The following is a 230,686-nucleotide window of genomic DNA, read 5'->3' as shown; positions in this document are numbered from 1 at the left end:
TCTACTAAAGGGAATGTTCAAAAGAACATCAAGAATCATATTCGATTGATTAAAAAGGCAATTAAACTGAATGCAGATTTGATTGTTTTTCCTGAATTGTCCATTACCGGTTACGAGCCTGAATTGGCCAAAGAGTTGACTGCGTCAATTGATGATGAACTATTTGATCCATTTCAGAAGTTATCAGATCAAAATAAGATTACTATCGGAGTTGGAATGCCCACTCCTTATAAAGATGGAGTTAGAATAAGTCTGCTCCTTTTTCAACCCAACAAAAATCGGTTAGTCTATTCCAAGCAAATCCTGCATGATGACGAATTGCCCTATTTTGTAGCAGGTAAAAATCAAGAATACATTGTCATTGATCAAACTAAAATTGCTTTTGGAATTTGCTATGAATTATTGCAACGTGAACATTTTATAAACGCTCATAATAACGGAGCTGATATTTACATTGCGAGTGTTGCCAAACCAAATCACGGAATAGAGAAAGCCAATTCCTACTTCCCTTCCATTGCAAAGGAATTTAACACTCCAGTTTTAATGGTGAATAGCATTGGTTTTTGCGACAACTTTATGAGTACAGGCCAAAGTGCGGTATGGAATAAGAATGGACAGCTTTTAGAACAATTGGACGAAACGAATGAAGGATTGATTGTTTACGAAACCAATACAGAAACTACTATAGTTGAACAACTCAATATAAAAAAGGGAACCGTTTCTGATGCTGATAAACTGTTTCAAATTTACTTAGCTGCAAAGGCGGAATTGGAACGAAACTCTATTTTTCAATGGACGGATAACTATCCCACCCAATCCATAATTGAAGATGATTTAAGGAAAGGTTATTTATTTGTACTATCACATGGTAATGAGATTATTGGCGCAATTAACATCAGCGAAATTCAAGAAGCAGTTTATAGTACAGTGAATTGGCAATTTGATGATTCTAAAATATTAGTCATTCATCGATTGGTCGTGAATCCCATTCATCAACGCAACGGTTATGCCACTAAAATGATGGATTTTGCTGAGTTATATGCAATTGACAATGGTTATACTTCTATCCGATTAGATGCCTATAGTCAGAACAAAAAGGTGATTGAGTTCTATAAAAAAAGAGCGTATTACATCCGTGGAGAAGTCCATTTTCCTGAGCGAGAATTTGAATTTTATTGCCTAGAAAAGAGTATTAAATTAATTGAGAATAATTAATTTCACTGTTGTACGACAAAAAACAAAAGTATATCGAATTAAATAGACATTAAAGTGTAACTACATAGTAATAAATGAACTATTCCATAAAAATGAAGATTTCATTTAATTTATCTTAAAATAGGGACTTACTTTTTTTGATTTAGATTTTTCATTTTTTTGTCCACCAAAAAAACGAAACAAAAAAAGCTCGTCCTTTGAATTTTTATTTCCTCCAAATTTTATAAATCCTAAGTTCAGCCGGGTGATCTCCAATCACAGATTGAAGCTTCCCGGTTTCTCTAAGGATTCATTTTATTTTCCAAAAACAAAAATTCAAGGGACAACATAAAATTAGCATTCGTTTTCGATTCAAAATTTTTAATCGGACAATAGTGAATTAATTTGATGACTTAAACAAAACGGCTAAAATGACAATCGAAATCAATCCAAACCGTGACCAGATTCAATGGGAACGAATCTCGGAAATCTTCTTATTAATCAATTGGGGTGTACGAACACCAGAAGACATTAAAGCATCCTTTCTGACCAGTTCTTACATCTGTATCGTCAGAGAAAAAAATGAAATTATTGGTTTTGGACGAACAGTAGACGATGGTAAATATTATGCAAACTTGGTTGACATCGCCATTCACCCCGACTTTCAAGGTCAAGGAATTGGTAAACGAATTGTCGATACCATTACCAAGCAGCTGGTTGGGTACAATTTCATCACTTTAACAGCAACACCAGGCAAAGCAGGATTTTATGAAAAAATAGGATGGCTGAACCAAAAATCGGCGTACCTTTTACCGAAGGATGAAAAACAAATTAAAGAACATTGTGAATAAAGAAAATAACAATTGAAATGAGTCATCAAATTAATCCCATCTCTCCCATCATCAATTCTGATGAATTAATGGAAATACGTACTAATAAAAATCTGGTCTTAGTTGACGCTAGAAGCGGAAAAAATGCTAAATCAGACTATGCTGAAAAACATTTGAATGGAGCAAAACACGTTGATTTAAACCTTCAATTGTCCCACATTAAAGATGCTGCAAATGGCGGTAGACATCCCTTACCTCCGATCAATCAATTTGCGAAAACACTAGCTGAACTAGGTATTTCTGAAGAAAGTCATGTGGTTGTTTACGACGACACCAATGGAATGAATGCTGCAGCACGATTCTGGTGGATGCTCCGATCTATTGGACATGAAAAAGTTCAGGTTGTCAATGGTGGTTTTCAAACGGCGATTAAAAATGGATTTCCGGCAAACGATAAGGAGGTAACCCCAAATAAAACAGAACCTTATACCGCTGACAGATGGCTGCTTCCAATGGCAACAATCGACGAAGTAGAAGCCCACTCTGAGAAAGCAGACTTTGCAGTAATTGATGTCAGAGAATCGTACCGATATAATGGAGAATCAGAACCAATAGATCCAGTTGCAGGTCACATTCCAGGAGCGATTAATGTTCCTTTGGCCAAAAATTTAGACGAAAATGGATTGTTCCGCTCACCTGAAGATATAAGAAAGCTCTATCAATCTATTCTTCAGAATAAGAATGCTGATCGAACTATCATTCATTGTGGTTCAGGCGTAACCGCTTGTCACACTATCTTAGCGATGGATTATGCAGGGTTGGAAATTCCTAAATTATACGTGGGTTCATGGAGTGAATGGTGCCGAAATGATAAAGAGATTGTGGTTGAGGAATAGAGAACCAATCTACAAAAACATAACAATAGTGGAATGAAGTGTATTCTCTACAACAAATGCCTGTGCAACACTCTTTCATAAAGTGCTTCATACTGCGGTAAGATTTTCCCCAGATCAAAACGCTTGGCTTGCTCAAAAGCATCCTTTTTAAAACGATTCAGCGTTTCGTCGTCTTTTAAAATCTTCAAAGCGTTGGCTGACATGTCATCTACATCGCCTATATTACTCATGTAGCCAGTTACATCATCAATATTCACTTCAGGAATTCCACCAGTATTGGTAGAAATGACCGGTGTTTTGGCTGCCATTGCTTCTAAAGCAGCCAACCCAAAACTTTCTGATTCAGAAGGCAAAATAAACAAATCGGCAACAGAAAGCACTCGAATGGTATCGTTCACTTTACCCATCATTTGCAAATCGCCACACAAGCCCAGTGTTCGACACATTTGCTCAATTTTATTCCGTTCTGGGCCATCACCTACCATTACTAATTTAGCTGGCATTTTTGCTCTTATTTGTGCAAACACTTTCACCACATCCGTCACTCGCTTTACTTTTCTAAAGTTGGAAATGTGTATAATGATACGTTCGCCATTTGGTGCAATAGATTCTCTCAACCGATGGTCTATTTTTACCTCCTCATATTGCTTAATGCAAATAAAATTGGGAATAACATCTATCCCATTTTGGATTTTAAAATGCTCATAGGTTTCCCTTTTCAAACTTTCGGAAACCGCAGTCACTCCGTTGGATTGATTGATGGCAAAAGTAATGACTGGCTCAAATGAGGCATCCTTTCCCACTAAAGTAATATCAGTCCCATGTAAGGTGGTGATAAAAGGAATTTCTATTCCTTCCGTTTTCAAAATTTGTTGAGCCATATAAGCTGCTGAAGCATGCGGAATAGCATAATGAACGTGCAATAAATCCAACTTTTCATACTTCACCACATCCACCAGCTTACTGGCCAATACCAGTTCGTAAGGTGGATAGTCAAACAAGGGATAATCGGAAACTCGTACTTCGTGATAAGAGATATTCGCCGTAAACTCTTCTAGTTTTACTGGCTGTCTATAGGTGATAAAATGGATTTTATGTCCTTTGTCGGCCAAGGCCTTTCCTAACTCTGTTCCAACTACTCCGCTTCCTCCATAAGTAGGGTAAAGCACTATTCCGATGTTCATATTTCTATCAATTAGTTGATCATTTTCATTTTAGATGCCTTAATAGCATCATAAATTCGTTCTTGTATATCTGTTCGAATATTTAACTGCAAAAGCTTTTTATTGTTCGCATCAGGGTATACACGATTTGACAAAAATATGTAAACTATTTGTGCATCGGGATCAGCCCAAGCGTAGGTGCCAGTGAATCCAGAATGCCCAAAACTTGCGTAGCTAATGCAATCACAAGTTGGTCCAGGATTTCCATGAAAAGCAGGTTTATCAAATCCAGCAGCTCTTCTATTCTCGTTTCCATTCTTCGGAGCATCGTCTTTACAGAATTGACATTTTGTAAATTCTTTGACCACTGATGCATCGATATATTGATTTCCGCCATAGTTCCCGTTATTCAAATATAGCTGCATCAACTTCGCCAGATCATTGGCATTAGAAAATAGTCCAGCATGACCTCCCACTCCTCCTAGCATAGCAGCTCCTGGATCATGAACATCACCCCAAACCAATTGCCTTCTATACGTTCTGTCATCTTCTGTTGGAATAATTTCAGCTCTATTAAATTTGTTCAATGGATTAAATGTTGTTCTACTCATCCCCAAAGGACCATAAAAATTAGCTTGTAAATAGTCTTCTATCGGCATATCGGTGATTCGTTCAACAATTTCTTTCATGAAATAGTATCCCACATCGCTGTATCGATATTCTTTTTTGGGGTTTACCTTTGCACGATGAATAATTCTATAAAAGATAGTATCTTCATAAGTAGGCGTAATATAAAGGCTATCTGCTACTCTAACAGAAAACTCTGATGTCTGAATCTTACTGTAAAGATCTGACCTGGGTTCTCCACCGCTCAATGTTTTTATGTAAAATGGTATCCATGCTGCCAATCCTGCTTGATGTGCTAAAATCTCTCTTAATTTCAAATCAGCATAATCAGTATTTTTTACCATTCTTCCTAGGTGTTTTCCTAGGTTGTCGTCTAAACTCAGTTGATCTTTCGACACTAAATCCATTACCGCCAACAATGTCGCTGATATCTTTGTTACCGATGCAATATCATATAAGTCGGTTGATTGGATTGGTTGATTGGACTCATAAGTTGAATGACCAAACTGCTTGTCGTAAATAATTTTTCCATCCTTCGCTACCAAAACCTGACAACCAGGATATGCTCCTTTGTTTACTCCATCTTGTGCGATAATATCGATTTGATTCAACAACTCTGTAGACAAACCCAACTCTTCAGGAATTTCCCTGTAAAGAATGTTAGAAGTTTCGTTACTCATTCCTGAACCCTCGGGAAAAGCTTTTGAGATCCCTACTGGCAATTTTCCTTTTGCTGAGCGAGCTCCAAATATGATTTCTGCTGAGATTTGTTGGGCTGCATCTGAGTTTTGATAAGAAATTAAAAATGCATCCATATATTCAGTTGCTAAGCTATTGCGCATTGAATATGGATTCATAAATACGTCCAAAATCACTTTTTTCTTTAATCGCAATACATTTAAAAAGCCTTTTAAGTCCTCTGAAACATCGTACTTCACCCAAGGGTGTTTGTCACTTCTATGCATCCCAATAATAATCACATCATATGGCATCAAACTATCCATCATCGCTTTCTGATCTCCAACAGGAATATCATTTCCTGCGTTGAAAAATTGAACGTCTGCATAGCTAGCAATGCTCTTCTGAAAAGTGGTGACTTCTTTTGAACCGATGGATAAAACCGCAATTCTCTGAGTACCGGTAGACAATGGAATGATGTTTTCATTGCGTAAAAGTGTAATTGAAGCTGCCGTTAGTTTATGGTTCAACGCCTTAAATTTTGGCGTATTTAGGTCTTCATACAATTGATTAAGGTTTGATGGAGCGTATTGATCCAATTCCATCCAATGTTTAGCACGAAGAATTTTCAATACAGAAGCATCTATAGCTTCTACCGTTAAAACACTATCCAACAAGGCTTGTTTAATAGCTTCTACTCCTTTAGCAACGTCTCTAGACAGCAACAAAATATCATTGCCTGCTTTAATCGCTTCTACATCCACTTGTGGAGAAGATAATCTAGCAGCAGCTCCTGCCATATTTAAGCCGTCAGTAAAGGTCAATCCTTTAAATTTTAACTCATTTCTTAGTAAATCAGTCACGACCGATGCCGTTAATGAAGAGGGTAAAGCCGATTCCTTGGTGTACGCAGGAATATTTAGGTGAGCAATCATTACACTTCCTACTCCCTTTTTTATCAGCTGTTTGAAAGGATATAATTCTAAAGAATCTAATTGCTTGGCCGTTTTGTCAATTAAAGGCAGTGATTTGTGCGAATCTGCATCTGTATCTCCATGACCTGGAAAATGCTTAGCAGATGCCAATACTTTTCCATCTTGTAAACCTTGCATATATGCTACTCCCTTGCGAGCTACATTTTCTTTATTCTCTCCAAAAGATCTAGCATTAATTATTGGATTATTGGGGTTATTATTGACATCTACAACAGGCGAAAAACTCACATTCACTCCAATTCGTCGCATTTGTTGAGCAATGTCTTTTCCCATTTTATAAATCAACTCTTCATCTTCTATAGCTCCCAATGTCATTTGCCACGGGTATTTCATCACACTGTCAATACGCATAGCCATTCCCCACTCTGCATCCATTGCAACCATTAATGGCACCTTTGATATGGATTGATAATAATTAGTAAGTTCTGCTTGTTTAAAAATTGAACCCTGAAAAAAGGTCAACCCACCAATGTGATACTGTTGAATCAACTGCTCAACTTCCTTTTTGTTCATTTTCTCATTGGTGTAGGCCGCTACATTGAATAATTGACCAATTTTCTCATCTAAACTCATTGAATTAAGTATCGAGTCAGCCCAAACATGATTCCCTTTTAAATAAGGAATCCTTTTAGGTTCAGCTATTTCTGATTCCTTGGTTGGTAAATGAAAAGAGCTCAACAGTAACAATGAAAAAAGGAAAATTGGCAAGATTGTAAGCCGCATAAAATGGATTTTATAGTGATCGTATTCTAATATAACGAACCTCTAAATTAAAGATTATGCTGCCCGAGGGACTAAGCATTAGCAATACTTTTAAACAGTTGAACGTTTATTAAATCAACTCATTTTGTACAAATCCCAAACCAAAAAATAAAGAATGGACATCACAAAGTAAAATGTTATTCTATTTTAACTTTCTTTGGGAATTGTGAGCTTAACAATTAAAGCAATTGTATGTCATTTCAATTATTGTTTACTTTTAAACTAAAAAAAAGAGAATAATAATTCTTTATTAGTTAATCGGTTAAGTTCAGATGGCAATACTTCAACATTCCGTTCCTGATTTGTTCATTCGAAAAGCCACCTGCATTGATTCTTCCATATTAATGCGTCTAGCAAAAATAACCTTCACTGAATCTCATGGGCATAGCGCACCTAAGGTGGACATTGCTGAATACATTAAAAACAACTATACCATTGAGCAAATAGAGAAAGAACTTGAAGAGGCGAACAATAACTACTATTTACTATTTATAGGTCACAAGGCTATTGGATTTTCAAAAATTTGCATAAATATCCCACACAATTCAGTGGATTCCATAAATATTGCCAAACTAGAGAGGCTATATGTTCTAAAAGACTATCATGGTTTATCCTACGGATACCAACTTTTTAATTTTAACCTAGAGTTATGTAAGAAATGTCGTCAAGATGGAATTTGGCTAAATGTATGGGTAGAAAATTCAAAAGCCTTGGAATTTTACAAAAAAATCGGCTTTAGAAAAATTGGAGAATATTCTTTTAAAATATCGTCGACTCACAGCAATCCAAATCATCAATTGTATCTAAATTTTTGATAAGATTTAAAAATATATCTTCAGGAGTATTTAATGAGTAAATTCGTATAAAACACTGCCAAAGATGTTTTTATTAATACGACTTATCTTGAGGAGAAAACTATTAGAGTTAAGCTAAAAACATTTAATATCTTAAACTGTATCAAAAAATTAGAACAACGAAAAAAGGTTAGGTAAAAACCTAACCTTTAAATTAGTGGGTGGAAGATGGGATTCGAACCCACGACCCTCGGCACCACAAACCGATGCTCTAACCAGCTGAGCTACAACCACCGTATTTCTTTCGTTAGTCAAATAAATATTTTCATTTTTCCTAACGGGTGGCAAATATAAAACTTTTTATTTTACTACTCACTTTTATTAAAAAAAAACATCATTTTTTTTAGCCTAAAAAGAAAGTACTACCGCTTTAAGTTTAACACCCCTCTTTCAGCAAGTCTAACGAATGATTAAGTAATTTTGATTTATGGAAAAATCCGAAAAAAATCTACTTCTAGTCGAAGGAATGACCTGTTCCAATTGTGCACTAGGCGTAACTAAAAGATTAGAAAAAAGAGGATTGAAAGATGTGGATGTCAATTTCGCTACTGGAGAGGTTCGTTTTTCCAATTCACCTGACATAACCATAGATGTTATTGAATCAGACATAAAGTCGTTGGGATATGGTATAAAGTCGGATGGACAAACCTCTAGCCACAGCCGACAATTATCCATTGAACAAAAGTTTTACATCAGTTTGCTTTTCTCTATTCCTTTATTTCTTCATATGTTCGTTAGTTGGGCACCACTTCACAACCCCATGGTCCAATTGCTGCTCTGTCTGCCAGTTTTTGCATTGGGTTTTTATCACTTTGGCAAAAGTGGATGGGGCTCACTAAAATCAGGAGTACCCAATATGGATGTGCTTATTTTTATTGGTGCTACCGCAGCATTTGGGTATTCTTTATCTGGAATGATCTTACATTGGGGAGAACCTGAAGTAGCAAATTTTCTATTTTTTGAGACGGCATCAACCATTATTACTTTAGTTTTCTTAGGCAATTTAATAGAACACCGATCTGTAAAGCAAACCACCTCTTCCATTCAAGAATTGACCGCACTTCAAGTGGAAAAAGCCAATAAAGTATGCCTGAAGAATGGAGAAGAAACTATCGAAGAAATAGAAGCTAAGGATATAAAAGTTGGTGATACCTTATTGGTCAGAAACGGAGATAAAATTCCAACCGATGGAAAGATAAAAGAGGGCTCTGCTAAAATTGATGAAGCCATGATAAGTGGTGAAGCAGAATCTGTTAAAAAGAATCCAGGCGATGAAGTAATTGGAGGAACAATAGTTTTAGACGGCAGCATTAAAATGCAAGCTTTAAAAGTAGGTCATCAAACAGTATTGTCACAAATTATAGAATTGGTAAAAACTGCCCAAAGTCAGAAACCTTCCATTCAAAAATTAGGAGATAAAGTAGCTGGTATATTTGTTCCAATTGTTGTTGGCATTTCAGTTTTAACCTTTGTTGTGTGGTATTTCGTCATCGGTGTAGATTTTAGAATTGCCATTTTGAATGCTATTGCGGTATTGGTAATTTCTTGCCCTTGTGCGATGGGATTGGCCACTCCAACAGCCGTAATGGTAGGAATCAGCCGAGCTGCACGAAATGGAATCCTGATAAAAGGTGGACAGAGTCTGGAAATCTTTGCCAAAGCAAAACACATAGTTTTTGATAAAACAGGAACAATCACTACTGGAGATTTTAGCATCAATAAGATACAGCTTTATGACGACCGTTATTCAGAAGAGAAGGTTCAATCCATCATACTGAGTTTAGAAATGTATTCTGCCCATCCTATAGCCAAATCCATTTTGAAACAGCTGAAAGGCAAAGTTAAAATGACTCCATTAATGGGAATTAGAGAAGAAAAAGCATTGGGAATGTTTGGACAAGATTCAGAAGGTAATCAAATTGCCTTAGGTTCATATAAACTGCTAAAAGAAGAAACTGTCAATTCTCATTCATTGTATCTAATCGAAAATGAAATAATAGTTGCCGGAATTGATTTAGAGGACGAAATCAGAGAACATACCGTAGAAACAATCGCAAACTTTGAAGAAGCAAAGATCTCAACTTACATTTTAAGTGGAGACAAAGAAGAAAAAGTAAGGGCGATGGCTGAAAAGTGCGGCATAGAAAACTACGAAAGCGAGCAACTACCCGAACAAAAACTAGCTAAGATAGATGCATTAAATCAAGATGGATTTACGGTTATGGTAGGTGATGGAATCAATGATGCTCCTGCCCTAGCCAAAGCCAGTATTGGTGTGAGTTTAAGTTCTGCTACTCAGGTAGCCATTAACTCTGCGGAGATCGTATTGCTGAATAAGTCTTCTCTAAAATCGGCTTGGGATGCCTACAATATAAGTCAACACACCTATTTAACTATTAAGCAGAATTTATTTTGGGCTTTTGCCTATAATGTGGTTGCCATTCCAATTGCAGCTATGGGATTTTTAAATCCAATGGTAGCAGCCCTATCTATGGCTTTCTCTGATGTGATTGTGATTGGAAATTCCATCCGTTTACGCTACAAAAATATTGATAAATGAACCAACCATTTAAAGAGTTAAAGGTCGTAGAATTGGCTTCTGTTCTTGCTGGACCCGCAGTAGGAACTTTTTTCGCAGAATTAGGAGCTTCTGTTTTAAAAATAGAAAATAAGTCGACGTATGGTGATGTTACTAGAAGCTGGAGATTAACTGATGAATCCATTCACAATCCTGTTTCAGCCTATTATTCAGCAGTGAACTACGGCAAAAAAGCCCTTCAACTCGACCTTAAAGATAGCAAGGATATTCAGCTAGTTTTAAATGAAATAAGCACTGCTGACATCCTTATTTCTAATTTCAAAAAAGGGGATGATCTGAAATATGGATTAGATTATAAAACACTTCAACAGTTGAATCCTAAATTGATTTATGCAAGCATTAATGGATTTGGAACCGATAGCGACAAAGTGGCCTTCGATGTGGTTTTACAAGCAGAATCTGGTTTAATGTCAATGAATGGTGAAAATGTTGAAACACCCGTAAAACTACCCATCGCTTTTATTGATTTATTTGCAGCGCATCAACTTAAAGAAGGAATACTAATCGCCTTGATACAACGCGGAATATCTGGAAAAGGTGCTCAAATTTCTGTTTCACTATATGATGCCGCATTGGCCTCCTTGGCGAATCAGGCGACCAATTATTTAATGAATAACCACATTCCAAAACCAATTGGAAGTTTGCACCCAAACATTGCACCGTATGGTGAAATTGTAACTTCAAATGATGGGATTAAGTATGTTTTGGCCATAGGAAATAATCAGCAGTTTCAAAATTTATGTAAAGAAATTAAACGCTCAGACCTTCTAGAGTCGCCTAAATATAGAACCAACCAATTACGAGTAAACCATCGTATTGAATTGCATATGGCCTTAAGTGAAACTTTTCATTTACTCAATGGAGCAGACATTTACAAGCGTTTAATAGAAGCCAAAGTGCCGATCGGTGAGTTAAAAAACTTAAAAGATGTTTTTGAAGATGAACAAGCTCAACGGCTAATTTTGGAAGAGGAAATTGAGGGCATGTCTACGAAACGAGTTGCAACAGCGGTCTTTAAAATTAGCGAATAGTTAACTTTTTAATCGTTTTCCAATTTCTTGTTGAACTAATTTTAATACTTTATTCATTTCTTTTTCTGATAGACGCAGACCGAACATGATTAATTTTCCTTTGTAAGTCATGCACAGTTGCTCATTGGAAATCATCCAATATGAGTCATTCATACTTTTTACAAAATCATTACTTTCATTCACAAACTTACGCGGCAACTGAACATCCTTTAATGGATAGGCTTTAGGAATTCCTCTTTTACCATAAATTCTCCCGACATAGATATACTGATCATCCATTTCAATGACTTCTTTTCCGCTTCTTCTCCACCTCCATGTTCTAACCATTTTATATTCAAAATAAGCCCAAAACATTCCGAAAACAAAAATCATTAATTTCATTTCGCTATTCTCGGAGGTAAACAACTGAGATAGAATTGCCAATCCACACAAAGTGAATGCACCTAACCATACCGAAAAAAACTTCTGCTTATCTTCTTCATAGTAGGCATTAATAGTCAGTACAAATTTTCCATTTTCTTGATTACTGTTGATGCGACTGGAATGATTCTTCATTATGCTCTAAAAATTTGATCAAAATTAATATTAATTTCAGGCAATCGAATGTAAATATCTTATCTTCGTTGATACTTGGTACAAGATTTGTAATTTCACGAATCCAAATAAAACTTAGTTATGAAAAAAAGTCTATTTACACTGTTTCTATTTATTGCTTTAGGAAGCACAATTAACGCTCAAGAAGAGGATAAAAAATTGAGTAAAATCGCCTTTCTCATGGTGGATGGAAAAATTGAAGATGTGGCTGCTAAAGCTGAAAAATTAGCAGAGGACCCTGAGTATAGACGAAATCCTACGACCTACCTTTACATCGCTCAAGCTTACTACGAAATTGCTAAAAAACCAGAATTACAAGAAGATTATCCTAATGCGATTAAAGAGTCGTTGAAGGCTGCATACAAAATGGTGAAATATGCCACTAAAGAAGAAAACGAAAAAATATTAAAAGTAAATGATGACTTTCTAACGTTATTAAAAGATACAGTGATAAAGATTTCTGAAATCTATTATGACAATAACAATCCAAGAAAAGCGGCATATTACATGGGGAAAATTGTAAAATTTGATCCGGATGACTACTCAGTTTGGTTGATGAAAGGAGTCTACGAAATGAAAGCCAGAAATGTTGGTGAAGGTGTTAAAAGTATCAAACTCGCTATGGAAAATATCAACGATGAATACGTACCTGATGAAGTATCTGCACAAACTTTAGTAAATGGACTAGAAGAATGGGCTACTTTGGTGAAAAATGGAGAATACAATAAATATTTTGCCGCCTACAAATTTGAAGTAAAAGAAAGCCAAGCACCTGAAATCTTAGCCATGAGTAAAGACATGGAGAAATATTTAATCGGTGAAAAAGTTGATCCTGAATCTCGAAAGAAAGAATCTGAAATTATCTATAAATCATTTAAAAGTGATGACGATGACGAAGATGAAAGTGATGATGAATAATCGCTTTATAGCATAAATCACAAAAGGGACTTGTTTACAATTCCCTTTTTTTATTTCCCATTGTATGAAAATGAAGAAAAAACTTATAAAAATATTTTTAGTTCTTATTGGTACCCCTGCTCTACTCTTTGTCGTATTTGTGATGAGCATCTACGCAGGTCTTTTCGGTAAAATTCCAACCAAAGATGATTTAAAAGCATTTCAATTGGAAAATGCTTCCATTATCTATTCCGCAGACGGCAAACAACTATCTAAAATTTATGCGCTCAACAGAACAGACATCGCATTTGAAGAAATGCCTGAGCACCTCAAAAACGCTTTAATTGCTACAGAAGATGTTCGGTTTTATGATCATGAAGGATTTGACTATAGAAGTGTTGCTCGAGTAATTGTCAAAAGCATTTTCCTTGGTGATCAAAGCTCTGGTGGAGGTAGCACTATAAGCCAACAATTGGCTAAAAATATGTTTGGAAGAGAACAGTTTCAATTTGGAAGCATCGCTTTTAATAAAGTAAAGGAAATCATACTTGCCAAACGAATTGAAGAAATTTATTCTAAAGACGAAATTTTAGCACTTTATCTCAATACTGTTCCTTTTGGCGAGAACCTTTACGGCATAGAATCCGCTGCACAGCGATTCTTTAATACAACCACAAAGGATTTAACAATAGTTCAATCAGCCACATTAATAGGTCTGCTTAAGGCAAACTCTTACTACAACCCAAGATTACATCCCGATCGTTCAAAAACAAGACGAAATGTAGTTTTAGCTCAAATGGCTAAATATGATTACATCAGTCAGGAGGAAAAAACAGATAATCAAGCATTACCCATAGAATTAGATTACTATGATATTAAATCTAGAGGGATAGCCAATTATTACGCAGAGGTGGTCAGGAAGCTCGCTGAAGAGAAAATAGCAGAGTATAATGGAATTCATCAAACTGAAATATCTCTCCAGAAGGATGGTTTAAAGATTTATACTACCCTTCAATATGAAGTACAGAAAAGTCAGTATGATGCGATGAAAGAACACTTATCCAAAATGCATGCTTTACTTCAAAAGCAATATGCTAAAGGATACTACGCTAAAGAATTGGATAAGTTAGCGAAAAATTTTGCCCATCAACAGTCTATTTCCCACAGTAAGGATACAATAAAAAGAACTGAATTTCAGACCTGGGAAGGGCCAAAAGTGATGGATGCTTCTATTCTTGACAGCATCAAATACGAGCTAACTCAACTGCATGCTGCCATGATGACCATGGATGTGACCACAGGGGCTATCCTTGCATACCAAGGTGGAATTAACCAGCAAATCCATCCATATGATCAAGTAATGGCTAAGCGTCAATTAGCTTCAAGCTTTAAACCTATGGTCTATTTAGCGGCATTAGAAGAAGGCTATTCACCTTGCGATTATTTAGACAATGATTCTATTCAATTAGCAGACTTTGAAGAATGGAACCCTCAAAACTACGATTTACAAACAGGTGGAAAATACAGCTTAGCAGCGGCTTTGGCTTTTTCTAAGAACATCCCGACTGTGAATTTATTCTTTGAAGTAGGTTACCCCCAACTAAAATCCATTTGGCAGAAATTAGGGTTCCAATCCGAACTACCTGACGAGCCATCCACTGCTTTAGGAGCCGCATCAGCTAGTGTTTACGAACTGGCTAGAGCATACGCCACTTTTGGAAATGGAGGATATTCTGTGCAGCCATATTTTATTGACTCTATTATTTCCACTAATGGACAGTTAATCTATGCACATCAAAAAGTAAAAGCAAGAAAGCTGTTGAATGTTGAAGCGGTGAAACTTTTAAATATCATTTTACAAAAAGCTGTTAAAGAAGGAACAGGCGCAGCTTTGGCAGGCACTTATGGTGTTCGTATACCTTTAGCAGGAAAAACTGGAACCTCACAAGACTTTGCAGATGCATGGTTTACAGCATACAATCCAAAAGCCATTACAGTTGCCAGAGTTGGAGCAACTTTACCGAAAATTCATTTTTCCAGTGGAGCAAATGGTTCTGCAAGTCGCTTAGCTCTACCTTTGGTAGGCTTAAGTTATAATAAGCTCCAAAAAGAATCCACCACTAAAAAAATGGTTTCAAAATCCTTTCCAGAAATCACAGAAGACCAATTATCTCTTTTTGATTGTGACGACTTCAAAGAAGATTCTCAATTTGAGGAATTCTTGGACATTTTTGGAGATAAAGAAGAAACCTTGGATGAAAGATTAGAACGTTCAGAGAAAAGAAAAAAAAGAAAAACCTTCTTTAACAAGTTGTTTGGCAATTAGACAAATCTTAAATGCTTAACCGACTCACCTGAATCTCTTAATTCGATTAATGCATCAATACCTATTTGTAAATGCGCATTAACAAAATTAGATGTTACTTTTTGATCACTTTCTGAGGTTTTTACTCCTTCTGCAATCATAGGATTGTCAGAAACCAACAGCAATGCACCATGAGGTATCTCATTTACGAAAGCTACAGTAAAAATGGTGGCAGTTTCCATGTCTATGCCCATTGCGCGTATTTCTCTAAGGTAATTTTTAAAATCTTCATCATGTTCCCATACCCGACGATTAGTAGTATAAACCGTACCTGTCCAATAGTCCAATTGATGCTTTTTTATCATTGATGAAACCGAACGTTGTAAACGAAACGATGGCAACGCAGGTACTTCAGGTGGCATATAATCGTCACTTGTCCCCTCTCCTCTTATTGCTGCAATCGGAAGTATCATATCTCCTATTTGAGTTTTCTTCTTCAAACCACCACATTTGCCCAGAAACAAAACAGCCTTTGGCATGATAGCGGACAATAAATCCATTACGGTAGCCGCCATAGGACTACCCATTCCAAAATTTATGATCGTAATATTATTGGCGGTAGCAGTTTGCATCGGCTTATCCTTCCCAATTACCGCAACATTAAATTCCTCTGCAAACATGTTCACATAGTTGCCAAAGTTGGTTAACAAAATGTATTCACCAAAACTTTCTATCGGGGTACCGGTGTATCTGGGCAACCAGTTTTTTACAATTTCTTCTTTTGTTTTCATAATATATATTCTTTATCAATAATACACATTTTTATCTTCTATCCCACTATTTACAATTACCACAGCAAATATTTCAAGAATAAATTTCAAGTTGTATCTGCATTTTGTTTAATAATTAGCAAATTTTAATAAACAAAAATAATCTAAGGGTGTTTAGACTGAAACAAACACATAAAAACATTAACTATGAAAAATTTAAACAAGGCGGTTATGGCCGCATTAATCTTGAGCACCTCTTTAATTGCCTGTGATGACGACGATGATAATGTGCTAACACCTACTCCTACACCTACAGTTCAAAACATCGCTGAAATTGCCTCATCAGACAGTCGTACTGATAGTTTAGTAGTGGCATTATCTGCCGCAGATTTAGTTTCTACTTTCCAAGCTAGTGGAACTTTTACAGTTTTTGCACCAACCAATGAGGCTTTTAGAAATCTTTTAGCAACTAATAACGATTGGAACCAAATTTCCGATATTGACAAAGCCACTTTGACTAGCGTTTTGACATATCATGTATTAGGTAGTACAGTTAAATCAACTGATTTATCAGACGATATGTATGCAACAACTATCAACACATCAGGTCCAAATGGAGTTAATACGTCTTTATTTGTGGAAACAAGTAATGGTGTCACAATTAATAATAGTTCTAAAGTTATGCAAGCCGATATAATGGCTTCTAATGGTGTAATTCACATTATAGACCGTGTATTGTTGCCTCCAAATGTTGTTGATATTGCCTTAGCAGACGATCGATTCTCAAGCTTAGTGGCAGCATTAACCGCATATAATTTCACTTATACAACAACTTTATCTGGAAACGGTCCATTTACCATATTTGCTCCTACTAATGAAGCATTTACCACATTATTAAACTCAAATAGTAAATGGAATACGTTAAATGATATTCCTGAAGCTACTTTACAAGCGGTATTAGAGTATCATGTGGTCTCCGGCGCGAATGTACAAGCTAGTCAATTAAGCCAAGGTCAAACCATTGGTACTTTAGGAGGTTCAGACCTGACTGTTGATTTAACCAACGGTGCTCAACTTCAAACAGAGGAGTCTAGTCAAGGAAATGTAAATATTATAATAACTGATGTACAAGCTACGAACGGAGTTGTTCATGCCGTTAATCAGGTTTTATTGCCACAACTGTAGTTGGTTAGTTTTAGGTTTGGGGGTCTTCCGAAAGGAAGGCCCTTTTTTTTGCTATAAACCAAACAGAAACTACTTTCTTTGCATTATGATTCGACCCGAAATCACATTTAAAAACATCAATAAAATTGCGGTTCCTGCACTACTAGCTAGCATAGCTGAACCTCTGCTTTCTTCTACTGATGCAGCAGTTGTGGGTAATTTAGAGACTAATGCTACAGAGGCATTAGCTGCTGTAGGTATAGTAGGTGCCTTTTTATCTATGCTAATATGGATTTTAGGACAAACTAGAAGTGCTATTTCTGCATTGATTTCTCAGCACCTAGGAGCAGACAAGTTGTTGGATATAAAATCTCTTCCTGCCCAAGCAATATTCTTCAATCTCGTTTTATCAATTATTGTACTTGCCTCTACCTCTATTTTTATTAAGCCCATTTTTCAATTACTCAATGCTGAAGGACAAGTTTTGGATTATTGCATACAGTACTACAAAATAAGGGTTTGGGGATTTCCATTGACTTTGTTCACTTTCGCCATTTTTGGAATTTTTAGAGGGCTTCAAAATACCACTTGGCCTATGGTGATTGCATTAGTAGGCGCTTTTACCAATATTGGAATGGATTTTCTACTCGTGTATGGTTGGGAAGGATACATTGATCCGATGCACATCGAAGGAGCGGCCTGGGCCAGTCTAATCGCTCAATTTCTAATGGCCATATTAGCGTATATTTTATTGCGACAAAAAACTTCCATTTCTCTTCAATTGTCATTTCCCATTCACCCTGAAATTAAAAACTTAGTGGTAATGAGCTTGAATTTATTTGTTCGGACATTGGCTTTGAACATAGCGTTCATATTAGCTGTGCGAGTAGCTACAGATTTGGGGAAAGTGGTGATCGCTGCGCATACCATCGCTATCAACATTTGGTTGTTCTCCGCTTTCTTTTTAGATGGCTACGCCTCTGCAGGAAATATTTTGGGCGGTAAACTTTATGGAGCAAACGATATATTTTCGCTGCGTATTTTAGCCAAACGCTGTGTCAATTATGGCTTAATGATGGCTTGTTTACTTTTGATAGTCGGTATGATATTCTACAGTAGTTTTGGTACCATTTTCAGTAAAGAACCAGATGTATTGGAGTTATTCAATCAATTCTTTTTTATTGTGTTAATCAGTTTACCTATAAATGGTGTGGCTTTTATTTACGACGGAATTTTTAAAGGATTGGGTAAAATGAAGTATTTACGTAACGTCTTGTTGGTTTCCACTTTCGTGGGATTTGTTCCTACGCTATACATCTCTCAATATTTCGATTGGGGCATTTTTGGAATCTGGATTGCCTTTTTGGTGTGGATGATTTTTAGAGCAGTCGCTTTGGTTTGGAAATTTAACGCAGATTTTGGTCAATCAAAAGATTAGCGAATATATAATTTTAGTAGTAAAATTTAATTTTTAGACTAAATTTCTTAAAATAACTCTCTTCTTTAAAAAATACGTTTGTTTTATGGTTAACTTAGGTCTCTAGCTACCAAATCAATAGACCTATGAAAAGAATTTTACTAATTGCAACCTTATTATTTACTTCCATCTTATCCGCACAAGACTGGGCTCCATTTAAAGCCAGTGATACATTGGTGCAGTTTAAGGATGATAGTATTTCTGTTCGAAGTGCAGGACCATTAAATGCACCATTAATTTTATCTTATGCAATACAATCTGTAAGTGTTAAAAGTGTTACTAGCCAAGGTAATGAAACAGTAATTATTTTCGAGAAAGGTTATCCATTAATTGCTGCCGGTCCATGGTGGCACTGGTACTACCAAAATGGTTTAAAAATAAAAGGTAGGATATTGGGGGATACAGCTATTATTTCGTCTGATTCTTCCATTTTTAAAACCATTGATAGTAATGGATATAGATTAACTTTTCCTCATCAATATAAACGAAATCAAACTTGGACCTTAGGCAAATCAATTTCAAGTATTATAAATGCTACAGTAGATTCAATTTATTTCGATTCAGTCGGTCAATTTGGCATGGACTCCTTAGCTCAAATTTACTTAACGGTACTAAACGATTCTAATATAGTTTTGCCAAATCATAAGCTTCAAAATTTTAAACTACTTATTTCAAAAAATCATGGTTTAGTAAAAACTATAGACTTCTCAGACCTAGATAGAATTCTTAATGTTTCCTTTAAACGATATTACTTATCCAACAATGCATACACTAACAATGATTATAATGTTTTAACTGTAGGAGATGAATATCACTATAATTATGACCGTGATTTTTGGCCAAGAGAAAATACAGACCATATCGCAAAGATAATAAGCGATACAACTATTGGATTAATCAGGACTATTACTATAGAAGATAGTTGGTTCAATCATTACAACAATACTCGACGAAAAGACACCATGTTTAATGTTTTTGATATCTCAGAAATTTCACACAATAAAAAATCAATGATTGTAAACGATTCAGAAATTAATAACTTATGGGGCAACGCAAGTATTCTATTTCATACTGAAAATTTTAAATTCTCAAGTATAATAGAATACAAAACTATGTTTCTAATTCATCCCACTCAAAACCAAAAAGATATAGCCCGAATTTATTTCACCAAATATGAGCATGCTTTAGAAACATTGAGGCCTATTGGGTTTCCATTTGATAAATATAAAAGTGACTCATGGGGTGGTCTCCCTGAAACTGAAGTTACTACACATACTTACTTCAAAAAAGGCAATCAAACTTGGGGCACACCTTTCACTTTCACTGTCGGATTAGAAGAAAAATCAGCTTTAGAAAACTCCATCCAATTGTACCCTAACCCGGTAAAGGATATTATAACTATCAAGTCAACAGAAAAAATCCAACTAGTAAGAATATACACCATCGATGGAAAGATGCAATTGGAATCTCAAAATTCTCCGAATATTGAAATTTCAAATTTTCAATCGGGATTGTACCTAATTGAGATCACCACTAATAGAGGAGTTGTGACCAAGCGATTAATTAAGGAGTAAGCTTTTTATATATTTTTAGCTACTATTCCTATTAAAACGGTGTATCATTTGAATTAAAACATTGATATTTGTGTTTATCCATAAAAAATCAAAAATTATGAAAAGAATATTAATCATGCTAACTTTTATGTTTGCGATAAATACAGCTCAAAGTCAGTCAAAAGACAAGATTGAAACCGCAACCATTAAAACAGAAATCTTCTGTGACCACTGTGACAAATGTGGTTCATGTGGTGGAAACATCTACAACAAAATTAAGTCTAACAAAGGAATTAAATCGGTTAATATTGATAGTGAGACCAATTCTATCATCGTAAAATACAACACAGAACAAGTAACCATTGCAGAAATTGAAAAAGCAATTTCAGAAGCAGGATATAAAGCAAATGATCTGCAAGCAAGTGCTGATGGTTATGAAAAATTGGACAATTGCTGTAAGAAAAAGAAAGATACTCAATAGTATAAAAAAGCGAAGTGATATTCACTTCGCTTTTTTATGCTCTATAATTTTAGTGCTTTAACCTCGTTATAGAATTTACTTTTTCGATTCATTCTTCTTTATCAATGTTTGAAGGTCAGCAACCTGATCCGTCTCATCCAATATTTCATATCCCAAAATTGTTTCCAATACATCTTCTAAGGTGACAATACCCGTTACACTACCGTATTGATCTTGAACAATAAAAATATGCTCCTTATTTTTTTGAACATCTTTAAAAAACTCCCCTAGTAATTCATTTTCATTGATCGACTTAACTTCACGTTTCAGTTCGCTTACCTTTTTATCTCGGTTTCCTTCAATGATCTCATTCAATAAATCATTTTTAAGAACAATACCAATAATTCTTTCTTTCTCATCGTCAAAAATCGGAATTCTTGAAAATTGCTTAAATCGTTCTGATTGAAACACTTCTTCAATTGTATTTGATGCAAGAGCAGAAAACATCACAGTTCTAGGTGTCATAATGTCTTCTATGCTTTTATTTGGAAGGTTCAAAACATTTCGAATTAGTGAGCTCTCAGAGTGATTAATATCTCCATCTTTCGACACTGCTCTTGCCATTGCTGCCAAATCAGATCGACTCAGTACACTCTTGTTTTTTTCGTTTTTTAACTTCCTCGTGATTTTTTGACTTATCCAAACTAAAGGGGTCAATATGGTAATCATAACTTTTAATGTACTTATCGAAAAGGAAGCCAATTTTTGCCAGTTATTTGCTCCAATGGTTTTTGGTATGATCTCACTTAAAATCAAAATACCCAAAGTCATCAATGCAGCAATTATGGTTTCTGCAGAAATCGAGAATAGATATAAGTCAATTACTGTTTCTCCAAATACTTGACTAGCTTGAGCCCCAACTCCAATTGCTCCAACAGTATGTGCAATCGTGTTCAGTGTTAAAATTGCAGACAATGGGCGATCTATATCTTCCTTAAATTTATTAAGATCTTCGAAAAGAATTGGGTTACTATGCTCTTGTTTTCGAATAAATGAAGGGGTAATACTCAATAATACAGCTTCTAATATGCTACATAAAAACGAGATACCAATGCTTAATAAAAAGAAAAAGATTAAAAGGGTCATAAGACGTTAGTTGTTTATTCTCTAAAGATAATGAACTTCTACAGTAACTGGAATCAAAGGACTATTAAACTAAACACGTTAAAATGTATCAAAATAATTAACCTGATCTACAAAAGTAAATTAGACCCTACTCTTCCAAATGCATTACTTCTGTTTGTTGCCGAATCGATTCGTCGTGAATTACATACTATTATTTGAAAAAATGAACTCACTCTTCAGCAGATATCATCATATTTACTAACGATTATTTAATTTAAGGGGCAATAAAAATTAATTAGCTATTGAAATAACCATTCAGCATATATTGATAAGCTAGAATTGGCAGTCATAATTAAGATAGTCCTTATAATAAATTCTTCTCTACACAAAAAAAGAACCTAAAATGGTATGGTTTGCTCCAATGAGTTATTTAATTTGAGAAACCAATGTCAATGTAAATTTGTATCACAAATAACTTATTTTTAGATTTTTATTTTACGCAACAACCAACACATGTCTACTACACACCAAACAGCGATTGAGTCTGCTCACAAAAGGATAAAACCTTTTATTCATCAAACACCCTTATTTAGTTCAGAAAGTATCAATCAACTTGCTGGCGCTACATTACTTTTTAAGTGTGAGAATTTTCAAAAGATAGGCGCATTTAAGATGCGAGGAGCTGCCAATGCAATTCTTCAACTGAAAGGTAATTTATCAATCAAAGGAATTACGACCCACTCTAGTGGAAACCATGCGCAGGCCGTGGCATTGGCTGCTCAAAAAGCGGGTTTTCAGGCTAAAATTGTGATGCCTAGCAATGCTCCAAATGTGAAAATAGCAGCAGTAAAAGGATACGGCGCTGAAATAGAGCTATGCGAACCTACCTTGCAAGCACGAGAAGATGGTGTAGAGAAAATTATTAGTGAGTTTGGCTTTGCTTTTGTGCATCCTTACGACAATTGGGAAGTTATTTATGGACAAGCTACTTGTGTAAAAGAAATATATGAAGCGGAAACAAACATCGATTACCTTTTAGCTCCTATTGGTGGCGGGGGATTAATGGCGGGAAGTATTTTAAGCACTTTGGTTTATTCATCAACTACTAAAATTATAGGGTGTGAGCCCACAGGAGCAGATGATGCATTTCAATCTTGGAAAAGTGGTAAACATCTACTTCAAACAAACCCTAATACAATTGCTGATGGCTTATTAACCTCAGTTGGTTTGATAAATTTTCCTATTATCATGGATAATGTATCTAAGATTTTTACCGTAACTGATGAACAAATAATTAGTGCTATGAAAATAACTTATGAAAGATTAAAAATTGTCATCGAACCTTCTAGCGCGGTACCACTAGCAGTTGTATTGGCTAATAAAGCTTTCTTTAAAGGAAAAAAGCTTGCTTTAATTTTAACTGGTGGCAATGTAGATCTTCGTCAACTTCCATTTCAATAAATCATCGTTCTTAATGTGTAAAATTTTCCTTCCATAGATTAGCATTCTTTCTAACACATTATCTAGTTACTTTTAGCACCTAAAAAATATCTTTAGACAATTATAAAATAGTTTCAAAAGTAAATTGTGTATACGTAGAACTCCTCTTCAAAAGTAGGTTTGAAAGGAAAACATTAAAACTTTGCGCAAGGAACGATAAACTTTCTATTTCTACGTTTTTTTCTTCTACTCGCTACTTCATATACAACAGAAATTTCATGTGAGCCCGCTGTATTAGATATTAATCGAGAGATGGTGATATCGTAACTGTAGCCAATACTAATATTATAATCAGGAATACTGTATCCCACTAGGGCAATAACAGCATCATTGTTGGCATATGTTGGTTCGTAGTGTTTAATTATTGGTAATCCCCTATACCATAATCCAAAAACGAGCGGACTATTATTATAATAAAAACCCAAATCTACCTGATCAAATTTTCCCTGAGATTTGTATTGAAATGCAACAGTAACATTTTGAGCAGTTGCTCTATTCACAATCTTATCTTTAATCGCAAACACATATCCTCCATGCAAAGAAAACTTTCTTGGTAGTTCACTAATGTTATCATTTCCTGACAATAAAGTCTGGTTAGGTTCATTTAAGTGGTTATAAGACATTCCCAACCAATACTGTGGAGAATACAACAGTACCCCTGCTGAGATATCGGGGTAATTATTATTTTGATCCGCAAAGGCATCATTATCTCTTGTCACTGGAGATCCATTTTCCAATTGATCATTGAATACCAGTTTAGAATAATCTATACTTCTAAAAGCATATCCAAACTTTACTCCTCCCATTACAAACAATTCGCGTTTTATCTCAAAACGATAGGAATAGCTCAATGCAATTAAATTAGTTGTTAACCCGAAAGATCCGGATTCTTCTCTATTAGCAATAAATCCAAAACCAGAATTTATATCTGCTGCATTATAGTCGTAAGAAAAGTGATAAGCTTTAAATCCACCAGGAATAGATGGCCATTGCAATCGATAATTTGCTGCCAATCGGTGTTCTACAGTAGTACCAGTAAAGGCAGGATTGACATACAAAGGAGATGCATAAAACTGCGAAAACTGCATATCTTGAGCATTAGCAAAGACTGCTATGAATATAAAAAATATGTAAAGTAGTAGTCTTTTCATACCCAATTAGTTTTTCATAAGTTGAAATTCAATGGTTGGTCGATTCAATAATTCATCAATCGAAAAGGACACTTTTTTTATCAATTCCTCATAACCCATGGCTTCGATTACAATTTCATATTCCACATTGGGGTCCACAATAAAAATGAACCGTCCATCTCTTGTTCGTGGAGTATATGCTCCAACTATTTCATTCGTACTCAAATCATAAATAGTAACAGATGCCCCATCTTTATTACCGATTAATGTTGGAATTTGAGCTTTAACAACTGATTGTCTCAATGATTTTTCAAGGTAGTTAATTCTATAGATATCTTGCCCACCGAAACCTCCCGTTTTCGCAGATGAATAATACCCATGGTGCTCATTTGCCCCAATAACGAAATAGATATCATCAGTAGTCGTATTAATGGGGAATCCTAAATTCTCCACTGCCCCCCATTGATTATCTGAAGTTAATTTAGACTTAAAGATGTCATACCCTCCCATGGACTGATGACCTTTTGAACTAAAGTAAAGTGTTTTTCCGTCAGGATGAATGAAGGGAGCATCGTCATCAAATGGCGTGTTAATTTTATCCCCTAGATTCATTGCTTCACTCCATTCGCCATTAGGCAACTTGACCACTCGATACAAATCAAAACCTCCATAACCTCCTTCCCTATTGCTAGAAAAATAAAAGGTTCGGTCATCTATACTAATACTTGCACTGGGCTCAATGCTGAATTCTCCATTTATTTTATCACTCATTTTCAAGGGAGTGCTCCAAAAACCATTAATCTGTTGGCTTTCATATAAATCGCCACCTATTAAGTTGGTATTGGTTTTAAACAAAAACATCCGATTACCATCAGGACTTAATCCCACACAAGCATCGTGCTTCTCTGTATTGATGTTTCCTTTTATAGGTGCCGCTTTTGTCCATTGTTCGTCAATTGACAAACTCATATATACCTCCTCATAATACTGGCCTGTTACGTCTTTTAACTGGTGCTCTTCATTAGGTCGTCTGCTTGTGAAATAAAGATATTCCTCATTGGCGGTAATTAATGGCACATAATCAGGATACTCACTATTAATTTGCTCTCCTACATTTTTAATTGTTACCTCTTGTGGGTTTTTAAATTGAATTCTTGCAAATTCGATCTGATCTAAAATCCGTTGAATTTCCTTTTGATCAATTTCAGATGATTGAATACTCTTCAACATTAATTCCGCCTCATCAATATAGGATTGATAATGTAAAATATGTGCTAGATAGTATTTTGCTGATTCCACCGTATTTATTGACCTTTTTAAATATGGCTTAGCCTTTTCGAAGTCATGAAGTTCATAAAAAGAGAGACCTAATTTATAATTGATCCAAGGGTTGGCTTGATCCTTTTTATACAATTCCTCAAACAGTTCTGCAGCAGTTTTATAATCCCCATAAGCGATATAGGAATCAGCCTCTTCGTAGGCAATTTTATCCTTTTTACTATATCCATCAGTTTGTCCAATCGAAATTAGATTCCAACCAATCAATACCATTAAAAGTAGTAATCGTTTTTCCATAGTTACCTCAATAATAGCAAATCTCCAGTTTTGACAACTGTTTCTCCATCTGCAAAAGTCGCTTTCACTTTCCATACATAGGTATCCTGCTTGCAAAGTTCACCTTTGTAATAACCATCCCATCCAATTTCCTGATCTTTAGAAACAAACAACAACTCGCCCCATTTATTAAAAATATTCAATTCATAAGTTTCTGCACCTACAATTAATGCATAAAATACATCATTTAACTCTCCAAACCCCGGATTGCGTTTTACTTGACCAGTACCTGGACCTGATGGATTTGGAGTAAATGCATTCGGAACTCTAATACTTCCTTGCAATTCTGCTATTACTGTTCTGCCTAAATCAAAAGTATCATTACAACCAAATGAAGTTTCTGCAATCAGAAATATTGGAAAAGTTCCTTCTTTGGTATAGTAGTGAGTGGGGTTTCTTTCAGTTGAAGTGTTGCCATCTCCAAAATCCCATAAGTAACTATCAGCATTGATTGAATAATTAATTGTAACTAATGGGTCGTTTGGGATGAATATCTTTTCATCAGGTCCTTTGTTGATCGTAAAGTTAGCATTCGCACGTCTATAGACTTCCACATAATTATTCTTTACTTCAATGTCTTCTCCTCCGTCTCCAATTGCTCTCAAGGATACATTAAATATTCCAGGTTGCCTGTAAGTATAGGTCGGATTTTTCTGACTGGAGCTACTCCCATCTCCAAAATCCCAAATGTACTGATTGGCATAGATTGATTGATTCTGAAAGGTTACCGCTAATGGCTCACATCCTGTAATACTATCATTAAACTCCGCAACAGGAACAGGAGCGATAATGGTAATTTCTCTAAAAACACTGTCCGAACAAAATGGTGTACTTGCTTTTAGCCAAATTTTATATTTTCCCCAATAATTATACACGTGACTACCTGGCGATCGAACGGTAGAAAAAGTGGTATCTCCAAAACTCCAATTATAATTCCATGGTCCCGCATTCGTATTGTTGATCAAATTCACAGTAGAGTTTGGAAATAATTGTGTTATAGGATTGGCTACAAAATCAGGAATTGGTGTTGCTCTTACTGTTATTGGATTAACTACGGTATCCTTACAGTTGTATACTGAATTAGCAATTAATTGTACATTAAAAACCGTATCCCTACTTGAAGTATTTACGAAGGTATGATTTGCAATCAGGCCCTGTGAGGTAGCTCCATCATCAAAATCCCACTGATAACTAATTGCTCCAAATGACTGAGATCTGAAGGTAACTGGAAATGGAGAGCAACCTATGGTATCAAAAGAATAATCCGCTATAACCTGTGGATTTACGGTAAAAATTTGATCCAAAGTGTCTGCACACCCAAAATTAGTATAGACTCTTAATTCAGTTGGGTAAGAAATAGGTACTAGTGATGTCTGGTTAAAATAAGTATGATTTGTATTGATATTACAGTTATTTAGACTATTCCCATCACCGTATACCCAACTACAAGAGTCATTGCTAGTAGATTGGTTGGTAAATTGAACTTCTAATGGCTGACATCCTCCAGTAGTTGATGCCACAAAATCGGCTATGGGTTTTGGATGCACCAAAATATCATAATCCAATGAATCAATGCACTGCTGAGGGGATCGCACAATTAGCTTCGCATTGTAGATTGTATCTATTTGACCGTAATTGATATAAATATGATTGGGATTAGAAGAGTTAGAAATAACTCCGTCACCAAACAACCATTGAAAACTTGCGCCTCCAACAGAACTATTATTAAAAGTAGCTTTCAATGGGCTACAGCCTACTGTATCTACAGTAAAGTCTGCAATTACTTGTGGGTTCACTGTCACAGTTCTTCTCAGGGTATCTTTACAACCCTTATCAGAAAATACATAAAGATTGGTTGCATAGGTAATCGGCGCTGATGAAGTCGTATTGGAGAAGGTGTGTGAACTACTCACAAAACAAGTGTCATTAAAAGTACCATCACCCCAAACCCAACTGCAAGAGTCAGCAATAGATGATGTATTTGTATAATTTACTTCTAGTGGATGACAACCAATAGTTTTATCGATGGAATAATCTGCAATTGGTTTAGGATGCACTCGGATAGGAACTATCATAGAGTCCGTGCATCCCTGAGGGGATCTAACTACAAGTTTAGCTTCAAAAATGGTATCAATCAATCCAGTATTTACATAAGTATGATTGGGGTTCACAGCAATGCTTGAAGTACCATCTCCAAAATCCCAATTATAACCTGCAGCACCAGAAGAACTATTATTAAAGCGAACCACATGAGGGCTGCATCCAATTGTATCCACAGAAAAGTCAGCAATAATGTCAGGATTTACAGTAATTGTTTTTCTTATAGTATCCTTACAACCCTGATTGGTAAACACATACAAATTTGCAGCGTAAATCAGTGGTAATGAAGAGGTAGTATTCGTGTAGTTATGGGATTTTGTAATAAAACAAGTGTCATCAAAAGTACCATCACCCCATGACCATCTGCAAGAATCTGCAATTAAGGATGTATTTGTAAAGTTTACTTCAAATGGATGACATCCAAGATTATTACCTAGAGTATAGTCTGCTATTGGTTTAGGGTGAACTCTAATAGGAATGGTTACAGAGTCAAGACAAGCTTGTGGTGACCCAACTAATAGTTTTGCATAAAAAATCGTATCAGTTAAGCCTGAATTAATATAAGTATGACTTGGATTCACCGCACTGCTTGAAGTCCCATCACCAAATTCCCAATGGTAATTAGCTGCTCCCGTTGAGCTATTTGAAAACCTTACGGGAAAAGGGCTACACCCTACAGTATCTGCAGTGAAAGCAGCAATAACATCAGGGTTTACTGTGATTGTTTTTCTCAAAGTATCTTTACATCCATTATCTGTAAAGACGTATAAATTCGTATAATAATTAATGGGTAACGAAGAGGTTGTGTTATTAAAAGTATGTGAATTGGCAGAAAAACAATTACTATTGAAAGTACCATCTCCCCAATCCCAACGACAAGAATCTGCAATCAAGGAATTGTTAGAATAATTAACTATCAGTGGATGACATCCCACCGATTGGTCAATTGTGTAATCTGCTACTGGCTTTGGATATATTAGAATATTATTCACTTGTGAATCTACACACATTTGAGGAGAAGTCGCTATCAATTTTACTTGATAAATGGTGTCTTTTAACAACGGATTAACAAAAAGATGATTAGGGGCATTTAAAGTGGAGCTTCCTCCATCCCCGAAACTCCATTGATATCCAGATGCACCTATAGATTGATTAGTGAATGAAACAGGAAAAGGAGTACATCCTGCTGTATCCGATAAAAACTGTGCTTCCACTTTAGGATAAACTTCAATTTGTGTGGTAGCGGTGTCTTTGCAACCTTGATTAGTGCTAGTGATTAATCTTACCGTTCTATTTACAATAGTTGCAGTAGTATTTGTGAATATTTTTGTAAAAATTGCATCTGAAGTATCACTAGAGGTACCATCTCCAAAACTCCAATTGTAGAAATTTGCACCGGTACTAGAATTAGTAAATTCAATAGGCAATGGCTGGCAACCTCGAATAGTATCTGTTGTAAAAATTGAAGTTGGGTTTGGATAAACTAATACATCACCATAAGAGGTATCGCTGCATCCAAAACTATTTGTTGCGATCAAGCGAATATTAAAAGTCTGATTATTGGTTGTATTATTAACATACAAATGAGTAGGATTAGCTCCCACTGAAGTATTACCATCACCAAAATCCCATTGATAACTAACCGCCCCAACTACAACAGGAAACTGTACTCTCAAAGGGCTACATCCTGAATCAGGCAATGTGGTGAAATTAAAAATTGGCTCAGGATTGACTGTTATCACTTTGGTTGTCGTATCCCTACATCCATTTTTAGATAGAACCACTAGTTGAACATTATAGTTACTAATAAACAGTGTCTTATTGTCGAATACATGAGTGGGATTAGTATCTGTTGAGAGCGCTGTTCCATCTCCAAAATTCCAGATATAACTCAAGCTATCCCCTACTGTTAAATTCGTAAAATTGACTGTAATTGGACCACAATCTACAACAGCATCTGAGGTAAAGTCAGGAGAGGGTACTGGAAAAACATCAATGGTATCGGATATGGTGTCTGAACATCCAAATGTTGTGGAAGCAATTAGGGTAACTATAAAAGAAGTATCCCCGGATGATGTATTCACATATTCATGCACTGGGCTTCGATTCGTATCAATCGGACTACCGTCTCCAAAATTCCATTTAAACTTAGTGGCATTCGGTGATGAGGTATTTGAAAAAGCCACTCCAAGCTTCGAACATCCACCATCGGGGGACAGCGTAAAGCCTGCAGTCGGTAGACTTTCGACTATAATAGGAATTGTATCTCTAGCAGTACAATTAGCTGTAGATACTTGTAATACTATATTGTACGTCCCTCCTGTTGTAAAAACTGTAGTAGGGTTTTTTAAAGTTGATGTTGACCCATTATCAAAATCCCAGAACCATGATGTAACCGGATCACCAGGGGCAGTAGTGGATTGATCCATAAAACTTGCAACAGAATTTACACATACAGAAGCAGGCAAAAAGGCAGGAACAGGAGTTTGATAGATATTAACTGTTTTTGTTACTGAATCGGGACATCCTGAATTATTTTCAGTGTATAATTTGACCGTATATGCACCAGGTGAAGTATAATTCTGCGCGGGAGGGTTCTGACCAACAAAAGTATTCCCATTTCCAAAAGTCCATCGCCAAAAGACAGCACCTGTGGTAGTATTAGTAAAGTTAACAATCATACTATCACACTGATTGTTATTACTTAAGGTAAAATCTGTAGTAGGGCTTGGGTTAACATAAAGATCAACAAAAGCAGTATCTCTACAACCATTTGCACCGTTTACACCGACAATCAATCCAATTCTATAATCACCTGGATTATTAAAAGTTCTTGTCTTATTGTTGCCATTTAAGTTTTGCCATCCACTTCCTTGATCGAAATTCCAACGATAAGTATTACCGCCTCCAAAAGAGCCATTCATAAAAGTAACTGATTCTCCTGCACAAATAGTATCCTTGTTGGATGTGATTACAGATGTTGGTGCACTTGTTATAGTTACACTAATTGTTGTCGCATCTGTACCACAATAACTACTATCTATAAGTGTCACGGAATAAGTACCAACACCTGGGTACTCTATGGGTGGTGGATTGATAATCGGAGGATTCCATGGACGCCAATTGATAATAGAGTCGTATCCCTTCCCCCAATAATCTCCAAAATTCCAAAACTCATAACGCTGTGAGTTATTCCCTTCTGGATAACAGTTACGGATAGTAGAATTTGTAAACTGAAATGTATTATCAGGAAAACATTGAAGAGTTGCAGATGGGGTAATACGCGCTTCATCCAAATCCCAAACTTTTAGTGGAAAGAAACTAGCTGTAGATGTTCCACAAAAATTAGTTGCTTCCAATGTTACCTCCAAATCACAGCTTTGAACACCGATTCCGGGGAGATAAGTATGGTTAATGGTATCTCCTAGGTTTCCAGCACCAAAATTTAGAACAGGACTACCATCACCAAAATCCCATGTAAATGAAGTTGTACTTGATATTTGGGTAGAACTATTAATAAATCGAAATTGGACTGGAGTACATCCAAAATTGTCGTCACCTGCAGGTAACTGAATCGAAGCCAAAGGGTTCCTCTCTAAAACAACTAAGCCGTTAATCGTACAACCAGTTCCTGTTTCTGTCAATGTAACATTAAAGGTATTCGTTGTATTCGGATAGGTGTGCTGAATGAATGCCGGAGGGGTAATATCCGTACCACTTCCTGAATTCCCATCTCCCCAATTAATGGTATAAGGCCCAATGGCATTATTAGTTTGAAGAATTAATGTATAAGATCCAGGTGTACAATTGACCCATTGAGGGTTATTATTGGTAAAAACTCCATTCCCGTCAAGTACTCTAAAGCACTGACCGTAGGACGATATACCTACTAATAGTAAGGAAACGAACAGTAGAAGTATTTTTTTGCAGGGGTTTAGCATGGGTGGTTTTACGCAAAGGAAGTAAAAAAGGTTAACATTTTTTACCAAAAAAAAACAAAATGGAGAGAGCTATTTCTGAGAATTAACAGAACTTCCTATTTATCAAATCATAAAGAATAACACAGCAATCTTCTAACGCAAAAAAGGCAAGAATCAAATGACTCTTGCCTAGTATTAACAACACTTAAAAACAATTAATCTTTATTTATCCCAAGCCTTCTTATTCTAGAAATAATACCTGATAAACAAATGCTATTAACACTTACTAGACAAGACGCTCCTTCCCAAATATTAAGCAATTAAAATGCAATGTATTATCGAACTAAGGGTGGCTTTCCAAATATTCTAGCTAACTCCTCAGAAAGAGAATCAAAATCATCCATTTGATCGGGACGACAAAGTGCCCTAATCTCGAAAAAATGCTGAAAATGAGCTCGCTCTATCTCACTTTGAATCTCACACATTTTTGCGATTAATTCCTCAGATTTAGTTTCCTGATTGGCTGATTTTAATTGTAAATACAATTCCCGCTTTAAATCATTTATTGCTCTATCGTGCTGTTGAATCTCATTTTGGTGTACGTCAATCAATTACTCATAGGCTTTAACCTGATTATCATCAAAATGGAGTTTTTCAATAATCACCATTTTCGGATTAGGCTGCCTTCTCATAGGCCCTTCATTCCTATTAATTTTAGGAACTTGAAGTAAAAAAAATACTAGTATCAAATTGCAACAAAGCAGAGCGATACTAACCATGAGGTAAAACTTTTTCTTAATCATAATAAAGTAGATTATTAGAAACTGGAAGCACTTCACTAATGTCTGTTTGAATAAACTTTAAAGGAAAGTAGTTCCTTTGTATTGGTCTAACATCCAGCCAGTAATGCTATATCTACTCTTATTAGCTAGTGCTACTTCATGCTCTAAAATTTCACTCCTAAACACTACCAATCGACCCAATAAGGGATTGACTACGACCGTTCTTTCTGTACCATTCTCTTGAAGGTATAACAAAAGTTCGCCGCCATCACCCTCTTTCCAATCAGGATTTAAATAGAACACAAAGCTTAGTTTTCTATGATCTGACAACTTTAATAAATCCAAATGCCGCTTGTAAAAAGTTCCTGAAGGATAGTGCGCAAAATGACATTCAAAATCTTTTAAACTTAAAAATAGAGTGCGATTAAAAAACCGCATCATTGATTCAACCTGATCCATATATACTTGAGACGCCGGAGATAGGTTATTATTATCCAACCATTTGATTTCATCTCCTCTAATGCTTTTATCTATCTGGTGCATCCCAAGTGTCCCAATTCCAGCCTTTTTAAAATTTCCGTCCTCTTTATTTTCTCTCAAAACGGCCAAACAATCCATCGCCTCTTCATCCGACAAAAAGTTATCAATGATAGCATAAGAATTTATTGCAAGGCTGTCCGCTATTGCGTCTAACATTCCCAATTCTGTTTCATTAGAATTGTCGTCGTGAACAAGTTCGAAATTAAATCGTGTTTTCAAGTTATATCAATAATTGTTTTTGAATCCTATGCAAAATTAGCTTTTAATAGTGCTAACAATAGTCGTCTATTATTTCTTTGATTTGCTATCTCCAGCTAAAAACGTTTTTCCTTCTATAGCGAGTTGAGTGTTCTTAAAAACTGTTTTCGTTTCCTTTAAGACTGAATTTAAATCGTTGTATCGGTTGGAAAAATGACCAATGATCAATTGTTTTACACCTGCTTTTTGAGCAATGGTTCCCGCTTGAACAGTTGTAGAATGAAATGTTTTCTTTGCCCTAGATTTCTCTTGCTCCAAAAATGTGGCTTCATGATACAACAAGTCCACTCCTTTAATTTCAGGCAGCATTCCTTCATTGTATGCCGTATCTGCACAATAAGCATAAGAATAAGAAGGGTACGGCGAATCTGTTAAAACCTCATTGGAAATCACTTCTCCTTCTTCTGTCGTAAAATCAGCACCATCCTTTAGTTTGCTTCTAAAGTAATTAGGTACTTTATAAAATTCTACTCTTTTTCCATTGATACGTCTAGGTTTTACTCTTTCTTGAAATTTATAACCAAAACACTTAATTCGGTGTTTTACTTCAAAGCTCGTAACTACAATCTCCTGATCTTCATAAATTGCATCTTTCCTATTCTCCACCCCATGAAAAATGATTTTATAGCTTAAGCCTGGGCCCCCTATGTATTTAAATTGGACTTCTACTACTTCTTTGAGCTCTTTAGGACCATAAATGTGGATAGGAGTTTTTCTACCCAAAAGATGCATGGTTGAAAGCAACCCTACTAATCCAAAAAAGTGATCTCCGTGTAAATGTGAGATGAAAATATGATCAATCTGTTGAAACCTAACTTTATATTTCCTGAGTTGGAGTTGGGTACCCTCTCCACAATCGATTAAGAATTGAGATCGCTCTGTAGTAACTAGTTGGGCGGTTTGATTTCTGCTTAATGTAGGAGCTGCGGCACTACTTCCAAGAATGAGAACTGATAATGCCATGAATTAGAAAATGTCATCTAATCCTTTCTCTAATTCTTCCATGAAGATATAGTCCATGGCTTCATTATAGGAGGGTACAATATTTAAAATCCCATCCAACTGCGAAATTTTAATTAACTTATCTACAGAAGGTTGCAAACTACAAACCACTAATATTCCTCTATTTTCTTTCGCTACCCGGTTGGCCACTAAAATGGCACTTAATCCCGAAGAATCGCAATATTGAACATTAGATAAATCTAAAATAAAGTTGGAATAGCCTTCTTCATTCAAAACAATAATGTCTGCTTTTACAGAAGGTGCAATTATAGCAGTAAGTTTCTCTGTTGAGAACTTAAATGCAGCGAACTTCTCTTCCTTTATTATTTCGTATTCCATAATTATAATGCTGATGCAAACAAATATATATAAAATAATGGCGTATCAAAATTCTCTACCGCTTAAAAGGTATAAAACCGCCATTCTTACGGCCACGCCATTTTCTACTTGATTAAGTATAATGGAATGCTCAGAATCGGCCACTTCCGAAGTTATCTCTACTCCCCTATTGATTGGTCCCGGGTGCATTATAGTAATTTTATGATCAAGTCGATTCAATCTTTCCGCTGTAAGTCCATACATATTAGCATATTCACGCAGTGATGGAAAGAGTTTAACTTGATTTCCTTCTGATACATTGGTTTGTCGCTCCAATTGAATTCTCAGCATCATCGCTACATCGCACCAAGCGATAGCCCTATCTAGATTGTATTCCACTTCCACACCAAGAGAAGATATATACTTTGGAATCAATGTAGGAGGACCACAAACTTTCACTTTTGCCCCTAATTTCTGTAGACAGTATATATTTGACAATGCCACTCTAGAATGAGCAATATCTCCTACGATAACAATTTTTTTTCCTGAAAGGTCACCATACTTTTCACGAATAGAAAAGGCATCCAAAAGCCCTTGAGTAGGATGTTCATGAGTACCATCACCTGCATTCACTATACTTGCGTTTATGTTTTTAGACAAAAACACAGCTGCTCCAGGATTGGGGTGTCGCATAACTACAACATCCACTTTCATTGCCAAAATATTATTGACGGTATCTATCAGTGTTTCTCCTTTTGAAACAGATGAACCACTCGCTGAAAAATTAACCACATCGGCCGACAATCTTTTTTCTGCCAACTCAAATGAAAGTTTGGTTCGGGTGGAGTTTTCAAAAAATAAATTGGCTATCGTAGTATCTCGTAATGAGGGAACTTTTTTAATTGGTCGATTGATGATTTCTTTAAAATTATCAGCCGTATTGAAAATTAATTCAATGTCCTTTCTTGTTAAGTTCTTTATTCCTAATAAGTGGCGGGTTGATAATTTTTCCATTCTACTGTTCTGGGGTATATAATATGATTTGATCTTTGCCGTCTGCTTCTTTCCACTCTACTCTCACTCTTTCTTCAGAAATTGAATCCACTTGGGTTCCGATATAATTTGCTTCTACTGGAAGGTGTCGACTATACCTTCGATCTACTAGCACCATCAACTCGACATCAGCTGGTCTTCCGTAGGCTAACATAGCATCTAATCCCGATCGAATGGTTCGTCCTGTATACAAAACATCGTCGATCAATATCACCCGTTTGTTTTCTATGGTAAAATCTATGCTAGTTGCATTAGGAATCAATGGATTGGCTCTTCTTCTGAAGTCATCCCTAAAAAAGGTAACATCTAATCGACCGAGAAGTACTTTTCTTTTTAATATAGACTCCAATTCTTTATGAATTCTATCTGCCATAAAAACACCCCTTGGCTGCAAGCCCAAAATGACGGAGTTAGAAAAATCACCATGATTTTCAATCAGCTGATAACACAACCGTTTGATGGTTAGTTGAAGTTTTTTGTGATCTAATATAAGGCGTTCGTTAACCATGATGAGCGCAAAGATAAAAATCTAAACCGATGTTCGCTCTATTCTAAGGTCAAATATTTGAAAGAAACTCTTAATTTTATGAATTCAAAAATCTTAATAAAATATGTTATCAGAAAAGGTAGAACAAGCATTAAATAAACAAGTTAGAATAGAGGCAGAATCTTCTCAAGTATATTTAGCAATGGCCTCTTGGGCAGAAGTTAAAGGTTTAGAAGGAGTTGCAGCTTTTATGTACATGCATTCAGATGAAGAGCGTATGCACATGCTTAAATTGGTAAAATACATTAATGAAAGAGGCGGTCATGCGACTATCTCTGACTTAGTTGCACCTAAAACGGCTTATGGTTCTCCAAAAGAAATGTTTGAATTATTATTTAAACACGAAGTTATGGTTTCCCAAAGCATTAATGATTTGGTAGAAATTTCATTGAATGAGAAGGATTTTTCAACACATAACTTTTTGCAATGGTATGTTGCTGAACAAATTGAAGAAGAAGCCTTGGCTCGTACTATCTTAGACAAAATTAACCTTATTGGAGACGATAAGGGTGGATTGTATTTGTTCGACAGAGATGTAAAAACCCTAACCGTTACTCCTGCTGCAACGGCTTAATACTTTTTGATACATTCTTATTTAGAATGATTTTAAATAAGTAATTTTATCCCGTCAAAAGATGGGAAAAAAGAAACAAATAAAAGCATATAAAAAGGAACTCAAGAAATTAGACTTGAAAACCAAATGCTGTGACAAATATAAAAAAGGTAAGGCATGCGGACGATGTCCATACATGTATTTACTAAGCAAAGAATTAATCGAAAAATAAAAAAGCATCCTTTTTAGGATGCTTTTTTGCTGGAGTTCTATTCTACTTTATTTCTCTATAGAGTTTTCTTTTTTACTAGATATAAAGTTAAATACTTCACGAATGGTTTTTCTTCTGATTTTCTTCACTAAATCCATATCCGACAGTTTTAGCGTATATTGAAATTTCAATTCCAAGTAGTCCATTTTCATCTCCACTACTTTAAGGTTATATGAACGAGGATCAATATATTCACTAAAACTTTCAATAGAAGAAATAATCTCTTTCTCCAACTGTTCAATATTATCAATATACTTCAAAGCAATTTGAAAGTCAACATTCATCAATCGTACATCTCGTCGTGTATAATTGATAATTTCATTGTAATGAACCTTAGAGTTTGGTAATATAACCACATCATCGTCGTCGTTCAATATTTTAACTTTCAACATACTTATTTCAATAACCTTACCTTTTTGATTGTCAATCTTTACATAATCATTGATCTCAAAAGTGTTGGAAAAACTCAAGTAAATTCCACTCAAGAAGTCCACAATGTATTCTTTGGTTAAAATGGCGAAAGCCGCAGCGACAATGGTTAAAGAAGTAATTAATTCTATCGGCTTCACTCCTAACAAACTCATAAACAACACTAACAAACCCACACCTAACATAAAGTTAGCAATATTCTCTATCCCAAAGTGTACGTTATTCTTCTTGTTATGTGCGATTTTATGACTTCTATTGTAAAAGTATTTCGCTGCATTGGACAATAAGTAAATCAGTATATAGAATATGAAAAAAGCCAAAATTGCTTTCATCTGATCGAATTTGTTGATAAATGCCGATGCATCAGAGTCAAAAAACTTCAGGTATATAATTACGAATAGTAAAACCACATAGGTTGTTAATTTCCATTTATTCTCCATAAGAATAGATTTACTAAATCTTTTATTTAAAAACAGTATGACATTTAGAGACTACTATTTCGTCCACTCTAAAACAGAACAAAATTAGGCTTTTGAACATATATTACCGATTGTTTTTTTCTATTCTTCCAATCGATTTAAGCTAAAAAAGATTGGTGTTATTCCAATTCTTTACCACTAGTATCTTCTTCCTCCTCGTTTAAACTACGGTTGACAATGTAGTTTTTCCACCTGGCAATCACTTGAGTCATATCATCAGGTAACTCAGAATTAAACTCCATCCATTCGCCCGTTTTGGGATGCGTAAATCCCAACGTTTTAGCATGTAATGCTTGTCGAGGTAAAATTTCAAAACAGTTATTAATAAACTGTTTGTATTTGGTAAAAGTCGTACCTTTTAAAATGCGATCTCCACCATATTCTGGATCGTTAAATAGTGGGTGTCCGATGAACCTAGAATGAGCTCTAATCTGATGGGTTCGTCCGGTTTCCAATTTATACTCCACTAGGGTTACGTAACCAAATCGCTCTAAAACTCTAAAATTGGTTATTGCCGCTTTTCCAAATTCTCCATCTGGAAAAATGTCCATCAGTTTGCGATTTTTTAAGCTCCTGCCTATATGTCCTTCAATTCGACCACTATCCTCCTTCATATCTCCCCAAACCAAAGCCTGATAGGTTCTGCTAGAAGTACGATCGTAAAACTGTTTACTCAAATGGGTTAATGCTTGTTCTGTCTTAGCAATTACCATGATACCCGTAGTATTCTTATCTAATCGATGAACTAACCCAGGACGTCCTTCATTACCATCCGCTTCAGGTAAATTATTAATGTGGTAGATCAATGCATTGACTAAAGTTCCGCTGTAGTTTCCATAACCCGGATGAACCACCATATTGGATGCCTTATTTAGCACCAACAAGGTATCGTCTTCATAAAGTATATCTAAAGGAATATTTTCAGGTATTAGTTCAATCACTCGAGGCGGATAAGGTAAAACGATGGATATTTCATCCAATGGTTTCACTTTATAATTGCTCTTCACAGCTACTCCATTTACCACAACATTTCCTGCATTGGCGGCATCTTGGATTTTATTTCTTGAAGTATTGGGCAATCGATCATTTAAAAATTTATCGATCCGCAATACCGTTTGACCTTTGTCGGCTATGTACTTATAATGTTCAAATAGTTCATCACTATCTTGTTCCAACTCTTCGTTATACTCTTCCTCTTCTATCATCTCTAATGTGAAACTATAATTCGTTTAGTGGTAGATTGCCCTTCTTGATCCATTAATCGCAAAAGGTAAACGCCATTATTTTGATCGCTTAAATCGATTTCGTGTTGTTGAATAAACTGATTTTGAAGTATCAATCTCCCCTGAATATCGTATACTTGGTAATTCATTAATGATGAATTCCCTTCGCTCATTCTCAACGATAATCCACCAGATGTTGGATTAGGATAAACCATTACATCTAAAGCTTTTAATTCATTTTCTTCAACAGTCACTTGATTCTTATTAATCCTAAAGTACGGACGAAGCATCATGGTTCCAGGCTGAATAGCTCCACTTGGTGTAGAAAAAGTAACTCCACCATCTAATGAATAAAACATGGAATTTTTTCGGTCATTACTGAAATCATATCCTACATTCAATGATCGGAAGGTATTCTGTTCTATCCCGATATAAAAGTCACCTACTTCAACAATCACGCTATCATCAAGGTGGTAGGTTCTGAAACCATTCTTATCGAAATAAGAAACGACATCCTTCATGGGCTTCTTGTAAATCAAGCCATTTTGGTTTAGATCAGACCATACACACAAATTAAAGGTGCTACCTTCCAAGTCAACTCCTTGCTGCAAAAAGTAAATACTAACCGCTGTTAAGGTGTCTTGAATAAAAGAGGTAAACCGTTGGGCAACTACTCCCCTTTTTCCGAAAGTAGTATCTGTAATATTTACACCATACCCTGCTTCCGCCGAACCATCATCATAAGCTAAATAATGATCGAATCGTTGTTCATGAAACAAAGTATCATTCTCTGGGAAAAAATCTTGTCCGCCAGAATTACTAAACTGTGCCACGAAAGTAGTTAGAAAAGTATGCGCTGTATCCATGTCAGTAATGGGATACTCAAAATTTAAAGGCCCATTTTTCAGTGGATAATTTCTTCTCTGTGTTCCTAAGCCTGGTAAAGTCGTTGTGGTAGATGTATTCGATGGAAAAGGAAATTGTGGATAATAGGTTCCCGACGGATCGCTCACAAAATACCTAAAGTAAACGGTCTTTGTATTGGTAGTATTGTTCCCAAAAAAATTGGATATGGTATCTCTTACAGTTGCCCCTGCAATAGCTGCGTACTGCCAATAAGGAATCGATGAATAATCCTTCAGCATGCTGGGGTAATTCGACAATATGGCCACATCGTCAAAAACGATATCAAACCTAGAACGTTGTTTATTGAGGTAAATGTAATCGATGTTCCAATTATCGTAAGCTCCGGACAAATTCCCCTTGTTTTTAAACCTGAATTGAAACCCCTTCTCTAGAAAAGCACTATCCACCAATAAAATTTCTTTCTCGAATGGTATTCTTCCACTCCCTCTAGCTCCCCAAACCGTTTTCCATTTTTTCTGACTGACATCATAAAAATCCAAGACTAAAGAATCGTTAGGTTCTGGCGCATCTCTGCCTAAACCTTGAGGCTGATATTGAAAACTTAAAAAAACAGAGTCTGCAAGTGTCAATCCCGACAAATCAATTGGTGCAGAAGTCAACACATCCGCAACTCCATAAGTGTTAGTAGAAGAAATGTCGTAAGCTCTACCAAAGCGATCTAACCCATCAAAAGTGGCCACCCCATAAGATGGTGGATGAAAGGCAAACCCATCGTTGATCAATACAAAATCATTCTGCCAAAGGTATTCCTTCCCATCCGAAGGAACAATATACCGAATCACAGAATCTTGTTCGTAGGTAAACGCTGAAGCAATCGTATCAACTGGCTTTCCAACGGTATCATAAATGTTATAAGCTGGATACACCTGTCTGATTACAGATTCATTGGGATAAACCGAATAATCATTGAATGTGACTGCAATTTGCGGATTTGGTGTGGTATCTATAGCACTGCTATCCGCATTAAATCGATAAGTATTGGTTCTCAATTCTGAATATCTGGCACCAGTATCAGAAACCACATTTCCTAAATACAAATAGTAAAAAACAGTATCTTGGAGTCCTGCATCCCCTTCTTTAGCATTCAGCTTGCGCATTTTATCCCTCGAAAAATCATCTTTAAAAGGTAGACTTAAAGTATCAAACAAGTAGATAAAAGACTTGTATTGTTCTACTTTATCTTGACTTTTAGCCGTTTGACGATAAAACAGACTTGGATTAGAAGAAGGTACTGTTAAGTAATCTTGGGCAAAAGCACCAAAAGACGACATTAGAAAAATCGCTAAAAATAATTTCTTCATTCTTTAGGGTTGAATCGTTACGGTAGTATCAACGGCATAATCAACCACCTTATTTTTATCCATCGTTAAAAAGATACTGACCAAACTCCCTGAGTTAATGGATTTGTTGGGCGCATAAGCAGGAATTTGTCGGTAAATAATGGCGTTTGCAGAGTCTTCAGCAGTCACCACCGTTTCGTCAAACTCTTCTGCACCAACTGTTAACAAGCTCGTCTTCAACAACACTTTCGCCATTTCTGCATTCATTTCGTACAAGTATGGAATAGGGACTAATTCATCACCCAATCCCTTACCTACCACTAAATCGATAACAGCCCCTTTGTGAATAGGATTTCCAGGAATTATATCTTGTCCGTTTTGCTGTTGTTTCAGCACACAGTTGGAGCAAGGATCCGCTTCATAGGTCACTTCGCCCAGTTTCAAACCATAAGCAGCTAAGGTCGCTTCTGCTTGACGCATTGAGCGATCTATCAAGTTAGGAATGGTAGTTTGAGGCGGTTGAGTGGCGGTTACAGTCAAATAAACTTTTCTACCCTTTTTCACCAACCTTCCTTCAGCAGGATCTTGCTCTATTACCGTTCCCGGAGATTTTCCTTTTATGTATATGGAATCAACAATTACATAGTTTAGTTGACTTCTTTTAAACACATCGTCCAATTGTTCCAATTCATAGTTTTCAAAATTGGGAACTTCTATACTCTCACCATGTAAGGTATAGCTAGTTAAATAATTAGACACAGCAAAAAAAGCAGCTACTACTACCACAATTGCTATCAGCAAGTTAATGGCGAATATTTTCGAGAATACAAAACGAAAAAAGGTCATGAATTTTTCCTTTAAAGTCAGCAAAGATATTAAATTTAAAGCAGGTCGATGTAGCTAATACCATCAAATCTATAAACGAACAAGATGTTAATAAAACTCGAATAATTGCGCTCAACCACTGCGCTATAATTTTAATTTAGCAATTGGATATAACACGAATTTAAAATGAGCTCAAAACGCACCATTGCCATCATTGCAGGAGGAGATTCTTCCGAAATTGTCATCTCTTTAAAAACTGCAGAAGTAGTATTTTCTCACTTAGATAAATCGCTGTACGACTGCTATATGCTCAAAGTCATTGGCAAAGAATGGACTGCAGAAATTGAAGGTAAAACCTATCGTGTTGATAAAAATGACTTCAGCATCCTTACACCGGATGTCCGAATACAATTTGATTGTGCCTTTATCGCCATTCATGGAACCCCTGGAGAAGATGGAAAACTACAAGGTTATTTTGATTTGTTAAAAATTCCATACACCACGCCTAGCCTTTTAAACTCTGCTGTAACATTTAGCAAATGGTATTGCACCACCTTGCTGAAGCAATTAGGCATACGTTGCGCCAACTCCATGTTGTTGAGACAAGGAATGAACTACGATGAATCAGCGATTGGGAAAAAATTGGGTTTTCCCTGTTTTGTAAAACCCAACAATGCGGGAAGTAGTTTTGGTATTAGCAAAGTAAAAGAGCAGGCTGCCCTAGCCCCTGCCATTCAGAAAGCATTTGGGGAGGACCATGAGGTATTGATTGAAAGCGCTATGGTAGGAAGAGAAGTGACCTGCGGAGTACTCAATTATAAAGGAAAAGTAATCGCTTTGCCTATAACGGAAATCGTTTCTCAAAATGAGTTTTTTGACTTTGAGGCCAAATACAAAGGAGCTTCTCAAGAAATTACTCCCGCTCAAATAGATGCCGCCATTGCTGCTGAAATACAACAAACTGTAATTGAAATTTATCACCAGTTTAACATGACGGGCATTATCCGAGTAGACTTTATTTTAGAAGAAGCAGGTCCTTCTGTAATAGAAATCAACACGGTTCCAGGATTAACTGAAGGAAGCTTAATTCCTCAACAAGCAATAGCAGCAGGAATCTCGCTCACCGAATTGTTTGGAAACTCGATCGAACAAGCCATTTTAAATGCTTCAAACAACTAATGCATCAAAGGAAAGTCAATTTTTCACCACCGATTGCCTGAGCTATTTCAATGAGTTCAGCTATCTTTACACTGATTCAATGCCTCAGTTATGAAAAAAGTTCTCATCATTTCCTACTATTGGCCCCCAAGCGGAGGTGCAGGAGTGCAACGATGGTTGAAACTTTCCAAATACCTCGCTCTGCAAGGAATTGAAGTGCACATTCTAACAGTGGATGAAAAAGTGGCAAGTTACATGCAGTTGGATGAAAGTCTTAAACATGACATTCACCCTAGCATTCAAATACATAAAACCACCTCTTTCGAACCCATTAACTACTACTCTCAACTAGTGGGTAAAAAAAATGTGCCTACGGCCGGATTCTCAAATGTCAATAATGAAAGTAAGGTGCAACAACTGGTGAATGCCATTCGCAGCAACTTTTTTATTCCTGATCCAAGAGTGGGATGGAAAAAATATGCCGTTGGTAAAGGAAAGGAGATCATTCAGCAATACGGTATCCAAACGGTGATAACAACCAGTCCGCCCCACTCCACTCAACTAATTGGAAGAGACCTTAAAAAAGCATTCCCCAAACTGAAATGGATCGTAGACTTTAGAGACCCTTGGACCGACATTTATTATTATTCATTGTTGGGACATACCCAATGGTCTAGGCGAATAGACTTGAAATTAGAAAAAGAAGTAATCGAACAATCCGATCAAATCATCACCGTAAGTCAAGGGTTTAAGGATTTATTTTTACCCAAGTCAACGAAAGTGAATGGCGATAAATTTTGCATCATTCCCAATGGATTTGACCCTGAAGATTTAGTACCCCGACAAGAGCAACCTAACGAAACATTTACCATTTGCTACACCGGAACCATGTCTGATCAATACGAGCCCGAATCGTTTTTGGAAGGATTGAGAAAAGTAATCGACCAAACCCCCAACCAACCGATTCAGCTGCAAATTGTAGGGTCGATGTCGGCAAATATAGAACAATACATCAAAAAGTTACAATTGCCATTGGCCTATATTCCTAGCGTACCACATTCTGAAATTGTGCATTACCAAAAAAATGCCGATTTGTTGTTGTTATTAATACCGAACATTAATAAAGGAGATGGCATCGTGCCAGGTAAGTTATTCGAATACTTGGCGAGCCAAAACCCAATCGCAGCTTTAGCTTCATTGAGTGGAGATGTGGCCAAAACCATCGCTAATTGTCAAGCTGGAAAAACATTTGACCGCAGCAGTAGCAGTGAAATTGCTGCCTTTATTGAAGAACAATTGACCCATTTTAAAAATGGAACCCAGACCCCAACTCATCCTGAAAAAATCAAACAATATTCTAGAGCTCATCAAGCTGCGCAAGTGGCAGCGTTGATTCAGTAACCTTAGGAATTTCTCATCCCCTATATACTAGAGGTGATTCTTCGAGTCAATTCGAAAACGCAAAAAAAAGTTGGCTTCTAGCGGAAACTAACAGATCAGTCTGCCACATCATTTCACATCTATAGTGGTAGGCCGCCTTTCATAAATTCGTAGTTTTGCGCTTGGAAAGTATAATCTATTTTTAGCACTATGAACAACAATGACATTTTACGCAGAACGCGTTACACTTTTGATTTAAGCGACGACCAAATGATTCAAATCTTTGCACTTGCCGATCATGAAACTACTCGAGCAGAAGTGAGTAACTGGCTAAAAAAAGATGACCACCCAGAACAGCAACAACTATACGATAAAGAGCTGACAATCTTTTTAAATGGATTTATCAACCTCAAAAGAGGTAAAAAAGAAGGCCCACAGCCTAAACCTGAAAAGAGCTTGAACAACAACATTGTTTTGCGAAAATTCAAGATTGCCCTCAATTTAAAGGACGAAGACATTTTACATATTCTGGACTTGGCCAATTTTAGATTTGGTAAATCCGAATTGAGTGCACTTTTTAGAAAACCCGACCATCAACACTTTAGAAGATGTAAAGACCAGGTGCTGCGGAACTTCATCTACGGCATGCAACTCAAGTACAGACCAGGACCAGACGAAGCTTAATGACTTTATGAGCCTAAGTATTAAACAGCAATTGATTGCCCAATTGGACCGCATTCTTTCGGCAAAGTTGGAAGCATTAGCGGCCTCTATTACTTCTACGCAAGAATCTAGGGATAGCGATACCAAAAGCAGCGCAGGTGATAAATTTGAGACTTCTAGAGAGATGGCGCAAATAGAGCTCAACAACCTAGAAAATCAAGCCGAGAAAACAGCTCGAATGCTGAACGAATTGAAACAAATTAAAACAACCTCCACCGCAACCATTGGATACGGCAGCATAGTGAACACCAACCATGGCACTTATTTTCTTTCCATACCTTACGGGAAATTACAATTGGACGGAACTACCTATTATGTAATCTCCATGGCTTCACCCATTGGACAGTAACTAAACGGCAAAACTACCGAAGACACCTTTGTGTTCAATGGCCAAAATTACAGAGTGACGCAGGTAATTTAACCTACGCAACAATGTTTCAACACATTATTTTTCAACAGACTGCGGATTATTGAAAAAAATCAGTTATTTTCGGGATTCCAAAAAAAACGACTATAAAACTGAAAATGAACCCATCCCCTTTTTTTATTTCTTTTAGAGCGTAAATAAAGGTGTGTGGGCTAAACCATACAATGGGTTTTGCTGATAAGCGCAGCTAAGGCGAAGAAAACATAAGAGTTTGAATTTGCTAAGGTTGAATAGAGTATTAAGAAAAAGATTAATTTTACAAGTGTGTATTTTTATAATCATAAATATCAATGAAACAACTTAATTACATAGATTTATTCGCTGGCGCTGGTGGTCTTTCGGAAGGTTTTATTCGTGCAGGATTTAATCCGATTGCACATGTTGAAATGAACAAAGATGCCTGCGATACAATTAAAACTAGAACTTCTTACCATTGGCTTAAAGAGAATAAAAAAGACACTATTTATTATAATTATCTTAAATCGGATTCAAAGAATAAAGAAAAACTTTGGGAAAATATACCTGAGAACCTAATCAATTCAGTAATCAATAAGGAAATTTCAGACGAAACTTTACCAGAAATTTTTGAAATAATTGACAAAGAGATAGATACCAACAAAATTGATTTAATTATTGGTGGCCCTCCATGTCAGGCATACTCTGTTGCAGGTCGTGCAAGAAAGGATATGGATAAAGACCCAAGAAACCACTTATACAAACATTATGTCAAGTTTTTAGAAAAATACAAACCAAAAATGTTTGTATTTGAAAATGTGCCAGGAATCTTGTCAGCAAAAAATGGGGAATATTTAAATAAAATATTCAAAGCGGTAAGAAATGCAGGCTACGAAGTTGCTATACCAGAAAAGAATTATTTAAATTCCAAAGATTTTGGTGTTTTACAAGACAGAAAAAGGGTGATAATTATTGGATGGAAAAAAGAGCTTTATTTGAAATATCCGGAGTTTGAAATAACACAGAATAACTTTAATATTAAAAACGATCTCTTTTCTGATTTAAAGCCCTTGAAGAATGGACAAGGAACTCTAGATGCTATAGAATACGTAAAACCAACAACCAATTACTTAAAGCAAACCAATATAAGAAACGGTTTAGATTTTGTGACACAGCATATTGTAAGACCAAATAACGATAACGACTTAGAAATCTATAAAATTGCTGTTGAAGAATGGAATAAAGGTAAGAGACTTAATTACGCAACCTTACCACCTAGACTTATTAAACACAACAATATACATGCCTTTACAAATCGTTTTCAAGTTGTAAATGGAAATGGTATTTCCCATACTGTTGTTGCTCATATTGCAATGGATGGTCATTATTACATACATCCAGATAAAAAGCAAAATCGTTCCATTAGTGTTAGAGAAGCTGCAAGAATACAATCCTTCCCTGATGACTATTTCTTTGAGGGAAGCAGAACAGCGGCCTTCAAACAAATAGGTAATGCCGTACCTCCATTAATGGCTCAAAAAATTGCTGAAAAAATTAGGGACATGATATGGAAGAATACATAAGAGCCGAAATTGCCAAACCAAACCCTAAATCTACAATAAATTCATATAGAAGTTTTGGTTACAATCTTTCTACAGCTATTGCTGACATTATAGACAATTCTATATCTGCAAACGCAGATGAAATCAGATTAGATTACAAATGGAATGGTAAAGATTCGTTTATTTCTATTTCGGACAACGGAATAGGAATGAACAAGGATGAACTTGTTTTGGCTATGACACCTGGTAGTAAAGACCCTGAAGAAATTAGAAGTGAAAAAGACTTGGGACGTTTTGGAATGGGCTTGAAAACTGCTTCATTTTCTCAATGCAAGAGACTTACATGCATAACAAAGCGCGAAGGTTACACAACAATTAAGCGTTGTTGGGATATAGATTACATCAATTCAGAAAACGAATGGCAATTGTTAGATTATGTTTCTGATGATTCATTTATTGAAAAAATAGATATTCAAAAATCAGGAACGCTAGTGCTCTGGGAAAAGTTAGATAGGATTGTCGGTATTGCTGAGATAAGCAATGAGAGCGTTAAATCGGCTTTTTATGCTGAGATGATTTCAGTTAAAGAACACTTGCGTCTAGTATTTCATAAATTTATTGAAAGTAAACGAATAAAAATATTTTTCCAGAATAATGTAATTGAACCATACAATCCTTTCTTACTGAACTTAAGCCCAAAGCCCGAAATGGGACAACCTGAATTTTTTGATAATGTTGAAATAACCTACTTCATACTTCCACATATGTCTGAAATTGGGAAAACAGATTATGAAAACTCTGGTGGTTCGTTGGGATGGTTTCAGGAACAAGGATTTTATATTTATAGGGGTGATAGATTGCTTGTTACGGCAGATTGGTTAGGACTTCAAAAGAAACGTGATTATTCAAAGTTGGCAAGAATTGCAGTTAATTTTTCAAACGAAAATGATTTTAACTGGCATTTAGATATTAAAAAATCAACAGCTACACCCCCAATAGAAATTCGTAAGGAACTTGACCGAATTGCAAGAATTGCAATTATGAAGTCAGCAAAAATTTATAATTGGCGAGGGCAAAAAGCAATTATTGAGAAAGGAAGCCTAAATCACGAACCGTTGTGGATTGACGAAAAAACAAGAGAAGGAATTAAGAAATATAAAATCAATAGAAAGCACCCGATAATAAAATCGTTACTTGACGAAAACAGTAAACTGACTGGAAAGGCACTGAAACTACTTGAAGAAAATGTTCCGATAGAATTGATTTTGAGCAATCAAAATGAAGATCCTTCGTTCCACGAATTAGAAAAACAAACAGATAAGCCGAGTGATGATTTAATCAATTTAGCTGTTGAATTATATAAAATAAACATATCGCAGGGAGTGCCTGAGGAATTAGCAAAGCAACAAATTTTGAGTGCTACTCCTTTTGATTTATATCCTTTAATAAATGAATATCTAAAATGAGTCTACTACAATCTGCACGAGCAATAGCACATACCCTAATACAAGTTCATCAAGGACAAATCACCGATGAAGTTCTTTTATCTGTAATTGAAAAAGCATCTGCAATCAACATAGTTGAAGGTCAAACATTTGACAAACAAGAATTGTTTGAAATTCTGCGAGCTGATTTTAGTATTGGAAAAGGAGAAATTACGATTTTATCAGAAGATATTGAGCCTTGGTTGAATGATGAAAAAGCAAAAATAAATTTTGAATTGTGGAACAGATATAAACTGTTTATGTCAGAAAATGATCCTTCATTTCCAATAAATGATTTGGACGACTTCACAGATAAAATTCTTGATAAATGCGTTAATCCTAAAAAAGAAAGTTCTTGGGACAGACGAGGAATGGTCGTTGGACACGTTCAATCTGGGAAAACCTCTAACTATGTTGGGCTAATCAATAAAGCAACTGATGCTGGTTATAAAGTAATAATCATCATTGCGGGTACAATTAGTTCTCTAAGAAGACAAACACAAGAAAGAATTGATTCGGGTTATATAGGCAGGAATAGCTCGGCTTTCATTAGAGAAAACGAAAACAGAGTTATTGGAGTTGGTAAATACAAGACAAACACGGACATCTATTCTTTAACTTCATCCTATTACAAAAGCGGAGATGAAGGAGATTTTAACCAAAAAATCGCAACAAGATTAAATATTCCAATTGGTAAAAATCCAGTTGTTTTTGTCATTAAAAAGAATAAAAGTATTCTTGAAAACCTGATAGATTGGTTTTCAAAAGATGTAAATGCAAAGTTGATTGATGGCACACCAAAATTGTTTGACGTTCCTGCATTAATCATTGATGATGAAGCTGATTCTGCTTCTGTAAATGCCTCACGCGATATTAACGAAATCAAAACAATAAACCGTTTAATCCGAACTCTGCTAAATATCTTTAATCAAAATACTTTTGTTGGTTACACTGCCACACCATACGCAAACTTGTTTATTTCACAAGACCATAACGAAGAACTTACAACCATTGTAAAAGGTAAACAGTACAAAATTGGAGAAGATTTATTTCCAAGGGATTTTATTATAAATATTAAAGCACCGACCAATTACATAGGCGCTGCAAAAATATTCGGGTACGAAAATTCAAAACCGGAACTTACAAAAGAACCTCTAGATATTTTCCGAGAAATTAGTGATTATGACCCACCATTTTTCAGAACAATCAATCGTGAAAACAAAGATATTTTACCCGAATATCTTCCGCCAAGTTTAGAACGTGCAATAAAATCATTCATTCTTACTTGCGCTATTCGTAGGGTTCGGGGACACGAAAACAAACACAATTCAATGTTGATTCACGTTGCCTTGTTAGTAAGGTGGATTGACAGAGTTGCCTATTTAGTAAATGATAAAACAAAAGAATATCAAGACGCAATACAAAGCGAAGATGATACTTTGTTAAAAGAACTAAAAGAAATATATGAAACAGACTTTTTACCAACTACTAGGAATGTGTTGGAAAATCTGGATTATACTGACATTAGAATAAAAGAACATAATTGGGAAGTTGTTAAAAAAGAACTTAAACCTGCAGCTTTAAAAATTGATGTTCGTTCTGTTCACGGCACACGGTCAACGACAAATTTAGAATACCACAACATACAAGAGATAGATTATAGCAGATATGAAAAAGAAGAGAAAAGTTTATATGTTATTGCTGTTGGAGGAAGCCGTTTATCTAGAGGGATTACATTAGAGGGATTGTCAATTTCTTATTACATTAGAACAACCCGAATGTACGATTCGCTTATGCAAATGGGTCGTTGGTTTGGCTATCGCCCAGGTTATGTTGATTTATGCCGATTGTACACTACAAACCAGATTTTTGAGTGGTTTAACCACATCACAATGGCAACAGAAGAAATGCGAAATGATTTTGACGAAATGACCGCAACCCATCAACGACCAAAAGATTTTCGTTTGAAAGTCAGAAATCATCACGGTTTACTAACAATTACAAGTCTTAATAAATTATATTTTGCGGAAGATCTAGAAATATCGTTTTCAGGTGAAAACCCCCAAACTTATTGTTTGCTAAAAACAAAAAAAGCGATTGAAAACAACTTTGATGCTTTGCAATCTTTGATTACAACAATCGGTTTACCAACAAAAGAAAACAGGACAGAAACAAGCAAAGGAAAGGTTAGGTATTTATTTTATCCAAACTCAAATGTTGATTCTGTTTGCACTTTTATTGACACGTTTAAAATTGACCAACCAAGTATAAATAATGCAACATTAAGTGAATACATAAGAACACAAGCAAGAAACAACAGAATTACAGAATGGAGCATTTGTATTGTTTCTAATACTGATGAAAAAGTATTTATCAATCGCTATGAAAACAATCCAGATGAATCTAGAAGTCCAAAAGATGATGTAATGACATATGATTTGGATTGCAATCAGGAAACAATTACGCTTGGTTGCAGTGTTCGTAACCAACCTAAAAATTCAAGGGGAAGTGAATTTTATTTGATTGCAAAGAATCAAATTGATGATTTAAAAGACCGTCAAGTTGATTTGTCAATTAGAACGAATACAACAAGTAAAGAAATTAAGGAGCAAAGAGCTAGCGAAAAGAAAGGTTTAATATTAATATATGCTCTAGATGAAAGAGGAACCAATCTAAATTTTGGAATTCCAATTATTGGTTACAGTGTTCATTTCCCAAGAATTCAAGATGAAATTAAAGTTTCGTATAAAGCTACTATAAATCGCGAATTTAATAATGAAGTAATGGAAGATGATGATAACCCTGAAACTGAAAACTAATGATTAATATTAAATCAATTTGGGAAAATCATAAGCCAACAGGCGAAGTCATAATTAGAACAAGAATTGATGAAATTCCTCATTTAAATTGCTATGCTGCTACAAACCACATCACAGGTCAGCACTTGTACATAATGTCGGTTTCAAAAAATATTGCAATTCCTGAACTGAAAAATTACCGTTTCAAAGGAGTAGAAATATACACTTTGTCCATTGAAGACAAAATTGAACTTTACCTTTATCTCTTAGATAACGAATTGAAAGATATTTTTTCGTTATTTATTCAAAACATTCTCGAAGATATTGAACCAACTATTACTGAAAGTGAAGCAATAACAACGACGCTGAATGTCGTTTCCAAATGGAAAAAACTATTTGATAAAATCAATTTTAACGGATTATCGCTTGAACAGCAAAAAGGGTTGATTGGTGAATTGTTGTTTCTTAACTACCTCTTGAATGACGATAAAACAGCCGTAAATGCGGTAAGTAGCTGGACAAGTGCAGAAAGAGATTTTGAAGCGAAAGATTTTACTTTGGGTTCTATTGGTATTGAAGTTAAATTTACTTCTTCAAAACAGCCTCGTATTAAAGTTTCTAATGAAAGACAATTAGATGCTGAAAGTTTAAACGAACTGTTTTTGGTTTTGTATTCAACTGAAGCTGTAAAAGACAACGGTATTTCGCTTAATTCAATCGTTGAACAAACCAGAAAAAATATTTCAACCGAAGAAGAACGTAGTTTTTTTAACGCAAAATTACAATTACACGGATATTTCGAAGAAGACAGTGAATATTATAACAAAATGTATTCGCTTAAAAAATCATTTGCTTTTGCTGTAACTTCTGAATTTCCAAAAATTGTTAGAAATCATTTGCCTTTGGGCATTTACGATACTTCGTATTCAATAGAAATTTCAGCATTAGAGAATTTTATGATAGACCTTGAAAATATAATTAAAAACATATAGTGTATGGTGAGAGCGTTAGAAAACTATATCGAAGAAGTCAAATCCATTATTGCGTCATATGTTTATTCAGAAGGAGAAGGAGCAAGTTTTGAGGACAAATTCACCGAATATTCTTTGGAAGTTTTAGAATCAATCGGAAAATCAGAAGGTGCAAGAGTGTTATCGTATGTTCATCCAAACAGTCAGGGCGGAATTGATTGGAAAATCAACGGTTATTGTTTGAAAGATTTAGTAAAAGATGAAAACAAAAAGGAATACTACGAAACACTTGATTTGTTTGTCACATCCTATAAGAACGAATACGACTATAATATTACAAAGGATGATTACACAAAAACGCTCAATCAGGTTAAACGCTTTATCAATTCAGCATTAAAAAGGCATATAGATTATATTGATAAATCAAATACAGAATTGTACCATTTAATTGACATAATTGGGGAACAAGGAAAAAATTTTGACCGAATCAATGTTTATTTTCTGATTAACGGATTTTCAAATCATGATAAAGAGAAAATTGAAGTCGCAGATGCTGATGTTTTTGTTCATACTTGGGACATTGCACGTTTGTTTAAAATCAATGAATCGAACAGTGTACACGAACCTATTGAAATAGAGTTTGAGAGTTTTACAGAAAACGGAAAAGGTTTACAATGCTTGCAAGTTCCGAGTATTGATGAAATGTACGATTGTTATTTGGCAATTATTCCGGGTGAAATTTTAGCAAAATTGTACAAAGAATTTTCAAATGAATTATTGGAAAGTAATGTTCGTGCTTTTTTAGGACAAGCAGGTAAGTTCAATAAAGGGATTAGGGAAACCATTCGCAACAAACCGCATATGTTTTTGCCTTACAATAACGGAATTACAGCAACAGCTGAAAGCGTTGAAACAAAGGTTGTAGATAACCGGTTAGTTATTACAAAGCTTAATGACTTTCAAGTTGTGAATGGTGGCCAAACAACGGCTTCCTTATATCACACACAGAAAAAATTTAAAGATGCTGATTTGAGCAAAATTTTTGTTCAGATGAAGCTAACTGTTATTAAGGATAAAGAACAAAAGAATATCGAAGTCCCAAACATTTCCCGTTTTGCGAACAGTCAAAATAAAGTATCTGAATTAGATTTATCTTCGAACAATCCTTATTTCGTTCAAATAGAAAATCTATCAAGAAAAAAATATGTTGTAAATCCAGAGAACAAAAATCAATCGTTGTTATGGTTCTTTGAGCGAGCTAATGGCCAATATCGTGAAACACTGAACAAACAAACGCCTGCACAGCAAAAGAAATTTAAAGAGCAAAATCCGTCATACAGAAAATTTGTAAAATCAGATATTGCAAAATTTATTAATATTTGGGACTTAGAGCCTCATTTTGTTTCACAAGGTTCACAAAAAAACTTTATTCATTACACGAAAAAGATTACTGAACTAGTCAATAAAAACAAATTGCCAGGCGAAAATTTTTATCGCAAATTGATTGCAAACGCAATTTTGTTCAAAACAACCGATAAGTTATTTGGCAGGAAGGGGGCTAATGCAATTGGAGAAAACACAAGTATAAAATCATTTTCCGTTGCATATACCCTTTCATTTTTCCATTTCTTAACCGATAATCGGTTTGACTTATGGAAACTTTACGAAGAACAAAAAATTGATGATTTTGTGAGCAATCACCTCAAAAGCCTATTGATTTTTGTGTACAACCATTTAGAGGCAAATGGGGGCGGAATGGTTTCGGAGTACGCAAAACGGTCAACATCGTGGGACAAGTTGAAAGCAACACAATATTCTAAAAATTTACTTTCTGATTTGAAAGAGTATTTAATTTCAGATGAGGAAAAAACGCAACGAGAAAAGGAAAAAGAAATTGATACAAATAGTATAGAAGATTCTGTTTTTGTGATTAGTGAAATTCAAAAAATGGGACTGAAATTTTGGGACGGTTTCAGACTTTATATCGACAAAAACAAGCCAATTGGCTTTGATTGGTCAACTGCTTTTGATTTAGTAAGCAGGTTAAGTAAAAGCAAGAACTTAACAACAAGAGAAATAACTTTTGGAAAAAAAGTATTGGACTATATTCAGTCGAGTCCTCAAATTATTGACGAAGTAAAAGCTTTATCAAAATTAGAGGAAACTGAAATTATTGAAGTGAAATTCATTTACGATAAATTTCTAATGATTTCAAAAGACGAATGGAAACGAATTATAGATTTAGCCAGTCAAACTAAAATATTTGACAATCTTGAATTAGCAAACGTAAAGGCCGTTCAAACCGCATTAGTTAAAAAAGAAAAAATCAAAGAACAAGCAATAATACGTGCTTATGAATCCTTAAAAAAATTAAAAAAATTTGGTTTTGATATATAACTCCGCCGTTAAAACCCACCCACATTTCAATTAGAGAATAATTATTAAACATAGTCCACATATAAATTCTTAATTTCCAAACCCGCACCAAAATTCACTATCCATGAAATCTTCCTCAGCACCGCTTTATATAACCGCATTGATGGTTTTTATAGTGTATGGTTTTACTGCTCAGTCGCAAAGTCGTCCTTTAGATGGAAAATGGAAGTTAGTGGCTATACAAACAGATACTGGCAATCGCTCAATACCTGAGACGGATCGACTCTTCTTGAACATATCCAATGCGGAAATCAATTACAATTTAGACATAAATAGTTGCAGTACCCAATTTCAATGGAGTGAAACGGAAATAAGCTATACTAACGTTGCTTGTACTGAGGTTTGTTGTGATCCAAAATATGGTCATTTGATAGACTACTCCGGCAATTACCACATAGAAGATAGCCTGCTTACTATTGAAAATTCAAGAGGCACATTTAGATTGTATAGAATAGAGTAAAATTTAGAACATCAATCGACTAGAATCAGCTAAGTTCTTACTGAGTTAGCCGAAACCAAACTAGAAAATGAATTTCAAATCTATCCCAACCCTACTAGAGACGAGTTTACCGTTGAAATAGCAAACCAATTGATTACTAATAATAAGGTAGAGCCCCAAGTGTATAATTTCTTGGGTGAAGAAATCCCGCTTTCCATTGATTTTAAAGCTGCCAATAAATTTTACATCGATTTGCAAGATCAATCAGAAGGAATCTATTTTATAACCTTTAAATACAATGATAAAGTAGTGACTAAAAAGGTTTCATTGATTAAATAAAGGAAACCTTTCAATACTTGTCAATCTGACAGACATTTTAATTGATTAAAAAGCCGCTAGAGGTGAAGTTGAAAGTTTACATCAACAAAAACACCATAACAACCTAATAATCAGAAGTAAAAACAACTCAATTGGCAAAATATTTCAAGCTTAGAAAAATAGCACAAGAATATTCCTATCTTTCAACCTTCTAAAAAACTAAAAAATAAGCCTTTATGGAGAAGAAAATTTTATTCGTAGTATTCCTTTTAACCACTCTAGTTTCTTACAGTCAAAACCAATATGAAGACGTTGTCTACCTCAAAAATGGAGGTATAATGCGTGGTGTCATTATTGAACAGATACCTAATAAATCCATAAAAATTGAAACCATTGGTAGGAATGTGTTCTTCTATGAAATGGATGCGATTGAAAAAATAACAAAAGAGTTAACATTTGTAAAAGAACACAACAGTGGATATAAAAAAGGTTACCTCGGACTTACTATAGGAATATCAAATCCTGTGGGTGAATTTGGTGCAGATGATAATGGGTTGGCGAAGACTGGAGTCCAAATAAACCTATTAAACTTTGGTTATCGGTTTTCAAAAAATATAGGAATTGCGGGTACATGGTTTGGTGCTGCAAACTCCTTAGATGGTGATCAAATAAAATCACCTTGGACTTATGGAGGAATTCTTTTAGGTCCACTTTTCACTTTTCATCTTGCTTCCAGAGTTGAATTAGACCTAAGACCAATGGTAGGATACACTGCATTTACATCTCCTAAATTTGATATTGACAATTCCCCCTTCTATACTCAAACCATTGGTGGAGATCGCTCCTCAGTCTTTGCATATAATATTGGCTCAATGTTTCGTTTTCATACAGGAGCTAAAACATCCCTCTTATTATCAGTGGATTACTTCAATGCACGACCTGAGTTTGATGAATCTCAATTTAGACAGGAAGTAGAAACCATTACGATTGGATTTGGTGTCGCTTTGCGCCTTCAATAATGCTTTAAAATATCATTATTAGTAAAGAAGTACCTCTAAAGAAAAACAGTGTTTAAAATTCTACTAATTATCGGAAGTATATTTCTTAACAATGCAATCCATTAAGCAGTCAGATAAACTGATTTCTCTTGGTTTATTTAGTAGTTTTATTGCCTTATATTTCTACATCTGATTTATCTTCCCCATGAAAACTCTTATAAAATGGCTTTCTCTTATTATGTTAATTGCCGTTCTAGGAGTTATTGGTAATTATTATCGTTACCGGTTTGTTCCTATGGTAAAGGTTGGCACTCCAGAAAGAATTCAGTATAAAACTATTGAAGGTTACTCCGATCAACTTAGTTATAATCGACTAGACACCGTTAAATTAAAGCTACGAGCTTTGTCAGCAGGTAAAGGTATTGTTTATCAATTACTGGGAAATGGGAACAAAACAGCGATAGACACTTTTAAAATTGAACCTATTGACCAAAAAATAGATTCTACTCAATCAGAGTATGGATGTAAATGGGAAACTACTCACACTCTTCCTTTAACCAACAACTATCAATCAGGGTATTATCAAATAGAATTGTTGAATGAAAAAGATTCCTCAGCAATAAACTTTATAATAGCGAATAAATCTACATCCAAGGTAGTCGTGTTGGCTCCGATATCAACATGGCTGGCATATAATGATTGGGGCGGAAAATCGCTTTATGTCAATAATTATGAATCAAAAACAGTTTATACCGTAGCTGCACAACGTCCAAACTCTATGGCCATTAGTCCTATAGAATCGCATATTGTAAATTTCTTCTCAGAATACTACGATGCCGACTTATTACCTGATTATTATTTGGAAGAACATCCTGAGGCTATGATGCAGTATGATGTTATTGTATTGGCTTATCACGCTGAATACTTTACACAAAAAATGGTTGATCACTTAACCAGTTTGGTACAAAACGGTCACAAATCACTCATTTCTTTGGGAGGAAACCAAATGTACTGGAAAACGAAATGGAATGCCGACTATACTATAATGGAGTGTCGAAAAGATTTGACTTCATTCGAAGAAAGCCTTTTTGATTACGGCGGAATGTGGCGACATCATTTGAACCAATCTGAGCATCATTTATTAGGTGTCCGATATTCTGTAGAGGGTATACATACATACGCACCTTATCGAGTTTCTTCACCTGACCATTGGATTTATGCAAATACCCATGTAAATGAGTCTACTCTTTTTGGTAAAACTGGAATCACCTCTCGTGGTATTTCGGGGGATGAAACCGACAAAATAGTAAAACTAAAAAGCAATATGACGGTGCTAGCGAAAGGACAAAATTGTGAAGAAAATGTAAGTGGCAAGGATTTAAATGATTGCATTCAAGCCTCTGGTGCCGACTTTGTTATTACGGAGTATGATGGTCACTGTGTTCTATCTACAGGCTCTATAGAAAGTGGAGCCGGCTTAATCACCGACTCCGTATTTACAACTATGATTCACAATTTCATGACCCGAATGTTGAAACATTAATCCCTTTTTCATTGAATGTATATGGGACGTGTATTTATTCTAGCTCAGTTTTGGATAAAATCAATCGTATACCTTCCATTTGCTAAAGAGGCAGGAAGCGACCAAGAAAAGGTAAAATTTCCATTTTGTCCGCTTACCTTCTCTGACTTTACTAATGCACTAGGAATAATCGATATTTGCTAACTTAAGCAGTAGCTAAATGCTGTAAATTAATGTATCAATGTTGAAATTACTCTTTGATTTTTGTTCCTTTAAATTGAAATAAATATGCAGCACAAATCAGGTAATGATAAAATAATTGATAAATATGAGTAAGTTTGAAACCGTTCCATCCTTAACAAACGACGGAAATAATTTGTAATTAATTGAAAACTAGAAATTAAAATGAAGATTTTAAAATTTACCCTTGCCACTGTTTTTATCTCCTCGTTGATCGCTTTAAGTAGTTGTTCTGAGAAATATGGTTGTACAGACCCTAATAGTAGTCGGTTTAATTCAGATGCGGACTCTGATGACGGTTCTTGTATTTACCAAGGTGAGGTTGTTTTTTGGTTTGATACCTTGACTACAGATTCACTTATAAAAGATAATATCTATGAATTATCGTATTATTTGGATAGCACATTTGTAGGCTCAACTTCAGTTACCAATGCATTTCCAGCTAAGCCTGAGTGCGGTACATTGGGAACGGTTACAGTTCGAAAGGATTTAGGGTATATTCCTGCTATTGCATATGAATATAGAGTAATCGCCAATAATGACAGTATCTATTGGAAAGGGAATGTTCTGGTTTCAGGGAAAACATGTACTGGCATTGAATTGGATTTCTGATAAAAATTATTCAATCATCTAATCGATGATTTTAAAACAATAAGTTGGCTAGGGATTTATAATCCCTAGCCTTTTTATTTATGAGTCGATCAAAATCAAAGAGCAACATGAAACCGACAAAATTCTCAATTCATTCAAGAATGCAAAGTTTCAAATATGCATTCCAAGGTTTAATCACCTTTTTTCAAAAAGAACATAACGCCAAAATTCATCTCTTCTGTGCTCTTTTGACTGTCATCGTTGGAATAATTACTCAACTTTCACCATTGGAATGGATTGTAATTTCCTTTTCGATCTCATCTGTCATAACTACAGAATTAATAAACACCTCTATCGAAGGTATTGCGGATTTTATTTCTCCAGAACGCAACCAAGCGATTAAACAAATTAAAGACATCGCGGCTGCAGCTGTCCTTATTACAGCAATAAGTTCTGCAATTGCTGGGGGCATTATTTTCATTCCTAAAATACTTGAGGCAATCTTTTTGCCTTAAAATAAAAAAAGCGGTAGAACTACCGCTTTTTAGAATTGATTACTCCTTCTTACTTAAAAATAGTAAGATATTAATATTCTAGCATTACCCTCTACAACAAAAGAATTGGTATTGACTTGACTTTTTCCTTTTTCTACATCAGAGGAAGCTGAACCACTAATAGGGTTTACTTGAGTGACACGGCTAAAATTACCACCATCTTTCAAAAAATTATACCCTAACGTGTACTCCGCTCCTAAAGCAAAGTTTTTAGCGACAAAATAGTTAAAACCGGCTATAGCATTTAATCCGATAGCAAAACCTCCATCTTGTTCAAAAGTGATAGTTTCTCTATCTGTTCCAGCAGAGCTTACTGTTCTTATTTCTTCTTCTATTTTAGTTTTACCTATTAAACCGATTCCAATTTGTCCACCAATATACGGGTCTAATCTTTTAGTTCCAGAAAAGTGTTTTTCTAACCCAACGGCTAAATACAAAGAAGATTTTTTGTAGGTGGAGTCTATTGCTCTTAAAGAAGATCCAATACTGTCTTCTCTAAAACTTTTCTTTGATTGTATGGAAGGCCCCAAGTCAACTCTTAGAACCTTAGAAGTTGAAAGGTAATATTTCCCAGTTACTAAACTAGTGTTAATTGGAGACGATGCATTAGACAATCGAATGTTATCGATTAATCCATTAAGGTTTAATAAGACTCCCCAATTTCCGTCTACGGGTTTCAAAGTTTCTTCTTCTTGTGCTTGCAATACAGGTGAGGAAATCAAAATGGCAAACAAGGCAACTACTATCTTTCTCATATCGTTATTTTTAAAAGTTATTAAACCCATGAATTATATATTTATTGTGCTAATTTGAAAAAGATTTGTCTTGTAACAAAGGAACAAATTTAAAATCTCCAAACTCTTCATATTCAAACTCAGTCTCACCTATCTTTCTTAAGCGTTGCATAACTTGGGATTCTCCTTCCCCCACAGGGATAACCATTATTCCACCCACCTTTAATTGTTTCTTTAGGTCTTCTGGGATAAATGGAGCCCCTGCTGTGATTATTATTTTATCAAATGGAGCAAATGCCGGCTGTCCCTTATATCCGTCCCCGAAAAATAATTTGGCTGAATATCCCATCTTTGGCAATAAAACTTTAGCCCTTTGAAACAATAATTTTTGACGCTCAATTGAAAATACTTTGGCTTTCATTTCTAACAATACACATGTTTGATAAGCTGATCCTGTTCCAATTTCTAAGACTTTATCTCCCCTCTCCAATTCTAATAACTGAGTTTGAAATGCGACGGTAAAAGGCTGAGAGATGGTTTGACCCGCCCCAATTGGAAAGGCCTTATCTTGATATGCAAAGTTGACAAACGCATTATCTAAAAAAAGATGTCGTGGAATAGAATTTATTGCTTCCAACACCTGCTCATCGGTAATGCCCTTTTCCTTAAGTAATTCAACTAATTTTTTTCGTAAACCTTTATGTCGATAAGTATCCATTCTTGACTAAAAAATAACGCATTTTAATTTTACCAAATTACATAAACTTAGCCCGCTATTTGAACAATAAGAGCATTGTTATTATTAAATATTCATTGTTGAAAACCCAATCTACATTTGTAGTTATCATAATTAGAGTAAGCGTATTTTTGTACAAAATAATTACAGCTTATGTTGAAGATTGGAGTTTTAGGAACCGGGCACTTAGGGAAAATTCACTTGAGATTATTAAAAGAAATTGAGGCTTTTGAGCTTGTTGGTTTCTATGACTTAAATAAAGAGGTCTCTGAAAAAGTTTCAGAGGAAATCGGCATTCCATTCTTCGAAAATTTAGACGATTTAATAGATGCTTGTGACGCCATAGATATCGTAACCCCCACCTTATCGCATTATGATTGTGCTGTTAAAGCTCTAAAAAAATCAAAACATGTATTTATTGAAAAACCAATTACTTCTACTGTAGAAGAAGCCAAAGATCTTATAGGTCTGGCAGAAGAAGCAAGAGTACAAGTGCAAGTAGGTCATGTTGAACGATTCAACCCCGCCTTCACCGCAGCTCAGCCATATTGTGATCAACCCATGTTTATAGAATGTCACCGTCTTGCTCAATTCAATCCAAGAGGAACCGATGTCTCAGTAGTATTGGACTTAATGATTCATGATATTGATATCATATTGAGTTTAGTAAAAAGTAACATAAAAAAAATAAGTGCTAGCGGTGTAGCTGTGGTGAGCGATACACCAGACATCACCAATACACGGATTGAATTTGATAATGGCTGTGTGGCGAATTTAACCGCAAGTAGAATTTCACTGAAAAACATGAGAAAAACACGCGTTTTCCAGAGAGATGCATACATATCTATAGATTTTCTAGAAAAAGAGGCTGAAATAGTGCGTTTGAGTAATGTAGTTGGAGAGCCTGATCCATTAGCCGTAACCATTGACTTAGGAAAGGATAAGGGAAGTAAACAGATTTATTTTGAAAAGCCCTCTGTTGAACCCAATAATGCAATAAAAGACGAGTTAACTGCGTTTGCTCATGCTATTAATACCAATACTGTTCCTCCTGTTAGCATCCACGATGGATACAATGCACTAGATGTTGCGCACAAAATTATAGAGAAGTTAAAAATGACAAATGAGTCCATTGTAATTTGATGCAATATTAAACGATATATTGCGTTTGATTCTGTTACTTTTGCACTCTTTTAACCATTTTGTACGTACATCGTATGTTTAAATATTTACTTACTCTCTCTTCAATCATCCTATTTCTATATAGTTGCAAGGAAAAGGATGTAGAAATACCTTCTTATATTTTCATTAATGATATTGATTTACAAATTACAGATGTTAATCAAGGATCTTCTAGAAGTTCTATTAGTGATGCCTATGTTTTTGTGAACGAAAAGTTAGTAGGAATCTACGATTTACCCGCCACAGTGCCAATATTAACAGAAGGAAAAGTGACGATTAAAGTAGGAGGTGGTATTAAACAAAATGGGGTTTATACATCAAGGTTAGAATATCCTTTTTATACCCGTTATGAAACAGAAGTAGATCTTGTAAGAGGTGAATTCGACACTATTCATCCTATATTACAATACACTTCTGCAACTAAATTCAGTACCTTCTTTGAAGACTTTACCAATTCCATTACGTTTGAAAATGGTAAAAACACAGATGATAGTTTGGCATTTATTACTGATCCAACAATTATACTTGAAGGCCCGTGTGGAGGGATAACGTTAGAAGGAGATAATAAAAGAAGATTTGAGTTTTATACACCTACTATTTCCAATATTCCTAGGAACAATTCCTCACCTGTATATATGGAGTTAGATTTCAAAGGAAACATCTTTGTCAACTTTGGAGCCTATTTTAATGATAAAATAGAAAATGAAATATCTTTCGTTCTCCCACCTAAAGATGAGTGGACAAAAATCTATATCAATTTAACTGATATACTTGGTGTTCACGGCAGTGCTAAGAATTACAATTTCCTGTTTGGATATAGTAAGTATACTACTTCCTTTACAGGAACTGCAGAATTTTATATCGATAATGTAAAAATTATACACTATTGATGAATAGACGTTTACAAATAATTAAGTACGTATTTGCCGATTTCGTAGCTGCATTATTAGCGTGGGGCCTCTTCTTCAGATTTCGAAAAATATACTTAGAACCATTAAAATTTGGACAACAGCCATTTGAATATGATTCCAATTTTTTCTTAGGGCTATTATTCATTCCCCTATTTTGGATTGTTCTGTATGCAGCAACTGGGTATTATTTTGACGTTTTCAGAAAAGCTCGCTTAAAAGATTTATTGCAAACAATTCTAATCTCTATCATTGGTTGTATTCTACTTTTCTTCGTTTTTATTTTAGATGATGAAATCAATACCTATAAAGATTATTACCTCTCTTTACTCTATTTCTTCTCTCTTCATACCTTTCTCACTTCTCTATTTAGGACCATTATCACCACCAACATTGTGCATAAAATCCAAAATAGAAAAATGGGATTCAACACCATTATTATCGGTGCAAACACAAGAGCAATCAACCTTTATAATGAGATGGAAGGCAATGAAAAGTCTTATGGAAATAAGTTTGTTGGATTTGTAAGGGTGAAAAAAAATGAGAAGTATTTATTAGAAGAATACTTGCCATTTTTGGGAAATTCAGAAAATCTTAAAACGATAATTGCTGAACATCAAATAGAAGAAGCCATTATTGCGATTGAGTCTTCAGAGCACCAAAGCCTAGAGAAAATTATTAGTGAATTAGAAGGTCAGAACGTATTGGTAAAGGTAATACCAGACATGTACGACATTCTATCAGGTTCAGTAAAAATGACTTCAATATTTGGAGCGCCTTTAATTATCATTAATCGTGAAATAATGCCTCCATGGCAACAAACAATAAAACGGTTAATTGATATTTTCGTCTCTCTATTTGTTTTAATTGTATTCTCTCCATTATACCTTACCATTGCCATAATTGTTAAGACTACCTCCAAGGGGCCGGCCTTCTTCCGTCAAGAACGTATCGGATTGCATGGAAAACCATTTAACATTATCAAATTCAGATCAATGTATACGGATGCAGAAAAAGCAGGCCCTGCATTGTCTAGCACCAATGACCCTAGAATTACCAAGTTTGGAATCTTTATGCGTAAAACCCGAATGGACGAAATTCCTCAATTTTATAATGTTTTAATTGGTGATATGAGTTTGGTTGGCCCACGCCCTGAACGTCAGTTTTTTATTGATAAAATTGTAGAAAAAGCAACCCATTACAATCATTTACTAAAAGTAAGGCCAGGTATTACCTCTTGGGGACAAGTAAAATATGGCTACGCCGAAAATGTAGACCAAATGGTAGAGCGACTTAAATTCGACATTATTTACATCGAAAACATGTCATTGCTAGTTGATTTTAAGATTCTAATCTATACAGTAATGATTGTATTAAAAGGAAGTGGAAAATAATCCAACATCCACTTTCATTTCACCCTTCAACAGCGTATTTTTGTCCCTCATTAAAAAACACATATTTTCATGAAAAAAGTTGCAGTAATTGGCGCAGGTACCATGGGTAATGGAATTGCTCACACCTTCGCTCAAAGTGGATACGAGGTTGCATTAATCGACCTTTCTCAAGATTCATTAGATAAAGGTTTATCTACTATTTCGAAGAATTTAGACCGAATGGTAGCTAAAGAAAAAATTACTGAAGCAGATAAACAAACGACGTTAGGCCGAATTTCTTCTTTTACAAAAATGGAAGATGGTATAAAAGGTGTTGATTTAGTAGTAGAGGCTGCCACAGAAAACGTAGATATTAAGCTTAAAATTTTCAAGAATTTAAGTGAAATCACTGAAGACCATGTTATATTGGCTTCGAATACTTCTTCTATTTCTATCACTAAAATTGGAGCAGCTACAAATCGACCTGACAAGGTAATTGGAATGCACTTTATGAACCCTGTTCCAATCATGAAACTGGTTGAGATCATAAGAGGTTATGCTACTTCAAATGAAGTGACCAATCAAATCATGGATTTATCTAAAAAGCTTGGAAAAATTCCTGTTGAAGTAAACGACTATCCTGGTTTTGTGGCGAACAGAATTTTAATGCCCATGATCAACGAAGCAATTATTACTTTGCACGAAGGCGTTGCAGGTGTCGAAGAAATTGATACAGTTATGAAGTTGGGGATGGCTCATCCTATGGGACCTTTACAATTAGCAGATTTTATAGGATTAGATGTATGTTTATCTATTCTTAATGTGTTATATGAAGGTTTTGGAAATCCTAAATACGCACCTAGTCCATTATTAGTAAACATGGTAATGGCAGGCAAAAAAGGAGCTAAATCTGGAGAAGGTTTTTACAGCTATACTCATGGAACAAAAGAATTAGTTGTAGCTGATTCATTTAAAAAATAATAGCAATTTGCTATACCTTACAAAAGGAAGTCATTGGCTTCCTTTTTTTGTTGAAATTTGCACCTCATAAATACACATTGCCTTGAAAGATCATTTTGAAATTGTTGTGACTACCCTACTCGGTTTAGAGGATGTTTTAGAAAAAGAATTACTAGACATCGGTGTTAGAAATCCTGAAATTTTAGGACGAGCTGTTCGATTTTATGGCAACCAAGAATATTTGTACCGTTGTAATTATGAATTGAGAACTGGTTTAAGAGTCTTAAAGCCAATTCGGTCTTTTACAGTGAATTCTGAAGATCAACTCTATCGACAAATTCAAAAAATAGACTGGTCACAATACCTGAGTAACAGTAAGACATTTGCTGTGGATGCCACAACGTACGGAACACTATTTACGCACTCAAAATACGTAGCCTTAAAAACAAAAGATGCGATTGTTGATCAATTTAGAGAGAAGACAGGTCAGCGTCCATCAATTGATGTTACCAGACCTTCGGTAAAAATTAACATTCACATTGCTCACAATGAATGTACAGTGTCTTTAGATAGTTCTAGTACACCGCTTTCCAAGAGAGGTTACAAAACCGAGCAAACATTTGCTCCACTATCTGAAGTATTAGCTGCGGGGATGATACTAAAAACCAATTGGGATAAAAACTCCACCTTTTATGATCCAATGTGTGGATCGGGAACCATTGCAATTGAAGCTGCACTTATTGCAACTCAAACGCCTGCTGGTGGCTATAGAAGTTTTGGCTTCGAAACCTGGTTTGATTTTGATGCTGACCTATGGGAATCTGTAAAATATCGAGCAGAATCTAGAGTTAAACGCATTGATTTCAGAATCAATGGTAGTGATATGGATGCGGAAGCAGTAGAAATAGCAAGAAGTAATGCTAGAAGAGCTAGAATAAGCCGAAATGTTCAATTCTTTAAAGCCGATTTCCTAAATTTTGATCCTAACATGCATGAGGGTGTTATTGTTATGAATCCACCATATGGTGAACGAATTGGAAACAATGAAGACATGATTTCGATGTATCAAGCAATTGGGGATCAATTAAAAACACTTTACAGTGGATGTGATGCATGGATTTTAAGTGGAAATATCCAAGCTCTTAAGTTAATAGGATTAAAAGCAGCTAAAAGATTGCGATTGAATAATGGCCCTATTGAATGTAAATACCATCATTTCCCGCTATACAAGGGAACTAAAGAAGAGAAAAAAGCAGAGTCGAAAGAACCTATTGAGTAACTTGTGCACTTCCTCGAGGAGCGTAGGGAATGATACCATTTTCCAACATAATCACTATGTTTTCAATGTCTCTATCTTCCCCATTTGGGTCGTACTTTAGTTTTAAATTTTGTCCAAAAAGACGCGCAAGTGACTGCCATAAAAACGCAGACATAGAGCCCCTTAACTCTTTAACCAGCTCATAACTTGACTCACCAGTTTCGCGATCAATTAGCTTTACTAGAATAACTCCTTGCATAACTGTGAGTTTTTTCAACTCTCCTTCAAATTGTGTTTTTAGTTCTTCCTCTACTTTTTTCATGTAAGCCTTACGTTTTACCTCATTTTTGATGGTTTGTAAAGTATCGTTGTAGGTTTGTAGTAAATCTCCTGCTAGCTTGGCGTAAGGATAGACTTTGGTTACGTAGCGTTCTAATCGGTCATATTTACGCTTATCTGATTTCGATTTAAATACTTTTTTCTCAACTACAAAAACAGTCCCCATATTGACAGTAGGGAGCGTATCGCCGTTTGAAATCGTAGCTGGCAAGGCTCTTCGTCCATCAGTAGTCTGACCGATAATATCTGCTGATATCATCAGAAAAATGAAAACGACTAATATGGGTGTAATGATCAATTTCATAATCAGTATATACCAAAGTTAAACTTTTATATACATAACTAAAATCATGCCTTTAAAGTATTTTTTACCTTTGCAAAATGATGAGAGATGAAGTAGAAAAAGCTTACGCAGCCTTACAAGAAGGTAAAACAATACTCTATCCTACAGATACCGTTTGGGGAATAGGTTGTGATGCAACGAACGAAAATGCAGTTAAACGAATTTTTGAAATTAAGCAGAGGGAGGAATCAAAAAGTTTAATTGTTCTGGTTTCAGATGAAGTAATGCTAAATAAATACTTGAAAGATGTGCCACCAATTGCTTGGGATTTAATTGATACTGCTGAAAAACCTCTTACTATTGTTTATCCAGAAGGAAAGAATCTTGCTCCTCAAGTCATTGCCAACGATGGCAGCGTAGCCATTAGAATTGTTAAAGATGATTTTTGCATCGCTTTAATACGACGATTCAAAAAACCCATTATTAGCACCTCTGCTAATATAAGTGGCGAACCCACCCCAGAAAAATACAATCAAATTCAATCTTCAATAAAACACTTAGTTGATTACGAAGTAAACCTACCTCTTTATCATTCTGCCGTAAGCAAGCCTTCTACCATTATTAAATTATCTATGAATGGAGAATTTCAAATTTTAAGGAAGTAAACTCTCCATAAAACAGTAATTTTGCAAAAAAATAGCACATCATTGAAAAATCCAATAAAGCTTTCCCATCCTATTTTTGAAATTGTTCAACGTGCTGCATCAGAATTAGAGATAGATGCCTATGTTATAGGGGGATATGTTAGAGATTTAATTTTGGATCGTCCAAGTAAAGACATTGACATTGTAGCCATTGGAAACGGAATAGACTTAGCAACCAAAGTAGCAGAGCTAATTGGACCAAAAACAAAAGTTAGTGTGTTCAAAAATTTTGGAACTGCTATGCTAAATTTCAATGGTTATGAAATTGAATTCGTAGGAGCCAGAAAGGAAAGTTATAATCGAAATAGTAGAAAACCTATTGTAGAAGATGGCACACTAGAAGATGACCAAAACCGAAGAGATTTTACTATCAATGCACTTGCTATAAGTTTAAATAAAGATAACTTTGGCACCCTTATCGACCCATTCGGAGGATTAAAAGATATAGAAAATAAGCGATTAGTCACTCCATTGGACCCAGACATCACCTACTCTGACGACCCTCTCAGAATGATGCGAGCCATTCGTTTTGCTAGTCAACTCAATTTTACCATTGATTCCAATTCATTCGTATCCATTATAAAAAATAGAGACCGAATTAAGATTGTTTCTCAGGAAAGAATTACTGATGAGTTAAATAAGATTATTCTCTCCCCTATTCCGTCTGTTGGATTCAATTTACTGTTTGATTCTCAGCTATTACACCTTATCTTTCCATTGATGGCAGAATTGCATGGAATTGAAGTCATTGATGGAAAAGGTCATAAAGATAACTTTTACCACACTTTGCAAGTATTGGATAATATTTGTGAAACCACTGATGATTTATGGCTTAGGTGGGCAGCAATCTTACACGATATTGCCAAACCGCCAACGAAAAGATTTGAAAAAAGTATTGGTTGGACCTTTCATGGTCATGAAGACAAAGGTGCCCAAATGGTTCCAGGAATTTTCAAGAAGTTAAAACTGCCTCTAGACCATAAAATGAAGTATGTTCAAAAATTAGTAAGGCTTCATCTTAGACCTATTGCATTGGTAAAGGATATTGTATCGGACTCAGCTATCAGAAGGTTGCTCTTTGATGCAGGAGAAGATATCGATGATTTGATGAAACTGTGTACTGCAGACATCACCACTAAAAACAAAAGGAAACAAAGTCAGTATATCCAAAATTTTGAATTGGTTAAGCAAAAATTAATCGACATAGAAGAAAAAGATATGTTGAGAAATTGGCAGCCACCAATTAGTGGAGAACATATTATGAATACCTTTAACATAGGACCTTCAAAACCGGTTGGAGAAATAAAGAATTCAATTAAAGAAGCCATCTTAGAGGGAGATATTCAAAACAATTATGAAGAGGCCCATAAATTTATGATTGAATTAGGACTTAAAATGGGACTTAAAACTGCAAATTAAAAAGGCTATGAAAACGTTCACACTTCGTGTAATTCCTGAAACAGAGAATGTAGTATACAGAGACATCATCGTTAATTCATCCAATAATTTTTATGAATTACATCATGCTATTTTGGATTCATTTGAGTTCACTAAAGACCAAATGGCATCCTTCTATGAAAGTGATGAAGATTGGAACCGAGGGCAAGAAATCAGCTTATTTGGAATGGAAAATGGGGAAGTTTTAGAAATGGCTGAGACTCCAATAGACCAAGTTTTCGACTCTGTTAATCAAAAAATGATTTATGTTTATGACTTCTTGGCAATGTGGACCTTTTCTATTGAAGTTGTGGAAGTTGGAGATGCCATTACCGGAACCTCTTACCCTGCTATGGGAAGAACTTTTGGAGATGCTCCCGATCAATCTTCTCGTGATATAGATGGTAGCGATGCCGAAAGTATTTTGGTAAATGCCATGTTTGATGATGGCACAGGTGATTATGAAGCCCTTTTTGATGATGAAGATGATGATAATTTGTTCGATGATGATCGATTTGAGAGTCTAGACGATTATGATGAATACAACTAAAACTCTTATTGTAATAGTTGGACCTACAGCTATAGGAAAAACAGATTGTAGTATTTGGCTTGCTAAATATTTTAAAACTTCCATTCTATCTGCGGACTCCCGACAATTTTATAAAGAAATTAGTATTGGCACAGCTAAACCTACTCCAGAGGAAATGAATGGGGTTCCTCACTATTTCATCGACTCTCATAGCATCACAGCAGACTTTAATGTCAATGATTTTGAGAAAGAGGCATTAACTCAATTAGATCATATTTTTAAATCCAATGACTATGCGATTTTAGTTGGAGGATCTGGCATGTATGTGGATGCACTTTGTTATGGAATGGATGATGCAATGCCTGACCCTGATGAAAATATTCGGACTCGTCTAAATAATCAACTTGCGATAGCAGGAATTGAATCGCTTCAAGAAGAGCTAAAAACATTAGACCCAGTTTTCTATCATGAGATTGATTTAAAGAATAGTAATCGATTAATGCGGGCAATAGAAGTCTGTTTGATTACCGGACAACCCTACTCTACATTACGCAAAGGGATAATCAAAAAGCGTCCATTTAATATTGTCCGAATAGGGCTTGAAAAAGAAAGAGAAGTCATCTACGATCGGATTAACAAAAGAGTTGACATAATGATGGCCAATGGATTGCTGGATGAAGTGAAGTCTGTTTACAAATTTCGCAATCAAAATGCGTTAAAAACGGTAGGTTATCGGGAACTTTTCGACTATCTTGATCAAAAAATTACACTAGAGGAAGCCGTAGAAAAAATTAAGGTGAATAGCAGACGGTATGCCAAGCGACAATTGACTTGGTTTAAAAAAGACAAGAATACTCATTGGTTTTTGCCTGAACAACAAGAAGAAATGATTAATTTTATAAGGACTTATAAAAAAAGAAATGGATAGAATCGATCAAATTTCTGAAATGCTTACAAAAGATCCTGAGGATAGCTTTTTAAGGTATGCTCTTGCATTAGAGTATGATAAAAAAGGAGATTCAGATAAAGCTATCGAGTTAATCAATCAATTGTTAGAACGAACCCCTGAATATTTAGGTGCGTATTACAAATTAGGGCAGCTTTTTGAAGAAAAAGGAGAGTTTAAAAAAGCAATTGCCATTTATAAAAAGGGAATTGTACTTGCTGAAGCTAATAAAGACAACAAGGCTAAAGGGGAGTTAAACGAAGCGCTTTGGTTAATCGAAGACGAAGAGCAATAGTAAATTATTCCTTCTTACCACCAAATATCAGCTTCTTGTATTTCTCAACCAATTCCGTAAAATTGTTAAATTCCTCTCTATAAAACAATCCAGCTCCTTGAGTATAAGGACTGTTATTAATTAAAAGACTGTTATTATTCGATCGGTTAAACCCTCTTAACCTAAATCTCCCATCTTTGCTTATCTTATATTCCACAGAAAATTCACCAATCAATCCAGAACTAGATTCTGTTAATTGATAATTATTAGATGAATAACCTACATTGCCATCCAAGGTAACTCGATCGTTAAAAATTTGCGTAGAAAGTGCAACTTCATATTCATCACTAGAAAGCTCATCTCCTGGTCGATAATTTACTCCAATATCCACATCGTCACTAATTCGAGACAGCCAATTACTCAGCTGATTGGATAGTAATTCAGAAGAACTGGTCGCCCCTACATTCGCATGTTCATATTGCTGATTCAATCCTGCTGGTCGCGCAAATCGATTCAAAATCAATAATGAAAAGACTTGCTTATTCATTTCCTGTTTATTCACTTCAGAAGAATTGACATACAACACACTCCGTAGTCGCTGCTTAGTTTCTTCATCGGCCGTAGGTAGTTCGATATCAAAATCAATGTCTGGATTCATTAAACGACCTTCCATATTCAACTGCAATGTAACTGGAACACGTCGTTTGTAGGTTCCAGAAGTGTCATCAGGTAAAATATCATATAGTGATGAACGCAATTTGTATATAGCTGATAAATCCATATTCGCTTCAAATGGATCTCCATTCCACGTAATTTGTCCTCCTTTCTCCAGTATGAATTTTTTATTAATCAGGTTTTGTAGGGTAAAAAGATAATCCCCTTCATCGATAACATACTGACCATACATCTCAAAATCTCCTAAAGTGGTAATCTGCATTTTTATATTTCCATTCCCCCTACCTTTTATAACATCGCCAATTTGTTCATCAAAAATTAGTCGAACTTCAGCTTCAGGAGTTACCGTTAAATCAAAGTTCATGACAATTCCATTCAGATTTACTTGGTATTCTTGCTGACTTTGATAGATTTGATCCTTTTTAACAAAGGTTAAAAAATCAGAGCTATACACCTCTGTCCCTTCTGAAAGTGGAATGTTCAGTCGGGTATTTTTTTCTGTTTTAATATTCATTTCGAATATCAAATTATCCGCATATCCACTGATGTTCGCCAAACCACTTACGTTGGCCTTACCGTAATATAAATCATTGTCCGTTAACTGAGTATTTAGGACTAAAAAGTTATCCAGCTCCAATCCAATATCCAAACTGAAATTTTCATAAGCCTCGTGAAAAGCCGTTCCTGTAGCTATTGCTGAATTTCCTTTTTCGTCAAATATTTTAATCAAGTTAAAACCAAAAAAGTCAGGTTCTATAATTACTTCATCGTTTATGACATAATTGGTATTCAAATAGTCTACTTTAAATTTAGCTTCATTTAATTTGAGTTTTCCCTGTAGCTGTGGTAATGAAATGTTACCATTCAATAACACTGTACCGTTAAATGTTCCACTTACATTGCTCAAATAGTCGGTAGTATATTGTTCAAATATATTTAATGGAGCTTTACTAAAAACAGCAGTTATAATTACATTATCTTGTTTTTTATTTGGATAATAGCTTCCGTTAAATTTTAACATAGGCTGATTAGTATTCCCAAAATACCCAGTAGATTTAATCACTTTTTCATCAATATCATAGGCAGTTTTCAAACGTCCATTTCCAATGTAATTCTCGTTGATTACAAACTCTGCAACATTAATATTGGAGGTAATTATAGGTTTGTTGTATAAATCCTTTAATAGCAAATTACCTGATATAGCTCCCTTTAATTGAATTGCTGATGCTGGAATGATATTTTCCAAATAACTCAAACTCATTTTATCAAAAGATACTATCAACGAGTCCTGCGGATTCTCACTAATATTGCCTTCAATCGAAAACTCCTCAATCAAACTACCCACTTTTAAACGAGAAATAGATATGGAAGTGGTATCAATAATTATTTCATTATCAGAATTAAAAGTCCATAACGTATCCTTTATGATGATATAAGAATTTTGAAATTGATTTACACTTTTAGAAAAGCCATCAAACACTGTGTTCAATGTTAAATCTGCTTTATACTCCTCGAAATCATCATTTTGCCAAGTCAAATGTGTTTGTAAACTATCATTAGCTGAAATAATTTTTAGGTTAATGTTTTCCAATTCAGTACTATCTGTTATTACCAAACGGTTGATGGTAGTATTTAGAATCAATTTTTCTTCAGGACTCTCTCCAGTAACTGTAATATTTTGCAATTGATTACTTCCTAAGGTTAATGTAGGAATGAAGCCATAAAAATTGATCAATTGATTTTCACTGTTGTAATTACCATTAAATCTTGATAAAGGAGAAACTTGAACCGTTGGAAAAAATAGCGATGAAAGGATAGATGTATTCTTCAAAGTTAAATCAAAGGTAAAATCCTCTTGGTTCACTCGATCAATTAACTCATTTTTAGCAGATGGAATATAGGCAACTGCAAAATTGGTAAGTGATGGCAGCAAATCATTGAATGAAAAATCTCCATTCATGTTTAAGTCTGCTACATCTGAGCGTAGAGAAACGCTGCGAAGGCTATCTGTATATCTATGGGCATCTATGGTTATATTTTTTACATAAAACGCATTGACACTATCTCTATAAAAACTATTGCTTAATTGAAGCCCTCCTTCTAAATTATCCAGTTGGTTTCCAATCATATTCAATTGTGCAGTAGTTGATATTACAATAGAAGTATCAGTAGTCTCGATCAAGTTTAGTTTTGCTAAGTTGGCTTTGTTCACATTAAGCTTAAAGTTATAAATTGGTAACTTTCGAGAAACATCTATCTTTCCATTAAAGTCAAAATCGATATTTTCGTCTTCAATGGAGGCAATTCCTTCAAAACGTTGATTGTTTAGCTTACCTTTTACTTCGATATTTTTATAGTTATATCCGAACAGCTCTAGTGATTTTACATTACCATCCAATTCAACATTCAAGTCCTCTTTCGTAAATCCTTCTCCTGTCACATTTGCAATCAAGGTTGTTTTTTGAACATCTTGCTCTATACCGAAAAAACGACCAGCATTAAAACGGTTCATTTTAACTTTACCAGTATATTGAGGTATTGCCTGATTACTTTTTAGTGAAATATCGGTAACCATCTGTCCTAATGCAGTATTAAACTCACCATAAGCCACAAAATCAGTTACAAAACCAGTAAATGACCCTTTAAAATTAATGGTTCCTAATAATTCAAAATTTTCAGGAACCTCTAAATGCTTTCCTGATGAAAAAGGAAATAATGGCATACGCTCTAAGCTACTCTTACTTGTTCTTAGTTCACTAACTTTCAAATAAATGAACGTTTCGTCTATAATAGGTAGCCCACGCAAATCAAAGCTCCCTTTCAAATAGGTATCTGAAAGCAAGTGCATTTCAACATTTCTACCCTTCATATTCGAAACGGTTCCAGTCACTTTTCCTGTAAGAAATACCTTTTCTTTCAGGTCTTTTAACTCGGGTGCAAAAAATGCAATATCTTCAAATGCCACAAGAGACTCATCAAAATCTGTATTAATTTCAACAGCTTCGTTAAAGTCGTTATAACTTAAAAAAGAGTCCATTGAAAAGATTAGATGCGCCTTAATATTCGAGTTTTTAGTTTCTAATTTTAAATCTTTGACCTCTAAAAGAGTAGAATGAATTTTTGCATTTCCGAATAATTGCAAAACTCCAAAACCACTTTTCTCATTAAAACTTAGTGCTTCTATCTCCGAAAAAATAGTGTCCTTTTTAAAATAGATAGACCGAAATATACCATTAACGTTTGTAACATCAAGATGACTAAAATCAACTCCATACTCCACAAATGGATAACCTATATCTTCGTATATGAACCTCGAATTAACTAATCGAACATCGTCAAAGTTAATTTTCCAAGTTTCATGATTTAAGGTATCTACGATTACTGTATCCACTTGAGGAGGACTAAAATAGTCTGCAATAAAATCATAATTTGAGCCTTTATGATCCGCCCAAGTTTTAAGATTAAAAACACCTCCTTCTAAAGCAATCTCATTTAAATCAATCACTTGCTTCTTGATTTGCAACAACTTAAAGTTAGCGTAGAGTTTATCAGCATAAATTAAAGTATCATGATCCTGATCTTCAATATAAAACTCTTCTAAAACAATCGTTTTAAAAAATTCAACATCAATTCGCTTGAGCGAGACTGTTGTATTGAGTTGATCAGAGAGATAAGCCGCAGCCTTTTTAGTTAGGAAAGTTTGAAAAGGCGAAAAACGTAAGGCAAATAGAAATATTAGAAATATCATAATGATAGCTCCAATCGTGATCCCTACTATTTTAAGTGCTTTTTTAATACTTTTGAGCTTTAATTTCCCCGAAAAGGTTTGGGTTGCAAATTTCAACAAAATAGCACTTTATGTCGACTTCTTCACCCATTATTTTAAGCATAGAATCTTCATGTGATGACACCTCAGCTGCTGTGCTGAAAGGCAGACAGTTATTATCAAACATAACCGCAAATCAATCAGTACATAAAGCCTATGGAGGCGTAGTTCCTGAATTAGCTTCAAGAGCTCACCAACAAAATATCATTCCAGTGGTAGAACAAGCCATAAAAGAAGCGAATATAAAAAAAGAAGATATTACTGCAGTTGCTTTTACAAGAGGCCCAGGATTGTTGGGTTCACTTCTCGTAGGTGCCTCTTTTGCGAAATCATTTGCAATGGCCAGAAAGATTCCATTAATCGAAGTCAATCATATGCAAGGACATATATTGGCACACTTTATTGAAGACCAAAATAATTTGCCAAAACCTAGCTTCCCATTCTTATGCCTTACGGTCTCTGGAGGACATACACAAATAGTAAAAGTTGATTCTCCCTATGAATTTGAAATTATTGGCCAAACCATTGACGATGCAGCGGGTGAAGCTTTTGATAAGATTTCGAAAATAATTGGACTTCCCTACCCAGGTGGTCCATTAATGGATAAGTTTGCTAAAGAGGGTAATCCAAAAGCCTTTGCATTTACTCACCCTAAAGTTGGTGCTTTTGATTTTAGCTTTAGTGGTCTAAAAACTGGGGTATTGTACTTTTTACAAAAAGAAATCAAAAAGAATCCCGATTTTGTAAAAGATAACTTAGCTGATATCTGTGCATCTGTGCAGCATACTATTGTATCTATATTATTAAAAACATATAAGAAAGCAGCAAAAAACACAGGCATTAAACAGCTTGCGATTGCAGGTGGAGTTTCAGCTAACTCCGAATTAAGAAAACGGCTAAAAGAAATGGAAACAAACTATGGCTATGAGACCTATATTCCTCCAATGTCCTACTGTACGGACAATGCAGCAATGATAGGTATTGCAGGGTTCTTTAAGTTTAAAAATAAAGATTTTGCGCCGTATACAATCTCACCTATGGCCAGAATGAGTGTAGCCAATTGATTAATCTATCGACTCTAAAAATTTTAAAATAGTATTTACCGCTATTTCAGTCTCTTTTGGTAACTGATTAATATCGTAAGGATGATAACCGTTAAATGTATGATTAGCATTTGGTATTATCTCTAGTTTTGCTTGCGAGCAATTCTCTTTTAATTGCATAGCCTCATCCACTTTTACAGTTTCATCTAATTCTCCATGAATAATCAAAAATGGAATTTCAATTTGTCTTACAGCTCTTTGAATATCAAGTCTATTCTTATTTTTTTCAAAATCTTGATAAAATTGAAAAAACATCGGTAAATTTTGTTTGGTTCTTCCGTTTAAAATGTATCGAACACCTGTTAACTCCCAAGTTTTAATAGCTTTATAATCAGGCATCCGATTTGAAAAATCTGAAACAGCAGCTAGAGTGACCAATTTATTGACACGCTCATCTTCAGCAGCACCAAGGATGGCAATTCCTCCACCTCTACTATGGCCAATTAAAGTTAACGAATGTTCGATCCAATTCTCTTTCTCTAAAAAATCAATCACAAGTGAAAGGTCATTTAACTCAGTTGAATAATTATTCTCTCCAAAAGCCTGTTCATCAGGAAAATCAATTGGATGTTCTATCGTCCCCCCATTATAGGAAAAATTAAATTTCACAAAAGTATATCCCATATTCGCAAAATAATCACTGATTAGGTTAAACGTTCCCCAATCTTTAAACCCCTTGAATCCGTGTAAAAATAAAATTGTTCCCCTAGCAACTTTTTTTGGTTTTCTTATGTCTATTAAAATAGATCGATCACGACTACCATTAATAACAACATTAGAAGATAAATAAGAGTTTTGACTGCTCATATTAAGGTATTGATTAATTTTAAGTTCTAAAATAATTATTATATGAAAGCTTTTCTATCCACTTTTTTAATATTCATTTTCAAAATAGCCATTTCACAAATCAGTTATGGCCCATATCCATACACTTTAGATACTGAGGGTCAATCAGAAACTATTTTTACTGTGCAATTGAATCAGCCTAACATAGCGGCACTAAAAGCCGAGGACGAAATTACGGATAACTATAAAGATATTCCATGGAGATTTGGTGCAGTTGAAGATGTCAACATAGACTTCTTTCAAGTAGCATCTCAAAAAACTTTACCAGACGGGACAAAACGCTATCGCTTATTGATTAATTCTAATGATGCAATTAGTATCAATTTGAACTATTCTTCTTTTGAACTAGCCGAAGGTACCCGACTATTTATACATAATGAAGATTTTACAGAAACTATAGGTGCTTTTACAAGTGAAAATAATAAAGACAAAGGTGATTTTGCAACAACACTGACTAAAGGAAAGTCTGCTATCGTTGAAGTTTTAGAACCTCAAGGTCAAAAAGTGGCCTCTAATGTTGTTATTTCTTCAATCGTTTATGGATACAGAAGCTTAATTGATAAAGCTGCAGATTTTGGGAATGCGGCTAGCTGTAATATCGATATTAATTGTAACGAAGGGAATCTGTGGCAAAATGAAAAACGTAGTGTTGTATTGATCTTAAAATCTAATAACTCTAGATGGTGCAGTGGTGCTTTGGTTAATAATGTTCAACAAGATGGAAAACCATATATTTTAACCGCTTCGCATTGCGGACTTGATGCTGCATCTTCTATTTTTATATTTAATTATGAAAGTGCGAACTGCTCACCACGAACAGATGGAAGCCTGAGCCAATCCATTGTTGGATCGACTTTAAGAGCGAATAATTATGAAACAGACTTCTCATTGTTTGAATTATCTTCTACTCCTCCAGCATCCTACAATGTGTTTTATTCAGGCTGGGATGCTACAGGTCGAACACCAAAAAATGCCACAGGAATTCACCATGCTCGAGGTGATGTAAAAAAGATCGCAATAGATTTTGACACCTTGAAATCAGCAAAATATTCAGTAGCCACCTTAACAAACGGTCATTGGGAAGTTTCCGATTGGGATCTAGGAACTACACAAACAGTCTCATCTGGATCTCCTTTGTATAATGAAAGTCATAGAATAGTTGGTCAATTACATGGTGGCAGAGCTGCTTGTGGAAATGATGAACCTGACTTTTATGGTAAGTTTGATAAATCATGGGATTATCAGTCCGCTGCCAGTAAACAGCTTAAAGCATGGTTAGATCCAAACGGTACCAACACCAAAGTATTAAATGGATATGACCCCAACCCTGCTGCTTTTGATAGGGACATTGAATTATTAAATTTTGAAGGACAAACCTACTATCAGTGTGGAAATCCAGGTACCCAATCTATCCTTTTATCCAATAGAGGGAACGATACTATTTTTAATTTCGAGCTAATATATACTTTAAACAACAACACCCCTGTAACAGTATTTATTTCAGACACTTTATTGAGAAATGAGGTTTCTACATTCAATCTTCCACCTATAATTTTTAATAAAGGAATTAATACCTTATCGATTAATGTGGGAAGTATAAATACTGCGTCGGATCAGAATGTCATCAATAATACGTTAACTGCCAGTGTAGTTGGCTTTATCCCCAATTATACAGTTAGCTTTGAGTTTAAAACAGATGATTATGGCTCTGAACTGAGCTACATTATCAAAGATTCGACTAATCAATACACCTTGTATAACAATGGATCGTTTGTAAACAATAGTGGAGGTAATGTTTTTCATTACGATTATTGCTTTTCTCCTGGCTGCTATACCTTAAACCTAAAAGATATCGGAAATGATGGTTATTGTTGTGGGTTTGGTCAAGGATATACTTTAATTACTATGAATAATGGACTAGATACCATTCTGTATGAAACTAGTTTTGCTTCATCAAGTAAGTCATATAAATTTTGTATCACTGACTCAACTACCTCTTTAAATGATTTTGACAATAAAAATTACTTTTCAATTTTTCCAAATCCAACTAAAGATAAAGTAGAAATAAAATTAAAGGATAGTAACACGATACAATCCATACTGTTAACAGATATTAGTGGACGAGTAATATACTATAATGAGCAATCACCAACCGCTACAGTAGATTTACAGGGTTTAAAACCATCAATCTATTTCCTCACAGTAACTACTAAAAATGGAAAACAAACCGAAAAGATAATCAAGCAGTAAGTTATGTTAATACATTTTGCTGCTTGACCTAACCTTTTGACCTTTTTTACTACTGCTGCAAGACTGGAAAACGAATGCCAACGACAACAACAACATAAAATATACGAATCCTTTTTTCATCATTTCTTTATCTCCCCCAAACACCGTTGTTTCTATCTTTAGGATTTCCCATCCCACTTTTAGACTTCACCCTTGAATGTGTATTTTTATTAGAACTACATGAATTTAAAATGATTGGTCCGGCAATTAGAGCAGTCGCAAGAACTAAAATTTTAAGTAATCTCATATTGGTAAGTATTCTTATAGGTTAATTATTATTGAAAGATAACATTAAAATTACAATAGAAAACATAAAAAAAGGAGGCTAACGCCTCCCTTTTTTATAACTATCTAATTTTTGGTTAATTAATTATTAACGGAAAATTAATTTCTACATCTGTATCTCCAGGAGCACAAGTACCATCTTTAACATCTGGCTGGTGTTTTAAAATTAGTTTTAATGTCCCATTGAAAGGCATAGCTGTTAGATCGGTCATCCATTCTGAAGTTAATCCTATTGGATATTGACCATCTGAATCCGTTTTAGTGATAGTAACTCCGCTATTAACATCGACTTCAAAACAAATGAAATGCTCTGCGCCTTCTTCTCTCACTTCCTCTGTAATATCTTCTATATCTAAAGGATTACTTTCATCAAGAAATTCAACACTCACTTCATATGTCTTCCCTTTGGTTAAACGAATAGTATCAAACTGTATAGGATCATTTCCTCCTTCACCATCTGGATCTCTAAATTTTGCTACTTCATTTATAGATGTTGATGAATCCTTGTAATTCACAAAAACCGAGGTAATCAATTCTTCCTCATTCTCGACTAAACGAGGCTGATCATCATCATCTTTTTTACAGCCGATAATCGCTGTTGCTATTAATAAACTTAGGATTATTGGTAAACTGATTTTTTTATAAATTGATTTCATTCTTTAAAATTTTATTTCATTAATGTAAATGGCACTTTTAGACTCAATGTAACATTTCTGCCCATTTCATCGGCGTAGTACCTAAAACGATTCATATAATCCCGATAAACGGTATTTAAAACATTATTGATCGCAATATCTAGTTTTATAGTTTGTTTTTCAAAGGGAATTTCTAACCCTCCTTTTAATTGTATTAAAGTATATGCCTCAGGTGCTTCAGTAAAATCAACTCCCTCAGGAACTCTATTTTGTTCGAAGACATGATTTAATCCTGCTCCAAATGATGGATTAACCTTTTTCCACATCTTTAGAAATCGGTAATTAAAGCCGAAATCTATACGATTGGAAGGCATGAAAATAAGAGGTTCATCTATCGATCTATTTTGTGCCCACAATAAACTTGATTTTGAATAAAAGGAAATCGCTTTATTGAAGTCATAATTTAAAGATAGATCTAATCCGTTCAAAGTTGCATCCACTTGTTTATACTGAAATACAGGAAAAGCTCCTCTTACTGTCAGTGCAGTTCCATCCGGTTGTAAATAAATAAAGTTCTGAATCCAATTGGTATAAGCTAATGCATCGAAAGTCCACTGACTAGTTTGATAAATGGCAGAAGCAGAAAACTTATATGACGATTCAACCATTAGATTTTCATCCCCATATTCTAGTGCTGCTACCCCATGATGCAAACCAGAGCTATACAGTTCATTAATCCCTGGAGCCCGCTGTGCAAAAGTAGCATTGACACCTCCGGTCCACTTCTCAGATATAATTCGATCGACTTCTATACTTCCAGAAACCGTTGTAAACTTTACCTTATCGATTTGATACGCTCGGTTAATATATCTATCAACATCTAGTGCATTATAATCAAACCTAAAACCACTATTGACGTTCCAAATATCCTTTCTCAAGTTGGAAACTATATACCCTCCGATGGAGCGACCATTGTAAGAAGGAATAAAACTCCGACTTCCTTTCAAAACATTTTCTTGCGTTTGAAACTTCCCTCCGATCTCAGTTTTGAATTGTTTCAAAAATGGAAATTTCCAAGCCAGTTGAGCTTGATAAGTTTCCAAATTTACTGCAAATTCTGGATAGCCTTCTTCCTCTTCAGATATCCCTCTTGATAAGTGCTTATCATATTCTTCTCGGATATTAAACTGACGAGAAAGCTGAAGCTCTAATGAACTAGAATCATTCAGTTGATAGTTCGTTTTCCATTGAATTGTTTCATGTTCAACATGCTGATATGGTCTATCAATTGAATAAGAAAAACTGCCTTGGTCTTCCTCTCTCGGAGCATCTCGATTGATTGCATCTTCAAGATCAGTCAAGTTGCCTATATGTGCTCCTGAAAAAATTCCAATGTTATTATTCACTTGACTGTAATACATTTCTGTTTTCAATCGCTTCTTTTGATAACCTAAATGCCAGGAATAATTATATTCTTCAGATCCAGTATTATTCAAATAATAATTGGGTGTACGTATACTCCCACTTTTCTTTAAACTGCCTTGTAAGGCCCAACTAAAATGGGGTAAACTTTCAAATTGACCTTCTAGTCGCATTGAACCAACTCCTTTTTTATTGTTACTACTAGCACCTAAAAAAATCAAACCATTTACACCTGAAGAATCCGGAAGTTTTTTAGGAACAGATATCAATGCTCCTCCTATCGCACCTGCTCCATACTTCATTGCACTAGCTCCCTTCACCACTTTTAAGTCTGCAATAGTAAATGGGTCTATTTCAGGAGCATGCTCTTCTCCCCAATTTTGACCTTCTAATGTTAGCCCATTATTGACAATTGCCACACGATTACTATGTAATCCGTGAATTATCGGCTTGGTAACATTTGCACCACTTTGAAGCATAGTCACACCATTCAAGGTCGCAGCTACTGAAGCTATAGACTGCATGACTTCTTGATTTTCAGACGGGTTTACATCTTGACTAATAACACCATGCTTCCTTCTTTTGAATGATATAATTTCTACTTCGCTCAATTCTTCTGCATGATGTTCCAATTCAAAATTTTGAAGAATCAAATTTGAATTAATATCAACAACCACCGTATCAGGCGCGCAACCAATATGACTAATAATAATGTGATAAGTTCCGATACACAAATTCTCAATTCTATATTCTCCTTCGAAATTGGCAGACACACCTATTTCATTTTCAATCACATAAATTGTTGAATAGGATAAATCTGAATGATCATGTTCATCCATAACTTTCCCCATCAATATTGATTGACAACTTGGATCAGAAGATTGAGAATAGATAAAAGGAACAAATACCAAATTGACCAAAAGGGTTAAAAATGGCTTTAAATTCAATTTATATCCTTTAAATTAATAACTAAAAACTAGATATTACCTTAAACGATTGGTGGGCCTCTTAAAAGATAAGCTGAAAACTGTAAGTGTTTGAATGAAGTAACTTCTCTTAAAAGAAGTTTAGAATACAGTAGGTTAACAACTCCATCAATCTTATTTTCTACCTTAAGGAAGTGAGGTATAACAACTGAACAGAAATCACAACTTTCGAAAACGTGATCAGATATTAAACCATTCGAATCATCAAAAAAGTGAGTATCGTGAGTTAAGTCATGGTGATGAAATGTACTCGCAGGAAATAGCACCACTGAAAAAATCAGCAATAAGAAATAAGCTATTAATCTAAGGTACAAAATCATTTTACTCAAAGTTATCCTTAATTACCTATAAAGGTACTTTCTTTAGATCGTGGAAACACATTATTAGACTGGTCAATATCAGCCATACGTTTAGTCGGATCAATCTCTATTGACTCAATTTCGAATTGAGGAATATCTATTGAGAATTCATAAGTAGGATATGTCCAAGGCCAATCCTTTAATAAAACAGCTGATTTATTCTCCGCCTTCTCAGCTCTCATTATTGACAATGGGATATAGTATTTCATGGCTTTACCACTTTTTAATTTTACTTCAATATCCAATGGCATCGGCATCTCACCTTTACGCTCAATGGTTATTGTTGTTTTATTCTTTTGTGAGTAAGTGGACTGTATGGCATAATCGATTGTATTGGTAGACTTTAACCATTGATCAAAATACCAATCTAACTCCATGCCTGATTCCTTTTCCATAATTCTTTTAAAGTCTGTAGGAGTAGGATGCTTAAACTTCCATTCATTATAATAAGTCAACATCCCTTTGTTAAGAGCTTCTTGACCGATTACATAACTCAACTGATGAAGAAAAATACATCCCATAGAGTATGAGGCTACACCATAAGCTCTATTAGTATGAAACCAATCAGCGTGAGTACTTAACGGCATTTGTTTACCTGAAGATACCAAACTGTAATAGGAGCGGTAACTTCCCTCAAAAGGTTTGAATCCAGGCAAAATTTCAGCCAAAATAACATCTTCAGCATATGAAGTAAATCCCTCATCCATCCAAGAATAAAAAGACTCATTCGTAGCCAAAACGTGTTGATACCAACTATGAATAGCTTCATGAGCTGTTACGCCGATTAAGCTTCCTTTACTCCTGTGGCCAGTAATTAAAGTTGCCATTGCATATTCCATTCCTCCATCTCCACCTTGTATTACAGCGTATTCATCATAAGGATACACACCGAATTTCTCATTCATTTTTTGAAAAATTAGAGCGGTGTATTTAGGTAAAGAATCCCACAAAACTGTTTTTTCGGATGGGACATAAAAGAACCTAAGCAGAGGTCCTCCATTTACTTGATGAGTAATGTGTTTATACTTTTTATCAGCTGCCCACGCAAAATCATGAACCCTTGGAGTTTTAAAATGCCACTCCAACTTGGCAGATTTTTGAGAACCATTTTTGGCGTATCCTTTACCTATTTCTTCCTTGTTCTGCAAATATCCGGTACCAGCAATCGTATAGGCCGAATCCATTTTAATTTTAACATCAAATGTTCCCCACACTCCATGAAACTCTCTTCCTATATAAGGATTTGCATGCCATCCTTCATAATCATATTCTGCCATTTTAGGATACCATTGGGTCATTGAATAGGCAATTCCTTCAGCATTATCTCTCCCAGATCTCCTGATTTGTTTTGGCACTTGAGCTTCGAAGTTCATTTTAAGTGTGGTCTTTGAATTGGGCAAAATGGGCTCTATTAACTTCACTTCCAAAACGGTACCTTCAACATGATAAGCTAGATCCTTTCCATTTTGAGATAGAGCATTTATTTTTTGATAACCTTCTTCATCTTTGGTGAGGCTGTAAATTCGGTCACCTACTCTTCTATCAGGATCTTCTATATTTCTTGACCTAACATCCATCATACTACCCTTTTGAAAGGCATTAAAATAGAGGTGGTAAAATACACTTGTCAAAGTATCGGGAGAATTATTGGTGTACACCAATTCTTGGGTTCCCTTGAATTGATGCATTTGTGCATCAAAATCAATTTCCATCTTGTAAAGTGCTTCTTGTTGCCAGTAATGTGTTTGCGCAATAGAAGAAACTGAAATAAAGGATATTATACTTAAAACAAACGCTTTCATAGAAAAAATTTAGCTGCAAAAGTAAGAAATTCAAGAGGATTTAATCAATACTATTAGCAATAGACTGTTTGTCATAATGTTAAAAATATGGAAAACTTGTTGGTAAGAATCCCGAGTTCGTCAAGTCAATGAGAAACAATTATTAACAAAGTATTATTTTTTTCAACAAAAAAGTGCATTTTTTCTTGAAATGCTTGCTCTACTTGATAATTCCTCTATATTTGTAAGTAATCAAAGCAATTAATCTATATTAATAACTTAAAAACAAAAAAAATGAATAAAGCAGAATTAATTGAAGCAATCTCTGACGAATCAAATTTATCAAAAGCGGACGCTAAAAGAGCACTAGATGCATTCATAAGCGTTACAGGTAAAGCCCTAAAAAAAGATGACAAAGTTGCTTTAGTAGGTTTTGGTACTTTTTCAGTTTCACAAAGAGCTGCAAGAAAAGGTAGAAACCCACAAACTGGAAAAGAAATTAATATCGAAGCTAAGAATGTTGTAAAATTCAAAGCAGGAAGCGAATTATCTGCTCACGTTAAGTAAGTAGTTATAAAATTTCTAGAAAAGCCCATTGATGGAACCATCAATGGGCTTTTTATATTAACTCAAATTAAGTTTTTTGCTCTGCTCATTTTTTTTATATTTGTTTTTCAAGTATATAACTATAACCTTATAATCAATAAAAATAATGGGAAAAGGAGATATCAAAACAAGACGAGGTAAAATTGCTAATGGCTCATCAGGTGTTAGTCGACAAAAAAAGTCAAAAGCAGTTGAGATACCCTCTAAGCCGAAAAAAGTTGCTGCTAAAGTAGAGAAAGCTCCAGCAAAGACAGAAAAAACAGAAAAGGCCAAACCAAAAGCTAAAAAAACAACGACTACTAAAAAGCCAGCAGCAAAAAAAACAGCGAAAAAGACAGATGATTAGTTTTTAAAAAAAAAGATAAAAAAGGGGGCAAAAATGCCCCCTTTTCTATTTATATATATTATTTGACATTATAGTCAATATTCACCTTATAAATGTATTTTGGAACTCCACCAATTGGAGAGGCGAACAAAGGGACCGGAATATTATACTCATTAGTAATATAAAGAGTCATATCATTCTTAAAACTTGCTCGTTTAATTAATCTAACATTCATGGATTTCCCTTTCTCTTCATTTTCGATAACATGCATTCCTTTACTCCAGTTCCCATCATTAGAATAAGTAGACAAATGGCCATTTTTAACTCTTGAATAGATTTTTATTGCTCCGTCATTATCAAAGTCAAAGTTATGCTGAACCAACTTAACAGTATTTTTATCTACAAATGGATAAAAATACGCTTGAGAGCCGACCTCTTCTTTTAGCCTGAAACAATATTCATAAGTAAATGCATTTGCACCTAAAATGGGAACATTTGTACTTGCAGATCGACTTAAGAAATATCTATACATATTACCATCATCTCCTGACTCTCCTTCAGCTATCAATTTAAAAACTCTTGATTTTAAATTTTCTACATATTCTCCTTCATTAGGATTGATTGGTCCAAAAGTATACCATTTATCATCCCATTCCGAATCAATACCAAAGCTCTTAGAGGCCAATTGAATACCACTTTTATAATTACCAATAGGATCTACGTTAATCGCATCTTTATTGGTAAACACTTCTTTTCCACCATATAAAGTATAGGTGGTTTTAGTATTAAATTCTTTATTTATCTGATCGTGTTTTCCACCACAATCAGGATCAAATACTCTTATATAAAACGGCTCACCTATCGATTCAGGAATAGTAAAAAAGAAAACTTGAGAATGGTCATCATCTCCCCACGTCCCAGGTGCGTCCTTTCCGAATGTTACGATATAATCTATATTTTCAGCCTTAGAAGGAACTTCTTGAGCTTTAGCTGTTAAGTGAATTAATGAAACAGCAATTAAAAGGTTTAGGAAGTTTTTCATATTAACGGTTGTTACTGATGGTTAAAGTGTCTTTTATGGCTTTTATTACACGAATTGAATCTCCTTCGTATTTCATCTCATATACCATTACTTCAAAATCTCCTTGCTCGTAATAAACATTCTTTACAGCATGTCCTGTGGTATAATTTCCATCACCAAAGCTCCACAATAAAAAATTCCCTTCACCTGCTTTATAACCTTTAGTTTTAAATGAGACTGTATTTAATATTTTAAAAAAACCACTTTTATCAAACCTTAAAGCAGGCGGTACATTTAAAACAATTGTGGTATCACTTTCAACCAATTGACCAATGGAAGGATCATAGGTATTGATTGCAGCTTGATGAAAACCAGGTCGAGTAAAACAATGTTCAACCTTAATTCCTTTACGTTTTCTTAAACCATCAAACACCCATGTATACTCTAATTCAGGAGCATATTGATCAATGGATTCAGATGCATCTACTGTCACACAGTACTCGGGAATATTGTTATCTACTACCTCTCCGGTGTAATTAGTAATAGACTTTAGGGCGAGCAACAAAGTATCTGCTCCAACTTTTCGAGTTTGTCCAAATGTAAAGCTACTGAAGAGCAGTAGGCATGCTAAGATTAGATTTCTCATTTTTATTAAAGCTAGGGGTATAGTATAAAATTAATCTATTTTTTATAGTATTCGTATGCCTTAGGCAAGTGATGCTTGATATCATTAATTCTAGTTTCATCTGAAGGGTGAGTACTCAGTAACTCAGTTGGGTTCTGCCCACTTAGTGCAGCCATTCTCTCCCAGAAATATACTGCATTAATTGGGTCATAGCCTGCCATAGCCATGAAAATAAGTCCCATTTGATCTGCTTCAGATTCATGCATTCTCGAATATTTTAATATACCTAATTGAGAAGCCGCACCATAAGAGGCTAGAAAGATGCTTCGTGTAAGTTCCGCCTTTTGGCTAGTAGCCACATCCAAAGCCATGCCTCCAGCTTGTACAATCAAACCTTGACTCATTCGCTCATTTCCATGTCTGGCAACCGCGTGGGCTATCTCATGTCCCATAACCACAGCAATACCAACTTCATCTTCTGTTATCGGCAAAATTCCAGTATAAAACATCACCTTACCTCCAGGCATACACCATGCATTAACTGTATTATCTTCTGCCACATTAAACTCCCACTGAAACTCTTCTAGGCGAGATTTGTAGCCATTATTAGAGAGATAAGTATTTACAGCTGTTGATATTTTGGCACCCACCTTTTTTACAAGTATTACTCTCGGATCTGTATCGGGCAATAGGTTTAATTCTTGTTTAACTTGGTCATAACTGCTTAAGCTCATCGAAAGCATTTGGCTTTCGGGTAGCAACTTCACTTGTTTTCTACCAGAAATAGGGACTGTTGTGCAGGCCACCAAGAACAAAAGAAAGAAGGTTTGAAAGATTGTTTTCATCTATATAATTTTTGCTCTCAATTGTTGATCAACCAATGCTTGACTAATAGGTTTTAACTTTTTCAATGCTCCTTTTTTAACACTACACTTTCCGTTGTAATGAACAATATAAGAACATTGTTCAGCTTGCAAGGGAGAGTGCTCACAATACTTTATCAAGCACTCTATAACATGATCAAAAGTATTTACATCATCATTGAAAAGGATAATCTCATGTTGATTGCTCAACGTCTCTTTAAGCAATTCTTCTATTGAAGTATCGGTTTTTATTTCAGACATATTATCTTAAAGTCAAAAAGTATACCAACTTACTCATTCATTAATTTCAATGCTTCGTCTGTTGATATTTTCTTACCATTATTATAAGCAATAACAAAAGCATCGGGAACAGTTTTTCGCAACCTATCTCTACCTATTGCAGCACTTACAGGGTCATTGTATACTCCTGAACTGTATCTATATAGTCCATCCTTTACCACCATAACGGCTAACTCAGGTACATCTATCTCACCTTTTTTAATCGGCTTAGAATACACTCCAACTTGAACAGTAAAGTAAACTCCTGGTATGTTCTTAATATCTTTTGCTACTGCTATATCTGCAGCCTTGAATTCAGCAGGCAAAGTTGCATTGTCTGTTGATGATGCTAAACTATTCCCAGATCCTACTAACCCATTCCCGGTTTTGGAAACTCCAGTCATTTTATTTACTACCTCTTTCACATCATCAATAGAAGCTGTATTCTGTCCTTCTGATTGATTATTTCTAGCTTCAGCTATATTTATTCTCTTTCCATCTTTAAATGCCACAACGAATGCATCAGAATAACCTAATGCTCGTATTTCTTCCTTGGCTTGGTCTGCAGAATTAAACTCAAGGAATAATCCAGCTGTGTATCGAGTAATGCCTCCATTACCAACTTTCTCTCCCATTAAAGGAGCAAATCCCTTAAACAAATCTTGTGAAATAGGATTTCTGAACGCACCAACTTGAACTTTAAATATAATACCTTTTGGTAATGCAACATCTATTGGGATAGGATTGTCTTTTGAGTATACAGATTCAGATGGATTAACTTTACTAAATACTCCTTTATCATTTACTTCAAGATTTACCTTTGCCGTTTTTTGAGTTGGGACAGTTGAGTTATTCTTCACAGGCTTATTTACAACTGGTGTTTTCTGAGTAGAATTATCAGCATTCTTGTTAACTTCAATTTTCCCTAAATCGACTGTGGTACTGCCGCCTTCATTAAACTCATTACCATTAGTAGTAGTATAGTCGGAATTACTAGCTAAAACATCATTAGCTTTTGAAAAATCTGGAGCTGGTGGAACAAAATCAGCTTGAGCCATTCCAGAAATGAGCGCCCCGGCCTTTCTCATTTTCATTGCTTCCACTCTATTCACATTCACTAAGGCTGCACTAGCTGCATTCTCCTTTTGTCTTGCAACATAAGTTTTTACACGTATCATTTTTTGCAAGGAATCAGCCAATCTCTTATCATTTTTATTGTTGGCAACTTCCATTTGCTCATACATCACATTCGCCTCTTTAATCAATTGATTACGCTCTTGAATATTCTTAGTATAAGTTATGAAAGCAGGACTTTCCTTTATGGAATTATACTCATCTTCAGTAAATTCAACCGCTCCAACATCGACGCCTGGTTGGTTTAAAGCCACAGAACCTCTAAGTTGATTCGCTATCTGTTTTTCTTCGAAAATTGCCTGAAGTCTATCCTCACGCGACTCTTCCATTTTCGTTAATTGCTCTTCTAACTGATTGGCTCTTCTGTTGTATAGTTCAGCTTGATTCTCTTTTCTTTCTTTATCTTCCGTTAATTGAATAATTTCTGCTTCAATTACTTCTCTTTCCTTCTTCTTTTTCGTTTCAGATAGTTGATATTGTAACTCAGCAATTTTTGAATCCAACTCTAACACTTCTCCTTGAATAGAATCGGCAATAGCTTTCTCTCTAGCAGCCAGAACATTCTTCTGACCAGTCGCCTCCATTCTTCTGTTCTTAACTTCAGCATTGTTAACCACACGGACGTCTTTAGGTTCTGCCGAAGATGGATTTTCATACTCAATGGTTGCTTCTTGCAACGCTGCCATTGCTTCCTGTTGCTTTTTCAAAGCAATCACTTCGTAATTATACGCCTTTTGCAAATCAACCGTTTTTTGATTGAACCGTTCCTTTTCAACTACTGCTTTACGAATATTTTGTGCCTCATTAAAATAGTAGTAGGACTCATTCAACAATAAATCGGCTAGCTCTATATTACTCGACTGGAATTGTTGACTAAATTTTGGAAAGTCATTCAAAGCGGCATTTTGTTGAATAAACTCAGCTTGATTTACCTGACCATAAATCTCATTCACTTCAATTTGTTTCTTCTCTGATTGCTCTCTGAGAGCATCAGCTTGAGCTAATACATCTGCTCTTTCTTTTACAGTAGGCAATGCTAAAGCAGCCTGTCGAGTTTCTCGATACTGATTCATCAGTGAGCTTGCTTCTGCTTTTTCAGATTCTGCAGTTTGTATTAATTGCTTTGCTGCAGGTGAATCATAAGAAACATCAGTAGCATATTTTAGATCTGAAAATTTATCCGCAGCTGAACCTTTAGGTGCCGCATAATTAACTGTGGATGTTGCAGATTGTTTTTTGGAGGTAACCGAACTAGTATTAGTTGAGTTAGAATTGTCACCACCCTGAGTACGCTTAGGCTGATCATTTGACTCAACAAGGCTCTCTTCTTTCTCAATAGATGGAATGTTAGCTTCTGCAACCACTTCATTATCTATCTTACTAGGATCGACCTTTTCGTTGGAACTTCCCTCATTTCTGTTGTTTGGGTTAAATAAATTTGGGCTATCGCCTACTTGCGGAATATTAGCTGAAGTATTTTCAGCTAAAGTTGTCTCTCCGCCCAACTTTAAAATTTTAGAGTCATTATCTCTTCTTTTCTCTCTTAGTGAAGCTAGATGCTGCTCATTCAATTCAGCATTAGGTGAATCATCAGACAAGTTAGTGATGGATAGTATTTCTTTATCTATTTCCTGGTTCCAATCATTGTATATGGCAATTTTGGCTTCGTCTCTACTCCTTTCATCTGAGATTGCCTCTGCTTCCTTTAAATTTATTTCATACCCCTTAAAGTAAGATGGCTCAGATAGCTCTTTGGGTTCTGTGCTTACAACTGATGATTTACCTATACCTTGACTGAGTTTAGAGTATTCTTCAGCTGCATTTTGTTTCTCTAGCTTTTGTTGTTTTAACTCGTTAATTTCTTGAGAAATACTGTTTTTCTGATTAGGTTCTGCAGACGAGGTTAGTTGTTGATTTAAGTCTATTTTTTGTTGTAAAACATTCGCCCAATCTTGGTTGATTTCTGCTAATTGCAGGTTTTTCTCTGCTTCATTTGTTACATTCTGTGCTTCAGAAATTCGCTTACTAAAAGATTCGTCCGAAGGCAAAGCATTCAATTCAGTTGTCAATACAGAAGGGTCCTTTATGTCTGCAGAGGATGCTGTATTGGTAGAACTGGATGTTGAGTAAAGTAAATTATTTTCTTCAAAATAAGACACGGTCTCTGAAAGTGCTTCCTTTTGTTGTGAAGAAACTGCAACCAGTGACTTTCCTTCATTATTTTGAATTCCACTTGCTAAACGATCTGTATAACTTTCCTCAAATCGAACTTGATCAACTTCAGCTTTGTTCTCTATAACTTCTTGTTTGTTTTTATTGATTTCAAATTTTAGATCCTCCTTATCCAAACTCAAGCTATTCAATCTATTCTGAATTTTCTCCTTCTCATTCTTGTTACGGGTATTTTCAAATTGATCGGTCAATTGCATTGCTTCGTCTTCAATCACTTTTATCTGTTCAGATAACAATTTAATTGAATTTTCATTTTTTGAAAGATCGTTCTCTACCGCAATTTTATTTCTAGTAATTCTTTCCTTTTCTTCTTCTACCACAGTTAATCCATTGTTCGGGATCACAATGGTTTTTTTAAGTGCTATCAACTTTGAATCAGCACTTTCAATTTGATTCTCAACTATTAAGCTATCTACCGCTTTCTTCGTTGCAACTGTTTTATCCAATTGAGAAGAGTAGTCCAATGCTTTATTTTCAAAAACTTCAGCATAGTTAAGTGCCAATTTAGATTCAAGAGCAAGTTTTTCAGCTCTACTTTTGGCTTCTGCAGCCTTTTTAAGGGCAATTGCTTGCTCTTCTCCTGAACTACTACTAGCAATCTCGTCTTGTTTTTCGGATTCCTTGAAAAACTCTAAAGCTTCGTTACTTTTCTTATAGCCCTCACTGTAGGTATATTTAGCACTCTTTGCAGCATCATCCGCTTTTGTCTTTAACTTAGATTCAATAGTTGAAATCTCATCTCTAATCGACTTTGCTTTTACCTCTACTGCATCTTCAGCAATAGTACTTGCCACTTCTCCCGACCTTACTTCTTCAGTTTTTGAAGTTGAAGTAGCGTCATTTGGAGCTACTATACCACCTTCTATTGCAGAGGTATTTCTAGCATCTGCAATTATTTGGGCTTCATCTGCATTTTTCTTAATGTCAGCTTGTCTGATTAATAAACTCGACGAAACAATTGGTCCACCAGAGTAATCTTCAGTAGAAATGGATCCATCAAAAATATTCTTAATTACTAATTTTTGATTATTTCCCTCGCCTACCAATCTTAATTCTTGTCCAAGCAATAAAAACTCCTCTTGACTTGGAATATTTACAGTTCCTGCATGAATTGGAGCATCTTCTGTAGTTTCGATATTGAATTTATAGATACCTCCTTTACTTTCTATTTCAACTGAATAATTTCCTTTTTCATCAGTATCATAAACCCCAACTGTTTCATTAGTTACAGCATCCACGATAGTTATTTTAGCCCTTTTCAATGTCGGGATGTTTTCAGCTATAAACTTTCCTTTTATCACTAATAAATCAGGTTGTTTAGGTGTTGTAGACACTTTATAAACATAGTATTGATCACTAACATTATTTCGATCAGAAGCAAAGTAAGCTAATGACTGATCTCCATTAGTCACAAACATTACATCATCATTCACTGTAGAAAATGGAAAGTCTAGATTAACAGGTTTAGTCCAACCCCCAATACTTTCATCGTATGTAGTTTTAAACAAGTCATATCCCCCCATAGAGTTATGTCCTTTAGAGGCAAAATACATCGTTCTTTTGTCCGGTAAAATAAAAGCAAAAGCCTCATCATAAGGAGTATTTATGGAATTGCCTACATTTACCGCTTCACTCCATTTTCCATTACCCAATTTAACAGCCTTGTAAATATCTCGCTGATTTTCACCATTCTTTCCGTAGGAAGAAAAATAAACCTCATTAGCATCATTGGGCAAATACATTACCGAAGATTCATTATTCTTTTTATCGTATTTAGATTTAAATTCATCCGGCTTTACAACAACATTTCCGTCTAACCCTTCTAATTGATATATTCTAAAAAAGTCGTCTTTTGAGATGGATTCCTTGGAAATAACATCTAATCTATTGATGGACCGAAGCAGCTCATTTCCACTTTTAACCATTTCAATTTGCTGATCAATTTCATACAATTTCCGATCTGCAGTTGAGGCTTTCGTTTTAAACTTATTGTAATTTTGTAACGCCTTAGTAAATTGATAATTATAATGAAAAGCCTTACCCGCATAATAGTAAGCCAGAGGGTCAATATTGGATTTTGAAGTAGCGAAAGCTAAGTATTTCAATGCCTTACTTTTATCTGGATCCGCATCCAATAAAGTCGCACCGTACTTATAGTTATACTCAGGATCTTTGGGATACAAACTCAATAATTGTGCATACAGTGGAGCGGCTTCCACAAACTTTTTCTGATCGAACAGTTCTGCTGCTTTACTTTTTAATTCGTCCTCAGATTTGAAAGAATCTTGTGCAAAAGACCCATTGGAGAACATTAAAAATATTATCGCAATAACAACAGTTATATTTTTAAAAATCATCTTTTATTATCTTGTCCCTTATAATATACTATATCAGCATTTCTCAAATTTATAGAATGCTTTGTCTTTAAATACGTTGTATTCAACCATTCTATCAACATACTTACAAACAATCTATTTTCTTAGAAAATACAAATATGGGTAAAATACCTAATTAGCTCCTAATAATTTGATAAGAAGAATAAATCTTTCGACGAGCTACTCTACTTCAAATTGCCTTAAGAAAATTTCTTTCTTTTTCTGATTCCCGTACATGAAAGTAAATGGTTCCTCTTTTCGAGCGACATCTGCCTTTCGTTTATCATCTTTTAAGGATTTAATCTGCTCATTAAAAGCCTCATTAGATGAAACAACTTGCATCATCCCTCTACGGTAATTAAAATAATACCAATTATTACCATCTATCTCTAAGTAGATGTCCAAAATATCACCACTTCTCTTTTTAGTGATCATCACTACACCATCAATGTATTTATTTACTTCTTCCTTATTGATATTAGAGATTCCTAACTGTCCAAAGGAAGTGAAAGTGTTTTGCTCTTCATTCCATTTAAACTTTATATCATTAAAAACAATTCGCTGATTCAATTCATTTGGAATTCTTTTGAATTTACCATTTAGATTCAACTGAGAAATAAGCTTATCTGCCTCATCCAACGCAATAACTTCTCGAAGTCCCTTCTCAAATACAGCCCTGGACAAATCCACTGGTTGAAGCTTTAAATTTTCATTTATTTGATCAGCCACCTTTTTCATTGCGTTATCATCAAAAAAGAAGTCAATCCCCATCATGAAATCACCAATCACCTCATTCTCGGCCTCTAATGTTGGGCGATTATGTATCATTGAGCCAGTAGTCATGAGCTTAACCTGTCCTAAATCTGCGGCTAAATTAACTTTACCCTCGCCATAAACTTTACAATCCTTCAGGTTCAAACTCAAATAATTACCAGGAATATTTAATGACTTGATTTTTTCTTTAGAGCTTATCTTATACTCTTGGTTTTCTTTATCATAAAACATAAACCCATACGCAGGCAACAATTCTCTATCACTATGGAAAACCTTCTGAGAAACAAATGCAGAATAAATAAAATTGCTATCAGTATTTAAGTTAATACTAGCTGATAATATTGTTTTATTTACATCTACAATTCCTGTATCTATTGGAATATAAATTTCATTAGGATTAATTTCACCTCTAAATCTCAACCAGTTGATTCGGATTAAATCACAATTGTGATTAATTCTTACCCCTCCATCAAAAATTAAGTATTGATTATTCGCTAATAAGTCTACCTCTCCCTTAAAAGCATGCTGAGGACTTAATGTGAATAAAGAATCGTCTTCAATAACACCGTGTGCTATAGTTTGGCCAGTAGTATCTACATTTATTGTCTGCAAATAAATGGATTGAGCGTTGGAATTTTCATCTACATAATCAATATAGCCTGAACCGAAATACTTTTTCTTTCCTTCTATTTTAATTTTTGCATTATATATATTGTGATATTCTGTAACGGCATTTGCTACAACACCAGCATTTTCCAACTGCTCCATGTTAGCGCTTTTTCGAATAACTACAGCCCCGCTATCTGGAAAAACTTTCGCATCACCAGTAGTAATATACTTGACATCAAAAGCACTAATAATATGTCTTCTCGAATCAAATCGAGCAATCGGAGAATAAAAGAACAAGCTATCTTGCTCCGCTTTAGTTGAAATAAACTTGGATCCCTCTAATTTAACATCAGCCGAAACGGTATTTTGCGCTTTCCCTGTCAAATCAATCATCCCATTATCCATGTACCATTTAAACTCTTCCATAAAACACAGGTACTGGTTGGTAGGAAAGAAAATTGGATCGTCTTCACCGTTCGGTTTAAATTCAGCGAACCTACCTTTATAATCAACATGTGCTTTAACATTAGCAGTATTCAATGCAAAACCACTATTATTCTCTTCTAACAGCTCAAAATCTGCAGTATCCGCATCAAAAACAGTGTTTTGGAAAATCATATTTTTAGAGGCCAAATTGGCTTTTTCAAATAAAAACACACCATTTCCAGATAAGCCATTTGGACGCAGAGCTGTAGTTCCTCTGAAGTATGAACGCATGTCATAAAAAGCCAAGGAGTTATTCGTTACTGCAGTAGTATAGAATACATCCTCTTGAGGCTTCCAATTGATATTCACACTATCACCCTGAACAGGAGGAAACTCTGTACCCGTCTTCACTTCTGCCAATACATGAGATTGTGCTAAAGCCTCCACTGATTTCGGATAAAATTTAAAATCATCAGATAGAGTTGTTGATGTTAAATACTCCAGTTTACCATCACCTCTTAAACCCTTATTGGATAATTTAATCGTATTGTGGAACTGCCCTTTACCACCATAAGTAGGATACCCTCCAGGAGGTGCTTGTCTGATAAATCCTAACGACATATCAGATTGTACAGTTAAAGCCTCATCAAATTCAGGAAAGATATTAGAAGTAAAACTACCTTCAAATCTCAATTGATCGTTTGAGAAATTATCTAAACTATCGATTTCAAATGGACGGACTTGGAAATAAAAGTCATCTCTTTTGTACACTCCATTTTCAACTTCTTTTTTATCATAGTAGACGTAAGAATCTCCGAAACTCTTGATCACAGGAAATTCAGGAAACTCCTTTATACCTGATTTGTTCTCAAAATTATCGATGAGCAATTCTCCATTTATTCCTTCAATTACTGTTCGAACTTTTTTAAGGATTGGGTTTCCATTTCTATCCAATTCTCCTGAATAAGCGCGCAAACCTAATGAGTCTACATTGGTCAAATTAATTTTGAATTGTTCATAATCAAAAGAAAACTCTTTACCATAAAAACTAAATATATCAACTGCTTCAACTTGGCCTCCAAAAGTAAAGTAGCGATTTTTTTTCATAACCACCCTCTGGTCAGAAGGTAATATAAATACCTTCTGGGAATCACTCAATAGTATTCCCTCAACACCATTTATCGTTAAATCATAGTTCAATAAGTTTAAGCTGGCGTTATTTTTACCTTTGATATCTGAACGAATAGAAATAACGTCATAATCAATTTTAGAAAAGCTAGATTGAACGTACTGCGTCAATCTTTTCTTCACAGTAAATTCCCCTTTTTTATAATTGTATTTTAAAAAACCTCTAGTGGCTAAATACATTAATAAGTTTTCAGCTGCAGCATCACTAATTTTCATGTAATAACACAGTTCCTTTATCATTAAGTCTTTGGAACCAACTTGTTCTGATAACCTTTGGATTTGCAGCAATGGGTTTACATCTCCCCTGCCTTGCAAATGCCTGTATTCAGACAATTTAAAGAAATTTTCAGAGGTAAATGTCGCTTCAGTCCTCGTACTCCCCATCAAACTTGTCATTTCTATCAATGGGTCTTCTTGATTCCAATTTAACACTTCAAAATCCATATCAATTTGATGAAATGAATCAAAATAAGGTGAAATAGCCATTCCTTGATTGTCTCTATAAAGAGTGACCTGTTTCTTCTTAGGAAAAAACTTAAAATTTAATCCTGGATGATGAATTGAATCACTACCCAAATAAAAACTAATAGCAGCATTATCTGAAATAATACGTTCAGTATTAATTACAAATGCTTTAGAAGACGCTCTTAGAAAAATGGTATCATTTCTATGGAAAAGCAGATAAGCATCATTTTCCTCATTACCGCTACCTATAAATTTTGACCCAACCATACTAAATCCACCATCATAGTCGACAGCTGGAGAAATATTTTGAATTACTAAACGCTTATTATAAGAATCAAACTTAGGGTAGGTTGATTTTTCAGGGGTGTTATTAGCTTGTATCTTATCTTCTAGTTGACCCAATAATGGTTTATCAAAATAAAAGGAATTATAAAACTCGACAGAATCTGCGGTATAGGAATAAGTTTTCGTATTTATCTCATAATTAAATACCTTAGCATAAACCTCCTCACTCATCATTCCAGCCTTTTCCCATGTTACTACCCCCCCATTTCCAATCCATTTTTCTTCAGTCGGATAGTACGTGCCCGTTGTATTGATGATTTTCATGCTATCTCCTCTTGAGTAGCAAATGAGATCTAACTCTTCAAATGTAATCTTAGGTAAACTATCAAATCCAAAAATATAATTACTATTGTTTGCTGCCCATTTTGTAGAAGTGGATTTATAAATGGCATTCTCTGAAAAAAGACCATCTGAGAAAGTTAGAAAATTGGTAAAATTTCGCTTATTTCTATCATCTAAAAGTCGGACTAAAGTAGCTTGCCATTCATCAAAACTTTTTTCAGTTTGATAAGTTGATGTAACAAAACTACCTACGGTATAAAGGTAACTTCTAAAATCAGGAAATGCACGCATTTTCTTTTGAAGCATTTTATTGGTCACCATATACACCCCACGACGCTGTTCATCTGAAAAATAACCTCCATACCACACTTCTTTAAACTGCTTCATAAAGTCTTTCCCTTCTTTTCGAGCATCAGACATGAACGACTCCATTTGATTAAAAAATTGAATAGAGTCTGAGGCAAAGCTCAATGGAGTTTGCGCTTTTAAACTCCAATTTATAGAAAGAAAAACAATAGCAATTAGCAGTTTCTTCATGTTCTTATTTTTTATAGTGTAACGCACACCAATTATTGCGTTGAACCTTATTTACTTTAGAAAAACCAAGTTCTTTCAACTTTTGGTCCAATTGTTCAAAATCTGTAATAAAAAAACCGCTTAATAATAAATCAGCTCCGGTTTTCATCGTTTCTGCATAAGCAGGCAAATCTCTCATCAAAATATTCCTATTTATATTTGCTATAAATACATCATAGCTTTTCCCTTTAGCCTTTTCTGCTCCTCCTTTTAAAACTTCTATTTCAGAAACATTGTTTCTTTCGATATTTTCTAATGTATTTTCAAAAGCCCAATCATCAATATCTACAGCTGTTACTCCGGAAGCTCCTTCCAATTTTGCAAGAATGGCTAAAACTCCCGTTCCGCAGCCCATATCCATCACTAACTTATCACTCAAATCCAGTTGTCGCATTAATTGCATCATCATGAAAGTGGTGTCATGATGTCCAGTTCCAAAACTCATCTTCGGTTCAATCAATATACTAAACTCACAATCAGTTGATTTTTCATGAAAAGGAGCTATAATCTCACAATAATCATCTACAGTAACTTTAGGAAAACTCCTCTCCCATTCTGCATTCCAATTTTGTTGAGGAATCAATTGCTTTTCGAAGCTAATTTGAACAGAATCATCTGTAAACAAATACAATTCACTTAATTGATCTTCAGAAAATTCATCTTCAGCAATATACGCATTAAGTCCATCAGACTCTTCAGTAAAGCTCTCAAAGCCCATCTCACCTAGCTCATACATTAAAATCTCCTTATAAGGAACTAATGGACTTACTTTAAATTTAAATTCTAAATAATTCATTTAATAAGAATTAGCTATTTGAATAAAATCATTTGCTTTTAAAGCTGCTCCACCTATTAATCCACCATCAACGTCCTTCTGTCTAAATAATTCTTCGGCATTTTTAGGATTACAACTTCCTCCATATAATATGGAAATTTGTTCAGCAATTTCATTGCCGTATTTTTTTTCAATCAAACTCCTAATAAAGGCATGTACTTCTTGCGCTTGATCTGAAGATGCAGTTACACCCGTTCCAATCGCCCACACAGGTTCATAAGCAATAACTACTTCCGAAATACCTGATTCATCCAAATGAAACAAACCTTCACTTATCTGCGATTCAATTACTCTAAAATGATTGTTAGCTTCTCTTTCAGGCAATGTTTCTCCACAACAATAAACAGCCTGCATATCTGCCGCCAAAACAGCATCTACCTTTTTAGCTAATAACTCATTGGTTTCACCAAAATAAGCTCTTCGTTCTGAATGCCCTACTAAAATGACTGTTGCTCCAGTTGACTGAATCATATCTACAGAAACTTCTCCAGTATATGCACCGGACTTTGACTCATGACAATTTTGAGCCCCCACATTGATACTATAATCAATTGAATTTACCACGGAAACTATATTGGTAAAAGATGGAAAAACAATCAATTGATCTGCTTTAACTCCTTCCTTCACTTTTTGGTTTAGTTCTTTCACTAAGGATTCTGCTTCATTCACCGTCAGGTTCATTTTCCAGTTTCCTGCTACAATTTTCTTTCTCATAATTTACATTTAACTCACTCTTACTCTAGGATCCAAAACTCCATAGAGGATATCAACAATTATATTAATCACAACAAAAATTACAGCAATAACAAGCACTGCGCCCATCACCACTGGCAAATCATACTTTTCTAAAGCATTTACAACCTCCCAGCCAATGCCTTTCCAAGCAAATACAATTTCAACAAACACAGCTCCTGCCATTAAACTTGCAAACATTCCTGAAACAGCAGTTAACACTGGGTTTAAGGCATTCCTTAAGGCATGCTTTAAAACTACTATTTTATTACTTAGTCCTTTTGCTCTGGCTGTTCTAATGTAATCTTGTCCCAGCACCTCTAACATTGAATTTCTACTCAATTGGACAATTACCGCTAGCGGTCGTACGCCTAATGTGACGGCTGGCAAGACTAAATTTCTGATGGACAAATACTCCCCATTCCCTAAATCATCAACTTCGAACAAACTACCAGTCATATCTAAACCTGTGTAATCAGAAAGCAGATAACCAAAAACCCAAGCTATAACGATCCCCACAAAAAAGGAGGGCAATGCCATTCCTGATGTAGCAAACACCAAACTTAACCTATCTAGAACGCCATCCTTAAATAAGGCAGATAATAATCCTAGTAAAATCCCTAAGACCGTCGCCAAAAACATTGCTGCAACGGCCAAAACCGTAGTTTCAACTAGAGTTTCAGCAATTATTTGATTGACCTTTTTCTGCGTCTGATACGATCGTCTTAGATAAGGAAATTTGGCTATTAAAACATAGCTTCCAAGACTTATCAATTGTTTCCCTTCGTATTTTGTAGGATCGAGAAAGATAATGCTCTCTTTATTGCTCTTATGATGGAACGAAATAGGAGACAAATCATTCAAGTATAAAAAATACTGAGTGGGCAATGGTTGATTTAATCCTAAGTCTTTATTTATAGCCTCAATTGATGCTTTATCTGCTCGTTGACCCAACATCATTCTAGCCGGGTCTCCAGGCAGGACATTAAACAATATGAATACTACTGTAACTACTCCGAAAAGCACCAACAATCCATATAATACACGTCGTGCAATAAAGTTTAACACATTTATTGAGTTACATTATACTCTTCTGAAACATCCTCAAACGTCGGTATATCATTATTGTGCCATTTACCAACAACTGTCCCTCTTCGCATCATAACCAAACCTGGGTTAGATCTAATTATTGTTTTTAGTACAATCCCATCAGTGGTGTAAATTGGAAATGGAGTTTGATTTTTGTGTCTAAACTCTTCAGCTACTTCATATGATGCAGCACTTAAGCCAATAAATTCAATTCCTTCAGCCTCTGCTTTTTTTGCGAAATCATTAATTAAATCCATTTTATTGGTAGAAGTTTTATGCAAATCATACATAACAACCAAAAATATAAGGTCTTCACTGTTCACAATTTCGGTAATGTCATTTCCATCATTATCTACCACCGAAAAGTCTGTAATTTTTGCAACATCCCCTTCCTTTATCAACTTACTTTCAGTGTTAACCCACTCCCAATTGTCGTCATCCCAAGGATAATTATCTTGCGTAAACTCTTTTACTTCACCAGTTGACTTATTTTTATAGGTCAAAATATTTTCATAAACAGGCTGAATAGCATCTTCAGGTAATGTCATTTGTTCGGGCAAATTTTTTCCTATAGCATATGGCCTAAAGTCTCTTTGTGGTAAATGCCAAACACAATTAATGGAGAAAGCAGTACTCACAATAAGCGAAACCACTACAGCTACAAGAGCATGCTTATTTTTATTGATCAAAAACATCACCAAATTCGCTCCTAATACACCTATAGTCAAAACCAAAGGAAAGTTCCAACTCAATTGATACGACAACGCCCCCATTACTATTAATGAGATAAAAAAGTAAATTAGTGCAGGTTTAGCATCTTCAAAAGGCTGAATAGTATTGCGCTTAATGAACAATATTAAAATCAATGCTAAAAGGATTAAATCTTTGTAGAAGGATTGCCATGGAGTCAATGGGATAGCATCACCAAAACAACCGCATGAACGTACAATTTCAAAAACTGCTGAAGCAAAAGTCAAACCTGTAAAAAACAAAATCATTCCCAACAAAATCCAGCTCACCTCCTTCATTTTATAACCAACTAAAACTGCCACACCTAGTATTATTTCAAGAATACAGACAGCAGCAGCAAAAGGCATTGCGATTTCCATCAACCAGTCCCAATCTGTTCCAAACTCGGTGAAGTACTCTTGTAGTTTATAAGAAAAACCAAGTGGGTCATTTGCTTTAACAACGCCAGAAAAGATAAAAAGGTTTCCGACGAACAATCGAGAAAAATGAAGTAATAATTTCATAGTTAAGTCTTTATAGAGTTATTATTGTTCTTCTAATTTAATTAGGGCAAATACTGCATAATTCAGCATGTCTAAATAATTGGCATCAATGCCTTCCGAAATTAAGGTTTTTCCTTTATTTGACTCAATTTGCTTTACTCTAAGGATTTTTTGAAGAATTAAATCTGTCAAAGAACTTACCCTCATCGTTCTCCACGCTTCATCATAATCATGGTTTTTATTCATCATTAAGTCTTTGGCCACCTTAGCATAGTGATGAAATAGTTTTTTCAACTTTTCTTCATCCATGTGTTGCTCCTCTGAAACACCCATCTCTAATTGGATTAAGGCCATGATGGAATAATTAACAATGGCAATAAATTCAGGAACAATTCCCTCATCTACCTTACTCATTCCGTTATCCTCAATGGTTCGAATACGTTTGGCCTTTATATATAACTGATCGGTTAACGAACTCGTTCTCAAAATACGCCAAGCAGTACCATAATCTTTACTTTTTTGTCCAAAAATGTCGTAGCATTTGGTTATTATTGAATCGTATTGTTCAGCTGTATTATTCATTCTAAATTTGATTATGACAAGTCCCTTAAAAGTCCCGAAAGATACTGTTTTTTCAAGGAATTTCTCACTGAATTGCGGAGGGAATTTAGTCGATTTATCCACACCCAAAGTGATGGGAATTGTTAATTTAACTCCTGATTCTTTTTTTGTGGAAAGCCGAAAAACAAGCAACGATTCTTTAATTGAGAAAGTGGGTCAAATGCTAGAAGATGGAGCTACTTTTATAGATTTAGGTGCAATGAGTACGCGCCCAGGAGCTGCCGAGATTAGCGTATTAGAAGAAAAAGAGCGACTGATCAATCCTTTAAAATTGTTGGTCAAAACATTTCCTAAAGCATTATTTTCCATAGATACCTACCGATCAGTAATTGCAAAAGAAACCATTGATCAAGGCGCACACCTCATCAATGATATTTCAGGAGGAACATTTGATAAAAATATGTTTGCCACTATTGCTCAATTGAAAGTTCCTTATGTACTCATGCATACATTAGACAAACCGTCAACAATGCAACAGAACCCTATTTATACCGATGTAATTAAAGAAATTTTCCAGTACTTTTCAAACCAATTAACACAACTCAGAGAATTGGGTGTTATTGATGTTGTTTTGGACCCTGGTTTTGGATTTGGAAAAACATTAGGACACAACTATAGTATTCTTAAACACCTAAACGAGTTTGGACATTTAAACGCCCCTATATTAGCCGGAATATCACGAAAAGGTATGATCTGGAAATTGCTAGAAACCAGTCCAAAGGAAGCGTTAAATGGAACCACTACATCAAACACGATTGCACTACTCAATGGTGCGCAAATCTTAAGAGTTCACGATGTAAAAGAAGCAATGGAATCGATTAAAATTGTGGACTTCTACCAAAAGCAGTAATTTCGCACCATGGAAAATATCCCTTTAATGTCCTTAGCATTTATCAGTATTCGATGGCTCGACTTTTTGGATATTCTCCTCGTTGCAATTTTAATGTACCAGTTATACAACTTGTTAAAAGGTACAGTTGCTATTCGAATTCTACTGGGTATTCTTTCGTTGTATTTGATTTGGAAATTAGTAGAAGCGCTAAAAATGGAGCTTTTGGACGAAATTCTAGGTCAATTTATTGGTGTCGGTGTCATTGCATTAATAATCGTATTTCAGCAAGAAATCAGAAGATTTTTATTGATAGTGGGAAACAGAAGTATTCTCGCACAGCCAAGAATAAGAAAGAAGTTTGGTGCTTGGAAATGGAATGATCAAAAAGTAGAAGAATTGAACAGCAAGGCAATTATAAAAGCTTGCTTTAACATGTCGAAATCGAAAACAGGAGCTTTGATTGTAATCTCTAAAGATTCAGAATTGAAGTATCACGCATCTACTGGCGATCAAATTGACGGGATTGTATCCTCAAACCTATTAGAAACTATCTTTTTCAAAAATAATCCCATGCATGATGGTGGAGTCATAATACATGCCAACAAAATTAAAGCCGCAAGGTGTATTCTACCGGTATCTGACAATCCTAAAATTCACGCAAGCTACGGTTTAAGACACCGAGCAGCAGTCGGTATTACTGAAAACTCGACTGCTGTGGCGATTATTGTATCTGAAGAGACTGGAGAAATCTCTTTTTGTAAAAATGGTAATTTGAAGCACAAATTGGAAATAGATGAGCTTCGAAGTTTGTTGGAGAGAGAGTTTAAAAACTAAACTCCTTGTTTTTGCTTTGCTTCAAACTCTTTGATTAGTTCATCAGGAGACTTTCCCAAATTATCTAAAGAGTATTGAGCATCATCAGCCATCGGATGATCCGGATAATCCGCAATGAACTTCTCATAAATGACTCTTGCTTCTTCTAGTTTTCCCAAGTTATTTTCATTGATAAAAGCCTGAAGAAATAAAGAGTATGGACGTTTTTCAAACTCTGGGTAATCTTCATAAACCTTGGTGTAAAGCGCTAATGCTGTAGTTCCTTGATTTAAACCTAAACTCACTTCAGCAGCTTTAAACACAAAGGTTGCACTCTCACTATCCTCAGGATATTCATTGGCATATTTCACATAACCTTCAATTAATAAGTTAGCGTTAGTAATATCCATGCTACTATCATTCTGAAAAACCTTGCTTTCAAACTCATTCACTTTTGCTTTCAGTTCCTCTTGATTTAAGCCTTCAAACGGATTTTTAGTGGTTTCTTCAACCGCTGTATTATTTTCCGTTGTTGACTCTGGTTGATTACATGCGAACAATCCTGCGGCAAGGCAGGCAATAATAATCTTCTTTTTCATAGCTACTGTTATTTTTTAGGAAACTTCATTCTATAATTCACTTTAACGTTGCCTTTGCTGATATTATTGAGCTTCGTTTTTAATAATGTTCGTTTTAATCCTGTTAAATGGTCTGTAAATAATACACCTTCAATGTGATCGTATTCGTGTTGAATGATTCTCGCAGCAATTCCATCGTATTGCTCTTCCTTCAAATTCCATTCTCTATCGTAATATTCTATAGTAATTTTTGGCTTACGCGATACATCTTCTCGAATACCGGGAATACTCAAACATCCCTCATTAAAGTCCCACTCCTTACCTTCTTCTTCTAAAATAATTGGATTGATAAAAACCTTTTTAAAGTTGGATAAAGTAGGCTCATCTTCCTCAAAAGGAGAGGCGTCAACTACAAACAAACGAATAGATTTTCCGATTTGAGGAGCTGCCAAACCAACTCCTTCTGAATTGTGCATCGTCTCAATCATGTTGTCAATCAACTGCTGCAATTCTGGACTATCCTTTTCAATGTCTTCTGCTTCCTTTTTTAATACTGGATCGCCGTAGGCTACTATTGGTAAAATCATATTACAAAAGTAATCGTGATTTTTAATTCTTACAACTTTCTTTGTTTTTTTGATTCTTCAACCTACCTTAAAATGGCTCTATAATATTTAACCGTTAAGAACCTCAAAATTTTGCATCGTTCACAAGGACATTAATCATTAGCCCTTAATAATTTAACAATTAATTCCTCCACTTCTCAAAACTCGCCTTCTGCTCATCAGTTACAATCTCTAGTCGTTGTGCTTGGTGTTTTTTGTAATAAATTGTTTCTGTTGGTCTTAGATACATTTCATTTATTGAACCATAATTTTGTTTAACCCCTAATACAATTGTTTCATTCTTAAAATACTCGCACCATTGATTAAAATCTGCTCCGGCTTTATAACCATTAACAGTAATCAATTCATCACTCACTCCCAACCCAGCTAATTCTGCAATTGAATCAGGATAAACCGACACCACCTGCAATGCTCCATTGTTTTCCATCACTTTAAAACCCAAATATGCTTCGCAAAAAGCATCAGCAGGTAAAGTTTTATATTGCAATCCCAAAAATGAGAGCGACCGCTTCAATTCTGGAGTATAATCTTCTGTACCGTTAATGTATTGATTCACAAAAGTCGAAAGATCTGTTTCGCTAACTTGATTTATTGTAGCTAAGTAATCCGTTTCACTAATGCCTTTCCCTTTTTGATAAAATTTTTCATGAAAAATCCGCATCACATCATCAAAACTCTTTTGATGACCTGTTGCCTCTCTAATTTTGGCATCCAACATCAGAGTGCACAATGCCCCTTCGGTATAAATAGATGTTTTTCGATTGGGAACCCCCGCTACATAACCATCTAACCATGTATCAAAAGAAGAGTCGGCAACAGATAAATTCGAAACAGCAGGATTGTTAAAATGACGATCCAAGAGTTGATTCAATGTTTTAAAATAATCGCCTTCAGAGAACACTCCTGACCTCAACAGCATCACATCGCCATAAAGCGTGGTTACTCCTTCCGACAAATAACCCAATCGACTATAATTCTCTTTAGCGTAGTCATACGGCCACATTTCTATTGGTCGAATTCGCTTTACATTCCAAGTATGGAATAACTCGTGAGAACTAACACCCAGCAGTTCATCGTACATACCACCCTTTCTCATCACATCATAAGATGGACCCAACAAACAAACCGTAGAATTGCTGTGCTCTACCCCATGATAGGCTCGATGTGGTAATATTTGAAATAGAAAATGATATTCAGACGTTGGAAAACCTCCAAATAGCTCCATTTGCTTTTCTGTAAACGGAATAAAGTCTTTTTTTAATCGCTCAAAATCTGGTTGACATTCACCTTGAAACCATAGGTAAAAAGTGGTGTCTCCTACTTGATACGAATCCTTCTTTAAGGTATCTGAAGCAATTAATGGACAATCCACCAATTCGTGAAAATCAGTAGCCTCAAAAGCAAAACCGCCCAAAGCCTTAAGTCCACAAGCTACAAGGTATTGCTCTGGTAATTCCAATTGCAGCTCACATACCTCACCCATTCGATTAGGAACATACAAGAAACAATTCACTCCGTTAATGTACAATTGAGAAGCATCCAAAAATGTGGAACCTGCATTCAACTCATTGGCGAAATAATTGTATTTCACTATTACTGTTTCTACGCCATTAGTAGTGACTTCCCACAAATCTTTGGTTAGCTTTTTTGATGGCAATTCATTTCCATCTGTATCATAAGCATTCCACCGCTGAATATTTTTCGCAAAGTTTCCTAACTCATACCTACCCGGCCGCCATGCTGGTAATTGAAACTGAATGGTGGACTCCTCCACTCCATTCACTTCTAATTCGATATCAATATAATGGGTGTTCGGTTGCTGATAAGAAACGGTGTATAACATAGTGTTAAATGATTTTTCTCGAAATTAGAGATTATCAGATTAAGATGGAAGCCATAAGTATATTTTGTAACTAAACTATAGTTAAAGTTTGTTCTTGGAGTTTTTAAATGATAATACTTGTGGATTTAAACGCAATCCACTATTGAAACTGTTTTGTTGATTCTTAAATAATTTTATACTTTAGAATTTCAGAACTTACTAGTAAAAACCCATACAAATAAATGTGTCACGCTCTACTCGAACAACTATTTTTCAAATCATTAGCATGAATAATCTATTGATCGTGCTAGGTTTACTTTTAACTATACCCTCGCTCGCTCAGCCGGCAGGGTATGCTTTTGGGAAAGAAATTTCTGTAGATGCAACCGAAGTTGCTGGAAGTAGCCCTCTTTCTAACTTTCCCGTCTTAATCAGCATCACGGATACTGATTTGAGAAGCACTTCCAATGGAGGTAACGTTGAAAACTCCAATGGGTTTGACATTACGTTTACCCAATTGGATTGCAATACTCCCCTTTTATTTGATTTAGAATCCTATAATCCAACCACAGGGAAATTGGTGATTTGGGTACAAATTCCTTCTTTAAGTAACTCTGTAGATACTCGCTTTTTTATGTACTATGGTAACAATTCAATTGCAACAAATCAATCTACTACAGCAATTTGGTCCACATTAAATTATGATGGAGTATGGCATTTAAATAATAATGTAAATGATAGAAGCGGTAGTGCTAATAATGGTACAAACAATGGTTCAACCAATCGGTCTCCAGCGTTTATAGGAGATGGACGAAATTTTGTAGACCCAAATCATTGGATAGAATTACCGAATCACTCTAATCGTTCAGGTAATTTTTCATATTCCGCTTGGATAAGAACAGTGACCAACAATCAGGCAGGACAAAGAGTAATATGCGATGACGCCACTAATGATGGTGGTGGCCATGCGATAAGCGTTGGAGATCCTGGTACAGGTGCAGTAAGATTTTATGTCAGAGGCTTAACACCGGTTTCACTGGATTCTCCAACCAATTTAATTCAAAATAACACTTGGCACTTTGTTGCAGCCACATACAACAATACTACAAAGGTCAAAAGGCTATACATAGATGGAGTTTTAATAGGAAGCGCAACCGTCACTGGCACTCTGACTGGGGCTGCTGGCAATGCTTCAATTGGAGGCGAAATCGCCTCAGGGGAAAGTGGGAATAGATTTAATGGAGATATAGACGAGGTTCGATCGAGCAATTCTACTTTGAGTAGTGATTGGTTAGCTACCGAATACAACAATCAGAGTAATCCTTCTAGCTTTATTAGTGTCTCTGCGGAATATTCTGCTTCAGGACTATGTAATGCCCTACCAATAAAACTGTTGAACTTTACTGCTGAAGTTAATAGCTTTAATCAAGTAGATATCAACTGGACAACAGTTTCTGAAGTAAATAATAATTATTTCACGATTGAGCGATCTGTGAATCAATCGGACTGGGAAACAGTTGCAATTATCGCAGGTGCTGGCAATTCCTCCGAAATAAGATCTTATAATGTTATAGATAAGAATCCAATTGAAGGGTGGAGTTATTACAGGTTAAAACAAACAGATTTTGACGGGAAATACGAATACACTCCAATAAAGACAGTGAATATTTATTCTACTAATGCCACTCCCTCTTCAGTTTTTCCTAATCCTACTTATAATGCTATTACAATGATTGGTAAAAACTTAAATGTAAAAGACATTGAACTATATACTATTTTAGGTCACAACATAACTGCTAAAGTAGATGTCATCAAACATTCTGACTCTAAAATCTTAATAGATCTTTCCCAATTGCATGAAGGTGTATATATCATTAAATCAATGGAGAACTCATACAGAATAATGAAGCTTTAAAAACTTTCCTTATTGCTTTAATCTTCCTCCATCACTTCTACTTTGCCAATCACCTTTATTTCGGTACGTCGGTTTTTAGCTCGACCATCAGGATTATCGGTACCATCTTCATTTTCATTAGGGGCAATTGGCTTAGATTCTCCATATCCTTTGGCTATTAAACGACTTTCACTTATTCCACGGCTTAATAAATACTTAACGATACTCTCTGATCGTTTTTGAGACAAATGCATATTGTATGCGCTCGTTCCTTTGTTATCAGTATGAGAACCCAATTCCACTTTTATCGCAGGATTATTTACAAGAATCGGTAATAAAAATTTGTCAATACTATGCTTAGCTTCATTGGTGAGTTGATCTTTATTAAACTCATAGTTGATATTTTCAATCACATAAGCTTTATCTCCAAATGGCAACAAATTGGCATCCCACGTTAAATTCGTTTCTGAAAAACCATCGGAAATTTTTATTTCTTGTGTCTCGGTAAAAGCATCTTCATATGTTGCAACAACAGAATACATCCGACCTGGTTCCAAGCGAATTTTATAATTCCCCAACTTATCACTCTTGATCCTTTTGTTAAACACTTTTTCTCCATCTGAATTGAAATAAAACAATTCTATAAGCACATCAGATGTTATCTTTTTATCTATAAATGTCCTTCCCCTTAAAATGACCTGCACACTATCCATCTTTTTAAAGGCATACAAATCGTCACAACAAGTTTCATTTTCCAAGGCCACCCCACCAGGACGATTACTAGTAAACCAACCATCAATTCCATTAGGAAAGGAAGTAAAAAACAGCTCGTCAAATGAGGAATTGATAGGAGTTCCAATATTAGTGGGCTCTTCCCACTTGCTTTTTGCTCCTTCAGTATAAAAAACATCTAAACCTCCTAAACCTGGATGACCTTCTGAACTAAAATATAATTTACCACTTTCATTGTCATAAAATGGTGATAACTCATCATGTGAGGTATTAATTTTCATGCCTGCGTTTCTAGCCTCTCGATAAGTATTTTTCCTTGCATCATAAATGCTATACCAAATATCATTTCCACCTTTTCCATCTTTACGCTCGCTTACAAAATACAAAACTTCTTGGTAGGCTTTACTTCCATTAGCAATGGTTGGTTGGGTATTAGATGCACCCAATGCATTGACCTCTTTTGGTAGTTCAATCGGATTAATCCAATCTTCTCCACTTTTACGCAATTCATATAAAAGACAGCGCATTTTCCGATTTTCGTCGGGCTTACAAGCGGAGACTATAAACCTATTGCCATCTGGAGCAATACTTCCACTAGAAATTTCATAAGTATCAAAAAAAGAATCAAATTTTAATTCACCCTCAAAACTCCATTTTCCATTTCTATTTATGGCCACATAAAACTTTCTTTGTGGAAGATTTTGACCTTCTTTACCTTTAAATGAAATTAATGAATCAGCTCTTAATGCTACATATACCATTGTATATTCATCTATATAAATGGGCGATTGTTCAATGTAGGCTTTATTAATATCTCTTTCTAAGTGTTTCAAAGTATATTCAGGTTCTTTATTTCTTTGAGTCGATGTTGCTTCTATTGCTTCTGCTTTATCTTTTGCCATTTTTCGCCATTCACGCTCATCTTTTTCACCTTTATAAATATCTCTAAACTCATAGTATTGAGTTTTCGATTCCTCGTATTTTCCAAGTCGAACTCCCATTTCTGCTTGATAAAAAAGGGATTTTGGAAACTTGGATAAATTAACTTCTGATATATATTTATAAGAATTATAAGCCTTTTTATAATTTCGAGATAGCCGATATTGATGTGCCAACTCATAATACATTTTAGTATCCTTAGGTTTCTCCTTTACATATAGCTCAAGGTAATGCACTGCAGCATAAGAATCATTTAATCGAATTGCTTCGGTGGCGTTTCGTTTTAAAGCCCCAGGAGATTCTTTGGTCACCTGCGCTTCTCCAATTAACGTCAGCATTAGGCTTATAGCAAAAATGTTAAACTTATAAACGTTCACAAGGTACAGTATTAAAATTCAATAAAGTTGATGGTCCTTTTAAGACAAGAGAAAACTCTAAAGCTCCTCTATATCCTGAAACAGATTTTAATCCTGACAAGTTAATGTCATAACTTACGCCTGCCTCAATTCGATTAAATCCGATCCCTGCTTTAACAATTGCTGCATCAAAATTTCTATTGAAACCTGCTCTAGTATATATTCCCCCTATAAGGTATTCGATTTTTTGAGGTTGATTTTCTAACTTCAATTGGACATCAGATCCTAATAACAATTGAGAGGCCTTTGATTCAAAACTATAAGAGAGAAATGGAAGTAATTTAACTTTTTCATTAAATTGATATATACCAAACATTTGCCAATTGTAATAGGCTTCTCGCTTATTTGAAACCTCGGTGAATGATTCCTCTGGTTGATTCAAATGATAATTTGTCCAACCCATTCCTAATTCTAAATCTTTCGTCAATTTTCTACTGACCAAGAATCCAACACTAATATCAAAGTAATCCACGGAAGCACTTGCAAAAGACTCATTTGATGAAAATTGATTATTAAAACCACCTTGTGTTCTATCGTATTGATTTGGAAAAGTCAACTTATTCTTATCAAACTGTTTCATCACATAACCTAGTTGAGTTCCTCCTCTTAATTTAAACCTTGAAATAATCCTTTCAAATGCCAGATTCATATACACTGAAAAATTCTCTAACTCACCAGCACCACTTTTATCATTAATCACCACCCCTCCAATTCCAACTTTTTGATTCAAAACATAAAGTCGCTTATCTCCTGCAAAAATATTGGTAGTAAATGGTTCCCCTACACTTCTCCATTGAGTTCTGTAATTGTCCATTAAACGCCAACTGGCATCAGAATTTGCAGTTTGCGCAGGATTTATAAACAAAGGGTTTGTTAAATGTTGAGACAAGTGCACATCTTGAGCTTTCAGAGAGAGAGAGAGCAAGACAAGAGTGATTACCGATAGTAGTTTACGGATTTGACAATTGGGATTGTGCATTGATTAAAATTAATAAATTAAACCAGTTATGAAAGAAATCCTTGATTTTTATTTTATAACTCTTAACAATAAAGACGATACTTAAAACAAATTAGTTGCCATATGGTTAGATTATTGTGGTTTTACAACTTCTACTTTTAATTCAAATTTTTATGAACCTTTCACCGATAAGTTTAGAGGCCGGAAGATGGAAAATAGTTAATGATACTGTAATGGGCGGTCAATCCTCCTCAGATATTCGCAATAATCTATCAGGACATCTATTATTCTCTGGTAGTGTTTCTGTTGCTAACAATGGAGGTTTTTGTATGATCAAAAAAGTTTTAATTAAGCCAACAAGTAATACTGTCAAAATTTGTCGAATAACATTGAAAGGAGATGGAAAAAAATATCAAGTTCGACTTAAAAAGAAGCTATCCGACAAAGAGAGTTATGTTACTTCCATTTCCACCAATGGTAAATTGCAATACTTTGATTTGAAAATTAACAGTTTTCAATCTCAATTTAGAGGACAAAAACTTGATATGCAACCACTTCAATATCAGCCAATAGAAGAAATAGGATTCTTAATTGGCAACCAAGTTGCCGAAACATTTGAAATCAGCATTTTAAAAATTGAATTCATTTAATATTGCAAGATTACTATTCAATGTAATTGAGATTATAGTTTCTACTTTATTCTTTAGGTTAATCAAAAATTGTATATTTAGTTTCCTAAATGACAATAAGCTACTATGAATTTTAAGGTGAAAGTAATATTTATTATCCTTTTATTTCTTGCTCCCTTTGCGGGTTTCGCTCAGTTATCGGCTAATTTTACTGCTAGTAAAACCCAAGGATGTGATGTATTGGGAAATGTTGTTTTTACTGATTTATCGACAGGAAACCCAACTTCTTGGAGGTGGGATTTTGGCAATGGAAACTTCTCAAACCTACAAAATCCAACAGTTAATTTTAGTAGTGTTGGAAATTACAATATTACGCTTACCGTTTCCAATTCAAATGGTAACAACTCTACTACAAAGTCGGCATACATTAAAGTATTTAAGAGTCCAGAAAGTAAACTAACAGCATCCCCATTAGCAGGTTGTGGTCCATTAACTGTGAATTTCCAAGACAATTCAATAAACGGAAGCGGAACAATTAATCAATGGTTGTGGGACTTTAATGATGGAAGCCCTGCGGGTAACAACCAAAATCCATCACACACCTATCAAACAGTAGGTAGCTATAATGTTTCTTTAAAAGTAACCGACAACAATGGGTGTTCGAATACTAAAACTAACAACAATTATATTACCGTAACTAGTGCTCCAGTTGCTCGTTTCAATGCTTCTACTCCCATAGCCGCTTGCTCTGCTCCACATACCGTTAATTTCGTAAACACCTCTACAGGTAATGGACTTACTTATCAATGGGACTTTGGTAATGGAATGACCTCTACTTTAGCTAATCCTTCAACTACCTACAATTCATTTGGTGTTTATACTGTTTCTCTGACCGTCAGGGATGCCTCAGGTTGTAGTGACACAAGAACCCAAAATGGATACGTGACAATTCAACCTATAAATGCAGACTTCAGTATTGATTTTGATAGCATTTGTCAAGGCCTTCCTATTTCATTCACCAACAATAGTGTTGGCTCAAATTTCTTTTTATGGGATTTTGGTGATGGCAACTCTATCGTTTCAAATGCACCTACACATACTTATTCCCACTACGGAACATATCGTGTAAAATTAACAGCTCGATTTGGATCTAATTGTATAGATACTTTATCCCGATTGATTTATATAGATAGTATTGATGCCAATTTCGACATCAACCCATTATTTAACTGTCAATTCGGTGGCAAGGTTCATTTCTATAATCGATCATTTAATGCCGATTCTATCACTTGGATTATAGATAACTTAAAAAAAATAAAACTGGATACACTTTCATTATCCAACTACACAGACGGGTTTTTCTCAGATACATTGATTGCTACCAATAAATTTGGATGTATTGATACTCTGGTAAGAACTGATAGAAACTCAATTATTACTGGATTAAAACTTGAAGTTGATCCTGTTACCGGAGGATGTATTCCTCAAGAATTTGTGATCAAATCTTTTCCGATTACAAGTACATCGATTATTAGTTATAGATGGGAAGTAGGAGATAATGGAGCACAAGGAATTTTCACTTCAAGGGACTCCTTGGTATATAGTTTAAATCAAGATACTACCCTAACGGTTTTTCTAACAGTCACAGATTCTAGTGGATGTACAGCAACTGATAGTATTGAAATAATGGCTGGCTATCCAGGGCATTACAGTTTATTAGGATTTACCGATACCGTTTGTGCTTCAGACACTTTATTTGCTCATTTTAGTTTCCCAGAAAAAGAAATGAGTGTGTTCAAAGTAACAGATATGACTAATAATAAAAACCTATCTTTTATATATAAAGACTCTATTTTAAAGGTATTTAACTTCACAGATACTGGTAAATTAGATTTAAAATTAGTTATTGATTATTTCGGTTGTAAAGTAGATTCAGCCTTATCGGTTCAAATTAACGGACCAATTATAAAAAACTTAACTGACTCTGCTGATTGCACCGACTTACTCACTCACTATTTTAAAAGTGAAATTATTGACTATCATCGTTTTTATTGGAATTTCGGAGACAACTCTCCTATAGACTCCATTAATTTATCCCCCACTCACACTTATTCTGTGCAGGGCTATTACGATGTTACCCTAACTGCCTTTAATGATTCTACTGGATGCAGTTTTGAAAGAGTTATGAAAGTGTCTTCCAATCCATATCAAACTTTTATTTTAGCCAACAATGCCATTAAATGTGCACCTTTCAATTATACTTTAAAGCCCATTTTACCAGACTCTGTACTTGACTTTCACTGGTTAATAGGAGGAGTCGTTTTCAAGCAAGATAGTATTATGGGCAGCTTTAGCATTCCAGGCACTCGACGAGTTCAATTGGTCTCTACCAATAATCTAGGTTGCGTAGACACCGCCTCAATTGACTTAATTGCTTATGAAATAGTTCCCACGTTTTCAGCCACTCCCACTCGATTTTGTGACCCTAGTACTGTAATTTTTACTGACACAACAAATGGATTTCAACAACTGGTAGAATGGACTTGGGATTTTGGAAATGGAAAAACTTCGAAAGCCAAAAAAGACAGCACTCTATATGCTTTAGAGGGAGGCTACACGGTATCTTTAACTATTCGAGACACTTTGGGATGCATAGGAACTACAACAAAAAATAACTTTATCCGATTTTTAAGAAATACCCCCCGATTTTTAGCTTCAAATAGAAGAGCTTGTGTGGGAGAATTAGTACAATTTTCAAATATTAGTACTGGAGACTCCTTAACCTATTTGTGGGATTTCGGAAATGGAAAAACAAGTACGGATAGAAATGGGAGAGTTGTTTATGACTCCGCAGGCGTATATGACATCTCTCTGACTACTACAAACCCTATTAATTGTTCCGAAACATTAAACTTACCCAACTATATATTTGTTGAAGCAAAACCAACAGCGGATTTTTCTGCCGACACCACCTATAGTAATTGTTATCCATTACCTGTAAACTTCATCAATACAAGTCCTGATTCAAACATTGTAAAGTGGTATTGGGACTTTGGTGATAATTCTTCTGGGTCTTTATTCAAAAACGCTTTTCACAACTACACTACTGTCGGAAATTTTGATGTAACTCATGTGGTGGAGACTAATTCTGGATGTAAAGACACCATCATTAAGACTGCATATATCCAAACTAGAGGACCTTCTGCTGGAATTCGATTTTACCCAGACTCTATCTGTATCAACGAAGAAATAACGTTTGAGGTCATAAATCCTAAAAGTGTTGCTTCTTATATTTGGGACTTTGCAGATGGAAAATCTGCAACTACTAGTCCTGTAACTCATCGTTATACCGACCGTGCAGGCACCCTCTACCCTACTTTAATTCTCAACGATAGTGCAGGATTATGTAGCATAGGAATTAGAGATACCATTTATATTAAAGAGATGATTGCCCTAATTGGCATTTCAGATTCAAGTGGTTGTGAACCTTTAACGGTGAATCTAAAAAATGAAACAATTGGTGATGATAATTCCTATTGGGATTTTGGAAATGGAGAAACTTCTACTCAAGATAATATCACTAAAACGTATTATGCAGGGATATATCCCATCCATTTATATGCCAGAGGTCTGGGTTGTATAGATACTACATTGATTAATTTAGAAGTATTTCCAAAACCTATGGTAACAGTGATTAAAGATTCTTCAATTTGCGAAGGTGACAGTATTCAACTATTTGGGTCGGGTGGAGAAAATTACTTATGGGAGCCTAATTCAGGGTTAAGTAATCCAACTATTTCTAACCCTATCGCTTCTCCAGATTTTACTACAAACTATAGATTAACTGTTACAGATACTAATTCCTGTAGCGATACTAGAAATGTACAGTTAACAATTTATAATCAGCCAAAAATTCAACTTTTTGATGATACATTGATCTATTTAGGTGAAGACTTAAAATTGATTGAAAGAAATAACAACGCAAATGTGATATATAGTTGGACACCATCAACAGGATTAAGTTGTACAGATTGTCCTAACCCAAAAGCAAAACCATTAGTAACAACGAAGTATATATTGCGAACCACTGACTTAATTGGTTGTTTTGAATTTACTGATTCTATTACTGTTGAAGTCCATGATGGATTTACAACCGATATTCCTAAAGCATTTTCACCTAACGGAGATGGAGTAAACGATATTATTTATGTTAGAGGATGGGGAATCAAAGAACTTTTAATCTTTGAAATATACAATAGATGGGGAGAAAAAATCTTTGAAACCAACGACCAAACTATTGGTTGGGATGGAACTTATAAAGGACAACCTCAAGCTATTGATACTTATATTTTCGTGGTTAAAGCCTTAGGATACAACGACAATGTGATCGAGAAGAAGGGGAATATCACACTTTTGCGCTAATTTACTTCCACCTCATAAGCCTCTCTAATGTATATCAAACTTCCTCTAACAGGTACTTTTTCAACCTTCTGAATTAAATCCATGTAATTCTTCAACTGCAATTGATGCTGTTCTGAGGTTTGCCCAGTTTTAAAGTCAATTACTTTGACATGATCGTCAAAATAAACTACTCGATCAGGTCGGAAAGTGATTCCATCTGCTGTCAATAAGTCACACTCCACTTTAACTCTATTCTCTGGAGCAAAATACTTAGCTATATTTTTTTGACTCAAAATACGTTCAATATCCAACTGATAATCCATTCGTTGAACTACAGAAATCACCCCCTGATTTTGCAATCGGTCTAATATCCTATCTACATCATTAGTTGATTTAATCATTGCCAATATCAAGTGAACAGTATTCCCATATTGTCTGGCACTTTCTCCCATATTGATATCCCAATAATCAGGAGCTTGTAGACTTAATTGAAGTTTACTCTTCCAATCTGTTGATATAAAAGAATTCAGTTCAATAGCATTTACCTTAAGTTCTTCTGAAATAGCAGCAACCTCCTCACCGAACCGATAAGTGGCTTTATTCAATTCCCAAATTCCTTTCTGGGACAAAAATCCACTTAAGACAACAGGGACACTATGATTACTTGAATTTTTAGGAGGTTTATTAGTAAAAATATACAATCGATCTTTCGGACGTGTCACAGCCACGTAAAAGGTGTTAAAAAAATCAATCGAAGATTTTCTTTTCTCTTCTTCATAAACAGATGCATAATCAGTCTTTTCAAGCTCCTTCACCAAAGCCAAAAATTCGGTTTTATAAATTGGTTCTTCGGCTGATTTATTTTCAATCCACTTACCACCATCAACCCTAACACTCTCATTGGCATACGGCATGATTACTACAGGAAACTCAAGACCTTTGGATTTGTGCACCGTTAATATATTAATGGCATTTAAACCTTCAGGAATAACAATTGCCTTCTTATATTTATTCATTTCCCACCACTCTAAAAATCCTTGAACATCATTATTGTTCAGTTGAGCGTATTGAAAAACTTCATCAAGAAAAAATTGAATATATGGATCCGCCTCATCGAACATATCAACCATTCGAAACACCTCCTCTACCATTTCATAAAGAGGTCGCTGCTTAAGATGCTCAATTGTAGTAGAGTTAGACATTTTTAATGTTGACCAAAAAGTAGTTTCTTTTGAATGAATCAAATGCGTCTTATAAACTTCATGTAATGTCTTTTCACCAAAATAATTATTAAAATATAGTGCGTCTAATATTTCCTTTTGATACAATAATTCTTTCGGAAATGTAATATGATACAGTACACTAACTGCTAAGCTAACCGACTCAGAATTGGAAATCAAAACTGACTCGGCAGATGAAATTGGAAAATCCAATTCTAATAGTTTTTGGGCAACTCCGTTAGCCAATTTATTGTTCCTAAACAAAAGAGCAATATCCTTGTATTGATATCCATCCTCTAAACATTTTTCAATTGTCGAAATCGTCCTTGTAAAATGCTCTGATTCCATCTCTTCTTCATCTTCATTGCTATCATTTCGATTATTGGAGTTGGACAGCTTTTCGCAAAAATGAATCTCCACCATTCCACCAGTATTACTCAAATTTGGTTCTTGCGCCTGATTATCATATAAACTAGCAATTTCAGGTGCCACTTCTTTACAGAAATCAAACAATTCATTATTGAAAGTGACGACCTCCATTTTCGAGCGGAAATTCTTTTTCAAAAAAGACTCATCAATCTGGTCATTAAACAACCCTTGGCTAGAGGCTACACTTGGATTCTCTTCTGCTTTGTATATCTTGGGTAGTGAAGTAAACTGTTCTACTTCTCCCCCTCGGAATCGATAAATTGACTGTTTAGCGTCACCCACTAGCATATTGAAAAATCCTTCACCAAGAGCGTTGGTGAACAACGGAATCAAGTTATGAAACTGCATGACTGAGGTATCTTGGAATTCATCAATCAAATAATGTTTGTATTTTTCTCCTATACGTTCATAAATAAACGGAGCCGGCTCTGAAGCAATCACTGCTGAAATTCGTTTGTTAAACTCAGAAATGTGTACTCGATTCTCTGTTTTCCGAATGTCTCCAATAATTTTATCTAACTCATTGATTAATGCCACTGCATAAAGGTTTTTCAATGCAATATCACGCACAATATAGGTGGCGTAATAAGTATCAACTAATTGCTGTGCCTTCAGATGCAACTCAATCAATTGTTCTTTAATCCCTTCAATAGCCGCCGCCTGCCCCGCGTCTTTTTTCGCTTTTGTACCTAACCATTTATCCTCATAAAAAGAAGCTCTGTGAAAGGAATTGGGTTGAAGAGAGTCCGTTTTAAAACTCTCTAAGTACTCGAAATACTTTGGCACTCCTGAGCTTCCTCTTGCAAAACTTTCATTGTTTATTCCATTGCTCTTTATCAAATGCAGCCCTTGTTGTCCAATCTCTTCAATTTTGGATCTAAAATCTTTATTTTCATTTTTATAAAAGGCAATTTTTCGCTGAAAATCTTCAAAGTTGAACCTTTTTAAATTTTTCAAGTATTGCTCCCCTTCTTCTTCTAAAAGTTGTTTAGCTATGGTTAATATATCACCTTCTAACTGCCACTTCTTTTCTTCTTGAATATTACTTTTTGTAAACTCAATCAACAATTCTGTCAAAAGAGGATCTGCTCCAACCTTAGCTATTAATAAATCAATGGCTTTATTTAAGAGTGGATCAGACTCTAATTCTACTTCAAAATTGGTTGGAAGCTTTAAATCTCGAGCAAATGTTCTTACGATACGGTGTGTAAACTTATCAATCGTTCCAATAGCAAAGTCTGCATAGTTATGTAAAATCACGCGCAACACTTTCCCTGACTTCTGTTTGATTTGTTCAGCATTCATGGACAACTCTTGCATCAAATCCGATTGTAAAAAAACAATTGAACCCTTTAATTTTTCATCAGAGGTGAGTTCCGACAATGCCTCTACAACCCTAGATTTCATTTCATTGGCTGCTTTATTCGTAAAGGTAATCGCTAGAATACGCTTAAAATGAAAATCTTCATTTGCACTTAACGCTAATTTCAAATACTCCTTTACAAGGGTATAGGTTTTACCTGACCCCGCTGATGATTTATAAATTTTAAACTGTTTCAAAGTCTTTTATTTTTTGTTGAATATATGCCACCTTTTCATCTAACGGCTTCTCAGCAGATATCCAATGAATCTTAATTCCTTTTTTCTCCATTCTTCTAAACCAAGTCATCTGACGTTTAGCATAAGCTGAAATTGATTTATACAATTCTGTGAATAACTGATTCTTATCAATTTCATTCAATAAATACAGACTTACATATTTATATTCCAACCCATAATATTGCAACTTGTGATGTGTTATTCCATTTACTAACAACTGCTCCACTTCTTCAATTAATCCATTATCAATACGATGTTTCAATCGGCTATGAATATTTTTTTTTATGATTGAGCGCTCTGCTTTCACTCCAAAAATAATTCGTTCGAAGCTAGGCATGGGTTCTTTCGCGTGAGTTGATTCATATTCTGCAATTTCTATGGAACGAACTAATCGAGACCGATCTTTGGTATCTGATTGATTATGTAAAGGTTTTAGCTTCTCCAAATACTCAATCAATTCTTTCAGTGTATTGTTGTGGAGTCGCTCTCTTAAATCTACATTTTCATCTACCTTTAAAAACTTATAATCACTGAGAGCAGCTTCTAAATACATTCCAGTTCCTCCACATAATATCGGCCAAGAATCAGTCTTGGCAATATTCTGTAATGCATTTAAGAAATCATTTTGAAATGAGAATACATTGTATTCTTCACCTGCAGATTTTATATCGATTAAATGAGAAGGAATCGTTTTCCCATTTATTTTAAAATCTTCCAGATCTTTCCCTGTTCCAATGTCCATTCCTTTATAAACCTGTCTACTATCAGCAGAAATCAACTCTCCTCCAATATTATACGCCAAATAACATGCTAATTTAGTTTTCCCAATTGCAGTAGGCCCAAGAATGACAATAAGTGGTTTTTTCATAGAAAATTTCAAAATGTGACTTTTATCACATTTCTTATGTAAAATTAAATCTAACTTTGAATTAATGTTAAAAGTACTTCAAATATTAGGCACCTACCTCCTTTTACCACTTTTTTTAGTGGGTACTTTTCATTATTCAATAGTGACTTTCAATTTTCAGTTTAATCAGGAATACATTACAGAAATGTTTTGTGTTAACAAAGACAAACCTGAATTAGCATGTGGTGGTCAATGTCATTTTATGAAACAAATGACAGATCTAAAAAAAGCAGATGAAGGTCAACATGGAGAGAAAAAAACAACACATGATGAGCGTACAGTTGTTCTGTATTACAGTGTTATTTCAGACGTCGCTAATTTTTTAAATGTAAAAACCATTTGTTACCCTTCATTTGATAGTCGATTATTGGAAGGGTTTGCCACTAACTCCCTCGCTCCCCCCGAGTCTACTTCTATAGTATAAGTACATGTGACCTAGTCACAAATTAGTTGATATACAATAGAAATAAGAAATAATGAAAGTAAAAAAGGCGTTAAGTGTCTTGGCTTTCGTTGCTTTAATCCTACTTTCTGAAGTAGCAGTATCCTGCGATTTATGCAGTATATACGTTGGTATTAGACCTGATGACTATAAAAATTCATTTGGTATGGTTCATCGTTACCGAAGTTTTGCAAGGGATTATCAAGCAACGATTCCAATCACGACACTTGACAAACATGGTGCTCAATATTCAACGGAGCCTTATAGTTTAGAAGAAGTTTATAATAGTTATGACCTTTGGTTCAAATACTTTTTAAACCCAAGAGTGCAAATCGATGCTTCAATGTCTTTCTCAGATAATTATTTGGGGAAAAATGACAGTATGACTAACTCTATATCCGGTCCAGGAGACTTATTGATATTATCAAAATATCAAGTCTATAACAGTAAATTGTGTAATGACACAAGTGATTGGATAAAGCGGTTTACTGTAGGTGCGGGAATAAAGCTCCCAACTGGAACTTACAACAAAACATATTTGAACTACCCAGTAACTAGCACTACTAAAGGCATCACCTACGGAGACCCTGAAACCATATTAGATCCACACCTACAATCAGGATCAGGTTCGGTAGATTTTATTTTGATGATGGAAGGGATTTTAATGATTCAAAACATTGGTATCAATACCAATATGAGTTATAAAATTAATACAACCAATAAAAATAATTTTCGGTTTGCCAACCGTTTCAATTTTAATCCGTCTTTGTTCTATGTGAAGCAATTTAAAGAGGTACGGCTTATGCCAACCATAGGAGCAGCATATGAAAGAAGCAATAGAGATAAGGATAACGGAGTAGATTATATTGCCTCTGGTGGTGAAACGTTATTTGGGAACTTTGGTTTAACTTTATTCTATAAGAAAATTTCTATTGGAACGACCTACTTTACTCCATTACTAGAAACCTTATATGATAATCAATTAAACAATCAAATGAGGTTAATTAGTGAACTGAACTACTATTTTTAAGCAGAAAAGATGAATAAGTTATTTCTAAATAAGTATTTAAGGTTTGTATCAGTTGTTTTATTGTATTCCTTTTTTCAAGGTTGTACACCTGATGAAGAAGATGATATATATATTCAACCAATACAAACTGCAACCATTCAATTGGAATTTGCACATCAGGTAGATGGGCAGGATTTAATATTAAATACTTCGAATAAACCATTCACCAATGCAATGGGACAGCATTATAACGTTTCCAAGTTAAGATACCTAATATCCAACATTACGTTGCATCAAATAAATGGTGCTCAAACTAAATTAGAAGGTTACTTTTTCGTGGATTTATCCAAACCTGAAACGTTCAATTATTCGCCAATTATCCAAATTCCATTTGGCAGTTACAGCGGTGTATCATACACCTTTGGTTTTGATGAACTATCCAACGAAAGTGGAAAATACGCCACATTAAACGCAGCTAATTGGAATTGGCCAGAAATGCTAGGTGGCGGATACCACTTTATGCAATTGGAAGGAGAGTTTATCGACTCTTCAAATAATGATGCCCCTTTTGCTACACACATGGGAACTGCACGAAAAATAGATAGTACAGGTACAACCTATGAGGCCAATCATTTTACAAGCTTTGTACCCAACTCAAACTTTGAATTGAATAAAGCGATGACCTTGGTCTTAACAATGAATATCAACGAATGGTATACCCATCCAATTAATTGGGATTTTAACCAATATGGAGCAGGAATTATGCCCATCTATGATGCACAAAAACTACTAAACAAAAATGGTAAAGATGTTTTTACCGCTACAATCCATTAATTTTAAAACAACAAATTATAAAAAGATGAAATCATTTAAAATAAAATATCCAATCGTACTACTTATGGCAGGAGCCTTATTTTTAACAAGCTGTGATAAAGATGATGAAGATCCACTTACTCCTGTTCCTGCGACTTACAAAACAACAGTAACTTTTAATCATGTATCAGGCAGCAATGCTCTGACTCTAAATGCACCAAACACGCCCTACACTAACGCAATGGGGCAACAGTACAATGTTTCTAAATTGAGGTATTTGATATCAGATGTTACCTTGCATCACTCTAATGGAACTACAGTAGAATTAGATCAATATTTCTTCGTGGATATCTCTAAGCCTGAAACCTTCACGTTCAGTCCAAGCAATCCAATTCCTACAGGAAGTTATACAAGTGTTTCTTATACCTTTGGTTTTGATAGCGAAGACAATGTAAGCGGTGCATATGCTGAGCTAAATGCTGCCAACTGGAACTGGCCTGCTATGTTGGGTGGTGGTTACCACTTCATGCAATTAGAAGGAACTTTTATTGATAGCTCGAACAGTTCTAGTCCTTTTGCCACTCATATGGGAACTGCAAGAAAGTTTGACGCCAATAATGATCCTATTTATGAGGATAATCACTTTACCGTGACTCTACCTAATTCTAGCTTCGAAGTAAATAGTGATTTTAAACTAGAATTCACTATGGATATTAATGAATGGTATACCAACCCTACCAACTGGGATTTCAATCAATACGGAGCAGGGATTATGCCTGTATATGATGCTCAAATACTTTTAAATACCAATGGAAAGGATGTTTTAACAGTGGTTAAAAAATAAATCTACACCTAATCGCTCACTGAAATCAGTGAGCGATTAAACTAATTGGTTTAATTTTTGTTCGTTATGAATGACAATAAACCTTATAATATAATTAACTAACTTATTGATCATGAAAACAATTCAATATAAAATCCCCTTCATCCTCTCGATAATAGGGATACTATTTGTGGTCAGTTGTGTTGATGATGATCCAATTGAACCTGTTACACCTACGGGGTGTGACACCTGCTTAGTTGAATACAATCCAACACCCTATAACTTAAAACTTCCTCCTTTTTTTTCTGTATTACCTACACCGGTAATTCCTAAAAACAATCCATTAACAGTAGAAGGAATTGAATTGGGTAAAAAACTTTTTTATGAGAAAAAACTATCCATCAATAATAGTATTTCTTGTTCAAGCTGTCACAATCCTGATTATGCTTTTAACGACCAAGGTGTAGCATTCAGCCTAGGAGCAATGGGCCAATCTGGAATCATCAATGCAATGCCATTATTCAACTTAATTTATGCAGATAGTTATAATTGGAATGGGAACGCTGCTACTCTTGAGGAACAAATCTTTGGACCTGTTAAACATCCTTTGGAAATGATGGAATCTTGGCCGAACGTGGCAATTAAATTGCAAAATGATCCATCTTATGTTACGCTATTTAAAAAAGCTTTTCCAAACGAAACCATTGATTCTATAACCACTTCAAAAGCAATTGCTCAGTTTCTTCGTACTTTAGTAAGTGGCAATAGCCCTGCTGATAACGAATTTGGAAGTCAGTTAGGTTTTCCTATCAATGGAAGGGTTTTAACAGTTGAGGAAAGACGAGGTTTTCAAGTATTTTCAGATCAGGAGAAAGGAGATTGCGAACATTGTCACGGTAATAGTTATAATCCACTTTGGACAGAGTATACTTTTAGAAATAACGGCTTGGATTTAAATCCTGACTCAGGAAGAGCTGCAGTAACTAAACTAGCATCAGACGTCGGCAAATTTAAAGTCCCTTCATTGAGAAACCTTATCTATACTGCTCCATACATGCATGACGGACGTTTCAATACTTTAGAAGAAGTAGTAGACTTCTACGATCAAGGAGTTGAACCCAATTCACCTAACATAAGTGTAGATATGTTCCATAGAACAGGGGCTAATGGACATATAATCAACCTTTCCCCACAAGACAAAAAGGACTTAGTGGCATTTTTAAAAGCCCTATCCGATCCTTCATTTGTGACAAATCCAGATTATAGACCGTAACAAACTTCGGTTAATCAATACAGAGCAGGCTGACTCAATTGAGTCAGCCTGCATAATTTAAGGTTATATTGATAAATTCTATTTACTACTATCTAATTCATGGATATCTTTCGGAGCGGCATTCGCCTTTATCACGTTTAATGGAATACGTTCTCCATTTACCAAACGATAACATTTTAATTTATCTTTAAATACCGAAGACTTGTATATACTCTTGCCCAGCAACATTCTTACACATTCTTGAATTCCTTCAACAATTGAAGGATGAGGATGTATCATATGTGCTAGTTCGTCAATACCTTTTCCCATATACATCAATAACGCTATTGATTGAATCGCACTAGAGGCATGTTCTCCAACTGCACGCATTCCCAATACCTTCATTTCATCATCATCAGAAACAATAATTTTAAAGAAACCATTGGTTTTACGCATTGCAATAGCTCTTGCTATTGTGGAGTAATCCACTTTTGATACTCGAATAGGAATATTTTGCTCAATAGCCTGCTGAACATTGATACCAACCGCAGCAACTTCCGGGTTTAAGAACATGATAGTGGAGATATTTGAATATTGAATAGGCTTAACAGGAAAATCAGCAAACATTTTTACTACGGCATGTCTCGCTTCACGTTCTCCAACATTTACTAATGCCAAGTTTCCGGATACATCACCAACAGCATAAATATGTGGAATATTGGTCTGGGTGTCATTATCTCCAATGTGAACACCTCTTTTACTCATCGCAATTCCAGCATTATCCAAATTTAAATTTTCAATATTTGGAACCCTACCAATAGATAACATTGCCTTTTCAACTTGAATCACCTCTCGCGTTCCATCATTGTTTTCCAACTCATATTCCACCCCACCATTTTTGTGTTCCATTCTGATTAGTTGGGAACCTCTATGCACCACAACCCCGTTTTCTTCCAAATTAGTAGCCACCATATCAGCTACGTCATCGTCTTCAAACGGAAGGATTCTTTCTGCTTTATCAATTAAATACACTTTCGTTTGACCAAAGTTGGAAAACATAGCGGCAAACTCACAGCCAATCACCCCTGCACCTAAAATCACCATACTTTTAGGAAAGCTATCAATGTGTAGGATTCCATCAGAAGTAAGAATATTTTTCTCGTCGACATCTATTCCAGGAATAACTCTTGGGCGACTACCTGTTGCAATTAAAGTGTGATCAGCAAAAACAACAACATTTTCCCCATTTGGTTTGCAAATATTTATCTCTTTAGCTGTTAGGAAGCTCGCTTCCCCTCTTTCATAGGTTATTAAATCCGTTTCAGAATGGATTATTCTTAAGTGACAAGAAAGTTGAAATTTTCGCTCAAATAAAGCTTCTTCAATGATTTTTTTGACTTCGTCAAAAGTCATATCAATGCGTCTATCTTGACCGATGGTTTCTCGCACTGTTCTTATTTTATTAGACAGCTCCCACATTGTTTTAGAAGCTAGCGCACCGTCATAAATTCCGTAACCTCCTAATTTTGATTTCTCAACTAAGATTACTTTTTTACCAAAATCTATAGCTCTCATTGCGGCGGCATAACCTGCAGGACCACCTCCAATTACACATAAGTCATATTTTTCCATGAACAAATCAGCTAATTCATAATAAAAAACTCTTCTCTTTCAAAGGTATGCATTCATTTTTAAAATCAATAAATTGAAATTAAAACATTAAACACTTCATTGTTGATAGTGTTCTATAAAAAAAGGTCTCGGATAATCCGAGACCTTTTTTTTATTTTATGTCCATCAATACCACATCAAATATTAATGTGGCGTTTGGCGGAATAACTCTGCCTGCTCCCCGTTCACCATAAGCAAGAGAAGCTGGAATAATCAATCGTGCTTTATCTCCTTTGTGCATTTTAAGAATGGCTTCATCCCACCCTTTTATTACACTGCCGTTTCCAACAGGAAACTCTATTGGCTTTCCTCTATCTACTGAGGAGTCAAAAAGTGTTCCATCCATCAGATAGCCTGAATAGTCTACCGACACCATTTGTCCTCTATTGGGTTGAATACTGTCAATATTCTCAACTAACTTAATCATTTTTAGACCTGAAGGAAATGATGTGGTATCCATTCCTTTTACATCAAATGGTTTGGCTCCGTCCTTGACAGACAAAACATCGACATCAAATATTAGGGTTGAATTAGCAGGGATTATACCTTGAGCTTGACTTCCATACCCAATACTAGGAGGAATTGTAAATGTGGCTTTATCACCTACTCTCAAGTAGCTTAAACCTTCATCCCATCCACTAATTACCATTCCTCCGCCTACTTTAAAAGTAAAGGGGTCATTTCTATCCTTTGAAGAATCAAATTGGGTACTGTCTGTCAAAAATCCAGTATAATGGACGGTCACTACTTTTCCGGAGTCTACTGCTTCTCCTGAACCTAGTTCATTCAAAACATAGCTTAATCCTGATGGAGTACTAATGACTTTACCAATCTCTCTAGTGTCTTTCTTTGGAGAATTTCCTTTAAATACAGCACAAGAGGTCAATGCCGTAAGCCCAATCGATAAAGATAAAAATGCTAGTTTTTTCATTAGTCGACAACTTCAATTAACTCCACTTCAAACATCAAAGTAGAAAAACCAGGAATTGGGCCATTATCCTGAGGGCCATAAGCTAAGCTTGAAGGAATTAACAATTTAGCCTTACCACCTTCTTTCATCATGGCTACACCTTCATCCCATCCTCTAATTACGTTTCCAACACCTAATTGAAATTCAAAAGGCTCTCCTCTATCAACAGAAGAATCAAATTTAGTTCCATCTAAAAACATTCCTGTGTAGTGTACTTTCACTGTTTTACCGGCCTCTGCTGCTTTACCAGTACCTTTCTTCTCAGAAATAAAATACAATCCTGATGCGGTTGGCTCAGTGGTAATTTGATTAGATTCGATATAAGACGCTAAAGCTTCTTGTTCTTTTAATGCTTTTTGTGCATTTCCCGCTTCCGCTTTTTGTCTAGCTTCTTCCTCAGATTCAACCTCATTTAATTTTACAGTAAAATATAAAACTTCAGCCGAATCAATAAATTCAGGCATAGGAGCTCCAACAGTCTTAGTAAAGAAATCATAAGCTCGAGTGATGATTACAGCACTATCCCCTACTCTTAAAGTTCTAAAACCATTCATGATGTCTCCAACAAATGCAGCTGTATCTAACTGTAAACGAAATGGTGCACCGTTATCCGCCGTATTCATCAAGGTAGAATCTTTGGTACCATATTTCAAACTCATAGTCAAGATGTCTCCTTTCTGAGCTTCTCTTGATCCTTCTACTCTATTTTCATATTTGATGTATAAACCATCTTCTAACTTTGTAAAACCTGGAAATTCTGCTTTCTCACCACATGCTACAATAGCTGATGATACTACTAATCCTGCTGCAATGCTCTTAAAAAATTTGTTTTTCATTTTAATTTTTGTGTGTTACTTTTTTTATGAAAATATTATATACTACTGGAGTGTATGGAGGGACAATTCCTTTTACCGCCCCCTCTGCTCCAAAAGCAAGTTGCGAAGGTAATATAATTTTCACACTTTCCCCTTCTGATAAACCTTTAATTCCTTGCTCTATTCCACTGATAACTTGGTCGCTCATTCCATAGACTATCTCTAAAGCCTTATCTCCTTTTTTAGAGTCAAATACATACCCATTTAAAAATTGGCCTTGATATTCTAGAGTCACCTTATCACCATAACTAAGCGGTGGATTAGTGGTCTTAATTTCTGATTTTATATATATTCCTTGATCATGAAGATAAGCCGCATTATCAACCTGTTTTGATAAATATTGCGCAATAAGACGCTCCTCTTCATTTAATCGTTTTCCTAGATTCTCCATTAGCGTGTTCTTAACTTCCTCTGAGTCTATAAAATCAATAGCCCTGATCCGAAGTTCTAAGATATCATTGCTATTTTCCTTTAAAGGATCAAAGCCAAATGATTCAAACAAAATACTTTCTTTAGTTTGAAGATGAAAGGAGTCGCCTAAGTGCAAGCGATTTAAAGCTGGAAAGAGTGGAGATGAGGCATAATATTCAATAAAATATGGAAAATCGGGCACATAATGAATAGTATCTCCAGCGGTATCAGCGATTGTAATGTAACACAATAAATATTGATCTAATTTTAAAGAATCAGAATAGTCTTCAAACGCTATTAACTTAAATTTTGAACCATCCGACAAAACATCAATCTCTTTCTTAGGACTTTTACAAGCTGCTAAAAGGGACACAAGAATTAGAATCCAAATACCATTTTTCATCTTACTGCAAGTAGTTCAATTGTGTATATTAAGGTTGATTGCGGTGGAATTCCTTTTCGATCTCCACTCATGCCAAAAGCTAAATGTGGTGGCATAATAAATTCGGCCTTTTCTCCGACCTTCATTAATTGTAAGGCTTGATGTAAGCCTGTTTCCACATCTGATTTTTCAATAAAAAATTCTAAGTTTCTACCTTTTTCGTACTCCATAACTGGCTCTCCATCTAGAAAACGAATGGTGTAATTTATTTTCACTTGATCTCCGACTTTAGGAATCACTCCAACTCCTTCGGTAATGACAGCATGGCGTAAACCCGTACCCGTTGTTTCATAAATAAAGTTAGAGCTGTCAATATAATGTTGTATTTGGTCGTCTGATTTCTGAATGAACTTTTTATGAGATTCAATCATAGCTTCCTCAAATTCCTTTTTGCTAGAATATTGGATTTCTTGTTTCTGCTCTTGACTATTACAAGACGAGATTAAAAAGCTAAAAACTGCCATTATCGATACCCACTTCATGGCATTATGTATTTTAATTGGGAAATTCATTTTTTAAAATTTCAATTAACCGCTCAACAGTCTGATCTAAAGAAATATGCGAAATACCTCCAGCTGCATTTACATGCCCACCACCTTCAAAATACTGATTAGCAATGCTATTTACAGCGATATCACCTTTAGACCTGAATGACATTTTCACTTTATCATCTTTAGAAGAGAGAAAAACGGAAACTTTTATCTCTTGAATCGACAGTGGATAATTTACAATCCCTTCGGTATCTCCCTTTTGGTATTCAAACCGCTGTAATTCCTCCTCTGACAAGGCTATAATAGAAAATCCATGTTCTTTAAACAATTGCATTTTATCACTGATGGCATATCCCAGAAGCCTTAATCGCTGTTCAGTAGAACTATCGTAAACATTTCTATGAATGGCTGCATTGTCAATTCCTGTAGCGATTAAATTGGCAATTACATGATGAGTTGAGGCAGTAGTTGAAGAAAAGCGGAATGAGCCGGTGTCTGTCATTATCCCCACATAAAGTGCTTGAGCTATTGCCTGATTAAGCAAATGAAGGTGTGGCGTTTGAGCAATCAATTCATAGATTAACTGTGCAGTAGAACTGGCATCAGTCTCAATGTACTCATATGCTGCGAAGTGCTCTGGCTCTTGATGATGGTCAATATTAAACTTTTTCGCATTTGAATGGGTTAACAGTTCGGTTAAATCGCCAACTCTATTCAATCCATTAAAATCTAGACAAAACAACCAGTCCGCATTTTCAATAGCTGCGGTAGCTTTCGCTTTATGGTATTCAAAATTGATAATTTGATCACTTCCTTCCAACCAATTTAGAAAGCTAGGTGGACGATCTGGAGTAATAACACTACAACTGTGCCCCAATTGATTAAGAAAATGAAATAATCCTAAAGAAGATCCAATAGAATCGCCATCAGGAGATTTATGAGAAAGTATACAAATGCGTTGTTTTTCTCCAATTAATTCACTGAAGTGACCTAAGTCAACGTTTTTAAAATCCATCCTTCAAAAATAGGATAAAATCAAGCAATTCCAGAAATTGAAGAATAAGTTTCAAGTTTTCTAACCCCGATTAAATCCATAATTAACTTAAAGTAGCTTATAAATTTCGATAGATTGAAAAGGTTGTTCTTATCTAACGAATTATCCGTAATTTCACGGCAAAAATATTTGCACTTTGAATTTTACTGATTTTGGCTTACATCCTTCTGTAAACGAGGCCCTCGAAGCGATGGGTTTTGAAAACCCTACACCTGTTCAAGAGAAAGCCATCCCCGAAATACTAAAAATGAATGACGTCATCGCATGTGCCCAGACAGGTACAGGTAAGACAGCAGCATTTCTATTGCCGATTATCCACAAAATAGCAAGTGGGGAAGGCGGCAATCTTAATACCATTATTATTGCTCCGACCCGAGAATTAGCGCAACAAATTGACCAACAACTGGAGGGATTTAGTTACTTCAGTGGAATTAGTTCTATTGCGATTTATGGAGGAGGTACTGGAAGTGTTTTCGACCAAGAAAAAACCGCACTTACTAGTGGAGCGGATATAATAGTAGCCACTCCTGGACGACTATTGTCTCACCTCAATCTTGGTTATGCCAAATTAGACAATGTGAAACATTTGATTCTCGACGAAGCAGATCGAATGATGGACATGGGCTTTAATGATGACATTAAGAAAATTATAGAGTACCTTCCAAAGAAGAAGCAAACCATTATGTTTTCTGCAACAATGCCTCCAAAAATTAGAAGTCTTGCCAAAGAAAGCATGGTGAATCCTGTTGAAATTAGCATCGCTATTTCTAAAATGGCTGAAGGAGTTGTTCAAGAAGCCTACTTGGTAGATGACGATCAAAAAATAGGTCTGTTGGAGAATCTAATTAAAGGTAAAAAGGACCTCAGAAGCATTGTCATCTTTACATCAAGAAAAGTGAATGTAAATGATATTAAACGAAACCTTAGAAAACTTGGACTAGATGCTGATGGTATACAATCAGATTTGGATCAAAAAGAAAGAGAAGAGGTTTTAAGACGTTTTAAAAATCAGAAATTAAAGATATTGGTAGGTACTGATATAATTTCAAGAGGGATAGATATTGATAGTATTGACTTGGTGATCAACTATGATGTACCTGGAGATGCAGAAGACTATGTTCACCGTGTTGGTAGAACAGCTAGAGCTCAATCTACCGGAACCGCTTGGACGTTCATCAATGGTAGAGACATATACAACTTCAAGAAAATTGAGCAATTAATTGGAATTGAAGTGCCTAAAATTAAATTACCTGAAGGATTTAAAGAAGGTCCTAAATATGACACGGGGAATGAGAACCCCAAACCTAAGAATAAGAAGAAAAACAATAGAAACAAGAAGAAGACTTTTAAACCTAAAGGTAAAACGACTCCCACTGCAGACGGAGAGAAAAAAATTGCCTACCCTATGAAGAAAAAGCCCAAACAAGAATAAAAAAAGCGCATTGTGAAATGCGCTTTTCTGTTTTAGTTCCCTATTTCCTTTTTCATCAAAACGACAATAGCATTGCTATTCTCACTGCTGATGGAAACTGCAACCCATCCTTCAGCCGCTAACTCATTGATGCGTCCTTCAAACTTTTCAATACTTTCGAAAAGCCCTTTTTTAATGATTCTATAAGTCAGTTTTGGCATTTTTTTACTATTAAATTATGCACTAAAAGTAGAATAAATTCTTTACATGTTCTCTCGGTTTATCCGTTGTTGGAAATTATTTTTTAGTCCATTGTAAGTTGTTTTAATGCATGAAGAAATCAAATAGTTGAACGCTGTTTGAATCTTCACTACTTTTGCATAAAATCAATTCTATTGCAGTTTTCAGAAAAAGAACTTCAGGTTATTCAAAATCAATCTTTTTTTAAAGTTAAAGCAACAGCGACAGAAAAAATTGCGCAACAATTTGCTAAAATTGCTGATAAGTTAACTACTATTTATCAACAATTTGCCCCTAATATAGCTTATTCGCCGGCGCAATTACAATCCAAAATTAGCAAGGGAGAAAATTTACAACAACTTCCTTTTTTAATTTTAGATTTTCCTAGATACTTTACTACTGAGAAAGTGTTTTCTTTCAGGTTGCTATTTTGGTGGGGAAAAGGGTTTACTCTATTTCTTCATCTGAAAAATAAAGAATTGCCCAGTATTTTAGAGAAAATACAAACACTATCCCCTACAGTTGGATTAGAGGATACATTTTTTAGTTTTAATGGTGACGAATGGAATCACGATATAGAATCAGAGAATTACCATAATTTAACCGTTCTTAAAACAATTCAACACATTGACTTTATTAAATTTGCATGGCACTTACCTCTAAAACAACACTCTGAATTAGAGAGCTTTATTACAAACAAAACAACACAAATCTTAGAAATACTTTCCAATCATGAGTAAAATTGACCTTTCTCTTTTCAAACATACTACTACATTCTCTGTCCGTTTTATGGATTTAGACGCATTAAACCATGTTAATAATGCTCGCTATTTGAATTATCTAGAAGAAGCTAGAATAAAGTACTCTAATGATGTATTGAACACTTACAAGTCAATCAGTGAGTTAACTGTATTGGTAGCGAGGGTAGAAATAGACTACCTATTTCCTATTGAGTTTGGCAGTATGGTAAAAGTATACACTAGAGTCAATAGATTAGGAACCAAAAGTTTTAGTTTTGAATGTGTCATCTGTGGCATTAAAGAAGAAAAAGAAGTCATTGCTGCTCATTCCATAGTAACATTGGTAAGTTTTGATGCGAAAACAGGAAAGTCGGTTGAAATTTTGCCTGAATTTAAAGAAAAGATAAAATCCTTTGAAGGGAATTTAGATTAAGTTTTATTTTTAGCTGATTATTTTTAACTTTCTCTTCCATATGAAGTACAGATACCTTACAGATGATGAATTAAAACTATTAGAAAAAGACTTTATTCAGTTTTTAATCGCTAATGGTATTGACAACGATGAATGGGTAAGAATCAACAAAGAAAATAAAGACAATGCGCTTGAAATCGTAGGTCTTTTTAGCGATGTAGTCATTCAGAAGGCCCTAGAAAATGTTTCCTATTTGGAGCATAGGACACCCAAAAGCTTAAAATTATTTCATTGTAAGAAGGAACAAATTTCATTGATTGGACTGGATATAGATGAAGCGAGTAGTCTCGATTTTACCGTAAAAGATAGCGCTGAGAATGCTCTAGATGCTGGAACCGATGCCATTAAAAGCTATAAAACCTCCAAAAAATACGCAGGAAGTCGCGAAGAGGAGTTATTCAAAATGATGGATGCTGGATGCTACATTGTGGATGGTAAATTTTACAATAGTTTGAATCATTTGAGAAAAGTAAGACAGAATTAATTAAAATCTATTACTCTATAAGTTCTCAGCAAATCAGTATTATTAACGGAAACATTATTCTGTTTTAAATCGATCAACAATTGATGAGCTACTAAATTGATGGGTTGGTTTGGATAAAATTCATCCCTAGCGAAATGTACAAACTTTAATAATTGAAAGGCATCAAACCAAGCATAAAATCTCTTAACAAAGGTGGTTAAACTTGCTGACTCTCTTTTGATTTCTAACAATTTTGAAATTAAATTTTCTTCTTTAAAAAAGCACTTAATAGCAACAGGAAGCCGCACTATTTCATCGAAAGATTCATAAAATTTAGGAACCATACTTGTCAATTCTTTTAAATCATAAAAGGATTGCATATTGTATGTCAACAAATGATCAACAGATCCGTTTACTCTTTCCCCTATAGCTCTACCAGTGCCAAATGGAACTCTATCCGAAACACGGGGTGATGGATATACACACGTAGAATTCAATTCATAAATCGGTCCCAATTGAATAAACTTTTGCATAAAGTAGAAGTCTTCTCCTGCTTTTCGCTTATTCATTCCTCCTTGTTTGCAATAATCCATTACACTGACAGCCATTGAAGAACCTACAGTATGATACCCGTATGGCAATCCAGCGAAAGCAATGGCATTTTTATACACTCTTAAATGCAATTCGTAATCGGTAATATAGTCGTAAATCCTTTGATCAAATTCCACTCCAGATAAAGGATGCTCAAATCGTATGCTCATTGCTTTTGGAGCGTACTTTTTGAAGGCATTTTCTATTTCAATTAAATAGTTGGGAGCGCATGTACAATCTGCATCAAAGCAGACTATGATACCCTTATCTTGTTTGATTTTAGCAAAGCGAGAAACGGCTTCATCCATCCCCATCTTTCGAGCTAGACCCACACCTGCATGTTTTTGGGGCAAATCATTATTCAAGATATAGTGAAAATCAAGTTCTCCTGAATAACTCGCCACAAATTTTTCAATTATATTGACTATGTGTAGATTCTGTTGCTTTACATTTTCTGATGCCTGTTCAGAAGCATTTATCACTAATATTACTTCCACCCCATTGTTAGTTGCTTCACAATTAGATAAAGCCTTTAATGTGGACAGAATATCTGGTTCGTTGTGCACAGGAATCACAACCGACAATAGAAGGTTCTGCGACGGCGGTGAACTAATAAAATCAGAATATACGCGCTGTTTGGAAAGGTAGCTATCTAAAACACTCATAAAATTAAGGTGCCAGACGATCAACTGTCCAAACTCCATTTACTTTCTCAAAATGCAAACGATCGTGCAAACGAGACGGCCTACCCTGCCAGAATTCATAAGTTTCAGGAATGATACAATATCCTCCCCAATGATCAGGACGAGGCACAGGTTGACCTTCGAATTTTTTTATAAAGTGAGCTACATTTTCTTCTATTGTAACTCTAGAGGCGATCTTAGAACTTTGATTGCTCGCCCATGCCCCGATTTGGCTTTCTCTCGGTCTTGAGTTAAAATAATCGTCGCTAACTTTTGGAGAAACCTTTTCAGCTTTACCAGAAATGCGCACTTGACGATCTAAATCTATCCAATAAAAATTGACAGCTACATCCTGTCTGTGTGCAATGTCACTCCCTTTTTTAGAATTATAATTTGTAAAAAAAGTCAATCCATTTTCATCAAAATCTCGTAGCAATACAACTCTAGAATCAGGTTTCCCATTTTGAACTGTAGAAAGTACAAAAGCGTTAGGGTCTTTATGTTGTTTCTCAAATGCATCTTTGATCCATGCTTGCATTATTTCAACAGGATTATTGGGAACATCTGAAAAATCTAATGTCCCGAAGTTGAAATCACGACGAACCGATTCTACTTTTTTTCTAATATCAGCCATATACATCTGTTTTTATCATTTCATCGTTTAGAAATGATCAATTATTCACCTCTGTAAAGGTCGGAAGAAATAAAAACTGGAAAAAATTAAAAGCAATAATTTTCAGAATTATTACATTTGAGAAAACCTTGAAAATGGAATTAAATCCTTTAAATTATAGTATCAAGAAATTGAATGCGTTGCCTTTGGAAAAAGGACGGCTATTAATTGCGGAACCATTCATGCAGGACCCTCATTTTAAGCGGTCTATTGTGTTCATTTGTGAGCATAATAGTGATGGTACAGTAGGTTTGGTTATCAATAAAACTGTTGGCCTTCAAATAAATGAAGTGTTAGAAGACTTTCCTCCCTTTGATGCAGAAGTATTTTTAGGAGGTCCTGTTCAAGCGCAACGTTTGTTTTTTATTCATAAAAAAGGAGATTTAATACCTAAAAGCATACTTGTTCAAGGCGATATCTATTGGTCAGGAGAGTTTAGCATTTTAAAGGAATTAATACAAAAGGGACTGATTACACCAAACGACATCCGTTTCTTTTTAGGCTACTCAGGTTGGGAGCCTGAACAAATCATAGGCGAGCTTAAAGAAGAGTCATGGTTGATTTCTCCATCATCTAGTGAGTTGCTTTTTGGCGAAACTGATCCTGACGATTTATGGGCAGCAGTATTAAAAGAAAAAGGAGACCAGTTTGCAATGATGGCCAATTTTCCAGAAGATCCCTCTTTTAATTAGCATTTCATCCATTTGCACTAAATTTGCGTTTTATTTAATTCCAGTTAATGTCTATATTTCAAGTCATTCTTGTTTCTATAAAGGAATATAAAAACCATAACCCTCTTGCTTTAGCATCGTCTACCGCCTTTTTCTCTTTATTTGCGCTTCCTCCAATATTAATTATCATTAGTAAGGTTTTGGGCTCTGTTACTTCTCCTGACCTAATCAGTGGTGAGTTGTTTCATCAACTTTCCAGTTACTTTGGTGATAAAACCGCCAGTCAAATAAAAGTGGTTTTTGAAAACTTTCAATCCATTGCAGATGCTCCCTTCACCTCTATTCTCGTTTTTTTATTTTTAATGTTTGTTGCCACGACCTTATTTAAATTAATCAAAGATTCCATCAATCAGTTGTGGGGTTTTAAACCCAAAGCAAACCAACCGTTTTTAACTGCCATTTTTGAACGATTAATCTCATTCGTTCTTCTAATAGTTGCCGGTGTGATATTCTTACTTTCTTTATTATCCGATACGTTTTTGACATTTCTAGGAAGTTTTATTGCTCAATACAATCCCGATTTTAACATACTATTAATCAAAAGTATCAATGCCTTATTTTCTATTTTTTCTATTTCTCTTTGGTTTAGTCTACTTTTTAAAGTGCTTCCTAATGCGAGTATAAAAATCAAACCTGCATTAATTGGAGGTTTTTTTACTTCAATCCTCTTTACCTTAGGAAAGTTTATTTTGGGTAGAGTTTTAATCAATAGTAATATAGATTCCATCTTTGGTGCATCTGGAAGTGTTGTTTTGTTGTTGTTATTTGTTTTTTATTCTTCCTTAATTTTTTATTTTGGTGCAGTATTTACCTCTAAATATGCAGCATCCATTCAACAAGAAGTAAAGCCAGGGTTTTATGCTGTGAAAGTGAACACAAGTGAAGTAAAATTGTAGTTACAATGGCACTCAACTTGTATGGTATTGTATACATTAAACACCCAGAAATCATTGGTTACCCTTAAAAAAATCGCCCGTATTCTCCTCTTTATTCTTTTAGGGCTGATTGTCATTTTTGGAATTCTAGTGATTACTATTAGAACAGAAAAAGCACAAAACTTTATCACTCAAAAGACTATCTCATTTGTCGCAGAAAAAACGCAAACCAAGATAGCGTTAGAACATATTTACCTAGGATTCTTTGATTTGATCCAATTGCAGGGATTGTATGCAGAAGATTTGAATAAAGATACCCTTATTTACGCTCAAGAATTGAACGTATCCATCGACCTATTTTCATTAATGGGGAAAAAAATCAACATTTCATCCATAGAGTTGAAAAATTCCACAGTTAATTTGAGTACCAATGCCGATAATGGAGATTTCAACTTTCAGTTCTTTATTGATGCCTTTGCTAGTGAAGATACTTCAGCTGTTCAAGAGACTCCAACTGATAGCTCTTCTTCTTGGGGTTTTGGTGTTGATGAATTACACTTGTCAAATGTCCGATTTAGGATGAAAGACCCTTACAACGGAATAAATGTAAATACCCGAATTGGAGATTTGACCATTGACATGGATAAATTCGATTTAAACCGAGAAATTATTAAAGCTGAGTCCATTGAAATCAATCAATTAGATTTAATAGTGGAACTTTTTAAAGGAAACTCAACCGATATATCCCAAGATACTTCTGAACTAACTTATCAGTTTGGAGCGGAATCCATTTCTATTGACAAAAGTAATGTTATTTTTAAAGATCAACTGGGTGGAATTGATCTGAATACCAGCATAGGCAATCTAGAAATAGTAGTCAACGATTTTGACTTAATACATCAAAAAATAAACCTAGAGACGATCAAAATTGTAGATTCAAAACTAGACTTTAATCAAAGTGCTGTTGCTGAAAAAGAAACTAATAACGACTCTGCGATTTCAGCAAGTTCAGATTGGTTAGTGGATGTTGGAATGGTCAATTGGAAAGACTTTGAGTTCAACTACAATGATAATAATATCGCTCCAATAGAAAAAGGGATTGATTTTAGCCATTTAGGAATACTTATTAGCAGTTTGGAAGGAAGTAATCTACACTACAATGGAATCAAAGACATTACGGCTTCATTCAGCGACTTTCTGGTTACTGAAAAGAGCGGATTTGGAATCAATCAACTTCAAACGGATATTGCTTTAGAAGCTCAAAAAGCTACCCTTTCGAATTTGTTATTTAAAACCGCCAATGGAACTATTATCAAGGATTATGCTTCAATAAGTTTTAATAGTTTAGAAACGATAGGCGACGATTTAAATGCCTTAAATTTTGATATTCTACTAAACAACTCGAAAGTAGCAATTAATGACCTTTTTCACTTTAGCCCTGAACTTTCAGAAAACGAACTCCTAGCAAAAAACAATGGTCAAATTTTTACCATTAGTACTAACCTAAATGGCAATCTTCAGAATTTAAAGATTAACCAACTATTTTTTAGTGGTTATAGAGACACCAGAATATCTATCAACGGAATTGTAAAAGAGGTATTGGAAGTTGAACACTCCTACTTCGATTTGAAAATTAATACTATACATACGACTGAGAAAGATTTAAAAACAATGCTAGGCACGAATCTATTCCCTGAGGGGATTACTTTACCTAGACGAATCACTATAGATGGAAGCATAAAAGGGAACCAGAAAGATTTAGCCTCGACTCTAACACTTAAAAGTGACCTGACTAATGGAAGTATCGCACTGAACTTGACTAATACTACTGACAGTGTTGAAAATATAGCCTATAAAGCAGCATTGAAGTTCTCCAAAATAGAATTAGGGAAAATAATTCAAGACACTGCTTTTGGTGCAGTTAACCTAGAAGCCTACTTAGATGGACAGGGGGTTGATTTCGAAAATATTGAATCCATTGTTCGAGCAAACATCAACGAATTCACATATAATCGTTATACCTACAGCGATTTAGTAATCGATGGAAAACTAATGGACAAAACCTTCATGGGAAACGCATCCATGAACGACACCAATCTAATCTTTAAGTTTGATGGCTTAGTGAGTATGAATGATTCCATTCCAGAATATAAGTTTAAGTTAGATTTGGAAGGAATAGATATGCAAAGATTAAACTTGACTACCAATGATTATAGAATTCAATCAGCTATCACTGCAGACTTAACCGGAAATACCATTGACGATATAGTAGGAAACTTTCAAATCAAAGGATTTCAAATCAAACAAAATGAAGAGTTTTATCGAATAGACTCCTTACTATTTGTTTCTTTTAAAGATACTGCCAACTCGAATATCTCCATCGATTCTGATCTTTTAACTGGAAGTTTCAAAGGGAATATCGCATTTTCAGAATTGGGAAATTCTATGAAAAAGTTCTTTCAAGGATACTATAATGATACGATTAATTCCAGCTTAAATAGAGACAACCAAAAATTTGATTTTGAGCTTACATTGCGAAACAACCCCATATTAAGTGAAATACTACTCCCTGAATTACAAACCTTTGAAGGAGGATATATCAAAGGTGAATTTAACTCTAATCAAGATTTATTCAATGTAAATTTATCTGTTCCCAATGTAAATTATAGCGATGTACAAGTAGATAGTTTAAGTATTAATGTGCGCGCCAATAATAGACAACTGGATTATGAACTCAACTTACAGCGAGTATCCTATCAAGATTACTTATTGAAAAATATTGCATTTTATGGGCAGGCAGAGAATGATACTTTAACAAGCACTTTTCAGCAACTGGATGATAACGAATCTCTCAATTATTTTATTGAAGCTATAAGTTATCAAACCAGTGACGGAGTTGTCCTGAAGTTTTTAAACGACAATGTAATTCTTGACCAACAAAAATGGAAGATTAATGCAAAAAATGAATTTATATTTAGCGAGAATACACAAGTAAAAAACTTTAAACTCACTCACAAAAATGAATCCATTCAAATAAGCAATCCTAAAGAAAATACCAACGAATTAAAGTTTGATTTCAATGGATTTAAATTGGAAAACTTTCTCAATTTGGTAGAAAACACGAAGAGTGATTCTATCGAATTACTAACAGGGATTTTAAACGGAAGTTCAACTATTTGGACAACTAATGATGTTTTAAGATTCAAAGCCGACCTCAAATTGGATAGTTTGTATTTTCTAAACCAACCGGCCGGAAATCTCAGTATTTCAGCTAATCATGTTTCAAATATTATTGACTTTACTGGAGCACTGACAGGTTACGATAACGATGTTAACCTTGAAGGAAAATATACTGATTCTTTATCCACTTTTGATTTTAATGTAGACATCAAAAAACTACAGTTAAAAACGCTAGAATCATTTTCATTTGATCAGCTAAAAAGTTCTGAAGGATATTTATCCGGAAGTATTTCCTTAAAAGGCACCGCTGAAGATCCTATCGTCAAAGGATCGATAAAAATGAATAATGCCAAGCTCAGATCCACCTATCTCAATAGCTATTATACGATTGGTAATGATAAAATCACCTTCGACAAAAACACCCTTCGCTTTAATCATTTTACGGTAAAAGACAGCTCTGCCAACTCATTTTCCATTGATGGAAACATTGTGTTTAACACTATCGATCAATATAATTTTGATTTAGTCATTAAAAGCAAAAACTTCCAAGCGTTGAATACCAACAAAGAGGGAGACAACGACTTATTTTATGGGAAAGTATTGTTTAGCAGCAATATAAAAGTAAAAGGAAATCAAGACAAACCAATCATCAATGCGGACCTAAAACTTAATGAAGGAACAGATTTTACCTTTGTATTACCCAATGATGATCCTTCAGAAATAAGCCGTGAAGGAGTGGTGGTATTTGTAGATAAAAGCGAAGATCCCAACTCTATATTTGCGAGGGACAAATCATCAGATACGGCACAATCGAATATTTTAGGTTTAGATGTAACTGCACGTATAGAAATTGATGAAAAAACAAATTTCAATATTGTGGTCGATCCGATTGCCGGAGATAAGCTAAATTTATTGGGAGGTGGAGTTATCAATGCTCAAATAGATCAAAGTGGAAAAGTGACTTTGATAGGTAGATACATCATTAATAGTGGTTTTTATGACTTAACGTTATACGATGTGGTGAAACGAAAATTTGAAATTAAACCTGGAAGTTCTATCACTTGGTCAGGTGATCCTTTGGAAGCCGAAATGGACATATCAGCCATCTACAATGTGAAAGCCTCCCCTATCGATTTACTTAGTCAACAAAGTGCTGCTTTGAGCGAAAGTGAGCGATTGGCTTATCAAGAAAAACTGCCGTTTGATGTATATTTAATCATGAAAAATCAATTGATGAAACCCGACATTTCATTTAAAATTGACCTAGATGATGATGACAAAGCAGCGCTAAATGGAATAGTTTATGCGAAACTACAAGAACTTAATGAACAAGAAAGTGAATTGAATAAGCAAGTTTTTGCTTTGATTATTTTGAGAAGATTTATTGCATCTAATTCATTTAATGATCAAAATGATGGATCCAATTTGGCTCGAAACTCGGTTAGTAAAGTATTGAATCAGCAGTTGAATCGACTGTCAGATCGTTATGTTAAAGGTGTTAATCTTGAATTAAATGTCGACTCATACGAAGACTACTCTACAACATCTAATAGTTATGAAGGCCGAACTGAAGTTAATCTCGCTGTAAGTAAATCTTTTCTGAACGATAGAATTTCAGTGAAAGTAGGTGGTGATGTAGATATAGAAGGAGAACGAGCTAAAAGAAATACAGTTAGTGACTTTGCTGGAGACGTAACCATAGAATATTCCATTACTGAAGACGGCAGGTATAAAGCGAAACTTTATAGAGATAATCGATTTGAGGGAATTATAGAAGGAGACATAGTAGAAACAGGAGTCGCATTGATATACACTAGAGACTATGAAACGTTGAAACAGCTATTCAGAAAGCCTGAAAACTTAAAAGAAGAAGAGGAAATTGAATTGCCAGAAGAACCAATAAATGAAACTGAAGAATGAAAAGGCCACCTAAAAATAGATTTTCAGTACTACTCATTGGATTAATCTGCGTTTTTGGCTGCAGCAACACCAAATATTTAGAGGAAGGAGAAAAGTTATACACCGGTGCTACGGTAAAAATGGTAGATACCAAGGACAGTGAAATTCAAGGGGAAATTGAGGAGGTAATCGTACCTGTGCCCAACAAAAAGGCTTTTGGGTTATTTAGAGCCAAGTTATGGATCTATAACGTAGTGGGTGAACCCAAAAAGAAAAAAGGAATTAGATATAATTTGAGGACAAAAATTGGAGAACCTCCAGTACTTTTGAAAGATTTAAATGCAGAGCGTACAGTTTCATTAATTGAAAACCGACTCTACAATAATGGATATTTCTTTCCAAAAGTAAAATACAATGTAAACGTCAAAGAAAAAAAGAAAAGAGCCAACGTCACTTATTCCATAGATCCAGGAAAACAGTACAAAATAAATTCCATTACCTATCCAAAACCAGTTGATGAAATCTCAGCTACCATCAACAATGCTCAAAAAGAAAGCATTCTAAAAGTGGGTGCCGCCTACAATCTTGAAAACCTTAAAAATGAACGATCTAGACTGAACAATTATGTAAAGGATAGAGGATTCTTTTATTTCAATGAGGAATTTCTTTTGTGGGAGGTAGATTCTACATTAAGTGGTAAGGTAGATTTATTTCTGACCTTAAAAAAGAATATCGACAAAAAGAATCTAGAAGTATATAAAATCCATCAAGTTTATATTAATCCGCAATATGACTTAACGAAAGAAGATAACTTCAAAGATTATGACACCCTTCAAATAGACTCTACCTATTATTTAGAGAAAGACAGTACGTTTCGTCCAACAATAATAGTGGACGAATCAGCTTTTGAAAAAGGTAACCTATATTCCAGAAAATTGCACGATAGAACGATTAGAAAATATACCGGATTAGGTCCTTTTAAATTTGTGAATGTAAAATTTCAGGAGGATCCCAGCGATTATCATTTATTAAATACCTACATCAATTTAACTCCCCTTCCCAAAAAATCCATACGATTAGAAGTCTCAGCCACTTCTAAGTCCAATAATTTCGTTGGACCAGGCTTTGAGGCCAGTTTTAAGAATAGAAATTTATTAAAAGGTGCAGAATTATTGACACTAAATCTGAATTCAGGATTTGAAACCCAGATTACTAAAAATGCAAAAGGACTAAATTCTTATGAATTAGGTGCTGAATTAGAATTGAGTATCCCTCGTTTTCTAGTTCCTTTCAACATGATAAGTAGCTCTACTAGATACACCCCTAAAACTCGTTATAAATTTAATTATCGGTTGCTAAACAGAGTCCAATATTATCAAATGAATTCTTTCGGTGCTTCATTTGGATATCGATGGAGAGAGACAGAAACTAAGTCTCACGAGTACAACCCAATCAATATCAATTTCTTAAAATTATCGGATACCAAGACTGCATTTGATTCAATATTAGACGCTAACCCTTTGATTCGCAAAAACTTCGAAGAGCAATTTATTATTGGATCTACCTACTCTTATACCTTTGACAGTCGCTTAGAAAAAGAAAAAAGGCATAACTTCTATTTTCAAGGCAACCTCGATCTATCAGGAAACTTAGCACAATTAGTCACCGCCTCAATAAAAGGAGATGCGCCTTCTAATGAAAACAGTTATAAATTATTCGGCGCTACTTTTAGCCAATATGTTCGGACAGATATCAACTTTAAGTATTTGTTTAACATCGATGAAAACAATCAAATTGTGACTCGATTAATTGCTGGTGTTGGTGTGCCCATAGGTAATTCTTCCACATTGCCATACATTAAACAATTTTTCATAGGAGGATCCAATAGTATCCGAGCTTTTCAAGCTAGAACTTTGGGGCCAGGAACCTATAGTTTAAGTGAAGAAGAACAGGTAAATTCATTATTTTTAGATCAGTCGGGTGACATAAAATTAGAAGGGAATTTAGAATACAGATACGATATTATTAGCTTTCTAAAAGGTGCACTATTCGTAGATGCGGGAAATGTTTGGTTACTGAAAGAAGACCCTAACAAGCCAGGTGGAAAATTCGAAACCAATCAATTTATCAATGAAATTGCTGTGGGTACTGGTGCTGGCTTAAGAATTGACGCAACATTCTTTGTACTCAGGTTTGATTTGGCATTTCCACTGCGTAAACCTTCTTTACCTGAAGGTGACCGCTGGACATTTGACAGTATTCAATTGGGAGAAAAATCTTGGAGGCAAGACAATTTTGTGTTCAACATTGCTATTGGTTATCCATTCTAAACCTTTAATTTTGAATCGAGGCTCAGTTTACCAGGACCAGAAATTAGTAAAACTAAAAATGGTACGAGATATAGTAGAGCCATCTCTTTTTTAGCAAGAGGGTCTGCACCATGAATTATAAAAATCGCTACCCCCATTGTGATTATGATAGGTATGCTAGCATATCGTGTAAATAGGCCTATTGCAACTAAAACTGGGCAAAACACCTCCCCAAAAATTGTTAAGGCATAACTTATTTCACTTCCTACACCTATAGGGTCGGGAAAAGAATGAAACTTTTCTTCGAAGTCCAATACTTTCGGCCAACCATGGTTGAGAAACATCAGACTAGCAAAAGTTAAACGCAACAATAAGAGACTTAAGTCTATGTATTTAAGTTGAAAATTTTTCATTAATCAATATATTCCTTTTTAATTACCAGTGCATAGGTTCCATCATCCAACAATAAAAATCCTTGATCATATACATACTTGTAAACAGCACCATTTTTGGTCACATACTCACTCGTAAAATAATTAAAGTTAAAGCCTTTTGCCTTTAATTTTTCAGCTGTTGTCTTCGACTTTCCATTGGGATTCAGTTCTGCAAGTACTCTTCTATTCTTTCGTAAAATATAATTGGTGCTTCGTACAATTGAATTCGCGTCTTTATTCTGCCGATTATTATAGGTATTTCGACATTGATCAGAGCAAAACTTCTTATCTACTCGACCTTCAAACTCTTCTTGACATTCCAAACATTGCTTTATTTCCATTTTCTAAAAATAGGACATATCTAAATCAAAAGCAAGGCTAAATCCCAAACGATCACTTCAATAGATCGAGCAACTCTCCTTTTTTGTTTCTAGAAACAGGCACAATAGATTGATCAGACATTACCAATTGACCATTGTCTCCTCTCAAATATTTATTGGCATGATTCAAATTCACTAAATGTGAATAATGAACCCGTACAAATGTATTGCCTTCCAATATTTCTTCGAAATGTTTAAGTTTCTTGGTTACTAAGATGGGTTTGCAATTATTGATAAAAACCTTAGAATAACTACCATCTGCTTGAATATGGACAATATCATCTAGGTTAACTAATTCTAATCCATAGTTTACCGGTAATGCAATCTTTCTGAATTGATTACCGTCAAACATATCCTTTAAACATTTTTCCTTCACTTTTTCAGTTTCTTCCGTTTGCTTGATAACTTTACAAACTGCATCCACTAATTCTACAGGGTCAATAGGTTTCAGTAAATAGTCTGTAGCAGAATATTTAAAGGCTTTTAAAGCATAATGATCACTTTTGGTGGTGAAGATAATCTTAAAATCGCGGCACTCTTTACAGACCTCACTATTCAACAATTGAAAACAATCACCATCTGGAAATTTGACATCTAAAAACGCTAAATCAATATTCTTACAAACTAATTCTTTTGCCTCTTTGAGGTTGGTAGCAACTCCGACAATTTTAATGTCAGGGCAATATTCAGAAATGATGGATTTTAAATAGTAAGATGATTCTTCATCTTGGTCGATAATTATTGCACTTAACATGACTTTTTTTTATCTACAGATGAACTGAAAGTGTAAAACATAGTTGGGATTTAGTTTTCTCAAATTTATCATAATATTTTTAAAAAAGCTGGTAGAAAAAAGACTTATCTGTCTTCTATCTGTCATAAATATTATAGTATTCTCATCAATCGGGGATTGAAATTGAAAATTTTTAATCGTAAAATTTATAACCTAAAAAATGAGATATTTACTTTTAAACTATTAATTCATTTTAAGTCAATTCAATTGAAGAATTTTTCTCTTTCCAACTTTTTTTCTCTTTTGATGGCCATTTCAGGTCTATTTCTATTTTTTTGGCTCTTAGGCAATCAAATACTGACGAGTGATGATCTTTATTTTGCATCTAAAATTCGGTCGTATGGACCGTGGGAAGCCATGCAATTGGAAAGAGAGCTTTGGAATAGTAGATGGACTAGCCTATTCTTAAACCTCTCCATTCTTAAAATCTATCATACAATCTCTCCTTTAGTACTTTTCTTTTATGGACTTTTTAATGGAATATTATTACTGCAATTAGTCTACTTGGTTTTAAATCGATTTCAAATCCATTCCAAAATCCTTGTTGCACTTCTATGCACCTTCTTTTTTGTAGGAACCTTCAATGTAGGAGAAGTTTGGTTTTGGTTGGCAAGTTCTACTACCTATTTGACCGCCACTCTTCTGATTGGTATTATTTTTTTACGCTTGCAGCAACCTCACCTACCTAATTGGTTAGGAGTTTTGTTCATAGTTCCTAGTATTTACATAGGTGGATGCAGTCTGCCTATCGCTGGACTATACATTCTATGCTTAATGTTTTTAATCATCAAAAATTTAAAACGAGAGCAACCCATTCATATCCAATGGATAGTCCTTTATCTTATTGTCAGTTTGCTGGCTTTATTGTACTTATTAAACGGCACTGGGAGTTCCATCCGCATGACTCATTTTGATACTATTTCACTCTTTGATGCATTTGTTCTTAATTTCAAGCTAACATCACTTGCGATTTACACTTACCTTCTCCCTAAGCTGCCCATTCTGTTACTCCTATCACTGCCTTTATGGTGGATTCCTATCCCTCATTCCGCCATCAATTCTAGAAAATTAACCGCTGAAATCATCGTAATCGTATTCAAATTTTCTATCGCCTTTTTTTGCTATCAATTTTTACTCACCTATATCACTCAAGACATTGGGGCAGCACGAGCACTTTACCCCATCAATCTTATTTTCTTGTGGTGCTTCTTAGGTGTTATCTATTTGGCAAACAGATACCTGCAATCGAAACAGATTCCAAATATTATAAAAGTTTTTGCGTCATTGATTGCAATGTCAACTATCTTAGTTATTACCTTTCAGCAACTCAATTTTGTAAATCCATATATAAAAGCTGTTGAAAACAGAAACCAATTATTTAATACTAATAAAAATCAATTTTATCGTTTAGAAGCACTACCTCCTTCTGGATATTTATATTCTTCAGAAATATCAGTTGATAGCAATCATTATAATAACCAGCACCTCAAATCTTATTTCAATTTAAAATACTCGCCCATCCTACAATCCGAATAGTAAAATGAGAGAACTAGACTATTTTTACGACCAACAAGAAGAACCGCTAAAAAGTTGTTTCCTTGCTTTGAGAACCATTATCAGTGACGCTCACCCAGCCTTAACGGAAGAGTGGAAATACAAGTTGCCTTTCTTTTATTTGAACAAAAAAATGTTCTGCTATTTATGGAAAGACAAAGTAACTCAAGATGCCTATGTAAGCTTTGCAGATGGGTTTAGAATGAATCATCCTGCATTAGAAAGTGGAGATAGAAAACGATTTAAAATTTATAGAATCAATCCTAATAAAGACATTAATATTATTGAACTTAATGAAATTTTAGCGCAAGCATTTAAGCTGTACACATGAATAATTTTATTCTGCAAGCATAATAATTGAGCAATTATTCTATTCCTTTAGTTATTATTGTGATTATAAAAAAATAAGCACTAACTAGCTTTAACTAACTACAAAGGCGTGAAGACAATCTTTCACGCCTTTTTTTATATACTTGTAAAAAAATTGACTTTGAATGCAGTCGAGCAAATGTGCGTTATATTCGACGATACTCAATCTTGGGAATCGGAATTTACCATCAAGCGGAATCAATACCTAAAGCGAATTGGGGAGAAAGAGACACACGTTTATTTTATTCGCTCAGGAGCAATTAGGGTGGTTTATTTAGATGAAAACACCGAACATAGTATTCGATTTGGCTACCGAAATAATTTCATCACTTTGCTCGATTCATTGATTAGTGGGACCCCTTCTCTACTTTCACTACAAGCCATTAAAAAATCTACTATTCGAACGGTTGCCTTAAAAACCATAGATCAACTTATTTTGACTAATACTGAATTCAAGGCGCTATGGTATGCTACTTTAGGAGGACTAATTCATCAACAAATGGAAAGAGAGATAGACCTTTTAACAGCATCTCCTTTGGTCAGATACCAACGGGTGCTTGCTAGAAGTCCCCAACTGTTTCAAGAAATTCCTCATAAATTTATTGCCTCATACTTGCGTATGACACCAGAAACTTTGTCCAGAATCAAAAAGCTTGATTTGAATCAAGATTTATCCAATTAAAAGGACACAATTTTGTCAAAAAAAACATGGGTTTATCACAAATAGAATTAATTCAAGATTTAGAAAATAGAGTAAAGGAATCTATTGAAGAAGTTAGCAAATGGCAACTAAAGGAACAAAACCTTCTCAACCACAAACCTACTCCACAAAGTTGGAGTGCCTTGGAGTGCTTAGAGCACCTCAATAGGTATGGAGATTTCTATATTCCTGAAATTAGAAAAAGGCTTAATTCGGCTACTAAAGAACAAGCACGTACTTTTAAAAGCACATGGCTAGGCAATTACTTTGCTTTAAGCTTATTGCCAAAAGAAAAGCTTAATAAAATGAAGACGTTTAAATCGATGAACCCTGCTGGAAGTCAGTTGAACTCTTCAGTGATTACCATTTTCTTAAAGCAGCAAAACGAACTTTTAGAGCTATTAGAATTAGCGAAAACTGTAACTTTGAATAAAGTTAGAACAAACATCAGTATCTCAAAATGGATCAAGTTGAAATGCGGAGATACTTTTAGGGTAGTCATATACCACAATCAACGACACATTGTGCAAGCTAAAATAGCAATAGAAAATGGCAGCAGATAGTTTTTATGAACAATTATTTAAAAATGAAACACAATTAGAAAAAGGAGAGTATGACAATTGCACCTTTGAAAACTGCTCCCTTTCTCATTTTGATTTATCAGATTTTGTGTTCATAGAATGTACATTCATTAATTGCGATTTAAGCCTCTCAAATCTTTCCAACACTGCTTTAAAAACGGTTTCTTTTGAAAAATGTAAACTCTTAGGATTACATTTTGAAGATTGCAATAAATTCTTGTTGGCCATGTCTTTTAGCGATTGTATTCTCAGCCTGAGTTCATTTTATCAGTTGGTGCTGAAAAAAACTCGCTTTAGTAATTGTAATCTACATGAAGTAGACTTTACAGAAGCTAATTTATCGGCTACTCACTTTAGTCAATGCGATTTTCTATCTGCGATTTTCGAGAGAACCAATTTAGAAAAAGCTGATTTCAGCACTTCGTATAATTATGCCATTCGGCCTGATAATAACAGGATTAAAGGAGCAACGTTTTCCCGAGATGGACTAGAAGGACTGCTTTATCATCATCAGATTAAGGTCTTGTAGTGGAGATAACTAAAACTATAATATAGAGCGCACTTTGAATTCACTCAGTGAAATCTAGAACCTTAATAAGGACTTTAATAATCTAAGCAAAAGCTATTTACGAAAAACTCAGTCCATCAGATAAATGAGAACGATTTAAAACCCATCGATTTTCCGTCTGCAATACAATTTGTCTAATAAAAACCGTTATCATAACTGTAAATTAAAACAGTAAACTATGAAAACTACAATTAAAAGACTCTCTATTCTTTTCCTTTTAATCGTTGTTTCTTACGGTATTTTTGGATTTCTAATCCAAGATGAAGCGCCTTCCGTTTCAAAAAGTCTAAAAGATAGCAATACTTCCATAGCATTAGCAGATATCGAAAAAGAATACGACGAACCCGGTTCGTTTAAATCTGTCGTTATACTTACAGCAAATTCTATAGATTCGGCCGAATCTTTCGTTGGGCAAACAATTAAAATAGAAGGAAATCCCAACTATGATGAAATTCAAATAGGGATTCAAGATCAAAAAAAGCTGACGGCAAAACTCCTAAACAATCAAACACTTATCCGAGAGACGACTCAAATCCTACTTTCAGCAATACCACTAAGTACTCCATTAAACTTTTCAGTTGCATATATCGCTGAGAAAGGAAGTCAGAATAAAAGCAACGAAAACACCCTTCAAATTAGGCTTTATGAAGGCGGTGGATTTTTCGGCGATATCGGCACTTTAAATGTGGACTTAAAATATTACGCCCCTTTGAACGCTAACATTCAGATCACCGCATTGAATGATGCTGTTCATTCCTCGTTTCAGTTCTCTGAATTAAAAGTTTGGAAAGACTACGAATCCTTTGATTAAGTGCAAGGAACCTAATCACAAAATTACAAGCAAGTAATTAAACTTTATCCACTGCTAATTTATAGGTTGGGTCTTCCAAAACATTGACATCAATGATTTCATCCGCATTTTCCAATAAAAGTCTGCAGTCGGGGCTTAAGTGTTTTAAATGCACCTTCTTCCCTACTTTGTGGTAACGCTCAGTTATCTTGTTCAATGCTTCAATCGCAGACATGTCCACAATTCTACTTTCAGCAAAATCAATGATTACCTCTTCCGGGTCGTTGTGAATGTCAAACTTTTCTCCGAAAGCAGCTGTAGATCCAAAAAACAAAGGACCATATATTTCGTAGTGCTTAACACCATTTTCGTCAATGTGCTTTCTCGCTCTAATTCTTTTGGCATTGTCCCATGCAAAAACCAATGCAGCTATAATTACACCAATTAAAACAGCTAAAGCTAAATTGTGCAATACTGCGGTTACTAAAGTCACTAAAACCATCACAAAAATATCTGACTTAGGCATTCGTTTAAAAGTCTTTAAACTTGCCCACTCAAAAGTTCCAATTGATACCATAATCATCAAACCAGTTAAAGCAGCCATCGGAAGCTTTTCGATTAATCCTGCCCCAAACATGATAAATACCAACAACATCACCGCGGCTACAATTCCAGAAAGTCGCGCTCTTGCACCTGATGAAATATTTATCAAACTCTGACCAATCATCGCACATCCTCCCATACCTGAAAATACACCTGAAAGTACATTTGCTATTCCTTGAGCTACTGCCTCTTTATTGCCTCTACCTCTGGTTTCTGTAATTTCATCAATAATGTTTAATGTCAACAAACTTTCTATTAACCCAACACCGGCCATAATAGAAGCGAAAGGAAAAATGATATACAGAGTCTCTAGCGTAAATGGAACTTCAGGTAGGTGAAAGGGTGGAAATCCGCCTGATATAGAAGCCATATCACCAACGGTTTTGGTATCAATTCCAAAAGCCACAACAATTCCGAAAATACTTAAAATAGCAACCAAAGAAGCTGGTATCACTTTCGTTAACTTCGGCAATCCCCAAATAATCAACATGGTTACAAGTACCAAACCCAACATTATAAACAATGGAGTTCCAGTCAACCAAGCTCCTGAACCATCTTTAAACTGATCCAATTGTGACATGAAGATAATGATGGCCAAACCATTAACGAAGCCAAAAATAACTGGATGTGGCACTAAACGCATCAACTTACCTAACTTTAAAAATCCAGCAGACATTTGAAGCAAACCAGCCAATACCACTGTTGCAAAAATATATTCTATTCCGTGCGATTTAGCCAGCACCACTAAAACAACAGCCACCGCACCTGTTGCTCCCGAAATCATTCCTGGACGTCCACCCAAAATCGAAGTAACTAATCCCATCATAAAAGCGGCATACAAACCTGTTAACGGAGGCAGTCCTGCAATCAACGCAAATGCTACAGCTTCAGGAATTAATGCCATAGCTACAGTCAGTCCAGAAAGTACCTCGGTTTTATAATTGACTTTCATAGATAGATCGAAAAGGTTGAAATATTTTTTCATTTTAGGCTTGAAAAGAAGTGATTTTTATTTTGAGGGTGCAAAAGTAAGGATTTACTAGAGAAATGAAGAAGTCAAACAATGAATGGTTGAATCAATGAATACTTGGATGACTTCAACGATAATTTTCTTTGAAAAAACTCAGTGTACCTTCCGGTTAAATACTTAACCCAATTGCATTTGAATTCCTTTATCTATCATAATTCCTTGTGAACTTTATACTGCCATTGTTAACTCAATGGTTAAAAAAGTCAATTATTGATTTATTCAGTCTTGGAATAACTGCAAAACAACATATTCCCTATATTTGATGCTAAACTTGGAACAAATGAGCAAAAAAGGAAGAGTAACAGGAATTGGCGGTATTTTTTTCAAAACCAACGATCCGGATCAAACAAAAGAGTGGTATAAAACCAATTTAGGGTTGAATACCGACGCTTATGGAACTACCTTCGAATGGAGAGATGCTAACGATGCTGATAAAAAAGGACATACACAATGGAGCCCTTTTAAATCGGACACCAAGTATTTTAATCCTTCACCAAAAGAATTCATGATTAACTATCGTGTGGAAAACATCGAAGCATTAATTGAGCAACTCAAGGCTAATGGTGTGACCATTCTAGACGAACTAGAGACTTTTGATTATGGAAAATTTATTCACATTTTAGATGCTGATAATAACAAAGTAGAATTGTGGGAACCCAATGATCCTAAGTATGATGAGATCGTAGAAGGACGTACTTCTTAATTTAACATTCCATTGGTGATAACATTTGTATTTCTTTCACTTTCTAAATTAAAAGGAAGTCATACATTTGGGTAAAATCTCCCCGATTTAATGACTACTAATCAATTAAAAAAATATAGCCTCTCTCGTTCTCTGAATGAGCGAATTAAAGAGTTAAGTTGTCTCTACGAGATCTCAAAAATAGCTCAAAAGGCGGTGGTAGATTTACCCTCTACAATCGAGGAAATTACAAGTGTAATTCCTAAAGGTTGGCAATTTCCTGAAAAAATGGCTGCCAATATTGTTCTGGATGGTGAAGTATTTGGCACACCTACCAAATCTCAACACTTTCAATTTACTGATTTAGTCATCAATGGGGTAAACCGAGGAAAACTGATTGTTTACTACCACAGTGATCCTCCAAAAGATCAAATCCTTTTCTTAAAAGAAGAAGAAGCCTTGATTTATCAAATTGGTTTAGAACTTATTGCCATTTTTGAATTGCATGAAAAAAGGGAGAATGAAAAAAGAATTCAGCAGCGATTGCGTCACAACGACCGCTTAAACTTATTGGGAGAAATAACAGCAGGTATCGCCCATGAACTCAATACTCCTCTAGGTAATATTCTAGGTTTTTCAGAATTGATGCTAAGAGAAGAGAAAGACCCTAAAAAAGTAGCTGACTTAAAGAAAATTATCAACTCATCCCTTCACGCTAGAAGTATTGTAAAAAAACTGATGTTTTTCTCATGTGAGATGCCTACTCAGTTCAAGCATTATTATATCAACCAATTGATTTCTGAGAATTTAGGCTTATTGCAGATTCAATTGAATGAAAAAGAAATTGAAGTTGTATTAGATTTATCTGAGGATGATTTACCTATTCGCGTAGATGCCATTCAATTTTCACAAATTTTATTCAACCTTGTTTTGAATGCTATTAGTGCGATGGATAATAAAGGAAAACTTACAATAAAGACCCATGAAGAAGAAGGAGAAGTTGTTTTAAATATTACCGATAACGGAAAGGGAATTTCTAAAGAATCCATGTCTAAATTGTTTCAACCTTTCTTTACCACCAAACCAGTAGGAGAAGGCACCGGATTAGGCCTAGCAGTAGTTTATGGAATCATCCAAAGTCACGGTGGAAAGATTTCCGTTGATTCAGAGCTCAATAAAGGCACAACATTTACCATTAAACTGAAGAAAGATGTCCAATAAATCAATTTCAGTTTTAGTAGTAGATGATTCTCACGACATGTTAGAAGTCATTCGAAGAAACCTCAACGAAATGGGTCTTAATCCTTTCACTTCAGACAATGTGGTGGAAGGCATTGAAATATTGGAGACGACCGAAATTGATTTAGTTATTACTGATTTAAATATGCCTGAAGTAGGCGGCACCCAACTTGTCAAATACATTTCTCATCATTTTGCCGAAACGCCAGTACTAGTTATTACTGGATATCCAGATGTGCAAGGAGCGGTAGACGTAATGAAAATGGGAGCAGTAGAATACTTGATCAAGCCGTTTACCAATGAAGAATTGACTACGGCTATAAAACACATTATATCAGAAAAGATAAATTCCACTTTAAAGGAAGAACAGCCGAGCGAAAAGTTGGATTCTTTTTTTGGCATTATAGGAGTATCAGAGCCAATGCAGCTCTTATACAAGACTATAGAGCGAACTAAAAATAATAAAGCAACTGTGCTAATTTCTGGGGAAAGTGGAACAGGTAAAGAGATGGTGGCACGTGCCATTCATTACAATAGTGCCTACTCCTCTGCTCCATTTGTTGCGGTTAATTGTGGAGCCATACCAGACCAACTGCTAGAAAGTGAGCTATTTGGACATTTGAAAGGAGCTTTTACAGGTGCGGTGACTACAAGGGCAGGATTTTTTCAAGCAGCTGATAAAGGCACCATCTTTTTAGATGAAATCAGTAATTCTTCGCCTTCTGTTCAAGCCAAATTATTGCGCGTCATTCAGGAGAAAGAGATAACCATGCTGGGAGGTACGAAATCGCAAAAAGTAGATGTACGAATTATCTCTGCCTCAAATGCGGATTTGAAAGAGCAAATAGCGAAATCCGCTTTTCGAGAAGATTTATTCTACCGGTTGAATGTGGTGACCATACATATTCCACCATTGAGAGAAAGAAAAGAGGATATTCCGATATTAATCAATCATTTTAATCAAATATATAGCAAAGAAAATAAAAAGAAACCCCTGAAATTTCCATCAGGAATTAAGACTATTTTGAAGGAATATTCTTGGCCTGGAAATGTTAGAGAGTTGGAAAACTTCATACATCGTTTAGTCATTATGGTTGATGGAAGTATATCCATTCATGACCTACCTGATTATATGAAAATGAGTTCGCCATTATCTTCGAGTTCTGCGACACCAATAACGTTAGCTGAGATGGAAAAAAAATACATTTTAAAAGTTTTAGCTGAAGTAAATAATAATAAAACCAAAGCAGCGGAAGTTCTGGCTATTGACCGAAAAACATTAAGAGAAAAAATAAAATAACCCTGGTACATTTTGTACCAAGCGGAGAGAATTTCCCCGCTTTAAACATCAATTAAAACAATAGAAATTTAAACCATAAAAAAATGATAAGAGCTAAAACATTAACATAAAGAAACATAAACACAATTAGCCCATTCTAAAAAAGATTTGGCATACACTTCGTAAAGAGCAGTTGAAATTGCATAAAAAAATGGAAGTGAATACTCATAAAAGAATTTGCACTAATTGTGAAACGAATAATCAGTGTGCTATGCAAACTGATTTTTCAACTGTCATTTTTTGCGAAGAGCATGTAGTAAAAAATGAGCTAAAAGAGTTTCATTCACTTCAAACAAAATATATCGCTGAAGGAAAGTTCTATTTTGGTTTATGTTCTACTTGTGACTTTGTAAATGACTGTAATTTAAAATCGCAAGATTCAATTATTTTAAACTGTGAACATTATCAATAATTTAATTAATTAGATGGAAGTTAAAGCACAAGAAAAGAAGAAAACTGGAATGTATGAAAACGTGATGAATCAGTTCAATCATGCAGCCGATTTAATGAATTTAGACAAAGGAATTCGCAAAATTTTATCCTCAACAAATAGTGAGATTGTTGTTCATTTTCCTGTAAAAATGGACGATGGATCCATTGAAACTTTTACTGGATATAGAGTACAGCATAACAATGCACTTGGACCATACAAAGGTGGTTTAAGATACCACCCAACTGTAGACATTGATGCAGCTAGAGCATTAGCTATCTGGATGACGTGGAAAACTGCTTTAGCAGGATTGCCTTTTGGTGGTGCTAAAGGAGGAATTGAAATAGATCCAAAGAAATACTCTATGAATGAATTAGAGCGAATTTCTAGACGATTTACTTTTGCCTTGGGCGATAATATCGGACCGGATCTAGATATTCCGGCTCCAGACGTAAACACCAATGCTCAGATTATGGCATGGATTTCCGATACGTTTGCTTCACAAAAATCTCCTTCTAACCGATTCAACAACCTACACGTTGTTACTGGTAAGCCAATGGGCTCAGGAGGTCTTGAAGGAAGAGATCGCGCGACAGGTTTCGGAGTTGTTGCTACCATTAAATCATGGGCAAAAGTGAGAGGAGTTGACTTAAAGGGAATGAAATACATCGTTCAAGGATACGGAAACGTAGGATATTGGACCGCACACTTTTTAAATCAGTTGGGAGCAATAATGGTTGCAGCACAAGATGCAAGTGCTACTTTGTACAACGAAAAGGGAATTGACGTAGAGGCATTATACCAACATAGTTTAGGTTACAAAAACCAAATTGAAGGATTTGATGGTGCAGAAGTTATCGATTCTGAAAAATTCTTTGGATTAGATTGTGACATTATTGTACCAGCAGCTTTAGGTAATCAAATTACAAAAGACAATGCACACGATATTAAAGCTAAGTTAATCGCTGAAGGAGCAAATGGTCCAACAGACACAGACGCTGAAGCTATTTTATTGGAAAGAGGTGTAGATGTCATTCCTGATATTCTTTGTAACTCAGGAGGTGTAATTGGTAGCTACTACGAATGGTTGCAAAATAAGCGTTCTGAAATCTGGAAATTGGATCAAGTATTAGACATGATTCACGACAAGGTTAGTATCGCTTTTGACAAGGTAGTAGAAACTTCAAAAGAGTATGACACACATTGGAGAAATGGCGCTTACTTGGTAGCTCTTAAGCGATTAGAGCAAACTTACAAAGAAAGAGGCGTGTTTCCATAATCGTAATGATATGAAACAATTAGGAGTAATTAATGAGAGTCAAGGTGATAAAATTGTTGCCTTGACTCCCAAAAGCGTAGAACAGCTAAAAGAGCATTTTAACATCTGTATCGAAAAAGATGCGGGGTTGTTTGCAGGCTTTACGAATGAAGCATACGAAGATGCAGGAGCGACTATCGTGCCCTCTAAGGTCGATATCATCCAGTACTCAGATATTATCTTAAGTTATGGCAGCGCTTTGGAGAATGAGAAATTGAACAATAATAAAGTCTTTATTGGATATTATAATGTGATCAACGACCATTCCATTATCACTCCTTATATCAACAAAAAAACAGAGGTATACAGTCTAGACTTGATTCCTCGAACGACAATAGCACAATCAATGGATATCATTTCTTCTGTAGCCTCTATTTCCGGCTATCAAGCTGTTTTAATGGCTGCTGAGATGTCTCCATTGGTTGTGCCTATGGTCACTAGTGCAGGTGGCACATTGCGGCCCGCTAAATTCTTAATCCTAGGTGCTGGTGTAGCAGGTTTGCAAGCCATAGCCACTGCCAAAAGATTAGGCGCTCAAGTGAAAGCTTTTGATATTCGAAAAAATACTAAAACAGAAGTAGAAAGTTTAGGCGCCACTTTCATAGAAGTTGAAGGATCGTTAGAAAGTGATAAAGCAGGTGGCTATGCAGTAGAGCAAACCAAAGACTATATGGATTTAGTAGCCGAGAGATTGGCCGAAGAATCAAAAATAGCTGATGTGATTATCACCACCGCAAAAATTCCTGGAAAACCTTCACCGCGGTTAATCCATGAAAAAACAGTTTACACCATGAAACCAGGCTCTATCATCATCGATTTAGCAGCTGAAAATGGAGGAAACTGTGAATTAACCAAAAAGAATGAAACCATTGCCGTAAATGGTGTAACAATAGCAGGCCCGGTATCTTTGATCAGTAAATGCTCAAATGCTTCCTCTACATTAGTTTCAAATAACTTCACCTCCTTTCTGCTACATTATTTAAAGAAAACAGAAGCCAATGAAACTGATGATATACTATTAGCGACAAAGGTCGTTGAAGATGGTAAAGTCATTAATGAACGGATCATTTCGGAGATAAACAACCACTAAAATAAACACATGTTAGATTCATTTTATTTGTCACCCATAGATGGGTGGTATGTCATTGTATTGAGTATTTTAATCGGCTTGGAAGTCATAAAAAATGTACCTTCAGTCCTTCATACCCCCTTAATGTCAGGCGCTAACGCTATAAGCGGTATTATTTTAATTGGAGGAGCAATACAATTATTATCCACTCCTTTAACAGAAGTTTCTACTCTTATTGTTGCTTCTTTAGCGGTACTTATTGGCACTATCAACGTTTCAGGGGGATTCTTTGTCACCAATAGAATGCTATCCATGTTTATTAAAAAGAAAAAATAATTATGGTCGGAATCATCAATCTTGTCTACCTCCTATCTGCAATTGGGTTTATTGGCGGTATTAAACTGATGGCAGCACCATCTTCCGCTCGAAATGGTAACCTTCTATCGGCTGTTGCCATGATCCTTGCTATTGCCGCCACTGCCATCTTAATGGTTGTTCAACACCATCAACTGAACAACGTTTATTTACTAGTAGCCTTATTACTAGTTGGAACGATTATCGGTAAAGGGTTATCTCAGAGCTATGAAATGACGCGTATGCCCGAACTCATTTCATTATTTAATGCATTGGGAGGTTTATGTGCCTTAATCATTGGAATCAATGAATCGTTTATTTCCGACATGGCTATCGAGCAATCCACGATAAAAATCGTGTTATTACTAGGAGTATTCTTAGGTGGAGCCTCCTTTTCAGGAAGTATAATTGCCTTCTATAAACTAGCAGGTAAAATGAAAACCAGTTTCCGATCGAAAGCTTTGACTTTTGGCTGTTGGTTTCTTGTAATTAGTTTGTCCATTTGGCACTTTTTTCAACCTAATGTCGCATTAAGTTTCCAAACTTTATCCCTGATCATTGGTGCTATCAGTTTAGTTTACGGAGTATTATTTGCATTACCGGTCGGTGGAGCGGATATGCCTGTATTGATTTCCGTATTGAATGCCGTAACCGGAATTGCCACTGCTATCTCAGGTATGTTATTTGAAAGCACTATTATGTTATTGGGCGGTATTTTAGTAGGGTCTACAGGAGTATTATTGACTATACAAATGTGTAAAGCCATGAACCGATCTTTAAAAAAGGTACTACTGGGACAAACCGCTGTAGTGACTAAAAAAGGTAACACAGGAGAAGCATTGCAAGAAATACAAACCATATCTACAGCGGAAACAGCTTCTATTCTTGCCTTTTCGAAAAATGTAGCCATTATACCGGGATTTGGAATGGCTGTTTCTCAAGCACAGAAGGAATGCTTTGAATTACAAAAAAGATTGCAAGGACTAGGTGCTCAAGTGAAATACATCATTCATCCCGTTGCAGGTCGAATGCCAGGGCATATGAATGTATTGTTGGCGGAGGCCAATATCGATTACAGTGACATTGTAGAAATGGATGAAGTGAACCACAATATGGGGCAGTTTGACGCTGCAATAATAATCGGAGCTAATGATGTTGTCAACCCAGCAGCAGAAACAGATTCAGAAAGCGTAGTTTATGGTATGCCGATTATAAAAGCCTATCAGGCCAAGCAAGTCATTGTAATGAAAAGAGGAATGTCAGCCGGCTATTCTGGAGCTAGCAACCCCTTGTTTGAAAGAGCCAACTGTAAATTATTATTCGGAGATGCCAAATACAGTTTACATCAAATTATTGAAGAAGTGAAAATGATATAGTTATGGAAGTTACGAAATTGATTGTCACAGAAAAGGACAAAAAGACACTAATTGATTTGATTCGAAATTCAGAAGCAGTAGACCCTATCGCAGCAAAATGTAGAAAAAAATTGTACGAAGAATTAAAGGTGGCAACTGTCATCGCAGAAAACGAATTTCCTCGTAAAGTGGTACGTATAGGAAGTGTTGTAACCATCACCACCCCATTTGGAAGGAAAGCGGGATTAGAAATGGTGCTGCCTCAGCGTGCAGACATTCAAAAAGGGAAACTATCAGTGCTCTCTCCAATGGGAACAGCTTTAATCGGTTATGCTGAAGGCAGTGATGTCAGTTGGCATTTCCCCCAAGGCGATGAAATCATCAATATAGAGAAAGTAGACAATGATATTGAGGTGTTTCCTCATGGATAGAGGTGTCGGCGGACGCTCTGTTTAAACGGGTGAGAGGCTGTCTTCGCGGACAGCCTTTCTTTTTTTTGATTATTAAGTTGTCGTTTTCCACAGCTATCGAAAAAAGGTTAAAAATTGGAATCTTCAATTGCAGTGTATAAAACCACCAGAAAATCAATAAAAAAATACCGATTTATAGGTATTTCATTATGAGGATGAATGGGTTTACTTTGATATCTAAACTAAACCCAAGAAATCATGAAAAATTTATTCTTCTTCGCCCTCCTATTTATTTTAAGTATTACCATTTCCACCGCGCAAAATCAAAAAATAAACTATTCTGAATTTGAAGCCAGAGGAAACAAAGAACTGACACAAGTAAAAGTTCCAATTACTAAAAGTGATTTAAAAGATTCTATCAAACCTATTTTTTACACACTCATCGGGCAAAATGCCAATTCATTAAACTCAGAAATCTCAACTAGCTTTGATAAGGACAAAACAACGGTTAAAGTAGACTTTACCTTCAGTCCTTTTAAAGAAAACAAAAGTGAAAAAACCATCCGAGAAGGTGACAACCAAAAACTAATTCTTAAAGGAAAACTGGAGGTGGGTGAAAGCACCAACATTTTTGATTTTGGGAATAGTGATATGCTCATTGTAAAGTTGGGTCTTGATTTAAATTTTCTATTTAAAAAAGACGACTATTTTACTGTGAATAAATCAGAAAAGGGTATCACTTTTACACGTTTAAACTACTTTACAGCAGGCTTCGATTACAATAATGCGCAATATAAAATTGTGGACGTAAGCAAAGCCTTTAATGATCAAATATTCAAGGAGAATTTTTCTAGCTGGAAAGGAGGCCTTGGCTATAATTTTTACGCCAAATGGAACAAGGAAACCTATAATTTTAAGGGAAGACCCGACTTTTTCTATTTCAACCTTTTTTACACTTATGAAAGGGGGAATAATATCAATAAATTTGAGCAAGTTGATGTTAAAGACTACATTACCATACCTGATAGTTCAACAAATAGAGAAGTATCTAAATCGACTAAGGCTTTTAGAGGGAATTATAAAGAATTCATCCAACATACCGTTTCTTCAGAAATTTTAATCGGAGTAGGCGACATTGTAGTTTTAGATCTTTTTGGTGATGTACAAATTTCTGAATTAAAAGACCCTTTATACAGTTATGGCCTAGGCTTATTCTTTAATGCCAAAAAAGACAATAAGGATAAAGTGAATCTGGGTGTATTTATGAAGTGGATCGGTAACAGTGAGCCCTTTATCGGTTTAAAGACAGAGTTACCCATCAAACTGTAATGGAAAGGCTATATCTAATCCTAAAGCCCTTCTATTTGGGCTTTAGGATTAAAAAACAAAATTCAGGTATACCTAATATCGTTAATTAAAGAATTAATGATCTATTCTTCAAAACTTAAACTACCCGTCCCTATCTTGGTTGTCAAAGCACCAGTAAACTTTAAATCACAAAACTCAAATTTACCTATCCCCTCCCCAGTGGATACAAAATAAAGGAATTCTCCTGCATGAGGAGTCAAATACTCAAAACGATTGTAGTATACCATCTCTGCATTACTAAAATTGCTCCCGATAATAAATTTTCGATTGGTTTTAGGTAACTGCTGCACTGGTATTTTTATAATCAATTCTTGACCGAAATAAAAACTAAATTTTATTCTCATTTTACTGTCATCGACATAATGAAATGAATAGGTTAAATCATCATCAGCACCGTTATTCCAATCTATTTCATCTTCCTTTAAGGTTGACTCACATGGAACTTTTATATTTTTGCATGGCGGACAAACTCCACCACAATCCACATCATATTCTCCTTGGTCAGCATCGAAAACACCATTTAAACAATGGGTGATATCCACATACCCACTAGGTGCAAATATCCACTTAACGCAATTTTCCATTTCATATAAATAAGTTCCTGATTTAGTGATAAATCTGTGAACAGTAGTTTGTCGATTAGTTTCATTCCCAAACATGTCATAGGATATATCCACTTCTCCAAAATCTTTGACAGTACATTCTCCGGGGAAGAGGGTATCCTCCATTTGATCTGAATCCCAACCAAAGACCACCATATCCGTTTCTGTGGTGTTGCAAATAGTCAATTGAGCGTTATCGCACTTTACATCATTATTTTTTCCACAAGCCATAAGCAGCAAAAAGATGGGAAACAGCAGTAAGATCTTTTTCATATCGTAAAGAAAGTAAAAAAATGAGGAATTAATTCTCACAAGTATTCACTTTTCATGTCAATTCCTAATGCTTTAATTTGTTTAAATGAAGGGTTTTACTATTTTTAAAGACTGAATTATTTATATCTAGAAAATTGACTACTAAAGCGAACTCATACTCTACTCAATCGTGGAGCCAGCGTGCCCTAAAAGGCCGTGTAGCTGAAACTCTCATTGAACAGCTTTTCACAAAATTGGGCTATAAGGTATTCCACTACGGAATGGAGAAAACTATTCCAGGAATTATAGAACTTTTACAAGGAGTAAACACCAATGTAGCCAAGCAAATACGAACTATGCCTGACTTTGTTATGCAACACCCCAAAACAGGTGATGTAAATTTGGTAGAAGTAAAATATCGCGCCAATGGCCAGTTTAGCTTTGAGGATATCAAATCAGATTACCCTTATGAAAATGCCTTCTTCATTATCGTATCGCGAAGGCACATCAAATGTTTGACTTATGAAGAGTTAAAAACTGGGCAAAGCATCTCTCCTACTTCTAGAAACTATCTATACAAGAGGTACGAGTTTGAACTCGACAAGGAAGTAATCAAAGAATTCTGTGGCTTTGCCGTTCAGTTTTTTACAGGGGTGGAATAGAAGTGAAATATACTAAAAGACTGAATTAGATATAGATTAAGCTATATATCAAAGAATATACAAATTCCCAAGTATCAGAGTTTTCTCAGTTTCTACTCAACTATTTGAAATAAAATTATTTCAATGAAAGTGAATAAACTAGAAAAGAAAGTAAATCCAGTTAAAGTACAGCAATAGATGAAGAGTTTTAAAAGTAGTTCAGGAAAACAAACCACAGAGCAACTGTAAGTAATATTTTGAGAAAATTAGCATGAATGACAATTTATCTCTTATTATTCATCTGCCATAAAATCACTTATTTTCATTTCGTTTTGTGACTTGCGAGTGTAAACATTTTGTGATAGATCAAAAAGGTGAGCTTCCGTTTCAAAAAAGTGCATCATATAACCCGCAGTATTCACAAAAAGTAGCACATCCCCCACTGAGGGTAAACTCGGCAAAGCAATCTTTCGTTGTAGCAATACATCTCTTTCTAAGCAATAGGCTCCTGTTAAATAGACCTCAACAGGTTTGTCTTCTCGTTCAGAATCAGCATAACTAATAAATGGATCCAGCAAAAAATCAGCACTAGAACTCGCCATTTGCGTCATATTCATCTCTAAACCAACCAATATATTATTTCTTGCATCCTTTTTCCGGTGAACCACTTTTGCCATCGTGACGCCAACTTGATCCAAGAGACTTCTGCCTGGCTCCAACCGCAACTCTATATCCAACTCTTCTAATCGTTTAGCTACAGTCAAAGCGTTTTCATTCGGTACAGATAACACCTCAGGTAAAAATTTTTCTTTGGTCCTCTCATTGTAAAATGGATACGTTGACAACTGTCCTTCCACTACTCCATTGCGTTGAGTAAACCCTAATCCATTATTATTATAGGTAATCGGTTCTCGTTGATTTAGAACCGCCATTTTCAACTCCTCTTGAAAAGTCCTCCATTCGTTTTGGTTTTCGAGGTAATTCATCAATACACCACCTCCGATGTCTATAAATTTTAGGTCAAAATTGTGGCTTCGAAGACGCATTATCAAATCCATAGTCTGATGCAGCGCTGTTCCTCTTTCCTTCGGAGAATATCCATCCAAATGAAAATGGAATCCTGTAAAGTTCAAGAAGTGCTGAGCTCCTTTCTTCTTAAAAAAATCAAGTATGAAAGACTCTATTTCATCTACGTCTAAGCCAAAACGGCTCATTAACTTGTGATTGCCTACGTAAAATCCGCTTATGCGAAAACCTATAATTGCAGGTTGATTCAGCTCTTTAGATAATTCCAATATCTTATTCGCTTCATCTTCATTGTCAATAATCAAAAGTACTTGATTGTGAATAGCTAATTTCAGTAATGGTTCGGTCTTTATAGCTGCTGTAGAAACCAAATTGGAAGGCAATATTCCATTATCCAAACACTGTTTCAATTCGTTAAAACTTGCTGTATCTACACCGATTCCGTTTTGTACCGCAGCTGAAGCTAATATCTTACATTTATTCGCTTTCCTAGCATAAAAGATTTTATGTTTAAACCCGTAATTGGAAAGAATAGCTTCGAAAGCTGAAATATTCTTCTCAAAGGAAGGAATATGGTGGACGTTCAATGGAGAGCCATACTTTTCAAATAATTGGTGCTGCAAGTCAAAATCCGTTATTAATTCCTCCATCCAAGGAGATACAAGCGGTGTTAACGGAGGAAGTTTAGTATTCATGTTCTGGTATTAAAGTTTTATAAATGAGTTGAATAGTTTGCTTAGCCCATTGACTAGCAGTATCATTTCGCTTTCTTGATAAGCTATCATTATCGAATAATTTACCTTCTGCGGGTGTGCCATATAAAGTTATGTTAGAGATTACTTCACCTTCCTCAGAAATGGGATTGCCTGCTTCATTGCAGTTCAATCCATTTGCAAAATCGCTATTGGTATGCTTATTTAGAAATGAAAATAAGCCATTCCTTTTACAGGAGCTTGTGTACAAAACGTTAGAGTTAACGGTGTAACCTCTGGGTAAACGTGCATCAATCATCCACTCGCAAGAAGTCATTTCTTCATGCGATTTTAACTCATATTTATCACTGTCGGTTTTCGTAATATCCGGATTATTAACAAATGAGAAATCAACAACTCCAATTGCGGCCAATGCTATTATTTTCTGAACATTTTGCAAAGGAGGCCCATAAGAGATTCTATTAAACATAGAAAAATAAGTGGAAATAAATTTCGACCTAGAATCAGCAGTTAGCTTATCATTTTTATACAACCAATTGAAGTCGTCTACTAAATTCCCCCATGTATTTGCTGCAGCTACAAAAGGGCTATTTTCGGTTTTTATCCAATCAACCGTCTTTTTCCAGTAGGCCAGAAAATCCTCATGGGCATTGTTCGATTGTCTGATTGGAGGACGTAACAATTCATCAGCTTCAAACTTTTTTTCTTCTGGATGAAGACGATGAAATTCTTGAATTTCATCTAAAACCTTTTCATACTCTTGTTGCGCATTTAGCCTCAACTTATAATTTTGAAATAATTGATAGTAATATTCCGTGGTGATGTCCTGCTTGATCAGGGGTAGAACCTCTTTCTCAAAGTCAAATGGAGAACAATTTTCAGAGAGAGAGGAAACCCATTTTTTTAAATAACAGCTATGCTGGGTTAAAGTCACACCATTAGATAATCGTGGAATAATTGGATAACCTGAACGCGAAAAGGGATAAATTTTCGTTGGCTCTTTTCCTGATTTCCTGTAGATCAGTTCGGATTCATTACTTTTTTCAAACTCTCCACCTCTTCCTTCTGTTAATGCCAAAATTGAATCTATGGCAGTTAATCCTATCCCTTTACAAGCTACTTGAACATTTTTAGGTATAAGCTGTAACTTTTCTTGCACTGGATATACAAACGGTATACAATTCTTAGATTTCTTGGATTGACTCAGTTTGGAGGTGATACTTGGCGAATGGCCAGTAGTCAGTAATAAAGTCGTAAATATTGGAGATTGAAACTCAATATCGGTTTCGAGGCGATACTTCCCCTTTTCAGGAATAATGGCTGTAACCTTTCCCCTATTTTTGTGAATTCTAATATTTGAACGAGCTGAATCACACAAACAGTTAAAATAATAAGAAAGATATTCGCCCACTTCACCACGAGATGCAATTCTTTTATCTTCTGCACTCGTAGAGGTTTGACGACAATTTGCGCACCATTCCGAAAAGGACATAATCTCGCATATCGGTGAAGGTGCTGCATCTGGATGCATTGTAATAAAAGCATTGCTATAATTCATCAATAAAAAATCAGGCTGCTCAGGTTGATAAATCCAACCGGTAGCGAAATCACCCGTAGCGTTAAACAGATGTACATGTACTTCGAGCTTTTCATCCATTTGATGTAAATTGGCCAATAGTCTTTCAAAACCATACAGCCCTTTTGGACCAAATCCAACAATACCGATACTTATTCTTGGTTGACTCATAAACTTACTTTTCTTTTTTCAGGCGTTACTGTTTCAAAATTTTCAGTCACCCAACTGGGGTTATATATCGTATCCAGATATCGTTCACCTCTATCAGGTAGCATCAACACACACCGACTTCCATTGGGAATGGTGGACTTTATTTGATGCAAAGCTGAAACTACTGCACCTGAAGACCCTCCAGCCAAAATACTTTCCTTCTCTAAGAGGTAATGACATCCTTCAACGCATTCTTCATCACTAATGGCAACTACTTGGTGAACAGAATTCTTTTTCAAAAAGGAAGACGGCATACCTGAACCGTGGCCTGGTATTAATCGTGAACAAGGAGGCTGACCAAAAATGACACTTCCGATTGCATCTACGGCTATTAATTGGGTTTGCGGACTATTTTCTTCCAAGTATGACGCGCATCCCATCAAAGTACCACAAGTACTCGTTGCCACCAAAACATAATCGATGTGTTGGACAGCTTGATGAATTTCAGCCATTGTTTGAAAGTGAGTTTGAGGGTTTAACTTATTTTTATATTGATTGGGACTAAAAGAGTTGGGTATTACTGCTAAAAGCTCTTTTACTTTATTTAAACGAGCACCAAGTAATCCACTTCCTATACACGGTTTGTTGACCATTTCAATTTGTGCTCCATAAGCCCTTAACATTTGTAAAGTATGGGGGTTGGCTTTGGTATCGGTGACAATAATGAGTTTTAGTCCGTAATAAGAACAGACTTGAGCTAAGCCGATTGCCATATTTCCACTGCTACTTTCAACAATTGTGGTGGTTGCAGAAATTTTTCCACAAGCGACGCCATTTTGAATCATGGCTAAGGAAGTCCTATCCTTTATACTTCCACCCGGATTTAAGCCCTCGATCTTACCAAAAACGTTTAATCCTAAATCCTCCGAAACTCTTGTCAGTCTAACGGTTGGAGTATTTCCGATGATTTCTAATATAGAATTTGGTGTCATGGTGAAAGGTAGTTTAGAAGGTTCATAACTTGATATTTTTTGCGATAGCTGTCCGTTTTAATCCAAGTTTTAAGCCGTAGATATCCAAACAATTACAATTGATTAATTTTTAATGACTTATTCAAAAAGCAGGTTGTAGCATTGATCTATCATCCGTGGAATGGGTAGTTGGTCTAATAAATGTGGTATAAAAATAAAGCGCCATCTTTTTAGCATTGGCATGAACTCATATAGTTAAACTTAAAAAAGTAGGAAATGGAAAACTGGATATACCTTGAAATGGCCATCTTAATGAAAGCAATATTGACTGTCGGAATTATATTCTCGGTGATGATTATTATTACTCGCTTATTTGGATTACGAACGTTTGCTAAAATGTCCAGCTTTGACTTTGCTTCAACCATTGCTATCGGATCAATTCTTGCTTCTGTTGTTATGAATGCCAATCAATCCTTTTTAAAAGCCTCAGTGGCTCTGATTGGTATCCTGCTATTTCAAACACTTTTCTCCTATTTGGTTCGCAAATCAAATTTCTTCAAAAATCTTGCGACCAACCGTCCGATGATGTTAATGTTTAAAGGAAAGATTCTGTACCCCAATTTGGAAAAAACAAATGTTGGAGAAAGTGACTTAATGGCTAAGCTGAGAGAAGCCAATGTCATCCAATTGGACGAGGTACTTGCAGTGGTATTGGAATCAACAGGAGACATGTCTGTGCTTCATTCAAGCGAAAAAAATCAAATAGCTGAAAAATTGATTGAGGGAGTAGAAGGCATTCCTAAAAGGGAAAAAAAGGAAGAGTGCTAAAAACACACTTGTTAAGGTTAAGTTGGATGAAAACATCTTTTGACTTCTTAAAAAGAAACTCATTATCAACTCTAAATTCTTTATATGATTATAAAGATTGGCTTATTTTAATATCACTCAATTAAAATAATTTGCTGATAATTGCAGACGCTCAATCAGATGACATTAATTTCAAAGATTGACCCAAAAAAATAACCTAACACAATAAAACTCTACTATTGCGACCAATTCTCAAACTTACGGTATCACTGTTTTTCCTATTTTTTTTGACCGCTTCCAACTTTAAAGACTATTTTATTATTCTGGACAAGCACCAATACCTGAAATTAGCCCAAAGAGGCGATAAAGAAATTTTAAAGCGAAGTATCGTTTTTGATGAGCTAATCCAGCCAGATGAAAATCCACATTTGAATCCCAATGAAATTGCCAAAACTCAACAATTCGCCTTTCTATTGAAAAAAATGAAGCGCAAAGACATCGAACTTTTTTTGCTTCAACATGATAGCAGTTTAGTTATCCACCAATTCTACATTGGATTCTGTCACTTTATGAAAGGAGAATACAAACTAGCAGAAGAAGCCCTTCAGCAGTATAGAGGCAACAATTTTCTTTATCATAAACACTTATTAATAGGTGACTGCAGGTATGAATTAAATACCTACAATACGACAAATGAACTGGTATTGCAGTATCAAAAGGCAATGGATATTGCAAAAAGTGATATTGAAAAAGAAATAGTTAAAAACAGAGTCAAATATATTATCTACAAACATGATTAGAAATCGTTCCTACATTTTATTTTTTGTTGCCTTTCTTACCATTTTAAGTAGCTGTACTTCCACAAAAAAGATTCAAGCACAGCTTGACTCTAGAAAACAATCTATCATTTATTTATTGGATTCAAAACCAATAGAAGACAAAAGTGACATTAAGTTGTCACTCTCGAAGGTTTCTGTGGACCCAACTGTAAGACAACAAACCATTGCTGTGAAAGAAACAGGCTGGACAGTCCCTTTATTAATTTTCAATTATTGGGAATCTCGTAAAATGTGTTATCAGGGTGAATCCAATTATTTGAACAGTTGGGCAGAATCTATGCAGTATCACTTTGAACGAGAGGCCAAACGATCTGGATCGTTCCAATTGGATAGTGTAGACCATGATTATGAGTTAGAAATTACGATCAATAAAGTTCAAGCCATAGGTCCTTATACCAGTAATGGCTTTTTTGCATACCTATTTTTCATGTACATATATAGCTTTGGTGACTATGCAGGTCCTGCTGATACAGAAGTAGCCATTTCTTACCAATTGAAAAAAGGGACTGAATTAATTCATGAAAACACTTTTGATGCAAAAAAGAAAAGTGATGCTTTCAGACATGGATACAATAACAAAAAAGAACTTATTCAAACATTTGGCAGAAGTATGGCTGAGTCAACCTCTTTAAATTTCAAAAACGTAATTGAATTAATTATCAACGACTTGAACAATCATTTCGCTTCAGTTTAATTCAATAATTCAGTTCTTATCTCCTCTCTCTAAATGATAACCCTTTAATTATGAAAAATCTCCTCCTTATCGTTATTCCTTTTATACTTAGTCTGCCAAAAAATGCACTAGCTCAGGATGATAGTAGAATTTACAAAAGTACCTTTGAAGAAAAGGTGTTTAATAAGATCGCAAATTCTATAGATGTCGATGCGTTGGAAATTATGATTGCCTTGGAGTATGAAACTGGCAATGAAGAAAAAATTCATCAACAAATTGACAACTTATACAAAGGATTGGATCCTGAAAAGTTGAAGACCAAAAACAAAAAGAAGCAAATTAAAACCATCTACTCTGAAATTCATAATGCAAAGTTAAAAAAGTACGTTTTGGATGCTGATTTTAATCAACTCTTCACTAAAGGAGAATACAATTGTGTATCGGCCACTGCCCTTTATGTCCAGATATTTAATCGATTTAATATTGATTATGAAATCCGGGAAACTCCAACCCATGTATACTTAATTGCTGACCCTAAGGGTGAAAAAATATTAGTTGAAAGCACTTTACCGACTCAAGGAACTTTTGTATTCGATTACAAAACCCAAAAAGATTATGTCAATTTATTAAAAGCAAACAAACTAATATCCGAAGAAGAATTTGAAAACAATTCCGTAGAAAAACTATTTGATCAGCATTATGACACTAATAAGATTATTAATGATGTGCAACTAGCAGCCTTATTGTATTACAATAAAGGTGTGGAAAAATACAACCAAGCGAATTACGAAGAAGCTGCCTACTTTCTAGAAGCTTCCTATCTCGTTTACCCTTCCACGAATATTCTTTTCATGACTAACTATGCATTGATTAATGTTCTAGCAGAATGCGAGAATACAAATCAGTTTGATCCAATTTCTCTCGCCAAATTTGTGAACTTAAACCCAAAAGGCAGTCAGTTTGAATCCTTAGGTCTAACTCACTTTCAATACGTTGGAAATGAATTAATGGTACTACACCCTAACATTTCAGCTTATAAAACTTACTACCAACAATTTAAATCAGCGGTTGACACAATAGTGAATATTAAAGATTATGAACTGAATTATAGATATCGGTTAGCTTATGTCTATCAAGTCAATAATCAGTATCCAGAAGCCTTGCATGAGTTGTCCATAGCTTATCAATTAAATCCTGAAAATATTGAATTGAAAGAAAACATTACTAATCTGGCAAAATTACATATGCTAACCGACCGAAATCATAAAGATAATATTGACTCTTTAGAAAAATACATGACCAAATTTGACCTACTTAAAAGGGACCCAACGTTTCAACAATTTTATAATTACTACAACATGAGGGTCATCAGAGAATATGTTTCTTACGGTAAATTCAATGAAGGAATGACAAGACTTGCTTCATACGAAACTCATCTAAAAAACAACCCAAAGACAAATTACGATGAAAGTTATCTTGCTGCAATGTATTTAGATATCGCCAATTATCATTTCAATAATAGAAATTTGTCTAAAGTAAAACAATCCATTCAAAGAGGACTTGAAATTGCTCCAAATTCAATCATTTTGTTGAATCGAATGCAGATGATTAATCAAATGAACTCCACCATTAAGACTTATGAGGTTGAAGAGCAAAAGTCATTTGAAGAAGAAGTTACAAATTACATTAACAATTGCTGGTCATACGACGGTTTTACTACCAAAAATGGAGACCAAGGAGAATATGATAAAACATTTAAAATAATGGCATATCAAAACAAAGATGTCAACTTCGTAATGAATGGAAAGTTTGAGGTCGGTAAATATTCAATCCGTACGAAACCAAAATTGCTTTATCTGACACCTAATAGAGATAAAAATGATTACGTAGTTTTTAAGATCATTGAGATCAACAAAAACTATATGGTATTAATGCCATTTAAAGATGAAAAACTAACAGGCGAAAAAATATATCTTGCCATATGTAAAGATTAAAAAAAGAGGAATGGATTAAAATTCATTCCTCTTCTCTTTCTAACCTAATTGAAGTCACTATTCATCTAATTGTTCCCCTCTCTCGGCAGCTTTTTGTAATTTTTTGTTGGCAAATATGGCCATTTCTACTCTTCTGTTGGCTTGCTTACCTGCTTCTGTATCGTTAGATTCCAATGGTTGGGCTTCACCATAGCCCACAGTAGAAATTCTTGATCCTGATACACCCAAGCCTTTAATATAGTCTGCTACTGCATCGGCTCTTCGATCTGATAACTTTTTATTATACTCTTCACTTCCGGTATTGTCAGTATGACCTTCTATCAGAATTTGAGTGTCTTCATACTTTTGGAGTGTTTGTGCCAGCTCTCTTAAATTTTCCTTTGTCGACTCATTCAATGTTGATTTGTCTACACCAAACAATAATCCTGAGTCAAATGTAATTTTAATCCCTTCTCCGACTCTTTCTACATCAGCACCTTCAATGTCCTTTTCTATTTCTTTGGCTTGTTTGTCCATATATGCTCCGATAGCTCCACCAGCTGCACCGCCAATGACTGCACCCAAAATAGCACCTGTAGCCGTACTTCCATTATTTTCACCTATGATTCCGCCAATAATAGCACCTCCAGCTGCTCCAGCTGCTCCACCTTGTACACCTTTACTTGTTCCACAACTTGTAATTGTGGCAGCAGCAATGGTCATTGACAATGAAACCATTATTGCTTTTTGCTTTAAATTGATTTTCATAATTTCCGTTTTTGTTGATTACTGTAATCTTAGATTCAATTGGTGTACCACTGCAGCAATTCCATTAAATTCCAGCTGCCAATCATGAGAGTTACTCCGAATGAAGAGTCTGCTAACTACTTAACTTCCTACTTAATGAAAACCAAACCACCCAACCATTAGTCTGTATTATCCTTCAATTGAATCCCTCTCAATCTTTCTATAAATCATAGAAACAGAAAGTCATTTTGAGGAATTTGGTACACAAATTAAGTATCCACCCTAAACAAAGGAGGTTACATTATTTCCGCTATATTTGTTGAAACAAACGGATTCCCCCATGCAAATAGAAGCGAATTCTCCAGAAGATTACCTCTCAAAAATTCCAATAGAGCGTCGACCCATTATGGAAAAACTGAGAGCTGTCATCAAGGCTAATTTAAGTGCTGAAGTCGAAGAATGTATCAACTATGGAATGATTGGATATGTTATTCCGCATTCGGTTTATCCAAACGGTTATCATGTCAACCCCAAGCTTCCATTGCCTTTTATGCACATCGCTTCTCAGAAAAATTTCATAGCACTTTATCACAGTGGCATTTATATGGATGAAGCTTTAATGAAATGGTTTGTGAACGAATATCCTAAATACAGTAAAACTAAATTGGACATGGGAAAAAGTTGCATTCGTTTTAAAAAAGTCGATCAAATTCCTTTTGAATTGATTGGGGCATTGACCCAGCAAATGACGGGTAAGGAATTTATAACCTTATATGAATCTAACCTGAACAAAAGATGATATTTCGAAATAGAACAATTGAAATGAAATGGGCTTTCTTTTTTATCATAATGATGGTTCTTTGGATGGTTATGGAAAAATTAGTGGGGCTGCACGATGTGTACATTGATCAACATGCTATTTACACCAATTTCGTTGCTATTCCTGCTGTTATTATCTATTTCCTTGCTTTAAAAGAGAAACGAGAGTCGTTTTACCGAGGCCATATGAGCTATACTCAAGGACTGATTTCAGGACTTTTCATTACTTTAGTCATCACTGCCATCACACCAGCGATGCAATTTGTTGTTTCTACTTTTATCACTCCATCCTATTTTCAGAATGCAGCAAAATATGCGGTAGAGCAAGAGTTTATGACAGCTGCAAAAGCCGCCGAATATTTCAATTTGAAGAACTATATCCTTCAAGCTACTTTGAGTGCACCAATTATGGGTATCATTACTTCATTAATAGTTGCTGCTTTCGTCAAAAGAGATTAACTACTTTTAATGCTTTTTTTCCAGATTTATTTCTTGTCTTTTCCGGACATTTTAAATAATCAGATTCCAAACTTTACACTATCCAAAAGCTTTAATTCCATTCTTATACAAATTCCTTATTCAAAATGTAGGAAGTATGGTATCTTTAGGCCAAAATATTAATCCATGCGTAATTTCCTTTTATTGACCTTTATTCTCGCTCTTTTCTCTTGTTCATCACCTTCTGAAAAAAGTGAATCTATTCCATTAAAAAGCAATGTAATTACCACGGATGAATTTGAAATTCATTATGCCCAAAAGCAAGCCGCTACTCTATTTCTATTCCCCTGTTTTTCTTGTGATTTAAATCAAACAAAAAAGGAATTCAAAATATTAGACAGTGCTTATACCAAAGGAATTTCTGTGGTTTTACTCAACTTCAACTTCCGACTCTCTTTAGATAGTACAGAAAAAAGAATGCTTGGCGATTTTCTCAATGAGATTATGGACTATTATCAACTTCCTAGTCAAAATATTACAATTGGAGGTTATTCAGGGGGCGGAAATGTATCTATATTACTAGCCGATTACTTAATTTCTCAAAATAATAAATACCAACCCAATGCAGTTTTCGCTGTTGATCCGCCTATTGATTTATGGAACATCTACCGATCATCTAAATTAAATATCGAACGTAACTTTTCTGAACCGTCCGTTGCTGAATCCAATTTATTGATTGGACTTTTAGACAGTATAGTTGGAGAAAAAAATCATTTTCCTGATTCATTCGCAATTCATTCTCCTATCGTTAATGAAATACAGAATTATGACAACATTGCACATCTAAAATCAATTAAAGTCAGATTATACACCGAACCAGATTCTATTTGGTGGAAAGAAAATAGGCAGGCCGATTTCAATCAAACCAACTCCTACGCCCTACAGCAATTTTTCAAAAATCAACAAACCACTTTTAAACAACTTGAATTAATCGAAACCCAGAATAAAGGCATTCGTGGAGATGGCGCTCGACACCCTCATTCATGGAGTATTGTTGATCAAGAAGAATTAATAGAATGGATCTTAAAATAGACCTATGAATACATACATTGCTTTATTGAGAGGAATTAACGTGGGTGGTCATCGAAAGATTGCCATGCCTGAGTTGCGGAGCCTCTTAGAAAAAAATACGCTAAAAAAAGTATCCACCTATATCCAAAGCGGGAATGTAGTTTTTCAGTCTGAAAATGAAAGTCCTATTGAGTTGGAGCTAATATTGGAAAAGGCGATAGAAGCTCACTTTGGGTTTAGTGTTGGTGTAATAGTACTCCCATTTCAAGCCTATAAAAGAATGGCTATTAATAACCCCTATCTGAAAGCTAATCCTCCAATAGAAAAACTCTACGTAAGTCATTTAAAACAAACTCCAACTGCAGAAAACATTGCAAAACTTGCAGAGTTCAACTGCGAAAAAGATCAGTACAACTTGGATAAGCAAACCATTTATTTGCTTTATGATGAAAAAGTGAGTTCTTCAAAACTGAGTAATAATTTGCTTGAAAATAAACTAAAAGTAATGGCCACAACTCGGAATTGGAAAACCACCCTAAAGCTAATTGAAATGGGGGAATCTACGATTCAATAGCAGTTTTTTGTCTTATTTTGCAATTACAAATTTCTTACCATGGAAAACAACTCATCCACACGTATCAATAAGTATTTAAGTGAGGTTGGCTATTGCTCTCGAAGAGCAGCTGATAAACTAATTGAAGAAGGAAGAGTTACCATCAATGGGAAAGTTCCTGAGATGGGCACCAAAGTGAGTAAGGGTGATGAGGTTGCGGTAGATGGTCAATCGGTTATTGCTCCTAAAGAAAAACCGGTATATATCGCATTCAATAAACCAGTAGGAATAGTCTGTACTACTGACACGGGAGTCGAGAAAGACAACATTATAGATTTTATCAATTACCCCACTAGAATCTTTCCAATTGGTCGTTTAGACAAACCTAGCGAGGGCCTTATTCTACTGACAAATGATGGCGACATTGTCAATAAAATATTGAGATCAAGAAACAATCATGGCAAAGAATATATTGTGACCGTTAATCGGCCGATTAATCCATTTTTTATCCGAAAAATGAGTAATGGAGTGCCCATTCTAGACCAAGTGACCAAAAAATGCTATGTAGAGCAATTGAGTACTTATGAATTCAAAATTATTCTGACTCAAGGACTAAACCGTCAAATCCGTAGAATGTGCGACTATTTAGACTATCAAGTAACTAAATTGAAACGTGTGAGAATCATGAATATCCATTTGGATGTTCCTGTTGGTAAATGGCGAGATCTGACGGCGACAGAATTAAAGGAGCTTCAAACGATGATTAGCGATTCTGAAAAGACTGCTTAATTAGTAAGTTAACTTTTCTCTATTTTCCTTGGATTCTCTAGGACTTCAGCTGATCTGACAGCTATAGACTAATTATAGTTTACTAACTTTTAGTACTTTATAATAAAAATCATTAACTTAGGAAACCTCAAAAACCTAAATTCTATGGTTAGAAATTCTACAATCCGAATTGAAAAAGCGCTACTGTTATTTTCATTTTTGCTGTCATCTTTAGCATTGGTAGGTTGGATTTTTAATATTCCTTTATTGGTAAGGTATATTCCTGAAGCTCCGACTATAAAATTTAACACTGCATTTCTTGCATTTTTAATTGTTCTTATTATTTATACCGAGAACAAAAAGAATTCAATTTATAAAGCGATTTCGTTTCTTTTTGTTGGAATTGTTCTTATTATTTCCACATTATCCCTCATTGAATATTATTTGCCAATCAACCTTACCATAGATAATTATTTTATTCTAGATACTATTTCATTGCATATAAGTGGTAGAATGTCTCCCTCTACCTCAATATCATTTATCCTTTTAAGTTTTGGAATTATCTGCGCCCGATTTAATGGTCAAAATATCAACAAATTATGTACAGGTATTTTTTTCATTGTGTTTACAATTGCTTCAGCCTCTTTAATTGCCTATTTTCTATATATTCCTATTAACCATAGAGGAATTTTCTTCCAAACCATGTCTCTTCCCTCTACTATTTTGTTTTTAAGCCTTTCCTTATTGCTAATGTTTAAAAATCCTAATATATCGTTTAGTAGTATTATGAACTTTCATAGAGTAGGAAGTAAATTGTTCTGGAAAATTATTCCTATAGTCACCATCCTGCCCATTTTATTTAGCTATATCCTACTTTATTTTTCAAATGAAGTTAAAGTAAATATGGATTTTGGAATCGCTATTTGTACAAACATCTTTATTTTGCTTTCTACTGGGCACTTAATCTACCTTAGTGTGCAATTGAATCAATCAGAAAGGGAGAGATTGAGTCTACAAAAAGAAATCTCTATTTTGAAAGAAAATGAAATTCGAAAAACCCTTTTAAAGGAGACGCATCATCGGGTGAAAAACAATTTCCAAATCATCAACAGCGTGCTTGGTCTGCAATCCAATAAGAGTAAAAATATGGAACTGCGGATGGTGCTATCGGATTGTCAAAACCGAATTCGAGCAATTGCTGCCCTTCACGAATCCATCTATGTAAATGGAAACTTTGAAGAAGTTAAGTTGAGTTATTTCCTAAACAATATTGTGTCCAGTCTTGTGAATATGCATTCAGAATCTGACTCCGTCCATGTTGACATTTCTATTCCTGATATTGATTTAAATATGAAATATGCAATGCCTCTTGGATTAATCATCAATGAAATCGTTACAAATTCTTTGAAACATGCATTCTTCAAGCAAACGAATAAACGCATTTCAGTTAAACTCAATAATACGGGAAACGATACTTTTAGTTTAATCATAAGCGACAATGGAATTGGTTGTGCTGAAATGGCGAATGAACTGCTCAATCCCACTAGCATGGGAAGCGAATTAATATCCATATTCACTGAACAATTAAATGGGAAAATCAATGTTGAAAATAAAGATGGATTAACTTACTACCTTTCCTTTAAAACCAATAAAGTGAATTTAAAAATAGCCTAACGAATAATGAAATCATTCAACGCCATCGTCTTGATTCTTGGGGTAACCGTGAGTTGTATTTTCACTTCTTGTTCTAAAGATGAACCAGAAGACCCTATTTTCTGTACTGAAGAATTTAGGTACATAACGCTGGAAGTCGAGGGAGACTCTCTGACCTTCTTTTATACCATTAGAATGATTAACAACGACACCCTCTTCCCTGAAAATAACGCTCCTATTTATGACAATCGCTATGTCGTATTGAGTGATCAATATTCCTCCCTACTGAAGAATAAATCCGAAGCGTTTCAATTCGTTGGGCTTGTCAATGATTCTATAGTATTAAAACTTGATTACACCATTGCAGCTGATAACTGCCACATTTTTAAAGTTTCAGGGCCAGCTTACCATCAATTGTAAGATTTTAGTGAATTAGATGACAGAATAAAGGGAATAACTACATTTGCCCCGTTTTTAATTCGTCTAAACATGAAAAAAATTGTACGCTTTTTTGCGGCTATTGCTAGCTTTTTTACATTTGCTTACTTACTAATTTTCTTCCCGATTCCAAGCATAGTAGGAATTGCCATCATCATCACCGCGGTCGGAATATACGATTTAACACAAACCAAACATACGATCTTAAGAAACTTTCCGATTATCGGTCACTTCAGGTATTTATTAGAGGGAATAGGACCCGAAATCAGACAATACTTTATTGAATCTGATACCGATGGAAAACCATTAAACAGAAATCAACGAACCTATATTTATTCTAGAGCGAAGCTTCAAATTCCTACCCACCCCTTCGGCACAGAAACAGATTTGCAGAAAGATGGATCTGAATGGACCATGCACTCCATATACCCTTCCAAAATAATGGCAGAGCCACCAAGAGTATTGATTGGAGGAAAAGACTGCAAACACCCTTATTCTGCGAGTATTCTCAATATTTCAGCGATGAGTTACGGCTCCATGAGCAAGAATGCAATTATGGCTTTAAATAAAGGCGCTCAAGGTGGTGGTTTTTATCACAATACAGGAGAAGGAAGTGTATCTGATTATCACCGAATGGGAGGTGATTTAGTATACCAAATTGGTACGGGCTACTTTGGATGCCGTGGAGAAGATGGAAATTTTTCAGCCGAAAAGTTTGTGAAAAGTGCAGCTATAGAAACCGTTAAAATGATTGAGATTAAATTGTCTCAAGGTGCGAAACCAGGTCATGGTGGAATGTTACCGGCTGCAAAAAACACCGAAGAAATTGCAAGAGTTAGAGGAATCAAACCGTGGACAGATGTACACTCTCCGTCAGCACACACTGCGTTCAATTCTCCTGAAGGACTATTAAAATTTGTAGCACAACTGAGGGAGTTATCAGGTGGCAAACCCATAGGATTTAAACTGTGTATTGGTAACACGAAAGAATTTGAAGCCATTTGCGACGCTATGATAACATCAGGTATTATGCCTGATTTCATTACTGTTGATGGGGCTGAAGGAGGAACAGGTGCTGCTCCTATTGTTTTCTCAGATCACGTGGGAATGCCATGGGAAAATGCCTTGGTTTTCGTTGTAAAAACCTTAAGAAACTATGGTTTAAAAAAGGATATCAAAGTCATAACATCGGGAAAAATAATCGATGGCTTTGATATTTATAAAGCCTTGTGTTTAGGAGCTGATTTATGCAACTCAGCAAGAGCCATGATGCTAGCTATTGGGTGTATCCAAGCGTTAGAATGCCATAAAAACACTTGTCCTACTGGAGTAGCTACCAATAATCCGAACCTTTTTAGAGGCTTGGTGGTAGAAGACAAATGGAAAAGGGTAATGAATTACCAGCAAAGTACCGTAAAAGATTTCTTAGAGGTATTCTCTGCTGCAGGATGCACTCAGTTGAGTGATTTAAATAGTGATATGATTTTCAAACAAGTCAATGGTAAAGCGGTTTCTTTTTCTAACATTTATCCAGAATTAGTAGAATCAAGAAGAGCAAAAGAACTAGAATTGATGAATTAGTGCCTAAGCAGTACTTTTGATCATTCCCCCATTTTAAAAGCGTGTGAAAGACTTTTTATTAATTACTCCTCCCTTTACCCAATTAAACACGCCGTATCCTGCTACGGCCTATTTAAAGGGGTTCTTGAATCAAATTAATAAGTCTTCTCTACAAGTAGATTTGGGAATTGAGGTAATTCTAGCTCTATTCAACGCCAAGCAATTAAGGTTCATCTTTGAAACAGCAAGTGCAGAGGGAAGAATTAAAAGCAACAATTCCAAGCGAATAGTGGCACTGCAAGATGACTATATTCAAACCATTGAACCAGTTATTGGATTTTTACAAGGCAAAAACCCAACGCTCGCCAGATTAATCTGTAGTGGCGATTTTTTACCAGAAGCCTCAAGATTGCAAGCAGTAAACGATCTGGATTGGGCCTTTGGTGAAATGGGGATGCAAGATCAAGCCAAGCATTTAGCAACTTTATACTTAGAGGACATTTCGGACTTTATCGTAGAATGTGTAGACGAAAACTTTGGCTTTAGTCGATATGCAGAACGCTTGGGACGCAGTGCCAATAGTTTTGATGAAATTTATTCAGCTTTACAACGACCATTATCACTAATTGACGAGTTAACCGTTCAAATTCTACATGAAAAAATGAGTGTAGCAAATCCGTCTTTGGTTTGCTTTTCAGTACCGTTTCCAGGAAATTTATTCAGTGCTTTTCGGTGCGCTCAATACCTTAAAAAACACTTTCCGAATCAAAAAATTGCAATGGGAGGCGGATTCCCAAATACCGAGTTAAGAAGTCTGACGGATGTTCGAGTATTTGATTTTTTTGATTTTATCACTTTAGATGATGGAGAGGCTCCCATTGAACAACTTTTCCGATATATCTCTGAGGAGAATAGCGATTATAAAGCGTTAAAAAGAACCTTCATTAAGTTAGACAACCAAGTAGAATTCATCAACAATGCTGCATTAAAGGATTACAAACAATCGGAAGTTGGAACACCTGACTTCACTGATTTACCACTCAAAGATTACATTTCAGTCATTGAAATTGCGAATCCCATGCATAGCCTGTGGAGCGATGGCAGATGGAATAAATTGACGATGGCGCATGGCTGCTATTGGGGAAAATGCTCGTTTTGCGATGTAAGTTTGGATTATATAAAAATCTACGAACCCATCACTGCTCGTTTGATTGTGGATCGAATGCAAGAAATGATGGAGAAGACAGGTGAAAGTGGATTTCATTTTGTAGATGAAGCTGCTCCTCCTGCATTAATGAGAAGTATCGCACTGGAATTAATAAAGCGGCGAATGACGGTTACTTGGTGGGCCAATATCCGGTTTGAAAAAAGTTTCACCAAGGACTTATGTCGATTATTAAAAAGCTCTGGCTGCATTGCTGTCTCTGGTGGATTAGAAGTCGCCTCGGATCGTTTATTGAAGTTAATAGAAAAGGGAGTGACAGTTGCTCAAGTAGCACAAGTAACGGACAACCTCACCCAAGCTGGAATTATGGTGCATGCTTATCTGATGTACGGCTATCCAACGCAAACCATTCAAGAGACTATTGATAGTTTAGAGATGGTACGGCAACTATTCGAAAATGGCGTCTTAAAATCTGGATTTTGGCATCAATTTGCATTGACAGCCCACAGTCCTATTGGATTAAACCCTGATGCCTATGGAATTATTCCTGAATTAAAGCCCATTTCTTTTGCCAATAATGACGTAGCTTTTAAAGATAAAACCAACATCAATCACGACCAATTCAGTTATGGACTCAAAAAGTCGCTATATAATTATATGCACGACATTGGATTTGAAATTCCACTTCATCAATGGTTTGAATTTAAAACGCCTCCTCCTACAATTGCCAAAAACTACATTGCAAATTGTTTGGATGCTCAAGACTTATGGACAATAAAACCTAATGCTAAAATAGTATGGTTGGGCAACCTACCCCAACACCAACTCATTACTAAAACAAAAAAGAAAAAGAGCATTCAAAGTCTAGAAGTAAGCGTGCACACCAAAACGTGTCACCGCAAGATTCATTTTAAACCCGAGGAAGGACAATGGTTGGTTAACCTGCTTTCTAAAGTTGCAATTAACGAACCAACTGCTTCTACTTTTCAGCAAATTAAAGCAGATTTTGAGACAAGCTTTGAACATTTCGAACTCTTTTGGCACTCTAAACCAATGCAGGAAATCAGAGAATTGGGCTTATTAGTTCTCTAGTTCATTCTCTTGCATGTACAATACATACTCGGCGTGTGAACGTATGTTTTCATCCAATGATATTCCTTTTTTAAGGGCATCTTCCGTAACTGATTCAAGCCATTCAGGAGTTAATTTGATGGATTGTTCAATTTCAATCAATTTTAATTCTCTTTCCGTATTCGGATGCAACGAATAATAGGCATAAAGCTCTTCAATAAAATCATAAGCAAAATGCATCAAATTACCTTCTGTAAACAATAGCATCACCACCTTATGCTTTCGGATTTCAGCCATTTTATTGACTTCACTAACCTTTCGTTCTTCTTTACCAGGTTGGTGAATTGAACGGTTGTAATACCAAAACTGAGAATTATTGAATACATAATCTGTAATTTCGTGTCCAAACATACCCCAATAATAGCTGTCGCCTATTGTCAATACTTTCGTTCGTTGATTGACCCCTTCAAAATCAAATCTAAATTTAGGATATGCCATGGGGAATGGTTTTAAATGAAAAAGTAAATTCATTCCTAATTCAATGTCATTATCAGAAAAACGAGCAGTGTCTGACCATTCTATACTGTCCACTACTATTTTAGGAAACGGAATCTGCAACATATCCTGCACAAACCGACGAATTGAATCTGCCACCAAAATTTCTCCATAATTGGTCCAATGCGTTCCTCCTTTGGGGTAAAGTGGATAGGTGGTGGTATCTTTCATTTTTAAAAACCAACCATTCACATCGATAAGCGGAATTGATTGCTGCTTTAACGTTTCAACATATACCTGATAATTAGTACTATCTTTTTTCTCTTTCAATCTTTTATCAGGAAGGTACTCAGGGTAATAAAAACCTTTACCTGGAGCAATGACCGTTAACAACTCGATCCCTTCCAGATTCAATTGATCCTTAATCATTTTAAGTTTATCCACTTTCTCTATAATCCGATCCTCTCCAATAAAATCTGTCCCTAAATAAGATCTAATGTACTGTTCTTCGTACAAGTAATCTTCTTTCCCAATGGTGACTCCATTTGCTCTAGCAACGTGAAAAAAAGTGAATGCAAACTGATTGTATAATCGAATTAAATAATTTCTAAACCCAATGTTTTCTTCAACATACCGCTGTCTTTTTTCTTGATAATCCCCACTCATCCAAGAATCTACAGTTAATTCAGGTTTTGCTGTATAAGTATAATAACCATTGAGGTAGCCTTTCTCGAAAATCTTAAACTTCCCTTGAATGCGAAACACAAACAGGAATAATATGACTCCAGCAAATAAAACTATCTTAATTTGTTGCTGTTTCCCCATTAGAATCTAAAATAAATAAATGGGTTAAACTTAGAAGCAGTAATCGCCCCAAGAGAGGTCATGAATAATAAAAACGAAAAACCTATGATGACAAAGTATTGAGGCAAAGTATATGCTTCTCTTTCGTAAATGAAATCTTGGATTCTTTTCCCCACTTTTAGTGCAGCAAAAAAAGAAAATACGATAGCCACTATGCCCATTTCAAACGCAAAAGGTATTAAATCTGTTTTTTGATAAGCTCCAAAATCGAACATTCGTTTCGAATAGAGCAACACTTCGCTAAAATCCTCTAATCGGAACAATAACCAACCAAGCATCACTACGATAAAAGTAAAAAGGATGCTGAAGAAAGACCCTAATTTTTGCAATAGCTTCACCAAAAACAAGCGATCTAAAATCAAGAACAACCCATGATAAGCTCCCCACAACACAAAGTTCCAAGAAGCACCGTGCCACAACCCTGAGAGTAGAAAAACCACCCACAAATTGAGGTAAACCCTATATTTTGAAGCCACACGGTTTCCTCCTAATGGAATATATAAATAATCCCTCATGAATGCGCCTAAGGTAATGTGCCACTTCCGCCAAAATTCAGAGATATTTTTTGCTGTATAAGGTGAATTAAAGTTCTCAGGAAAGTGAAACCCCATCATTTTACCCAAACCAATGGCCATATCAGAGTATCCTGAAAAATCGAAATAGATTTGAAAAGTGTAAGCCAAAATTCCTGTCCATGCGGTTAGGTAATGCAGCTGTTCGACCTCCATATTAAAAATAGTATCTGCCTGCTGCCCCATCACATTCGCAATTAACACCTTCTTTGACAATCCTATACAGAACCTAAAAAAACCGATCAACTTATCATCAATTACTTCTTTTCGGTTGGTAATTTCATCGGCTATCTCATTAAAACGAACAATCGGTCCGGCTATCATTTGAGGAAAAGACATGATATACAATAAGTAGTCAGAGAGCTTATCTAATGGAGGATGTACTTTACGATAGACATCTATACTGTAGGTTAACGTTTGGAAGGTATAAAACGAAATCCCTATCGGTAAGATCACTTTCGTCCATTGAATTGAATTACCACCAAATACAGATAGTAGTTCGTTCACATTTTCAATGAAAAAGTTGGAATATTTAAAATACAACAACAAGCCCAAATTGATCAAAACAGAAGTAAATAACAAGCCGTTTCGAGTGGACTTAGCTGTTGAACTTGCTAGTTTTTGAACGATGTAAAAATCAACAATGGTGGAAGCTAAGATGACAAAAACGAATTTAGGAGCTCCCCAACTATAGAATAAAATACTGGCTATTAATATCACCCAATTTTTCAGTCTTCCTCCTACCAAGTGATATACCAGCAAAAAAACGGGTAGAAAATACAGCAAAAATATACTGCTACTAAAAACCATTCATCAAGGAAATTTTATTCACCTGCAAATTAATCTAAAACTTGTCAATTATCACGTATATTATTCAGATAAGATAGATAAAATGGTAGTTCAACGAAAAGTATCTTCAATTCAGCCATTCGGACAGTTATTACAACTGAATTTGTTCTAATTTCGCAACATAATTAATCGTCAGCGATGACCCTATTTTAAATCAACCAAAATGAAGAAAACCTTATTAATTGCAAGTTTATTTGCAATCGTTGCAGTAGGATGCAATCAAGTAGAAGAAGTTAAAGAAGAAGAAGTGGTAGAAAACACAATGGATGCTGCTACGGATTCAGCGATTACCGCAATGGATGCTGCCACTGAAGAAATTGAAGCATCTGCTGCAGAATTAGAAAATGCATTAAACGAACTATAATAAATACATTGATGAAAAATACAATCAAAATAGCAGTTCTTAGTGGAATGATGATGGTTTCTTCTATCACATTTGCGCAAATGAACATCGGAAAAGAGGCAGAACAATTGAGAAAATCTGCAGAGGTAGAAGCTGAAAAAACAACGAAGCAAGAAATAATTGACAATGCAAAAACTGCGGGTAAAGAAGTATTGGATCAAGCTAAAGTAAAAGCTGAAGCTAAAGGTAAAGAGCAAATGGAAGTTGCTAAAGTAAAAGCTGAAGCTAAAGGAAAGGAAGTAGTAGAAAATGTGAAGGAAAAAGTTTCGGGTAAAAAAGAAGAAGTAAAAGAAACTGCTGAAACCACTACTAATGAGGTAATGGAAGAAACTACTGAAGTGAAAGAAGAAGTAGAAACAGTAGCTAACACTCCTGAAGAAAAGAAAGCAGAATCAAAAGCTAAACTAGAAGAGTCTGTAGCCAAAAACGAAAGCAAAATTGAAATGGCAAAAGCTAAAATTGTTGAAGCTGTTGCCAATTTGGATGCGTTAAAATTAGCTGGAAAAATTTCAGAGTCTGAGTACGTAGCGAAAAATGAAAAAATCGAAAAAGCAAAAGCAAGTGTAGAACAATTGTCTGCAAAAGTTGCGAACGCTAAAAGCATGTTGTAATCAACTAGCGAAATTCAAAATGAAAGGCCACATCAGCAGATGTGGCCTTTTTTATTCGGGATTCTCAGTTTCTTCCTTTTGTTTTAAATTCATTTGTAATTCCATATCGCCGTAGTAGTCTTTTAACTTTATATTCAGCTTATTATATCTGAATATTCCAACAATCAACAGAATTACTGTTAGGCTCAAAGAGGTGTATCCCAGAAACTTAATCTGTTCAAATCCTTCTAATTTTAGAAGTGCTATTCCACCAAGCAGCAAATACAAAGAAGCCCGTATGTAGGACAAAAGGGTTCGTTCGTTGGCTAATTTAGTTCGCTCTAGCGCTAAAAAATCACGTAAAATAATGTGCTCTTGATTCTTAAAAGTCGCACCTAATTTGGGAATTATTTTATTGAGTTTCATCTCTAATTGGAATTAAAAAGGGAAAAACAAAGATATTATAAACGAGGCCGCTACCCAAATGATGATGTTGAGAGGCGTTCCTATCTTCAAAAAATCATTGTACTTATAGTTGCCAGGTGCGTAAACCATAGTATTCGTAGGATAACTAACCGGTGTCATAAAAGTAAGTGAACAAGCAAACATTACTGCAACCAAAAATGGTTTGTAACTGACTTCCATAGCCGCGGCTAGGCTGATAACAATGGGCGCCATCAATGCGGCTGTTGCTTTACTAGAAAGGACGTTGGTAGATAAAAAAGTCACCAAAAATATCGCACTCAATGTAATTCGAGGGTCTAATCCACCTAACTGCTGAAACACAAAATTGGAAATCATATCTGCTCCACCTGTTTTTTCCAATGCAGTTCCCATAGACAATACACCTGCCATCATAAAAATCACCTTCCACTCTATCGCTTCATAGGCTTCCTTAGGCTTGATGATACCAGTAGTCACCAGAAGCAAACAACCTATCATTCCACTGATTAAGATGGTAGTAATTCCCAAAGCTGCAGCTGTCACTACTCCAGCTGCAATGATTAAAGCTGGAATGGCTTTCTTTAAATTGACTTTCTTTTCGCTGTATTCGGATAACATGATCAGCAATTTATCCTGAATACTTTTGTTGATACTTGCTTTGGACCCATGCACCAACAGCATATCCCCTTCTTTAATTCGTGCAGAAGAAAGGTTATCGGTCAACGTTTCCTCTCGTCTTTTGATGGCTATCACTGAAAAATGGGAACGATGTCCCAAATTCATTTCTAAAATCGTACTGCCTGCCAAAATTGAACCAGCAGGCACCATCATCTCATACACCTTTTGGGAAATATCTCCCTCATCTTTGTGGTTTTCATTCCCAATCACCTTATACGTGGATTGGTTTTTTAGCTCCGCTAGTTTATTCGGACTGATTAAAATTCGAATGACATCCTTTCGATGAATTTGATCCGAATTCGCAAAATCTTTAATCCAATGTTTATCTCTCAAAACACCTAATATCTGCACATTATACTCTCTCAACAGTCGGCTTTTATCGAGGCTGTTGCCGATATCTTTACATTCCTCCAAAATCTCTACTTCAGTAATGTAATTCTCCGTTTGTTTGAGTAGGTTTTCGTCTTTAAACTTGCGTTTAGGTAATAAAAATGGACTAAAGATGAAGATAAAAGCTAGTCCAATCCCCATTAAACACAAGGCCGGCAAACTAAACTCAAACATTCCAAAAGGTTCTAGGCCGCTTTTCTTAGCGATACTGCTCACCAAAATATTGGTAGAAGTACCGATTAACGTGCAAGTGCCACCGAACAAAGCAGAAAAAGAAATGGGAATCATCAACTTAGAAGGCGCAATACCAGTTTGGCGACAAACAGAAAGGGCCAATGGAATAAGAATCGCTACTACTGCAGAATCGTTTACAAACGCTGAAAAGGTAGCGGAAATCAAGCAAAAAACAACCAGAGCTACCAAATAATGAATCTTCGCCAATGCGACAATTTTAGTACTTAAGCTATCTATCAATCCTGATTTAAAAACAGCAGCACTTACCACAAACATACATCCTAATGTAATGGTTGCAGGATGATTGAATCCAGAAAACCCTTCTTCAGGACTGAGAACCCCTGTGGCGATAAACAAGGCCATGATCAGAATTGAAGTGGTATCAATACTGAAATAATCTTTCACGAAAAGAAAAATACTGACAGCAATAATAGCGATGGTGAAGTATAAATCCATAGGGTTGGTTTCTTAGGTGATGAAAATAATTAATATTTCGGTTTCAATCCACATCTTCCACAAAATTGGATTTCTGTTGGCAAAAGTTGTTGCTCAAAAAAGTGATCTCGGAAAGAACAAAATCCCAATAAAGTATTATTCCAAACAATCCACTTACCTTTGCACGAATTAGAATTTATATGACATTCAAAGAATTAGGGGTTATCGAACCCATTCTAAAGGCTTTAGACGCCGAAGGATATACACATCCTACCCCAATACAAGAACAATCCATTCCAAAACTACTCCAAAAAAGAGATTTATTGGGATGTGCACAAACAGGTACCGGAAAAACAGCTGCCTTTACCATCCCTATTTTACAACACCTATATCAAGCGAAAGGTAATACCAACAGAACTCGTCCGATTAAAGCATTAATCATTACACCTACCAGAGAATTGGCTTTGCAAATTGGTGAAAGTATTGAATCGTATGGGAAACATACAGGCCTTAAGAGTACAGTAATTTTTGGCGGTGTAAAACAAGGAAAACAAACCGCCGCCTTGAGTCAAGGGATAGATATTTTAGTGGCCACTCCTGGTCGACTGTTGGATTTGATGAACCAAGGATTCATCAGTTTAAACGGCATCGAATACTTTGTATTGGATGAAGCCGATCAAATGCTAGACATGGGATTTATCCATGACATCAAAAAGATTTTGGCCAAATTGCCTTCAAAAAGACAATCTTTATTCTTTTCAGCTACTATGGCACCTGCTATTGTAGAATTGTCGAATAAAATATTGGGTAACCCAGAAAAAGTAACCGTAAAGCCCGAACAAGCCACTGCTGAAAAAGTGGAACAAGGTGTTTATTTTGTAAGCAAAGGAAACAAAGTGAAGTTATTGGTTCATTTGATTAACCAAAAAGCGGCAAAGTCTGTTTTGGTTTTTTCTAGAACCAAGCATGGCGCCAATAAAATTGTGAAGCTATTAGCTGCTGACGACATTACCGCTGAGGCCATTCATGGCAATAAATCACAAACGGCACGTGTAAAAGCACTGACCAACTTCAAAGAAGGAACTACTAAAGTACTTGTTGCTACTGATATAGCAGCACGAGGGATAGACATTGACGAATTGGAGTTAGTGGTGAACTACGATTTACCCAATGTTCCTGAAACCTACGTTCACCGAATCGGGCGTACAGGACGTGCAAAAGCTAGCGGTGTTGCCATCAGCTTCTGCGATGGTGAAGAAAGAGCGTATTTGAGAGACATTCAAAAATTGATTAAACAAACCGTTCCTGTAGTGGCCGACCACCCTTATCCGGATGATGGAAAAGTGATTGAAAAAGAAGAAAAACGACCACCACAAAATAGAAACCGAGGGCCTAAAAAACCATTTAGAGGAGGAAATAAACCATCTAAACAACACTCTTCGAACAGAGACGGCAATCAGCCGAGAAGAAGAAGAGAGGACTGATCCACTCCACTTGCTGAAGTGCGCTAAAAACACGTATACCGCCAAAAAGTAGAATAGCAGTTTATTCTCTTTTTGGCTTTTTTTTGGTCCATACTTTTTGAAGGATTAGAAGAAAGCAGTTAACTTTAACTACCGTTTTCACCATAAATAACGAAGCACATGAACATTGAAGATTTTAGAGCATACTGTTTAAGTTTTAAAGGCGCTACTGAATCCATGCCGTTTGACGACAAAGTGTTAGTATTTAAAGTGATGAACAAAATGTTTTGCCTGACCAATATAGAGGACTTTTCTTCTATCAATGTGAAATGCGACCCAGAACATGCCATTGCCTTAAGGGAGCAGTATGAAGCGGTGCAGCCAGGCTACCACATGAGCAAAGTGCATTGGAATACAGTGCATTTGGATGGCTCTCTGCCAGTTGCTCAAATTCACCAATGGGTGCAGGATTCTTATGATTTAATTGTGGCGGGTTTGACTAAAAAATTACAAGCGGAATTAGCCGAACTGTAAAATTTTAGACTAATCTTCTAGTTTTTAACCACTACTGTAACAATTATTGATTTTTTTCAGTTATCTTCGGATTCAGAAAAACTGCATCGCTTTATGAAAACATCCATTGATCCGTTTTTAAACGACTAATAAACGTTTTTGTATTTGATTTTAAAGTAATTATCAGTTTTCTTGAAATAAATATTTAACATTTTAAAATATAGATATGACGCACAGAGTGCGTCATATTTACTTGTTGTGTGTAATTCAAAATTATTAATGAAAACGATTTACAAACTATTAGTTCTATTAATTATAGACTTTGGACTAATTTGGTTGTTCGTTTATCAAATTGATCCTGATCCTAGCGTCTCTATTTCAATTATTATTTATGTCCCATTAGTTGTAATAGTTAATTTGTTAATCGCAGGTTTTTTGTTCTTTAATAAAAACAAAGAATATTCTATTCTATTTTTAATAAATGCAGTATTATCTTCACTTGTTATGATTTACCTTTATGATAAAGGCATTGACAGACACCAAAATAAACGATTAGAAAGTTGGGAGTTTAGTAAATCAGATACAACATTTTCAATTATTAGATGGAAAAACATAGCCGAATTTAGCATGACTTATAGTTTAAGGCCAGGCTCCTCTTCAGGTCTTTTACATGGTAAATGTATTAATTTAAAAGATGAGTGGATATTAACGGACGATTCATTAAAAATGAAAATAACTAAAGACGGTAATCTAGTTGGCTTTACTTCAATAAGTGACACAATTAAATTGACCAAAATAGAAAGATAAATGGATGAAAATACAGTTATAGGAATATTGACAGGCTCATTAATAACCTTGTTCATAAAAGAGATTTTCAATCAAATAAATAAGTGGTCAGATTATAAAAGAGATATAACAAAATTAAAATTTACGAGAAAACTTGAAGTAGCAGAAAAAGCTGTTAGCTTCTACTCCACATATCTAAAAAATATAGTGGAAATGAAAAAATCATATGAGATAATTCTAAATGGAATTAATGAGGGTAAAGACTTAGACATTAATATAATTCAGAATATATTAAATGTTAATTCAAAAAACCTTGACATATTATTAAAAGAAAGTCACTTAGAAGCTAACACCGCTAATCTTTACTTTGAATTAGACGATTCCAAAGAATGGAATGAACAAGACATTTCTGACTTTATTGAAAATATAGCTGAAACAAAATTCAAAGACAATGAAATAGAATTATTGTCAAAAACTTATAATGACTATTTAAACGAAAATAATCAACAGATGGCTGATTTTTATTGGGCTGAGATTGAAAAATTGTTACCAAGCTATGCAATAAGTCTTCAGAAAGTTGTTAATTCATTTGATAAAAATCGAAGTGCCGTTGTATACATGATAAAGTCTGTAAAAGAGCAAATCTAAAGAAATAACTACACACAACATTAAATATAGTGCATAGTGAGTCAGTAGGTTAAGAAAGTTTATTTACTCTTTGATACTCCGTAAAATTCGCAAGCGAATTCTGTAGAAAAAGAAAATGTACAAAATCGCATTGCGATTTTTACTAATTAGTTTTTAGCAAATTGTATCTTTACTTAACTCACTACGCAACATATTTGGGCGTTGGGCACAATTAAAATAAAACATAATGGTAGACTTCAAGAAAAGACTTAGTAAGACTGAAATTGTAAAGAAAACTAACCCAGTTGAACTTTATGATTCTTTGGATAGAAGAAGTATTGCCGGACCTCTTCGTCCAGCTCAAGAAAAGATACTGACTGAGTGGTATGAAAGCAGAAAAGATGATAAAGACCTCATTGTAAAATTGCACACAGGAGAAGGAAAGACTTTAATTGGTCTTTTGATTCTTCAATCCAAAATTAACGCTCAGAAAGGCCCATGTTTATTCGTTTGTCCAAATAAGTATTTAGTTCAACAGGTAAGAAGAGATGCCAAGAAATTTGGAATAAGCTATTGCTCAATAGAGCCAGACAATACTCTACCCAATGATTTCATAGATGGAAAAAAAATTCTAATCACGCATGTTCAAAAGGTTTTTAATGGAAAAACCATTTTTGGTTTAGGAAATGATTACACACATGTCGAGAATGTAATTCTTGATGACTCACACGCCTGCATTGATTCAATCAAGGATACATTTACCATCAACCTTGACAAAGAACACCAAGTCTACAAAGAAATTTTTGAGCTCTTTAAAGATGCTTTACCTGAACAAGGAGAAGGAACATTTTTGGAAATTGAAAATGGTGATTATAATTCCTTTTTGCCAATTCCTTATTGGAATTGGATTGATAAGTCGGAAGAAGTATTACAAATCATTTCTCAATGCAGAGATGAAAGCCAAATAATGTTTGCATGGCCGTTTGTAAAAGATAATATCAAGAATTGTCAAGCTTTTATTTCAGGTAGGAATATTGAGATTACTCCTATTCACATTCCTATTGAGAAATTCGCAACCTTCCATAGAGCTAGTCAAAGAATTTTAATGTCTGCAACAACACAAGATGATTCATTTTTCATTAAAGGATTAGGGTTTGATGTTGAAGCTGTAAAGAATCCATTGGACAATCCAACTCAGGTTTGGTCAGGTGAAAAAATGCTGCTTATCCCCTCATTAATTGACGATAGTCTAGATAGAGTAAGTATGGTTAATTCGCTCGCCAAACCTTCAGACAAAAATTATGGCGTTGTTTCATTGGTTTCTTCATTCGGCAAAGCTGAAATTTATAATTCACTTGGAGCTTTAATTCCAACCTCTGATCAGGTCGGTGCATTTGTCGATCACTTAAAAAAAGGGAATTTCAAACAAACAGTTGTATTTGCGAATAGATATGATGGCATTGATTTACCTGATGAAACTTGCCGAATTTTAGTAGTCGATGGGAGACCTTTCTTCTATTCTCTGTCTGACAGGTATGAAGAATCAAATCGAATGGGTAGTGACTCAATAAACATAAAGATTGCTCAAAAAGTAGAGCAAGGTTTAGGAAGAAGTGTTCGGGGAGAGAAAGACTACTGTATAATTTTTGTCATTGGTGCTGACTTGGTGAAATTCATAAAAAGCTCAAGAACCAACAAATACTTTTCGTCTCAAACACAAAAGCAGATTGAAATTGGTTTGAATATAGCAGAAATGGCTGTCGATGAGCTATCTGATAAAAATCAACCAATGGACGCTCTGAAATCATTGATGAAGCAATCGCTTCAAAGAGATGAAGGTTGGAAGGAATTTTATAAAGAAGAGATGGATAAAATTACTTCAACAGCAGGAACGAGTGTTATTTATGACACATTGCTCTTAGAAAGAAAAGCTGCAGAACAAAATTATGCAGGCGACTACGAAAAGGCTAGTTCAATTGTTCAACAAATTGTCGACAATCATTGCAGTGATGAAAGTGAAAAAGGTTGGTATTTACAGTTAATGGCTAGATATAAGTATTTACAGAGCAAAGTTGATTCAAATAATTTACAAAAGGCCGCATTTTTAAAGAATCATGAATTATTAAAACCAAGTGAAGGTATTACCTACAAGAAACTTGATTTTATTAACGAAAATAGAATTCAACGAATTATAGCTCACATCAAAAGTTTCAAAAACTTTGAAGAGTTAATGCTAACTGTTGAAGGTATTCTAGCGGATTTAGAGTTTGGTACTTCAGCCGAAAAATTTGAAGGTGCTTTACAAGAGTTGGGTATAATGCTTGGATTTCTTAGCGAAAGACCAGATAAAGAGTTTAAAAAAGGTCCTGATAATCTTTGGTGCGGTGTGAGTAATCAATACTTCATTTTCGAATGCAAAAGTGAAGTAAATGTTGAGCGTCAAGAGATTAATAAGCATGAGGCAGGACAGATGAATACTCATTGTGCTTGGTTTGAAAGTCAGTACGGAGATTCTGAAGTAAAAAGAGTGCTAGTTATTCCAACAAAAAACTTGTCCTATCACGCGGATTTCACTCATAAAGTTGAAATTATGAAAAGGGGGAAATTGAAATCTCTGAGAAGTAATGTGAAGGCATTTTTTAAGGAGTTCAATAAATATGAAATTGACTCGCTTTCAGATGAAAAAGTTCAAGAGTTTTTAAATGCACACAAACTAGATGTTGACTCTTTAAAAAAAGAGTATAGCGAGAAATATTATAAAAAAACGAGTTAAAAACTGTGCCCAACAATGGTAACCGTTGCACAACCCCATGATTTGGTCAAAAATAAGCCTATTTAAGCCGTTTTAAGGAAGGCTTTAATTTATTTGAACTCGATTTGGAGTATAATTTTCTATGCTAAGGAATGAGTTGAGTAACTCAAAAGTCACCGCATTCATATCAGTATAACGGAGGAGTGTCATTGTTCAAAAAATGCAGTCGCAGAAAGAGTTAACGGTATTTTAATAGAGGAATTTCACCTTGTTGAATGCTTTACCAATCTTGAACATGCTAAAAGAGCAGTGAAAAATGCTATCAAAATTTATAATAACAAACGAATGCACTTATCTTTAAACTTTAAAACACCTGATATGGTGGATAAATTAAACTTAAATTAATCCTAAAATCCGTAGCCGTATTTTAGGAGGAGACATTGAAAAATGAAAGTCATATCCTTTTCAATACTTTTTTTACTAATTAGTCAAGTATGCTTCTGTGATACCCTTAATTTAAGGGAATTTGATTACTCAAAGGCTGATAGTTTAGCTCTATCATTGACAAAACACTTTAAGTCAGTTGATAAATTAGCTCAAGAACTTACAAGGGATTTAGAAACTGAACATGAAAAGTATAGAGCAATTTTTAGATGGGTAACAAATAACATTTCTTACAATATAGCTAATAAAAATACTGACCCAAAATATACCCTTAAAAAGCAATCTGCTTTATGTGCAGGTTACTCTAACCTTATTTTAGAACTATGTTCAAGTTCAAATATCAAATGTAAATCGATTAATGGTTATGCCAAATCTTTTGCTAAGCATATTGGGAAGTTCAATAAAATTAATCACTCTTGGAATGTTGTTAACCTTAATGGCACCTGGTATATATCAGACGCAACTTGGGCTGCAGGACACGTTAACGGACGACGATTCACAAAAGAATATGATAACTTCTATTTTCTTTCTGATCCCGAACAGATTAAGTACAATCATTTTCCAGAAGACAATGAATGGTTTCTAACAGAAAATAGTTTTAAGTTAAAAATGTTTGAAAAACTTCCAATTATTAAACCTCCATATTTCGACTTAGGAATTACACCGGAAAAAGAACTCGATGGCATAATAAAAAACAAGTTAAAATTTAGATTTCAATCAAATCAAGAGATATATAGAGCCTCTCTAAAATTCGATAGAGAAAAAGAATTTAGACCAATATTTATTGAAAAAGATGAAGATGGATTCTATATGATTGACATGGAATTTGATGATTATATAAAGGGGCCTTGTTGGCTCTTTTTTAATGGTGATGCAGTTATGGTATTTGTAAAAAAATAAAAGCTTGCTACAACAACAGCAATCGTTAAACCAAGCCCAAAATTCAATTAAAAACAAACTTATTGAATACGTTTTCAATGAAAGTCTTAAGTTCAAATTTGGTCTGTTTTGTGGATGAATTTTAACTTTACCTATTTTTAAATTTAACTACTTCATTGAGCGGGTTAAGCGCTGATTCGATATCTTTATGAAAATAAAGTTGAATATCAGACACTACCAGTTTAATACATACCCTTCAGGACATTTCTGAAGCCGTACCATAGCTGCAACCAAATAAAATGAAAGCGTTTCTCAATAAAATAGAATACATAGATCAAGAAATTCTTGATAAATACATTTCATACTGGACCGAATACACTGTACCTAAAAAAACCATAATGACAGCTCCTGGTGAAACGGAGCGATACATGTATTATGTAATAGAGGGAATCCAAAAATCCTATTATTTAAATGAAGACAAACAACATGTCATGGCATTTACCTATCCTCCATCATTCAGTGGAATACCAGAATCGTTTTTAACCCAAACACCCTCCAGATATTTCTTAGAGACCATAACTGAAAGTTCATTTTTTCGGATTTCCTTTGAAAAGCACCAAGAACTCATGCAAGAACATCGGGAAATAGAAACATTGTTTAGAAAAGCCACCGAACTGGTATTGATTGGAATGGTGCAACGGCACTATGAGTTAATGGCATTTAATATAAGTCAACGTTTTAAATCCTTTGCTCAAAGAAGTCCACACTTATTCAGTTTAGTCTCCCACAAAGACCTAGCTTCCTATTTGCGAATAGACTCCACGAACTTCAGTAAGTTATTCAACACCATTAAGATATAGAATCTTGGTTTATACCAAAAAAAAGATAGTATAAGAGCCTGACCTTTGTTTCAAAATTAAAAACAATGAAACGAGCACTTTACATTTTATTCTTAATTATTATGAATTCTAAGGCATTTTCCCAATCGTGGATAGACACCACTCTTTATCCATTTGAAAACCGTTTTTTGCAATTAGAAACAGGAAATATGCATTATGTGGATGAAGGAAAGGGTGAAACCATTCTTTTCGTGCACGGCACTCCTACATGGTCCTTCTTATTCAGAGATTTTATAAAAGAACTATCAAAAGAAAATCGATGCATTGCTATAGACCACATCGGTTTTGGATTGTCTGAAAAACCTGATTCGGTTCCAGGAACTCCTGAATGGCATGCTCAAAATCTCAGTGAATTTATAAAAAAAATGAACCTTCAAAACATAACTTTGGTTGTTCATGATTTCGGCGGCCCAATTGGATTAGCAGCAGGTATTGAAAACAACGATCGAATCAATAAAGTTGTATTATTCAATGCTTGGCTTTGGGCTACCAAACAAAACCAAGAAGCGCAAAAGATTGACAAGTTGATAAATAGTCGATTGGGCAAGTTCATGTATTTAAATATGAATTTCTCCCCTAAAGTTCTTTTGAAAAAAGGTTTTGCAAACAAGAAAAACCTATCTAAAAAAGTTCATCAACACTACATTAAACCATTTCCTGATAAAAATTCACGCACTTATTTGCTAAACCTAGCAACGGCGTTAGTAGGATCATCAGATTGGTATCAAAAACAATGGGATCAATTAGGCCTACTTTCAAATAAAGAATGGTTAATTCTTTGGGGAACGAAGGACGCCTTTATTACTTTGGACTATTTAAAACAATGGCAAGAGAAACTGCCAAAAGCTAGATTGAAGGAGATCGATAGCGGTCATTTTGTTCAGGAAGAAGCTACTGTGGAAGCGATACAAGCAATAGATGCATTTATTCATAAATAAAGTGCAACTGATATTAAAGCTCCCTCACCTATCATTTATAGTCTAATTTTGAATAGTAAAATCTTTAAACTCAACTTCAATAATGAAATGAGAAGCTGTTTAAATTTCAGCAGTTTTTAAATTAGAATTGTACTTTTATACCCATGCTCTACCTTAAGTATAACCCAATAAATGCAATCATAGATCAAAGAGATCAACAGAAATTTTATTTAAACTCTTGATGGCTGAAAAATCATGTTGTCATATAAAATTATGCTCCCTTGAAAATTTACATTAAAAATATGGTTTGTCGTCGCTGTAAAATGGTGGTGAAAAATGAATTGGAAAATTTAGGACTTCATCCTGTTTCAGTAGAATTAGGTGAAGTGGTGATTCTAGAATCAGACATAGAACACGTGATTCAAACCTTGCGCATGAACTTGCAAACTTTAGGTTTTAGCATAATTGACGATAAGAAAAGTCAGACTATAGATAAAATCAAGAACCTGATCATTGACTTAGTTCAAAATAAGAACAACCAGATTAAATCCAATTTGTCTGATTATCTTATTGAGCATCTAGCACAAGACTATAGCAGCTTGAGTAAGTTATTTTCAGAGGTTGAGGGAATTACTATTGAAAAGTATTTCATCCATCAGAAAATAGAAAAAGTAAAAGAGCTCTTAATGTATGATGAGATGACCCTAAATGAAATGGCCTTTCTTTTAAACTACAGCAGTGTCGCTCATTTGAGCAATCAGTTTAAGAAAGTAACTGGCTTCTCACCTAGTCATTATAAACAACTAAAAGAAAAAAAACGTAGGCAAATTGAAGACCTATAAATCTTGTAACTTTTTTCTAAAATAGTATAACTCCTTCGCCTCTATTCTTTCTGATGTTTGTACCATCAAAATTTTTAAACTTATGGTACATAAATATCAAATTACAGGAATGACCTGCACGAGTTGCGAAGCAAAAGTAAAATCAGCTTTGCTTATGGTTAACGGCGTTACAGAAGTAGAGGTTTCTAAGGTAGACCATTCAGCGACTATTACTATGGAAAAACACATTGCATTGTCTGATTTACAAAAAGCATTGGACAACAAGTATCAAATTTCAGCTAAAAATCATAGCGAAACAATTGAACAAACCAAATCGTGGATTACTACTTACAAACCCATTCTGCTTATCTTTTTCTACATTTCTTCCATAACTCTTCTGTTACAAGCAATCAATAATCAATTTGATCAGATGCAGTGGATGAGACACTTTATGGCGGGGTTTTTCTTGGTATTTTCATTCTTCAAAATGCTGAATTTAAAAGCATTTGCCGAAAGTTACATCATGTATGATGTGGTAGCGAGAAAGATTCCAGTTTGGGCATACATATATGCCTTTATAGAGTTGGCGTTGGGTATAGCCTACTTGATTGATTACAATCCCTTCGTCACCAATCTAGCAACCTTTCTAGTAATGACTGTTAGCATCATTGGTGTGTTACAAACAGTTTTAAACAAAAAGCAAATTCAATGTGCATGCTTGGGAGCAGTATTCAATCTGCCAATGAGTACAGTTACCATTATAGAGGATGGTTTAATGATTGCCATGAGTTTATCTATGCTGTTCTTTCTTTAATTTTCTTAAATCAAGAATAAAGTGAAATCACTTCAACTTACAATCTTAGCCTTTATTTGTTCCCTTCACGTTTTCGCTCAAGAGCGAAACAGCTTAAAAGCTCCCTTTAAGGAAAAAATTGCCCTCAAAATGGAATATTTTGGAGAGTTATTACTGCATCCCGGCCTAAGTGTAGGTCTGGATTATACCGTTACCAAAAACAATTGGGTCACTATCCATTGGGACTTTGACCTTGGAGGTTATTGGCATCGTTGGAATAATACATCAGCTTTTTTAAAATCCTCTATCGGTTCAAGATTTGCTATAGGGTCAGCTTTTGTAGATATTAACCTAGGTGCTGGGTATATGCATTCATGGGCAGCGGGAGATCTCTATCAAAGAGCTAAAGACGGAGGTGTTGAAAAAGCAGCAAACAAGGGACATTCACATTTTATGTCTACAGCATCCTTGCTATTTGGCTGGGATAGAAGCAGAAGACAGAAGCTACCATGGTCAATATATTTTGGTCCAGAAGTTTATCTTCAATCATCATTCAACCACATTTTTCTACCGCATGTTGCAGCCAAACTGGGCATCACGTATAAACTTAATAAACTATGAAAAACTTGTCATTCATTTTCTTCATTTCATTAATAATCTTCATTTCCTCTTGTGAGAAAGAAAATTACTACCAAGGAGATCATTTTTTTATAAAAAACGCTGGTGCAGAAATGCCTGTTTATATAAAGGGAAACATAAAGTCGGGTATATTCATTCTCTTTCTTCACGGTGGTCCTGGTGGAAATGCTTCTCTTCCTTCTTTTATGCCTGTTTCGCAAGAACTCGAAAATGATTATGCTTTCGCCTATTGGGACCAGAGAGGATCTGGCCTTTCTATGGGAAATCCTGATCAAAGTACGTTTACTTTAGAGCAATTTGTAGATGACCTTGACTTAGTTGTGGAAACAATTAAGCATAAATATCATAATCCTCGAATTGTATTTTATGGAATCAGCTGGGGAGGCGCTCTTGGTAGTGCATATTTAAGTACAAAAAACTATCAAGATAAGATTGATGGATTCATTTGTATGGATAGCGGACATAATCTTGTAGAAGGCCTACCTAAATCGGTTGCTTTTGTAAAGGATTATGCTCAAAAGCAAATTGATAATAATGTTGATGTGGACTACTGGACAAAAGCACGTGATTGGTGTGCAACAGCGCCAGACATGACAAAAAAAGAGAACTACTTCAAGTATGACGGATACCTCATCAACACGAATGCCTATCGAAAAGACCCCGATCAAAAAGTTCAAGGACCTGAAGTTGGCGCTATGGGGACTATGAATTCATATCTCTCTCTATCTATTTTTTTTAATGGTAAATACCTTTCAAAACGATTTAATATCCTCGAACTCAATTTGAGTCGAGATATGGAAGTAATTAAAATCCCTTCTATTGTAATATGGGGAAGGCACGATGGAGTCAATACAATTGAAATGGGCTATGATGCGTACAATAGTATTGGCGGTTCAGACTTTAAAGAGAAAGAATTAGTTATACTAGAAAACAGCGCCCATGAGGGATATATAGAAGAGCAAATGTTGTTCATCCATACCTTTCGAAGGTTTGTGAATAGTCTTTAACCATACGATATACACTTTACTAATCCAGAAATAATAAGTAAAAAATGAAAACGCTAATTAGCAGAAATACAATTACCCCACTTGTAAATGCATTTATATTATCACTCATGATATCATGTTCGAAAGATGAAAATATGTTAATGTCGATGTCTACGAGTTTTTTAACAATTTCTGATACACATTTTGAAACAAAACTAATTGAGCTAGGTATAGATTCAGATGGAATTGTTAACCAACAAATGTTACGGACTGACGCTGAAAAAGTGAGTCGTTTGGACTTAAGTATTCCTAAAAATTCCGACAAAATAACCAATCTAAATGGCATAGAAGGCTTTACAAACTTAACTTTCTTTTCAGTAGTTGGACATGAAATTAAAGATGTTGATTTAAGCTTTAACATTAAATTGGATACCCTAATTTTGAACGGAAACCATCTTACCCAAATTGACCTTAGTAACCACTCAAACTTAATCTTAGTGGAGATTCAATCAAATGAACTTAGTAAAATTAAAGGATTATCACAGTCCAAAAATCTGAAAAGGTTGGACTTATCATTTAATAACTTTGAAGAAATAATTATTGATAATCCGTCTGTTGAAGACTTATTAATAAGTCATAACCAATTAAAATTCATTGATACTAGAAACGCGATAAACCTAAAAAACGTATTCATGATAATTAATGAACTTACAACAGTAAACTTTAGTTCAAACAAGCTTTTAAAAACCTTGATCCTTTCAGATAACAAGCTTCAAAGTATAAATCTTGAAGAAAATACTCATTTAACTCATCTATATGGTTCGAGTAATTTGCTTACAAGTCTAGATTTAAGTAACAATCAACAATTAATTGATTTAAGGGTAGATAGAAATCCTTACTTAAGCTGTATTCAAATCTCAAATGGTCAGTATATTCCAAACGTGTCAATCTCTGATTATCAATCACTAAACACAAATTGTAACTAGTAAAAGATAACTTTGTATTCATTATCTATATTGCTATTGAGAATTCGGCTTTTGACTAAAATAGAAGCATTGGTAGAACGAATTCTACCAATTAAGAAATGTGACCATTGGCAATAAATGGAAGAACAAGAATTAATTGTGACGCATTCAAACAGTTTATAAATAGACATAAATAATCATAACCAGCTGTCGGCAAAAAGCTTTAGGAATGCCGGCATAACTATCAGTAAAATAATGAAAGCAGTTGTCTACGAAAAATATGGCCCTCCAAATGTTTTGAACCTAATTGAGGTTAAAAAGCCAGTACCAGTGGGTAACGAAATATTAGTCAAAGTATCTGCTACAACAGTTACATCTGGCGATACAAGATTACGCAGTTCCAATTTTCCTCCGTTAGCTTGGCTAATTATTCGACTCATGTTCGGTTTGTTTAAACCGAAAAAGAAAATACTGGGACATGAATTTTCAGGAATTGTTGAGGCTATAGGTAAAGATGTTATCAAATATAAAGTTGGAGATGAAGTTATAGGCACCACTACAATGCTCCCAACAGGCTCTTATACAGAGTATATATGCATTCCAGAAAACAGGAAGAAAGGGGTATTAGCTTTTAAGCCGAAAGCGATTAATTTTAATGAGGCCGCTGCTTTACCAGTTGGTGGAATGACAGCCTTATTCCTTCTGCAAAAGGCAAAACTAACTAAAGATCAAAGTGTATTGATTTATGGTGCCTCCGGCAGTGTAGGAAGTTACGCTGTTCAAATAGCTAAGGCTTATGGTGCCACCGTAACGGCAGTCTGTAGTAGTTCCAATTTTGATATGGTAAAATTACTAGGAGCCGATGCTGTAGTGGATTATCAAATTAGGGACTATTACAAAATGGATCAAAGGTTTGATATCGTTTTTGATGCTGTTGGTAAAACCTCAAAATCCAAAGCCTCAAATATCCTCATAAAAGATGGTCGTTTCACATCAGTTAAGTCACTGACCATCCCTAGACATCAGCATATGAACAAAGTATGCGAACTTGTTGAAGAAGGTAAGCTCAAACCATTTATAAACAAAACCTTTCCTCTTTCTGATATTGTAGAAGCTCATAAATATGTTGACAAAGGGCGAAAAAGAGGTAATGTGGTGATAGAAATAATCAAACAATAACTTTAGGATTCATTAAATCATGTCAAAAAATAATTTTATACTATTCATTCGAATTTCATTCTTGATCTCAACCGTCATTTCTCTATATTTTATCCCATGGCCCATCTTATTTAATTGGATCAAACCAATACCCCGCACGATTCAAGAACAAGTTGACTTAATAAATGACTATGGATTTGATGGTATTATAGTATATGCAGAAAGAAAAGGAAAATCCCCTGAGTTTTATGTTTCTGGTTTTAAAAACAAGGAAAATAAAATCCCGGCCGACCCACATTCATTGTTTAAAATAGCAAGCGTAAGTAAACTGTATCTTGCCTTGGCCATTGCTAAATTAGAAAGAAGTGGGAATCTTTCGCTAGACAAGCCCCTATCCTACTATTTGCCAGAATTAATGGGCAAGATTGAATATGCTGATCAAATAAGTCTGAGAATGATGGTTCAACACCGCAGTGGTATTCCAAACTATACTGATACCGATATGTATTGGGCTGCACCAAAAGAAACGGCAGATGAAAACTTGGCTTTAGTTTTAAATTTACCCGCTAACTTTATACCTGATGAAGATTATGAATATTCAAATACGAACTATCTCTTAATCCATAAAATTATCAGTAGGGTTCTTGGCTATTCAACATTCCAATACATTCAGGAAGAAATCCTAACACCATTAAAGCTATACCATACTTTTGGATCCATACAGGATGTAAATATTGAAGATGTTATGAGCGGATATTATGTGGGCTATGACTCCGATTTAAAAACTGATAAAATTGGATCAATGCTCTCTACAGCCGAAGACCTGGGAAAATTTATTAGGGCATTAAACGATGGCACAGTATTCACAGATAAAAAGGAACAGGATATCTACTCATCCATATACAAATATGAACATACAGGACTGATTCCCGGCTATCAAACCATAGCAAAATATCACAAAGATATTGATGCCGTAGTTATTCAATTTACCAATACAGTAAACTTTGATGGATACAACTGGGACTTATCCGAGATTATGTATAATAAAATAGTACGCATCATGAAAAAAGAATCAATTGATAATGAAGCAAAAACCGAATATAAGTAGTACTGAAACTTTAGTTATAATGGCTTGAATAACTCTTGGTTCATTAGATACGATGAATAAGAATAAATGAACAATCTACACCTCTCCTGAATACACAGTGTTTTCACAAACAAATAAATGACTATTAAAGCCTTACAATTGATCTTAGCGCAAGACCTAGATCTAACAGTTTTAAGTATACTCTTTAATAGCAGAAAGTGATATCAACTAAATAGCAAAAGACAGATTCAAGAATAACACAAGGAAAGGCTGTTCAATGTGGGAGATGATTTGTAATTAAAATGTCATGATTGAAATAAAATAGAAAAGGATTTAATCATAAGCTCTATCCAAATTAGGTATGGTTTCATTTCCAAACTTTTCAAATGTTACTCGGTAAATATTAGCTACTTTCTTCAATAAAAAACCACAACAACCATATACATTTTAAGCGCATAAAAAACAAGAAGTTGGAGAGCTTTCTATTTCCACCTTTACTGGCTCTGGCTATTTTTTTGACATTTTATCCAATACATGGGCTGACTTTCCTCCACTTCTATGACTTCAATAAGCCCATACTTATCAAATTCATTGATTACTGATTCTCCATCGTAGTAAAATAGCTGAGCTCCAGGGTGAATTTCATAGCGGTCCTTACTGACCCAATTACCCTTTCCAAACTGAGGTGCGTTTTTGGTGATGGCAGTGAATATCATAAATCCATTTTCTGTCAATTGGTTGTAACAGTTTTGTATCAGTTTTTCTCTTTCTTCGAAGTCCAACAAATGAATGAGTGCATAACAAAAGATGCCGTCATATTTTTTGGCATCAAAAGGCATCTTATTGACCGCGCCATGAAATAGATTCATTTCATTTCCATACTGTTTTCTGGCTAATTCAATGGCAGTTTTTGAAATTTCAATACCACTAACTTTTATTCCATTCTCTATAAAAGGTTGGGCATTTCGCCCATATCCTATTCCCGGGATCAGGATATCTTTTATGGAATTTTCTACAAAAAAATCTTTTGCCAATTGGGCGGATTTTGCAGGTTCCCTCCCCCACATTTCTTGTTTTTCGTTAAATGCTTTTTCCCAAAACTCTGCCATACTACACACACATTTTATCTACTAAAAAATCGCATTCCATCCCCTTACTTTTAACTTGTTGAATGATCAAATGGACGTCTATAGTTTTTCCTTCAATTCTTAAAATTGAGTGACCACAAGGATAAGGTTGATTGAAATCTTCCAAATCAAAATCGAATTTAAGGTGTGGATGTTCCCTTTCCAAAAACTGTACTATTTCAATGGACAGAATTTCAGATTTTACGTTAGTCATTAACACTTCAATCATTTCAAAAATTTTCTTGTGACAACTCGTGATTGATCATTGCTCCTGTGATGGTGCCACCGCTAACTGCCATTGATACGGAACGCATCATTGTACTGTTGTCGCCACAAGCAAAGATGCCTTCTTCGGTGGTTTTTTGCATAAAATTCACTTCTATGTGGCCGTTTTCCGTGATTTTACAACCCAGCTCTTGAGGTATCTTTGAATTTTGCTCAAATGGAATAGCAGCGTACGCACAGTCAAAATTTTCCGAGCTACCATCTTTAAATACGATTTTTTCCAATTGACCATTTTGATGTTCTATTGCCGAAACCTCTTTTTCAATGATTTGAATACGGTGTTCTTTTAACTTTTGGAGTTCTTTTTCTTCAAAGTTCTTTTTGCCTAATGTGATGATGGTGATCTCTTTGGTTAAATTATGCACTAAAGTAGCCAGATGAATTGCTCTTTCTCCATTGGCAATTATGGCTGTTTTCTGGTTTCTTATTTCGTATCCGTGGCAATAGGGACAATGCACAACTGATATCCCCCAACATTCAGAAAAACCTTTTATATCTGGCATGAGGTCTTTAACTCCTGCTGCAAAAACCAATTTCTTCGCAGTAAAAATGGCTCCTTTAGAAGTGGTGATTTCAAATCCTTTATCACTTTTCTTTCCACTTGTTGCAAGTCCGTCATAGAATGAGATGCTTTCGTATTGAGCGACTTGCTTTTTAGCGATTTGAGCAATCTCCTTTGGTGTACTTCCGTCTTGCGTTAAAAAATTATGTGAATGTGGTGATTGCCGATTACACGGTTTTCCGGCATCAATGATTAAAGTCTTTCGAAGTGAACGACCTAAAGTCATTGCTGTTGAAAGTCCTGCATAGCTTCCCCCTATTATGATTACTTCAAATTCTTTTGCTTCCATAGGATTAGTTTGTTGAGCAAAGAGAGATAAAGATCTAGGCAGTGCTAGCGCTAAACTTGACACTCCTACTAGCTTTATAAGCGCTCTTCTGTTCATGGTTATATTTATTAAATGCGAAACAGTCGCATTAGTGATTTTTGACAAATATACCATCTTTTCGTATTATTGCAACTTATTCGCAATAAAATATGAATAGAAGAAATACACCCACCAAAGAGGCGGTACTCCATTTACTGTTAAATTCAAAAAAGGCGTTGAGTCAGGACGCTATTGAACGACAGTTGGACATTGATATCAATAGAGCTACTATTTATCGAGTATTGAACAGGTTTTGTGAGGATGAGATCGTTCACAAAATAGTTGCAGAAGATGGAAAACAATACTTTGCCATTTGTAAAAAATGTGAGCATCCTAAAGAAGTAATTCAGCATCATTTTCATTTTCGATGTTTGTCCTGTGACACGATTGAGTGCCTGCAAATTCCTGTAGAGTATTCCGTTCCCAATGGCTATGAAGTTCAAAATGCCAATTGTGTCCTGACCGGGGTTTGTAACGACTGTTCGTAGGTTTCTTTACTTTGATGAATAACTATAATCTAGCAGGCAAATATTAATGTCCTAAGGAGTTATAAATTACCCTACTATTTTGACCAAAAAAAAAGTTTTAGCTACATTTCGACGCCAAACCGTTTAGAAAAATAGAATCCTAAACCATGTACAAAATCTACTTCATCCTACTCATCACAATGCTTTCTATTGGTTGTCAGCCAACCAGTAAACCCAACACAGACAAGGTGGTCTCAGAACCTTCAGGAGCAAACAACATTGCATACCAATGGGGTGAAATGGCCTTAACTACTACCGCAAATGACACCGAGCGCTTCAAGCCCAGACCCACTATAACTTCACGTTATTTAGCTTTAATTTTTGTTGCGGTATTTGATGCTTGGTCGAGATACGATGAAAAAGCGATACCAGTTTATCTGCAAAATGTGGACAGGAGACCAAATGAAGAGCAACTACTGACCAACAAAGAAATAGCTATCAGCTATGCCGCATTTAGAGCAATGAATGAGTATTACTACTCCGATAAGGAAGTATTTGAGGATTTTATGAAAAAACTAGGCTTAGACCCACACAACGAGAGCCTAGACCCAAACACACCCGAAGGGATTGGCAATTTAGCCGCTAAAGCTGTCATTGAGGCTCGAAAGGGAGATGGAGCCAATCAATATGGCGAAGAAGAAGGATCCAACGGAGAATCTTATGCTGATTATTCAGGTTATGAACCAATTAATTCTGCTGATACCAATGTCGATCCAAATCGTTGGCAGCCCAAATATTTTGCAGATGGAAAAGGAGGAAAATTCGCACCTGGTTGTTTGACTCCTTTTTGGGACAAAGTAAAACCGATTGCCTTAAAATCAGGAGACCAATTTAGACCTGGTCCTCCCCCAATGATCGGTTCAGAACAGTTGGAGCAAGAGGTTAAAGAAGTCATTGAAATGCAAGCCAATTTAACTGATTATCAAAAAGCGTTGGTTGAATTCATGCGAGACGGACCTCAATCGGTGCAGCAAGCTGGACATTGGTTAAAATTTGCACAAGAAGTGTCAATTAGAGATGATCACACTTTAGACCAAGATGTAAAAATGTACTTCTATAATCAAGTGGTAGCGATGGATGCTTTTATCGCCTCATGGGATTCCAAGATGCATTACGATTATGCTAGACCTTACGCTTTGGTTCATCAATACTACGGAAACCAAAAAATAAAAGCATGGGGAGGAGAAGGAAAAGGAATGATTGAAATGGAGGGAAAATATTGGAGACCTTATTCCCCGGAAACGTTTTTATGTCCCCCATTTCCAAGTTATGTTTCCGGACATAGCACCATTAGTGGTGGATGCGGTGAAGCCTTAAAAATGTGGACCGGCAGTGACGAATTTGGTTCTACTGCCGAATTAGTGGCAGGAGCATTGACAGAACCAGATTATTTGGGAGAAAAGGTAACCTTGGAGTTTCCTACTTTTACAGAAACTGCTGAAATGGCGGGAATTTCCAGAGTGTTGGGTGGTTACCACATTCAAGCTGATAATGTAGCAGGGCTTGAATTGGGTCGTGATATTGCAAAAGAGGTTTGGAAATTTTACGAGAAACACATTGGAACAGAATAATTAGACGCGATTAAAGGTTGTATTTAAAATATGAACTATCGGCTAATTCGTCTAAAAACCAATATTTTAGATATAGAGCAACTATACCTTAAGTTTCGCCATCTCCATTTGAAACCTTGTGAATATTTCTCACCTCCATTCATTATTAATTTAAAATGTAAAAAAATCAACCTAAAGAATTAGTAGGGAACATATTCATACACCAAAGCATTCCCCCCCTTTCCTTCTCCACAAATGATATAACCTTCTAATTTTCACACCAACTCCAACATTTATTCGAAAAATTCATTTATCTTCGGGATTAGAAAAAACTATTGCTAAATGAAAACCACCATTTATCCGTTTTTAAACGACAACAAACGACTAATAAACGTTTTTGTGCTTGATTTTAAAACAATTAGTAGTTTTATTGAAATAAAAAATTAACATTTTAAAATATGAATATGACGCACAGAGTGCGTCATATCCACTTGTTACATGCAAGCTAAAACAACCGAAAATGCTAATTATAGTCTGTGGTAGGATTTGAATACTAAAGTTAGCTTTGTGCAGACTTTAGTTAGCAATGGAATCTAAACACGAAATATTAAATTTATTCGGAGAAAACGTTAGAAAATACAGACGCTTACTCAACATTTCGCAAGAAGAATTGGCTCATAAAGCCGACCTTCACAGAACCTATATTGGAATGATTGAGAGAGCAGAAAAAAACATTACTCTCGTAAATATTGAGAAAATTGCTAATGCTTTAGAAGTCAAAATTGAGGACTTACTAAAATTTAGCAATGGCAAAGAATAAAAAGTACAAATTAGCAGACGAGTTTTTTATTGCAGAAAAAACAAGTGATGTATTCATGGAAGTAGAGTTTGAGTATAAAACTCAAACATGGCAAGGATTACTTCCTAAATTTTTAAAATTTCAAGGTTTAGATTTAACGGAAGAAGATTTCTACAATTCTGTTGAGGAATCATACAATATCTTAAACCCCGATAATAGACAAAAATGGATTAATGAAAGTGATTTACTTTGGTCTGCTTCACAAAAACAAACTCAAACTTACAAGGTTCTACGTGCATTGTATTCAGGAAATTGGGAATGTCGAGTTTGTGGTCCAGTTCCAGCAGAAAATCCACAACCAGCTGCTCGTTTGGGAGCCCTTAAGAAACAAGGCTATATAATTGGCTCTAAAAGGAGACAATGTTCTTCATGTTCAAAAAAAACCATGCATGATATTTTAGTCATGCTTCCTAAAATTCAATCAAAGTTTGAAGATGGAAACGAGTTACGAGCTTCTATGTCCGAAAAGCTTAAAGAACGAATCAAAAAAGTATTAGGTAAAAAAGAAGTTTGTTTTAATGTAAAAAGAACTTCTGTTGAATTGATTATTGACCATAAATTCCCTTCTCAAAGATGGATAACAAAAGAATCTGCGAATCCAGATGATATGCCAGAGACTGAAATTCGTAAGAAATTTCAATTGCTGAGTAACCAAACTAATATGTGGAAATCAAGATACTGTGATACTTGTGTAAAAACAGGAAAGCGAGGAGATTTTATGGGTACAAAATGGTATTACCAAGGAGACGAAAATTGGAATGGAAAAACTGAAAATGACGAAAATGGTTGCGTTGGTTGTCCTTGGTACGATTTGGAACTTTGGAAAGAAAAATTAAACGAGAAACTATAATTTTGCATACTAAAGTTATCATTTTTTTTATAGCTTTGTATCAGATTAAGATATTATTATGGGTAAAGATATAACATTTGGTAGCGTTTGTTCAGGTATTGAAGCCTCTCAATTGGCTTTTTCCCCCTATGGGTTTAAACAATTATGGAGTTCAGAAATTGCAGAGTTTCCTTCAAAGGTTCTTGAACACCATTTTCCTGATATACCAAATGTTGGCGATATGATAAATATTCCAAATTCAATTCTTAATCGTGAATTTGAAGCACCTGACATTTTTTGTGGCGGTACACCTTGCCAAGCTTTTTCATTAGCAGGATGGAAAAATGGACTTGCTGACGAAAGAGGACAATTAACAATGACCTTTATCGAAATTGCAAACGCAATCGATAAAATAAGACTTGAAGACAGAAAAGAGAAAAGTATTGTTTTGTGGGAAAATGTTGAAGGAGTGCTTAACGATAGAACAAATGCATTTGGGAATTTCATTGCAGGTTTGGCAGGTTTTGATGAAGAAATCAAAATTGGTAAATGGACAAAGTCAGGCTATTTGGAAGGAAAAGACAGAAATGTTGCATGGAGAGTAATAGACGCTAAATATTTTGGACTTCCACACCAAAGAAAAAGATTATATGTCCTTGCAGGCGGTAAAGACTTCAAACCTGACCAAGTATTGTTTGAATTCGATAATAAGGACATTGTAAAAGAAATAAAATTAAAGGCTAAAAAATCTGCTTCAAATCTTCCTGACTTATTTTCACCAAATCTTCCTGAAGAAAAAGACGAAAATGTTTTTCATAAAGGAGGTTCAAAATTCCAAGTATTTAGAGAATATACGGATTGTTTATATGCAGCTTATGGAACGAAATGGAACGGAAATGCCGCAGCATATAATGGTTCTTTGTACGTTGCAGAAAATGATAAAATTAGAAGATTCACACCTTTAGAGTGTGAAAGGCTAATGGGTTTTCCTGACAACTATACAAAAGTAAATGGAAATAGCCATACTAATAGATTTCAAGCGGTTGGTAATTCTTGGGCTGTTCCAGTTGTTAAGTGGATTGGCAGTAAAATAAGTGAGTTTATGGATAAAAAAACCAAGAATGAATTTACTGAATGGCAAAAAGCAGTTCAACCAAAGAAAAATAATAACAACGCATTACTATATCTATTAGAAGGAACAAACCAAATTAGCCAAACTGAATTTTTAAACTCTTCAAACATTCCAAATAATCCCATTTATGGTGATTTAAAAGACATTGTTGAACCAAATCATGCTCTTGACAAATTTTATTTGAGTGCCAAAGCTTGTGCAGGTATCTTGAGACGAAAAGAAGAACGCAACATGAAAATGAATTCGGAATTGGAGTATCTAATGACAATAATAAGTAAAGGCGAAAACAAGAGTAATACGAAAGAAAAGAAAGAAAGCCAGCATGTAACATTGTGTATAAGCAATAGCGGGTTTAGTGATAAAAAGGAAAGTATTCTTGTCAATCAAAGTTCAGTGCTTGGCTGAAAGTAAGTGCTTTTTAATCCGCTACTGCTCATACACTAGACCGTTGTAAAGCATTCAAAATGAATCGACTTCTCTTCATATTAGCCACAACTTTATTTATCAGTTGTCAATCGGAGACAGAACTTTTCGATGATTTAAACGAAATGGCTGAGTTTGGTAGAAACTATGAACTGACTTTAATTCAATCAGGAAAAGAAAATGGCTTTTTAGAACCAATGGGTGAATACAGCCTCTTTAAGATGGACAGCATAGATTTTCAAAACTTGGAAAGCTCAATTTTGAAAAATGACCGATTTGAAGAAGGCACATTCTACTTTAATCTTGAATTGAATGACTATATCTACAAGAATGATCTAGACATTATCAATATGTCCAAATCATTAATCACGGAGAATAAATTTGATAAAATCTATTACCTCTATCTTTTGTCAGACAGAAAGACTATTGCAGTTTGTAAAGTCAACTATTAAATAAAAAACGCTTTACAACAAAAACTATAAAATATAGCCGCAGTAAACGTTTGGTAAAGGTTTGATTACCTTTAGTGCTAAATTTAACCGACACTGCTTGCGGCTACATTTCATAGTCAAGGCGTTGTATGCCATGATGAAAGACAGATAACCATTTTGTTTTTAGCTATCATAATTAATCGTTAAACCAATTGTTTTCAAATAAACACTTTTAAATAGTGGCAAACTTATGCATTTTAGGAGGTTCAATTTCGTAACTTTACGATTGATTAAAATAGATAATGGATAAAATTAAAGGGACATCGGAATCTTTCAAATCAGGCTTAGAGAAGCTTGGTTTTCAGGGAGATAATGCTCTTTATTTTACAGACGAAAAAAAACAACTAGCTGAACCAGAAATTGCTTTTCACATTGAAACTGCAAAGTTCATTCATAAAGAAATCACTGCAATTTTTTTAAGAAAGCAGTTAAATGGAAGTTACAAGCCACAAGTTTATTTATTCGACTTTACTGATAGGGCATTTTCTGAGCAAATAGAAAATGAAATTGCAGACATACAAAGGAAAATTTGGAGTAGCGGTGAAGTTCCTTTGGCATGTTTCTTTTTTAATACTGAAATAAAAATAATCGATTGCACAAAGCATCTTACAAAAGACTTAAAACCAGAATATTTAACAGACAAATTAAGACTAGTTGATGAAGCTCATAGGCTATATAACGAGCAATTTGCTGTAAAAATAAAAAGCGGAATATTTTGGGAACAAGAAGAAATAAAAGGAAAATTTAATTTCAAAAATTCTGCTTATGATACTCTTATTCAGAATATCAGAAAAGTTATTGAGAGGCTTTCAAAGGAACTGAAAAAAGCCCCAAGAGAGCTTATTAATAAAATTATTGTTCAATCGATTCTCATCAAATACTTAGAAGAAACATCGGATGACGAAGGCAAAAAGCTTCTAACTGAAAAATATTTCAAAAAATACAACAATTCAAATTCATTTAGTGATGTATTAATAAAAGGCAAGTTTAGTAATTTGCTTAATGACCTTAATAAAAACTTCAATGGGAATGTTTTTAAATGGGAAACAACAGAACAAGAGCAATTAGAATCATTAGACCTTAGTATTGTTGCCAAATTACTTGCAACAGACAAAATCAGTATTGAAGCATTACAACTTGAAATAGGCTTTCCCGATTGGAGGTATTTTGAGTTTAAATATATTCCTGTTGAATTAATTAGCCGACTTTATGAAGAGTTTTTAGGCGAGAATAAGAAAGACAAAGGATTATTTTATACTCCTTCTCATTTGGCAAAACTCCTAGTGGATGAATGCTTGCCTTTAAAAAAATACAAGGAAATTGACTTAGCTAATTTTAGAATACTTGACCCCGCTTGCGGTTCAGGTATTTTTTTAGTAACTGCATTTAAGCGTTTGGTTCAAATATGGAGATTGCAACATAAATTAGACAAGCCAAATGTTGATGACCTCAAAAAAATATTGCGAAACATTTACGGAGTAGATAAGGAAGAGCAAGCCGTAATGTTGTCCTCGTTTAGTTTGAGCTTAGCATTATGCAACGAGCTAAAGCCAATTGAAGTAATCAATAAATTAAGGTTTGATGACTTAACAAAAGAGAATCTAGTTCATTCAGACTTTTTTGTTTTGAGGAATATCCAAAACAAAAAATTTGATTTGATAATCGGAAATCCTCCATTTGTTAGAGGTGCGATTTCAGAATATTCTAATACTTGGTTGGTAAATGATAAAAAAGTAAAAATACCACAAGGTCAAATAGCGTTAAAATTTCTTTCTGAATCATTTCCAATGTTAAAGGAAAATGGTTTGGTTTGTCTAATCATTAAATCGTCAGGGCTACTTTATAATAGCACCTCTATTACTTACAAAAAAGCATTATTTTCAAATTATAATGTTGTTCAATTATTAGATTTCACAGCTTTAGCGAGAAATAAATCATTGTGGGATAATGGTGCTGATGTAGCAACAGCAGCAATTTTTGTTAGAAACAATAAACCTGATGTATCTAAGAATATCCTTCACCTTACATTTAGACGAACTAAAGCAACTAAAGAGCGAATCGTATTTGAAATAGACGAATATGATTTGCATTTTGTAAATAGACAAACAGCTATCAATAGTGAGTTTATTTGGAAAAATAATCTCTTAGGTGGTGGTCGAATTAAAAACCTCGTAGAAAAAGTAATTACAACAGAAAAATTTGAAAGTTTTTTAAGGAATAACGATTGTATAGTTGAGGAAGGATTGATTGGCTCTACTGGTAAGTTAAGACCAGCTTTTTTAGATGAAATACCATTTTTACCAACCGAAGCAATCAGTGAAAATGGTATCGACTACAGCCAAATAGTAAAATTAGGTAATAACCTTTCATTTGTTAAAGTTCCGAAAAATGACTTGTTCATCGCCCCAAATGTATTGCTATGGGAGAACGTAGGGGTAAATAAATTACCTGTTTTTTATAACGAAAAGAGCTTCAGTTTTAGACATCAAATAACAGGAATTAAATCCTCTAACACAGAACTGTTAAAAGAGATTGTAAATGAGTTCGAAGGCAATAGTGACTTCTATAGGTTCTATATGTATGTTACAAGTAGCTATCTATTAATTAATCGAAACACTTCATTACTTAAGATTGATTATATGAAACTTCCGTTTCTGTTAAATAAAAATAGAAAGAAGTTGTTTTCAGTATTTGACTTAAAAATTATTTCTGATGTAAATAATTATTATCAGTCCTTTATCAGAAATGGTGAAAATGCACAAATATTAAAGCCTGTAAGACAAAATAAGATAGAATCTGTGCTTTCAAATTACGGAGATGAATTTTCAAGAGCATTAAATTCTGTTTATGAAAGCAAAGGGAAAAAATTCAGATTGTCAGATATTGTTCAACTTGATGGAACATCATTAATTGCTACAGTTTTCAAATATGACAATAAAGATAAAGAACCTTTGTTTCATAAAGACTTTACAAAACTAAATATTGACGGACTAACCAATAATGAAATTTCAGCCCACCTTTCGGTTAAGCGAATAATCAAATTGTATCCTCAAAAAGACACTATTGTCTTTATAAAGCCAAATCAATACAGATATTGGCTTTCCTTAATAGCCTATCGTGATGCTGATAAATGTTTCTCTGACTTTTCTAATCAAATTCAACTATGATAGCGGAGGAGAATTTTTCAAACTTTGAACAACCGAAAATCAGTATTTCGAAAACTAATGTGATTTCATTGATTATTGAATCAATGAAACAAAATGTTCCTCACTTCAAAGCATATATTGCATCAGGGTATCATAAAAAGAAAAAACTTAACGAAGACGAATTGACTCAAATTTATATTGAGCAAGCACAAATTTTAATCAGACAGCAAGACTATCCTTTTAATATTAGCAGCCAGTATAGAGATATATACAATCTTAGTAAAGGTTATTCTGACTTTTATTTTTATCCAAATGAACAAGGTATTTCAAACACTTCTATTTTTTCTGTAGAATGCAAAAGACTGCCAGCACCTGAAGCTGCAAGAGAAAAAGAATATGTTTATGGGATATATAACAATGGGGGTATTGAAAGGTATAAAACAGAGAAACACGGTAAAGGATTAAATGATTGTGGCTTACTTGGCTATATCGAAAAAGACAATCCAAAGCAATGGCTAACTAAAATCAACAAATGGATTACAGATATAGCATTAACAAACAAGTCTTGGTCAGCAGATGAATCACTATCTGAAATAGAATCAAATGTCGAATACTGTTTTTTAGAATCTATTGCACTAAGAAAGACCGATGATTTGAAGTTGATTCATTTATGGATAAATCTAAACTAAACCATTACAGACTCTATACACAGAAGCTGTTTGCTACGAAAAACAAAGACACGGCATACAACATGGGCTAAGAAAACATAGGGGTTCAGTGGTTTTCGGAAGTTCAGAGCTTCTAGAATGTCCGCCAATCCAAAATTTTGATAATGAAAAAAGAAAAGTAAATTATAAAAATATTTGGCTTGGCTAAGTGGTAAACTGAAAGAGCAGTGTTTCAAACTCCCCTACGTTTCTTAGCCGGGTCGTTAGTGGCAACCCAAGACAAAACAAACGCATAAAAATGAAATTCAAGATAATAATTTTTCTTTTACTTCTAACTAATTCAATATTAGCACAAAAAGCGAAAATTGAATTCTTATCCAATCAACCGTATGACAAATACGAACTTAAAACAGACAAAGACACAATCACATTTTATCTTTCTGTAACTTCTCATAAAGAAAATTTGCCATTAATTATTTATGTTCAAGGTTCGGGAATGAATTCATTTTTTGAGAACCGAAACGGACAAATTGTTTCGACTTCCGGACAAATGCCTTGGTTTAGTGTTGGGCAAGAAAAATACAGAGTTTTAATTGTCGAAAAACCAGGAATCAAATATTTGCAAAAAGGAGAATCTAAATCTTTTGACCATAAATTTTCGCTTGAAAGTTGGAGTAACACAATTGTAAATGCAATAGATTATGTTACACAAAATGAAAAAATAGATAAAGACAAGATTTTATTGGCTGGACACTCGGAAGGAGGCGTTGTCGCATCAAGAGTTGCAAATTTAATGAAAGACAAAATATCCAATGTTGCAATTATGGCAGGAGAAGGTCCTTCACAACTTTATAGTTTATACAAATTTGCTGACGATGGAACTTTTTTCAATACAAAAGAGCATAATATGTCAACATCGGAAGAAAGAATAAACTATGTCAAGGAAAAATGGAACAATATTTTAGCTGACCCAACAAATACAGAAAAGAAATTTTGGGGTTTTACCTATTTACGTTGGTCAAGCCTTTTACAAACTTCTGTTATTGATGAACTATCAAACTATAATGGGAAAATTTTAATTCTTCAAGGAACTGCTGATAGAGCAGTGTATCCCGAATCAGCAACAATTGCTTATACGATTTTACTAACGAAAGGAAAAAACGTAGAATTAAAACTTATCGAAAATGCTGACCATTCTTTTAACATTTTAGATAAACCCGAAACAGACGGTTGGAAAATGGTTATCGAAAAAATTATTCAATGGTTTAACAAATAAGCAAAAAGCAAAATGGGCAGCCACTAACAATGGCTATAAACAATTGGGGCGGAAGTGATGAACGAAACTATAAACATAAAACAAAGGACGGTGCTAAACTGAACAGTTAGGGCGTAAAATGCCCTACGTTTCATACCCGAAACCGTTGGCACCCATTTTGACCCGTCCTAAAATATGTCTACACTTAAACATGTAGATATGTATAAAAATGACAAGACCGTAAGACGGTACAGCGAGAGTTTCAAACTCAAAGTTTTAAACGAACTTAGCCAAGGACAATGCTCCAAAGCACAACTTGCAAAACTTTATGGTATTAACTCTTCTACCATTAACGAATGGATAAGAAAGTATGACCGTAAAGACCTAATGAACACTCGTATACTCGTGGAAAATCAAGATGAAGTAAGCCGATTAAGAGCTCTGAAAAAAGAGATTGAACAACTCAAAGAGTTGCTGATCAGAAAAGATATGGAAAAGCTTGTTAGCGATTCTTATCTTGAAGTAGCCGCTGAAAACTTGGGCTATAAAAATGTGGAAGAGTTAAAAAAAAATCTAAACATAAAGCCCTAATGAAAGCAATACAACATAATAAAACAACAGGGCTTGCTTCTACCAAAGCAACTTGCGAGCTCTTTGGCATACACCGTGATGCGCATTATAAATACTTGAACCGATTCAATAAAAAGCAGGCACAGCATAGCTTAATTATTGAGTTTGTAAAACAAGAGCGTTCTGTGCAACCGAGAATTGGAACAAGAAAGTTAATTAAAACCATCAAAGATCCTCTAAGCAAGAAAGGTATTAAGTTCGGACGAGACGCTTTATTTAACTTATTACGAGAGAGGAAAATGTTGATTAGACGTAAAAAACCTAATCATAAAACTACAGACTCTTTCCATCGATTTTACAAATACAATAACTTGATAAAAGACTTAGAAATCATAAAACCTAATCAAGTTTGGGTCTCTGATATAACTTACATCAGAACAGTGAAAGGCTTTTGTTATTTAGCTTTAATTACAGACTTGTATTCTCGTAAAATCATTGGCTATGACATTAGCGATTCCCTCGAACTCAAGGGATGCCTCAGGGCCCTCCAAAAGGCCCAGAGGCAATCCCGGATTAAAAGTGGTACAATACACCACTCCGATAGAGGTATTCAATATTGTAGTAATCTATACGTAAAAGCCCTAAAACAAAAGAACATGCTGATAAGTATGACCGAAGAAAATCACTGCTACGAAAACGCTGTTGCCGAACGAGTTAACGGCATTTTAAAAGGAGAGTTTTATCTTGATGAATGCTTTACCAACCTTGAACATGCTAAAAGAGCAGTGAAAAATGCTATCAAAATTTATAACAACAAAAGAATGCACTTATCTTTAAATTTTAATACACCTGATATGGTGCACAATTTAAACTTAAATTAATCCTTAAATCAGTAGCCGTATTTTAGGACGTGACATTTGAAAAGAGACAATGAAACATGTAACACTCGTTTTGTCAATTCTAATTTCAACTTTGACTTACGGGCAAAATTTACTTGAGATTGAGCCAAAAGTTTTTGATGCTGTGAATTATACAAAAGCAGAACAAGTCTATTGGGAGGAAGCAATGGACTTAATCCAAAAAAATTAAGCCGAACAGAATCTGTTCGGCTTAATAGTATAAAAAAGGAGTTACTTTCTGATAATTCGGTCTAAAACCGTTTGTTTATCCAGCTTTTTTGTGCAGAAGAACCAATCTTTACAGTCGAGCTCACCATCATTCATCCGATCGCTTGCTGTACCACAAGATCCTGCCGGTCCAATGATAACATCATCTCCAGGCTCCCAATCGGCAGGTGTGGCTATATTAAACTCATCTGCTGCTTGCAAAGCAATAATCACTCGGTATAGCTCATCAAAATTTCTACCTAAACTCAATGGATAGTAAATAATGGCTCTAATAATCCCCTGAGGGTCAATAAAAAATACAGCCCTTACAGCTTTTGTGCTGTCTTCATTGGGTTGAATCATACCGTACTTTTTAGCCACTTCCATAGTGATATCTTCTATCAATGGAAACTTCACTTCCACATCTTTCATTCCTTTGTACTCTATCTTTTCTTTTATCGTTCTTAACCATGCAATATGGCTATATAACCCATCAATGGAAAGTCCAACTAATTTACAATTGGCTTTTTCAAACTTTTCTTCCATTGTAGCAAACGTCATAAACTCTGACGTACAAACTGGTGTAAAATCAGCCGGATGGCTAAAAAGGATGGTCCAACTTCCTGAATAATCTGATGGAAAATTAATATCTCCTTGGGTGGTTATTGCTTTAAATTCTGGAGCTTTATCGCCAATTCTTGGCATACTCACTACTACTTCTTGATCTTTTATATCTTCCATAACAATTTGTTTTACTTATAATTTACACTTCAAAAGTAAAACGTAAACTACTACTTGAAAGCTACTTATGTTACACAACTCTATTTTTTGGAAAAAAATGAATATCCAATATGCTTAGAACTTGAAATAATCTTTGATACCTCGTTTTAAACGATTATCATTCTTACCAATAGAGAATTTAGTGAGGCATTTGTATCCACTGGCTATGATAAGTTTTATTATCTTCGAAAATGAATCATATTAATCCTATTGACTCATCATTTTTTAAATCTAGACCTACCAACTTTAATTTACTACAAAAAAAAAGATGAAAATTTACGCTCCACAAAATGCTTCCTTTTTACTGCCATTTCAGTTTGATTCCAAATTACTTCAAGCAGATTTTGATAAATGCAAGGCATTTAACTTTCATAAAAATTACATCCCTGAAAATTACGATGGGGATAATTACATATTACCTCTGCGTTCCATAGATGGGAAATTAAACAATATAGCAGCAATTCCGGGTAATTTAGAAAGGTACAAGGACACTCCTGCCCTTTCTAACTGCAACTATTTTCAAGAGGTTATCGCTACTTTTTATGCGAGAAAGAAACCATTCGATTAATGAACCTTGCTGCAGGAACACAAATCAATACCCACATCGATCATGATAGCGGTTATGAAGATGGAGTTTTTCGCATACATGTGCCAATTGTTACCAATGAAAAGGTCTGTTTTATTTTAAACGAAAAAGCCATTCAAATGAAAGCAGGTGAGGCATGGTACACCAATGTGAATCTACCACATAGCGTAGAAAATAATGGAACCACGGATAGGGTTCATTTAGTAATAGACTGTGTACGAAATGAATGGTCAGATCAACTGTTTCAATCCATGGGATATGATTTTGATCAAGAGCAAGAATTGGAAATCGTATATTCTAAAGCTGAAGCTATGCAAATTGTTGAAGAGCTCATCCATCAAAATACTCCTTATGCTATCGATTTGGCGAAACAACTTAAATCAAAGTATAAAATATAAGGAATTGAACCCTTTATATTATATGTACTATTGAATTTGGAAATCGCACCCCACTTTTTTGAAATTTCCTTTTTTCAAAGGCTCATTTGGAGGTTAATACTATTTTTATCTACTTTACAATTCATAGATTTAAACACAACCGATTAAAATCAAGTATTATTTTATATACTATTAAATCATCAACTTTAAAGCAATGACAAACAAAGAAATAGAATCGTATACCGATGAGGAATTGCTAGCCAAACAGAAACAATTCAAAAAATACGCAGTTGGAAATGCACTGTTGATTGGCGTTTTTATAGGTGTAGCCATCTATAGTGCCGTAAAAAATGGTTTTGGGTTTGCCACTGTATTTCCATTGATTTTCGTCTATTTTATGGTAAAAAACAGTAAAAAATCCAAAGCGATAGATGATGCGATTAAAAATAGAGGTTTAAAATAAAAACATGATTAAGAAACTTTTAAAAATCTCTTTTAAATTCATTCTAGTCGCATTTGTGCTTGTGGCTATTTCCTATGGTGGGTTTCATTTATGGGAGTATGCAACGGGAGGAAAATATGTGAATTTTTTATCGAAAAACAGTGAAACAATTCCTATAGAAAAGTCATTTTCCTTTGAAAGAATGGAACAGGACATTGCCAATAACCATTTGATATTGGTGGGAGAAATTCATGGGTTTCACGAACCCTCTGTATTTGATGTTGATTTCTTTAAATATTTACATGAAAACCACAATTTCAATCACTATATCGCTGAACTAGATTTTGTTCAAGCCCAATTACTCAACGATTTTCTATATTCTGGTGAAGAAAAGCTGCTTCAAAGAATACTTGAAAATTGGGCAGTTATACAAGGAAGAAACAATAAGGACTATTTTGAAAAATACATTCAGCTACAACAGTATTTTCAACAGCTTCCTGAGAATGAAAAATTTAAATTTGTAGGAATTGATCGAATCCAAGATGAAAATCTTGTAAAGGAGTATCTAAATAGCTTTTACCCTTCTGATTATTTGGGAAATAAGGTAGAAAAAGACGGCTCAACATTGAATGAAACAATTAAGAGATTCACCACTATCTATAGCCAAAAAACAGATACCCTGTTCCTACTCTCTCATTTAAAGAAAAATGCTGACTATATTCTCAACAAGGAAAATCGCGAAGAAATAATGTTTCAAAACTTTCATTCTCTTTTTAGTTACAATAAATGGTCAGAAAGTAAACTCTATGGATTTTTCGGGCTCTATCATGTTTTTCAATATCGTATTAACAATAGTCATCCATTGGCTTCGAAGATTAGAAAATCAAACTTAGGGTTAGAGAATAAAAGTTTATCCATCAATTTTATGATGAATGAGGGTTATATGGTGATGCCAAGCAATCAGTTACCTGAATTTATGTGAGAAAAAGGAGCATACACCAAAATACCTATCTCTGCTGACAACATGCTCTTTATGTATATCATAGGGGTCAAAGATTTTAAGCGAATGACTCCTCAGCATCACAAATCTTTAATTAAGATGGATGCTCCTAACAGTCCTTATATTAATACAATTAGATTAAACAAAACAATTCAGATACTTCCTGTAACTGATCTATTTGAAATGACTGATGAGGGTCAACCTTATGTTCAATATACAGTATTTGTCAGAAACTCCGATTGGGCTGAGCCTATAGAATAGGCCAATGGGCAAAATGAAGGTTTTAATCGTATAGTAAATTAAACTGAATTCGCCTTCACCACTTAAGCTAATAAATTGGCAATTTTGCAAGATGAATAAAATAGACATCAGAACGGTTGAAGTAACTCAATATGTTCAACCATTGCGAGAAGGAGGTTCTATGCCTGCAATCGTAAAAGCAGACGACGGTTTTTTATATGTGCTTAAGTTTCGTGGGGCGGGGCAAGGCAAAATGGCTTTAATTGCAGAGTTTATTGGCGGAGAATTGGCTCGAGCTATTGGATTAAATGTACCTGAATTGGTTTTTATGAATTTAGATGATACTTTTAGTAAGACAGAACCAGATGAAGAAATTCAAGATCTATTAAAGTTTAGTGTTGGCCTAAACCTTGGACTTCACTTTTTATCCTCAGCTATCACATTTGATCCTATTGTAACTCCTGTAGATGAATTGACTGCCTCCAAAGTAGTGCTATTGGATAGTATAATCAGTAACATCGATCGAACAGATAAGAATACGAATCTACTCCACTGGAATAATGAATTATGGATTATTGATAATGGAGCTAGTTTCTATTTTCACCACAACTGGGATACTTGGAAAAATCACTTGACAAGAACTTTTCCATTAATTAAAGACCATGTTTTATTAAAAAAAGCAGGAAAATTAGCTGAAGCAGCTGAATTGATTAATCAGCTGCTTACAAAAGAAAAATTGGATGATATCATCTCTAATATTCCTGAAGACTGGTTGAGTGTAGAGTCTGAGAAAATGAGCCCAAAGGAAATGAGAGCTGCTTACGTTGAGTTTTTGACAACCAGACTTTCAAAAATGGATCAATTAGTTAAGGAGGCTTCTGATGCAAGATAAATATACTTATGAATATGCACTTATTCGAATCGTACCTAAGGTGGAGCGCGAAGAGTTTTTCAATGTAGGTGTTATTCTTTTCTCAAAAAGAAAGAAGTATCTGGGCATAAAGGTGAAAATAGATGACGCCAAACTGAAGGTTTTCAATTCAGAAGTTGAGTTACACCAATTTCAGGATTATCTCAATGCATGGAAACAGGTTTGTGAAGGTAGTCCCTCCAGTGGAAAAATTGGTCAACTGGAATTATCCGACCGCTTCAGGTGGCTCACGGCTAATCGGAGTACCATTATTCAAAGTTCAAAAACTCACCCTGGAATTCATACAGACCCAGAGAAAGCATTACAAGAAATTTTTGATAAATATGTTCTATGATTCCTCAACATTCAGGAATGCATACCTACTTCTAACTCTCAAAAATCTTAACAAAAAACAAGCTAAAAATGAAGGATAACCTTAAATTCGTGTTCATGAGTAAAACTAATTATTCAATTTGGTATGAAAAGTAATGCCCCAATAGGAATTTTTGATTCGGGCTACGGAGGATTAACTGTATTTAAAGAAATACATCATAGCTTGCCGCAGTACGATTACATTTATCTGGGAGATAATGCTCGAATTCCATACGGGATTAGGTCTTTTGAAACAGTTTATGAATATACTAAAGAATGTGTTTTTAAGTTGTTCGAAATGGGTTGCAACTTAGTAATTCTTGCCTGCAACACAGCTTCTGCCAAGGCATTGCGTTCTATTCAACAAAATGACTTGCCTGAAGGAAAAAAAGTTCTCGGGGTAATACGGCCAACAACTGAAACCATAAATCAATATACTCGAAGTAATAAAGTTGGGATTTTAGCCACTCAAGGAACAGTACTATCAGAATCTTATAAAATTGAAATCAATAAGTTTCATCCGAATATTGAGGTATTTCAGCATGCTTGTCCACTATGGGTTCCATTGGTAGAAAGTAATGAAATCGATGGTCAAAGCGCGCATTATGTGGTAGAAAAAGACCTCCAAAAACTATTGGAACAATCCGATGAAATTGACACCATTGTTTTGGCTTGTACCCATTACCCTCTTTTAATACCTGTTATTGAAAAGTTTGTCCCTCCTACAATTCAAGTAATTGCGCAAGGAGAAATCGTAGCCAGAAGTTTAGTCGATTATCTCGATCGTCATCCGGAGGTAGAAAATCAATGCAGTAAAAATGGTTCCATGAGATTCTACACTACAGATGATGCTAAAAGTTTCGAGGAAAAAGCTGAAGTATTTTTTGATCAAAAAATAAAAGCAGAGCATATTCGAGTGTAGCGAATAAAATTAACCTATACACCTCTCTTCTGCAACCAGCAACCATTATTATAAAGCAACATCACTTCTAAATAATTTGTCTGCTCAGTTAGTTATTCAATTTGACCGACATTCATTTACTTCTCATTGAATTATCACATAAGAATATTAACTTTTAGTTAGTGTTAAACCATTATGAGCAATCTCTAACGTATCTACTGCAACTTCATCCCCATCTGATTTCAAATCAGTACAAGTTATCTTTATTGGCCAAGCTTGGTCCAACTGCCATTGCATAGTCGTTTCCCCACTCTCATCTAGTAAATTTATCAATATAGTTCTGCGTTTGACCTTATTCATTGTAACCTCCTTCTTCCACATCCAAAACGCATAGTTGTTTACAAAAACTCCTCTTTTTAATATGATAGTGCCATATTTAACAATTCCAGGTATCTTTTCAGTTGAAAAATTATGACTATCAGCTTTGTCGTAGTCAATTATTTGATTCTCCACATCCAATCCATAAACTTCCTGAAATCCTACACCTTCTAACTCTGTAGCTAAATCCACTTTAAAACGAAATTGTGGCATTGGCCAAGCTGATTCTTGTTTACTTCCGTCTTTTACCATTAATATCTATTTAAATTAAGATTCAGCCATTTGTACTTGAAACTCTATTGTGATATACTCAGCAGGATGAACAATAGCAACGTTTATAACTACTCTCAAAATACCATTTAATATATCTTCTGAAGTCATTGTAGTTCCTAACCCACATTGAACAGAGAAAGCATCTGATGCAGTTGCACCTTGCAAACCACCCTGCTTCCATAAATTATTTAAAAAATTACCCAACACTGTTTTTATAGATTCCCAGGTATTCTTATCGTTGGGTTGGAAGACATAGGAACTACAAGCAAATTTACTAGACTGTTCTATAAATGTAATCGTTCTTCTAACAGCAATGTATCTCCAATCTTGGCTATTTCCATCCAAAGTTCTAGCTCCCCATATCAAAATCCCTATGCCGGGGAAACTCCGAATAGCATTGATAGATTTACCGGAAACAACATCCACATTTAAATCTGCTTGTTGAGATTCTGACAAATTTATAGGTAAACTACAAACTCCTACGATTGAAGTATTTGCAGGGGAATACCAAACACCCTCTTGATTATCAATTGTAGTAATTACGCCAGCTATCCCACCACTCGCAGGCAAAACATTCGCGTCAGCCAAAACATGCTTCATAATTGTTGCATATGTCTTACTTGAATTTTTCAATGCATTATTGGCTTGTTGAGAAGATATATTGCCCTCCTTTATTGCATCAATAATAGCAGTTAAAGTGGAATTTGAGTTACCTTCAGGATTAATTAAAGTCGCTAACTGTTGAATATCTCCGCCAAATAGATTGGTGTAATCCAAATCAGTATCCTGCATAATTGTGGTGCCCACGAAAGGATAATAAGCAGTTCCATAACATAACCCCTTTGACCCAGTTGCTGTCCGAAAAGTTTCAATATCATTCATGTACTTAATAGGATCCGGATTCCTAGCTCCAATAATATCAAAAATGCTAATGGAAGTTTGCATTTCAGTATTCTGTATCAGCATTTCTTGCATCAAAGTAGCATTATTGTCAACAGATAGTAAAGTGGCCTCAGGACAAATGTACATGGTTGGTTCCAATTCACATTTCAAAACTGCTAAGCCATTTGTTAACTCATTCAACTTTACATTTGGATTTACAATTTGTTCGCCAGTATTAATAGGACTTCCTGATGGTGAACCATATTTCCCAACCGAAACAATGTAAGCATCTCCTCCTCCATTTTCATAAAATAAGCGAATGCTATTGTATAAATAATAAATCGTATTTGGATCAGGAACTATGGAATAATTACTATCATTTATCGATATACAATCACCATTTTGAGGCTGGCTAACTTGTTTTACTATGTAGTATTGCGGATTATACTGCTTTGCAGGAGCAGAAGGTGCAGACGGATTGGGCAGACAATAGATGGCTTGAAAATCTGAGAAAGAGGTTATCTTTTGCGCAACGTTGAAATAGGATTTTCCTTCGTAATCTGCCCTTGGCGTATATCCAATAAACGCTGGCACTGCAGTTTGAACAGGTATAACAGTATTTGAAAATGCATTTTCTTCATCGATGTATACTCCGGGGGATTTGATTGTTGATAGATTCATTGGGGTTTAGTTTTTAAGTTTCATTTAAATTGGAATTAAATGTAGTGCATTTAACTTATTGATAAAATGAGAGAAATCACCCATTTTTTTAGATACAACAAAGCCTAGATGTTGACTGTATCTTTTTAGTCTAAACGATGATTTTGTAGTTCTGACAAATAAGAATCCTATAAACAAATGTCCATTTCAGACCATAAAAAAAGGTCTAGAATCCAATCTTGACCTTTTAAAGTGTAGCGTGAGGCGGTTCCGATAGCTATCGGAATGAACCGACGACTATTATAAAATGAATCTGAAATCCTGCCCTCTATG

General features: G+C 35.0%; 202 protein-coding genes and 1 tRNA gene (1 of these 203 cut by a window edge). 128 read left to right on the top strand and 75 right to left on the bottom strand.

Translation table 11 applies throughout. The features are described 5' to 3' along the window. From GQN54_RS13115 to GQN54_RS13105, 3 genes are all read left to right on the top strand, one after another. Window positions 1–1,215, top strand: the 3' portion of a protein-coding gene (locus tag GQN54_RS13115; protein WP_160634012.1) for a GNAT family N-acetyltransferase. 27 nt of this gene lie to the left of the window's left edge; 1,215 of the gene's 1,242 nt are visible here — the last part of the coding sequence; its start codon lies off the left edge, out of view; the stop codon is at window positions 1,213–1,215. Between the two features lie 410 nt (window positions 1,216–1,625). Next, window positions 1,626–2,045, top strand: a complete 420-nt coding sequence (locus tag GQN54_RS13110; protein ID WP_160634011.1) for a GNAT family N-acetyltransferase — start codon at window positions 1,626–1,628, stop codon at window positions 2,043–2,045. A gap of 17 nt (window positions 2,046–2,062) precedes the next feature. After that, window positions 2,063–2,920: a sulfurtransferase gene (locus GQN54_RS13105; protein WP_160634010.1), complete on the top strand. Its 858-nt coding sequence runs from the start codon at window positions 2,063–2,065 to the stop codon at window positions 2,918–2,920. A gap of 47 nt (window positions 2,921–2,967) precedes the next feature. Here GQN54_RS13105 and bshA read toward each other — a convergent pair whose 3' ends face one another. Next, window positions 2,968–4,104 carry an N-acetyl-alpha-D-glucosaminyl L-malate synthase BshA gene (gene bshA, locus GQN54_RS13100; RefSeq protein ID WP_160634009.1) on the bottom strand — a complete coding sequence of 379 codons (1,137 nt, stop codon included), beginning with the start codon at window positions 4,102–4,104 and terminating at the stop codon, window positions 2,968–2,970. A gap of 11 nt (window positions 4,105–4,115) precedes the next feature. Next, window positions 4,116–7,106 (bottom strand): glycoside hydrolase family 3 N-terminal domain-containing protein, encoded by a 2,991-nt coding sequence (locus GQN54_RS13095; protein ID WP_160634008.1) that lies wholly within the window; start codon window positions 7,104–7,106, stop codon window positions 4,116–4,118. Between the two features lie 311 nt (window positions 7,107–7,417). On the opposite strand from GQN54_RS13095, the gene GQN54_RS13090 reads away from it, so the two are divergent. Then, entirely contained in the window at window positions 7,418–7,960 is a 543-nt protein-coding gene (locus GQN54_RS13090; RefSeq protein WP_160634007.1) for a GNAT family N-acetyltransferase, read from the top strand. A 198-nt stretch (window positions 7,961–8,158) separates the two neighbouring features. Here the strand turns inward: GQN54_RS13090 and GQN54_RS13085 are convergent. Further along, a tRNA-His gene (locus tag GQN54_RS13085) sits at window positions 8,159–8,234 on the bottom strand. A gap of 192 nt (window positions 8,235–8,426) precedes the next feature. Here GQN54_RS13085 and GQN54_RS13080 point away from each other — a divergent pair. After that, a complete protein-coding gene (locus GQN54_RS13080; RefSeq protein WP_160634006.1) occupies window positions 8,427–10,559 on the top strand; it encodes a heavy metal translocating P-type ATPase in 2,133 nt (710 codons plus the stop codon). Beyond that, window positions 10,556–11,629 carry a CaiB/BaiF CoA transferase family protein gene (locus tag GQN54_RS13075; protein WP_160634005.1) on the top strand — a complete coding sequence of 358 codons (1,074 nt, stop codon included), beginning with the start codon at window positions 10,556–10,558 and terminating at the stop codon, window positions 11,627–11,629. The genes GQN54_RS13080 and GQN54_RS13075 overlap by 4 nt, the downstream gene beginning before the upstream one ends. On the opposite strand, the gene GQN54_RS13070 is transcribed toward GQN54_RS13075, so the two are convergent. Beyond that, window positions 11,630–12,184: a hypothetical protein gene (locus GQN54_RS13070; protein WP_160634004.1), complete on the bottom strand. Its 555-nt coding sequence runs from the start codon at window positions 12,182–12,184 to the stop codon at window positions 11,630–11,632. It lies immediately after the preceding gene. Window positions 12,185–12,304: 120 nt separating this feature from the next. Here GQN54_RS13070 and GQN54_RS13065 point away from each other — a divergent pair, with 120 nt between their 5' ends. Beyond that, entirely contained in the window at window positions 12,305–13,141 is an 837-nt protein-coding gene (locus tag GQN54_RS13065; protein ID WP_160634003.1) for a hypothetical protein, read from the top strand. Between the two features lie 70 nt (window positions 13,142–13,211). After that, window positions 13,212–15,446 carry a transglycosylase domain-containing protein gene (locus GQN54_RS13060; protein ID WP_160634002.1) on the top strand — a complete coding sequence of 745 codons (2,235 nt, stop codon included), beginning with the start codon at window positions 13,212–13,214 and terminating at the stop codon, window positions 15,444–15,446. Here GQN54_RS13060 and GQN54_RS13055 read toward each other — a convergent pair. Next, the gene (locus GQN54_RS13055) at window positions 15,443–16,216 is read right to left on the bottom strand and encodes an AMP nucleosidase (protein WP_160634001.1); all 774 of its coding nucleotides are present in this window, start codon (window positions 16,214–16,216) and stop codon (window positions 15,443–15,445) included. The two genes, GQN54_RS13060 and GQN54_RS13055, sit on opposite strands and share 4 nt — an antisense overlap. Before the next feature lie 186 nt (window positions 16,217–16,402). On the opposite strand from GQN54_RS13055, the gene GQN54_RS13050 reads away from it, so the two are divergent. The 4 genes from GQN54_RS13050 (at window position 16,403) to GQN54_RS13035 (ending at window position 20,870) form a co-directional block, all read left to right on the top strand. Further along, window positions 16,403–17,380, top strand: a complete 978-nt coding sequence (locus GQN54_RS13050) for a fasciclin domain-containing protein (protein WP_160634000.1) — start codon at window positions 16,403–16,405, stop codon at window positions 17,378–17,380. 88 nt (window positions 17,381–17,468) lie between these two features. Beyond that, a complete protein-coding gene (locus GQN54_RS13045; RefSeq protein WP_394350987.1) occupies window positions 17,469–18,797 on the top strand; it encodes an MATE family efflux transporter in 1,329 nt (442 codons plus the stop codon). Window positions 18,798–18,922: 125 nt separating this feature from the next. Further along, window positions 18,923–20,410, top strand: coding sequence for a T9SS type A sorting domain-containing protein (locus tag GQN54_RS13040; protein WP_160633998.1), 1,488 nt, complete (start codon window positions 18,923–18,925; stop codon window positions 20,408–20,410). A 97-nt stretch (window positions 20,411–20,507) separates the two neighbouring features. After that, window positions 20,508–20,870: a heavy-metal-associated domain-containing protein gene (locus tag GQN54_RS13035; RefSeq protein WP_160633997.1), complete on the top strand. Its 363-nt coding sequence runs from the start codon at window positions 20,508–20,510 to the stop codon at window positions 20,868–20,870. 75 nt (window positions 20,871–20,945) lie between these two features. Here the strand turns inward: GQN54_RS13035 and GQN54_RS13030 are convergent, their stop codons facing one another. Further along, window positions 20,946–21,995, bottom strand: coding sequence for a CNNM domain-containing protein (locus GQN54_RS13030; protein ID WP_160633996.1), 1,050 nt, complete (start codon window positions 21,993–21,995; stop codon window positions 20,946–20,948). Between the two features lie 492 nt (window positions 21,996–22,487). Between GQN54_RS13030 and GQN54_RS13025 the strand changes: the two genes are divergently transcribed. Next, complete coding sequence (locus GQN54_RS13025) at window positions 22,488–23,435, top strand: threonine ammonia-lyase (RefSeq protein ID WP_160633995.1); 948 nt, start codon at window positions 22,488–22,490, stop codon at window positions 23,433–23,435. 173 nt (window positions 23,436–23,608) lie between these two features. Here GQN54_RS13025 and GQN54_RS13020 read toward each other — a convergent pair whose 3' ends face one another. The 9 genes from GQN54_RS13020 to pyrR form a co-directional block, all read right to left on the bottom strand. Beyond that, window positions 23,609–24,625: a PorP/SprF family type IX secretion system membrane protein gene (locus GQN54_RS13020; protein ID WP_160633994.1), complete on the bottom strand. Its 1,017-nt coding sequence runs from the start codon at window positions 24,623–24,625 to the stop codon at window positions 23,609–23,611. A 6-nt stretch (window positions 24,626–24,631) separates the two neighbouring features. After that, the gene (locus tag GQN54_RS13015) at window positions 24,632–26,179 is read right to left on the bottom strand and encodes a tetratricopeptide repeat protein (RefSeq protein WP_160633993.1); all 1,548 of its coding nucleotides are present in this window, start codon (window positions 26,177–26,179) and stop codon (window positions 24,632–24,634) included. Between the two features lie 2 nt (window positions 26,180–26,181). Next, window positions 26,182–32,259: a PKD domain-containing protein gene (locus GQN54_RS13010; RefSeq protein WP_160633992.1), complete on the bottom strand. Its 6,078-nt coding sequence runs from the start codon at window positions 32,257–32,259 to the stop codon at window positions 26,182–26,184. A 314-nt stretch (window positions 32,260–32,573) separates the two neighbouring features. Beyond that, window positions 32,574–32,849: a hypothetical protein gene (locus GQN54_RS13005; RefSeq protein ID WP_160633991.1), complete on the bottom strand. Its 276-nt coding sequence runs from the start codon at window positions 32,847–32,849 to the stop codon at window positions 32,574–32,576. A gap of 249 nt (window positions 32,850–33,098) precedes the next feature. Further along, window positions 33,099–33,716 carry a 2OG-Fe(II) oxygenase gene (locus GQN54_RS13000; RefSeq protein ID WP_160634128.1) on the bottom strand — a complete coding sequence of 206 codons (618 nt, stop codon included), beginning with the start codon at window positions 33,714–33,716 and terminating at the stop codon, window positions 33,099–33,101. 132 nt (window positions 33,717–33,848) lie between these two features. Beyond that, a complete protein-coding gene (locus tag GQN54_RS12995; RefSeq protein ID WP_160633990.1) occupies window positions 33,849–34,781 on the bottom strand; it encodes a ribonuclease Z in 933 nt (310 codons plus the stop codon). A gap of 3 nt (window positions 34,782–34,784) precedes the next feature. Continuing rightward, a complete protein-coding gene (locus GQN54_RS12990) occupies window positions 34,785–35,159 on the bottom strand; it encodes an STAS domain-containing protein (protein WP_160633989.1) in 375 nt (124 codons plus the stop codon). Window positions 35,160–35,204: 45 nt separating this feature from the next. After that, window positions 35,205–36,152: an aspartate carbamoyltransferase catalytic subunit gene (locus GQN54_RS12985; RefSeq protein WP_160633988.1), complete on the bottom strand. Its 948-nt coding sequence runs from the start codon at window positions 36,150–36,152 to the stop codon at window positions 35,205–35,207. 1 nt (window position 36,153) lies between these two features. Beyond that, on the bottom strand, window positions 36,154–36,699 hold the full coding sequence (gene pyrR, locus GQN54_RS12980; RefSeq protein WP_160633987.1) for a bifunctional pyr operon transcriptional regulator/uracil phosphoribosyltransferase PyrR: 546 nt from the start codon (window positions 36,697–36,699) through the stop codon (window positions 36,154–36,156). Window positions 36,700–36,802: 103 nt separating this feature from the next. Here pyrR and GQN54_RS12975 point away from each other — a divergent pair, with 103 nt between their 5' ends. Beyond that, window positions 36,803–37,312, top strand: coding sequence for a ferritin (locus GQN54_RS12975; RefSeq protein ID WP_160633986.1), 510 nt, complete (start codon window positions 36,803–36,805; stop codon window positions 37,310–37,312). Between the two features lie 258 nt (window positions 37,313–37,570). Here the strand turns inward: GQN54_RS12975 and GQN54_RS12970 are convergent, their stop codons facing one another. The 4 genes from GQN54_RS12970 to GQN54_RS12955 form a co-directional block, all read right to left on the bottom strand. Beyond that, on the bottom strand, window positions 37,571–38,431 hold the full coding sequence (locus tag GQN54_RS12970; protein ID WP_160633985.1) for a mechanosensitive ion channel family protein: 861 nt from the start codon (window positions 38,429–38,431) through the stop codon (window positions 37,571–37,573). Between the two features lie 158 nt (window positions 38,432–38,589). Further along, window positions 38,590–39,675, bottom strand: a complete 1,086-nt coding sequence (locus GQN54_RS12965; protein WP_160633984.1) for an RluA family pseudouridine synthase — start codon at window positions 39,673–39,675, stop codon at window positions 38,590–38,592. 2 nt (window positions 39,676–39,677) lie between these two features. After that, window positions 39,678–41,921, bottom strand: a complete 2,244-nt coding sequence (locus GQN54_RS12960; RefSeq protein WP_160633983.1) for a T9SS type A sorting domain-containing protein — start codon at window positions 41,919–41,921, stop codon at window positions 39,678–39,680. A 3-nt stretch (window positions 41,922–41,924) separates the two neighbouring features. After that, window positions 41,925–42,746, bottom strand: coding sequence for a PASTA domain-containing protein (locus tag GQN54_RS12955; RefSeq protein WP_160633982.1), 822 nt, complete (start codon window positions 42,744–42,746; stop codon window positions 41,925–41,927). Window positions 42,747–42,911: 165 nt separating this feature from the next. Between GQN54_RS12955 and GQN54_RS12950 the strand changes: the two genes are divergently transcribed. The 16 genes from GQN54_RS12950 (at window position 42,912) to GQN54_RS12875 (ending at window position 60,242) form a co-directional block, all read left to right on the top strand. Next, a complete protein-coding gene (locus GQN54_RS12950) occupies window positions 42,912–43,904 on the top strand; it encodes a D-alanine--D-alanine ligase (protein WP_160633981.1) in 993 nt (330 codons plus the stop codon). A 90-nt stretch (window positions 43,905–43,994) separates the two neighbouring features. After that, the gene (locus GQN54_RS12945) at window positions 43,995–45,284 is read left to right on the top strand and encodes a glycosyltransferase family 4 protein (RefSeq protein WP_160633980.1); all 1,290 of its coding nucleotides are present in this window, start codon (window positions 43,995–43,997) and stop codon (window positions 45,282–45,284) included. A 189-nt stretch (window positions 45,285–45,473) separates the two neighbouring features. Continuing rightward, window positions 45,474–45,947: a YehS family protein gene (locus GQN54_RS12940; protein ID WP_160633979.1), complete on the top strand. Its 474-nt coding sequence runs from the start codon at window positions 45,474–45,476 to the stop codon at window positions 45,945–45,947. Between the two features lie 7 nt (window positions 45,948–45,954). Beyond that, window positions 45,955–46,335, top strand: coding sequence for a 3-oxoacyl-ACP synthase (locus GQN54_RS12935; protein ID WP_160633978.1), 381 nt, complete (start codon window positions 45,955–45,957; stop codon window positions 46,333–46,335). Window positions 46,336–46,703: 368 nt separating this feature from the next. Further along, window positions 46,704–47,951 (top strand): DNA cytosine methyltransferase, encoded by a 1,248-nt coding sequence (locus GQN54_RS12930; RefSeq protein ID WP_160633977.1) that lies wholly within the window; start codon window positions 46,704–46,706, stop codon window positions 47,949–47,951. Next, the gene (locus GQN54_RS12925; RefSeq protein WP_160633976.1) at window positions 47,936–49,396 is read left to right on the top strand and encodes an ATP-binding protein; all 1,461 of its coding nucleotides are present in this window, start codon (window positions 47,936–47,938) and stop codon (window positions 49,394–49,396) included. Before GQN54_RS12930 ends, GQN54_RS12925 begins: the two co-directional genes overlap by 16 nt. Beyond that, window positions 49,393–52,233 carry a Z1 domain-containing protein gene (locus GQN54_RS12920; protein ID WP_160633975.1) on the top strand — a complete coding sequence of 947 codons (2,841 nt, stop codon included), beginning with the start codon at window positions 49,393–49,395 and terminating at the stop codon, window positions 52,231–52,233. Before GQN54_RS12925 ends, GQN54_RS12920 begins: the two co-directional genes overlap by 4 nt. Beyond that, window positions 52,233–53,204, top strand: coding sequence for a PD-(D/E)XK motif protein (locus GQN54_RS12915; protein WP_160633974.1), 972 nt, complete (start codon window positions 52,233–52,235; stop codon window positions 53,202–53,204). Before GQN54_RS12920 ends, GQN54_RS12915 begins: the two co-directional genes overlap by 1 nt. Window positions 53,205–53,207: 3 nt before the next feature. After that, entirely contained in the window at window positions 53,208–55,580 is a 2,373-nt protein-coding gene (locus tag GQN54_RS12910) for an AIPR family protein (RefSeq protein WP_160633973.1), read from the top strand. A gap of 103 nt (window positions 55,581–55,683) precedes the next feature. Next, a complete protein-coding gene (locus GQN54_RS12905; RefSeq protein WP_160633972.1) occupies window positions 55,684–56,079 on the top strand; it encodes an META domain-containing protein in 396 nt (131 codons plus the stop codon). 78 nt (window positions 56,080–56,157) lie between these two features. Continuing rightward, complete coding sequence (locus GQN54_RS12900) at window positions 56,158–56,397, top strand: T9SS type A sorting domain-containing protein (RefSeq protein ID WP_160634127.1); 240 nt, start codon at window positions 56,158–56,160, stop codon at window positions 56,395–56,397. 215 nt (window positions 56,398–56,612) lie between these two features. Further along, a complete protein-coding gene (locus GQN54_RS12895; RefSeq protein ID WP_160633971.1) occupies window positions 56,613–57,395 on the top strand; it encodes a hypothetical protein in 783 nt (260 codons plus the stop codon). Window positions 57,396–57,579: 184 nt separating this feature from the next. After that, window positions 57,580–58,917, top strand: a complete 1,338-nt coding sequence (locus GQN54_RS12890) for a N,N-dimethylformamidase beta subunit family domain-containing protein (RefSeq protein ID WP_160633970.1) — start codon at window positions 57,580–57,582, stop codon at window positions 58,915–58,917. A 21-nt stretch (window positions 58,918–58,938) separates the two neighbouring features. Further along, complete coding sequence (locus GQN54_RS12885; protein WP_160633969.1) at window positions 58,939–59,100, top strand: hypothetical protein; 162 nt, start codon at window positions 58,939–58,941, stop codon at window positions 59,098–59,100. Between the two features lie 201 nt (window positions 59,101–59,301). Next, the gene (locus tag GQN54_RS12880; RefSeq protein ID WP_160633968.1) at window positions 59,302–59,748 is read left to right on the top strand and encodes a hypothetical protein; all 447 of its coding nucleotides are present in this window, start codon (window positions 59,302–59,304) and stop codon (window positions 59,746–59,748) included. A gap of 107 nt (window positions 59,749–59,855) precedes the next feature. Beyond that, a complete protein-coding gene (locus GQN54_RS12875; protein WP_160633967.1) occupies window positions 59,856–60,242 on the top strand; it encodes a diacylglycerol kinase family protein in 387 nt (128 codons plus the stop codon). 53 nt (window positions 60,243–60,295) lie between these two features. On the opposite strand, the gene GQN54_RS12870 is transcribed toward GQN54_RS12875, so the two are convergent. Both GQN54_RS12870 and GQN54_RS12865 read right to left on the bottom strand, forming a co-directional pair. Further along, a complete protein-coding gene (locus tag GQN54_RS12870) occupies window positions 60,296–61,036 on the bottom strand; it encodes an outer membrane beta-barrel protein (RefSeq protein ID WP_160633966.1) in 741 nt (246 codons plus the stop codon). Between the two features lie 49 nt (window positions 61,037–61,085). Further along, window positions 61,086–61,733, bottom strand: a complete 648-nt coding sequence (locus GQN54_RS12865; RefSeq protein ID WP_160633965.1) for a protein-L-isoaspartate(D-aspartate) O-methyltransferase — start codon at window positions 61,731–61,733, stop codon at window positions 61,086–61,088. A 171-nt stretch (window positions 61,734–61,904) separates the two neighbouring features. Between GQN54_RS12865 and GQN54_RS12860 the strand changes: the two genes are divergently transcribed. The 5 genes from GQN54_RS12860 to GQN54_RS12840 all read left to right on the top strand — a co-directional run bounded on the left by GQN54_RS12860 (window position 61,905) and on the right by GQN54_RS12840 (window position 67,453). Further along, on the top strand, window positions 61,905–62,894 hold the full coding sequence (locus tag GQN54_RS12860; protein WP_160633964.1) for a Gfo/Idh/MocA family protein: 990 nt from the start codon (window positions 61,905–61,907) through the stop codon (window positions 62,892–62,894). 74 nt (window positions 62,895–62,968) lie between these two features. After that, window positions 62,969–63,823: a hypothetical protein gene (locus GQN54_RS12855; RefSeq protein WP_160633963.1), complete on the top strand. Its 855-nt coding sequence runs from the start codon at window positions 62,969–62,971 to the stop codon at window positions 63,821–63,823. Beyond that, window positions 63,823–65,235: a sugar transferase gene (locus GQN54_RS12850; RefSeq protein WP_160633962.1), complete on the top strand. Its 1,413-nt coding sequence runs from the start codon at window positions 63,823–63,825 to the stop codon at window positions 65,233–65,235. The genes GQN54_RS12855 and GQN54_RS12850 overlap by 1 nt, the downstream gene beginning before the upstream one ends. Window positions 65,236–65,304: 69 nt before the next feature. Next, window positions 65,305–66,195 carry a 3-hydroxybutyryl-CoA dehydrogenase gene (locus GQN54_RS12845; RefSeq protein WP_160633961.1) on the top strand — a complete coding sequence of 297 codons (891 nt, stop codon included), beginning with the start codon at window positions 65,305–65,307 and terminating at the stop codon, window positions 66,193–66,195. Between the two features lie 82 nt (window positions 66,196–66,277). Then, window positions 66,278–67,453, top strand: a complete 1,176-nt coding sequence (locus GQN54_RS12840; RefSeq protein ID WP_160633960.1) for a THUMP domain-containing class I SAM-dependent RNA methyltransferase — start codon at window positions 66,278–66,280, stop codon at window positions 67,451–67,453. Here GQN54_RS12840 and GQN54_RS12835 read toward each other — a convergent pair. Then, window positions 67,443–68,075, bottom strand: a complete 633-nt coding sequence (locus tag GQN54_RS12835) for a DUF4294 domain-containing protein (protein ID WP_160633959.1) — start codon at window positions 68,073–68,075, stop codon at window positions 67,443–67,445. The genes GQN54_RS12840 and GQN54_RS12835 overlap by 11 nt on opposite strands. 77 nt (window positions 68,076–68,152) lie before the next feature. On the opposite strand from GQN54_RS12835, the gene GQN54_RS12830 reads away from it, so the two are divergent. The 5 genes from GQN54_RS12830 to GQN54_RS12810 are packed head-to-tail and all read left to right on the top strand — an operon-like array spanning window position 68,153 to window position 71,965. Beyond that, the gene (locus GQN54_RS12830) at window positions 68,153–68,719 is read left to right on the top strand and encodes an L-threonylcarbamoyladenylate synthase (RefSeq protein ID WP_160633958.1); all 567 of its coding nucleotides are present in this window, start codon (window positions 68,153–68,155) and stop codon (window positions 68,717–68,719) included. A gap of 42 nt (window positions 68,720–68,761) precedes the next feature. Then, on the top strand, window positions 68,762–70,177 hold the full coding sequence (locus GQN54_RS12825) for a CCA tRNA nucleotidyltransferase (protein ID WP_160633957.1): 1,416 nt from the start codon (window positions 68,762–68,764) through the stop codon (window positions 70,175–70,177). Window positions 70,178–70,184: 7 nt separating this feature from the next. Next, window positions 70,185–70,745 (top strand): IS1096 element passenger TnpR family protein, encoded by a 561-nt coding sequence (locus tag GQN54_RS12820; RefSeq protein WP_160633956.1) that lies wholly within the window; start codon window positions 70,185–70,187, stop codon window positions 70,743–70,745. Beyond that, window positions 70,732–71,652 carry a tRNA (adenosine(37)-N6)-dimethylallyltransferase MiaA gene (gene miaA, locus GQN54_RS12815; RefSeq protein WP_160633955.1) on the top strand — a complete coding sequence of 307 codons (921 nt, stop codon included), beginning with the start codon at window positions 70,732–70,734 and terminating at the stop codon, window positions 71,650–71,652. The genes GQN54_RS12820 and miaA (GQN54_RS12815) overlap by 14 nt, the downstream gene beginning before the upstream one ends. Then, window positions 71,645–71,965 carry a tetratricopeptide repeat protein gene (locus GQN54_RS12810; RefSeq protein WP_160633954.1) on the top strand — a complete coding sequence of 107 codons (321 nt, stop codon included), beginning with the start codon at window positions 71,645–71,647 and terminating at the stop codon, window positions 71,963–71,965. The genes miaA (GQN54_RS12815) and GQN54_RS12810 overlap by 8 nt, the downstream gene beginning before the upstream one ends. 4 nt (window positions 71,966–71,969) lie before the next feature. Here GQN54_RS12810 and GQN54_RS12805 read toward each other — a convergent pair whose 3' ends face one another. Continuing rightward, window positions 71,970–76,463, bottom strand: a complete 4,494-nt coding sequence (locus GQN54_RS12805; protein ID WP_160633953.1) for a translocation/assembly module TamB domain-containing protein — start codon at window positions 76,461–76,463, stop codon at window positions 71,970–71,972. A gap of 14 nt (window positions 76,464–76,477) precedes the next feature. On the opposite strand from GQN54_RS12805, the gene tsaD reads away from it, so the two are divergent. Further along, a complete protein-coding gene (gene tsaD / locus GQN54_RS12800) occupies window positions 76,478–77,509 on the top strand; it encodes a tRNA (adenosine(37)-N6)-threonylcarbamoyltransferase complex transferase subunit TsaD (protein ID WP_160633952.1) in 1,032 nt (343 codons plus the stop codon). Here tsaD and GQN54_RS12795 read toward each other — a convergent pair whose 3' ends face one another. After that, complete coding sequence (locus GQN54_RS12795; protein WP_160633951.1) at window positions 77,510–78,355, bottom strand: alpha/beta hydrolase family protein; 846 nt, start codon at window positions 78,353–78,355, stop codon at window positions 77,510–77,512. It lies immediately after the preceding gene. Between the two features lie 42 nt (window positions 78,356–78,397). Here GQN54_RS12795 and GQN54_RS12790 point away from each other — a divergent pair, with 42 nt between their 5' ends. Further along, window positions 78,398–80,644 carry a T9SS type A sorting domain-containing protein gene (locus tag GQN54_RS12790; protein ID WP_160633950.1) on the top strand — a complete coding sequence of 749 codons (2,247 nt, stop codon included), beginning with the start codon at window positions 78,398–78,400 and terminating at the stop codon, window positions 80,642–80,644. A gap of 127 nt (window positions 80,645–80,771) precedes the next feature. On the opposite strand, the gene GQN54_RS12785 is transcribed toward GQN54_RS12790, so the two are convergent. The 5 genes from GQN54_RS12785 to GQN54_RS12765 all read right to left on the bottom strand — a co-directional run bounded on the left by GQN54_RS12785 (window position 80,772) and on the right by GQN54_RS12765 (window position 86,172). Beyond that, complete coding sequence (locus GQN54_RS12785) at window positions 80,772–80,930, bottom strand: hypothetical protein (protein ID WP_160633949.1); 159 nt, start codon at window positions 80,928–80,930, stop codon at window positions 80,772–80,774. A gap of 115 nt (window positions 80,931–81,045) precedes the next feature. Further along, window positions 81,046–81,624, bottom strand: coding sequence for a hypothetical protein (locus GQN54_RS12780; RefSeq protein WP_160633948.1), 579 nt, complete (start codon window positions 81,622–81,624; stop codon window positions 81,046–81,048). A gap of 11 nt (window positions 81,625–81,635) precedes the next feature. After that, window positions 81,636–83,972 carry a TonB-dependent receptor gene (locus GQN54_RS12775; RefSeq protein ID WP_207554901.1) on the bottom strand — a complete coding sequence of 779 codons (2,337 nt, stop codon included), beginning with the start codon at window positions 83,970–83,972 and terminating at the stop codon, window positions 81,636–81,638. Between the two features lie 41 nt (window positions 83,973–84,013). Continuing rightward, window positions 84,014–84,331: a hypothetical protein gene (locus GQN54_RS12770; RefSeq protein ID WP_160633946.1), complete on the bottom strand. Its 318-nt coding sequence runs from the start codon at window positions 84,329–84,331 to the stop codon at window positions 84,014–84,016. Window positions 84,332–84,348: 17 nt separating this feature from the next. After that, window positions 84,349–86,172 (bottom strand): M1 family metallopeptidase, encoded by a 1,824-nt coding sequence (locus GQN54_RS12765; RefSeq protein WP_160633945.1) that lies wholly within the window; start codon window positions 86,170–86,172, stop codon window positions 84,349–84,351. A 243-nt stretch (window positions 86,173–86,415) separates the two neighbouring features. On the opposite strand from GQN54_RS12765, the gene GQN54_RS12760 reads away from it, so the two are divergent. Both GQN54_RS12760 and GQN54_RS15605 read left to right on the top strand, forming a co-directional pair. Then, window positions 86,416–86,718 carry an HU family DNA-binding protein gene (locus GQN54_RS12760; RefSeq protein ID WP_317163988.1) on the top strand — a complete coding sequence of 101 codons (303 nt, stop codon included), beginning with the start codon at window positions 86,416–86,418 and terminating at the stop codon, window positions 86,716–86,718. Window positions 86,719–86,863: 145 nt separating this feature from the next. After that, entirely contained in the window at window positions 86,864–87,103 is a 240-nt protein-coding gene (locus GQN54_RS15605; RefSeq protein WP_160633943.1) for a 30S ribosomal protein THX, read from the top strand. 58 nt (window positions 87,104–87,161) lie between these two features. Here the strand turns inward: GQN54_RS15605 and GQN54_RS12750 are convergent, their stop codons facing one another. The 11 genes from GQN54_RS12750 to GQN54_RS12700 form a co-directional block, all read right to left on the bottom strand. Beyond that, on the bottom strand, window positions 87,162–88,124 hold the full coding sequence (locus tag GQN54_RS12750; RefSeq protein WP_160633942.1) for a hypothetical protein: 963 nt from the start codon (window positions 88,122–88,124) through the stop codon (window positions 87,162–87,164). A gap of 1 nt (window position 88,125) precedes the next feature. Next, window positions 88,126–88,749, bottom strand: coding sequence for a hypothetical protein (locus GQN54_RS12745; RefSeq protein ID WP_160633941.1), 624 nt, complete (start codon window positions 88,747–88,749; stop codon window positions 88,126–88,128). A 35-nt stretch (window positions 88,750–88,784) separates the two neighbouring features. After that, on the bottom strand, window positions 88,785–89,573 hold the full coding sequence (locus tag GQN54_RS12740; RefSeq protein ID WP_160633940.1) for a M48 family metallopeptidase: 789 nt from the start codon (window positions 89,571–89,573) through the stop codon (window positions 88,785–88,787). Further along, the gene (locus GQN54_RS12735; protein WP_160633939.1) at window positions 89,574–89,852 is read right to left on the bottom strand and encodes an ATP-dependent Clp protease adaptor ClpS; all 279 of its coding nucleotides are present in this window, start codon (window positions 89,850–89,852) and stop codon (window positions 89,574–89,576) included. It lies immediately after the preceding gene. A 29-nt stretch (window positions 89,853–89,881) separates the two neighbouring features. Then, on the bottom strand, window positions 89,882–95,593 hold the full coding sequence (locus tag GQN54_RS12730; RefSeq protein WP_160633938.1) for a hypothetical protein: 5,712 nt from the start codon (window positions 95,591–95,593) through the stop codon (window positions 89,882–89,884). Between the two features lie 198 nt (window positions 95,594–95,791). Then, window positions 95,792–100,237 carry a hypothetical protein gene (locus tag GQN54_RS12725; protein ID WP_160633937.1) on the bottom strand — a complete coding sequence of 1,482 codons (4,446 nt, stop codon included), beginning with the start codon at window positions 100,235–100,237 and terminating at the stop codon, window positions 95,792–95,794. Window positions 100,238–100,241: 4 nt separating this feature from the next. Continuing rightward, window positions 100,242–101,072, bottom strand: coding sequence for a 50S ribosomal protein L11 methyltransferase (gene prmA / locus GQN54_RS12720; RefSeq protein ID WP_160633936.1), 831 nt, complete (start codon window positions 101,070–101,072; stop codon window positions 100,242–100,244). Beyond that, complete coding sequence (gene tpiA / locus GQN54_RS12715; protein WP_160633935.1) at window positions 101,073–101,825, bottom strand: triose-phosphate isomerase; 753 nt, start codon at window positions 101,823–101,825, stop codon at window positions 101,073–101,075. Between the two features lie 9 nt (window positions 101,826–101,834). Beyond that, on the bottom strand, window positions 101,835–102,911 hold the full coding sequence (locus GQN54_RS12710) for an ABC transporter permease (protein ID WP_160633934.1): 1,077 nt from the start codon (window positions 102,909–102,911) through the stop codon (window positions 101,835–101,837). Between the two features lie 2 nt (window positions 102,912–102,913). Continuing rightward, entirely contained in the window at window positions 102,914–104,185 is a 1,272-nt protein-coding gene (locus GQN54_RS12705) for a MauE/DoxX family redox-associated membrane protein (protein ID WP_160633933.1), read from the bottom strand. Window positions 104,186–104,206: 21 nt separating this feature from the next. Continuing rightward, on the bottom strand, window positions 104,207–104,746 hold the full coding sequence (locus GQN54_RS12700; protein WP_160633932.1) for a DUF1599 domain-containing protein: 540 nt from the start codon (window positions 104,744–104,746) through the stop codon (window positions 104,207–104,209). Window positions 104,747–104,759: 13 nt separating this feature from the next. On the opposite strand from GQN54_RS12700, the gene folP reads away from it, so the two are divergent. Further along, window positions 104,760–105,635: a dihydropteroate synthase gene (folP, locus tag GQN54_RS12695; RefSeq protein WP_160633931.1), complete on the top strand. Its 876-nt coding sequence runs from the start codon at window positions 104,760–104,762 to the stop codon at window positions 105,633–105,635. A 27-nt stretch (window positions 105,636–105,662) separates the two neighbouring features. Beyond that, window positions 105,663–106,451, top strand: coding sequence for a diadenylate cyclase CdaA (cdaA, locus tag GQN54_RS12690; RefSeq protein ID WP_160633930.1), 789 nt, complete (start codon window positions 105,663–105,665; stop codon window positions 106,449–106,451). On the opposite strand, the gene GQN54_RS12685 is transcribed toward cdaA, so the two are convergent. From GQN54_RS12685 to GQN54_RS12675, 3 genes are all read right to left on the bottom strand, one after another. Continuing rightward, complete coding sequence (locus GQN54_RS12685; protein WP_160633929.1) at window positions 106,448–107,029, bottom strand: tetratricopeptide repeat protein; 582 nt, start codon at window positions 107,027–107,029, stop codon at window positions 106,448–106,450. The genes cdaA and GQN54_RS12685 overlap by 4 nt on opposite strands. A gap of 8 nt (window positions 107,030–107,037) precedes the next feature. Next, window positions 107,038–107,595, bottom strand: a complete 558-nt coding sequence (gene def / locus GQN54_RS12680) for a peptide deformylase (RefSeq protein WP_160633928.1) — start codon at window positions 107,593–107,595, stop codon at window positions 107,038–107,040. A gap of 160 nt (window positions 107,596–107,755) precedes the next feature. Then, window positions 107,756–109,477, bottom strand: coding sequence for a M61 family metallopeptidase (locus tag GQN54_RS12675; protein ID WP_160633927.1), 1,722 nt, complete (start codon window positions 109,475–109,477; stop codon window positions 107,756–107,758). Window positions 109,478–109,742: 265 nt separating this feature from the next. Between GQN54_RS12675 and GQN54_RS12670 the strand changes: the two genes are divergently transcribed. Continuing rightward, window positions 109,743–111,371: a DUF2341 domain-containing protein gene (locus GQN54_RS12670; RefSeq protein ID WP_160633926.1), complete on the top strand. Its 1,629-nt coding sequence runs from the start codon at window positions 109,743–109,745 to the stop codon at window positions 111,369–111,371. Window positions 111,372–111,388: 17 nt separating this feature from the next. On the opposite strand, the gene GQN54_RS12665 is transcribed toward GQN54_RS12670, so the two are convergent. Further along, window positions 111,389–113,359 (bottom strand): OmpA family protein, encoded by a 1,971-nt coding sequence (locus GQN54_RS12665; RefSeq protein ID WP_160633925.1) that lies wholly within the window; start codon window positions 113,357–113,359, stop codon window positions 111,389–111,391. Window positions 113,360–113,384: 25 nt separating this feature from the next. Then, window positions 113,385–114,416, bottom strand: a complete 1,032-nt coding sequence (locus GQN54_RS12660; protein ID WP_160633924.1) for a PorP/SprF family type IX secretion system membrane protein — start codon at window positions 114,414–114,416, stop codon at window positions 113,385–113,387. Window positions 114,417–114,568: 152 nt separating this feature from the next. Between GQN54_RS12660 and GQN54_RS12655 the strand changes: the two genes are divergently transcribed. Together GQN54_RS12655 and GQN54_RS12650 are read left to right on the top strand one after the other, a co-directional pair. Next, window positions 114,569–115,045 carry a CIA30 family protein gene (locus GQN54_RS12655; RefSeq protein ID WP_160633923.1) on the top strand — a complete coding sequence of 159 codons (477 nt, stop codon included), beginning with the start codon at window positions 114,569–114,571 and terminating at the stop codon, window positions 115,043–115,045. 105 nt (window positions 115,046–115,150) lie between these two features. Next, on the top strand, window positions 115,151–119,446 hold the full coding sequence (locus tag GQN54_RS12650; RefSeq protein ID WP_160633922.1) for a PKD domain-containing protein: 4,296 nt from the start codon (window positions 115,151–115,153) through the stop codon (window positions 119,444–119,446). Here the strand turns inward: GQN54_RS12650 and GQN54_RS12645 are convergent. Both GQN54_RS12645 and miaA (GQN54_RS12640) read right to left on the bottom strand, forming a co-directional pair. Further along, window positions 119,443–122,634 carry a UvrD-helicase domain-containing protein gene (locus GQN54_RS12645; RefSeq protein WP_160633921.1) on the bottom strand — a complete coding sequence of 1,064 codons (3,192 nt, stop codon included), beginning with the start codon at window positions 122,632–122,634 and terminating at the stop codon, window positions 119,443–119,445. The two genes, GQN54_RS12650 and GQN54_RS12645, sit on opposite strands and share 4 nt — an antisense overlap. Then, the gene (gene miaA, locus GQN54_RS12640) at window positions 122,621–123,541 is read right to left on the bottom strand and encodes a tRNA (adenosine(37)-N6)-dimethylallyltransferase MiaA (protein WP_160633920.1); all 921 of its coding nucleotides are present in this window, start codon (window positions 123,539–123,541) and stop codon (window positions 122,621–122,623) included. The genes GQN54_RS12645 and miaA (GQN54_RS12640) overlap by 14 nt, the downstream gene beginning before the upstream one ends. 64 nt (window positions 123,542–123,605) lie before the next feature. Between miaA (GQN54_RS12640) and GQN54_RS12635 the strand changes: the two genes are divergently transcribed. From GQN54_RS12635 to GQN54_RS12615, 5 genes are all read left to right on the top strand, one after another. Beyond that, window positions 123,606–124,004, top strand: coding sequence for a hypothetical protein (locus tag GQN54_RS12635; protein ID WP_160633919.1), 399 nt, complete (start codon window positions 123,606–123,608; stop codon window positions 124,002–124,004). A 52-nt stretch (window positions 124,005–124,056) separates the two neighbouring features. Continuing rightward, window positions 124,057–125,052, top strand: coding sequence for a transporter (locus GQN54_RS12630; protein ID WP_160633918.1), 996 nt, complete (start codon window positions 124,057–124,059; stop codon window positions 125,050–125,052). 9 nt (window positions 125,053–125,061) lie between these two features. Further along, the gene (locus GQN54_RS12625; protein WP_160633917.1) at window positions 125,062–125,865 is read left to right on the top strand and encodes an MbnP family protein; all 804 of its coding nucleotides are present in this window, start codon (window positions 125,062–125,064) and stop codon (window positions 125,863–125,865) included. Between the two features lie 25 nt (window positions 125,866–125,890). After that, a complete protein-coding gene (locus GQN54_RS12620; RefSeq protein ID WP_160633916.1) occupies window positions 125,891–126,688 on the top strand; it encodes an MbnP family protein in 798 nt (265 codons plus the stop codon). Window positions 126,689–126,800: 112 nt separating this feature from the next. After that, window positions 126,801–127,940: a cytochrome-c peroxidase gene (locus GQN54_RS12615; protein WP_160633915.1), complete on the top strand. Its 1,140-nt coding sequence runs from the start codon at window positions 126,801–126,803 to the stop codon at window positions 127,938–127,940. A 78-nt stretch (window positions 127,941–128,018) separates the two neighbouring features. Here the strand turns inward: GQN54_RS12615 and GQN54_RS12610 are convergent, their stop codons facing one another. The 6 genes from GQN54_RS12610 to GQN54_RS12585 form a co-directional block, all read right to left on the bottom strand. Further along, window positions 128,019–129,551 (bottom strand): dihydrolipoyl dehydrogenase family protein, encoded by a 1,533-nt coding sequence (locus tag GQN54_RS12610; protein ID WP_160633914.1) that lies wholly within the window; start codon window positions 129,549–129,551, stop codon window positions 128,019–128,021. 151 nt (window positions 129,552–129,702) lie between these two features. Then, complete coding sequence (locus tag GQN54_RS15500; protein WP_160633913.1) at window positions 129,703–130,521, bottom strand: FKBP-type peptidyl-prolyl cis-trans isomerase; 819 nt, start codon at window positions 130,519–130,521, stop codon at window positions 129,703–129,705. After that, a complete protein-coding gene (locus tag GQN54_RS15330) occupies window positions 130,521–131,396 on the bottom strand; it encodes an FKBP-type peptidyl-prolyl cis-trans isomerase (RefSeq protein ID WP_207554900.1) in 876 nt (291 codons plus the stop codon). Before GQN54_RS15330 ends, GQN54_RS15500 begins: the two co-directional genes overlap by 1 nt. A 1-nt stretch (window position 131,397) precedes the next feature. Then, a complete protein-coding gene (locus GQN54_RS12595; protein ID WP_160633912.1) occupies window positions 131,398–132,249 on the bottom strand; it encodes an FKBP-type peptidyl-prolyl cis-trans isomerase in 852 nt (283 codons plus the stop codon). Beyond that, complete coding sequence (locus GQN54_RS12590) at window positions 132,246–132,800, bottom strand: FKBP-type peptidyl-prolyl cis-trans isomerase (RefSeq protein ID WP_160633911.1); 555 nt, start codon at window positions 132,798–132,800, stop codon at window positions 132,246–132,248. The genes GQN54_RS12595 and GQN54_RS12590 overlap by 4 nt, the downstream gene beginning before the upstream one ends. Beyond that, window positions 132,784–133,794: a DHH family phosphoesterase gene (locus tag GQN54_RS12585; protein ID WP_160633910.1), complete on the bottom strand. Its 1,011-nt coding sequence runs from the start codon at window positions 133,792–133,794 to the stop codon at window positions 132,784–132,786. Before GQN54_RS12585 ends, GQN54_RS12590 begins: the two co-directional genes overlap by 17 nt. 175 nt (window positions 133,795–133,969) lie before the next feature. Between GQN54_RS12585 and GQN54_RS12580 the strand changes: the two genes are divergently transcribed. Continuing rightward, complete coding sequence (locus GQN54_RS12580; RefSeq protein ID WP_207554899.1) at window positions 133,970–135,265, top strand: DEAD/DEAH box helicase; 1,296 nt, start codon at window positions 133,970–133,972, stop codon at window positions 135,263–135,265. A 32-nt stretch (window positions 135,266–135,297) separates the two neighbouring features. Here GQN54_RS12580 and GQN54_RS12575 read toward each other — a convergent pair whose 3' ends face one another. Further along, a complete protein-coding gene (locus GQN54_RS12575; RefSeq protein WP_160633909.1) occupies window positions 135,298–135,465 on the bottom strand; it encodes a hypothetical protein in 168 nt (55 codons plus the stop codon). A 174-nt stretch (window positions 135,466–135,639) separates the two neighbouring features. On the opposite strand from GQN54_RS12575, the gene GQN54_RS12570 reads away from it, so the two are divergent. The 3 genes from GQN54_RS12570 to GQN54_RS12560 are packed head-to-tail and all read left to right on the top strand — an operon-like array spanning window position 135,640 to window position 137,180. Further along, window positions 135,640–136,224 (top strand): hypothetical protein, encoded by a 585-nt coding sequence (locus GQN54_RS12570; RefSeq protein WP_160633908.1) that lies wholly within the window; start codon window positions 135,640–135,642, stop codon window positions 136,222–136,224. Next, on the top strand, window positions 136,217–136,657 hold the full coding sequence (locus tag GQN54_RS12565) for an acyl-CoA thioesterase (RefSeq protein WP_160633907.1): 441 nt from the start codon (window positions 136,217–136,219) through the stop codon (window positions 136,655–136,657). The genes GQN54_RS12570 and GQN54_RS12565 overlap by 8 nt, the downstream gene beginning before the upstream one ends. 40 nt (window positions 136,658–136,697) lie before the next feature. After that, entirely contained in the window at window positions 136,698–137,180 is a 483-nt protein-coding gene (locus tag GQN54_RS12560) for a DUF6495 family protein (RefSeq protein WP_160633906.1), read from the top strand. On the opposite strand, the gene GQN54_RS12555 is transcribed toward GQN54_RS12560, so the two are convergent. Beyond that, window positions 137,177–138,415, bottom strand: coding sequence for a glycosyltransferase (locus GQN54_RS12555; protein WP_160633905.1), 1,239 nt, complete (start codon window positions 138,413–138,415; stop codon window positions 137,177–137,179). The genes GQN54_RS12560 and GQN54_RS12555 overlap by 4 nt on opposite strands. 4 nt (window positions 138,416–138,419) lie before the next feature. Then, window positions 138,420–139,067 carry a pyridoxamine 5'-phosphate oxidase gene (pdxH, locus tag GQN54_RS12550; protein ID WP_160633904.1) on the bottom strand — a complete coding sequence of 216 codons (648 nt, stop codon included), beginning with the start codon at window positions 139,065–139,067 and terminating at the stop codon, window positions 138,420–138,422. Between the two features lie 134 nt (window positions 139,068–139,201). On the opposite strand from pdxH, the gene GQN54_RS12545 reads away from it, so the two are divergent. Genes GQN54_RS12545 through tamL form a run of 4 tightly spaced genes read left to right on the top strand, consistent with a single transcriptional unit; the run spans window position 139,202 to window position 148,121 of the window. Further along, on the top strand, window positions 139,202–139,798 hold the full coding sequence (locus GQN54_RS12545) for a YqgE/AlgH family protein (protein ID WP_160633903.1): 597 nt from the start codon (window positions 139,202–139,204) through the stop codon (window positions 139,796–139,798). A gap of 47 nt (window positions 139,799–139,845) precedes the next feature. Further along, on the top strand, window positions 139,846–140,733 hold the full coding sequence (locus GQN54_RS12540; RefSeq protein ID WP_160633902.1) for a YihY/virulence factor BrkB family protein: 888 nt from the start codon (window positions 139,846–139,848) through the stop codon (window positions 140,731–140,733). 27 nt (window positions 140,734–140,760) lie between these two features. Next, window positions 140,761–145,812 carry a translocation/assembly module TamB domain-containing protein gene (locus tag GQN54_RS12535; RefSeq protein ID WP_160633901.1) on the top strand — a complete coding sequence of 1,684 codons (5,052 nt, stop codon included), beginning with the start codon at window positions 140,761–140,763 and terminating at the stop codon, window positions 145,810–145,812. Continuing rightward, window positions 145,809–148,121: a translocation and assembly module lipoprotein TamL gene (gene tamL, locus GQN54_RS12530; protein WP_160633900.1), complete on the top strand. Its 2,313-nt coding sequence runs from the start codon at window positions 145,809–145,811 to the stop codon at window positions 148,119–148,121. The genes GQN54_RS12535 and tamL overlap by 4 nt, the downstream gene beginning before the upstream one ends. Here the strand turns inward: tamL and GQN54_RS12525 are convergent. From GQN54_RS12525 to GQN54_RS12515, 3 genes are read right to left on the bottom strand one after another with little or no spacing between them, the layout of a single operon-like run. Next, entirely contained in the window at window positions 148,118–148,513 is a 396-nt protein-coding gene (locus tag GQN54_RS12525; RefSeq protein ID WP_160633899.1) for a DoxX family protein, read from the bottom strand. The genes tamL and GQN54_RS12525 overlap by 4 nt on opposite strands. Continuing rightward, the gene (locus GQN54_RS12520; RefSeq protein ID WP_160633898.1) at window positions 148,513–148,875 is read right to left on the bottom strand and encodes a hypothetical protein; all 363 of its coding nucleotides are present in this window, start codon (window positions 148,873–148,875) and stop codon (window positions 148,513–148,515) included. The genes GQN54_RS12525 and GQN54_RS12520 overlap by 1 nt, the downstream gene beginning before the upstream one ends. Before the next feature lie 52 nt (window positions 148,876–148,927). Beyond that, window positions 148,928–149,668 (bottom strand): LytR/AlgR family response regulator transcription factor, encoded by a 741-nt coding sequence (locus GQN54_RS12515; protein WP_160633897.1) that lies wholly within the window; start codon window positions 149,666–149,668, stop codon window positions 148,928–148,930. Window positions 149,669–149,914: 246 nt separating this feature from the next. On the opposite strand from GQN54_RS12515, the gene GQN54_RS12510 reads away from it, so the two are divergent. The 6 genes from GQN54_RS12510 to GQN54_RS12485 all read left to right on the top strand — a co-directional run bounded on the left by GQN54_RS12510 (window position 149,915) and on the right by GQN54_RS12485 (window position 154,290). Beyond that, window positions 149,915–151,243, top strand: coding sequence for a DUF6056 family protein (locus GQN54_RS12510; RefSeq protein ID WP_160633896.1), 1,329 nt, complete (start codon window positions 149,915–149,917; stop codon window positions 151,241–151,243). A gap of 4 nt (window positions 151,244–151,247) precedes the next feature. After that, entirely contained in the window at window positions 151,248–151,592 is a 345-nt protein-coding gene (locus GQN54_RS12505) for a DUF1801 domain-containing protein (protein WP_160633895.1), read from the top strand. Window positions 151,593–151,751: 159 nt separating this feature from the next. After that, complete coding sequence (locus GQN54_RS12500; protein ID WP_235933083.1) at window positions 151,752–152,312, top strand: Crp/Fnr family transcriptional regulator; 561 nt, start codon at window positions 151,752–151,754, stop codon at window positions 152,310–152,312. Window positions 152,313–152,338: 26 nt separating this feature from the next. After that, window positions 152,339–152,893, top strand: a complete 555-nt coding sequence (locus tag GQN54_RS12495) for a DinB family protein (RefSeq protein WP_160633894.1) — start codon at window positions 152,339–152,341, stop codon at window positions 152,891–152,893. After that, on the top strand, window positions 152,880–153,440 hold the full coding sequence (locus GQN54_RS12490; RefSeq protein ID WP_160633893.1) for a pentapeptide repeat-containing protein: 561 nt from the start codon (window positions 152,880–152,882) through the stop codon (window positions 153,438–153,440). Before GQN54_RS12495 ends, GQN54_RS12490 begins: the two co-directional genes overlap by 14 nt. Window positions 153,441–153,657: 217 nt before the next feature. Then, a complete protein-coding gene (locus GQN54_RS12485; RefSeq protein ID WP_160633892.1) occupies window positions 153,658–154,290 on the top strand; it encodes a hypothetical protein in 633 nt (210 codons plus the stop codon). Between the two features lie 37 nt (window positions 154,291–154,327). Here the strand turns inward: GQN54_RS12485 and GQN54_RS12480 are convergent, their stop codons facing one another. Beyond that, entirely contained in the window at window positions 154,328–155,857 is a 1,530-nt protein-coding gene (locus tag GQN54_RS12480; protein WP_160633891.1) for a SulP family inorganic anion transporter, read from the bottom strand. A 325-nt stretch (window positions 155,858–156,182) separates the two neighbouring features. On the opposite strand from GQN54_RS12480, the gene GQN54_RS12475 reads away from it, so the two are divergent. From GQN54_RS12475 to GQN54_RS12435, 9 genes are all read left to right on the top strand, one after another. Then, on the top strand, window positions 156,183–156,605 hold the full coding sequence (locus GQN54_RS12475; protein WP_160633890.1) for a VOC family protein: 423 nt from the start codon (window positions 156,183–156,185) through the stop codon (window positions 156,603–156,605). Window positions 156,606–156,695: 90 nt separating this feature from the next. Beyond that, window positions 156,696–157,805, top strand: coding sequence for a sensor histidine kinase (locus GQN54_RS12470; RefSeq protein WP_160633889.1), 1,110 nt, complete (start codon window positions 156,696–156,698; stop codon window positions 157,803–157,805). Beyond that, window positions 157,795–159,123 (top strand): sigma-54-dependent transcriptional regulator, encoded by a 1,329-nt coding sequence (locus tag GQN54_RS12465; protein WP_160633888.1) that lies wholly within the window; start codon window positions 157,795–157,797, stop codon window positions 159,121–159,123. Before GQN54_RS12470 ends, GQN54_RS12465 begins: the two co-directional genes overlap by 11 nt. 464 nt (window positions 159,124–159,587) lie before the next feature. Next, on the top strand, window positions 159,588–160,871 hold the full coding sequence (locus GQN54_RS12460) for a Glu/Leu/Phe/Val family dehydrogenase (protein ID WP_160633887.1): 1,284 nt from the start codon (window positions 159,588–159,590) through the stop codon (window positions 160,869–160,871). A gap of 10 nt (window positions 160,872–160,881) precedes the next feature. Then, a complete protein-coding gene (locus GQN54_RS12455; RefSeq protein ID WP_160633886.1) occupies window positions 160,882–162,000 on the top strand; it encodes an NAD(P) transhydrogenase subunit alpha in 1,119 nt (372 codons plus the stop codon). A 9-nt stretch (window positions 162,001–162,009) separates the two neighbouring features. Beyond that, window positions 162,010–162,315 (top strand): NAD(P) transhydrogenase subunit alpha, encoded by a 306-nt coding sequence (locus tag GQN54_RS12450; protein ID WP_160633885.1) that lies wholly within the window; start codon window positions 162,010–162,012, stop codon window positions 162,313–162,315. Between the two features lie 2 nt (window positions 162,316–162,317). Beyond that, complete coding sequence (locus GQN54_RS12445; RefSeq protein ID WP_160633884.1) at window positions 162,318–163,709, top strand: NAD(P)(+) transhydrogenase (Re/Si-specific) subunit beta; 1,392 nt, start codon at window positions 162,318–162,320, stop codon at window positions 163,707–163,709. Window positions 163,710–163,711: 2 nt separating this feature from the next. Continuing rightward, window positions 163,712–164,119 (top strand): GreA/GreB family elongation factor, encoded by a 408-nt coding sequence (locus GQN54_RS12440; protein WP_160633883.1) that lies wholly within the window; start codon window positions 163,712–163,714, stop codon window positions 164,117–164,119. Window positions 164,120–164,356: 237 nt separating this feature from the next. After that, on the top strand, window positions 164,357–165,427 hold the full coding sequence (locus GQN54_RS12435; RefSeq protein WP_160633882.1) for a hypothetical protein: 1,071 nt from the start codon (window positions 164,357–164,359) through the stop codon (window positions 165,425–165,427). A gap of 101 nt (window positions 165,428–165,528) precedes the next feature. On the opposite strand, the gene GQN54_RS12430 is transcribed toward GQN54_RS12435, so the two are convergent. Beyond that, complete coding sequence (locus tag GQN54_RS12430) at window positions 165,529–166,341, bottom strand: hypothetical protein (RefSeq protein WP_160633881.1); 813 nt, start codon at window positions 166,339–166,341, stop codon at window positions 165,529–165,531. Window positions 166,342–166,475: 134 nt separating this feature from the next. Between GQN54_RS12430 and GQN54_RS12425 the strand changes: the two genes are divergently transcribed. Further along, window positions 166,476–166,982, top strand: a complete 507-nt coding sequence (locus tag GQN54_RS12425; RefSeq protein WP_160633880.1) for a hypothetical protein — start codon at window positions 166,476–166,478, stop codon at window positions 166,980–166,982. A 272-nt stretch (window positions 166,983–167,254) separates the two neighbouring features. Here GQN54_RS12425 and GQN54_RS12420 read toward each other — a convergent pair whose 3' ends face one another. From GQN54_RS12420 to sbnA, 3 genes are read right to left on the bottom strand one after another with little or no spacing between them, the layout of a single operon-like run. Continuing rightward, window positions 167,255–168,682 carry a Y4yA family PLP-dependent enzyme gene (locus tag GQN54_RS12420; RefSeq protein WP_160633879.1) on the bottom strand — a complete coding sequence of 476 codons (1,428 nt, stop codon included), beginning with the start codon at window positions 168,680–168,682 and terminating at the stop codon, window positions 167,255–167,257. Next, entirely contained in the window at window positions 168,672–170,447 is a 1,776-nt protein-coding gene (locus tag GQN54_RS12415) for an FAD/NAD(P)-binding protein (RefSeq protein WP_160633878.1), read from the bottom strand. Before GQN54_RS12415 ends, GQN54_RS12420 begins: the two co-directional genes overlap by 11 nt. Continuing rightward, the gene (gene sbnA / locus GQN54_RS12410; RefSeq protein ID WP_160633877.1) at window positions 170,444–171,418 is read right to left on the bottom strand and encodes a 2,3-diaminopropionate biosynthesis protein SbnA; all 975 of its coding nucleotides are present in this window, start codon (window positions 171,416–171,418) and stop codon (window positions 170,444–170,446) included. The genes GQN54_RS12415 and sbnA overlap by 4 nt, the downstream gene beginning before the upstream one ends. A 255-nt stretch (window positions 171,419–171,673) precedes the next feature. On the opposite strand from sbnA, the gene GQN54_RS12405 reads away from it, so the two are divergent. From GQN54_RS12405 to GQN54_RS12390, 4 genes are all read left to right on the top strand, one after another. After that, window positions 171,674–172,225 (top strand): DUF421 domain-containing protein, encoded by a 552-nt coding sequence (locus GQN54_RS12405; protein WP_160633876.1) that lies wholly within the window; start codon window positions 171,674–171,676, stop codon window positions 172,223–172,225. Between the two features lie 218 nt (window positions 172,226–172,443). Next, the gene (locus tag GQN54_RS12400) at window positions 172,444–173,004 is read left to right on the top strand and encodes a hypothetical protein (RefSeq protein WP_160633875.1); all 561 of its coding nucleotides are present in this window, start codon (window positions 172,444–172,446) and stop codon (window positions 173,002–173,004) included. Continuing rightward, window positions 172,997–173,737: a hypothetical protein gene (locus GQN54_RS12395; RefSeq protein ID WP_160633874.1), complete on the top strand. Its 741-nt coding sequence runs from the start codon at window positions 172,997–172,999 to the stop codon at window positions 173,735–173,737. Before GQN54_RS12400 ends, GQN54_RS12395 begins: the two co-directional genes overlap by 8 nt. Before the next feature lie 50 nt (window positions 173,738–173,787). Beyond that, complete coding sequence (locus GQN54_RS12390; RefSeq protein WP_160633873.1) at window positions 173,788–175,710, top strand: tetratricopeptide repeat protein; 1,923 nt, start codon at window positions 173,788–173,790, stop codon at window positions 175,708–175,710. Window positions 175,711–175,767: 57 nt separating this feature from the next. Here GQN54_RS12390 and GQN54_RS12385 read toward each other — a convergent pair whose 3' ends face one another. After that, window positions 175,768–176,457 (bottom strand): OmpA family protein, encoded by a 690-nt coding sequence (locus tag GQN54_RS12385; protein ID WP_160633872.1) that lies wholly within the window; start codon window positions 176,455–176,457, stop codon window positions 175,768–175,770. A 319-nt stretch (window positions 176,458–176,776) separates the two neighbouring features. On the opposite strand from GQN54_RS12385, the gene GQN54_RS12380 reads away from it, so the two are divergent. The 9 genes from GQN54_RS12380 (at window position 176,777) to GQN54_RS12340 (ending at window position 185,993) form a co-directional block, all read left to right on the top strand. Continuing rightward, window positions 176,777–177,235: a DUF1801 domain-containing protein gene (locus GQN54_RS12380; RefSeq protein ID WP_160633871.1), complete on the top strand. Its 459-nt coding sequence runs from the start codon at window positions 176,777–176,779 to the stop codon at window positions 177,233–177,235. Then, window positions 177,232–177,714 (top strand): DUF4199 domain-containing protein, encoded by a 483-nt coding sequence (locus tag GQN54_RS12375; RefSeq protein ID WP_160633870.1) that lies wholly within the window; start codon window positions 177,232–177,234, stop codon window positions 177,712–177,714. Before GQN54_RS12380 ends, GQN54_RS12375 begins: the two co-directional genes overlap by 4 nt. Before the next feature lie 165 nt (window positions 177,715–177,879). Beyond that, on the top strand, window positions 177,880–178,785 hold the full coding sequence (locus GQN54_RS12370) for a hypothetical protein (RefSeq protein WP_160633869.1): 906 nt from the start codon (window positions 177,880–177,882) through the stop codon (window positions 178,783–178,785). A 4-nt stretch (window positions 178,786–178,789) separates the two neighbouring features. Next, a complete protein-coding gene (locus GQN54_RS12365; protein ID WP_160633868.1) occupies window positions 178,790–179,338 on the top strand; it encodes a DUF1697 domain-containing protein in 549 nt (182 codons plus the stop codon). Between the two features lie 39 nt (window positions 179,339–179,377). Then, the gene (rluF, locus tag GQN54_RS12360) at window positions 179,378–180,106 is read left to right on the top strand and encodes a 23S rRNA pseudouridine(2604) synthase RluF (protein ID WP_160633867.1); all 729 of its coding nucleotides are present in this window, start codon (window positions 179,378–179,380) and stop codon (window positions 180,104–180,106) included. A 144-nt stretch (window positions 180,107–180,250) separates the two neighbouring features. Then, the gene (locus GQN54_RS12355; protein ID WP_160633866.1) at window positions 180,251–181,759 is read left to right on the top strand and encodes a sensor histidine kinase; all 1,509 of its coding nucleotides are present in this window, start codon (window positions 180,251–180,253) and stop codon (window positions 181,757–181,759) included. 6 nt (window positions 181,760–181,765) lie between these two features. After that, window positions 181,766–182,158, top strand: a complete 393-nt coding sequence (locus GQN54_RS12350; RefSeq protein ID WP_160633865.1) for a hypothetical protein — start codon at window positions 181,766–181,768, stop codon at window positions 182,156–182,158. Between the two features lie 69 nt (window positions 182,159–182,227). Further along, window positions 182,228–183,757: an FMN-binding glutamate synthase family protein gene (locus GQN54_RS12345; protein WP_160633864.1), complete on the top strand. Its 1,530-nt coding sequence runs from the start codon at window positions 182,228–182,230 to the stop codon at window positions 183,755–183,757. A 43-nt stretch (window positions 183,758–183,800) separates the two neighbouring features. Then, entirely contained in the window at window positions 183,801–185,993 is a 2,193-nt protein-coding gene (locus tag GQN54_RS12340; RefSeq protein WP_160633863.1) for a B12-binding domain-containing radical SAM protein, read from the top strand. On the opposite strand, the gene GQN54_RS12335 is transcribed toward GQN54_RS12340, so the two are convergent. After that, window positions 185,982–187,292: an alginate O-acetyltransferase AlgX-related protein gene (locus tag GQN54_RS12335; RefSeq protein ID WP_160633862.1), complete on the bottom strand. Its 1,311-nt coding sequence runs from the start codon at window positions 187,290–187,292 to the stop codon at window positions 185,982–185,984. The two genes, GQN54_RS12340 and GQN54_RS12335, sit on opposite strands and share 12 nt — an antisense overlap. Next, a complete protein-coding gene (locus GQN54_RS12330) occupies window positions 187,292–188,665 on the bottom strand; it encodes an MBOAT family O-acyltransferase (RefSeq protein WP_235933081.1) in 1,374 nt (457 codons plus the stop codon). Before GQN54_RS12330 ends, GQN54_RS12335 begins: the two co-directional genes overlap by 1 nt. Before the next feature lie 250 nt (window positions 188,666–188,915). On the opposite strand from GQN54_RS12330, the gene GQN54_RS12325 reads away from it, so the two are divergent. Together GQN54_RS12325 and GQN54_RS12320 are read left to right on the top strand one after the other, a co-directional pair. Further along, window positions 188,916–189,116, top strand: a complete 201-nt coding sequence (locus tag GQN54_RS12325; RefSeq protein WP_160633860.1) for a hypothetical protein — start codon at window positions 188,916–188,918, stop codon at window positions 189,114–189,116. 11 nt (window positions 189,117–189,127) lie between these two features. Then, the gene (locus tag GQN54_RS12320) at window positions 189,128–189,766 is read left to right on the top strand and encodes a hypothetical protein (protein WP_160633859.1); all 639 of its coding nucleotides are present in this window, start codon (window positions 189,128–189,130) and stop codon (window positions 189,764–189,766) included. Window positions 189,767–189,817: 51 nt separating this feature from the next. Here GQN54_RS12320 and GQN54_RS12315 read toward each other — a convergent pair whose 3' ends face one another. Then, window positions 189,818–190,171: a DUF202 domain-containing protein gene (locus tag GQN54_RS12315; RefSeq protein WP_160633858.1), complete on the bottom strand. Its 354-nt coding sequence runs from the start codon at window positions 190,169–190,171 to the stop codon at window positions 189,818–189,820. Window positions 190,172–190,183: 12 nt separating this feature from the next. Then, the gene (locus tag GQN54_RS12310; RefSeq protein ID WP_160633857.1) at window positions 190,184–191,947 is read right to left on the bottom strand and encodes an SLC13 family permease; all 1,764 of its coding nucleotides are present in this window, start codon (window positions 191,945–191,947) and stop codon (window positions 190,184–190,186) included. A 179-nt stretch (window positions 191,948–192,126) separates the two neighbouring features. Between GQN54_RS12310 and GQN54_RS12305 the strand changes: the two genes are divergently transcribed. The 16 genes from GQN54_RS12305 to GQN54_RS12230 all read left to right on the top strand — a co-directional run bounded on the left by GQN54_RS12305 (window position 192,127) and on the right by GQN54_RS12230 (window position 207,676). Continuing rightward, window positions 192,127–193,410, top strand: coding sequence for a DEAD/DEAH box helicase (locus tag GQN54_RS12305; RefSeq protein ID WP_160633856.1), 1,284 nt, complete (start codon window positions 192,127–192,129; stop codon window positions 193,408–193,410). A gap of 159 nt (window positions 193,411–193,569) precedes the next feature. After that, window positions 193,570–193,923 (top strand): MmcQ/YjbR family DNA-binding protein, encoded by a 354-nt coding sequence (locus GQN54_RS12300; RefSeq protein WP_160633855.1) that lies wholly within the window; start codon window positions 193,570–193,572, stop codon window positions 193,921–193,923. 258 nt (window positions 193,924–194,181) lie between these two features. Beyond that, entirely contained in the window at window positions 194,182–194,709 is a 528-nt protein-coding gene (locus GQN54_RS12295) for a hypothetical protein (protein WP_160633854.1), read from the top strand. Then, complete coding sequence (locus GQN54_RS12290; RefSeq protein ID WP_160633853.1) at window positions 194,710–195,336, top strand: hypothetical protein; 627 nt, start codon at window positions 194,710–194,712, stop codon at window positions 195,334–195,336. A gap of 226 nt (window positions 195,337–195,562) precedes the next feature. Further along, window positions 195,563–198,088: a DEAD/DEAH box helicase family protein gene (locus GQN54_RS12285; protein ID WP_160633852.1), complete on the top strand. Its 2,526-nt coding sequence runs from the start codon at window positions 195,563–195,565 to the stop codon at window positions 198,086–198,088. A 159-nt stretch (window positions 198,089–198,247) separates the two neighbouring features. Next, on the top strand, window positions 198,248–198,472 hold the full coding sequence (locus GQN54_RS15625; RefSeq protein WP_160634123.1) for an integrase core domain-containing protein: 225 nt from the start codon (window positions 198,248–198,250) through the stop codon (window positions 198,470–198,472). 42 nt (window positions 198,473–198,514) lie between these two features. Further along, window positions 198,515–199,411, top strand: coding sequence for a transglutaminase domain-containing protein (locus GQN54_RS12275; RefSeq protein WP_160633851.1), 897 nt, complete (start codon window positions 198,515–198,517; stop codon window positions 199,409–199,411). A gap of 278 nt (window positions 199,412–199,689) precedes the next feature. Next, window positions 199,690–200,250: a Crp/Fnr family transcriptional regulator gene (locus tag GQN54_RS12270; RefSeq protein WP_160633850.1), complete on the top strand. Its 561-nt coding sequence runs from the start codon at window positions 199,690–199,692 to the stop codon at window positions 200,248–200,250. A 65-nt stretch (window positions 200,251–200,315) separates the two neighbouring features. Continuing rightward, window positions 200,316–201,227, top strand: a complete 912-nt coding sequence (locus GQN54_RS12265; protein ID WP_160633849.1) for an alpha/beta fold hydrolase — start codon at window positions 200,316–200,318, stop codon at window positions 201,225–201,227. A gap of 302 nt (window positions 201,228–201,529) precedes the next feature. After that, window positions 201,530–202,048: a helix-turn-helix domain-containing protein gene (locus GQN54_RS12260; RefSeq protein ID WP_207554907.1), complete on the top strand. Its 519-nt coding sequence runs from the start codon at window positions 201,530–201,532 to the stop codon at window positions 202,046–202,048. An 82-nt stretch (window positions 202,049–202,130) separates the two neighbouring features. After that, window positions 202,131–202,841: a heavy-metal-associated domain-containing protein gene (locus GQN54_RS12255; RefSeq protein ID WP_160633847.1), complete on the top strand. Its 711-nt coding sequence runs from the start codon at window positions 202,131–202,133 to the stop codon at window positions 202,839–202,841. A 21-nt stretch (window positions 202,842–202,862) separates the two neighbouring features. Continuing rightward, window positions 202,863–203,441 (top strand): hypothetical protein, encoded by a 579-nt coding sequence (locus GQN54_RS12250; RefSeq protein ID WP_160633846.1) that lies wholly within the window; start codon window positions 202,863–202,865, stop codon window positions 203,439–203,441. After that, window positions 203,438–204,466, top strand: coding sequence for an alpha/beta fold hydrolase (locus GQN54_RS12245; RefSeq protein WP_160633845.1), 1,029 nt, complete (start codon window positions 203,438–203,440; stop codon window positions 204,464–204,466). The genes GQN54_RS12250 and GQN54_RS12245 overlap by 4 nt, the downstream gene beginning before the upstream one ends. 44 nt (window positions 204,467–204,510) lie before the next feature. Further along, window positions 204,511–205,431: a leucine-rich repeat domain-containing protein gene (locus GQN54_RS12240; RefSeq protein WP_207554898.1), complete on the top strand. Its 921-nt coding sequence runs from the start codon at window positions 204,511–204,513 to the stop codon at window positions 205,429–205,431. Between the two features lie 234 nt (window positions 205,432–205,665). After that, window positions 205,666–206,589, top strand: a complete 924-nt coding sequence (locus GQN54_RS12235) for an NAD(P)-dependent alcohol dehydrogenase (protein WP_160633844.1) — start codon at window positions 205,666–205,668, stop codon at window positions 206,587–206,589. Between the two features lie 19 nt (window positions 206,590–206,608). Beyond that, window positions 206,609–207,676 (top strand): serine hydrolase domain-containing protein, encoded by a 1,068-nt coding sequence (locus GQN54_RS12230; RefSeq protein ID WP_160633843.1) that lies wholly within the window; start codon window positions 206,609–206,611, stop codon window positions 207,674–207,676. Window positions 207,677–208,149: 473 nt separating this feature from the next. Here the strand turns inward: GQN54_RS12230 and GQN54_RS12225 are convergent, their stop codons facing one another. Genes GQN54_RS12225 through GQN54_RS12215 form a run of 3 tightly spaced genes read right to left on the bottom strand, consistent with a single transcriptional unit; the run spans window position 208,150 to window position 209,918 of the window. After that, entirely contained in the window at window positions 208,150–208,764 is a 615-nt protein-coding gene (locus GQN54_RS12225; RefSeq protein WP_160633842.1) for a class I SAM-dependent methyltransferase, read from the bottom strand. A 1-nt stretch (window position 208,765) separates the two neighbouring features. Further along, window positions 208,766–209,011: a hypothetical protein gene (locus GQN54_RS12220; protein WP_160633841.1), complete on the bottom strand. Its 246-nt coding sequence runs from the start codon at window positions 209,009–209,011 to the stop codon at window positions 208,766–208,768. Between the two features lies 1 nt (window position 209,012). Continuing rightward, window positions 209,013–209,918, bottom strand: a complete 906-nt coding sequence (locus GQN54_RS12215; protein ID WP_160634121.1) for an NAD(P)/FAD-dependent oxidoreductase — start codon at window positions 209,916–209,918, stop codon at window positions 209,013–209,015. A gap of 188 nt (window positions 209,919–210,106) precedes the next feature. Between GQN54_RS12215 and GQN54_RS12210 the strand changes: the two genes are divergently transcribed. The 11 genes from GQN54_RS12210 to GQN54_RS12160 all read left to right on the top strand — a co-directional run bounded on the left by GQN54_RS12210 (window position 210,107) and on the right by GQN54_RS12160 (window position 222,327). Beyond that, a complete protein-coding gene (locus GQN54_RS12210; protein WP_160633840.1) occupies window positions 210,107–210,484 on the top strand; it encodes a Fur family transcriptional regulator in 378 nt (125 codons plus the stop codon). A 146-nt stretch (window positions 210,485–210,630) separates the two neighbouring features. Beyond that, window positions 210,631–212,094: a vanadium-dependent haloperoxidase gene (locus GQN54_RS12205; RefSeq protein WP_160633839.1), complete on the top strand. Its 1,464-nt coding sequence runs from the start codon at window positions 210,631–210,633 to the stop codon at window positions 212,092–212,094. Window positions 212,095–212,659: 565 nt separating this feature from the next. Then, window positions 212,660–212,893, top strand: a complete 234-nt coding sequence (locus GQN54_RS12200) for a helix-turn-helix domain-containing protein (RefSeq protein WP_160633838.1) — start codon at window positions 212,660–212,662, stop codon at window positions 212,891–212,893. After that, window positions 212,880–213,782: a hypothetical protein gene (locus GQN54_RS12195; RefSeq protein ID WP_160633837.1), complete on the top strand. Its 903-nt coding sequence runs from the start codon at window positions 212,880–212,882 to the stop codon at window positions 213,780–213,782. Before GQN54_RS12200 ends, GQN54_RS12195 begins: the two co-directional genes overlap by 14 nt. 58 nt (window positions 213,783–213,840) lie before the next feature. Beyond that, window positions 213,841–215,298: a DNA cytosine methyltransferase gene (locus GQN54_RS12190; protein ID WP_160633836.1), complete on the top strand. Its 1,458-nt coding sequence runs from the start codon at window positions 213,841–213,843 to the stop codon at window positions 215,296–215,298. Between the two features lie 59 nt (window positions 215,299–215,357). After that, a complete protein-coding gene (locus GQN54_RS12185; RefSeq protein WP_160633835.1) occupies window positions 215,358–215,768 on the top strand; it encodes a hypothetical protein in 411 nt (136 codons plus the stop codon). Between the two features lie 281 nt (window positions 215,769–216,049). Next, on the top strand, window positions 216,050–218,974 hold the full coding sequence (locus GQN54_RS12180; RefSeq protein ID WP_160633834.1) for an HsdM family class I SAM-dependent methyltransferase: 2,925 nt from the start codon (window positions 216,050–216,052) through the stop codon (window positions 218,972–218,974). Window positions 218,975–219,057: 83 nt separating this feature from the next. Continuing rightward, a complete protein-coding gene (locus GQN54_RS12175; protein WP_160633833.1) occupies window positions 219,058–219,642 on the top strand; it encodes a hypothetical protein in 585 nt (194 codons plus the stop codon). A 475-nt stretch (window positions 219,643–220,117) separates the two neighbouring features. Beyond that, window positions 220,118–220,897 carry an alpha/beta hydrolase family protein gene (locus GQN54_RS12170; RefSeq protein WP_160633832.1) on the top strand — a complete coding sequence of 260 codons (780 nt, stop codon included), beginning with the start codon at window positions 220,118–220,120 and terminating at the stop codon, window positions 220,895–220,897. Window positions 220,898–221,071: 174 nt separating this feature from the next. Further along, the gene (locus GQN54_RS12165) at window positions 221,072–221,467 is read left to right on the top strand and encodes a transposase (protein ID WP_235933079.1); all 396 of its coding nucleotides are present in this window, start codon (window positions 221,072–221,074) and stop codon (window positions 221,465–221,467) included. After that, window positions 221,467–222,327, top strand: a complete 861-nt coding sequence (locus GQN54_RS12160; protein WP_160633831.1) for an IS3 family transposase — start codon at window positions 221,467–221,469, stop codon at window positions 222,325–222,327. Before GQN54_RS12165 ends, GQN54_RS12160 begins: the two co-directional genes overlap by 1 nt. Before the next feature lie 249 nt (window positions 222,328–222,576). Here the strand turns inward: GQN54_RS12160 and GQN54_RS12155 are convergent, their stop codons facing one another. Further along, a complete protein-coding gene (locus GQN54_RS12155; RefSeq protein ID WP_160633830.1) occupies window positions 222,577–223,293 on the bottom strand; it encodes a peroxiredoxin in 717 nt (238 codons plus the stop codon). A 307-nt stretch (window positions 223,294–223,600) separates the two neighbouring features. Here GQN54_RS12155 and GQN54_RS12150 point away from each other — a divergent pair, with 307 nt between their 5' ends. The 8 genes from GQN54_RS12150 to murI all read left to right on the top strand — a co-directional run bounded on the left by GQN54_RS12150 (window position 223,601) and on the right by murI (window position 228,181). Beyond that, window positions 223,601–223,900, top strand: coding sequence for a hypothetical protein (locus GQN54_RS12150; RefSeq protein ID WP_160633829.1), 300 nt, complete (start codon window positions 223,601–223,603; stop codon window positions 223,898–223,900). Next, window positions 223,900–224,316, top strand: coding sequence for an aspartyl/asparaginyl beta-hydroxylase domain-containing protein (locus GQN54_RS12145; protein WP_160633828.1), 417 nt, complete (start codon window positions 223,900–223,902; stop codon window positions 224,314–224,316). Before GQN54_RS12150 ends, GQN54_RS12145 begins: the two co-directional genes overlap by 1 nt. A gap of 193 nt (window positions 224,317–224,509) precedes the next feature. Further along, window positions 224,510–224,758 (top strand): FUSC family protein, encoded by a 249-nt coding sequence (locus GQN54_RS12140; RefSeq protein ID WP_160633827.1) that lies wholly within the window; start codon window positions 224,510–224,512, stop codon window positions 224,756–224,758. Between the two features lie 4 nt (window positions 224,759–224,762). Beyond that, window positions 224,763–225,719 carry a TraB/GumN family protein gene (locus GQN54_RS12135; RefSeq protein ID WP_160633826.1) on the top strand — a complete coding sequence of 319 codons (957 nt, stop codon included), beginning with the start codon at window positions 224,763–224,765 and terminating at the stop codon, window positions 225,717–225,719. Window positions 225,720–225,770: 51 nt separating this feature from the next. Continuing rightward, window positions 225,771–225,998 (top strand): hypothetical protein, encoded by a 228-nt coding sequence (locus GQN54_RS12130; RefSeq protein ID WP_160633825.1) that lies wholly within the window; start codon window positions 225,771–225,773, stop codon window positions 225,996–225,998. A 91-nt stretch (window positions 225,999–226,089) separates the two neighbouring features. Next, window positions 226,090–226,869, top strand: coding sequence for a HipA family kinase (locus GQN54_RS12125; RefSeq protein WP_160633824.1), 780 nt, complete (start codon window positions 226,090–226,092; stop codon window positions 226,867–226,869). Continuing rightward, window positions 226,859–227,242, top strand: a complete 384-nt coding sequence (locus GQN54_RS12120; RefSeq protein WP_160633823.1) for a DUF3037 domain-containing protein — start codon at window positions 226,859–226,861, stop codon at window positions 227,240–227,242. Before GQN54_RS12125 ends, GQN54_RS12120 begins: the two co-directional genes overlap by 11 nt. A 123-nt stretch (window positions 227,243–227,365) precedes the next feature. Further along, a complete protein-coding gene (murI, locus tag GQN54_RS12115) occupies window positions 227,366–228,181 on the top strand; it encodes a glutamate racemase (RefSeq protein WP_160633822.1) in 816 nt (271 codons plus the stop codon). Between the two features lie 147 nt (window positions 228,182–228,328). Here murI and GQN54_RS12110 read toward each other — a convergent pair whose 3' ends face one another. Together GQN54_RS12110 and GQN54_RS12105 are read right to left on the bottom strand one after the other, a co-directional pair. Beyond that, on the bottom strand, window positions 228,329–228,790 hold the full coding sequence (locus tag GQN54_RS12110) for a phage tail protein (RefSeq protein WP_160633821.1): 462 nt from the start codon (window positions 228,788–228,790) through the stop codon (window positions 228,329–228,331). A 15-nt stretch (window positions 228,791–228,805) separates the two neighbouring features. Further along, entirely contained in the window at window positions 228,806–230,374 is a 1,569-nt protein-coding gene (locus tag GQN54_RS12105; protein WP_160633820.1) for a phage tail sheath family protein, read from the bottom strand. Window positions 230,375–230,686: the final 312 nt, after the last annotated feature.

This window comes from Acidiluteibacter ferrifornacis, from assembly GCF_009909615.1.
Taxonomy (GTDB): domain Bacteria; phylum Bacteroidota; class Bacteroidia; order Flavobacteriales_E; family Vicingaceae; genus Acidiluteibacter; species Acidiluteibacter ferrifornacis.
This window is presented reverse-complemented; position numbering and strand designations above follow the sequence as displayed.

What these genes read in the sequence shown, in the direction of transcription:
- GQN54_RS13110 (WP_160634011.1), top strand. Translation starts at nt 1,626, where the DNA reads ATGACAATCGAAATCAATCCAAACCGTGACCAGATTCAATGGGAACGA.
- GQN54_RS13105 (WP_160634010.1), top strand. Translation starts at nt 2,063, where the DNA reads ATGAGTCATCAAATTAATCCCATCTCTCCCATCATCAATTCTGATGAA.
- bshA (WP_160634009.1), bottom strand. Translation starts at nt 4,104, where the DNA reads ATGAACATCGGAATAGTGCTTTACCCTACTTATGGAGGAAGCGGAGTA.
- GQN54_RS13095 (WP_160634008.1), bottom strand. Translation starts at nt 7,106, where the DNA reads ATGCGGCTTACAATCTTGCCAATTTTCCTTTTTTCATTGTTACTGTTG.
- GQN54_RS13090 (WP_160634007.1), top strand. Translation starts at nt 7,418, where the DNA reads ATGGCAATACTTCAACATTCCGTTCCTGATTTGTTCATTCGAAAAGCC.
- GQN54_RS13080 (WP_160634006.1), top strand. Translation starts at nt 8,427, where the DNA reads ATGGAAAAATCCGAAAAAAATCTACTTCTAGTCGAAGGAATGACCTGT.
- GQN54_RS13075 (WP_160634005.1), top strand. Translation starts at nt 10,556, where the DNA reads ATGAACCAACCATTTAAAGAGTTAAAGGTCGTAGAATTGGCTTCTGTT.
- GQN54_RS13070 (WP_160634004.1), bottom strand. Translation starts at nt 12,184, where the DNA reads ATGAAGAATCATTCCAGTCGCATCAACAGTAATCAAGAAAATGGAAAA.
- GQN54_RS13065 (WP_160634003.1), top strand. Translation starts at nt 12,305, where the DNA reads ATGAAAAAAAGTCTATTTACACTGTTTCTATTTATTGCTTTAGGAAGC.
- GQN54_RS13060 (WP_160634002.1), top strand. Translation starts at nt 13,212, where the DNA reads ATGAAGAAAAAACTTATAAAAATATTTTTAGTTCTTATTGGTACCCCT.
- GQN54_RS13055 (WP_160634001.1), bottom strand. Translation starts at nt 16,216, where the DNA reads ATGAAAACAAAAGAAGAAATTGTAAAAAACTGGTTGCCCAGATACACC.
- GQN54_RS13050 (WP_160634000.1), top strand. Translation starts at nt 16,403, where the DNA reads ATGAAAAATTTAAACAAGGCGGTTATGGCCGCATTAATCTTGAGCACC.
- GQN54_RS13040 (WP_160633998.1), top strand. Translation starts at nt 18,923, where the DNA reads ATGAAAAGAATTTTACTAATTGCAACCTTATTATTTACTTCCATCTTA.
- GQN54_RS13035 (WP_160633997.1), top strand. Translation starts at nt 20,508, where the DNA reads ATGAAAAGAATATTAATCATGCTAACTTTTATGTTTGCGATAAATACA.
- GQN54_RS13030 (WP_160633996.1), bottom strand. Translation starts at nt 21,995, where the DNA reads ATGACCCTTTTAATCTTTTTCTTTTTATTAAGCATTGGTATCTCGTTT.
- GQN54_RS13025 (WP_160633995.1), top strand. Translation starts at nt 22,488, where the DNA reads ATGTCTACTACACACCAAACAGCGATTGAGTCTGCTCACAAAAGGATA.
- GQN54_RS13020 (WP_160633994.1), bottom strand. Translation starts at nt 24,625, where the DNA reads ATGAAAAGACTACTACTTTACATATTTTTTATATTCATAGCAGTCTTT.
- GQN54_RS13015 (WP_160633993.1), bottom strand. Translation starts at nt 26,179, where the DNA reads ATGGAAAAACGATTACTACTTTTAATGGTATTGATTGGTTGGAATCTA.
- GQN54_RS13010 (WP_160633992.1), bottom strand. Translation starts at nt 32,259, where the DNA reads ATGCTAAACCCCTGCAAAAAAATACTTCTACTGTTCGTTTCCTTACTA.
- GQN54_RS13000 (WP_160634128.1), bottom strand. Translation starts at nt 33,716, where the DNA reads ATGTTAGACGCAATAGCGGACAGCCTTGCAATAAATTCTTATGCTATC.
- GQN54_RS12995 (WP_160633990.1), bottom strand. Translation starts at nt 34,781, where the DNA reads ATGGCATTATCAGTTCTCATTCTTGGAAGTAGTGCCGCAGCTCCTACA.
- GQN54_RS12990 (WP_160633989.1), bottom strand. Translation starts at nt 35,159, where the DNA reads ATGGAATACGAAATAATAAAGGAAGAGAAGTTCGCTGCATTTAAGTTC.
- GQN54_RS12985 (WP_160633988.1), bottom strand. Translation starts at nt 36,152, where the DNA reads ATGGAAAAATTATCAACCCGCCACTTATTAGGAATAAAGAACTTAACA.
- pyrR (WP_160633987.1), bottom strand. Translation starts at nt 36,699, where the DNA reads ATGGTTAACGAACGCCTTATATTAGATCACAAAAAACTTCAACTAACC.
- GQN54_RS12975 (WP_160633986.1), top strand. Translation starts at nt 36,803, where the DNA reads ATGTTATCAGAAAAGGTAGAACAAGCATTAAATAAACAAGTTAGAATA.
- GQN54_RS12970 (WP_160633985.1), bottom strand. Translation starts at nt 38,431, where the DNA reads ATGGAGAATAAATGGAAATTAACAACCTATGTGGTTTTACTATTCGTA.
- GQN54_RS12965 (WP_160633984.1), bottom strand. Translation starts at nt 39,675, where the DNA reads ATGATAGAAGAGGAAGAGTATAACGAAGAGTTGGAACAAGATAGTGAT.
- GQN54_RS12960 (WP_160633983.1), bottom strand. Translation starts at nt 41,921, where the DNA reads ATGAAGAAATTATTTTTAGCGATTTTTCTAATGTCGTCTTTTGGTGCT.
- GQN54_RS12955 (WP_160633982.1), bottom strand. Translation starts at nt 42,746, where the DNA reads ATGACCTTTTTTCGTTTTGTATTCTCGAAAATATTCGCCATTAACTTG.
- GQN54_RS12950 (WP_160633981.1), top strand. Translation starts at nt 42,912, where the DNA reads ATGAGCTCAAAACGCACCATTGCCATCATTGCAGGAGGAGATTCTTCC.
- GQN54_RS12945 (WP_160633980.1), top strand. Translation starts at nt 43,995, where the DNA reads ATGAAAAAAGTTCTCATCATTTCCTACTATTGGCCCCCAAGCGGAGGT.
- GQN54_RS12940 (WP_160633979.1), top strand. Translation starts at nt 45,474, where the DNA reads ATGAACAACAATGACATTTTACGCAGAACGCGTTACACTTTTGATTTA.
- GQN54_RS12935 (WP_160633978.1), top strand. Translation starts at nt 45,955, where the DNA reads ATGAGCCTAAGTATTAAACAGCAATTGATTGCCCAATTGGACCGCATT.
- GQN54_RS12930 (WP_160633977.1), top strand. Translation starts at nt 46,704, where the DNA reads ATGAAACAACTTAATTACATAGATTTATTCGCTGGCGCTGGTGGTCTT.
- GQN54_RS12925 (WP_160633976.1), top strand. Translation starts at nt 47,936, where the DNA reads ATGGAAGAATACATAAGAGCCGAAATTGCCAAACCAAACCCTAAATCT.
- GQN54_RS12920 (WP_160633975.1), top strand. Translation starts at nt 49,393, where the DNA reads ATGAGTCTACTACAATCTGCACGAGCAATAGCACATACCCTAATACAA.
- GQN54_RS12915 (WP_160633974.1), top strand. Translation starts at nt 52,233, where the DNA reads ATGATTAATATTAAATCAATTTGGGAAAATCATAAGCCAACAGGCGAA.
- GQN54_RS12910 (WP_160633973.1), top strand. Translation starts at nt 53,208, where the DNA reads ATGGTGAGAGCGTTAGAAAACTATATCGAAGAAGTCAAATCCATTATT.
- GQN54_RS12905 (WP_160633972.1), top strand. Translation starts at nt 55,684, where the DNA reads ATGAAATCTTCCTCAGCACCGCTTTATATAACCGCATTGATGGTTTTT.
- GQN54_RS12895 (WP_160633971.1), top strand. Translation starts at nt 56,613, where the DNA reads ATGGAGAAGAAAATTTTATTCGTAGTATTCCTTTTAACCACTCTAGTT.
- GQN54_RS12890 (WP_160633970.1), top strand. Translation starts at nt 57,580, where the DNA reads ATGAAAACTCTTATAAAATGGCTTTCTCTTATTATGTTAATTGCCGTT.
- GQN54_RS12885 (WP_160633969.1), top strand. Translation starts at nt 58,939, where the DNA reads ATGGGACGTGTATTTATTCTAGCTCAGTTTTGGATAAAATCAATCGTA.
- GQN54_RS12880 (WP_160633968.1), top strand. Translation starts at nt 59,302, where the DNA reads ATGAAGATTTTAAAATTTACCCTTGCCACTGTTTTTATCTCCTCGTTG.
- GQN54_RS12875 (WP_160633967.1), top strand. Translation starts at nt 59,856, where the DNA reads ATGAAACCGACAAAATTCTCAATTCATTCAAGAATGCAAAGTTTCAAA.
- GQN54_RS12870 (WP_160633966.1), bottom strand. Translation starts at nt 61,036, where the DNA reads ATGAGAAAGATAGTAGTTGCCTTGTTTGCCATTTTGATTTCCTCACCT.
- GQN54_RS12865 (WP_160633965.1), bottom strand. Translation starts at nt 61,733, where the DNA reads ATGGATACTTATCGACATAAAGGTTTACGAAAAAAATTAGTTGAATTA.
- GQN54_RS12860 (WP_160633964.1), top strand. Translation starts at nt 61,905, where the DNA reads ATGTTGAAGATTGGAGTTTTAGGAACCGGGCACTTAGGGAAAATTCAC.
- GQN54_RS12855 (WP_160633963.1), top strand. Translation starts at nt 62,969, where the DNA reads ATGTTTAAATATTTACTTACTCTCTCTTCAATCATCCTATTTCTATAT.
- GQN54_RS12850 (WP_160633962.1), top strand. Translation starts at nt 63,823, where the DNA reads ATGAATAGACGTTTACAAATAATTAAGTACGTATTTGCCGATTTCGTA.
- GQN54_RS12845 (WP_160633961.1), top strand. Translation starts at nt 65,305, where the DNA reads ATGAAAAAAGTTGCAGTAATTGGCGCAGGTACCATGGGTAATGGAATT.
- GQN54_RS12835 (WP_160633959.1), bottom strand. Translation starts at nt 68,075, where the DNA reads ATGAAATTGATCATTACACCCATATTAGTCGTTTTCATTTTTCTGATG.
- GQN54_RS12830 (WP_160633958.1), top strand. Translation starts at nt 68,153, where the DNA reads ATGATGAGAGATGAAGTAGAAAAAGCTTACGCAGCCTTACAAGAAGGT.
- GQN54_RS12820 (WP_160633956.1), top strand. Translation starts at nt 70,185, where the DNA reads ATGAAAACGTTCACACTTCGTGTAATTCCTGAAACAGAGAATGTAGTA.
- miaA (WP_160633955.1), top strand. Translation starts at nt 70,732, where the DNA reads ATGAATACAACTAAAACTCTTATTGTAATAGTTGGACCTACAGCTATA.
- GQN54_RS12810 (WP_160633954.1), top strand. Translation starts at nt 71,645, where the DNA reads ATGGATAGAATCGATCAAATTTCTGAAATGCTTACAAAAGATCCTGAG.
- tsaD (WP_160633952.1), top strand. Translation starts at nt 76,478, where the DNA reads ATGTCGACTTCTTCACCCATTATTTTAAGCATAGAATCTTCATGTGAT.
- GQN54_RS12795 (WP_160633951.1), bottom strand. Translation starts at nt 78,355, where the DNA reads ATGAGCAGTCAAAACTCTTATTTATCTTCTAATGTTGTTATTAATGGT.
- GQN54_RS12790 (WP_160633950.1), top strand. Translation starts at nt 78,398, where the DNA reads ATGAAAGCTTTTCTATCCACTTTTTTAATATTCATTTTCAAAATAGCC.
- GQN54_RS12785 (WP_160633949.1), bottom strand. Translation starts at nt 80,930, where the DNA reads ATGAGATTACTTAAAATTTTAGTTCTTGCGACTGCTCTAATTGCCGGA.
- GQN54_RS12780 (WP_160633948.1), bottom strand. Translation starts at nt 81,624, where the DNA reads ATGAAATCAATTTATAAAAAAATCAGTTTACCAATAATCCTAAGTTTA.
- GQN54_RS12770 (WP_160633946.1), bottom strand. Translation starts at nt 84,331, where the DNA reads ATGATTTTGTACCTTAGATTAATAGCTTATTTCTTATTGCTGATTTTT.
- GQN54_RS12765 (WP_160633945.1), bottom strand. Translation starts at nt 86,172, where the DNA reads ATGAAAGCGTTTGTTTTAAGTATAATATCCTTTATTTCAGTTTCTTCT.
- GQN54_RS15605 (WP_160633943.1), top strand. Translation starts at nt 86,864, where the DNA reads ATGGGAAAAGGAGATATCAAAACAAGACGAGGTAAAATTGCTAATGGC.
- GQN54_RS12750 (WP_160633942.1), bottom strand. Translation starts at nt 88,124, where the DNA reads ATGAAAAACTTCCTAAACCTTTTAATTGCTGTTTCATTAATTCACTTA.
- GQN54_RS12745 (WP_160633941.1), bottom strand. Translation starts at nt 88,749, where the DNA reads ATGAGAAATCTAATCTTAGCATGCCTACTGCTCTTCAGTAGCTTTACA.
- GQN54_RS12740 (WP_160633940.1), bottom strand. Translation starts at nt 89,573, where the DNA reads ATGAAAACAATCTTTCAAACCTTCTTTCTTTTGTTCTTGGTGGCCTGC.
- GQN54_RS12735 (WP_160633939.1), bottom strand. Translation starts at nt 89,852, where the DNA reads ATGTCTGAAATAAAAACCGATACTTCAATAGAAGAATTGCTTAAAGAG.
- GQN54_RS12730 (WP_160633938.1), bottom strand. Translation starts at nt 95,593, where the DNA reads ATGATTTTTAAAAATATAACTGTTGTTATTGCGATAATATTTTTAATG.
- GQN54_RS12725 (WP_160633937.1), bottom strand. Translation starts at nt 100,237, where the DNA reads ATGAAGAAACTGCTAATTGCTATTGTTTTTCTTTCTATAAATTGGAGT.
- prmA (WP_160633936.1), bottom strand. Translation starts at nt 101,072, where the DNA reads ATGAATTATTTAGAATTTAAATTTAAAGTAAGTCCATTAGTTCCTTAT.
- tpiA (WP_160633935.1), bottom strand. Translation starts at nt 101,825, where the DNA reads ATGAGAAAGAAAATTGTAGCAGGAAACTGGAAAATGAACCTGACGGTG.
- GQN54_RS12705 (WP_160633933.1), bottom strand. Translation starts at nt 104,185, where the DNA reads ATGAAATTATTACTTCATTTTTCTCGATTGTTCGTCGGAAACCTTTTT.
- GQN54_RS12700 (WP_160633932.1), bottom strand. Translation starts at nt 104,746, where the DNA reads ATGAATAATACAGCTGAACAATACGATTCAATAATAACCAAATGCTAC.
- folP (WP_160633931.1), top strand. Translation starts at nt 104,760, where the DNA reads ATGACAAGTCCCTTAAAAGTCCCGAAAGATACTGTTTTTTCAAGGAAT.
- cdaA (WP_160633930.1), top strand. Translation starts at nt 105,663, where the DNA reads ATGTCCTTAGCATTTATCAGTATTCGATGGCTCGACTTTTTGGATATT.
- GQN54_RS12685 (WP_160633929.1), bottom strand. Translation starts at nt 107,029, where the DNA reads ATGAAAAAGAAGATTATTATTGCCTGCCTTGCCGCAGGATTGTTCGCA.
- def (WP_160633928.1), bottom strand. Translation starts at nt 107,595, where the DNA reads ATGATTTTACCAATAGTAGCCTACGGCGATCCAGTATTAAAAAAGGAA.
- GQN54_RS12675 (WP_160633927.1), bottom strand. Translation starts at nt 109,477, where the DNA reads ATGTTATACACCGTTTCTTATCAGCAACCGAACACCCATTATATTGAT.
- GQN54_RS12670 (WP_160633926.1), top strand. Translation starts at nt 109,743, where the DNA reads ATGAATAATCTATTGATCGTGCTAGGTTTACTTTTAACTATACCCTCG.
- GQN54_RS12665 (WP_160633925.1), bottom strand. Translation starts at nt 113,359, where the DNA reads ATGCTGACGTTAATTGGAGAAGCGCAGGTGACCAAAGAATCTCCTGGG.
- GQN54_RS12660 (WP_160633924.1), bottom strand. Translation starts at nt 114,416, where the DNA reads ATGCACAATCCCAATTGTCAAATCCGTAAACTACTATCGGTAATCACT.
- GQN54_RS12655 (WP_160633923.1), top strand. Translation starts at nt 114,569, where the DNA reads ATGAACCTTTCACCGATAAGTTTAGAGGCCGGAAGATGGAAAATAGTT.
- GQN54_RS12650 (WP_160633922.1), top strand. Translation starts at nt 115,151, where the DNA reads ATGAATTTTAAGGTGAAAGTAATATTTATTATCCTTTTATTTCTTGCT.
- miaA (WP_160633920.1), bottom strand. Translation starts at nt 123,541, where the DNA reads ATGAAAAAACCACTTATTGTCATTCTTGGGCCTACTGCAATTGGGAAA.
- GQN54_RS12635 (WP_160633919.1), top strand. Translation starts at nt 123,606, where the DNA reads ATGTTAAAAGTACTTCAAATATTAGGCACCTACCTCCTTTTACCACTT.
- GQN54_RS12630 (WP_160633918.1), top strand. Translation starts at nt 124,057, where the DNA reads ATGAAAGTAAAAAAGGCGTTAAGTGTCTTGGCTTTCGTTGCTTTAATC.
- GQN54_RS12625 (WP_160633917.1), top strand. Translation starts at nt 125,062, where the DNA reads ATGAATAAGTTATTTCTAAATAAGTATTTAAGGTTTGTATCAGTTGTT.
- GQN54_RS12620 (WP_160633916.1), top strand. Translation starts at nt 125,891, where the DNA reads ATGAAATCATTTAAAATAAAATATCCAATCGTACTACTTATGGCAGGA.
- GQN54_RS12615 (WP_160633915.1), top strand. Translation starts at nt 126,801, where the DNA reads ATGAAAACAATTCAATATAAAATCCCCTTCATCCTCTCGATAATAGGG.
- GQN54_RS12610 (WP_160633914.1), bottom strand. Translation starts at nt 129,551, where the DNA reads ATGGAAAAATATGACTTATGTGTAATTGGAGGTGGTCCTGCAGGTTAT.
- GQN54_RS15500 (WP_160633913.1), bottom strand. Translation starts at nt 130,521, where the DNA reads ATGAAAAAACTAGCATTTTTATCTTTATCGATTGGGCTTACGGCATTG.
- GQN54_RS15330 (WP_207554900.1), bottom strand. Translation starts at nt 131,396, where the DNA reads ATGAAAAACAAATTTTTTAAGAGCATTGCAGCAGGATTAGTAGTATCA.
- GQN54_RS12595 (WP_160633912.1), bottom strand. Translation starts at nt 132,249, where the DNA reads ATGAAAAATGGTATTTGGATTCTAATTCTTGTGTCCCTTTTAGCAGCT.
- GQN54_RS12590 (WP_160633911.1), bottom strand. Translation starts at nt 132,800, where the DNA reads ATGAATTTCCCAATTAAAATACATAATGCCATGAAGTGGGTATCGATA.
- GQN54_RS12585 (WP_160633910.1), bottom strand. Translation starts at nt 133,794, where the DNA reads ATGGATTTTAAAAACGTTGACTTAGGTCACTTCAGTGAATTAATTGGA.
- GQN54_RS12575 (WP_160633909.1), bottom strand. Translation starts at nt 135,465, where the DNA reads ATGCCAAAACTGACTTATAGAATCATTAAAAAAGGGCTTTTCGAAAGT.
- GQN54_RS12565 (WP_160633907.1), top strand. Translation starts at nt 136,217, where the DNA reads ATGAGTAAAATTGACCTTTCTCTTTTCAAACATACTACTACATTCTCT.
- GQN54_RS12560 (WP_160633906.1), top strand. Translation starts at nt 136,698, where the DNA reads ATGAAGTACAGATACCTTACAGATGATGAATTAAAACTATTAGAAAAA.
- GQN54_RS12555 (WP_160633905.1), bottom strand. Translation starts at nt 138,415, where the DNA reads ATGAGTGTTTTAGATAGCTACCTTTCCAAACAGCGCGTATATTCTGAT.
- pdxH (WP_160633904.1), bottom strand. Translation starts at nt 139,067, where the DNA reads ATGGCTGATATTAGAAAAAAAGTAGAATCGGTTCGTCGTGATTTCAAC.
- GQN54_RS12545 (WP_160633903.1), top strand. Translation starts at nt 139,202, where the DNA reads ATGGAATTAAATCCTTTAAATTATAGTATCAAGAAATTGAATGCGTTG.
- GQN54_RS12540 (WP_160633902.1), top strand. Translation starts at nt 139,846, where the DNA reads ATGTCTATATTTCAAGTCATTCTTGTTTCTATAAAGGAATATAAAAAC.
- tamL (WP_160633900.1), top strand. Translation starts at nt 145,809, where the DNA reads ATGAAAAGGCCACCTAAAAATAGATTTTCAGTACTACTCATTGGATTA.
- GQN54_RS12525 (WP_160633899.1), bottom strand. Translation starts at nt 148,513, where the DNA reads ATGAAAAATTTTCAACTTAAATACATAGACTTAAGTCTCTTATTGTTG.
- GQN54_RS12520 (WP_160633898.1), bottom strand. Translation starts at nt 148,875, where the DNA reads ATGGAAATAAAGCAATGTTTGGAATGTCAAGAAGAGTTTGAAGGTCGA.
- GQN54_RS12515 (WP_160633897.1), bottom strand. Translation starts at nt 149,668, where the DNA reads ATGTTAAGTGCAATAATTATCGACCAAGATGAAGAATCATCTTACTAT.
- GQN54_RS12505 (WP_160633895.1), top strand. Translation starts at nt 151,248, where the DNA reads ATGAGAGAACTAGACTATTTTTACGACCAACAAGAAGAACCGCTAAAA.
- GQN54_RS12495 (WP_160633894.1), top strand. Translation starts at nt 152,339, where the DNA reads ATGGGTTTATCACAAATAGAATTAATTCAAGATTTAGAAAATAGAGTA.
- GQN54_RS12490 (WP_160633893.1), top strand. Translation starts at nt 152,880, where the DNA reads ATGGCAGCAGATAGTTTTTATGAACAATTATTTAAAAATGAAACACAA.
- GQN54_RS12485 (WP_160633892.1), top strand. Translation starts at nt 153,658, where the DNA reads ATGAAAACTACAATTAAAAGACTCTCTATTCTTTTCCTTTTAATCGTT.
- GQN54_RS12480 (WP_160633891.1), bottom strand. Translation starts at nt 155,857, where the DNA reads ATGAAAAAATATTTCAACCTTTTCGATCTATCTATGAAAGTCAATTAT.
- GQN54_RS12475 (WP_160633890.1), top strand. Translation starts at nt 156,183, where the DNA reads ATGAGCAAAAAAGGAAGAGTAACAGGAATTGGCGGTATTTTTTTCAAA.
- GQN54_RS12470 (WP_160633889.1), top strand. Translation starts at nt 156,696, where the DNA reads ATGACTACTAATCAATTAAAAAAATATAGCCTCTCTCGTTCTCTGAAT.
- GQN54_RS12465 (WP_160633888.1), top strand. Translation starts at nt 157,795, where the DNA reads ATGTCCAATAAATCAATTTCAGTTTTAGTAGTAGATGATTCTCACGAC.
- GQN54_RS12460 (WP_160633887.1), top strand. Translation starts at nt 159,588, where the DNA reads ATGGAAGTTAAAGCACAAGAAAAGAAGAAAACTGGAATGTATGAAAAC.
- GQN54_RS12455 (WP_160633886.1), top strand. Translation starts at nt 160,882, where the DNA reads ATGAAACAATTAGGAGTAATTAATGAGAGTCAAGGTGATAAAATTGTT.
- GQN54_RS12450 (WP_160633885.1), top strand. Translation starts at nt 162,010, where the DNA reads ATGTTAGATTCATTTTATTTGTCACCCATAGATGGGTGGTATGTCATT.
- GQN54_RS12445 (WP_160633884.1), top strand. Translation starts at nt 162,318, where the DNA reads ATGGTCGGAATCATCAATCTTGTCTACCTCCTATCTGCAATTGGGTTT.
- GQN54_RS12440 (WP_160633883.1), top strand. Translation starts at nt 163,712, where the DNA reads ATGGAAGTTACGAAATTGATTGTCACAGAAAAGGACAAAAAGACACTA.
- GQN54_RS12435 (WP_160633882.1), top strand. Translation starts at nt 164,357, where the DNA reads ATGAAAAATTTATTCTTCTTCGCCCTCCTATTTATTTTAAGTATTACC.
- GQN54_RS12430 (WP_160633881.1), bottom strand. Translation starts at nt 166,341, where the DNA reads ATGAAAAAGATCTTACTGCTGTTTCCCATCTTTTTGCTGCTTATGGCT.
- GQN54_RS12420 (WP_160633879.1), bottom strand. Translation starts at nt 168,682, where the DNA reads ATGAATACTAAACTTCCTCCGTTAACACCGCTTGTATCTCCTTGGATG.
- GQN54_RS12415 (WP_160633878.1), bottom strand. Translation starts at nt 170,447, where the DNA reads ATGAGTCAACCAAGAATAAGTATCGGTATTGTTGGATTTGGTCCAAAA.
- sbnA (WP_160633877.1), bottom strand. Translation starts at nt 171,418, where the DNA reads ATGACACCAAATTCTATATTAGAAATCATCGGAAATACTCCAACCGTT.
- GQN54_RS12405 (WP_160633876.1), top strand. Translation starts at nt 171,674, where the DNA reads ATGGAAAACTGGATATACCTTGAAATGGCCATCTTAATGAAAGCAATA.
- GQN54_RS12395 (WP_160633874.1), top strand. Translation starts at nt 172,997, where the DNA reads ATGATTAGAAATCGTTCCTACATTTTATTTTTTGTTGCCTTTCTTACC.
- GQN54_RS12390 (WP_160633873.1), top strand. Translation starts at nt 173,788, where the DNA reads ATGAAAAATCTCCTCCTTATCGTTATTCCTTTTATACTTAGTCTGCCA.
- GQN54_RS12385 (WP_160633872.1), bottom strand. Translation starts at nt 176,457, where the DNA reads ATGAAAATCAATTTAAAGCAAAAAGCAATAATGGTTTCATTGTCAATG.
- GQN54_RS12380 (WP_160633871.1), top strand. Translation starts at nt 176,777, where the DNA reads ATGCAAATAGAAGCGAATTCTCCAGAAGATTACCTCTCAAAAATTCCA.
- GQN54_RS12375 (WP_160633870.1), top strand. Translation starts at nt 177,232, where the DNA reads ATGATATTTCGAAATAGAACAATTGAAATGAAATGGGCTTTCTTTTTT.
- GQN54_RS12370 (WP_160633869.1), top strand. Translation starts at nt 177,880, where the DNA reads ATGCGTAATTTCCTTTTATTGACCTTTATTCTCGCTCTTTTCTCTTGT.
- GQN54_RS12365 (WP_160633868.1), top strand. Translation starts at nt 178,790, where the DNA reads ATGAATACATACATTGCTTTATTGAGAGGAATTAACGTGGGTGGTCAT.
- rluF (WP_160633867.1), top strand. Translation starts at nt 179,378, where the DNA reads ATGGAAAACAACTCATCCACACGTATCAATAAGTATTTAAGTGAGGTT.
- GQN54_RS12355 (WP_160633866.1), top strand. Translation starts at nt 180,251, where the DNA reads ATGGTTAGAAATTCTACAATCCGAATTGAAAAAGCGCTACTGTTATTT.
- GQN54_RS12350 (WP_160633865.1), top strand. Translation starts at nt 181,766, where the DNA reads ATGAAATCATTCAACGCCATCGTCTTGATTCTTGGGGTAACCGTGAGT.
- GQN54_RS12345 (WP_160633864.1), top strand. Translation starts at nt 182,228, where the DNA reads ATGAAAAAAATTGTACGCTTTTTTGCGGCTATTGCTAGCTTTTTTACA.
- GQN54_RS12335 (WP_160633862.1), bottom strand. Translation starts at nt 187,292, where the DNA reads ATGGGGAAACAGCAACAAATTAAGATAGTTTTATTTGCTGGAGTCATA.
- GQN54_RS12325 (WP_160633860.1), top strand. Translation starts at nt 188,916, where the DNA reads ATGAAGAAAACCTTATTAATTGCAAGTTTATTTGCAATCGTTGCAGTA.
- GQN54_RS12320 (WP_160633859.1), top strand. Translation starts at nt 189,128, where the DNA reads ATGAAAAATACAATCAAAATAGCAGTTCTTAGTGGAATGATGATGGTT.
- GQN54_RS12315 (WP_160633858.1), bottom strand. Translation starts at nt 190,171, where the DNA reads ATGAAACTCAATAAAATAATTCCCAAATTAGGTGCGACTTTTAAGAAT.
- GQN54_RS12310 (WP_160633857.1), bottom strand. Translation starts at nt 191,947, where the DNA reads ATGGATTTATACTTCACCATCGCTATTATTGCTGTCAGTATTTTTCTT.
- GQN54_RS12305 (WP_160633856.1), top strand. Translation starts at nt 192,127, where the DNA reads ATGACATTCAAAGAATTAGGGGTTATCGAACCCATTCTAAAGGCTTTA.
- GQN54_RS12300 (WP_160633855.1), top strand. Translation starts at nt 193,570, where the DNA reads ATGAACATTGAAGATTTTAGAGCATACTGTTTAAGTTTTAAAGGCGCT.
- GQN54_RS12295 (WP_160633854.1), top strand. Translation starts at nt 194,182, where the DNA reads ATGAAAACGATTTACAAACTATTAGTTCTATTAATTATAGACTTTGGA.
- GQN54_RS12290 (WP_160633853.1), top strand. Translation starts at nt 194,710, where the DNA reads ATGGATGAAAATACAGTTATAGGAATATTGACAGGCTCATTAATAACC.
- GQN54_RS12285 (WP_160633852.1), top strand. Translation starts at nt 195,563, where the DNA reads ATGGTAGACTTCAAGAAAAGACTTAGTAAGACTGAAATTGTAAAGAAA.
- GQN54_RS12275 (WP_160633851.1), top strand. Translation starts at nt 198,515, where the DNA reads ATGAAAGTCATATCCTTTTCAATACTTTTTTTACTAATTAGTCAAGTA.
- GQN54_RS12270 (WP_160633850.1), top strand. Translation starts at nt 199,690, where the DNA reads ATGAAAGCGTTTCTCAATAAAATAGAATACATAGATCAAGAAATTCTT.
- GQN54_RS12265 (WP_160633849.1), top strand. Translation starts at nt 200,316, where the DNA reads ATGAAACGAGCACTTTACATTTTATTCTTAATTATTATGAATTCTAAG.
- GQN54_RS12260 (WP_207554907.1), top strand. Translation starts at nt 201,530, where the DNA reads ATGGTGGTGAAAAATGAATTGGAAAATTTAGGACTTCATCCTGTTTCA.
- GQN54_RS12255 (WP_160633847.1), top strand. Translation starts at nt 202,131, where the DNA reads ATGGTACATAAATATCAAATTACAGGAATGACCTGCACGAGTTGCGAA.
- GQN54_RS12245 (WP_160633845.1), top strand. Translation starts at nt 203,438, where the DNA reads ATGAAAAACTTGTCATTCATTTTCTTCATTTCATTAATAATCTTCATT.
- GQN54_RS12240 (WP_207554898.1), top strand. Translation starts at nt 204,511, where the DNA reads ATGAAAACGCTAATTAGCAGAAATACAATTACCCCACTTGTAAATGCA.
- GQN54_RS12235 (WP_160633844.1), top strand. Translation starts at nt 205,666, where the DNA reads ATGAAAGCAGTTGTCTACGAAAAATATGGCCCTCCAAATGTTTTGAAC.
- GQN54_RS12230 (WP_160633843.1), top strand. Translation starts at nt 206,609, where the DNA reads ATGTCAAAAAATAATTTTATACTATTCATTCGAATTTCATTCTTGATC.
- GQN54_RS12225 (WP_160633842.1), bottom strand. Translation starts at nt 208,764, where the DNA reads ATGGCAGAGTTTTGGGAAAAAGCATTTAACGAAAAACAAGAAATGTGG.
- GQN54_RS12220 (WP_160633841.1), bottom strand. Translation starts at nt 209,011, where the DNA reads ATGATTGAAGTGTTAATGACTAACGTAAAATCTGAAATTCTGTCCATT.
- GQN54_RS12215 (WP_160634121.1), bottom strand. Translation starts at nt 209,918, where the DNA reads ATGGAAGCAAAAGAATTTGAAGTAATCATAATAGGGGGAAGCTATGCA.
- GQN54_RS12210 (WP_160633840.1), top strand. Translation starts at nt 210,107, where the DNA reads ATGAATAGAAGAAATACACCCACCAAAGAGGCGGTACTCCATTTACTG.
- GQN54_RS12205 (WP_160633839.1), top strand. Translation starts at nt 210,631, where the DNA reads ATGTACAAAATCTACTTCATCCTACTCATCACAATGCTTTCTATTGGT.
- GQN54_RS12200 (WP_160633838.1), top strand. Translation starts at nt 212,660, where the DNA reads ATGGAATCTAAACACGAAATATTAAATTTATTCGGAGAAAACGTTAGA.
- GQN54_RS12195 (WP_160633837.1), top strand. Translation starts at nt 212,880, where the DNA reads ATGGCAAAGAATAAAAAGTACAAATTAGCAGACGAGTTTTTTATTGCA.
- GQN54_RS12190 (WP_160633836.1), top strand. Translation starts at nt 213,841, where the DNA reads ATGGGTAAAGATATAACATTTGGTAGCGTTTGTTCAGGTATTGAAGCC.
- GQN54_RS12185 (WP_160633835.1), top strand. Translation starts at nt 215,358, where the DNA reads ATGAATCGACTTCTCTTCATATTAGCCACAACTTTATTTATCAGTTGT.
- GQN54_RS12180 (WP_160633834.1), top strand. Translation starts at nt 216,050, where the DNA reads ATGGATAAAATTAAAGGGACATCGGAATCTTTCAAATCAGGCTTAGAG.
- GQN54_RS12175 (WP_160633833.1), top strand. Translation starts at nt 219,058, where the DNA reads ATGAAACAAAATGTTCCTCACTTCAAAGCATATATTGCATCAGGGTAT.
- GQN54_RS12170 (WP_160633832.1), top strand. Translation starts at nt 220,118, where the DNA reads ATGAATTCATTTTTTGAGAACCGAAACGGACAAATTGTTTCGACTTCC.
- GQN54_RS12165 (WP_235933079.1), top strand. Translation starts at nt 221,072, where the DNA reads ATGTCTACACTTAAACATGTAGATATGTATAAAAATGACAAGACCGTA.
- GQN54_RS12160 (WP_160633831.1), top strand. Translation starts at nt 221,467, where the DNA reads ATGAAAGCAATACAACATAATAAAACAACAGGGCTTGCTTCTACCAAA.
- GQN54_RS12155 (WP_160633830.1), bottom strand. Translation starts at nt 223,293, where the DNA reads ATGGAAGATATAAAAGATCAAGAAGTAGTAGTGAGTATGCCAAGAATT.
- GQN54_RS12150 (WP_160633829.1), top strand. Translation starts at nt 223,601, where the DNA reads ATGAAAATTTACGCTCCACAAAATGCTTCCTTTTTACTGCCATTTCAG.
- GQN54_RS12145 (WP_160633828.1), top strand. Translation starts at nt 223,900, where the DNA reads ATGAACCTTGCTGCAGGAACACAAATCAATACCCACATCGATCATGAT.
- GQN54_RS12140 (WP_160633827.1), top strand. Translation starts at nt 224,510, where the DNA reads ATGACAAACAAAGAAATAGAATCGTATACCGATGAGGAATTGCTAGCC.
- GQN54_RS12135 (WP_160633826.1), top strand. Translation starts at nt 224,763, where the DNA reads ATGATTAAGAAACTTTTAAAAATCTCTTTTAAATTCATTCTAGTCGCA.
- GQN54_RS12130 (WP_160633825.1), top strand. Translation starts at nt 225,771, where the DNA reads ATGTATATCATAGGGGTCAAAGATTTTAAGCGAATGACTCCTCAGCAT.
- GQN54_RS12125 (WP_160633824.1), top strand. Translation starts at nt 226,090, where the DNA reads ATGAATAAAATAGACATCAGAACGGTTGAAGTAACTCAATATGTTCAA.
- GQN54_RS12120 (WP_160633823.1), top strand. Translation starts at nt 226,859, where the DNA reads ATGCAAGATAAATATACTTATGAATATGCACTTATTCGAATCGTACCT.
- murI (WP_160633822.1), top strand. Translation starts at nt 227,366, where the DNA reads ATGAAAAGTAATGCCCCAATAGGAATTTTTGATTCGGGCTACGGAGGA.
- GQN54_RS12110 (WP_160633821.1), bottom strand. Translation starts at nt 228,790, where the DNA reads ATGGTAAAAGACGGAAGTAAACAAGAATCAGCTTGGCCAATGCCACAA.
- GQN54_RS12105 (WP_160633820.1), bottom strand. Translation starts at nt 230,374, where the DNA reads ATGAATCTATCAACAATCAAATCCCCCGGAGTATACATCGATGAAGAA.